This is a genomic window from Taibaiella sp. KBW10 (genome assembly GCF_003852495.1).
Classification (GTDB): Bacteria; Bacteroidota; Bacteroidia; order Chitinophagales; family Chitinophagaceae; genus Edaphocola.
Map to the genome: position 1 here is coordinate 9,877 of NZ_QAJI01000001.1, position 230,686 is coordinate 240,562.

At 41.6% G+C, this 230,686-nt stretch carries 199 protein-coding genes and 1 pseudogene (1 of these 200 cut by a window edge); 96 read left to right on the forward strand and 104 right to left on the reverse strand.

Annotation, left to right across the window (positions count from 1 at the left end):
* Positions 1-293 precede the first annotated feature (293 nt).
* A complete protein-coding gene (locus DBR32_RS00065; protein WP_124634246.1) occupies positions 294-896 on the reverse strand; it encodes a hypothetical protein in 603 nt (200 codons plus the stop codon).
* Positions 897-1,335: 439 nt separating this feature from the next.
* Positions 1,336-1,644: a SymE family type I addiction module toxin gene (locus DBR32_RS00070; protein WP_199724266.1), complete on the reverse strand. Its 309-nt coding sequence runs from the start codon at positions 1,642-1,644 to the stop codon at positions 1,336-1,338.
* 142 nt (positions 1,645-1,786) lie between these two features.
* On the opposite strand from DBR32_RS00070, the gene DBR32_RS00075 reads away from it, so the two are divergent.
* From DBR32_RS00075 to DBR32_RS00090, 4 genes are all read left to right on the forward strand, one after another.
* A complete protein-coding gene (locus DBR32_RS00075; RefSeq protein ID WP_233559620.1) occupies positions 1,787-2,116 on the forward strand; it encodes a helix-turn-helix transcriptional regulator in 330 nt (109 codons plus the stop codon).
* 245 nt (positions 2,117-2,361) lie between these two features.
* Positions 2,362-3,621 (forward strand): DNA cytosine methyltransferase, encoded by a 1,260-nt coding sequence (locus DBR32_RS00080; RefSeq protein ID WP_124634247.1) that lies wholly within the window; start codon positions 2,362-2,364, stop codon positions 3,619-3,621.
* Positions 3,618-4,850, forward strand: a complete 1,233-nt coding sequence (locus DBR32_RS00085) for a hypothetical protein (RefSeq protein WP_124634248.1) — start codon at positions 3,618-3,620, stop codon at positions 4,848-4,850. Before DBR32_RS00080 ends, DBR32_RS00085 begins: the two co-directional genes overlap by 4 nt.
* Positions 4,835-5,338, forward strand: a complete 504-nt coding sequence (locus tag DBR32_RS00090) for a hypothetical protein (RefSeq protein WP_124634249.1) — start codon at positions 4,835-4,837, stop codon at positions 5,336-5,338. Before DBR32_RS00085 ends, DBR32_RS00090 begins: the two co-directional genes overlap by 16 nt.
* Before the next feature lie 106 nt (positions 5,339-5,444).
* Here the strand turns inward: DBR32_RS00090 and DBR32_RS00095 are convergent, their stop codons facing one another.
* On the reverse strand, positions 5,445-5,819 hold the full coding sequence (locus DBR32_RS00095) for a DUF779 domain-containing protein (RefSeq protein ID WP_124634250.1): 375 nt from the start codon (positions 5,817-5,819) through the stop codon (positions 5,445-5,447).
* 183 nt (positions 5,820-6,002) lie between these two features.
* Entirely contained in the window at positions 6,003-7,508 is a 1,506-nt protein-coding gene (locus tag DBR32_RS00100) for an aldehyde dehydrogenase family protein (protein ID WP_124634251.1), read from the reverse strand.
* Positions 7,509-7,714: 206 nt separating this feature from the next.
* On the opposite strand from DBR32_RS00100, the gene DBR32_RS00105 reads away from it, so the two are divergent.
* On the forward strand, positions 7,715-8,644 hold the full coding sequence (locus tag DBR32_RS00105; RefSeq protein WP_124634252.1) for an AraC family transcriptional regulator: 930 nt from the start codon (positions 7,715-7,717) through the stop codon (positions 8,642-8,644).
* A gap of 6 nt (positions 8,645-8,650) precedes the next feature.
* Here the strand turns inward: DBR32_RS00105 and DBR32_RS00110 are convergent, their stop codons facing one another.
* The 6 genes from DBR32_RS00110 to DBR32_RS00135 form a co-directional block, all read right to left on the reverse strand.
* Entirely contained in the window at positions 8,651-9,370 is a 720-nt protein-coding gene (locus DBR32_RS00110) for an FkbM family methyltransferase (RefSeq protein ID WP_124634253.1), read from the reverse strand.
* Between the two features lie 97 nt (positions 9,371-9,467).
* Complete coding sequence (locus DBR32_RS00115; protein WP_124634254.1) at positions 9,468-10,607, reverse strand: acyl-CoA dehydrogenase; 1,140 nt, start codon at positions 10,605-10,607, stop codon at positions 9,468-9,470.
* A 153-nt stretch (positions 10,608-10,760) separates the two neighbouring features.
* Positions 10,761-11,063, reverse strand: a complete 303-nt coding sequence (gene secG / locus DBR32_RS00120; RefSeq protein ID WP_124634255.1) for a preprotein translocase subunit SecG — start codon at positions 11,061-11,063, stop codon at positions 10,761-10,763.
* Positions 11,064-11,066: 3 nt separating this feature from the next.
* Positions 11,067-11,831: a hypothetical protein gene (locus DBR32_RS00125; RefSeq protein ID WP_124634256.1), complete on the reverse strand. Its 765-nt coding sequence runs from the start codon at positions 11,829-11,831 to the stop codon at positions 11,067-11,069.
* Positions 11,832-11,844: 13 nt separating this feature from the next.
* Positions 11,845-12,345 carry an LptE family protein gene (locus tag DBR32_RS00130; RefSeq protein ID WP_124634257.1) on the reverse strand — a complete coding sequence of 167 codons (501 nt, stop codon included), beginning with the start codon at positions 12,343-12,345 and terminating at the stop codon, positions 11,845-11,847.
* A 94-nt stretch (positions 12,346-12,439) separates the two neighbouring features.
* Entirely contained in the window at positions 12,440-13,219 is a 780-nt protein-coding gene (locus DBR32_RS00135) for a biotin--[acetyl-CoA-carboxylase] ligase (RefSeq protein ID WP_158605863.1), read from the reverse strand.
* 99 nt (positions 13,220-13,318) lie between these two features.
* Here DBR32_RS00135 and rsfS point away from each other — a divergent pair, with 99 nt between their 5' ends.
* From rsfS to DBR32_RS00155, 4 genes are all read left to right on the forward strand, one after another.
* Positions 13,319-13,687, forward strand: a complete 369-nt coding sequence (gene rsfS, locus DBR32_RS00140) for a ribosome silencing factor (protein WP_199724267.1) — start codon at positions 13,319-13,321, stop codon at positions 13,685-13,687.
* Between the two features lie 51 nt (positions 13,688-13,738).
* Positions 13,739-15,745 (forward strand): ATP-dependent zinc metalloprotease FtsH, encoded by a 2,007-nt coding sequence (ftsH, locus tag DBR32_RS00145; RefSeq protein WP_124634259.1) that lies wholly within the window; start codon positions 13,739-13,741, stop codon positions 15,743-15,745.
* A gap of 244 nt (positions 15,746-15,989) precedes the next feature.
* Positions 15,990-16,562 (forward strand): DUF4476 domain-containing protein, encoded by a 573-nt coding sequence (locus DBR32_RS00150; RefSeq protein WP_124634260.1) that lies wholly within the window; start codon positions 15,990-15,992, stop codon positions 16,560-16,562.
* Between the two features lie 275 nt (positions 16,563-16,837).
* Complete coding sequence (locus tag DBR32_RS00155) at positions 16,838-17,890, forward strand: hypothetical protein (protein ID WP_124634261.1); 1,053 nt, start codon at positions 16,838-16,840, stop codon at positions 17,888-17,890.
* A gap of 189 nt (positions 17,891-18,079) precedes the next feature.
* Here the strand turns inward: DBR32_RS00155 and DBR32_RS00160 are convergent, their stop codons facing one another.
* Positions 18,080-18,937 (reverse strand): RNA polymerase sigma factor RpoD/SigA, encoded by an 858-nt coding sequence (locus DBR32_RS00160; protein WP_124634262.1) that lies wholly within the window; start codon positions 18,935-18,937, stop codon positions 18,080-18,082.
* A 349-nt stretch (positions 18,938-19,286) separates the two neighbouring features.
* Between DBR32_RS00160 and DBR32_RS00165 the strand changes: the two genes are divergently transcribed.
* On the forward strand, positions 19,287-20,465 hold the full coding sequence (locus DBR32_RS00165; protein WP_124634263.1) for an acyl-CoA dehydrogenase family protein: 1,179 nt from the start codon (positions 19,287-19,289) through the stop codon (positions 20,463-20,465).
* Positions 20,466-20,539: 74 nt separating this feature from the next.
* On the opposite strand, the gene DBR32_RS00170 is transcribed toward DBR32_RS00165, so the two are convergent.
* The 6 genes from DBR32_RS00170 to paaZ all read right to left on the reverse strand — a co-directional run bounded on the left by DBR32_RS00170 (position 20,540) and on the right by paaZ (position 29,595).
* Positions 20,540-21,325, reverse strand: coding sequence for a hypothetical protein (locus DBR32_RS00170; RefSeq protein ID WP_124634264.1), 786 nt, complete (start codon positions 21,323-21,325; stop codon positions 20,540-20,542).
* Positions 21,326-21,400: 75 nt separating this feature from the next.
* Positions 21,401-22,783, reverse strand: a complete 1,383-nt coding sequence (locus DBR32_RS00175; RefSeq protein ID WP_124634265.1) for a hypothetical protein — start codon at positions 22,781-22,783, stop codon at positions 21,401-21,403.
* A gap of 113 nt (positions 22,784-22,896) precedes the next feature.
* Positions 22,897-26,310, reverse strand: coding sequence for a methylmalonyl-CoA mutase family protein (locus tag DBR32_RS00180; protein ID WP_124634266.1), 3,414 nt, complete (start codon positions 26,308-26,310; stop codon positions 22,897-22,899).
* Between the two features lie 94 nt (positions 26,311-26,404).
* Positions 26,405-26,926 (reverse strand): hypothetical protein, encoded by a 522-nt coding sequence (locus DBR32_RS00185; RefSeq protein ID WP_124634267.1) that lies wholly within the window; start codon positions 26,924-26,926, stop codon positions 26,405-26,407.
* A gap of 207 nt (positions 26,927-27,133) precedes the next feature.
* Positions 27,134-27,331 (reverse strand): hypothetical protein, encoded by a 198-nt coding sequence (locus tag DBR32_RS15660; RefSeq protein ID WP_124634268.1) that lies wholly within the window; start codon positions 27,329-27,331, stop codon positions 27,134-27,136.
* A 188-nt stretch (positions 27,332-27,519) separates the two neighbouring features.
* A complete protein-coding gene (gene paaZ / locus DBR32_RS00195) occupies positions 27,520-29,595 on the reverse strand; it encodes a phenylacetic acid degradation bifunctional protein PaaZ (RefSeq protein ID WP_124634269.1) in 2,076 nt (691 codons plus the stop codon).
* A gap of 181 nt (positions 29,596-29,776) precedes the next feature.
* Between paaZ and DBR32_RS00200 the strand changes: the two genes are divergently transcribed.
* Positions 29,777-31,264: a lipopolysaccharide assembly protein LapB gene (locus tag DBR32_RS00200; RefSeq protein ID WP_124634270.1), complete on the forward strand. Its 1,488-nt coding sequence runs from the start codon at positions 29,777-29,779 to the stop codon at positions 31,262-31,264.
* 52 nt (positions 31,265-31,316) lie between these two features.
* On the opposite strand, the gene DBR32_RS00205 is transcribed toward DBR32_RS00200, so the two are convergent.
* Complete coding sequence (locus tag DBR32_RS00205; protein ID WP_124634271.1) at positions 31,317-31,574, reverse strand: hypothetical protein; 258 nt, start codon at positions 31,572-31,574, stop codon at positions 31,317-31,319.
* A 106-nt stretch (positions 31,575-31,680) separates the two neighbouring features.
* On the opposite strand from DBR32_RS00205, the gene DBR32_RS00210 reads away from it, so the two are divergent.
* Positions 31,681-32,820: a glycosyltransferase gene (locus tag DBR32_RS00210; RefSeq protein WP_124634272.1), complete on the forward strand. Its 1,140-nt coding sequence runs from the start codon at positions 31,681-31,683 to the stop codon at positions 32,818-32,820.
* Positions 32,821-32,830: 10 nt separating this feature from the next.
* Positions 32,831-33,457 (forward strand): J domain-containing protein, encoded by a 627-nt coding sequence (locus DBR32_RS00215; protein WP_255416673.1) that lies wholly within the window; start codon positions 32,831-32,833, stop codon positions 33,455-33,457.
* 5 nt (positions 33,458-33,462) lie between these two features.
* Here DBR32_RS00215 and DBR32_RS00220 read toward each other — a convergent pair whose 3' ends face one another.
* The 5 genes from DBR32_RS00220 to DBR32_RS00240 form a co-directional block, all read right to left on the reverse strand.
* Positions 33,463-34,821 (reverse strand): RNA methyltransferase, encoded by a 1,359-nt coding sequence (locus DBR32_RS00220; protein ID WP_124634273.1) that lies wholly within the window; start codon positions 34,819-34,821, stop codon positions 33,463-33,465.
* A gap of 8 nt (positions 34,822-34,829) precedes the next feature.
* The gene (locus DBR32_RS00225) at positions 34,830-35,912 is read right to left on the reverse strand and encodes an acyloxyacyl hydrolase (protein WP_124634274.1); all 1,083 of its coding nucleotides are present in this window, start codon (positions 35,910-35,912) and stop codon (positions 34,830-34,832) included.
* Positions 35,913-36,142: 230 nt separating this feature from the next.
* On the reverse strand, positions 36,143-36,847 hold the full coding sequence (nfi, locus tag DBR32_RS00230) for a deoxyribonuclease V (protein WP_124634275.1): 705 nt from the start codon (positions 36,845-36,847) through the stop codon (positions 36,143-36,145).
* A gap of 159 nt (positions 36,848-37,006) precedes the next feature.
* Positions 37,007-38,065 (reverse strand): class I fructose-bisphosphate aldolase, encoded by a 1,059-nt coding sequence (locus DBR32_RS00235; RefSeq protein ID WP_124634276.1) that lies wholly within the window; start codon positions 38,063-38,065, stop codon positions 37,007-37,009.
* A gap of 68 nt (positions 38,066-38,133) precedes the next feature.
* Positions 38,134-40,029 (reverse strand): ATP-dependent DNA helicase RecQ, encoded by a 1,896-nt coding sequence (locus DBR32_RS00240; RefSeq protein ID WP_124634277.1) that lies wholly within the window; start codon positions 40,027-40,029, stop codon positions 38,134-38,136.
* A gap of 619 nt (positions 40,030-40,648) precedes the next feature.
* Between DBR32_RS00240 and DBR32_RS00245 the strand changes: the two genes are divergently transcribed.
* From DBR32_RS00245 to rfaE2, 6 genes and pseudogenes are all read left to right on the forward strand, one after another.
* On the forward strand, positions 40,649-42,181 hold the full coding sequence (locus DBR32_RS00245) for a T9SS type A sorting domain-containing protein (protein WP_124634278.1): 1,533 nt from the start codon (positions 40,649-40,651) through the stop codon (positions 42,179-42,181).
* A 225-nt stretch (positions 42,182-42,406) separates the two neighbouring features.
* Positions 42,407-45,775, forward strand: a complete 3,369-nt coding sequence (ileS, locus tag DBR32_RS00250) for an isoleucine--tRNA ligase (RefSeq protein WP_124634279.1) — start codon at positions 42,407-42,409, stop codon at positions 45,773-45,775.
* 2 nt (positions 45,776-45,777) lie between these two features.
* Complete coding sequence (locus tag DBR32_RS15665; RefSeq protein ID WP_233559622.1) at positions 45,778-46,830, forward strand: TraR/DksA C4-type zinc finger protein; 1,053 nt, start codon at positions 45,778-45,780, stop codon at positions 46,828-46,830.
* 75 nt (positions 46,831-46,905) lie between these two features.
* On the forward strand, positions 46,906-47,289 hold the full coding sequence (locus DBR32_RS15775; RefSeq protein WP_124634280.1) for a lysylphosphatidylglycerol synthase transmembrane domain-containing protein: 384 nt from the start codon (positions 46,906-46,908) through the stop codon (positions 47,287-47,289).
* A gap of 10 nt (positions 47,290-47,299) precedes the next feature.
* Positions 47,300-47,920 (forward strand): annotated as a pseudogene (locus DBR32_RS00265) (lysylphosphatidylglycerol synthase domain-containing protein); the annotation flags it as partial.
* Positions 47,892-48,383, forward strand: coding sequence for a D-glycero-beta-D-manno-heptose 1-phosphate adenylyltransferase (gene rfaE2, locus DBR32_RS00270; RefSeq protein ID WP_124634282.1), 492 nt, complete (start codon positions 47,892-47,894; stop codon positions 48,381-48,383). The pseudogene DBR32_RS00265 and the gene rfaE2, both read left to right, overlap by 29 nt.
* Before the next feature lie 25 nt (positions 48,384-48,408).
* Here the strand turns inward: rfaE2 and DBR32_RS00275 are convergent, their stop codons facing one another.
* The 3 genes from DBR32_RS00275 to trxB all read right to left on the reverse strand — a co-directional run bounded on the left by DBR32_RS00275 (position 48,409) and on the right by trxB (position 51,684).
* Positions 48,409-49,494 carry an LptF/LptG family permease gene (locus DBR32_RS00275; protein ID WP_124634283.1) on the reverse strand — a complete coding sequence of 362 codons (1,086 nt, stop codon included), beginning with the start codon at positions 49,492-49,494 and terminating at the stop codon, positions 48,409-48,411.
* Between the two features lie 20 nt (positions 49,495-49,514).
* Positions 49,515-50,645, reverse strand: a complete 1,131-nt coding sequence (gene tgt, locus DBR32_RS00280; RefSeq protein ID WP_124634284.1) for a tRNA guanosine(34) transglycosylase Tgt — start codon at positions 50,643-50,645, stop codon at positions 49,515-49,517.
* 88 nt (positions 50,646-50,733) lie between these two features.
* Positions 50,734-51,684, reverse strand: a complete 951-nt coding sequence (trxB, locus tag DBR32_RS00285) for a thioredoxin-disulfide reductase (protein ID WP_124634285.1) — start codon at positions 51,682-51,684, stop codon at positions 50,734-50,736.
* Between the two features lie 840 nt (positions 51,685-52,524).
* Between trxB and hisG the strand changes: the two genes are divergently transcribed.
* The 8 genes from hisG to hisIE all read left to right on the forward strand — a co-directional run bounded on the left by hisG (position 52,525) and on the right by hisIE (position 59,494).
* Entirely contained in the window at positions 52,525-53,382 is an 858-nt protein-coding gene (gene hisG, locus DBR32_RS00290) for an ATP phosphoribosyltransferase (protein WP_124634286.1), read from the forward strand.
* Positions 53,383-53,472: 90 nt separating this feature from the next.
* The gene (gene hisD / locus DBR32_RS00295) at positions 53,473-54,762 is read left to right on the forward strand and encodes a histidinol dehydrogenase (protein WP_124634287.1); all 1,290 of its coding nucleotides are present in this window, start codon (positions 53,473-53,475) and stop codon (positions 54,760-54,762) included.
* The gene (gene hisC, locus DBR32_RS00300) at positions 54,755-55,792 is read left to right on the forward strand and encodes a histidinol-phosphate transaminase (protein WP_124634288.1); all 1,038 of its coding nucleotides are present in this window, start codon (positions 54,755-54,757) and stop codon (positions 55,790-55,792) included. Before hisD ends, hisC begins: the two co-directional genes overlap by 8 nt.
* Positions 55,785-56,876 (forward strand): bifunctional histidinol-phosphatase/imidazoleglycerol-phosphate dehydratase HisB, encoded by a 1,092-nt coding sequence (gene hisB, locus DBR32_RS00305; RefSeq protein ID WP_124634289.1) that lies wholly within the window; start codon positions 55,785-55,787, stop codon positions 56,874-56,876. The genes hisC and hisB overlap by 8 nt, the downstream gene beginning before the upstream one ends.
* On the forward strand, positions 56,873-57,451 hold the full coding sequence (hisH, locus tag DBR32_RS00310; protein ID WP_124634290.1) for an imidazole glycerol phosphate synthase subunit HisH: 579 nt from the start codon (positions 56,873-56,875) through the stop codon (positions 57,449-57,451). The genes hisB and hisH overlap by 4 nt, the downstream gene beginning before the upstream one ends.
* Complete coding sequence (hisA, locus tag DBR32_RS00315; protein ID WP_124634291.1) at positions 57,448-58,161, forward strand: 1-(5-phosphoribosyl)-5-[(5-phosphoribosylamino)methylideneamino]imidazole-4-carboxamide isomerase; 714 nt, start codon at positions 57,448-57,450, stop codon at positions 58,159-58,161. The genes hisH and hisA overlap by 4 nt, the downstream gene beginning before the upstream one ends.
* Positions 58,155-58,910 carry an imidazole glycerol phosphate synthase subunit HisF gene (gene hisF / locus DBR32_RS00320; protein ID WP_124634292.1) on the forward strand — a complete coding sequence of 252 codons (756 nt, stop codon included), beginning with the start codon at positions 58,155-58,157 and terminating at the stop codon, positions 58,908-58,910. Before hisA ends, hisF begins: the two co-directional genes overlap by 7 nt.
* Positions 58,907-59,494, forward strand: coding sequence for a bifunctional phosphoribosyl-AMP cyclohydrolase/phosphoribosyl-ATP diphosphatase HisIE (gene hisIE, locus DBR32_RS00325; protein ID WP_124634293.1), 588 nt, complete (start codon positions 58,907-58,909; stop codon positions 59,492-59,494). Before hisF ends, hisIE begins: the two co-directional genes overlap by 4 nt.
* A 326-nt stretch (positions 59,495-59,820) precedes the next feature.
* Here hisIE and DBR32_RS00330 read toward each other — a convergent pair whose 3' ends face one another.
* The 6 genes from DBR32_RS00330 to rpoB form a co-directional block, all read right to left on the reverse strand.
* Positions 59,821-60,243 carry a hypothetical protein gene (locus DBR32_RS00330; protein ID WP_124634294.1) on the reverse strand — a complete coding sequence of 141 codons (423 nt, stop codon included), beginning with the start codon at positions 60,241-60,243 and terminating at the stop codon, positions 59,821-59,823.
* A gap of 184 nt (positions 60,244-60,427) precedes the next feature.
* Positions 60,428-64,750 (reverse strand): DNA-directed RNA polymerase subunit beta', encoded by a 4,323-nt coding sequence (gene rpoC, locus DBR32_RS00335; RefSeq protein WP_124634295.1) that lies wholly within the window; start codon positions 64,748-64,750, stop codon positions 60,428-60,430.
* A 24-nt stretch (positions 64,751-64,774) separates the two neighbouring features.
* Positions 64,775-66,139, reverse strand: coding sequence for a hypothetical protein (locus DBR32_RS00340; RefSeq protein WP_124634296.1), 1,365 nt, complete (start codon positions 66,137-66,139; stop codon positions 64,775-64,777).
* A gap of 27 nt (positions 66,140-66,166) precedes the next feature.
* Complete coding sequence (locus DBR32_RS00345; RefSeq protein ID WP_124634297.1) at positions 66,167-66,748, reverse strand: hypothetical protein; 582 nt, start codon at positions 66,746-66,748, stop codon at positions 66,167-66,169.
* Positions 66,749-66,764: 16 nt separating this feature from the next.
* Positions 66,765-67,508, reverse strand: coding sequence for a glycosyltransferase family 2 protein (locus DBR32_RS00350; protein WP_124634298.1), 744 nt, complete (start codon positions 67,506-67,508; stop codon positions 66,765-66,767).
* Positions 67,509-67,538: 30 nt separating this feature from the next.
* On the reverse strand, positions 67,539-71,372 hold the full coding sequence (rpoB, locus tag DBR32_RS00355; protein WP_124634299.1) for a DNA-directed RNA polymerase subunit beta: 3,834 nt from the start codon (positions 71,370-71,372) through the stop codon (positions 67,539-67,541).
* Between the two features lie 300 nt (positions 71,373-71,672).
* Here rpoB and DBR32_RS00360 point away from each other — a divergent pair, with 300 nt between their 5' ends.
* The gene (locus DBR32_RS00360) at positions 71,673-72,170 is read left to right on the forward strand and encodes a GNAT family N-acetyltransferase (protein ID WP_124634300.1); all 498 of its coding nucleotides are present in this window, start codon (positions 71,673-71,675) and stop codon (positions 72,168-72,170) included.
* An 84-nt stretch (positions 72,171-72,254) separates the two neighbouring features.
* On the opposite strand, the gene DBR32_RS00365 is transcribed toward DBR32_RS00360, so the two are convergent.
* Complete coding sequence (locus DBR32_RS00365) at positions 72,255-75,839, reverse strand: T9SS type A sorting domain-containing protein (RefSeq protein ID WP_124634301.1); 3,585 nt, start codon at positions 75,837-75,839, stop codon at positions 72,255-72,257.
* A 350-nt stretch (positions 75,840-76,189) separates the two neighbouring features.
* On the opposite strand from DBR32_RS00365, the gene ubiE reads away from it, so the two are divergent.
* From ubiE to DBR32_RS00390, 5 genes are all read left to right on the forward strand, one after another.
* A complete protein-coding gene (gene ubiE, locus DBR32_RS00370; RefSeq protein WP_124634302.1) occupies positions 76,190-76,927 on the forward strand; it encodes a bifunctional demethylmenaquinone methyltransferase/2-methoxy-6-polyprenyl-1,4-benzoquinol methylase UbiE in 738 nt (245 codons plus the stop codon).
* Positions 76,928-76,962: 35 nt separating this feature from the next.
* Complete coding sequence (locus tag DBR32_RS00375; RefSeq protein WP_124634303.1) at positions 76,963-77,727, forward strand: outer membrane beta-barrel protein; 765 nt, start codon at positions 76,963-76,965, stop codon at positions 77,725-77,727.
* 161 nt (positions 77,728-77,888) lie between these two features.
* On the forward strand, positions 77,889-78,944 hold the full coding sequence (locus DBR32_RS00380; protein ID WP_124634304.1) for a prolipoprotein diacylglyceryl transferase: 1,056 nt from the start codon (positions 77,889-77,891) through the stop codon (positions 78,942-78,944).
* Positions 78,945-79,021: 77 nt separating this feature from the next.
* Positions 79,022-80,710, forward strand: a complete 1,689-nt coding sequence (locus DBR32_RS00385) for a hypothetical protein (RefSeq protein ID WP_124634305.1) — start codon at positions 79,022-79,024, stop codon at positions 80,708-80,710.
* 142 nt (positions 80,711-80,852) lie between these two features.
* Positions 80,853-81,158: a phosphoribosylpyrophosphate synthetase gene (locus DBR32_RS00390; protein WP_124634306.1), complete on the forward strand. Its 306-nt coding sequence runs from the start codon at positions 80,853-80,855 to the stop codon at positions 81,156-81,158.
* 62 nt (positions 81,159-81,220) lie between these two features.
* Here the strand turns inward: DBR32_RS00390 and DBR32_RS00395 are convergent, their stop codons facing one another.
* Entirely contained in the window at positions 81,221-81,742 is a 522-nt protein-coding gene (locus DBR32_RS00395; protein WP_158605864.1) for a C40 family peptidase, read from the reverse strand.
* 5 nt (positions 81,743-81,747) lie between these two features.
* Positions 81,748-82,350, reverse strand: coding sequence for a trimeric intracellular cation channel family protein (locus tag DBR32_RS00400; protein ID WP_124634308.1), 603 nt, complete (start codon positions 82,348-82,350; stop codon positions 81,748-81,750).
* Positions 82,351-82,451: 101 nt separating this feature from the next.
* Between DBR32_RS00400 and pyrF the strand changes: the two genes are divergently transcribed.
* Both pyrF and trmD read left to right on the forward strand, forming a co-directional pair.
* Positions 82,452-83,264, forward strand: a complete 813-nt coding sequence (pyrF, locus tag DBR32_RS00405; RefSeq protein ID WP_124634309.1) for an orotidine-5'-phosphate decarboxylase — start codon at positions 82,452-82,454, stop codon at positions 83,262-83,264.
* A 14-nt stretch (positions 83,265-83,278) separates the two neighbouring features.
* A complete protein-coding gene (trmD, locus tag DBR32_RS00410) occupies positions 83,279-83,953 on the forward strand; it encodes a tRNA (guanosine(37)-N1)-methyltransferase TrmD (protein WP_124634310.1) in 675 nt (224 codons plus the stop codon).
* On the opposite strand, the gene DBR32_RS00415 is transcribed toward trmD, so the two are convergent.
* From DBR32_RS00415 to DBR32_RS00425, 3 genes are all read right to left on the reverse strand, one after another.
* Positions 83,954-84,262, reverse strand: a complete 309-nt coding sequence (locus tag DBR32_RS00415) for a hypothetical protein (protein WP_124634311.1) — start codon at positions 84,260-84,262, stop codon at positions 83,954-83,956.
* A 74-nt stretch (positions 84,263-84,336) separates the two neighbouring features.
* On the reverse strand, positions 84,337-84,636 hold the full coding sequence (locus DBR32_RS00420; RefSeq protein WP_124634312.1) for a hypothetical protein: 300 nt from the start codon (positions 84,634-84,636) through the stop codon (positions 84,337-84,339).
* 9 nt (positions 84,637-84,645) lie between these two features.
* The gene (locus tag DBR32_RS00425) at positions 84,646-85,671 is read right to left on the reverse strand and encodes a Smr/MutS family protein (RefSeq protein ID WP_124634313.1); all 1,026 of its coding nucleotides are present in this window, start codon (positions 85,669-85,671) and stop codon (positions 84,646-84,648) included.
* A 197-nt stretch (positions 85,672-85,868) separates the two neighbouring features.
* Here DBR32_RS00425 and secDF point away from each other — a divergent pair, with 197 nt between their 5' ends.
* Positions 85,869-88,955, forward strand: a complete 3,087-nt coding sequence (gene secDF, locus DBR32_RS00430; protein ID WP_124634314.1) for a protein translocase subunit SecDF — start codon at positions 85,869-85,871, stop codon at positions 88,953-88,955.
* Positions 88,956-89,311: 356 nt separating this feature from the next.
* Here the strand turns inward: secDF and DBR32_RS00435 are convergent, their stop codons facing one another.
* Together DBR32_RS00435 and DBR32_RS00440 are read right to left on the reverse strand one after the other, a co-directional pair.
* Complete coding sequence (locus DBR32_RS00435; protein WP_124634315.1) at positions 89,312-90,400, reverse strand: acyl-CoA desaturase; 1,089 nt, start codon at positions 90,398-90,400, stop codon at positions 89,312-89,314.
* Positions 90,401-90,546: 146 nt separating this feature from the next.
* Positions 90,547-91,422 (reverse strand): murein L,D-transpeptidase catalytic domain family protein, encoded by an 876-nt coding sequence (locus DBR32_RS00440; RefSeq protein WP_124634316.1) that lies wholly within the window; start codon positions 91,420-91,422, stop codon positions 90,547-90,549.
* A gap of 153 nt (positions 91,423-91,575) precedes the next feature.
* On the opposite strand from DBR32_RS00440, the gene DBR32_RS00445 reads away from it, so the two are divergent.
* Complete coding sequence (locus tag DBR32_RS00445) at positions 91,576-92,547, forward strand: polyprenyl synthetase family protein (protein WP_199724269.1); 972 nt, start codon at positions 91,576-91,578, stop codon at positions 92,545-92,547.
* Between the two features lie 354 nt (positions 92,548-92,901).
* Here the strand turns inward: DBR32_RS00445 and DBR32_RS00450 are convergent, their stop codons facing one another.
* The 3 genes from DBR32_RS00450 to ftsY form a co-directional block, all read right to left on the reverse strand.
* Positions 92,902-95,097: a radical SAM protein gene (locus tag DBR32_RS00450; RefSeq protein WP_124634317.1), complete on the reverse strand. Its 2,196-nt coding sequence runs from the start codon at positions 95,095-95,097 to the stop codon at positions 92,902-92,904.
* Between the two features lie 114 nt (positions 95,098-95,211).
* Positions 95,212-97,989 (reverse strand): carboxypeptidase-like regulatory domain-containing protein, encoded by a 2,778-nt coding sequence (locus DBR32_RS00455; protein WP_124634318.1) that lies wholly within the window; start codon positions 97,987-97,989, stop codon positions 95,212-95,214.
* Positions 97,990-98,103: 114 nt separating this feature from the next.
* Complete coding sequence (gene ftsY / locus DBR32_RS00460; RefSeq protein WP_124634319.1) at positions 98,104-99,078, reverse strand: signal recognition particle-docking protein FtsY; 975 nt, start codon at positions 99,076-99,078, stop codon at positions 98,104-98,106.
* Positions 99,079-99,162: 84 nt separating this feature from the next.
* On the opposite strand from ftsY, the gene DBR32_RS00465 reads away from it, so the two are divergent.
* Positions 99,163-99,453 carry a cell division protein ZapA gene (locus DBR32_RS00465; RefSeq protein ID WP_124634320.1) on the forward strand — a complete coding sequence of 97 codons (291 nt, stop codon included), beginning with the start codon at positions 99,163-99,165 and terminating at the stop codon, positions 99,451-99,453.
* On the opposite strand, the gene rdgB is transcribed toward DBR32_RS00465, so the two are convergent.
* Both rdgB and DBR32_RS00475 read right to left on the reverse strand, forming a co-directional pair.
* Positions 99,454-100,035 (reverse strand): RdgB/HAM1 family non-canonical purine NTP pyrophosphatase, encoded by a 582-nt coding sequence (gene rdgB / locus DBR32_RS00470; RefSeq protein WP_124634321.1) that lies wholly within the window; start codon positions 100,033-100,035, stop codon positions 99,454-99,456.
* 10 nt (positions 100,036-100,045) lie between these two features.
* Positions 100,046-100,483 (reverse strand): DNA polymerase III subunit psi, encoded by a 438-nt coding sequence (locus DBR32_RS00475; RefSeq protein WP_124634322.1) that lies wholly within the window; start codon positions 100,481-100,483, stop codon positions 100,046-100,048.
* Positions 100,484-100,638: 155 nt separating this feature from the next.
* Here DBR32_RS00475 and DBR32_RS00480 point away from each other — a divergent pair, with 155 nt between their 5' ends.
* Positions 100,639-101,697, forward strand: coding sequence for a branched-chain amino acid aminotransferase (locus DBR32_RS00480; RefSeq protein ID WP_124634323.1), 1,059 nt, complete (start codon positions 100,639-100,641; stop codon positions 101,695-101,697).
* Between the two features lie 79 nt (positions 101,698-101,776).
* On the opposite strand, the gene DBR32_RS00485 is transcribed toward DBR32_RS00480, so the two are convergent.
* From DBR32_RS00485 to DBR32_RS00500, 4 genes are read right to left on the reverse strand one after another with little or no spacing between them, the layout of a single operon-like run.
* Positions 101,777-102,394 (reverse strand): HD family hydrolase, encoded by a 618-nt coding sequence (locus DBR32_RS00485; RefSeq protein WP_124634324.1) that lies wholly within the window; start codon positions 102,392-102,394, stop codon positions 101,777-101,779.
* Between the two features lie 53 nt (positions 102,395-102,447).
* Positions 102,448-103,692, reverse strand: coding sequence for a mechanosensitive ion channel family protein (locus DBR32_RS00490; RefSeq protein WP_124634325.1), 1,245 nt, complete (start codon positions 103,690-103,692; stop codon positions 102,448-102,450).
* Positions 103,693-103,727: 35 nt separating this feature from the next.
* Positions 103,728-104,966: a hypothetical protein gene (locus tag DBR32_RS00495; RefSeq protein WP_124634326.1), complete on the reverse strand. Its 1,239-nt coding sequence runs from the start codon at positions 104,964-104,966 to the stop codon at positions 103,728-103,730.
* The gene (locus DBR32_RS00500; protein WP_158605866.1) at positions 104,966-105,535 is read right to left on the reverse strand and encodes an RNA polymerase sigma factor; all 570 of its coding nucleotides are present in this window, start codon (positions 105,533-105,535) and stop codon (positions 104,966-104,968) included. Before DBR32_RS00500 ends, DBR32_RS00495 begins: the two co-directional genes overlap by 1 nt.
* 167 nt (positions 105,536-105,702) lie before the next feature.
* On the opposite strand from DBR32_RS00500, the gene DBR32_RS00505 reads away from it, so the two are divergent.
* A complete protein-coding gene (locus DBR32_RS00505) occupies positions 105,703-106,365 on the forward strand; it encodes a CBS domain-containing protein (protein ID WP_124634328.1) in 663 nt (220 codons plus the stop codon).
* A gap of 31 nt (positions 106,366-106,396) precedes the next feature.
* Here the strand turns inward: DBR32_RS00505 and kdsB are convergent, their stop codons facing one another.
* From kdsB to DBR32_RS00530, 5 genes are read right to left on the reverse strand one after another with little or no spacing between them, the layout of a single operon-like run.
* Positions 106,397-107,134, reverse strand: coding sequence for a 3-deoxy-manno-octulosonate cytidylyltransferase (gene kdsB / locus DBR32_RS00510; RefSeq protein ID WP_124634329.1), 738 nt, complete (start codon positions 107,132-107,134; stop codon positions 106,397-106,399).
* A gap of 55 nt (positions 107,135-107,189) precedes the next feature.
* Positions 107,190-107,843: a response regulator transcription factor gene (locus tag DBR32_RS00515; protein ID WP_124634330.1), complete on the reverse strand. Its 654-nt coding sequence runs from the start codon at positions 107,841-107,843 to the stop codon at positions 107,190-107,192.
* Positions 107,836-108,600 carry a sensor histidine kinase gene (locus DBR32_RS00520; RefSeq protein ID WP_124634331.1) on the reverse strand — a complete coding sequence of 255 codons (765 nt, stop codon included), beginning with the start codon at positions 108,598-108,600 and terminating at the stop codon, positions 107,836-107,838. Before DBR32_RS00520 ends, DBR32_RS00515 begins: the two co-directional genes overlap by 8 nt.
* Complete coding sequence (locus DBR32_RS00525; protein WP_124634332.1) at positions 108,597-109,217, reverse strand: hypothetical protein; 621 nt, start codon at positions 109,215-109,217, stop codon at positions 108,597-108,599. The genes DBR32_RS00520 and DBR32_RS00525 overlap by 4 nt, the downstream gene beginning before the upstream one ends.
* A 5-nt stretch (positions 109,218-109,222) precedes the next feature.
* Positions 109,223-109,798: a hypothetical protein gene (locus DBR32_RS00530; protein WP_124634333.1), complete on the reverse strand. Its 576-nt coding sequence runs from the start codon at positions 109,796-109,798 to the stop codon at positions 109,223-109,225.
* Between the two features lie 437 nt (positions 109,799-110,235).
* On the opposite strand from DBR32_RS00530, the gene DBR32_RS00535 reads away from it, so the two are divergent.
* The 5 genes from DBR32_RS00535 (at position 110,236) to DBR32_RS00555 (ending at position 115,509) form a co-directional block, all read left to right on the forward strand.
* Positions 110,236-111,006 carry a hypothetical protein gene (locus tag DBR32_RS00535; RefSeq protein WP_124634334.1) on the forward strand — a complete coding sequence of 257 codons (771 nt, stop codon included), beginning with the start codon at positions 110,236-110,238 and terminating at the stop codon, positions 111,004-111,006.
* Positions 111,007-111,026: 20 nt separating this feature from the next.
* Entirely contained in the window at positions 111,027-112,274 is a 1,248-nt protein-coding gene (locus DBR32_RS00540; protein WP_124634335.1) for a hypothetical protein, read from the forward strand.
* Between the two features lie 32 nt (positions 112,275-112,306).
* Complete coding sequence (locus tag DBR32_RS00545) at positions 112,307-114,031, forward strand: hypothetical protein (RefSeq protein ID WP_124634336.1); 1,725 nt, start codon at positions 112,307-112,309, stop codon at positions 114,029-114,031.
* Positions 114,032-114,107: 76 nt separating this feature from the next.
* On the forward strand, positions 114,108-114,770 hold the full coding sequence (locus DBR32_RS00550) for a hypothetical protein (protein WP_124634337.1): 663 nt from the start codon (positions 114,108-114,110) through the stop codon (positions 114,768-114,770).
* Positions 114,771-114,780: 10 nt separating this feature from the next.
* Entirely contained in the window at positions 114,781-115,509 is a 729-nt protein-coding gene (locus DBR32_RS00555) for an amidohydrolase family protein (protein ID WP_124634338.1), read from the forward strand.
* A gap of 4 nt (positions 115,510-115,513) precedes the next feature.
* Here DBR32_RS00555 and DBR32_RS00560 read toward each other — a convergent pair whose 3' ends face one another.
* The 8 genes from DBR32_RS00560 to DBR32_RS00595 form a co-directional block, all read right to left on the reverse strand.
* On the reverse strand, positions 115,514-116,140 hold the full coding sequence (locus DBR32_RS00560; protein WP_124634339.1) for a YiiX/YebB-like N1pC/P60 family cysteine hydrolase: 627 nt from the start codon (positions 116,138-116,140) through the stop codon (positions 115,514-115,516).
* 68 nt (positions 116,141-116,208) lie between these two features.
* Positions 116,209-117,267, reverse strand: coding sequence for a saccharopine dehydrogenase family protein (locus DBR32_RS00565; RefSeq protein ID WP_124634340.1), 1,059 nt, complete (start codon positions 117,265-117,267; stop codon positions 116,209-116,211).
* A 324-nt stretch (positions 117,268-117,591) separates the two neighbouring features.
* Positions 117,592-118,110 (reverse strand): hypothetical protein, encoded by a 519-nt coding sequence (locus tag DBR32_RS00570; RefSeq protein WP_124634341.1) that lies wholly within the window; start codon positions 118,108-118,110, stop codon positions 117,592-117,594.
* A gap of 92 nt (positions 118,111-118,202) precedes the next feature.
* On the reverse strand, positions 118,203-120,470 hold the full coding sequence (locus tag DBR32_RS00575; RefSeq protein WP_124634342.1) for an aconitate hydratase: 2,268 nt from the start codon (positions 120,468-120,470) through the stop codon (positions 118,203-118,205).
* A 440-nt stretch (positions 120,471-120,910) separates the two neighbouring features.
* Complete coding sequence (locus tag DBR32_RS00580; protein WP_124634343.1) at positions 120,911-121,522, reverse strand: hypothetical protein; 612 nt, start codon at positions 121,520-121,522, stop codon at positions 120,911-120,913.
* Between the two features lie 284 nt (positions 121,523-121,806).
* A complete protein-coding gene (locus tag DBR32_RS00585) occupies positions 121,807-124,608 on the reverse strand; it encodes a bifunctional aconitate hydratase 2/2-methylisocitrate dehydratase (RefSeq protein ID WP_233559623.1) in 2,802 nt (933 codons plus the stop codon).
* A gap of 304 nt (positions 124,609-124,912) precedes the next feature.
* Positions 124,913-125,563: a LysE family translocator gene (locus DBR32_RS00590; RefSeq protein WP_124634344.1), complete on the reverse strand. Its 651-nt coding sequence runs from the start codon at positions 125,561-125,563 to the stop codon at positions 124,913-124,915.
* A gap of 43 nt (positions 125,564-125,606) precedes the next feature.
* On the reverse strand, positions 125,607-127,193 hold the full coding sequence (locus DBR32_RS00595) for a peptide chain release factor 3 (RefSeq protein WP_124634345.1): 1,587 nt from the start codon (positions 127,191-127,193) through the stop codon (positions 125,607-125,609).
* A 126-nt stretch (positions 127,194-127,319) separates the two neighbouring features.
* On the opposite strand from DBR32_RS00595, the gene DBR32_RS00600 reads away from it, so the two are divergent.
* The gene (locus tag DBR32_RS00600; protein WP_124634346.1) at positions 127,320-128,096 is read left to right on the forward strand and encodes an alpha/beta fold hydrolase; all 777 of its coding nucleotides are present in this window, start codon (positions 127,320-127,322) and stop codon (positions 128,094-128,096) included.
* A 162-nt stretch (positions 128,097-128,258) separates the two neighbouring features.
* Here DBR32_RS00600 and DBR32_RS00605 read toward each other — a convergent pair whose 3' ends face one another.
* From DBR32_RS00605 to DBR32_RS15780, 3 genes are all read right to left on the reverse strand, one after another.
* The gene (locus DBR32_RS00605) at positions 128,259-129,884 is read right to left on the reverse strand and encodes a S41 family peptidase (RefSeq protein WP_158605867.1); all 1,626 of its coding nucleotides are present in this window, start codon (positions 129,882-129,884) and stop codon (positions 128,259-128,261) included.
* A 178-nt stretch (positions 129,885-130,062) separates the two neighbouring features.
* A complete protein-coding gene (locus tag DBR32_RS00610) occupies positions 130,063-132,414 on the reverse strand; it encodes a carboxypeptidase-like regulatory domain-containing protein (RefSeq protein WP_158605868.1) in 2,352 nt (783 codons plus the stop codon).
* 182 nt (positions 132,415-132,596) lie between these two features.
* Positions 132,597-132,731: a hypothetical protein gene (locus tag DBR32_RS15780; RefSeq protein ID WP_255416661.1), complete on the reverse strand. Its 135-nt coding sequence runs from the start codon at positions 132,729-132,731 to the stop codon at positions 132,597-132,599.
* A 154-nt stretch (positions 132,732-132,885) separates the two neighbouring features.
* On the opposite strand from DBR32_RS15780, the gene DBR32_RS00615 reads away from it, so the two are divergent.
* The 6 genes from DBR32_RS00615 (at position 132,886) to DBR32_RS00640 (ending at position 138,856) form a co-directional block, all read left to right on the forward strand.
* Complete coding sequence (locus DBR32_RS00615) at positions 132,886-133,971, forward strand: glycosyltransferase (RefSeq protein WP_124634349.1); 1,086 nt, start codon at positions 132,886-132,888, stop codon at positions 133,969-133,971.
* A 123-nt stretch (positions 133,972-134,094) separates the two neighbouring features.
* The gene (gene odhB, locus DBR32_RS00620; RefSeq protein WP_124634350.1) at positions 134,095-135,324 is read left to right on the forward strand and encodes a 2-oxoglutarate dehydrogenase complex dihydrolipoyllysine-residue succinyltransferase; all 1,230 of its coding nucleotides are present in this window, start codon (positions 134,095-134,097) and stop codon (positions 135,322-135,324) included.
* 176 nt (positions 135,325-135,500) lie between these two features.
* Positions 135,501-136,019: a hypothetical protein gene (locus DBR32_RS00625; RefSeq protein ID WP_124634351.1), complete on the forward strand. Its 519-nt coding sequence runs from the start codon at positions 135,501-135,503 to the stop codon at positions 136,017-136,019.
* Positions 136,020-136,024: 5 nt separating this feature from the next.
* Positions 136,025-136,777 (forward strand): LVIVD repeat-containing protein, encoded by a 753-nt coding sequence (locus tag DBR32_RS00630; RefSeq protein WP_124634352.1) that lies wholly within the window; start codon positions 136,025-136,027, stop codon positions 136,775-136,777.
* A 133-nt stretch (positions 136,778-136,910) separates the two neighbouring features.
* A complete protein-coding gene (locus tag DBR32_RS00635; protein WP_124634353.1) occupies positions 136,911-137,909 on the forward strand; it encodes a bifunctional oligoribonuclease/PAP phosphatase NrnA in 999 nt (332 codons plus the stop codon).
* Positions 137,910-137,935: 26 nt separating this feature from the next.
* Positions 137,936-138,856 carry an FKBP-type peptidyl-prolyl cis-trans isomerase gene (locus DBR32_RS00640; RefSeq protein ID WP_124634354.1) on the forward strand — a complete coding sequence of 307 codons (921 nt, stop codon included), beginning with the start codon at positions 137,936-137,938 and terminating at the stop codon, positions 138,854-138,856.
* Positions 138,857-139,038: 182 nt separating this feature from the next.
* Here the strand turns inward: DBR32_RS00640 and DBR32_RS00645 are convergent, their stop codons facing one another.
* Positions 139,039-139,623, reverse strand: a complete 585-nt coding sequence (locus tag DBR32_RS00645; RefSeq protein WP_124634355.1) for a hypothetical protein — start codon at positions 139,621-139,623, stop codon at positions 139,039-139,041.
* Between the two features lie 246 nt (positions 139,624-139,869).
* Between DBR32_RS00645 and DBR32_RS00650 the strand changes: the two genes are divergently transcribed.
* The 4 genes from DBR32_RS00650 (at position 139,870) to DBR32_RS00665 (ending at position 144,342) form a co-directional block, all read left to right on the forward strand.
* On the forward strand, positions 139,870-141,375 hold the full coding sequence (locus DBR32_RS00650) for a serine hydrolase (RefSeq protein WP_124634356.1): 1,506 nt from the start codon (positions 139,870-139,872) through the stop codon (positions 141,373-141,375).
* Between the two features lie 62 nt (positions 141,376-141,437).
* Complete coding sequence (locus tag DBR32_RS00655) at positions 141,438-142,259, forward strand: ChaN family lipoprotein (RefSeq protein ID WP_124634357.1); 822 nt, start codon at positions 141,438-141,440, stop codon at positions 142,257-142,259.
* Between the two features lie 5 nt (positions 142,260-142,264).
* Positions 142,265-142,636 (forward strand): VOC family protein, encoded by a 372-nt coding sequence (locus tag DBR32_RS00660; protein ID WP_124634358.1) that lies wholly within the window; start codon positions 142,265-142,267, stop codon positions 142,634-142,636.
* A gap of 86 nt (positions 142,637-142,722) precedes the next feature.
* Complete coding sequence (locus DBR32_RS00665; protein WP_124634359.1) at positions 142,723-144,342, forward strand: M1 family metallopeptidase; 1,620 nt, start codon at positions 142,723-142,725, stop codon at positions 144,340-144,342.
* Here DBR32_RS00665 and DBR32_RS00670 read toward each other — a convergent pair.
* Positions 144,339-145,109, reverse strand: coding sequence for an AMP nucleosidase (locus DBR32_RS00670; protein WP_124634360.1), 771 nt, complete (start codon positions 145,107-145,109; stop codon positions 144,339-144,341). The genes DBR32_RS00665 and DBR32_RS00670 overlap by 4 nt on opposite strands.
* Positions 145,110-145,225: 116 nt before the next feature.
* Between DBR32_RS00670 and DBR32_RS00675 the strand changes: the two genes are divergently transcribed.
* Positions 145,226-145,666, forward strand: coding sequence for a type I restriction enzyme HsdR N-terminal domain-containing protein (locus tag DBR32_RS00675; RefSeq protein WP_124634361.1), 441 nt, complete (start codon positions 145,226-145,228; stop codon positions 145,664-145,666).
* Here the strand turns inward: DBR32_RS00675 and DBR32_RS00680 are convergent.
* The 3 genes from DBR32_RS00680 to nadC all read right to left on the reverse strand — a co-directional run bounded on the left by DBR32_RS00680 (position 145,625) and on the right by nadC (position 149,092).
* Complete coding sequence (locus tag DBR32_RS00680) at positions 145,625-147,289, reverse strand: S41 family peptidase (RefSeq protein WP_124634362.1); 1,665 nt, start codon at positions 147,287-147,289, stop codon at positions 145,625-145,627. The two genes, DBR32_RS00675 and DBR32_RS00680, sit on opposite strands and share 42 nt — an antisense overlap.
* An 80-nt stretch (positions 147,290-147,369) precedes the next feature.
* Positions 147,370-148,251 carry a diacylglycerol kinase family protein gene (locus DBR32_RS00685; protein ID WP_124634363.1) on the reverse strand — a complete coding sequence of 294 codons (882 nt, stop codon included), beginning with the start codon at positions 148,249-148,251 and terminating at the stop codon, positions 147,370-147,372.
* Between the two features lie 4 nt (positions 148,252-148,255).
* Positions 148,256-149,092 carry a carboxylating nicotinate-nucleotide diphosphorylase gene (gene nadC / locus DBR32_RS00690; RefSeq protein WP_233559624.1) on the reverse strand — a complete coding sequence of 279 codons (837 nt, stop codon included), beginning with the start codon at positions 149,090-149,092 and terminating at the stop codon, positions 148,256-148,258.
* Between the two features lie 139 nt (positions 149,093-149,231).
* Between nadC and DBR32_RS00695 the strand changes: the two genes are divergently transcribed.
* Together DBR32_RS00695 and DBR32_RS00700 are read left to right on the forward strand one after the other, a co-directional pair.
* Positions 149,232-150,140 (forward strand): hypothetical protein, encoded by a 909-nt coding sequence (locus DBR32_RS00695; RefSeq protein ID WP_124634365.1) that lies wholly within the window; start codon positions 149,232-149,234, stop codon positions 150,138-150,140.
* An 11-nt stretch (positions 150,141-150,151) separates the two neighbouring features.
* Complete coding sequence (locus tag DBR32_RS00700; protein ID WP_124634366.1) at positions 150,152-151,285, forward strand: methyltransferase domain-containing protein; 1,134 nt, start codon at positions 150,152-150,154, stop codon at positions 151,283-151,285.
* Between the two features lie 73 nt (positions 151,286-151,358).
* On the opposite strand, the gene DBR32_RS00705 is transcribed toward DBR32_RS00700, so the two are convergent.
* The 3 genes from DBR32_RS00705 to DBR32_RS00715 all read right to left on the reverse strand — a co-directional run bounded on the left by DBR32_RS00705 (position 151,359) and on the right by DBR32_RS00715 (position 154,722).
* Positions 151,359-151,733: a hypothetical protein gene (locus tag DBR32_RS00705; RefSeq protein WP_124634367.1), complete on the reverse strand. Its 375-nt coding sequence runs from the start codon at positions 151,731-151,733 to the stop codon at positions 151,359-151,361.
* A 1-nt stretch (position 151,734) separates the two neighbouring features.
* Positions 151,735-152,547 (reverse strand): DUF3658 domain-containing protein, encoded by an 813-nt coding sequence (locus DBR32_RS00710; RefSeq protein WP_124634368.1) that lies wholly within the window; start codon positions 152,545-152,547, stop codon positions 151,735-151,737.
* Between the two features lie 192 nt (positions 152,548-152,739).
* A complete protein-coding gene (locus DBR32_RS00715; RefSeq protein ID WP_199724270.1) occupies positions 152,740-154,722 on the reverse strand; it encodes a thiamine pyrophosphate-dependent enzyme in 1,983 nt (660 codons plus the stop codon).
* A 172-nt stretch (positions 154,723-154,894) separates the two neighbouring features.
* Between DBR32_RS00715 and DBR32_RS00720 the strand changes: the two genes are divergently transcribed.
* Complete coding sequence (locus tag DBR32_RS00720; RefSeq protein WP_124634370.1) at positions 154,895-156,010, forward strand: endonuclease; 1,116 nt, start codon at positions 154,895-154,897, stop codon at positions 156,008-156,010.
* A gap of 74 nt (positions 156,011-156,084) precedes the next feature.
* Here DBR32_RS00720 and DBR32_RS00725 read toward each other — a convergent pair whose 3' ends face one another.
* From DBR32_RS00725 to DBR32_RS00785, 13 genes are all read right to left on the reverse strand, one after another.
* A complete protein-coding gene (locus DBR32_RS00725; protein WP_124634371.1) occupies positions 156,085-157,284 on the reverse strand; it encodes a hypothetical protein in 1,200 nt (399 codons plus the stop codon).
* Positions 157,281-157,856 (reverse strand): RNA polymerase sigma factor, encoded by a 576-nt coding sequence (locus tag DBR32_RS00730; protein WP_124634372.1) that lies wholly within the window; start codon positions 157,854-157,856, stop codon positions 157,281-157,283. Before DBR32_RS00730 ends, DBR32_RS00725 begins: the two co-directional genes overlap by 4 nt.
* 20 nt (positions 157,857-157,876) lie before the next feature.
* On the reverse strand, positions 157,877-158,122 hold the full coding sequence (locus tag DBR32_RS00735) for a BPTI/Kunitz-type proteinase inhibitor domain-containing protein (protein WP_124634373.1): 246 nt from the start codon (positions 158,120-158,122) through the stop codon (positions 157,877-157,879).
* Positions 158,123-158,169: 47 nt separating this feature from the next.
* Positions 158,170-158,415, reverse strand: a complete 246-nt coding sequence (locus DBR32_RS00740) for a BPTI/Kunitz-type proteinase inhibitor domain-containing protein (RefSeq protein WP_124634374.1) — start codon at positions 158,413-158,415, stop codon at positions 158,170-158,172.
* 47 nt (positions 158,416-158,462) lie between these two features.
* A complete protein-coding gene (locus DBR32_RS00745; RefSeq protein WP_124634375.1) occupies positions 158,463-158,708 on the reverse strand; it encodes a BPTI/Kunitz-type proteinase inhibitor domain-containing protein in 246 nt (81 codons plus the stop codon).
* A 53-nt stretch (positions 158,709-158,761) separates the two neighbouring features.
* On the reverse strand, positions 158,762-159,160 hold the full coding sequence (locus DBR32_RS00750; protein WP_124634376.1) for a hypothetical protein: 399 nt from the start codon (positions 159,158-159,160) through the stop codon (positions 158,762-158,764).
* A gap of 55 nt (positions 159,161-159,215) precedes the next feature.
* A complete protein-coding gene (locus DBR32_RS00755; RefSeq protein WP_124634377.1) occupies positions 159,216-159,518 on the reverse strand; it encodes a hypothetical protein in 303 nt (100 codons plus the stop codon).
* 160 nt (positions 159,519-159,678) lie between these two features.
* Positions 159,679-161,691 carry a TonB-dependent siderophore receptor gene (locus DBR32_RS00760; RefSeq protein ID WP_124634378.1) on the reverse strand — a complete coding sequence of 671 codons (2,013 nt, stop codon included), beginning with the start codon at positions 161,689-161,691 and terminating at the stop codon, positions 159,679-159,681.
* 77 nt (positions 161,692-161,768) lie between these two features.
* Entirely contained in the window at positions 161,769-162,560 is a 792-nt protein-coding gene (locus DBR32_RS00765) for a FixH family protein (protein ID WP_124634379.1), read from the reverse strand.
* 134 nt (positions 162,561-162,694) lie between these two features.
* Complete coding sequence (locus DBR32_RS00770) at positions 162,695-163,063, reverse strand: hypothetical protein (protein ID WP_124634380.1); 369 nt, start codon at positions 163,061-163,063, stop codon at positions 162,695-162,697.
* 107 nt (positions 163,064-163,170) lie between these two features.
* Complete coding sequence (locus DBR32_RS00775; protein ID WP_124634381.1) at positions 163,171-165,489, reverse strand: BamA/TamA family outer membrane protein; 2,319 nt, start codon at positions 165,487-165,489, stop codon at positions 163,171-163,173.
* 1 nt (position 165,490) lies between these two features.
* A complete protein-coding gene (locus DBR32_RS00780; protein ID WP_124634382.1) occupies positions 165,491-170,566 on the reverse strand; it encodes a translocation/assembly module TamB domain-containing protein in 5,076 nt (1,691 codons plus the stop codon).
* A 111-nt stretch (positions 170,567-170,677) separates the two neighbouring features.
* Positions 170,678-172,342 (reverse strand): B12-binding domain-containing radical SAM protein, encoded by a 1,665-nt coding sequence (locus DBR32_RS00785; protein ID WP_124634383.1) that lies wholly within the window; start codon positions 172,340-172,342, stop codon positions 170,678-170,680.
* Between the two features lie 271 nt (positions 172,343-172,613).
* On the opposite strand from DBR32_RS00785, the gene DBR32_RS00790 reads away from it, so the two are divergent.
* The 12 genes from DBR32_RS00790 (at position 172,614) to DBR32_RS00845 (ending at position 179,595) form a co-directional block, all read left to right on the forward strand.
* Positions 172,614-173,006 carry a hypothetical protein gene (locus DBR32_RS00790; RefSeq protein WP_124634384.1) on the forward strand — a complete coding sequence of 131 codons (393 nt, stop codon included), beginning with the start codon at positions 172,614-172,616 and terminating at the stop codon, positions 173,004-173,006.
* Positions 173,007-173,218: 212 nt separating this feature from the next.
* Entirely contained in the window at positions 173,219-173,695 is a 477-nt protein-coding gene (locus DBR32_RS00795; RefSeq protein WP_124634385.1) for an OsmC family protein, read from the forward strand.
* Between the two features lie 84 nt (positions 173,696-173,779).
* The gene (locus DBR32_RS00800; protein WP_124634386.1) at positions 173,780-174,253 is read left to right on the forward strand and encodes a hypothetical protein; all 474 of its coding nucleotides are present in this window, start codon (positions 173,780-173,782) and stop codon (positions 174,251-174,253) included.
* A gap of 196 nt (positions 174,254-174,449) precedes the next feature.
* Positions 174,450-174,950, forward strand: a complete 501-nt coding sequence (locus DBR32_RS00805; RefSeq protein ID WP_124634387.1) for a GbsR/MarR family transcriptional regulator — start codon at positions 174,450-174,452, stop codon at positions 174,948-174,950.
* Positions 174,951-175,005: 55 nt separating this feature from the next.
* Positions 175,006-175,365 (forward strand): hypothetical protein, encoded by a 360-nt coding sequence (locus DBR32_RS00810; RefSeq protein ID WP_124634388.1) that lies wholly within the window; start codon positions 175,006-175,008, stop codon positions 175,363-175,365.
* Positions 175,362-175,760, forward strand: coding sequence for a hypothetical protein (locus tag DBR32_RS00815; RefSeq protein WP_124634389.1), 399 nt, complete (start codon positions 175,362-175,364; stop codon positions 175,758-175,760). Before DBR32_RS00810 ends, DBR32_RS00815 begins: the two co-directional genes overlap by 4 nt.
* A 56-nt stretch (positions 175,761-175,816) precedes the next feature.
* Positions 175,817-176,272: a hypothetical protein gene (locus DBR32_RS00820; protein ID WP_124634390.1), complete on the forward strand. Its 456-nt coding sequence runs from the start codon at positions 175,817-175,819 to the stop codon at positions 176,270-176,272.
* A gap of 27 nt (positions 176,273-176,299) precedes the next feature.
* Complete coding sequence (locus DBR32_RS00825; RefSeq protein ID WP_124634391.1) at positions 176,300-176,710, forward strand: hypothetical protein; 411 nt, start codon at positions 176,300-176,302, stop codon at positions 176,708-176,710.
* 5 nt (positions 176,711-176,715) lie between these two features.
* Positions 176,716-177,531, forward strand: coding sequence for a DCC1-like thiol-disulfide oxidoreductase family protein (locus DBR32_RS00830; RefSeq protein WP_124634392.1), 816 nt, complete (start codon positions 176,716-176,718; stop codon positions 177,529-177,531).
* A 2-nt stretch (positions 177,532-177,533) separates the two neighbouring features.
* Positions 177,534-178,001 carry an SRPBCC family protein gene (locus tag DBR32_RS00835; RefSeq protein ID WP_124634393.1) on the forward strand — a complete coding sequence of 156 codons (468 nt, stop codon included), beginning with the start codon at positions 177,534-177,536 and terminating at the stop codon, positions 177,999-178,001.
* Positions 177,998-178,705, forward strand: coding sequence for a YqjF family protein (locus DBR32_RS00840; protein ID WP_124634394.1), 708 nt, complete (start codon positions 177,998-178,000; stop codon positions 178,703-178,705). The genes DBR32_RS00835 and DBR32_RS00840 overlap by 4 nt, the downstream gene beginning before the upstream one ends.
* Positions 178,702-179,595 carry a TIGR01777 family oxidoreductase gene (locus DBR32_RS00845; protein ID WP_124634395.1) on the forward strand — a complete coding sequence of 298 codons (894 nt, stop codon included), beginning with the start codon at positions 178,702-178,704 and terminating at the stop codon, positions 179,593-179,595. Before DBR32_RS00840 ends, DBR32_RS00845 begins: the two co-directional genes overlap by 4 nt.
* 50 nt (positions 179,596-179,645) lie before the next feature.
* On the opposite strand, the gene DBR32_RS00850 is transcribed toward DBR32_RS00845, so the two are convergent.
* Positions 179,646-180,377 carry an META domain-containing protein gene (locus DBR32_RS00850; protein ID WP_158605869.1) on the reverse strand — a complete coding sequence of 244 codons (732 nt, stop codon included), beginning with the start codon at positions 180,375-180,377 and terminating at the stop codon, positions 179,646-179,648.
* Between the two features lie 287 nt (positions 180,378-180,664).
* On the opposite strand from DBR32_RS00850, the gene DBR32_RS00855 reads away from it, so the two are divergent.
* Together DBR32_RS00855 and recO are read left to right on the forward strand one after the other, a co-directional pair.
* Complete coding sequence (locus DBR32_RS00855) at positions 180,665-182,995, forward strand: T9SS type A sorting domain-containing protein (protein ID WP_124634397.1); 2,331 nt, start codon at positions 180,665-180,667, stop codon at positions 182,993-182,995.
* Positions 182,996-183,000: 5 nt separating this feature from the next.
* Complete coding sequence (recO, locus tag DBR32_RS00860) at positions 183,001-183,735, forward strand: DNA repair protein RecO (RefSeq protein ID WP_124634398.1); 735 nt, start codon at positions 183,001-183,003, stop codon at positions 183,733-183,735.
* Here the strand turns inward: recO and DBR32_RS00865 are convergent.
* Complete coding sequence (locus DBR32_RS00865; protein ID WP_124634399.1) at positions 183,722-185,377, reverse strand: amino acid permease; 1,656 nt, start codon at positions 185,375-185,377, stop codon at positions 183,722-183,724. The genes recO and DBR32_RS00865 overlap by 14 nt on opposite strands.
* Before the next feature lie 132 nt (positions 185,378-185,509).
* Here DBR32_RS00865 and DBR32_RS00870 point away from each other — a divergent pair, with 132 nt between their 5' ends.
* The 6 genes from DBR32_RS00870 to purL all read left to right on the forward strand — a co-directional run bounded on the left by DBR32_RS00870 (position 185,510) and on the right by purL (position 202,161).
* Positions 185,510-186,577, forward strand: coding sequence for a hypothetical protein (locus DBR32_RS00870; protein WP_124634400.1), 1,068 nt, complete (start codon positions 185,510-185,512; stop codon positions 186,575-186,577).
* 74 nt (positions 186,578-186,651) lie between these two features.
* Complete coding sequence (locus DBR32_RS00875) at positions 186,652-191,442, forward strand: alpha-2-macroglobulin (RefSeq protein WP_158605870.1); 4,791 nt, start codon at positions 186,652-186,654, stop codon at positions 191,440-191,442.
* A gap of 74 nt (positions 191,443-191,516) precedes the next feature.
* A complete protein-coding gene (locus tag DBR32_RS00880; protein ID WP_124634402.1) occupies positions 191,517-197,600 on the forward strand; it encodes an alpha-2-macroglobulin in 6,084 nt (2,027 codons plus the stop codon).
* Between the two features lie 227 nt (positions 197,601-197,827).
* A complete protein-coding gene (locus tag DBR32_RS00885; RefSeq protein WP_124634403.1) occupies positions 197,828-198,289 on the forward strand; it encodes a hypothetical protein in 462 nt (153 codons plus the stop codon).
* Positions 198,290-198,341: 52 nt separating this feature from the next.
* Complete coding sequence (locus DBR32_RS00890; protein ID WP_124634404.1) at positions 198,342-199,757, forward strand: PLP-dependent aminotransferase family protein; 1,416 nt, start codon at positions 198,342-198,344, stop codon at positions 199,755-199,757.
* Positions 199,758-199,959: 202 nt separating this feature from the next.
* On the forward strand, positions 199,960-202,161 hold the full coding sequence (gene purL, locus DBR32_RS00895; RefSeq protein ID WP_124634405.1) for a phosphoribosylformylglycinamidine synthase subunit PurL: 2,202 nt from the start codon (positions 199,960-199,962) through the stop codon (positions 202,159-202,161).
* Positions 202,162-202,240: 79 nt separating this feature from the next.
* Here the strand turns inward: purL and DBR32_RS00900 are convergent, their stop codons facing one another.
* Positions 202,241-204,328, reverse strand: coding sequence for a WG repeat-containing protein (locus DBR32_RS00900; RefSeq protein ID WP_124634406.1), 2,088 nt, complete (start codon positions 204,326-204,328; stop codon positions 202,241-202,243).
* Between the two features lie 123 nt (positions 204,329-204,451).
* Here DBR32_RS00900 and DBR32_RS00905 point away from each other — a divergent pair, with 123 nt between their 5' ends.
* Complete coding sequence (locus DBR32_RS00905) at positions 204,452-205,282, forward strand: hypothetical protein (protein WP_199724272.1); 831 nt, start codon at positions 204,452-204,454, stop codon at positions 205,280-205,282.
* Between the two features lie 52 nt (positions 205,283-205,334).
* Positions 205,335-205,871, forward strand: coding sequence for a hypothetical protein (locus tag DBR32_RS00910; protein ID WP_124634407.1), 537 nt, complete (start codon positions 205,335-205,337; stop codon positions 205,869-205,871).
* A 63-nt stretch (positions 205,872-205,934) separates the two neighbouring features.
* Here DBR32_RS00910 and DBR32_RS00915 read toward each other — a convergent pair whose 3' ends face one another.
* From DBR32_RS00915 to hutU, 4 genes are all read right to left on the reverse strand, one after another.
* Positions 205,935-206,498, reverse strand: coding sequence for a hypothetical protein (locus DBR32_RS00915; RefSeq protein ID WP_124634408.1), 564 nt, complete (start codon positions 206,496-206,498; stop codon positions 205,935-205,937).
* Between the two features lie 14 nt (positions 206,499-206,512).
* Positions 206,513-206,869 carry an iron chaperone gene (locus tag DBR32_RS00920; RefSeq protein ID WP_124634409.1) on the reverse strand — a complete coding sequence of 119 codons (357 nt, stop codon included), beginning with the start codon at positions 206,867-206,869 and terminating at the stop codon, positions 206,513-206,515.
* 109 nt (positions 206,870-206,978) lie between these two features.
* Positions 206,979-207,617, reverse strand: a complete 639-nt coding sequence (locus DBR32_RS00925; RefSeq protein WP_124634410.1) for a trans-aconitate 2-methyltransferase — start codon at positions 207,615-207,617, stop codon at positions 206,979-206,981.
* 113 nt (positions 207,618-207,730) lie between these two features.
* Positions 207,731-209,386 (reverse strand): urocanate hydratase, encoded by a 1,656-nt coding sequence (gene hutU, locus DBR32_RS00930; protein ID WP_124634411.1) that lies wholly within the window; start codon positions 209,384-209,386, stop codon positions 207,731-207,733.
* Between the two features lie 207 nt (positions 209,387-209,593).
* On the opposite strand from hutU, the gene DBR32_RS00935 reads away from it, so the two are divergent.
* Positions 209,594-210,442 (forward strand): BadF/BadG/BcrA/BcrD ATPase family protein, encoded by an 849-nt coding sequence (locus tag DBR32_RS00935; RefSeq protein WP_124634412.1) that lies wholly within the window; start codon positions 209,594-209,596, stop codon positions 210,440-210,442.
* Positions 210,443-210,514: 72 nt separating this feature from the next.
* Positions 210,515-211,690, forward strand: a complete 1,176-nt coding sequence (locus DBR32_RS00940; protein ID WP_124634413.1) for a class I SAM-dependent RNA methyltransferase — start codon at positions 210,515-210,517, stop codon at positions 211,688-211,690.
* A gap of 16 nt (positions 211,691-211,706) precedes the next feature.
* On the opposite strand, the gene DBR32_RS00945 is transcribed toward DBR32_RS00940, so the two are convergent.
* The 8 genes from DBR32_RS00945 to panD all read right to left on the reverse strand — a co-directional run bounded on the left by DBR32_RS00945 (position 211,707) and on the right by panD (position 218,921).
* Complete coding sequence (locus DBR32_RS00945; protein ID WP_124634414.1) at positions 211,707-212,288, reverse strand: hypothetical protein; 582 nt, start codon at positions 212,286-212,288, stop codon at positions 211,707-211,709.
* A gap of 45 nt (positions 212,289-212,333) precedes the next feature.
* Positions 212,334-212,897 carry an L-threonylcarbamoyladenylate synthase gene (locus DBR32_RS00950; protein ID WP_124634415.1) on the reverse strand — a complete coding sequence of 188 codons (564 nt, stop codon included), beginning with the start codon at positions 212,895-212,897 and terminating at the stop codon, positions 212,334-212,336.
* Between the two features lie 7 nt (positions 212,898-212,904).
* Positions 212,905-214,011 carry a glycosyltransferase family 4 protein gene (locus tag DBR32_RS00955; protein WP_124634416.1) on the reverse strand — a complete coding sequence of 369 codons (1,107 nt, stop codon included), beginning with the start codon at positions 214,009-214,011 and terminating at the stop codon, positions 212,905-212,907.
* Between the two features lie 134 nt (positions 214,012-214,145).
* Positions 214,146-215,015 carry an ATP synthase F1 subunit gamma gene (gene atpG, locus DBR32_RS00960; protein WP_124634417.1) on the reverse strand — a complete coding sequence of 290 codons (870 nt, stop codon included), beginning with the start codon at positions 215,013-215,015 and terminating at the stop codon, positions 214,146-214,148.
* Between the two features lie 92 nt (positions 215,016-215,107).
* Positions 215,108-216,211 (reverse strand): acyltransferase, encoded by a 1,104-nt coding sequence (locus tag DBR32_RS00965; protein ID WP_124634418.1) that lies wholly within the window; start codon positions 216,209-216,211, stop codon positions 215,108-215,110.
* Between the two features lie 46 nt (positions 216,212-216,257).
* On the reverse strand, positions 216,258-217,034 hold the full coding sequence (locus tag DBR32_RS00970; RefSeq protein ID WP_124634419.1) for a TerC family protein: 777 nt from the start codon (positions 217,032-217,034) through the stop codon (positions 216,258-216,260).
* Between the two features lie 66 nt (positions 217,035-217,100).
* Entirely contained in the window at positions 217,101-218,474 is a 1,374-nt protein-coding gene (gene radA / locus DBR32_RS00975) for a DNA repair protein RadA (RefSeq protein WP_233559625.1), read from the reverse strand.
* Between the two features lie 102 nt (positions 218,475-218,576).
* On the reverse strand, positions 218,577-218,921 hold the full coding sequence (panD, locus tag DBR32_RS00980; protein WP_124634868.1) for an aspartate 1-decarboxylase: 345 nt from the start codon (positions 218,919-218,921) through the stop codon (positions 218,577-218,579).
* Positions 218,922-219,129: 208 nt separating this feature from the next.
* Here panD and DBR32_RS00985 point away from each other — a divergent pair, with 208 nt between their 5' ends.
* From DBR32_RS00985 to DBR32_RS00995, 3 genes are all read left to right on the forward strand, one after another.
* Positions 219,130-220,011: a DUF6427 family protein gene (locus tag DBR32_RS00985; protein ID WP_124634421.1), complete on the forward strand. Its 882-nt coding sequence runs from the start codon at positions 219,130-219,132 to the stop codon at positions 220,009-220,011.
* A gap of 29 nt (positions 220,012-220,040) precedes the next feature.
* Positions 220,041-220,733, forward strand: coding sequence for a phosphoribosylformylglycinamidine synthase subunit PurQ (purQ, locus tag DBR32_RS00990; RefSeq protein WP_124634422.1), 693 nt, complete (start codon positions 220,041-220,043; stop codon positions 220,731-220,733).
* 266 nt (positions 220,734-220,999) lie between these two features.
* A complete protein-coding gene (locus DBR32_RS00995) occupies positions 221,000-221,731 on the forward strand; it encodes a TylF/MycF/NovP-related O-methyltransferase (RefSeq protein ID WP_124634423.1) in 732 nt (243 codons plus the stop codon).
* 211 nt (positions 221,732-221,942) lie between these two features.
* Here the strand turns inward: DBR32_RS00995 and DBR32_RS01000 are convergent, their stop codons facing one another.
* On the reverse strand, positions 221,943-222,539 hold the full coding sequence (locus tag DBR32_RS01000; RefSeq protein WP_124634424.1) for a fasciclin domain-containing protein: 597 nt from the start codon (positions 222,537-222,539) through the stop codon (positions 221,943-221,945).
* Between the two features lie 238 nt (positions 222,540-222,777).
* On the opposite strand from DBR32_RS01000, the gene DBR32_RS01005 reads away from it, so the two are divergent.
* The 9 genes from DBR32_RS01005 to DBR32_RS01045 all read left to right on the forward strand — a co-directional run bounded on the left by DBR32_RS01005 (position 222,778) and on the right by DBR32_RS01045 (position 229,720).
* On the forward strand, positions 222,778-223,185 hold the full coding sequence (locus DBR32_RS01005; protein WP_124634425.1) for a DoxX family protein: 408 nt from the start codon (positions 222,778-222,780) through the stop codon (positions 223,183-223,185).
* A gap of 79 nt (positions 223,186-223,264) precedes the next feature.
* Entirely contained in the window at positions 223,265-224,392 is a 1,128-nt protein-coding gene (locus DBR32_RS01010; RefSeq protein WP_124634426.1) for a hypothetical protein, read from the forward strand.
* Positions 224,393-224,474: 82 nt separating this feature from the next.
* On the forward strand, positions 224,475-225,050 hold the full coding sequence (locus DBR32_RS01015) for a Crp/Fnr family transcriptional regulator (protein ID WP_124634427.1): 576 nt from the start codon (positions 224,475-224,477) through the stop codon (positions 225,048-225,050).
* A gap of 58 nt (positions 225,051-225,108) precedes the next feature.
* Positions 225,109-225,990: a DMT family transporter gene (locus DBR32_RS01020; protein ID WP_124634428.1), complete on the forward strand. Its 882-nt coding sequence runs from the start codon at positions 225,109-225,111 to the stop codon at positions 225,988-225,990.
* Between the two features lie 35 nt (positions 225,991-226,025).
* Positions 226,026-226,445: a DUF1801 domain-containing protein gene (locus DBR32_RS01025; protein WP_124634429.1), complete on the forward strand. Its 420-nt coding sequence runs from the start codon at positions 226,026-226,028 to the stop codon at positions 226,443-226,445.
* A gap of 134 nt (positions 226,446-226,579) precedes the next feature.
* Positions 226,580-227,029 (forward strand): GyrI-like domain-containing protein, encoded by a 450-nt coding sequence (locus tag DBR32_RS01030; RefSeq protein WP_199724277.1) that lies wholly within the window; start codon positions 226,580-226,582, stop codon positions 227,027-227,029.
* Between the two features lie 3 nt (positions 227,030-227,032).
* Complete coding sequence (locus tag DBR32_RS01035) at positions 227,033-227,386, forward strand: DUF1801 domain-containing protein (protein ID WP_124634431.1); 354 nt, start codon at positions 227,033-227,035, stop codon at positions 227,384-227,386.
* A gap of 367 nt (positions 227,387-227,753) precedes the next feature.
* Entirely contained in the window at positions 227,754-228,428 is a 675-nt protein-coding gene (locus tag DBR32_RS01040; protein WP_124634432.1) for a response regulator transcription factor, read from the forward strand.
* Entirely contained in the window at positions 228,425-229,720 is a 1,296-nt protein-coding gene (locus DBR32_RS01045) for a HAMP domain-containing sensor histidine kinase (RefSeq protein WP_124634433.1), read from the forward strand. Before DBR32_RS01040 ends, DBR32_RS01045 begins: the two co-directional genes overlap by 4 nt.
* A 69-nt stretch (positions 229,721-229,789) precedes the next feature.
* On the opposite strand, the gene DBR32_RS01050 is transcribed toward DBR32_RS01045, so the two are convergent.
* The gene (locus DBR32_RS01050) at positions 229,790-230,362 is read right to left on the reverse strand and encodes a fasciclin domain-containing protein (RefSeq protein WP_124634434.1); all 573 of its coding nucleotides are present in this window, start codon (positions 230,360-230,362) and stop codon (positions 229,790-229,792) included.
* 109 nt (positions 230,363-230,471) lie between these two features.
* Positions 230,472-230,686 carry the 3' portion of a peptide-methionine (R)-S-oxide reductase MsrB gene (gene msrB, locus DBR32_RS01055; RefSeq protein ID WP_124634435.1) on the reverse strand. 310 nt of this gene lie beyond the right edge of the window, so 215 of the gene's 525 nt are visible here — the last part of the coding sequence; its start codon lies beyond the right edge, outside the window — the gene reads right to left on this strand; the stop codon is at positions 230,472-230,474.

The following is a 230,686-nucleotide window of genomic DNA, read 5'->3' on the forward strand; positions in this document are numbered from 1 at the left end:
GCAGCGTTTCTTTTCGCGTACGCCCCGACAACAGGATTTTTAGCCATGGATTTATACAGCCTTGATCTTTTGTTTCTTTTGCCTTGATGCAAAAGAAAAAGGAGAAAAGAAGTCAAAATTAAAAAGTAGAAAGTCAAAAGAGATCTCTCCTGCGTCGGGAGAACAATATAGCGCGAAAGGCTTCCTCTATAGGAAGCCTTTCGCGTATAAACATAATCCGGATTTTCTGCAATCAGCTTTGAGGTGGCGGCGGCTCATGACGCGTACCTGCATCTACCGTAATGCGGGCATGCTTATACTCTTGCCGTACCGGCAAATACATTGACCAAGCTATCCATTTTATACAGACACAGGCGTGTATCGGCCAGCAGCTCCGGTATCCGGTCCTGGTTATAGCCTTTCCGGTTTACGATGGCCGCACGCAGCGTACTGATCAGCCGCTCAAAATCATTGTTCAGGCTGTCCAGCAGGGTAATATCTGCCGGCAATACCGCATACTCACTAAGCTGGCTGGCCAGGGGCAACAAGCGGCTGTGTATATCGCGCAGCCGGGCCAACGTAAGGTTATCGGGCCGGTTCAGCAGCGATGATTTGGAGATGCGCAACTGCTCATGCAGCTCAAGATTATGCTGCTGCAAGGCATAAACGCTCGCGCGCTTGGCCAGGTTTACCGCCAGGCGAATGGCTTTCAGCTCTGTCTCTGCTTTCTGCCCGGTAGTACCTGTGGTAACCACTTCGGTGCGCTCGGTGGCTATTGAGAGGGCGTCAATCAATTGTTCGAACTGCTCGGCCTGGTCGCTAAAGGCCGACATGGTAGACCATACCGGTTGGTAGGTGGACAGCACCCGGCGCAGGGTGCGGCAAATGGATACAAAATTGACATCTCTTTGGTTCATAATGTAGTATTTTAGTATTATTAAAAAGGTGTGTTTCTGTACCAAATGTAAATACAAAAAATGGAACAAAAACCAATACCCACAAGGTTTCTAGCGAATAATTTACAGCATATTGACACTCAGCATTTTGGGCTTTTACTCCAATTATCCAGGGACTAACAATTTTTTCCCGGATACCAGACACATGCTGTCCTGAGCACGGCATGTTCCGGAATGTAAGCAGCATTTTCGGTCATGCAAGAAGCGTTTTAAGTTATGCGAGCAGCACTTTCGATTATGCAAGAAGCATTTTCGGTCATGCGAGAAGCACTTTCGGTTATGCAAGAAGTGTTTTAAGTCATGTAAGAAGCATTTTCGGTCATGCAAGAAGTGTTTTAAGCTACTTACAGCTACAATGTTAGTACCTGCAAGACCTTAAACCAGATCTTGTCGCCATCTCTTAGCTGGGTTCCTCATCCAGCAGTGGCGGTAGCAAGCGCAGGATTTGACCACCGGGAATCCGTACAAAGGCATCCGCATCGATCCAGCTCTCTAACAGAGGCTGCTCCCCTTCCAGGCATATAATGATCCGGTGCAGTCCGGTAATCACCGACACGTACTGCCCCGGCCGGAAACCACTATCGGCCAGCCACTGGCCTTTAAGCGATATATGGGGTATTTGGTGCAGGCCTATGTCTTTTAAGTCCCGGCTTCGGCCTACTTTTATTTTCTGCACGGCGATGCTTGATTTGATTTGCTTTTTCATCATATAAAATTTTAGTTGATACCAAAACAAACATAATCCTGCCGGCATATCCTATTCTGGCCTGCATAACTTATGCGTTCCGCCACATAATTTAGCTATCTTTATCCTGTCCGTTTTTCTCACAAAACCGTACATTTGTATTCCTATGACAAACACAATACCCCACAAGCACATACACGAAGGCCGCAACCTCAAACGCTTCCGCGAGATGCTGGGCATCAAACAAGAAGTCCTGGCCAAAGAACTGGGCCAGGACTGGACCCAGAAAAAGATCTCGCTGCTGGAAGCGAAGGAAAGTATAGAGCTGCCGATACTGCAAGAAGTTTCCGCCATCTTAAACATACCGGTAGAAGCCATTCAGAATTTTGATGAGGAGCAGGCGGTGAATGTCATTTCTAATACGTTTACTGATTTTAAAGATGGGGCTTCTGCAATTAATATTCATCCTGTATTCAAACTGTTGAGGTCGTTTTAAAAATGCATGATGAAAAGATGGCATTGTATGAAAGGATGCTTAAATAGAAGGATGAAATGATGGGGAGGTTGGAGAAGTTGATGGAGAAGTAAAAAAAGACATGAAACGACATCTAATAAACGCTCCTGACTACTTCCCTAAAGACGGCCTAGATAAAAGTAGCTAGTTGCTGCGAATCAAACTAATTAAATAATTTCAATTTAATGTAAATTTGTCATCAGACAAAATATACAATATTCTAATAAATGAAAAGAGAATCAAAGACCGGCAATGAACAGGAATTTGAGGGATATGAAGCTTTGGCAAATGTTGAAGAACCTCAACTTTCTTTATACGAAGACAACGAAATTATACTTGCAAATGCGAAGAAAAGCATTTGGGATACAAGTATAAAAGCAGAAGAAAATGGATACTATTGGAGAAAAGATCCATTAATCACTAAAGGGAAGCCAATTACAAATGATAAACCTTTAGTGGTAGAGCTATTTTGTGGCTGCGGAGGAACATCGTTAGGTTTTGAAATGGCAGGCTACCAAATTGCAATTGGCTGTGACATTCACCAACCTTCTATAGCAACTTTTAAAAATAATCATCATAATGTTTCTACTATTTTAGGTGATGTTAAAAGAATCAAGCCCACATCTTTTACAGAATTATTGGATGGAAGAGAGGTTGATGTCTTGATTGGAGGTGTACCTTGTCAGGGATTTTCTCTAAACAATAGGAAGCGACACGAAGCTGATGAACGAAATTTATTGTACAAAGAATTCATCCGCTTCGTCAAAGCACTAAAACCTAAAGTGGTAGTACTGGAAAATGTCTCAGGAATGAAGAGTACTGGAAATATTGTCGAAGAAATTGAAAATGAGATTAGCGCAGCAGGGAATATGAAAGTTAAAAGTAAGCTCCTTTTTGCCCCGGATTATGGAGTACCACAAACAAGAACAAGGCTTGTCTTTGTGGGCATTCGTGGGGGGGAAGAATTCGACTTTAATTCTATAATTAAAACACACGGCCCTACAACAAAAAAACCTTATGTTACAATTAAGGATGCAATTGGAGATTTACCAAGCTTACAACCCGATCAGAAGGTTGAAGAGTATTATAGTGAAGCGTTTAGTGAGTATCAAAAATTGATGCGCAAAAACATTAAAGATACTAAACTGACCAATCATAAAGCGCCTAATCATCCGAAAGAAGTTATAGAAAGAATAAAAGCAACTACTCCCGGAACTCCCATGTATCCAAAATTCAAACAACGTATTCGATTAAGTTGGGGTATCCAAAGCCCTACACAAGTTTCAGGAGGGATTAGACCACAATTCCAGTTTGGCCACCCGGAAGACAATAGAGGGCTTTCAATTCGAGAACGTTGCAGATTACAAAGCTTTCCAGATAACTTTGAAGTAAGCGGAGGTATAGTTCAAGGAAGAGTTCAAACAGGAAACGCGGTTCCGCCGTTACTGGCAAAAGCAATAGCATTAGCAATCAAAAGATATTTATGAACTACAGAATATGGTATAGCACGGAGAGTTTTGCAGACTACATTATTGCAAATACTGAACTAAGCAAGAAGAATGTTGTTAAAAAGAAAATGTTTGAAAGTGATGCAAACAATGCAAAGAACTTTCACTCAATGCCAGACCACATTAAAAAGATTTTATATTTAGACGCACCAGATTTGATTGTTGAAATTGATACGGAGCCGATTTTCTCAATTGAAGTTTCAACTGAAGCAGGCACAGGCCATAATGCTTTTCAGAGATTTGCAAGACTAGCTGCATCTGTCGAGAATAATGTACCTGCATTTTATATTTATCCTGAAGCTGCAATTATAACAAGACAAAATACACAACCTAAATGGGACAAAATTAATCCACTTGTTTTCAAAGCTTTGGATGACGTAATGACCATTTATAAAATTCCAGCTTTGTTATATTATTTCCCATCAGACTATCAGGATCACTCGGTTGCAGGAACATCCCCACACCTTCGACATAAGGGATTAAGATATGATAGTAACAGAAATTTTGCTGGTTGCCCCGATAGTACTGATAACGAAATGATTTTGATGTTTGCAGCAATAAATGAAATCATTTCAGTTGTTGAAAAGTCAGGTGTGATTAACGGGAGAGAAAAATTATTAGGAAAGCGAATTTTAAGTGATAGGAAAACTTTTATGCTACAAGAGTATGCTACCAAAGGAGGCAATAGCAATATGTCCCCACTTACAGCAACTGAAAAAATTCCAACTGAATTTCTATTAAACTATTTATCAAAATACGAAAACGCTAATTATAAGATTGGTGAGCTATTAAGAAGTAGAGAAGAAACAATAATATACAAAGTAGACGCTGCATTTAGAGGAGATCCATATCCAGGTGCATTAGCTGCAATTGACTACTTACTTTGTAGAGAAGGAAAATCTTTTGAAGAAAGAAAATATAACCTTGTAATGTGTTGGGGTAATCTAACAATCGATGACAATGCAAAAACATTTGCAATTGATAGTCAAAAAAGCACAATTCACGATTTTGTAAGTGCAGTAAAAGCAAGTGAAGGGAAAAACATCTTAACAAAAGACTATGACAACATTCCCAGTAGCGAAATTCCAAGATATTACATGCAAGTTCGTTATGGTTCTATGTTCTCAAAAGTAAAGCACATAAGAGTATTTTCCTATTTTGCTGATGCAATTTTATTTCCAGATGGAGCCCTATGGAGAGACGCATAACAGAAGAACAAGTAACGAAAGCCATTATTGATTGGCTTGAAACAAATGGTTGGGAAATCATTTGTTACGATTTCCCTCAAAGCGGAACAGGAGTTCCCCTCCATCTTAATCAAGAACTGAGAACAACAAAGAATAAAGGTTTGTTTATTCCCGATATTGTTGCAATAAAAAATGGCGTCGTGATTTTCTTTGAAAATAAAGATAGATTTGTTCTTTCTGACTTTCAAAAAATCCAAATGCTTAAGAGTACAACCAACTATGAAGTTTCAATTACTAAATTTCTTGAAGGCTATAATTATTCTGAAATTTTCTATGGTGTAGGTTTATCACATACGTCTAAAACAGAACAAAGAACTAATGAACATTTAGAAAAGATTGATTTTGCTGTGTTTCGCTATGAAGACAATACAATAAAAGTAAATTTTGACCCCCATAACATATTTTCATCATCTAATGATTCTAATAATATTGGGCCATTAGCACTGTAATATATTTTGTTTCAAAAGAAGGAAGCCTACTCCTTATATAATTAAACCCAGATAACAATCTAATAAAATAAAAAGAATCATGCATCATACATGATTCTTTTGCATTTTATGCCATACGCTGTAACGGCTCCAGGTCTTTTAATTCTTCTTCTGTAAACAAGCGGTAATGCACTTTAAAAGTCTTACCCAATGGGCTTTCTAAAGAAAAGCCTCCGGGCCCAAAACCCTCTAATACATCCAAAGTAAAATGGGAATATTGCCAGTATTCAAACAAATCCCGGTCGATCCAAAATTCAAAACCATCGACCAGACCAATCAGTACATCATTCATTCGGGGAAAAAAGCCACCCTTCTCAAAACATTGTGGTTGCGTGCCTTCACAACAGCCCCCGGCCTGATAAAACATCAGGTCTCCATGCTTTTCTTTCAGGATTTGGATCAATTCCATGGCCTTATCGGTAACGGCGAGTCTCTGTATCATATCTATAAAATTAAAGCTTTTAAAAGGTATTGAAAAGGAAAGGTTCCTGCTCTTTTGTTTCGCCAAAGTCAGGTTTCCCTCATGTTTTGTTTCCAACAAACGCATTTCAACACAAACGCTCCTTCTATAGAATAAAATGGAGCGCCTGGTTAATGTATAAGAGGAAAGGGAACTACGTGTTAATTAAAAGAATCCTAATTTGTTTTTATTGTAAGAGATCAGCATATTTTTCTCCTGGCGATAATGCGCCAACATCATTTTATGATTTTCTCTGCCAATGCCCGATTGTTTATACCCTCCGAATGGGGCACCTGCAGGATAGGAGTGGTATTGGTTTACCCAAACACGGCCTGCCTGAATCGCTCTTGGCACCATATATAATTCATGGGCATCTCTGGTCCATACACCTGCACCTAAGCCATAAATCGTATCGTTTGCTATTTCGATGGCCTCCTCTACCGTTTTGAAGGTCGTTACGGCCAGTACAGGTCCGAAGATCTCTTCCTGGAAGATGCGCATTTTATTATTTCCTTTAAATAAAGTCGGTTTGATATAATACCCGTTTTCCAGATCACCGCCCAAATCGTTCACATCGCCACCGGTCAATACTTCGGCACCTTCTTCCTTACCCAATTTTATATAAGAAGTGATCTTATCTTTTTGGATTTGGGAGGCCTGTGCACCCATCATAACGGTAGGATCAAGCGGATTGCCTGTTTTGATTGCATTTACCCTTGCGATTACTTTCTCAATAAATCTGTCGTAGATATCTTCCTGTATCAGTAGACGGGAAGGACAGGTACAGATCTCTCCCTGATTTAAAGCGAACAACACCGCACCTTCTATGGCTTTATCCAAAAATGCATCATCGGCATCCATCACAGAGCTAAAGAAGACATTAGGTGACTTGCCGCCAAGTTCCAGGGTTACGGGAATAATATTTTCGGTGGCATATTGCATGACTAAGCGCCCGGTAGCGGTAGAACCGGTAAAAGCGGCTTTGGATACTTTTGGATTAGTCACTAAAGCACGGCCCAGTTCTGCTCCGAATCCATTAACGATATTCACCACACCGGCAGGGATCAGGTCGCCGATCAATTCCATCAACACCATAATAGAGATGGGCGTGCTTTCGGCCGGTTTTAATACCACACAGTTTCCCGCAGCCAAGGCCGGAGCCAGCTTCCACACAGCCATCAGTATCGGGAAATTCCAGGGGATGATTTGGGCAATAACGCCCAAAGGTTCATTTACAATTAAGGAAACGGTGTATTGGTCCAGTTCTACATGAGAGCCCTCTTCTGCACGGATTACGCCTGCGAAATAGCGAAAGTGATCAATAGCCAAAGGAATATCTGCAGCCAGGGTTTCCCGCACTGCTTTTCCGTTATCTACGGTTTCTACTGCCGCAATATATTCCAGGTTTGCTTCGATACGGTCTGCAATCTTATTCAACATAATACTTCTTTCTGTAGCAGAGGTCTTACCCCAGCTCTGGAAAGCAGTATGCGCCGCATTTACGGCCAGTTCTAAATCTTCTTTGGAGGAGTGTGCTGCTTTGGTAAATACTTTACCATCTATAGGGGAAACCACATCGAAGTAATTGCCATTGACCGGTGCTGTCCACTGACCATTAATATAATTCTCGTACTTACCCTTAAAATCGGGACGATTGATTACTGTTGACATAATAGTTTTCGTTTTAAATTTCCTCCTAAAATTATCTTTAATAAATCCAGAACAATAGTAAAATCGTGTTTTCGGATGGTAAAATAGTATGCAATTGTGATCTGTTAAAATTGAATTATGGTTTGCAGACAAAGATGTTTTACGCCATAATTCTGCTTATATTTGAGAAGACTAGCAGGCTACTCCTTTAAATTCCGATCAATCTTATGACACAGCAACGTATTTTGTTACACACACCGGATCTTCGTTCTGAAGCAAATATGCATACGCTTGTAGAACATAGTACTACCTATACGATGCGCGATTGTGAGTTTTCAATTTACGAAACCCACCAGGTCGCCAAAGACATCAAACTACAGTTTAATAATTTGGCCTTTACGGCTATGCTGAGGGGTAAGAAGGTGATGAAACTGGACAATAAATCGGCTTATTTTGAATACCTGCCGGGAGAAAGTGTATTGGTGGCGCCCGGAGAAACGATGGTGATTGATTTTCCGGAATCGGATGCGCAACCTTCGCAATGCATTGCCCTGAGTTTAAGTCCCGAATTTGTGGCACAGACCTTGCAATACCTTAATCTGAGGGAAGCCAAAATAGAGGAGCAAAGCTCCTGGAAGATTGATCAGGAAGACTTTTATCTGTTTAACAGTACTGCATTGGCTTCTGCGACTAATAACATTATGCGTATTGCGATGGAGGATAATCTGCAAAAAGATATTATGGCTGATTTTGCCTTAAAGGAATTATTAGTGCGCTTAATGCAGACACAAGCCCGTAAGCTGGTAGAGAACAATCAGGAGCGCAAGCAATCGACGAGTCGTCTGGCTTTTGTGATTGAATATATCAAAAACAATTTGCACCAAAAGCTATCGATCGATAATATTGCGAAACTGGCTTATGTCAGTAAATCTAATTTCTTTAAATTATTCAAACAGGAATTAGGCATTTCGCCCAATGAATATATTTTACAGGAGCGTATTGCCAGAGCGAAGAATCTGCTTCGCTATAACAATAGTATAAAAGAGGTGGCGTATCAAACCGGCTTTGCTGATACGAATTATTTCACAAAGACCTTTAAGCATTTTGAAGGCATTACGCCAAAAAACTATCAAAATGCTTATCTGATGGTCAGTTGATTTTGCTTAAGGATAAGCAATAAAATAGTAATTCAATTTCTTATAATATTGTTCTTTAAACGCCTCGAGCGTAAATGATTTTCCGTTTTGTTGCAACCAGTTTTTCATGGTTGAAATCTTCAGGCCACAATCGGTCAGCAGGCTGTAAATATCTTCCGGCTTGGTATTATAAAAATCAGAAGCGCCCAGGCCATGTTCAAATATAATGACGGGTTTATGGCGTTTGATCGTATTTACGCCCCCTTTAAGGACGCCTAATTCTCCCCCTTCCACATCGATTTTGATTAAGTCTATTTTCAAGTCTTGCGGTACGATATTATCCAACAGATCGGTTTGTACTTCTATCGTTGTATCTTCTTCGTTCTTTTTGTCATACTGTCTTTTCACCAGTCCGCTATAAGCGGGATTGCTGATCACGTAGTTAAAATTGGCTGTACCTTTTTTATCTGTCAGGGCTACATTTTCCAAACGGCAATGCTTACCGGCAAGGATGGTGGAAAGGTTGTTAAACAGGTCCGGAATCGGCTCAAAACCATAGTGCGTCCCTTTCGGTGCATATTTACAGATCAGGGTCAGTATCTCACCCTTATGGCAACCTACATCCAGGGTATTGCTATCGGGTTTACATACTTTTTGAATGATCGCAAGCGTCTGGTTATCGTACTGCTGATTCTTGGTAAATGCGATGGGTATTTTTTTAATAATAGCTTTTATAAACGCTTTCATCTCTGTAACAAAATTCTAATTGGGAAATGAGGTAAAACATAAATACTATCCACCAAAGCAGATAGTATTTATATTCATTGGTTTCTTTTGGGCAGAATTATCTTAATAAATTTCTGCTGATCACGATTTTCTGTACTTCACTGGTACCTTCATATATCTGTGTGATTTTTGCATCACGCATTAAACGTTCTACATGGAATTCTTTTACATAACCGTATCCACCGTGAATCTGAACGGCTTCATTAGTTACCGTTTGTGCGATTTGAGAGGCAAATAATTTTGCCGTTGCAGAAGCAACATCATAGTTCTCATGCTGATCTTTCAACCAGGCTGCTTTGATACACAATAAACGAGCCGCTTCTACATCAGTAGCCATATCAGCCAATTTAAAGGCAATCGCCTGATGGTACATGATCTCTTTTCCGAATGCTTTACGCTCTTTAGAATATTTAGTAGCTAATTCTAATGCACCGCTGGCGATACCCAGTGCCTGAGAGGCAATACCGATACGGCCGCCACTCAACACTTTCATCGCAAAGGTGAATCCGAAACCATCTTCACCAATACGGTTTTCTTTTGGCACTTTCACATCCTGGAACATGATCGTATGTGTATCGCTTCCACGAATACCCATTTTATTTTCTTTTGCACCTACGGTTACACCTTCCCATGATTTTTCTACGATAAAGGCATTGATGCCTTTATGTCCTTTTTCAATATGGGTTTGTGCAATTACCAAATAATAGGAAGCAGAATTACCATTGGTAATCCAGTTTTTCACACCATTCAGGATATAATGATCTCCTTTATCTTCTGCAGTTGTACGCTGAGAAGTGGCATCGGAACCCGCTTCGGGCTCACTCAGCAAGAATGCACCGATTGCTTCTCCGCTGGCCAAAGGCACTAAATATTTTTGTTTTTGCTCTTCGTTACAGAATTCTTCAATACCCCAGCATACTAAAGAGTTGTTTACACTCATACATACAGAAGCAGAAGCATCTACTTTAGAAATCTCTTCCATAGCCAATACATAAGAAACGGCATCCATACCAGCTCCACCATATTTCGGGTTCACCATCATTCCCATAAAGCCTAACTCCCCTAATTTTTTGATTTGTTCGGTTGGGAACTTTTGTAGCTCATCACGTTCTATTACGCCGGGCAACAATTCTGTTTGGGCGAAATCACGAGCGGCTTTTTGGATCATTAACTGCTCTTCTGTAAACTGAAAATTCATAAAGTATTTTTGTTTAAATTTAATTGCGTCACTTTTTGACGGGACAAAGATAATTATTTTGTCTTAATTTCCTCATGATAAATATACCGTTATAACAAAAGAAAAGAGGCCACAAAATGTAGCCTCTTTTCAAGAATATAGTATACTTATCTCCTATTTTGCAGGAGCTTGTTGTTGTGGTTGTTGTTTTTGTTGCTCTTGTTTTGGTGCTTCTTGTGGTTTGTTTTGGTTAATACCTAAAGAGAAGGTAGACAATACACACAATACCAGGATAACCGCTGCGGTATACCAGGTACCTTTTTCCATCACGTCGCCGGATTTCTGAACACCCATTACCTGATTACCCATACTTCCGAAAGAACCGGAAAGACCACCGCCCTTTGGCTTTTGAACTAAAATAAAAAAGGCTAAAATAGCGCAGGCAAGAATAATTAATATGATATAAAGGCTTGTCATTGGTTATATTTCTTTTTGTAAACTTTCTATTTTTTCAGCAAAATAAATACTTTTCTCCGGATTTTTCAAACTTAATTTTTTATATATGGCAATTGCCTCCTGTATCTTCCCTTGTTTGGCATAAACAATGGCCATTGTTTCACTTACAACTGCCTCTTCTCTTGATATAGAATTGACCGCCATCTCGAATACAGAAGCCGGAATTTCATCGTTTTCTTCCTCAATCGCTTCTGCCATCTTTTGCTTCTGCCATAAGGCTTTCAATGCTCTTTTTTCTTCTTCTTCTTCCTGCTCTTTATGGGTTTTATGTTGCAAAAACTGTAACCATTCTGTAAAACTCATCACCACCAACAGTGACTTATCCGTATCTTCTTCTTTGGCTGCTACCGTAGCCGTTTCTATCTCCGGCAGATCAGAAGATACTGCTATGCCCTGTTTTGTAAAATAGTCCACGGCACCCAGATCGAAGGTTAACTCCTCCGGTGCCGCGACAGGCTGCTCTACGGCAACATTCACGACAGTGGCCATAGGTGCGGGCGCGCTCCAGGATAGTGCATCTTTCCAATAATGATACACTACGGGATTGTACCCGTACATCTCCAATAAATCGCGGTTCACAATATTACCCGATTGCCGGAAATGGGACAGCAGTTGTGCAATGGAAAAGTAAGGATAGGCCTCTTGTATTATCCTGAGCCGGACCTCATCTTCGGGCAGCAGTTTTTGTGGTTCCTGCAACCAATTATGTATTTGAATACCTGAAATCAAAATGAACTATTTTTTACCAGTTTACAAAAGCTTTATTAAAGATATCATCTGCGAGCTGGTTGCCGATATCTTCTATAAGTTTATTTTCTACCGACTGTAATTGCTGATTGGCACTAAAGTCCGCAAAGCGGCTAAAGGATTGCTTAAAATTTGCCTTTGGATCCAGTTTGTTTTTAAATTCGATCTGTACCGTAATGGTCAGCCTGTTTTGCGAGGCCTGTGCCTGCTGTGCATCTCCCAAACCGGAAATACTCACATTATACCCCGTTATCGCACCACTGATATCATAATCGGCATCCGTCCCCTGTATGGGGGCTAAGCCGGTTTGAGACAAAATCCTGCTTCTGATCTTTTGGGTCAGCGTAGGACTTAAGGTGGGCACCACATTGATAGACGTATTCTGTAAGTTTTGTATATTCATGGTCTTACCGGCAATACTCGCACCGGTAAAGGAATAGACCTTACAACCTGTCCAAAGGATGCAAGCAAGAATAACTAAGCATATATTTTTCATTGAAGAGTTTGCTGCTTTCTGCAAAAGTATTAAATTATTTGGTTTCCCGGCTTGAATACTATGTCCACATCAAATGATTGCTTATCTATTAGGGTTATTGAGCCGGCAAATGCCATTGTAAGGTACCAAAGGCATAAGTCGATTCTTGCCCATCGGCGGTCTCCAGCACCAGCATGCCATCGGCACTTACGGCTTTAACCAGGGCATAAAAGTCTTTTTGGTCTTTCAGATGGGTAAACAGTATCCGCTCGCCCCTTAGGTACAAATACTCATTATAGGTTTGCAAGGTATTTAAAAACCGAGCGGGGCTGTAATAGATCAGTTCGTTTAGCATACCGGTACGAATGTCATTAATCAGCTCGAACAGATCGAAAGACTGTCCGGAAGCCACTTTAAGGGAGGTTGCATTGGGCAATTCCGCAGGAAATCCGGATTGATTTACATTAATCCCGATACCAATAATGGCATGCATCCAGTTCATACCCCTGAATACATTTTCCACAAGCACCCCTACTGCCTTTTTGTCATTGATATATATGTCATTAGGCCATTTAACAGAAACTTTCCAATAGGGATAGAGTGTGTTAAAATAACGCACCAGTGTTGCCGCTACAATAATGTTGAGGTGTGCGGGAAATTCGGCAAGAGCTTTATTAGGGTGTACTATCAGACTCATCATAATATTATCGCCCGGCTTTGTTTCCCATTTTTTACCCCGCTGCCCTCTTCCGGCGGTTTGGTCTAAGGCCCAAACGACATCACCATGTTGTGCCAATCCGTCTTCAAGAAGTGCGGTGGCATAAATATTGGTACTATCTACTGTAGAAAGATAGTGCAACCAATTTGGATAAGCTTTAACAGTGTTTATTGACAAAAGATTTCTTAATTTTGGACGCAATATAAAAATTTGATTCTTAATTTTCAATTATAAATAATCGTATTGGACAATCAATCAGGTGCAGCTAAAAAAGCTGTGATAAGAAAAGCTCAACAGAGGGTAACTAGAGACAGCGAAATTTTCAAAACCATCATTTCTGCAATTCAAGACAAAAAAGGCGAACGCATCATCTCATTAGATCTGAGTAAGATCGATGAAGCGGTGGCCGACTTTTTTATTGTTTGCGATGCGCAAAGCCACATTCAGGTTAAAGCCATAGCCAGTCATATCGAAGAGGAAGTACGCAATGTCCTCGGAGAAAAGCCGTACCATGCAGAACCCGGCCAGCAATGGACTTTAGTGGATTATGTAAATGTAGTCGTGCATGTTTTCCAAACGGAAGAACGTAAATTTTACGACATCGAAAGCTTGTGGTTAGATGCCGACAAACAAGAGCATCAATAAGAGAAGATACCCTATCGTACAAAATCCCCCTCTATTAATTTTAGCATAGACATGGAAGATTATAATAAAAAGAAAACACCTCAGGGTATGAATAATACCCCGGGCAAAAAACCGAAACCGACGTTCTTCTGGATTTATGGACTTATTTTAGCCATAATCATCGGAATGCAATTTATCAATTTCGGTGGCGGGGAAAGCAAAGAAATTTCGTTCCTCCAATTCCAAAACCAATTTTTACTTCAGGAGAAAGTAGATAAAGTTGTTATTGTAAACAATCAACTGGCCGAAGTATTTTTAAAAAAAGAGGCCAAACCTGCTCAGGACAAAGGGCCAATGGGCATTTTAGGCAAAGAAAACAAATATGATTTTGCATTCAATATTGGCAAGTATGAAGTCTTTAACGACAACTACCAGGAAGTAATGAAGCAATTGAAAGCAGAAGGCAAACCGGAAGTTCCTGTATTTTTAGAGGACCGCTCCAATCCTTTCAGCTTTTTAACCCAATTGATTTTACCTGCAGTAGTATTGGTGGGTCTTTGGGTATTGGTATTCCGTAAAATGGGCAATGGTGCCGGCGGCGGTGCCGGTGGTGGCATTTTCAATATCGGAAAATCAAAAGCACAGTTATTTGAAAAAGGTACGATGGTCAACATCACCTTTAACGATGTGGCCGGATTAGATGAAGCAAAAGTGGAGGTTATGGAGATTGTAGATTTCCTTAAAAATCCCAAAAAATACACCGCCTTAGGCGGCAAGATTCCTAAAGGAGCCTTATTGGTAGGCCCTCCGGGTACCGGTAAAACCTTATTGGCCAAAGCAGTTGCCGGTGAAGCACAAGTACCATTCTTCTCTATGTCGGGTTCCGATTTCGTAGAAATGTTTGTGGGTGTAGGTGCTAGCCGCGTAAGAGACTTGTTTAAACAAGCACGTGAAAAAGCACCATGTATCGTCTTTATTGATGAGATCGATGCGATTGGACGCGCCAGAGGTAAGAATGCGGTAATGAGTAACGATGAGCGCGAGAATACCCTAAACCAGATGTTAGTAGAAATGGATGGTTTTAGTGGGGACAGTGGTATCATTATCCTTGCGGCAACCAACAGACCTGATGTATTGGATGCAGCTTTATTGCGTCCGGGTCGTTTTGACCGTCAGATTTCTATTGACCTTCCGGATGCGAAAGGACGCGAAAAAATATTTGATGTGCATTTAACCCCAATCAAGAAATCTAAAAATCTTGATGTGAAGAAATTAGCCTTACAAACCCCGGGTTTTGCCGGTGCGGATATTGCTAATGTCTGTAACGAAGCCGCCCTGATCGCTGCCCGTAATGGCAAAACAGAGGTGGATATGCAGGACTTCAATGATGCGATTGACCGTATTATCGGTGGTTTGGAAAAGAAAAATAAGATCATCTTACCGGACGAGAAAAAAGTAATTGCCTATCATGAAGCAGGACATGCCGTAGCCGGTTGGTTCCTGGAACATGCCCATCCTTTGGTGAAAGTAACAATCGTACCTAGAGGTACTGCAGCTTTAGGTTTTGCGCAATACTTACCCAGAGAAAAATACCTTACCCTTACCCAGGAACTGGAAGATGATATGTGTATGACTTTGGGCGGAAGAGCCAGCGAAGAGATCTTCTTTGGCAAAATCTCTACCGGAGCATTAAGCGACCTGCAACAGGTAACGCGTACTGCTTATGCTATGGTGAGTATATACGGGATGAACGACAAAATCGGTAATATCTCGTTTTACGATCCGCAAAGTGAAGGTAGTTTCCAAAAGCCGTATAGTGAGGAAACAGGTAAAATCATTGATCAGGAAGTGAAGATATTATCAGACAAAGCCTACCAAAGAGCAAAAGCCTTACTGGAATCGAAGCGTGCAGAAGTACAATTGATTGCGGAAGAATTGCTGAAGAAAGAGGTATTGTTTAAAGATGATTTGGAACGACTGATTGGTAAACGTCCTTATGAAGATGCTCAGGAAGCCAATGTGTTTCCGGTAGAGCCTACACCTCCAGTGGACGAACCCATAATACCTAATGTAGGTTAATCTACATAAAACATATAAAAGGGCCGGAAGATTATGTCTTCCGGCCCTTTTTATGCATTGTATTTTCTTTGTATGCTGATCATGTGCTTTTGGTCGATTATTACCTAAAATGCAATAGACTATCTATATATAAATATTAAAAATTTAAAAAATAAAGAGGACGAAATAAACTTTTAAGCCACCCGTATGTCTTATTATTGCACAAAAAAAAAGCAAATTATTTATTTTCGGAAAAATTAATTTTATGAAGAGAACCCTACTGACCCTGGCAACCTTGCTTCTTTATTCTTGCAGCCTTATGGCGCAAAGCGGACAAAACAACAACAATAATCGTCCTCCGCAAAGCAACCAAACCGGTGATCGCGGTTATAGAGAAAACCAAAATGACCGCAACAATAATAATCGTCCTCCGCAAAATAATCAGAACAACGATCGCTATTCATGGGAAACCCAAAACGGGGTACGCGGCTGTAATGGCAATTGTCTTTGTGGCGGACAACCCTACAGTGCCTATCAGAGAGTAATGAACGATGCCGATTTCAGAGATGCACTTCTCGAAATCAATAAACAGTCTTTTGATAAAGACCGTTTGCGCATGGCGCAATTCATTATTGGGAATAACTTTCTATCTTCTGCACAAGTTACCCAGCTGGCAGAGCGTTTTAGCTTTGAAGATGCCAAAATAGAGTTGCTTAAAAATGCTTATCAAAATTGTGTAGACAAAGGGGTATACTTCAAAGCCGTTAATACCTTAAACTTTGGCACCAGCAAGGATAAAGTATGGGACTATATCAACAATTACCGTCCTACACGCTAAAAAACAAAACAGCCACAAGCTGTACACGATACAAAAGAAACAGGATAACTTTATGCTTTATGCAAAGTATCCTGTTTTTCGTCTTTAATGAGGCTCAGTACTAAATCTTTAGTCGCCGGATCGACTAAGAGATTTATACAGCCTTGATTTTTTGGTGCTACCTTTTGCATCAAGGCAAAAGGTAGCAATAGTGATAAATAGAAATCAAAATAATAATTAAGTCTTTGTGTCTTAAAAGCGGATACTCAATTGAAATAATACCTTTATTTTTAGATATGAAATATATTCTTCATTTGTTCATCTTAAGCTTATGCTATACGCTACCGGTCTCTGGCCAAACCAGCAAAGTATATAGGCCGAAAGAAAAAAACAATACCCAACTCATGATCGAGCAGGATGACCGGATCATCACGATTTCGAAGTCTAAGCAGTTTAATGACTATTTAAAACCCGCAGGTAATAAAAGGATTTATATAGCGGGCACCGATTTGTATGTTACAAACAAAGTAAAAAGTATCATCGTAAGGGATGCGAACAACACTACAAGCTCTAATGCGCTTACAGATCCATCCAGACCATACATCTATAAAGCCAACATAGACCCTTCCGGAAAATGCATCTATGAAGCCTACCCGCTAAGCGGAGCGGAACTTGAGATTCATTATGTCTATAATACTTATGGAAAACTGAGCCTCAGAATCGAGAACTACTCGATTAACGGGCGTACGGTTATGATAGACAGCATCTCTTACCACTACATTACACAAAGCAAAAAGGACACTACCCGATCCTTTATAAAAGTAATTGCAAACAGATATAAAACAGGAGGACTGTTGAATACGCAAAATGAATACTACAACCATAAGTATTTTGATAAAAAGCTGATTATCCCAAATTATCTTTCCAAAATACCAGGATCGGGATCGGACACGCCCAAAGTATATCTTCATAAAAAATTACCCCAAAACTATGACAGTGTTCAGTATTATTTATGTATGATCACGACACAGGAATATGGCCTAAATATACTCCTGAACGGCAAAGACTATCAACCTAGCCCAATGGAGTTTACCAACAATTTCTGGAAAACCTATACGCCTGTACCGGTGATCAATTTTGTACAGGAAGGAGCATCTTTTGAAGAGCCTCTGGCCCTTACCCACAATTACATATGCGGCACCGGGCTGATGAGTATGCTGGAATACAGGAATAGCCACGCTTATGGCTTTGACACGCTACCCAATGGCTTGTACCACACCTATTCTATCCGGAACAATACAGGTGAGCAATATCCGATCTATACTATTGAATATGAATTTTTCAAATAAATACCGGTAATAAAATAGCTATTAAAACGTAAACATTCAATCCCGATAAATGCGGCATAATTGCACAAAATTATTCTTAAAGTAGCTGATAAGATAATCGTTTGTTCCTTGGGAAACAGAATATAAAAGTAAAAGCGTAGTATGTTACCATACTACGCTTTTACTTTTAACAAGGAACTCCAATCCGGATTATCCTAAATATGATTTTAAAGAACCGCTATAACGCGCTTTTTGCAAACGCTTAATTGCTCTTTCTTTAATCTGGCGGATACGCTCTTTAGTAAGGTCGTATTTTTTACCGATTTCTTCAATGGTAGGACCATTATCACCTTCTAAACCAAAGTAAGAAGAAATAATCTCGGCTTCACGTACACTTAAGGATTTCAGGATGCGTTGAATCTCTGCTTTTAAAGAGTCTTTCATCACATCGTCATCAGTATCGCTGCTGCCTTCCAGCAAATCACCCATTGCCACATCTTCTGCCTCGTGCACCGGGGCATCCAAAGATGTATGGCGGCTGTTGCTGCTGAAAATGTTTGCAATTTCTGTTTCGCTCATTTCCAGGATACTCGCCAGTTCTTCTGTGCTGGGCTCGCGCTCATGCTCTTGTTCAAAAGCGATATATGCTTTATTGGCCTTATTATAAGTACCAATTTTATTTTGTGGCAAACGCACCAAACGTCCCTGTTCAGCCAAAGCCTGAAGGATACTTTGACGAATCCACCAAACCGCATAAGAAATGAATTTAAACCCTTTGGTTTCATCAAAACGTTGTGCCGCTTTAATCAAACCTAAATTCCCCTCGTTAATCAAATCACTCAAAGAAAGCCCTTGGTGCTGGTATTGTTTCGCAACCGATACTACGAAACGGAGGTTCGCTTTTACTAATTTCTCCAATGCGCGTTGATCGCCCATGTGGATTTTTTGTGCCAAGATGGTTTCTTCTTCCGGTGTAATCATCGATATACGGCTAATCTCCTGAAGGTACTTTTCTACGGCCTGCGAATCTCTGTTGGTAATCTGGGTTGCAATCTTGAGTTGTCTCATATAATATAATAGATATTTTTTCTGTAAAACGCCCTCTTGCTCACTTGCCGGTAACCGAGGGTAAACTTACAATCCTAACGATACATTTCAAAGCTTTTATATGAAATTAATATGTTAAATGTTTGTTTTTTGTCGTATATTACATCCCTCAAAAATCATTCCAATTCTACAAATAGCTGTCACATTGCCCTAAAACGGCAATAATTACGCGATATAATTACTAAAAAAGCTACAAAACGCTTAAAAACTGACATCGGTTAAAATACAGGATACATACCTAAAAAAAAGCCGTATACTTCAAAGCAAAACAGTAACTTTGTGCGAATTTCAAAAAAATCAACAACTAAATATGCAACAGGATCTATATCAACATCCGGACTATTATTTATTAGATGAGTTCTTAACAGACGAACAAAAGGTGATTCGGGACTCGGTAAGAGCATACGTAAAAAAAGACATTTCCCCTATTATCGAAGATTATGCACAACGTGCTGCTTTTCCTGAGCAAATCATTAAAGGTTTAGGAGAACAAGGATGTTTTGGTCCTTTTGTACCGGAAGAATATGGCGGTCCTGGTTTAGATTATATGACCTATGGTATTATGATGCAGGAATTGGAACGCGGCGATTCTGGCGTTCGCTCTACTGCATCGGTACAAGGTTCTTTGGTCATGTACCCTATCTATACTTATGGTTCTGAAGAACAAAAGAAAAAATATTTACCCAAATTAGCCACCGGGGAACTGATGGGTTGTTTTGGTTTGACAGAGCCTGATTTTGGTTCTAACCCTGCCGGTATGCTGAGTAATTTTACCGATGCGGGCAGCCACGTAATCCTGAATGGTTCTAAAATGTGGATTTCTAATGCACCATTTGCAGATATCGCAGTGGTATGGGCAAGAAACCCTCAGGGCAAGATCCAGGGGCTGATTGTTGAGCGCGGCATGGAAGGGTTTACCACACCGGAAACACATGGTAAATGGAGCTTACGTGCTTCTGCTACCGGTGAACTGGTTTTTGATAATGTAAAAGTACCGAAAGAAAATATTTTACCAGGTGTAGAAGGATTGAAAGGACCTTTGGGTTGTTTATCCAGTGCACGCTTTGGTATTGCCTGGGGAGCTTTAGGAGCAGGGATGGATTGTTATGATACCGCATTGCGTTATTCTCAACAACGTATCCAATTCGATAAACCAATCGGTGGCTTCCAATTGACCCAAAAGAAATTGGCGGAAATGATCACGGAGATCACAAAAGGTCAATTATTAGTATGGCGCCTGGGCCAGTTAAGAAATGAAGGCCGCGCGACCGCTGCACAAATTTCTATGGCAAAACGTAACAGCTGTGATGTGGCGATCAATATTGCCCGTGAAGCCCGTCAAATCTTAGGTGGTATGGGTATTACCGGTGAGTACAGTATTATGCGCCACTCAATGAACCTTGAATCTGTGATTACTTATGAAGGAACACATGACATTCATTTATTGATTACGGGACAGGATGTAACCGGTTTGGCTGCATTCAAATAAGGATTTATCAATTATAATTAAAAAGCCTGCTATATCTTTTATAGCAGGCTTTTTTAATGGAGGGGAAGTTTTCTTTATGGCTTCCATGCACTCCGCAACTCCAGTTCAAAGGGCTTCCATATAATGTCTCCTTTAGCATACAGTTTAAATCTATCGGATAAAGCGCGGGTAGAAAAAACGGTAATGACCAGATCACCCGATTGCATACCATTAATCATATTAATTTTAAAAGGCTCTTTAGGATAGGCCTTTTGTATGGCCTGAATCAGTTCCTTCTTTATCGTTTCAGAACGCTGCAGGCAATTGGCTTCTTTTGTACAAGGATATACAAACCTGAATTGGCCTTCGTACCTTTTCCATTCGGGCGTGTCGATATATACTAACTTCTTTTGACTACTATATTTTTTCCAACTTGCCCGCGCTTCCCTGATCGTGGCAAACTGCTCGGTTCTGAATACTGCCGGCTTAAGGCTGTTACGTACATCCAATAATGTCGATTTATTAAAAGCATACAGGTCTTTTTCTGTAAACAGGATATCACACTGGGAATTGAGTATCATCCTTGCTTCTTCTTTACCATCTTTGGTGATGTAAAACCAATAGTTGATTGCCGGCGCACAGTTTGGCTTAATAGCGCCGGGTGCAAAATACCAGGAATCTTTTAAGCGATTGAGCACGGTGATATCATCAATATAAAAATTGCCCGGATCAAACCCCGAAAGGGTATCTTTATCGTTAACCACTCCGACCAGCGTATAGCCCGGCTTGGTAAAATCATAGGATTCCAAAATCTTAACCTGAGCAAAGGAAATACCACTGGACCAGAGCAATAATCCTAGTATAACAATATATTTCTTCATATACTTTCGGGGTTATTTATAAAAAATAATTCCTATTCATGACGTTGCCACTGCAATATTCCATAATCAGCTTTTTTATCCGGGTATATGGCTTTCTTCATTCATTACATCCTTCTGCTTTTTATGGCCGATAATATAAATGATCGCTAACATAGGCAATACCCAGAACATACGGCTTTGTAAACGGCCAATTACGGTCGAAAATGTACTGGTCACAAAAGCATTAAACAGTAAGAGGATGAGGGTACCGGCAATAATAATACGCCAAAGCATTTTATGGTCAGGCTTGCCTCTAAGGCTTAAGGCAAAGCTGCAGATTATGGCGGCAGATAAAGTAATAATCCAGCTCATTGAGCTTAAGGGAAGCTGTCCCGCCGCTTGGCGTGTATTGCGAAATTCTTTTAATTCATGATGTAGCAACTCGTTGATACAAGAATAAGGCGAACTCCCTTCTGTCATAGGGTCTAATCCCTCTCCTATCTGTATCTGTCCCATTTGACGGGCAGTACCTTCTACACACTTGAGGGCAAAAAGTCCCCAATATTTTGGTTTTGAAAAGATGTCCCGTATAATGCTGTTATATTCTTTCCGGCTATTCAACCATCCGTTTTCTTTATTATGAGGAAAGGGTACATTGGTATTCCACATAAATTCCCATTGGCGTTCCCCAAGCTTATCTTTACAGTTGCATAGTTCGTATGTTTTCTGAGCACAATTTTCATTCAAATATTTATCGAGGATTCCATTTTCCGCAAATCGTGCCATCAGAAATACGTGAGATGCCGGGCTTAGCGTAAACTTCTGGTATTTGACGACATTAATCGTTGAGATCAGCAGGTAGCAAGCGACACTCAGCACCGTCATTTTTTTGATCAGTGATTTATCTTTCCGGGAAGCCGCTCTGAAAAAGAACAGGAACAAAACAACAATCAACAACAACAGAATCATCAGGTGGCTGTAATGCATCAGACAGATCAGGGCTATAATGGCCAGGTTAATATAGGTCCATTTTGGCTGTGCTCTTTGCAGGTAGAGCAAGAGCAAACTGATCACAAAGAGCCCGGAAAAAGCATCGGGCATGATCTGGGAAATAAACCAGGCTGCAGAGGTACCGAAGGAGATTAAAATAAGGATACATAATAACAAAGGATTGCTGTAAAATTCGCCAAGCAGTATTTTACACAACCTTTTCAGTAACCAGACTGCAATCACTCCCTGCGCCAGGACAACACCCCATAAAGAAACCCCGAAACTGGTACACAGAATAAAAGCGCTGTATCCCCAAGGCCGGTCTATAGGTACCCAGGGACGCAAGCCATTATGAATATAAGCACCACTATCGGAGGTAACCAAAGGGAAATTATTATACAGCGCCGGCCAGACAATGATTAAAACAGAAAGGAGAAAATATCCTATATTCAGGTACCTTTCTTGCTTGGATACTGTTTGTGTTCCCATAGGTTTTTATATAAAAATGCAGAAATCCTTTTAAGGTTTATAAAATAATTGATATAAATAAGGCTGTAAAATAAATATTACAGCCTTAAAAAGTAAATCTATGGAGGAATTGCTTACATATTTCTCCGGTATTGTCCGCCTACTTCAAATAAAGCACGGGTAATCTGTCCCAAAGAACAGAACTTAACAGTATGCATTAATTCTTCAAAGATGTTACCATTCTTTATGGCTACTTCTTGTAGACGCTTTAATGCCGTCTCACCTTTGTCTCCGCTACGGGCCCAAAGGTGTTGGATATTTTCAATCTGGAATTCTTTTTCTTCTGTTGTAGAACGGATTACCTCTGCAGGAACAACCGTTGGAGAACCTTTTGAACTTAAGAAGGTATTTACGCCGATAATCGGAAACTCACCGGTATGTTTTAAGGTTTCATAATACAAGCTTTCTTCCTGTATTTTTCCACGCTGATACATGGTTTCCATAGCACCCAATACCCCACCCCGCTCGGTGATCTTATCAAACTCTGCCAGTACTGCTGCTTCCACCAGATCCGTCAGTTCTTCGATAATGAACGATCCTTGTAAAGGATTTTCATTTTTCGCCAAACCTAATTCGCGGTTGATGATCAGCTGGATGGCCATTGCACGGCGCACCGACTCTTCGGTAGGCGTGGTGATGGCTTCATCATAGGCATTCGTGTGTAAGGAGTTACAGTTATCATAAATGGCATACAAGGCCTGTAAGGTCGTACGGATATCATTAAAATCGATTTCCTGTGCATGCAAAGAACGACCTGAGGTCTGAATGTGGTATTTCAGCATTTGTGAGCGCTCATTACCGCCATATTTATACTTCATGGCTTTAGACCAGATTCTGCGTGCCACACGGCCGATTACAGAATATTCCGGATCGATACCATTGGAGAAGAAGAACGATAAATTCGGCGCAAAATCATCGATATGCATGCCGCGGCTCAAATAGTATTCTACAAAAGTGAAGCCATTAGAAATTGTAAAGGCTAATTGTGAAATCGGATTGGCTCCTGCTTCTGCAATATGATAACCGGAAATAGAAACAGAATAGAAATTCCTAACCCCTTCATTAATAAAATATTGCTGCACATCTCCCATTACCCTCAAGGAGAATTCAGTAGAAAAGATACAGGTATTTTGTGCCTGATCTTCTTTCAGGATATCGGCCTGAACCGTACCCCTAACAGATTTCAGCGTTCTTTCTTTAATGGATGCATATACATCGGCTGGCAATACCATGTCTCCGGTAACGCCCAGGAGCATTAGACCCAAGCCATTATTACCTTCGGGCAATACGCCTGATTGACCTTCTGCGGCTTTACCTACACCTACATTGGCGCTGTAATATGGACGCGCCACACCTTTATCTTTATAAATGGCATCAATCTTGGCATTCACTTCCGCTTCCAGGCCGTTTTCTTTAATATATAACTCACATTGCTGATCAATTGCTGCATTCATAAAGAAAGCCGTAATCGTTGGCGCGGGGCCATTAATGGTCATGGAAACCGAGGTTTTCGGATCGGCCAGGTTAAACCCTGAATATAATTTTTTGGCATCATCCAAAGTTGGTACGCTCACACCGGAGTTACCGATTTTACCATAGATATCCGGACGATGATCAGGATCCTGCCCATATAAAGTTACGGAGTCAAAAGCAGTACTTAAACGTGCGGCCGGTAAGCCTTTACTTACATAGTGGAATCGTTTGTTGGTTCTTTCCGGTCCGCCTTCTCCGGCAAACATACGGGTTGGATCTTCTCCTTCACGCTTAAACGGATAGATCCCTGCAGCATACGGAAATTCTCCCGGGAAGTTTTCCAACAAGGACCATTTCAATATTTCGCCCCAGGCTTCGAAGCGTGGCACGGCTACTTTAGGGATTTGAGAATGGGATAAAGATTCAGTATGCGTTTTAATTTTTAATACTTTATCACGCACTTTAAATTCGTAGAATTCATTTTGATAATTCGCTTTCTTGGCTTCCCAGTTTTTTAGCAATTCCAGGTTTTTCGGATCCATTTCCAAGCTTACCTTATGATACACTTCCTGTAGTTCCTTAATCAGACGATCTTTATCTTCAACAAGTGTAGACTGTAAGGTTTCAATGGTTTTGCTGATCCCGAATAGTTTCTGGGCAACATCCGACTGCTCCACCGCCTTCTTATCATAGCCACGATTGTTCTCCGCAATCTCGCTCAGGTAACGGGTTCTGGATGGGGGAATAATAAATATTTTCTCACTTAACTCGCCCGAAGCCACAAAATCCGATTGCAGATCAGCACCTGTTTTCTCTACAATCTTATCCATTAAGGCACGATACATACTGTTTGTACCCGGATCGTTAAATTGAGAGGCAATGGTCCCATATATCGGCATGGCATCCGTATCCTGATCAAATAATTTATGGTTGCGCTGGTATTGTTTTTTCACATCGCGCAGGGCATCTGCAGCACCACGTTTATCAAATTTATTCACGACAACGATATCGGCAAAATCAAGCATGTCGATTTTCTCCAATTGTGTTGCCGCACCATATTCCGGGGTCATGATGTACATACTCACATCACTGTAATCCGTGATTTGCGTATCACTTTGCCCGATACCTGAAGTTTCTAAAACGATTAAATCGTATTGTGCCGCTTTCAGAATATTTACGGCATCTTCAATATATTTTGATACCGCCAGATTGCTTTGACGGGTTGCCATAGAGCGCATATACACCCGGTCATTGCGAATGGCATTCATCCGGATACGATCACCCAGTAAAGCTCCGCCAGTCTTCCTTTTGGAAGGATCTACCGATATAATACCGATTGTTTTTTCGGGAAAATCCAATAAATAGCGTCGTACAATTTCATCTACCGAAGAAGACTTACCCGAACCACCGGTACCGGTAATACCCAATACAGGTGTCTTACTTTCCTTAGCCAGTTCGACTACTTTTTGTAACATTGCTTTTGTTTCCGGCAAATCACCATAGTTTTCCGCAGCGGAGATCATACGGCCAATGTCTTTCGGATTTTTATCTTTAATATGCCCTACTTCACCGTTTAATTGGTTACCGGTAGCATAATCGGATTGGCTCATCAGATCAATGATCATACCTTCTAAGCCCATTGCACGGCCATCATCAGGAGAGTAAATCTTATCAATCCCATAAGCTTCCAGTTCTTTAATTTCTTCCGGAAGAATTACACCACCACCACCGGCAAAGATCTTGATATGGCCGGCACCTTTTTCTTTCAAAAGGTCATACATGTACTTTAAATATTCTACATGCCCGCCCTGATAAGAGGTCATGGCAATAGCATTGGCATCTTCCTGAATGGCACAATCAACTACTTCCTGCACACTGCGGTCATGGCCGAGGTGGATCACTTCGGTACCATTGGCCTGCATCACCCGACGCATAATATTTATAGAAGCATCATGGCCGTCAAAAAGAGAAGCAGCCGTTACAATGCGAATTTTATTTTTAGGAGAATAGGACATAATTTTATTAGCTTATAATAACCTCCAAAAGTACAAAAAATGGCGCACATAGCGCCATAGATACTAAAAAAGAAGGAGATGAGGCAACAGTCGGTTACCGACGCAAAAAGGCCATCATCGCGTGAGGATAAGCATATCCCTGATCCACTGCTAAATTACGAGGAAAATCGGGCAGGCCATCAATCATAAAACCGGTATAGGGCTCGACTTTTGTTCTTCCGCTTCTACAAGGCTGATTGATCTCATAAGTATAGGTTTCCGCACCTTTTTTCACTTCCGTCAGCAAATACGTACGTCCGGTAGCCGGGATATAGACCTTGTAGTCTGTACCCTCCCTGATGTCATAAAAGCCGGCAGTAGGACTTGCAGAAAGGGTATCTCCCTTTTGGTACATATTCACCGGGTGTAAGGTATCCCGGAAGCGAACATCGCCCCAGCCGGAACCCGCACGGTAACCAGTAATGGCCACTGTGGCCAGTTCGCTTTGACTATAACCGATAAACCCTATACTGGGTGTAATACGAACGATACTATCGCTGCAGGTGTGTTTCCTTTTCTCCGAGCAAGCGGTAAACAACAGGAGACAGGATACCGAAAATAAAATAATTTTCTTCATGTATTTTAATACTAATTTTGATTTGCCGGCTAAGATAATTATAATAATGAGATTTAATAAACCTCTGTGTGCCGATATAGGGAGCTGATCAATCAAAAAATAAGGATGTCGCCCACTTCTTATTTTAAGAAAAGCATTAATGTGCCGAAAAGGACACATAACAAAGTGTTTTTTTAGCCACGACTTTTATCTTATCCAAATTAATCATTAAAAATCATAACTCAAAGTAAGTGCGTAGCCGGCAAGGACATAGGGTCCGAAATCGGTATACCAATCAGTCTTAGTGACAACTTCATCATACTTGTAAGATCTTCTTCTCCAGGAAAGCGCATCAAGTCCGATACCAGCTTCTACTCCTATCCTAAAGGACTTGGTTAGGGCAAAAGAAACATTTTGATTAAGCAATCCAAATAGCACTACAGGAAAAAAGTAACAGCATGCTTATACTCACTGTGCATCGGTAAACTTTTGTATTACTTATCATAAAATATAGTTTATTATTATGATTAACGTTTCTAGTTATCAAAACGATATGAATAAAAAGTGCGACACCCAAGGCATCGCATTTTTTATTTATCACTCAATTAATCTTATTAGTCCTGGTTTTTCAGTTTCACCATCGTCAATATGGTAGCCACACCCACTAAAGGTTCATCAGTATCGTCCAGCATTTCGACGAGCCATTTAACAATACCACGCTTGATCTTGGACTTCGGATTATCTTCTGAAGGTGTCGTATCATTGGGTAGTTTCTGCTTGCAGGTAAAACGGATGCTGATTTTTGCCCCGGGATATACCGGTTTGGTAAAACGCAAATCATCAATACCATAATTCAACAGTACCGGGTTTAATTCATAACTATCAACAAACAAACCGGCCGCTATGCTCATAATAAAATAGCCATGTGCCACCTGTTGGTCAAACATAGTGCCTTCAAAATCGGTTTCTACTTTATGGGCATAGAAATTATCGCCACTCAGCGCTGCAAATTTGTCAATATCCTCACTGGTGATCTCCCGGCTTTCGGTCATCAATTGATCACTCACTTTTAATTCTTCAAAATATTTCTTGAAAGGATGTACCGCACTCAGATTGCCTTTAGCTCCTTGCTGATAGACATTGGTAATGGCTGTGATCGTAGTAGGAGAGCCTTGAATGGCGGTGCGTTGCATATAATGTAATACCCCTCTGATACCGCCCATTTCTTCTCCGCCACCGGCACGACCGGGACCTCCGTGTACCAACATCGGCATCGGAGAACCATGGCCTGTGCTTTCTTTGGCACAGTCTCTGTTCAGGATTAAGATACGGCCATGCATGGTCGCTGCTTCTAAAGTATAATCTTTTGCGATGGCATCGTCGGCCGTAATGATCGAACTCACCAAAGAACCCTTACCCATTTGGGCGAGTGCTGCAGCTTCATCGGTCGTTTTATAGGGCATAATGGTACTTACGGGACCAAAAGCTTCAATATTGTGCACATCTGTTTTCTGGAAAGGATTATCATTAAAGAAGACAACAGGCGGTAGGAAGGCTCCTTTTTCCTTATCAGCACCTTTTACCTCAAAAGCATCAAGGTCGCCGATCACGATTTCCTGCGATTGTTGCAATTCTTTAATCTTGCCTAATACTTCTTCTTTCTGGGATTGCCCGGCCAGGGAACCCATACGCACGCCTTCTACAGAAGGATCGCCGATGGTCGAGCTGGCTAAGCGCTTACCTAAAGCAATCTGAACGTCTTCTACCATATTTTCAGGCACAATGATCCTGCGCACTGCAGTACATTTCTGACCTGCTTTTGTCGTTATCTCTCTGGCAATTTCTTTTATGAAAATATCAAATTCCGGCATATCTGTGGTCACATCAATTCCGAGTACCGAACAGTTCAGCGAATCGGCCTCCATATTGAACGGAACGGCTTCTTCTATCAAACGCGGATGTGATTTCAGCATTTTACCCGTAGTGGCAGAACCTGTAAAGGTTACGGTATCGCCATTTTCTACAAAGTCCAGGATGCCCCTTGCGGAACCACAAATCAACTGCAATGCACCTGCCGGCAAAATACCCGAAGCAATAATATCCTGCACAACGGCTTCGGTGAGGAAGGAAGTGAGGGTTGCGGGTTTTACAATAGCGGGCACGCCTGCCATCAGGTTTACGGCTACTTTTTCCAACATACCCCAAACCGGGAAGTTAAAGGCATTGATGTGAATCGCCACACCACGTTTGGGTACCATAATATGATGGCCAATGAAACTACCGCCTTTTGACAAAGGGGCTACATCACCATCAATATAAAAAGGCTCATCCGGAAATTGACGGCGTAAAGAGGCATTGGCAAATAGATTACCGATGCCGCCTTCGATATCGACCCAGCTATCGGCACGGGTCGCTCCGGTAAAGGCAGAAATTGTATAATATGTTTCTTTTCTTTCCATCAGATACAGGGCCAATGCTTTAAGCATTCTGCCGCGTTCGTGAAAAGTCATTTTTCTTAATGCAGGACTACCGGTTGTTCTGGCATACTGCATCATGGCAGCAAAATCCAGGTTTTTACTATCAGCGGTATACAGCGCCTCTCCCGTAATGGCATTGTATAAGGTTTCTCCATTATCGGTTGCCGGAATCCACTGTCCGCCCGCGTAGTTCTGTAATTTTATTAAAGACATATTGAAGTGATTTGTACAGTATAGACCCGCAATTTACAATAAAATATCTTATACAGGGGCATCGCGAAACAATTATTAACAGTGGTTGCGCGCCTCGTATTCCTTACAAAAAGGCGCTTATATACTGCTTAATAACAAATTAAAAATGTGTATTCCCGTCAAAGCTTTTTATTTTTGCGCCATGTTCAAAAAAGCGGCCTTACTGGCGATATTCTTTTGCTTATTTTTTACCTTACGTAGCCTGGCCGGCTATTATTACGATTTCAACACCAGATGTCAATCTGCCTACCAGGCCTATACTTCTTTTAAGATTGCAGAGGCGAATAAATTGCTGGAAGCGGAACTTAAAGACCACCCTAATAACCTGATCGCGATATACCTGTATAGCTATGACGATGTGTTTACATTATTGTTTCGCGGAGATCCGGCAGAATTGAAACGAAGAAGAAATAACCTGAGTATCCGCATGAATGTATTGGATAAAGGTGATAAAAATTCGCCCTGGTATGCCTATACCAAAGCAACGCTGTACTTTCACTGGGCGGCAATCAATATCCGTTTCAACGATATGACTACCGGAGCAAATCTATTTCGCAAATCTTACAACAACCTGAAAGAAAACCAATCCAAATTTCCTAATTTCAAGCAAAATGACATCTTACTTGGGGTTGCAGAGGGCATGATCGGCACGATTCCCAACAATTACAAATGGATGGTGAATTTATTGGGTTTTAAAGGATCTGTAAAAAGCGGCAATACACGCATTATTAACTACCTTAATAATACCGGCTCCGATGCGCAGCTGCTGAAAGAAGAAGCCATTGTGTACTATTGCTATTTTAAATCGATTTTATACAGCGAGCCCAAACTGGCTTTTGAATACCTTGATGCCAATAAGATTGATGTGAGGAATAATTACCTGCTGGCTTTTACCAAAGCAAATATTGCTTTGAATAATAACAAATCGGCACTGGCACAAAATATCCTCAACAACCTGAATAAAGACAATGGTTATATGGAGGTGCCGGCATTTAACTTTGAAATGGGCCAGGCCGCCTTATTCAGCCTTGATGATGATTGTATCCGCTACTTTAACCGTTTTTTGAATAGCACAAAAAACAATTATTTTATTAAAGAAACCTATCAGAAGATGAGCCAGTATTATTGGGTGATGGGCAATAAGACGAAGGCTGATGAGTATAAAAATTACTGTCTTCAATACGGCTCGGCCATTACAGATGGCGATAAACAGGCTTTAAGGTATGCCAAGAGCAGCAGTTATCCGGATGCAACCCTGTTGAAGATACACCTGCTTTGTGATGGGGGCAATTATCTAAAAGCCAATACTGTGATCAGTAAATACAAGAAAACAGACTTTCTCAAGGAGGCTGATCAATTAGAGTTTACCTACAGAAACGCGCAAATCTATAATGCTTTAGGACAAAAAAACCTGGCCATCGCCTTTTATGAGGAGACGGTTAAAACAGGTGCAGAAAGAACAGAGCATTATGCAGCCAGAGCTGCATTAGAACTGGGCAATATCTATGAAGATCAGGGCCAGAAAGCTACCGCGATCAAATGGTATCATACCTGTATGGACATGAAAAATCATGATTATGAAAATTCGCTGGAGCAGAAGGCAAAAGCGGCATTGAACCGGTTAAAATAACAAAAAGGCAAACTTCTCTGAAGTTTGCCTTTTAAAATATAATAAGATTGTATTAATACAAATCGCAGGTTTCGGTCGTTACAATGCCCATTTCAGTCTTCGTCTGAGAAGCTGCTTTGCATTTTGAAGAGGCTCCTTTGCTATTGTCTCTGACATTATACTCTTTCGTAATAGGAGCAGGAAGCCCTGGTTTACCGGAATAAACCACCTCACAACGGCAGGTATAATCTTTGATACAAGAAGTAAATCCTAAACTCAGAAGACCTAAGCCACAGAGGGTAACAGTAGCACGGAGTAATTGTTTTTTCATTATGACAATTTTTCAAATTTCATCAAAGATAATATTCGGAATGGAGAAATCAAAATGCAAATTTTTTTCCGCAGCCTTAATGTTTTATTTTCGTAAAAATTTATAAATGAAGATCATTATTATTGGTTCGGCTTATCCTTTAAGAGGGGGCATTGCTACGTTCAATGAGCGGTTTGCCTCTTTTATGCAAGCGCAGGGCCACGATGTTATTATTTATTCCTACAGTTTACAATATCCTAGTTTCTTATTTCCGGGCAAAACGCAATATTCCACAGAGCCTGCTCCGGAAAACATACATATCAAACCGGCTATTAATTCGGCCAATCCATTGAACTGGATCAAAGCAGGCCGCCAATTAAGGAATGAAAATGCAGACCTGATCCTGGTGCGGTATTGGATGCCCTATTTTGGTCCCAGCCTGGGAACGATCCTGAGAACTGCCGCTAAAAACCGCAAAACCAAGATCATTTGTATTGCCGATAATATCATTCCTCATGAAAAAAGAACCGGCGATACGGCGTTTACGAAATACTTTGTAAAGCCAATCCATGCTTTTCTCACGATGAGCCAAAGTGTTTTAAAAGACCTGGAGCAATTTGCGCCACAAAAACCTAAGCTATATACGCCGCATCCGCTTTATGATAATTTTGGAGATAGCTATCCCAAAGCCGAAGCCCGGAAAAAATTAAATATCCCGGCCGACGAAAAAGTGATTTTGTTTTTTGGCTTTATTCGTAAGTATAAAGGCCTTGATCTACTGCTTGAGGCAATGACTGATGCGCGCATCAAACAAAAAGGGATCAAGCTGATGGTAGCGGGAGAATTCTATGAAAAGCGAGAAAGCTACGATAACCTGATCCAGTCACGGGGTTTGGCCGATCAGCTATACTTATTTACAGACTTTATTCCAAATGCGGAAGTGGGTTTATACTTTTCTGCGGCAGATGTGGTGGTACAACCCTATCGTAATGCCACGCAAAGCGGTATTACGCAGATTTGCTTTCACTTCAACAAACCGATGGTGGTCACCAACGTCGGTGGTCTGGCAGAATCTATTCCTGATGGAAAAATAGGCTATGTTGCTGAGGTGGACCCTACATCTATAGCGGATAATATTCTTAGATTTTATGAAGAAGGAAAGGAAGAAACGCTTATTGAACATATAAAAGCGGAAAAGAAAAAATACAGCTGGGATTATTTCCTGGACAGTATTATGCAATTGTATAAAACGATCAACCATCAATAACTACTATCAAATACTGGAAGTAGCACCTGATGCGGATGCGGGTACGATCAAAAAATCGTTCCGCAGGCTGGCACATCAATACCATCCCGACAAAAATCCCGATAATACCTTTGCCCATACGCATTTTACCGCCTTAAAGGCAGCTTATGAAGTCTTGTCTGATGCGCACAAGCGGAAGGACTATGATAAAGAATTATGGTTGCTGCAAAAAAATTCCCTGCACTATACACGAGCGGTCACGCCGGCATTAATGCTGGACCGATTGCAACAGGTATGGGCGGCGATACTGGTCAAAAAGGAATATCATGTAATTGAAAATCACCTGACCGACTACTTGTGTTCGATGATGAGTGATCATCATATTGCAATCTTCCAGCAGCAGGCGAGCGATAGCGCATATGAGCAGTTTACCGAGCAGGTATTAGCCTTATGCCGCACTTTACCCCAACACCAGTCCGCAATGGTCTTAGCCTCTTTAAAAAAGCTCAATACTTATAACGAAGGCATGTTAAAAAGCATAGAACGTTATGAAGACAGCCGAAAACACCGGGATATATATCACAAATATACCGGTTGGTTTATTTTGGGTATTGCGCTCCTGCTCTGTTTCCTGATGTATTGGTATAGCCGTCAATAAAAGGATTAGGGTATGTCCATTCTGATCCGGTAGTGCTTAGGCAGGTAATTATTCATCCGGTTGGGCATCCATTTCCCCCAACCTAAAGCTAAGCCCTGATGGGTGGCCACCTGCCAACCTTTATAACCATCGGCCGTTTTCACCGATTCTTTTTTAAGATAATGTAAGGCTTCTTCATGGCTCAATTCAATCCTGGAGACGGCATCAGAGAGGTGTACGCTCATCGCCAGGTCATGTTCGGGTACCAGATCCTTAAGAATTTGCCCCATAGCCGTACCCGCTTTTTTTATATAAAATGCATTGCGCATTGGTTCCAGATAAGGCATGTGTACCGGATTGATGGCGTAAATCAATTCTTTATGCGTAAATATTTCAAAATCCGTATTCAGATAAGGCCTCATTTTCTGATGCAATTCAAGTTCGGCTTTCTGATTATTTTTTTGTTTGGATACCGAATGATACAGGCTATCCGTTACGATACCCTCTTGCTTTTTGAACACGGCAAGAAAAAATCCTTCTCCCCTGGTTTTCCATGGATAGAACCGATAACCCAAACCTTTTTGTTCGGGTGACAGGGTCTCGGTAATACCCCAGTCAGGATCACATTGCATAGGCAGGCTTTCCATACCCATATCCCGGATCAGCCAGTCTACAATCTGCTCATTCTCTTCTACAGAATATGAACAGGTGGCGTAGATCAAAATACCCTCTTTCTTCAAAGCGGGCAATACATCGGCCAGAATCCGCTGCTGGCGCTCCTTACAGAGCTGCACATTTTCGGTACTCCACTCGTCTATTGCCTTAGGGTCTTTTCGCCACAAACCCGAACCGCTACAAGGCGCATCGACCAAAATAGCGTCGAAAAAACCGGCCACACGGCCAAAATCTTTAGGATCATTATTCGTCACCCAGGTATTCATCTGGCCCCAACGGGTCATATTTTCTACCAGGATAGACGCACGCGTTTGGATCACCTCATTGGAAATCAAGAGATCGTCTTGCTCCAATAGAGAAGCAAGCAAGGTACTCTTTCCACCGGGTGCCGCACAAAGGTCCAATACCTTCAGGGCTTGTTGTTTTTTTACATGCTGTTCAAATGCCTGCGCTACAAACATCGAAGAGGCCTCTTGTACATAATAGGCACCTGCATGAAACAAGGGATCTAGGGTAAAAACCGGCCGGCTTTCCAGGTAGCGTCCCCTTGTACACCAAGGTACCCGCGCAAGGGAATCAAAGGACTGTGTTTCCTTTAAAGGATTCAACCGGATGGAGACCGGTGGTGCTTGTTGATGCGCTTCTTCAAAAAAAGTATTGTCCCAAGAAGGCGCCGTTCCAAAAGTATGTTGTGGTAAATGATGTTCCATAAATGCAATTAAAACCCGACAGACAAACCTAATTCGAATAGTTCTGCGTTATTCTGATGTGTTTTCAACAAGGCCGATAATACAATTTCTTTAAGGATGCCCCGTTCTTTCTGCCAGATATAATAGTTAGCGCCCAGTTTCTGATAAAATTTATCTGTTTGCTGATCCAGTGTTTTCAAGTATACCCCACCCTGAAGGACAATACCCACCCTGCTAAAGGTAAATTCATTGCCAATAAATACGGAGGCCTGGTAGGCATATTTGTTTTCTTCTCCTGCATGCCTTTCATTAAACTTCATAAAGGCATAAGCAGCAGTGTTATAGGTATAATCCATCCCTAAAATGGCTTTATTTTTCCCTAAATAGCGTTTCGTAGCGAATATACCGGCATTATACACGCGGTTCAGGCCGCCGTCGGGTACATATTTTTCTATAAAGGCAATGCTCCCTTTAGCATATACCACAATCCTGTTGGATAACTTAGGCACTTCCCGTCTGATTCTTGCAGGAGTATTGGATATGGGAAAATAGCGCACACCCGCCTGAAGCCCCCAGATATTGATCCCAAAATTGGGTTTGCGGAAAGAAGCATTGGATACATGAATCAGGTGCGCTCCTCCCTGTATTTCCCAATGTTCATTGATTTTCCATTTAAGGTCGGTCTGCAAAGGGCTGATATTATTGGCATAGCCGCCAATCGTTTCATTCTCCAAATTTGGTTTGGGTACGCGCTCATAGGGTTTGGTCACATAGCAAATGCCCATCCCTACCCGCGCAGTCCAAGAAAAACGATCGAGCGTAAGCAATCGTAAGCGAATATTAGGGAAGATCCCAAATACCTGACCGTAGAGATTGGGATTATTGTAGTTCAGGTAGATGATACCTAAACCGACTTCAGGATAGTGTCTCCTGATCTCCCAATCTTTCTTACCATAATATTTCCGGACAAAATTCAGGTCAAAAGTAGTTGTATTTTGAGCCAAAGGTGCGGTAATCTTCTTGCTGTGCCGCATCATATTACTGTGATAGTAATCTGCTTCAAAGCCAATACCCGTCCATTTATCGGACTTTTGCGCTGCAGCGGGCAGCACAAAAAGTAAAAGAATAAGAAATAAATATGATCGTTTTGTGTACAAAATATAAGGGCAAATAGGATAAATCCTGTTTTCTAATAATACATTTAAAAAGAATGCAATTTTAAAGAAAAAAAGTGAGTAAAGAAACAATATGTGGTAAATCCCGCAGGACAAGCAGGGAATAGGGCTCCGGATGGCATCACAAAACACTGCAATACCGTATTTATGAAACAAAGAAGCCCGATCTAATCCCCGAACAAAGTATTATGATCGCCCTCCTTGGCACGTATCCTCGCTTCATTGACCAAGAGGTGTGCCAGCCGCGTAGGTTCGGGAATGCGGTATTTTCGGCTACAGTTTTTAATAATGTCGACACTCTGTTGCATACCTACCTTATGACCGGGAGATACAAAAATGGGTTTACAATTTAGTTTGGTTTTAAGGACAATACCAATCTGTTCTTTTTGATGCATCAGCGGCTCCTGGGCAAAAACGACATTTTCGGGTTCTGTATAGATTCCTGTCAAGCGGCTTTTAGCAGAACCTATAGTAGGTACATCTTTAAGCAGTCCAAAGTGTGTCGCAATACCCGTGCGTCTTTGGTGTGCAATACCCTGTCCGTCCAAAACCATTACATCGGGTCGAATCTTTAACTGATCCCAGGCCAAAAGCAGGGCGGGAATTTCTCTGAAGGCTAACAATCCTGATATATAAGGAAATTTGGTTTCGGTGATTACCGTTACCCGTTCTACCGGCACCATATCCGGATAGGTTAAGACGATAATACCGGCATATACGGTGTCTTCATATTTATTAAAAGAAATATCGGAACCGCCGATATATTTTATTGGACTTTCTAAAGGGCGAATGTCAATCTGCTCCCGCATCTGCTGCTGGATGGCAATAGCTTCGGAAGGAGAAAGCGTATCATATGCACCGGGTAGTATCATCCTTTAAAATTAAGGAATAATGCGGACTTCCCAACCCGGGACGATGAGATACATAAAGTATCTTACCTCGAAAGAAGCCACTCATAAGATAAGCTTATTGAAATAAACAAACCCCTTCAGGTACGACCTGAAGGGGTTTGTTCTATAAAGTATTTACGACTACGCTAAAGTAATGGTGTTATCCAAATACACATCTTGAATTGAATTCAGTAATTCAACCCCTACTTTCATATCTTTTTGGAATGCTTTACGGCCAGAGATCAATCCCATACCACCGGCACGTTTGTTGATTACGGCAGTTGTTACCGCTTCGGCCAAATCAGAAGCTCCTTTAGATTCCCCACCAGAGTTGATCAGACCTGCACGACCCATATAACAGTTCGCTACCTGGTAACGGGCTAAATCGATCGGGTGATCCGTTGTCAATTTGCTGTATACATCTTTATGTGTTTTACCTACTTTAATGGCATTATAACCACCATTATTTGTCGGTAATTTTTGTTTGATGATATCTGCCTGAATAGTCACACCCAGATGGTTTGCCTGTGCTGTTAAATCTGCAGCAGCGTGATAATCTATACCATCTACCTTAAAGGCGCTGTTTCTTAAGTAGCACCATAATACGGTAGCCATACCTAAAGAGTGCGCATATTCAAATGCTTTAGCAACTTCAATAATCTGACGGTTGCTTTCTGCAGAACCGAAATAGATTGTAGCACCTACTGCTACTGCTCCCATTTCCCATGCTTCTTTGATAGAACCAAACATAATCTGGTCGTAAGAATCCGGGTAAGACAGGAATTCATTATGGTTTATTTTTACGATAAACGGGATTTTGTGTGCATATTTACGCGCTACAGAACCTAATACGCCAAAAGTAGAGGCAACAGCATTACAACCACCTTCAATCGCTAATTTTACAATATTCTCAGAATCAAAATAGATAGGATTAGGTGCAAATGAAGCCCCGGCACTATGCTCGATCCCCTGATCTACAGGAAGGATTGAAACATAACCGCTATTAGCCAAACGACCGGTACCCATAATGGTTTGCAAACTACGTAAGGTTTGTATATTACGATTGGACAATGCCCATACGTCATCTATATGTGAAGGAGATGGAGCATGTAACATAGACTTATCGATAGTCTTACATTCATGATTCAATAAAGAATCGGCATCGGCGCCTAATAACTCAACTATTTTGTTGTTTGCCATAATCATTTAATTCGGTTTTCTATTTGGCTGCAAAAGTAATTAAATATGTTAATATCATCAAATAAGTGCTATAAAGAAATTATTCCTTTATTATAATAAACGATTCCATCCTCCGTAAGTCCTTGTAAAACCGCAAGAATGGTCTCTTTATGAACTTCCTTTAATTTCCATAGCAGGTCATTGACCTTCATCGATGTTGCATTTTTCAATTCCGCCACAATCCGCTTGCGCAATTCAGGCGTATTATACTGAATCTCATTCTGTCTTTTAAGACAATTGTCACATTGCCCGCAGGCATCCTCTTGTTGCTGTCCAAAATAAGCAGACAATAATTTATTTCTGCATACCGTATCATTATGGATAAATGCGGCAAGTTGTGTCACCTGTTCCTGCAAGGCATTTTTCATTTGCCGCAGCAGTTTTTCATCCAAACGCAGATAGGTCAACGTAAAACGGTCGTGCTGCCACAAAATGTAACTGCCTATAATAGCCGGCTTATATTGTAAGATGCCAAAATCCTGCAATTGATATAAGCGGTCTTCCAACACCGTTTTATCTATTTTCAAGGCCTGCGCCACCTTAAAGATCGGTATGGGGGTTTCAAAATGGAAAATACTTCCAAAATGACGCAGCAGCATTTCGACCACTTCATGTAGCGGTTTGTAGTGCTTTTCTATATAATTAAGTGATTCCCGACTTGTAGTAAAACGGACCGTATACTGTGTCTGTGCATTTTCGTTCCACTCCAGGAAGCCCTGTCTTTCCAATATTTTCACCGCACTTATGGTCGGCAGCATCTCTAATTTAAACCGGGAGACAAAAGTCGCCACATCAAAAGCAAATACTTCCTCATTGCCATTATTGACTGCGATGCCCAAATAATCGGCCAAATGCTGATAAACCGTTTTTATAAAATCTATGGGTGGAAATTGTATCTCAGGTAAGTTCAACAGATTATTGATATCCGCAATATGGTATAGCAGCATACCCCGCGCCGGCAACCCATCGCGCCCTGCCCTGCCTACTTCCTGGTAGTATTGTTCAATACTTGAGGGTAAGTCATAATGGATTACATTCCGAACATCCGCCTTGTCTATGCCCATCCCAAAGGCCGTAGTGGCCGTCATGATGGCATTGCTGCTATTCAGCCATTGATGATAGGAAAAATCTTTCTCCATTTTTCGCATGCCGGCATGATAATGATAAGCCGGCAAGGCCGTACGATCTTTAATTATTTGGGCACACTCGACCGTTCGTTTACGTGTTTTACAATATACGATGCCACTCCCCTCCGCTTCCATCAAGGTCTCTGTCAAAGACAGCGGTTTATTTTCGGTATAAAGGATATGATACGCCAGATTTGCCCGGACAACGGATTGCTCAAAAACGACCGGTTGTTTCAGGCTTAGTTGCTGCATTATGTCCTGCTTCACAGCAAGGGTCGCCGAAGCCGTAATGGCCAGTGTCGGCGTCTTGGGAAACAATGCTTTAAAGGCCGAAATATTACGATAAGCCGGACGAAAATCATGCCCCCACTGGGAGATACAATGCGCCTCATCTATCGCCAGAAAACTCAAATCGAGCCCTGCCATAAGGTCCAGAAACTGCGCATTTTGCAGCCTTTCGGGCGAAACATACACCAGTTTATAAGCGCCATCGGCGATTTCATCCATTAGCTGCTCCAGCAGTGTACGGTCTAAACCCGAATGGATACTCACAGCCGGAATACCTAGTTTCACCAAACTATTGACCTGATCTTCTATCAGCGCAATAAGCGGGCTCACGACAAGGGTAATGCCCCGAAACAGGAGCGCCGGCACCTGATAACACAATGATTTTCCCGCGCCGGTGGGCAACATGGCAAACACATCCTTACCCGCCAATACCTGAGTAATAATATCTTCCTGCAAAGGCCGGAAGTGCTCGTATTTCCAATAGTGGTATAAGGTTTCGCGTATATTCATGGTTGTTCTTGTGTAGGTGCATCGCTAAAGACGGCTTATCGGCTTTAGTAACATTCTTTGCTCTATAGCCTGCAAAAATATTTTCTTTTTACAACATATCGAATGAGCAAATCTCTATCCCAAACCAAAATTGGTTAATGAAATGTGAATGATAAAAATTTCCTGTATAACTGCTTGTTTTATTGTAACTTAGTAGTGGAAATAAAAGACACCGTTACCCTGTTCTCTACTTATTGTTTTATGAATCGTTTTTAAGACAATGATGATCATTTTACCCCCCGAATTGATACAACAGTTTCCTCATTGTAAACAGTACCTAAGCCCCCGATATCCTTTATCTACCTGACAGACAACATCATAAATTATAATTTACCTCTTCTCCATTATAATTTGGCCATTATTGATTCGGCCAATTTATGTTAGGGTCTGTTATCTAGTCCACGAAAAAATAGTACCGCCTCTAAAAAAGAACGTTTCTAATAGTACTTCCCGACAGCATTATTACCAATAATGATGTGGCTCATTATTGCCGGAAAACGTCCTTACTATTTCCACAATATCCCATTTCTGCTCCTAAAGCAAATAAACATATTCTCCTTAACTTTTAATTGATTGTATCATGAAAAAGTTTACACTATCCATATCTGTATTACTCTTATGGATGTTATTACCGAAATATACAGCTGCACAAACCAGCGCCTGTACTTTTGTAAGCCCCGCTGTAGAGCTTAATTATACGAACAGTAACATTGCAGGCGATTGTATCGTAAATGTAAATTTAAGTTTCATCATTAATATAAATAACGGTAATAAATATACCGTATTGCATCTATGGCCCGAAAGCACTTACCCTAACCCCAGTTTTCCTTATGCGCTTAACAACGAACCAAAGTCCAGCCAAAACGGTGGGAATGGCGCACTTAATAATGCTTTAGCTACTATCATCATCAACAGAAACACCAATCCGGCAACCCTGTTATCTACTTACGCACCTGATCCTACCATTGATGACAACACGCTCCCGGCTATAAACCAGGTGAAAGATGCCAGTGACGGGCTGATCTTAAAAGTAACCGATATGGGAAATGGAAATATTTACTATCAGATCGAAAATGTATCTCTGGTATATCCCGGAGCCTGCAACCAGATCATAAAATTCAAAGGAGATGCATGGTCTTCCAATGCGGCTTCCCTGAATGTACAGTGTAGCATGGTCGGATTCACCTATCTCTCCAATATTCCCACGCTGAACGGCATACAGCTTTGTCAGAAAAGCGGTCAGCAAAGCCAGTATAGATTTTCCATATCCGCCCAACAACCAAACTATCTGGTAGATTACAGTGTTGATATCTTTGCAGATGTAGACAGTAGCAAAGACTTCAATCCGTTTATTGATACCGTTCGGGTAGCCAGTTATCCCAGCAGCTCACTGCCGGATATTACCTCTACAACGCCCTATAGTAGTGGATTCATTCCTTTTTCCTGGTCCGCAACCCATAATAATAACGACCTCTTCTACATATTGGGCAATATCAAAGTTACCGATCTTATAAGCAGTACGACTACCACTTACAGTAATACAATCTTAACCACAACGGTAGCTGATTGCAGTTCTCCTTTACCACTGAACAATCTGGTTCTGACCGGAAAAAGAGAAGGCAATTGGGTACGCCTATTCTGGCACGTCCCTAATGACGACACAAAATATGCCATTGAGAAACAAATACCGGAGCAAAGCACATGGAAGCAGGCCGGTATAGAAAAAATGAAAACCGGTGGCGAAGGCCTTGCATTTGATGATTATGCTTATACTGATATGGAACCGGCAACCTGTTTATACCGGCTAAGGGCGATTAATCCCGACGGTAGTTTTGATTATTCCAATACCTTAAGAATGAACGGAAATAATCCATCCTTAAACCTGTATGTCTTTCCCAATCCCGCAAGTCAAAACGAAATAAGAATAATGGCAGATGTCCCTTTAAATGAGGTAGCCAATATATCCGTTATCAATGGTTTGGGCCAGGAGGTCAGACAGCTCAAAAATATCTCCAGCGGCACCATATATTTCAATGACCTCAGCAGTGGTGTATATTATATTTGCATATATAACAATCACGAAAAAATTGCGAAAACCCTTGCTGTTAAATAGTCTGCACAGTGCCTTCTGTTAAATGTTTGCTTTTATATTAAAAAAACAAACAATACATAGAAGGCACTTTTTTGAGCTTAAAAATCAGAACAGAAAAAACACCTATATATTGATTCCTCATTTCGTTATGTTACCATTATGCTATATCGAATGCTAATTTGAAATATCGTAAAAAAATTCATAACTTTGCACACAATTTTTTAGCGTAATTGTGTAGATTCAATAATGAGCAATAAGTATCCGGAATATAAGCAACTAAATATGCCTGCTATCGAGCAGGATCAGCATCAGAAATGGGACGCAGGCCAGTTTTTTCAAAAAAGTATGGACCTGAGAACAGGAAGCCCTGCCTTTGTTTTTTACGAAGGGCCGCCGAGCGCCAATGGCATGCCCGGTATTCACCACGTTATTTCCCGTACGCTTAAAGATTTAGTATGCCGTTATAAAACCATGCAAGGCTTTCAGGTAAAGCGTAAAGCAGGTTGGGATACGCATGGTTTACCCGTAGAGCTTGGTGTGGAGAAAATGTTGGGTATTACTAAAGAAGATATCGGTAAAAAGATATCGGTAGCGGATTATAATGATGCCTGCCGGAAAGAAGTGATGAAATTCAAGGATAAATGGGATGAGATAACCAAAAAAATGGGTTATTGGGTAGACCTGTCTGATCCTTATATCACTTTTGACAATAATTATATAGAAAGTTTATGGTGGTGCTTAAGCGAATTGTACAAAAAAGGTTTGTTGTACAAAAGCGTGAGCATTCAACCCTACTCTCCTGCCGCAGGTACGGGTTTAAGTTCGCATGAACTGAACCAGCCGGGCACCTATAAAGATGTAAAAGATACGAGTGCCACGGTAATGTTTCGCCTGACGACTGCATCCAGAACGCAACTGGGCTTAGCTGAAAGCGACCATGAAATATACTTCATGGCCTGGACCACTACCCCATGGACCTTACCGTCTAATGCGGGTCTGACGGTTGGACCTAATATCGATTATGTGGTGGTACACACCCTTAATCCGTACACCCATCAGGCACAAAGGGTTATTGTCGCACAGCCTTTAGTAGCAAAGTACTTCAAGGCAGAAGGCGAAAACCAGGCGATAGAAAGCTGGGATGGTACTTCCAAAATACTGCCCTGGACCATAGAAAAAACGGTAAAAGGTAAAGAACTGGAAGGTTTACGATACGAACAATTGCTTCCTTTTGAAAGCAACAAAGCTGAATTAAGCGGGGGTGATCCTTTCCGCGTTATTTTGGGTGACTTTGTGACGACAGAAGATGGTACGGGTATCGTGCATACCGCTCCGGCTTTTGGTGCGGATGACTATAAAGTAGGTCAGAAAAACAATATCGGTTTATTCAACCTGGTGGATCGCGAAGGAAAATTCGTAGAAGATACCGGTGAATATGCCGGACGCTTTGTCAAAAATTATAAAGACGATCCGAATTATGAGGACGTCAATGTAGATATATCGGTCTTCCTGAAACAAAAAGGACAGGCTTTTAAAGTAGAAAAATACGAACATAGTTACCCACATTGCTGGAGAACAGACAAACCAATCATTTATTATCCGCTGGACGCCTGGTTTATCAAAACCACTGCATTGAAAGATCAGATGGTTGCCCTGAATAAAACGATCAACTGGAAGCCTAAAGCTACCGGTGAAGGCCGTTTTGGTAATTGGCTGGAAAATATGGTGGACTGGAACCTGAGCCGTAGCCGTTATTGGGGTACGCCTTTACCCATCTGGGTAAGTGAAGAGGGTACTAAAAAGTGTATTGGTTCTGTTGCCGAACTGGAAGCAGAAATCAAGAAAGCACAAGCTGCAGGCTTTAGCCAAAATGTGGCTTTACCTTTAGCCGATTTGCATAAACCGGTGGTGGATGATATTGTCCTGATAGACGAGCACAACAAACCGATGTATCGTGAACCAGATCTGATTGATGTATGGTTCGATTCTGGCGCAATGCCTTATGCACAATGGCACTTCCCTTTTGAAAACAAAGAAATATTTGCCCAAAACTACCCGGCCGACTTTATTGCGGAAGGTGTAGACCAAACCCGTGGCTGGTTTTATACCCTACATGCCTTAGGATCTTTATTGAAAGATAGTGTGCATGAAGAATTAAGAAAAGCGGGCATCGAGGTTACGGAAGATAAATATCCGGGTGTGGCTTATAAAACCGTTATTGCCAATGGTTTTGTCTTAGACAAAGATGGCAATAAAATGAGTAAGCGCCTGGGCAATATGGTCGATCCATTCGCTACTATTGAAAAGTATAGTGCAGATGCTACCCGTTGGTACCTGATCACCAATGCTTCTCCATGGGATAGTTTACGATTTGACGTTAAAGGTATTGAAGAAATTCAGCGTAAATTCTTCGGTACTTTATATAATACTTATCAGTTTTTTGCACTGTATGCCAATGTAGATGGTTTCGCTTTTGAAGAAGCCTACATACCGGTAGCAGAACGACCTGAGATAGACCGTTGGATCTTGTCTTCACTGAATACACTGATCGCTACGGTAACGAAATCTTTTGATGAATATGAGCCGACACAAGCGGGCCGTGCTATTGAAAACTTTGTGGACGAACACCTGAGTAACTGGTATGTACGTTTATGCCGCCGCCGTTTCTGGAAGGGCGAGTATGAGTTTGACAAAATAGCTGCTTACCAAACTTTGTTTGAATGTCTGGAAAAACTAAGCTTATTGGTTGCCCCGATCTCTCCTTTCTTTGCGGATTGGTTATTCAACAACCTGAATGGCGTGAGTCATCAATATAAAGAAGCTTCGGTACACCATGCTTTATTCCCTAAATCCGATACGGCTATCATCGATACCGATCTGGAAGAGAGAATGCAGAAGGCACAGGATATCTGTTCGCTGGTATTGTCTATTCGTAAGAAGGTCAATATCAAGGTACGCCAACCCTTACATAAAATCATGGTTCCTGCTTTTAATCAGCATGATAAAGATCAATTGGCATTAGTAAAAGACTTAATTTTATCAGAAGTTAATGTGAAAGAACTGGAATTCCTTTCGGATGATGGTTTTATCAAAAAACGCATTAAACCTAATTTCAAAACTTTAGGGAAGAAAGTAGGTGCTAAAATGAAGGCTGTGGCCGCTTATATCACTGATATGAGCGATGAGCAAATCGCATCTTTAGAGCATCATAAACATATTGCGGTGAATGTAGAAGGAACCGAAGTATTTGTAGATATAGAAGATGTGGATATCATTGCCGAAGATATTCCTGGCTGGTCTGTTGCAAATAAAGACAATATTACCGTAGCTTTGGATATTTCTCTTGACGATGATTTATTAGAAGAAGGAAATGCCCGTGAAATCGTTAACCGCATCCAGAAGATCCGAAAAGACAAAGAATTTGCGCTTACCGACAGAATATTAGTACAAATTGAGAACAACGATGCTATAAACGGCGCCGTAAATCGTAATATGGCTTATATTTCCACAGAAATATTGGCCGATAAAATAGAGTTAGTTAACAACATTGTAGATGGCATCAGTATAGAAGTAAATGACTTGCTGCTCGCCGTTTCCATTACTAAAAATTCGTAATTATGGCCACCAAGAAAACAACTCCGAAAAAACCAGTAAAGGCGGCGGCTCCTGTTAAAAAAGCAGCTGCTACACCTAAGAAAACTGTGGCTACGAAGAAAGCAGCAATCCCGACCAAAAGTGTAGCAGCGAAAAAAGCCGCTCCTGCACCTAAGAAAGCCGCTCCGGTAAAAAAAGCCGTAGCTGTGCCTAAGAAAGCAGCTCCGGCGCCTAAAAAGGCCGCTCCTGTTACCAAAGCAGTAGCCGCTCCTAAGAAAGCAGCACCGGTAAAAAAAGCCGTAGTACCTCAGAAAGCGGTTCCTGCTCCAAAAGCAGCCGCTCCTGTAAAGAAGGCTGTAGCACCTAAAAATGTAGTCGCTACTCCTGCAAAAAAAGCGGTAGCCCCTGCTCCTAAAAAAGCAATTGCTCCCGTAAAAAAAGTGGTGGCAGCGCCCGCTCCTAAAGCAGCACCAAAGCCTGCGCCTAAACCATTAAGCACCATTAAGCCTTTGAGCAGACCTGCTCCGGTGGTTGCAAAACCATCTGCTGCACCTGCAAAAAAAGCAGATGCTAAACCAATGCCTATTATTGCCCATCGTAAATCAGCAAAAGCAGCCGCAAAACCAGCGCCTCCAACTACGACAATGAAAGAATATAATCCACATACAAGATCTTTATTAGACATGCCAGAACAATCAACCGGCCCAGTATTTCGCTATAGTGACGAAGAATTGAATGAATTCAAAGAATTGATCTTAAAACGACTTGATACTGCAAGAGAAAACTTTACTTATTACCAAAACCTGATCACCCGTAAGGATGAAGCCGGCGATGATGCTGATAACAAATTGAACAGCATGGAAGACGGTAGCGGCGCTATGGAAAAAGAACAATTGTCTTTAATGGCAGCCCGCCAGATTCAATTTATCAACAACCTGGAAAAGGCCCTGGTGAGAATCGAGAATAAAACATACGGCATCTGTCGTGAAACGGGCAAACTGATCGACAAAGCACGTTTGAAAGCGGTACCACATGCTACTTTAAGTATCGAAGCAAAAAATTCCATGAGAAAATAGACTTTTACATTATATATAATAAAAGCCTGTCTGCGACAGGCTTTTATTATATCCTTTCCTTTAAGATTATTATTGATGAAAAAGAAGCATATATACACTTTACTACAGATTATTATTTTTATGGGATTAGGTATTGCCCTGATCTATTGGCGCTATAAGGAAATGAGCCCCGAAAATAAATTAGCCATGACTGCTTCTCTGGCTAATATAAAATGGTGGGTTATTGCCCCTATCACCGTTGTCGGTTTTCTCTCCCACTACTTCAGGGCCTTACGCTGGAAAATTTTATTAAAAACAGTAGATATAAATCCAAGTACGGCTAATACCACCTTTGCTGTACTCATCGGTTATATGGCCAACACGGTAGTACCCCGCCTGGGAGAAGTGGCCAAGTGTACCATTCTGGCTAAATATGAAAAAACTGCTCCGGAAAAGGCGATAGGCACCATTATTCGGTGAAAGGGCGTTTGATATGGTCTCTCTGGTCCTGGTCATGCTGCTTACCTTAGTGATGGAAAGGGATATTGCCAAAACCTTGCTTAATCAGTATTTAGGCCGTTATTTTTATGGGTCTGCGGAACCGAACTGGCTTCGTATTGGTCTCATCATTCTGATTATAACGGCGGTGATCATTGCTTTTATTTATCTATTTAAGAAAATAAAGACAACCAAAATCGGCAAGATGTTTAAAAGCCTGGGCGAAGGCATTACCTCTGTATGGCGCTTAAAAGCCAGAGGCCGTTTTTTGCTGTATACGGCTTTAATATGGTTAATGTACACCTTAATGGTCTATATCGGATACCAGGCACTGGCAGATACCGCACACCTTAATTTTGCTTCGGCACTCGCCATTATTGCTTTTGGCAGTATCGGCATGATTGTAACGCCCGGCGGGATTGGCACCTACCCTATTATTGTCTCAGCAGTATTATTATTATTTGGCATCAGCGAGGGCGTAGGCCAGGCTTTTGGCTGGATTTGCTGGTCTGCACAAACTGTTCTAGTTTTGGTATTGGGCTTAGCCTCCTTAATTTTGTTACCTATTATCAATAAAAAAAGTAATGGACAAACTGCAACTGATCTCGCATAAAATTACCGATATTACTAACCTTGAACGCATTTGTTCCGGCTGGCGACTGATCAGCCAGAACATTGTGTTTACGAACGGTTGTTTTGATATTATCCACCAAGGCCATATTAATAGCCTCGCACAGGCCGCTTCTTTAGGAAACAGACTTGTGGTAGGCATTAATGCTGATGCGTCCGTAACCAGGCTTAAAGGGCCACAAAGACCCATAAATGATGCCTATAGCCGGGCCTTGGTATTGGCTGCTATGCAATTTGTAGATGCAGTATGTATTTTTGATGAGGATACGCCTTTAAAACTCATTGAGGCGGTAAGACCGCATGTATTAGCCAAGGGTGGCGATTATACTCCGGAAACGGTAGTGGGCAACGACTTTGTACAGTCTATAGGCGGCCAAACGGTGATCCTGCCACTTGTGCCGAATTTTTCTACCACCAGTATTATTGAAAAAAGCAAACAATCTTAAGTAGTCTCTAAAAAATAGTACCTGATCAGGTCATCTTACGGCGATAAAGCACATAGGCCAGTACCGCGAAAATAATATTGGGAATCCATACGGCAATGATGGGATGCAACCCACTATTGATCGCAAAGGTCGAGGTTAACTGCATCATGAGGATATACAAGGCACTGATGATGATGCCTAAAGCCAGGTGAGATCCACTTCCACCCCTTACTTTACGGGAGGCTATACAAGCGGCAATGATAACCAGAATAAAGCCTGCTACCGGCTGTGCGGTACGCTTGTATAGTTCTATTTCAAAATCCGATACGTTCTCCGTTCCCCGTTCTTTTTCCCTGTTGATGTAGCCTAATAATTGTGCGCTGGTCATTTCCATCTTTACATTCCGGTCAACGGAAAGATCTTCAGGGGTAAAATTGTACTTCTTTTTGATTTCGGGTATCCGGGTCAGGGTTTCTTTAATGCCTTCGTTCTTGATGATTACCACATTTTTCAAGGTCCATTCTTTGGTAGAATCGGTATAAACAATACGGTCTGCAATAAGTTTTTCTTTAAGCGTAATACCCTCTATGGTTTCTATCGTAAACTGCGTGCCGGTCTGTGTGGCGAAGGTAAAATTCTCAACATAGATATAGGTATGTTCTCCTGTCTTCAGGTGTACATTTCCATCGGTACCTATCTTCTTATCGAAAAAGTACTTACGCAGGAAATCATTCATCACAATGTTGGACTTGGGAATGAGGTAGTGATTGGTGACCAGAGAAAGACAAGCCAGCATGACGCCCCCTACTATATAAGCCCTTAAAAAACGCCTAAAAGAAGTGCCTGTAGCGAGGATGGCAATAATCTCTGTTTTATTGGCCATTTTTGACGTAAAGAAAATGGTCGGCAAAAAAGCGAATAAAGGAAAAAGGATGGTGATAAAACTAGGCGCGGAAACTAGGAAATATATAAATAATTCTCCTACAGGGGCTTGCTTAGTTACAAAGTCGTCTATCTTTTGACTATAGTCTATGACACAGATGATGACCGCCATCATCAGCACAAAGAAGAAAAATGTCGTTAAGAATTTTCCTAAAATATAGCGGTCAATCTTGGTCAGAAAGTTCATCATAGTTTGTCTAGGGCTGAAGCTTACAGTCTGGTTTTTACAATATCCAAAGCCGTACGTTTCCAGGAGGCAAAGGTACCATTTAAAATGTGTTGACGGGCTTCTTTTACCAGATGCAGGTAATAGGACAGGTTTTGAAGACTGGCCAATTGCAATCCTAATATTTCTTTTGCCTGGAACAAATGTCTTAAATAAGCTTTGGTATAGTAGTTACTGAAACGGCTGTCAATACCGGCATCTATCGGACTAAAGTCTTTTTCCCATTTTTTATTTTTGATATTCACCACACCTTCTGAGGTAAAGAGCATTCCGTTTCTTCCGTTGCGGGTAGGCATTACGCAATCAAACATATCAACCCCTAAACCGATGTTCTCAATAATATTCCAAGGGGTTCCCACACCCATCAGGTAACGGGGTTTATCTTTCGGTAAAATATCACAGACCAAACCACACATTTCATACATATCTTGCTCCGGCTCTCCTACAGACAAACCTCCGATGGCGTTACCATCGGCTCCTTTGGAAGCAATATATTCTGCCGATATTTTACGCAGGTCTTTATAGGTACTACCCTGTACAATCGGGAAGAGGGATTGGTTGTACCCATATTTGGGATCGGTCTCACTTAAGCGCTGCACGCAACGGTCTAACCAACGATGGGTCAATTCCATAGATTTATGCGCATAGGCATAATCGCATGGGTATGGGGTACATTCATCAAAAGCCATGATGATATCAGCACCAATACTGCGTTGTATATCCATAACGCGCTCCGGAGAGAACAAATGCTTGGATCCATCAATATGGGATTGAAATATAGCGCCTTCTTCTTTTAGTTTCCGATTGGCTGATAAGGAAAATACCTGGTATCCCCCGCTATCGGTCAGAATCGGTTTATCCCATCCGTTGAATTTATGCAAGCCACCTGCAGCCTCTAAAATCTCTGTACCCGGTCTGAGGTACAAATGATAGGTATTTCCCAGGATAATTTCCGCTTTCACATCATGAAGCAATTGGTCTTGCATCACCGCTTTTACACTTCCGGCAGTACCTACAGGCATAAAAATAGGCGTTTCAATCACGCCATGATCGGTATGTAATAGTCCTGCACGGGCACCGGTATCGGGACAAACGGCTTGTAATTCAAATTTCATATAAAGGGGAGAAAGAAGGAGGTATTGAAGATAAATATAGTGAGCCGTTTTGCAACAGCTCACTATCTAAGTAAGGATCAAAAAGAGATTAATTGTGTACATGCTCGCCTAAGTAGCGCTCTGAATCTAAAGCTGCCATACAACCGCTACCAGCTGCTGTTACCGCCTGGCGGTACATTTTATCCTGAACATCACCACAGGCAAACACACCTTGAATATTAGTTTTAGACGTACCCGGAACGGTAAGGATATAACCTTGCTCATCCATATCAATAGTGCCTTTGAACAGGTCGCTGTTGGGTTGGTGGCCAATGGCTACAAAGAAAGCACTTACCGGAATCTCTGTTTTCTCGTTTGTTTTATTATTTAAGATGCGCACGGCTTCTACTTTCTTTTCTCCAAGTACTTCATCTGTTTCGGTATTCCAGTACACCTGAATATTCGCCGTTTTCAGCACACGATCCTGCATTACTTTAGAAGCACGCATTTCTTCTTTACGGATAAACATGTGTACTTTACTACAAATCTTAGAGAGGTATAAAGCTTCTTCACAAGCGGTATCTCCGGCACCTACGATAGCCACTTCTTTTTCTTTAAAGAAGAACCCATCACAAACGGCACAGGCAGAAACGCCATAGCCATTCAGGCGTTGCTCACTTTCCAGACCCAGCCATTTGGCAGAAGCTCCGGTTGCAATAATAATGCTGTTGGCTTCTATCCAGGAAGACTCATCTACTTCTACTTTAAACGGACGTACTGATAAATCTACTTTGGAAATCATGCCCCAACGCAAATCGGCACCCATGCGCTTTGCCTGGTGTTCGAAATCTTTCATCATTTGCGGACCCATGATACCATCCGGATAGCCGGGATAGTTCTCTACATCGGTAGTAATGGTTAATTGGCCGCCGGGCTGTAAACCACTGTATAAAACAGGTTTTAAATTAGCACGGGAAGCATATATTGCGGCAGTATATCCTGCAGGGCCGGAACCGATAATTAAACAATCGATCAGTTCAGTTGTATTTTCAGTTGACATATTTTATGTTTTAAACTTTGCGAAGTTAAAGTTTTTTAAGGCAAAAAGGCCAGTGAAACCTCAATCAATTTATAAAGAGAAGCTAATAAAATTGTAAAATTTATTGGCAACAATTTAGTAACAATGCTACTATACTCATTTTCATTTCATTACTCCTTAAATTTACAATGCAAATTAAATAAATTATTGGGTAAAATAAACTACTGCTTTGCCCATTTTTAGATATAACACGTATAGAAAATCCCCCTTACTCCGTGTGTTTTATCTAAGGTCTTCGATCGCATGTCTGCCTCATCAATGAGGTTGTGTTTATCATTAAAATTGTTTCTGATAAAGGCATTTCCTGATTGGGCTAATGCATGTAAGCATAACAAATCGGTTGCTGCTCTTAATATTACAAATCTACTAATGGCGGCCGTTAAGCATCTATTTAAAATGAGGTAAATTCATGTGATGCTCTATGAGAAGCGATAACGCAAGAGAGCGTATTGGTGCCGCAAAAAGAATTGTATATTGCCCGGCAGATAGATTTACTATAAAAAATAAATTCCTATTTAACACATTATCAATATGTTATATTATAAAACAACTCATATATTTTGAAAATATAGTTTTTTATTTTGCAAATCAAATAAGAACTATATCTTTACAACGTCAAATAGCACAAACTATGTTTAATCAATTACATCATCATCATTTTCATACTTGCACTCAAGCGAGCAGAGAATGATATGTTGTAAAATCAAAATATCTAATCCCGTTTGAGTAAATCAAACGGGATTATTCTTTTTTAGATTCTCTAGTCGTAAGATTTACTCAAACATTTTAATAAAAATGAAAATGAGTAAACTTAAAATTGCCATACAAAAAAAGGGCAGACTTAGCGAAAAATCACTTCAATTATTAGAAGAATGTGGCATTAAATTTCCCAATGGAGGTGGAAAATTAGTAGCAACATCCACCAATTTTCCAATCGAGATTTTATTTCTCAGAGATGATGATATTCCCCAATATGTTGAACAACAAGTTGCAGATATTGGCATCGTCGGAGAAAATGTATTAATAGAAAGTCAGAAGAAAATAAAGCCTGTTCAACAGTTGGGCTTTTCTTCCTGCCGTCTCAGTTTAGCTGTTCCCAAGGAAACCAACTATACAGATCTGAGTTATTTCAATGGCAAAAAAGTAGCCACTTCATATCCGAATATCCTTTCTGATTATTTTCAAAAAAACAACATTGAGGCCACTATTGAAATCATTTCTGGAAGTGTTGAGATCGCTCCAGGAATTGGTTTGGCTAACGCAATTTGTGATATCGTGAGTAGTGGAAGCACCTTATTTTCTAATGGACTAAAAGAAGTCGAAAAGATTTTTAGCAGTCAAGCGATTTTAATTGCTTCGCAAAATTTAGATTTAGAAAAGCAAAGTCTTCTAAATAAACTTTTGTTCCGGATAAACGCCGTTCGCAAAGCAAAAGAAAACAAATATATCTTGCTCAACGCGCCCAATAATTGTTTAGAAAAAATCACACAAATTCTACCCGGGGTAAACAGCCCAACTATTCTTCCATTGGCTCAGAAAGGCTGGAGTAGCTTGCATTCGGTAATTAGCGAAGATAAGTTCTGGGATATCATAGATGAACTTCGGGAAGCGGGAGCAGAAGGAATTTTGGTGGTTCCTATTGAGAAATTCATCGCTTAGATACAATACACAATTAGAAGTTATAAGTTCTAATTGATAGACTTGATAACGCTAAATTCATAATTACAGCTTCAAAATTCGTAATTAAAAATGAAACAATACAACAATCCACAAAATTCTGAATGGGAATCATTATGTAAACGGCCTGTTTTACGTTCTGAAGATTTAGACGAAAAGGTACAAAAAATTATAAATGCAGTACAGCAAAAGGGAGATGATGCACTACGGCAATTTGCATGGCAATTCGATAAAGTCAATTTAGAAAATTTAGAAGTTACGTTAACAGAAATTGAAATTGCGAAATCAACAATTGCCGACGAATTGAAACAAGCTATATCAGTCGCATCGAACAACATTCGTACGTTTCACACTGCTCAAAAAATATCGGAAACGCCTGTCGAAACAATGGAAGGTGTAAGCTGTTGGAGAAAAAATGTAGCCATAGAAAATGTAGGCTTGTACATACCAGGAGGTTCCGCACCGCTATTTTCAACTATTTTAATGTTAGCAATTCCAGCGAAAATTGCGGGCTGTAAACGCATCGCACTGTGTACACCATGTGATGCGGAAGGTAGGATCAATCCGGTGATTTTGTACACCGCTTCATTTTTAGGAATTGATGAAATTTACAAGGTCGGCGGTGCTCAGGCAATAGCTGCTCTGGCATACGGAACAGCTACAATCCCAAAGGTAGATAAGATTTTCGGACCGGGAAATCAGTTTGTAACTAAAGCCAAGGAACTGGTTCAGAAAAATGGAATTGCCATCGACTTACCAGCCGGACCAAGCGAAGTTTTGGTAATTGCCGACCAAAATGCAGATGCCGATTTTGTCGCTTCAGACTTGTTATCTCAAGCGGAACATGGAAGCGACAGTCAGGTGGTGCTGGTAACGGATAACGAGTTTTTTATTGAGAAAGTAAATCAAGCGATCGCAAGACAATTATCCGAATTACCTCGAATTGCATTAGTTTCCAAAGCTTTAGAAAATAGTTTTTCTGTGGTGTTCCATACGATTGAAGAATGCATAGAATTTAGCAATATCTACTCCCCCGAACATTTGATTTTAGCAGTAGAAAAAGCGGAAAGGTATATTGATAAAATCCAAAATGCAGGTTCTGTTTTTCTAGGAAACTATTCTTGCGAAAGTGCCGGAGATTATGCCAGTGGAACCAACCACACTTTGCCTACAAATGGCTATGCCAGAAGCTATAGTGGGGTCTCTTTAGATAGTTTTGTAAAGAAAATTACTTTTCAAACCATTACTGCAAAAGGCTTACAAAATATCGGGAATACGATTGAGATAATGGCTGAAGCAGAGGGATTATTGGCTCATAAAAATGCAGTTTCTATTCGTCTTAAAAAATTAAATAATGGATAAGGATATAGCGCAACTAATCAGAAAAAACATATTAAACCTTTCTCCCTATTCGAGTGCAAGAGAAGAATATACAGGAAAAGAAGGCATTTTTTTAGATGCTAATGAAAATCCGTTTGGAAGGTACAATCGCTATCCGGATCCGTACCAATCTGCTCTGAAACAGCGATTGTCGATAATAAAAAACATTTCATCCAGCCAAATTTTTATTGGAAACGGAAGTGATGAAGTGATTGATATTGCTTTTCGAATTTTTTGCGAGCCTAATCAAGACAAGGCTTTAACATTTACGCCAACATACGGAATGTATGAAGTGTCTGCAAATATCAATGCTATAGAATTTATCAAACTTTCTTTGAATCAAGATTTTCAAATTGAGAGAAAAACAGTAACGCCTTATTTTTCCGATCCGAGTTTGAAATTAATCTTCATTTGCTCTCCTAACAACCCGACCGGAAATCTACTAAACCGGGAAGACATCGAATTTGTCTTACAGCATTTCAAGGGCGTGGTGATTGTAGATGAGGCTTATATTGATTTTTGCGATGAACCTTCTTTTCTCGAGAAAATTGAAAAATATCCCAATCTTATTGTGAGCCAAACATTGAGCAAAGCTTGGGGATTGGCAGGAATTCGTTTGGGAATTGCATATATGAACGAAAAGATCTTATCCTATTACAACAAGGTAAAAGCTCCTTATAATGTAAGTTCCATCAATCAAGAAACAGCATTGGAAACACTCCGCAACATTGATGCATACGAGGAAAAACGAAACGAAATTCTTTCAGAAAAAAACAAGCTCATTAACGAACTACAAATATCAAAACCCGTTCATAAAATCTATCCCTCAGATGCCAATTTTTTACTGATAGAAGTAGATAATGCCAACCAATTATACAACAGATTGATAGAAAAACAAATCATCATCCGAAACAGAAATTCAGTTGTTCCAAACTGTGTGCGCATTACAGTCGGAACAAGAGAAGAAAACCTAAGATTATTGAACGAATTAAAACTAATAAACAATGGCTAAAAAAGTATTATTTATAGATCGAGATGGCACGATTATTAAAGAACCCGGGGATTTTCAAATAGATAGTTTTGAGAAGCTGGGATTTTTACCTTTTGCAATTAGTAGTTTGTCTAAAATCGCTCGCGAACTGGATTTCGACTTGGTTATGGTAAGCAATCAGGACGGCTTAGGAACGGATTCTTTTCCAGAAAACACATTTCACCCGGTACAGAATTTTGTTATTCAAACCCTGAAAGATGAAGGTGTCCTTTTCAGGGATATATACATCGACGCTTCTTTTGAACATGAAGATAAAGATACCCGAAAACCCCGTACCGGAATGTTGGGCAAATACATTCACGGTAATTACGACCTGGAAAATTCTTACGTAATTGGAGATAGAAAAACTGATGTAGCACTGGCAGAAAATCTGGGCTCAAAATCGATTTTTCTCAGTAATGACATTTCCGTAAATGCAACGATTATCACAAGTGATTGGAACGAGATTTATCGCTATCTGAAAGCGCAGCCGAGAATAGGTAAGACCCTACGCAAAACACTGGAAACAGATATTTTGGTAGAAGTAAATCTGGATGGATGCGGAAAATCGAGCATTGATACCGGTTTGCCGTTTTTCGATCACATGTTGGAGCAGATTTCCAAACACAGTAATCTGGATTTGAGCATTCAGGTAAAAGGTGATCTAAAAATCGACGAACACCATACTATTGAAGATACTGCCATTGCTTTTGGCGACGCATTTTTACAAGCTTTGGGAAGTAAAAGGGCAATTGAACGATACGGTTTTTTATTGCCAATGGATGATTGCCTGGCCCAAGTGGCAATTGATTTTGGAGGTCGTCCCTGGTTGGTTTGGCAAGCCGAATTCAAACGTGAAAAAATCGGGGATATGCCAACGGAAATGTTTTACCATTTTTTCAAATCGTTTAGCGACCAGGCCCGATGCAATCTGAACATCAAGTCGGAAGGAGCAAATGAACACCACAAAATCGAATCTATTTTCAAAGCCTTTGCAAAAGCAATAAAGATGGCAGCAAACAAAACAGAAAACTATAACATTCCAAGTACGAAAGGCACATTATGATAGCTATTTTGAAATACAATGCAGGAAACACTACTTCGGTAGCAAACGCGGTAAAAAGCTTAGGATACACAACCATTCTTTCAGACGATGTTTCGATTTTACAATCAGCCGAAAAAGTAATTTTTCCGGGAGTGGGCCAAGCGCGTTCGGCTATGAATTATTTGCATGAAAGAAATTTGGACACAGTCATAAAATCTTTGAATCAACCGGTTTTGGGGATTTGTTTGGGAATGCAACTTTTATGTGAGTCTTCCGAAGAGGGAGACACAGACGGTTTGGGAATATTCAAAACAAAAGTCCTCAAGCTTCCGCCTAAAAACCTTATTCCACATATGGGTTGGAATAATTTCACTTCCGTAAAAGGAAATCTATTCCGTAATATTTCAATTGAAAATGATTGCTATTTTGTACATAGTTACTATGCAGCATTATGTTCAGATACCGTTGCTACAACCGATTACATCTTGCCCTTTAGTGCTGCTTTGCAAAAAGACAATTTTTATGCAACACAATTTCATCCTGAAAAGTCAGCAAATGCAGGAATGCAAATTTTAAAAAACTTTCTTGAATTATGAGAATCATACCAGCAATTGATATTATTGACGGAAAATGTGTCCGTTTGACAAAGGGTGATTACACTCAGCAAAAAATCTATAACGAAAACCCCTTGGAAGTGGCTAAAATGTTTGAAGATTTTGGAATCAAATACTTGCATTTGGTGGATTTGGACGGCGCAAAAGCTACACAAATCATCAATTACAAAACTTTGGAAACGTTGACAACCAAAACCAAGTTACATATCGATTTTGGGGGAGGAATTAAATCCTTACAAGATGTGGAAAACGCCTTCAATAAGGGCGCAAAGCAAATAACGGTTGGAAGTATCGCAGCCCTGCAATCTACATTAATGTTGGAATGGCTCAACCGATTCGGAGCAGATAAAATTATTTTGGGTGCAGATTGCAAAAACCGAAAAATTGCAACCAATGGTTGGTCAGAAAGCAGCGATTTAGATATATTATCTTTCATCAAGGAATATGAAAAAGAAGGAGCGACATACAGTATTGTAACCGATATCGACAAAGACGGAATGTTGGCTGGGCCATCATTTGAACTATATAAACAAATTCTTTCTCAATCAAAAATCAATCTTATTGCCAGCGGAGGCATTACCACAATGGACGATGTGGTTCAATTAAAAGAAATGGGTTGTGAGGGCGCAATTATTGGAAAAGCGATTTATGAAGGAACAATCAAGTTAAAAGAACTTTCATTTCTATGCTAAAGAAAAGAATCGTCCCATGTTTGGATATCAAAGATGGGCGAACGGTAAAGGGTATTAATTTTGAAAGCATTCGGGATGCAGGAGATCCTATAGAATTGGCACAACGTTATGTTCTGGAAGGAGCAGACGAATTGGTATTTTTGGATATTTCAGCAACTCTGGAAAAGCGGAAAACGCTTTCGGAATTGGTTACACGCATCGCTGCGCAAATAAATATTCCATTTACAGTTGGCGGAGGAATTAACAGCTTGGAAGATGCAAAAACTATTATAAATGCGGGAGCAGATAAGATAAGCATCAATTCTTCTGCTATACTAGATCCAGAGCTTATAACTAAAATTGCCCATGAATTCGGAAATCAATGTGTTGTTTTAGCAATTGACACCAAATTCGTTAATGACCAATGGATGGTCTTCAGAAGTGGTGGAAAAATCGCTACCGGGATCGGCGCAGTTGATTGGGCTAAAAAAAGTGTTTCGCTTGGAGCAGGTGAGATTTTGCTGACTTCTATGAATAATGACGGCACTAAATCAGGTTTTGCATTAGACATCACACAACAAATTTCTGAACATGTTTCCGTCCCTGTTATCGCTTCGGGAGGAGCTGGTACGATGCAACATTTTGCAGATGTATTTAAACAAACCAAAGCTACCGGAGCTTTAGCCGCAAGTGTTTTCCATTACGAACAGATTTCCATTCCGTCACTCAAACAATTTTTAAAAGAACAAAATATCGACATACGATTATGAATATAGATTATAATAAAGCAAACGGACTTGTGCCCGTTATCATCCAAGATGAAACAAATCTCCAGGTTTTGATGCTTGGATTTATGAATGAAGAAGCCTATCAAAAAACGATTTCGGAACAAAAAGTAACATTTTTCAGTCGAACCAAAAATCGATTGTGGACAAAGGGTGAATCTTCAGGAGATTATCTGCATGTAAAGAATATTCAGTTGGATTGTGACAACGACACTTTGCTAATTCAGGTAAAAGCAGAAGGTCCAACCTGTCATAAGGGTATGATTTCGTGTTTTAATACAGAAACGTCAAAAGGTTTTTTGTACCAATTGGAACAAACTATTCACCAACGAATTGACAAAAATTCAGAAACGTCCTACACCAACAAATTATATAGAAAAGGCATCAACAAGGTGGCACAAAAAGTGGGCGAAGAAGCAGTGGAATTGGTCATAGAAGCCAAAGATAACAATGATGACTTATTCAAAAATGAGGCAGCTGATTTGTTGTATCATTTTTTGCTTCTACTAAAAGCAAAAAACATCAGTTTGGAGGATATCGAAAATGTATTGAAATCAAGGGAGCAATAAAGAGCGTTTACGTAAAAGGCTTCAAGAAGAACTAAAGTGTTTTCATTTTATCATAATTTTATTTCAATCAGCTTAAACAGTTTTGTAATCTTTATTAAACATCCTGTATCCCTAAGCAAAATCAAGTAAAAAAGCAGCAATGCAGGATTATCCAGACTAATAATAGTTGATTCATCAATTTATTCAAGCAGACAAAGACTTAAAATGGTATTGGGTGGCCTTGCTGACCACCCAATACCATATTTTAAGTAAAAAAGGATACAAAATGCGGTATTCATAAGTATTCCAAAACGCCAATACTTATGCTATGGAGGGTTTCGACATTCTTAATTTTGAATATAAAAGCTGCTGCCATCCCACATAAAGGACAATTGTCCACCGGGTCCGATAATGCCAATATTTGTCCAACCTATGGCTTGCGGTAACACAAAATCCGTAGCTTCATCACTTGCAATATATTCACCGGGGCCTTGTGTAAAACTGATCCTCCAGGCGGGACAGTTCCTGCCGGCGCCAGCCAGGCAACCTGAACCGGGATTAGCATAATATATTCCGGGGCTGTGTGCCGGAACCGTAACACATTGGCCACCGGAACAAGATACCTGTCTACAGACATCCATCGCATCGAGGCAGATGGTTAAGGAATATGACAAATCAGGAACATGAATTGGCGGATTCCCCAGTTGGGCAAAAAGCTTACCGAAGCCAAAAAAGGCTACAAAAAGGATTAAAAGTGCTTTCTTTTTCATTATAATATTGTTTAATTAGTTTAAACAATATTACGATTCCTATTAAATATTCTATGTCCCTAAAACTAGGGACATGCTTCAAAGCGGGAAGGCCAAGATCGCAAATTCCTTATCCGGTATAAAAAACAAAAAAGAGCTGTACAAATAAATGTACAGCTCTTTTTCATCTATAAAACGAATCCAATTACTCTTCTTCGTCAAACTCTAATACATCTCTATTCGCTAACAACAGTTCGTATTCTTCTTTAGAACCCACAATCATGTCATTGAAGTCACGCATACCGGTACCGGCAGGGATTAATCCACCAGTGATTACGTTTTCTTTCAATCCGGTTAATTCATCTGATTTACCGTTGATTGCAGCAGTAGACAATACTTTAGTTGTTTCCTGGAACGAAGCCGCTGAAATCCAGCTTGGTACACCCAAAGATGCTTTGGTAATCCCTTGCAGCAATGGAGAAGAGGTTGCAGATACCGCATCACGGTATTCTACCAGTTTCTTATCTGATCTGCGCAATAAGCTGTTTTCCTCACGGATTTCACGCAAAGTGGTAATTTGTCCGGCGCTGAATTTATCAGAGTTACCGGCTTCCATCACTACTTTTTTGTCAAATATCCAGTCATTTTCGTCTAAGATATCGTTTTTATCAACTGTATCATCTTCAAGGAAGCGTGTATCTCCCGGATCCTGAACGGCTACTTTACGCATCATTTGACGTACAATTACCTCGATATGTTTATCATTGATTTTTACCCCTTGTAAACGGTAAACTTCCTGAATTTCATTTACTAAGTATTCTTGTACTGCATTTGGTCCTTTAATCGCCAGGATATCGCTTGGTGTAATCGCACCATCAGATAATGGATTACCGGCTTTGATAAAGTCACCATCCTGAACCGTAATCTGACGGGTCAATGGTACTAAGTATTTTTTAACCATACCTTCGCGGCTTTCTACCACGATCTCGCGGTTACCACGTTTGATATTACCAAAGCTTACTACACCATCAATTTCCGCAACTACAGCCGGGTTGCTAGGGTTACGTGCTTCGAACAATTCCGTTACACGAGGAAGACCCCCTGTGATATCCTTAGAACGACCCATTACACGTGGTATTTTCACTAATACCTGACCACTCTTCACTTTATCGCCTAAGCTGATACCAATGTGCGATCCTACCGGTAAGTTATAGGTTTTTGCCTCTTTACCATTGATAATGATCGACGGGATTTTATTTTTATCTTTTGTTTCGATAACCACTTTTTCACGGTGACCTGTTTGCTCATCCGCTTCTTCACGGTAAGTAACCCCTTCGATAACGTTTTCAAAATCAACGGTACCGTCAATTTCAGAAATGATAACGGCATTGAACGGATCCCATGAACAGATCACATCACCTTTCTTGATTTTCTGGCCATTTTTAACTTTCAGGATAGAACCGTAAGGGATGTTATGCGTATTCATCAAGCGATCTTCTTCTACATCTACAACACGCAATTCACCGGTACGTCCGATAACCACTTGACCTTCTTCTCCTTCTTCAGTAATGGTTTTAACGGTACGAAGACCATCAAATTGCACGGTACCATCAAACTTCGCCAACAATTGAGACTCAATTGCAGAGGAGTTTGCTGTACCACCCACGTGGAAGGTACGAAGTGTCAACTGTGTACCCGGCTCACCAATGGATTGTGCTGCGATGATACCTACTGCATCACCTTTTTGTGTCATGTAACCTGTAGCAAGGTTCTTACCATAACATTTCGCACACACTCCACGTTTCGCCTCACAAGTCAATACGGAACGGATTTCTACTGTTTCAATACCTGCTTCTTCAATGGCATTGGCGATATCTTCATCTATTTCGATACCTGCAGTCACGATTAACTCATCGGTATGCGGGTGGTATACATCATGTAATGAAGTACGACCCAAGATACGGTCAAACAATGGTTCTACGATCTCTTCATTATCTTTTAATGCAGAGGTAGCCAAGCCACGTAAGGTACCACAATCTGCGGTGTTGATAACCACATCCTGTGCAACATCCACCAAACGACGTGTCAGGTAACCCGCATCGGCCGTTTTAAGGGCGGTATCCGCAAGACCTTTACGCGCACCGTGGGTAGAGATGAAGTACTCTAATACGGACAGACCTGTTTTAAAGTTAGACAAGATCGGGTTTTCAATAATCTCTGATCCGGAAGAACCACTACGACGTGGTTTCGCCATCAGACCTCTTAAACCGGCCAACTGTTTTACCTGTTGTTTACTACCACGCGCCCCGGAATCCAGCATCATATAAACAGAGTTGAATCCTTGTTTATCATTAGCCATTTCTGTGATCAGTGTTTCGGTTACTCTCGTATCCACACGAGACCAGATATCGATGATTTGGTTATAACGCTCATTATTTGTAATAAGACCCATGTTATAGTTTTCCCAAACCTCATCTACTTCTACCTGAGCGGCTTCTACTAATTTTTCTTTAATATCAGGAATGGTAAGGTCATTGATGTTAAACGATAAACCACCACGGAAGGCCGTACGGTAACCAATTTGTTTAATATCATCCAGGAACTTAACCGTTTTTGGAATATTGGTATTTTTCAGGATCGCACCAATGATCTCCCGCAAAGATTTCTTAGTCAATAAAGCATTTACAAAACCATGCTCTTTAGGTACTACCTGGTTGAACAATACGCGACCTACAGTCGTTTCGATCAATTTATATTCTAATTGTCCGTCTTTAGTACGTACATATGCTTTTACTCTGATCCAGGCATGCAGGGCAACTTTACCTTCATTATGTGCGATGATTACCTCTTCTGCACTGTAGAAAGTCATTCCTTCTCCTTTGATTGTTTCTTCTTCGTTGGTCTTTTTACCTTTAGAGATATAATAAAGACCCAGTACCATATCCTGAGACGGTAGCGTAATTGGCGTACCATTCTGAGGGTTAAGGATATTATGAGAAGCTAACATAAGCATTTGCGCTTCTAAGATGGCCGCATTACTTAACGGTACGTGTACCGCCATTTGGTCACCATCGAAATCCGCATTGAACGCAGAACACACTAATGGGTGCAACTGGATTGCTTTACCTTCAATCATTTTTGGTTGGAAGGCCTGTATAGACAATCTGTGTAGTGTTGGGGCACGGTTTAACATAACCGGGTGACCTTTCAATACATTTTCCAGGATATCCCAAACCACCGCTTCTTTACGCTCTACCAATTTCTTAGCAGATTTCACGGTTTTTACAATACCTCTTTCAATTAATTTACGAATGATAAACGGTTTGAATAACTCGGCAGCCATATCTTTAGGAATACCACATTCATGCAATTGCATTTCTGGCCCTACCACGATAACAGAACGACCGGAATAATCCACACGTTTACCCAATAAGTTTTGACGGAAACGACCTTGCTTACCTTTCAATACATCTGATAAAGATTTCAGTGCACGGCCACCTTCTGCTTTTACGGCATTAGACTTACGGCTATTGTCAAATAAGGAATCCACAGCTTCCTGTAACATACGTTTTTCATTACGTAAGATTACTTCCGGTGCTTTGATTTCCAACAAACGCTTCAAACGATTGTTACGAATAATTACCCGACGATATAAGTCATTCAGATCAGAAGAGGCAAAACGGCCACCATCCAAAGGTACTAAAGGACGCAATTCCGGTGGAATAATCGGTAAATATTGCATTACCATCCACTCCGGTTTATTTTCGATACGGGTATTTGCATCACGGAAGGCTTCTACAACGCTCAAGCGCTTTAAAGCTTCTTGTTTCCGTTGCTGAGAAGTTTCGTTAGCTGCTGCTGCACGTAATTCGTAGGATAAAGAGTCTAAATCTAAACGGCCTAACAAATCGTGTACGGCTTCTGCACCCATTTTAGCGATGAATTTGTTTTCATCTTCTTCGGGCAGGTATTGATTTTCTTTAGATAATGCATCTTGAATGTCTAAGTATTCATCTTCAGACAAGAGTTGCAAATATGTTTTTTCGCTGTCTTTTAAGCTTAATTTCTGGCGGATCATTTCTTCAGCTTCCCCTGCCTGAACCACAACGTATCTTTCATAGTATACGATGCTTTCTAATTTCTTAGAGCTGGAGCCTAATAAATAACCAATTTTGTTTGGCAAAGATTTAAAGTACCATATGTGTACGATAGGCACTACTAATTTCAAGTGACCCATACGCTCACGACGTACTTTCTTCTCTGTAACTTCCACTCCACAACGGTCACAAACGATTCCTTTATAACGGATACGCTTGTACTTTCCACAATAACATTCGTAGTCCTTTACAGGACCAAATATTTTTTCACAAAACAAGCCATCACGCTCCGGCTTGTAGGTACGATAGTTAATCGTTTCAGGTTTTAAGACTTCACCATAAGAACGATCCAGAATAGCATCCGGAGAAGCCAGGCTGATCGTAATCTTATCAAAACCCGATTTTGGGCGATTATCTTTTTTTACTGCCATTTTTATAAAAATTAGAATGTTTTTTTAATAACTTAATTTTTGGGTCACTTTTCTTAATAATATACTGTGCCCAAAGTACAATAACAATAACGGGAAGAATTTAAACAAAGCTCTCTTTGTTGTATGATCTAAATCCATTAACGGTAATATATATCCTAAAAATGCAATCCCGACTAACAGCATGAAAGAGGCCAATACCCATCTAAATCCATTATAGTCTGGTACATTTTTTATTGATTTATAGTAGAAATATAAAATGAGATCTGCAATAGCAATGATGATAAACAGATAGAAGAAGTTTCCAAAATACATGGCTCCTTTTTCACCAAAAAGCATCTCATTAAAAATCTCTGAAAATCTGGTAAAGAATGGAGAAAGATCTCCAAGATTTTTGTTCATCAAACCTGATATATCATACTCCTGCGGAATGTAATTGTTCAGGTAAAACGATCCGGTAATAAAATAAATAAGTACAGACGGCACCATAATGATTGCCACTTGCTTCAACACATTAGCCCAAGTATCTTTTTTGGACCATAGCGCAGAAATAAAATAAAACGCTCCTAAAAATGGTATCAATACAAGTGTTTCAGTACGAATATACGTGGCCAAGGCAAAGAATATAGCGGACAAAAATATGTACCTATTGCCTTCTCTTCCATGATCAAGTAAGAGGTAAACCGCCACCGAAAAGTAAACGGCATTACTGTAATCAAACAAGATCATAAAGCTATACGCATACATTTCCGGGATACACATAAACCAAAACAACAAAACACCAGCCAGGACCGGATGAATATTTCGGGCAAGTGCCTGGTACAAAAACATCAGAAAGCCCAGTACAATAGAGATCAACCAAACCTGACCAAATTTAAATCCTGCGAATTTGTATAGCATCTGCAGGGTAATAATAAATGGCGATTTAAATTGATTGTTCGTCGATTCCATATTTACGGTAAAGAGCGAATTATCAATTTTGTGTTCTCTTACCGCATATTCTGCTATAACCTCTGGCCCGGAGAGTAAATCTCTAGAATATGAGGGGTAATAATAACAGCGCCATGCACTGATAAAAAACAAGAATGCAATAAATAATATAGCCGGTATTTCAGCCAATTTGATGCGCTTAAAGAGTCCGGATGTAAACAGATTTTTGTAGTTTCCAAACTTGGTTCTAAAAGAAGTAATATTGGATAACAGGGCCGTAATAGTAAGCACCACCGCAAAAACACCTCCGTTTAAATCTAAACGCAGGAATATAGGAATCAATAATACTAAAGCCGTAAGGGCCACTCCTAATAATATAGAAAGCGCAATTGCCATCCATGGTTTTACGTTCAGTTTAAATGAACTTAAAATACCAAAACCTGTAACGAATTGCAGGATCAAGAATGATATAATTTTTAATAATTCCATTTATAGTGCAGTAGGGTAAGGTTTTAAAATCGCTAAAATTGAATCCAACTGTTTTTTGTCCTGAATTTTATCAAGATAAAAACTCTTATTTTGGTAACGGCAATACCATTTAGGCATTATGGTCATATCATAACCATGCCAAGTGGTTTTAACTCCGGTAAAATAATAAAAAATAGGAGGTTCCGGTACATGATAATCCAGACCTGCCGCCTGAAGATATGAAGTTGAAGGCATTAAGATCACGTCATTACTATCTACACGAGCATTTTTGAGCATTGTTGCGATATCCTTACTGAATACATAACTCGCTCCGTTTCTCATTTGCATCCTTTTCTCCTCATCCAGTTCTAAACGCTCTTCCTTAAAATCATTCCAGTAGTTCCCTATCCTTTCAGGCAAAAACGGCGCATTCATTTGTTTTGCTATATATAACAAAACAATGCTCGCGATAAATGCCGTGATTTTTTTAGCTCTGATCGAAACATCTTGCCCAACAACTGTGGTACCTGTTGTAGCACCCGGTTTTACAGGATTTATCACAGGATTCTTTGATCCTTTTTTCTTATTGTTTTTGTCGGCCATTCCGTTGTTCCTTTAATTACTTTTTCAAATAGTCAAATTTACCCAAGCCCCACTTTTGCAACCTATACTGTAAAGAGACTCTTAATACACCAAGACCATACTTCACGCTTCTGCTAAAGTTAATAGAAGACGCCTCTTCAAAATATTTGGTTGGGCAGGTAATCTCTGCAATCTCATATCCGGCAAAAAATATTTGCCCGATCATTTCATTGTCAAAAACAAAATCATCTGAGTTTTTCTGAAAAGGAATATTCTTCAATACTTCAATATCAAATGCTCTGTATCCTGTATGATATTCCGACAACTTTTGATTCATCAAGATATTCTGCGCACTCGTCAATGCTCTGTTGAAAAAATACTTGTAGTAAGGCATACCGCCATTCAAAGCACCTTTTCCTAATATCCTGGAGGCCATGACTACTTTGTACAGTCCACTCCCAATTAATGATACGATCGAGTTTAACAGCAAAGGAGTATATTGATAGTCGGGGTGTAGCATCACAACAATATCAGCATTCAGTTCAATCGCTTTTTCGTAACAGGATTTCTGATTTCCACCATAACCCTTGTTCTGTTCATGCCGCACAATATGCTTAATACCCAGCTCTTCTGCCAAAGAGACGGTGTTGTCTTTACTGGCATCATCGACTAATATTACTTCGTCTACAATATCAAAGTCAATCTCATTATATGTCTTGTATAAGGTTTTACCGGCATTATATGCCGGTAAAACCACAACAATTTTTTTTCCTTTATACATATCAGAGATAATTAATGAATAATAGTTTTTTTAGTTTTTACTATTTTCATTGGTATCAAATGTAAGTTCGAGACCTAAACCTCTTAACTCGTGAATCAATACATTGAAGGACTCAGGTGTACCTGCTTTAGGTATATTATCACCTTTAACGATGGCTTCATATGTTTTCGCACGACCTACAATATCATCCGATTTGATGGTTAATAATTCCTGTAAGATGTTAGACGCACCATAAGCTTCCAATGCCCAAACCTCCATCTCACCGAAACGCTGACCACCGAACTGAGCTTTACCACCCAATGGTTGTTGCGTGATCAGAGAGTATGGCCCGATAGAACGCGCGTGCATTTTATCATCAACCATATGGTGTAGTTTGATCATATAGATAATACCTACTGTTGCTTTTTGGTCAAAACGCTCTCCGGTTTCCCCATCATACAGATAAGTATGTCCGAAGGTCGGTAAACCAGCCTCTTCGATCAATCCTTTAATCTCGTCTTGAGAAGCACCGTCAAAGATTGGCGTTGCAAAACTTAAGCCCAATTTCTCTCCGGCCCATCCTAAGATCGTTTCATAGATTTGACCCAAGTTCATACGGGAAGGTACCCCTAGTGGATTCAATACGATATCTACCGGTGTACCGTCTTCTAAGAACGGCATATCTTCTGCACGTACAATTCTGGAAACGATACCTTTGTTACCGTGACGACCCGCCATTTTATCACCCACTTTCAGCTTACGCTTAATCGCCATGTATACTTTAGCCAGTTTCAATACTCCTGTTGGTAATTCATCACCAATAGACAAGTTGAATTTCTCACGTTTGTAACGACCTAATTCTTCGTTGTATTTGATGTTGTAGTTATGCAACAATTGGTTTACCAGGTCATCTGTTTCTTCCTCATTGGTCCATCCTAATGGATTTACACTTTGGAAATCTACAGAGTTCAATACTTTAGAAGAGAACTTACCACCTTTACTGATTACGGGTTCTCCGTAAGTATTGGTTACCCCGGCAGAAGCTTTATCGGCCAATAACACCTGAAGTTTTTCCAACAACAATTTCTTGATGTCTTCAGTATTATCCTGGTGTACTTTTTCGATTTTATCCAAATCGGTTTTCTCTCTTAATTTCTGTGCTTTATCTTTTTTCGCTCTTTGGAACAATTGTTTTCCAATGATCACCCCATCAGTACTTGGTGGCGCTTTCAGAGAAGCATCTTTTGCATCACCGGCTTTATCACCGAAGATTGCACGCAACAATTTCTCTTCCGGAGTAGGATCAGATTCTCCTTTTGGAGTAATCTTACCGATCATGATATCGCCTTCCTTTACATGCGCACCAATACGGATAATACCATGCTCATCCAGGTCTTTAGTGGCCTCTTCAGAAATATTCGGAATATCTGCGGTTAATTCTTCTTCTCCTAATTTAGTTGCCCGTACTTCCAATTCATATTCATCTACGTGAATAGAGGTAAATAAATCTTCCCGAACCACTTTTTCGTTGATCACAATCGCATCCTCAAAGTTGTATCCTTTCCAAGGCATGAACGCCACTTTCAGGTTACGCCCCAAAGCCAATTCCCCTTTTTGTGTTGCATATCCTTCTGTTAAGAAGTCGCCCGAAACTACTTTCTGGCCTTTGCGTACTGCGGGTTTTAAAGTAATAGAAGTACTTTGGTTGGTTTTACGGTATTTGATTAAGGTGTATATTTTCAAATCACCTTCAAAAGATACCAAACGTTGTTTCTCGGTTCTGTCATAGCGAACGTGAATTTCATTCGCATCAACATACTCGATAACCCCTGTACCTTCTGCATGAATTTGTGTACGTGCATCACGAGCTGCTTTTGCTTCCAAACCAGTACCTACGATCGGCGCCTGAGGACGGATCAATGGTACGGCCTGACGTTGCATGTTCGAACCCATCAAGGCACGGTTGGCATCATCATGCTCTAAGAACGGAATCAGGGAAGCAGACAAACCTACAATTTGGTTAGGTGCCACATCCATGAATTGTACTTCTTCTCTGTCTAAGATTGGGAAGTCACCCGTTTCACGTGATTTAATTTTATCTTCTATGAAATTACCTTTATCATCCAAAGGCACATTCGCCTGTGCAATTTTCTTATCATCTTCTTCTTCTGCACTCAGGTAAATTTCATTTTTCAAATCTACTCTACCATTATCCACTTTACGATAAGGTGTTTCGATAAAGCCCATATCGTTGATTTTTGCGTGTACACACAAAGTAGAAATCAAACCGATGTTAGGACCTTCCGGTGTTTCAATCGTACACAGACGACCGTAGTGAGAATAGTGAACATCACGTACCTCGAAACCGGCTCTCTCACGAGACAGACCACCTGGTCCGAGCGCGGAAATACGACGTTTGTGCGTAATTTCGGACAATGGATTGGTTTGGTCTAAGAATTGAGATAACTGAGAAGTACCGAAGAAAGAGTTGATTACAGAACTTAAAGTCCGTGCATTAATCAAATCGATCGGCGTGAATACCTCGTTATCCCGAACATTCATACGCTCACGGATGGTACGGGCCATACGGCTCAAACCTACACCGAACTGTGCATATAATTGCTCTCCTACGGTACGTACACGACGGTTGCTCAAGTGATCAATATCATCGATCTCTGCTTTACCATTCGATAAGCGTACTAAATATTTAATGATGGCAATGATATCTTCTTTGCTCAATACTTTTTTAGTATTGCTCAGGTCCATCTCCAGTTTACGATTGATTTTGTAGCGACCTACTTCGCCCAAATCATAACGCTTGTCAGAGAAGAATAATTTTTCGATAATACCGCGCGCTGTTTCATCATCCGGTGCATCACTACCTCTTAATTGACGGTAGATGTGTTGAACCGCTTCTAATTCTGAGTTAGAAGTATCTTTATTTAAGGTATTATAGATGATAGAATAATCACCGCTTAATTCTTCTTTCTGAATATAAATAGACTCTACGCCCATTTCCAGGATAGAATCGATATACTCTTCATCCAGAATGCTATCACGCTCCAAGATCACCTCGTTACGCTCGATAGACACTACTTCACCTGTATCCTCATCTACGAAATCTTCTGTCCAGGTACGCAATACACGCTCCGCCAAACGACGGCCGATATTGGCCTGTAAAGCTTTACGTTCTGCTTTTACCTCATCAGCCATTCCGAATAAGTTCAGGATGTCTTTATCGTTTTCAAAACCGATAGAACGCAATAAAGTAGTTACCGGGAATTTCTTCTTACGATCGATGTAGGCATACATCACGTTATTAATATCGGTAGCAAACTCCATCCATGCGCCTTTGAAAGGAATTACACGGGCAGAATATATTTTGGTACCATTAGGGTGCGTACTTTGTCCGAAGAATACACCCGGAGAACGGTGCAATTGAGATACAACCACACGCTCGGCTCCATTAATCAGGAAAGTACCCTGAGGAGTCATATACGGGATATTACCCAAAAACACATCTTGTACGATGGTTTCAAAATCAACGTGCTCTTCGTCATTACAACTAAGACGCAATTTAGCTTTTAAAGGTACAGAATAGGTAAGCCCACGGTCCATACACTCTTCAATCGTATAGCGTGGCGGATCAATGAAATAATCCAGGAACTCTAATACGAAAATGTTACGCGTATCTGTAATCGGAAAGTTTTCCTTAAATACACGGAACAAGCCTTCATTATCACGTTTGTCCGGCGTGGTTTCCAATTGAAAAAAGTCCTGGAATGACTGTAGCTGAATAGCCAACAAATCGGGCGTATCCGCTACATCGTGTATCTTCGCAAAGTTTACACGACCCGATTGTGTGCGTTTTAATTGTTTCGACATAGTAATCTAAACCAATTTATGGATATAAACAGAAAAATCCTCTCCAAAGAAAAAACTCCTTTGAACAGGTTTTACAATAAAAATTTAATAGTTTTTTTGATCAAGTTGATACGGCACGTACGTTTCCCTTTGTTTAAAAAGGACTGCAAAGATACAGCCATAAGCCGAAATCACCAATTTTTTGCAATAAATTTTAATATTTCAAAACTTTAACATTTTATTGTGTTAACAAATTCACAAATACATATCATTTAACTAAATTTTATATAATTTATTGTTAAATTTTTCATTTTTATAACCATGATTACCTTTCAAGAAGCACAAAAAGACAACTTAGCTTTTATCAATGATACCTACAATGAGAGTATTCCGGCAGGTTTAGCCACTGCAGACACCCAAAATTTACCTATGGAGGAACGGGAAATATGGTTTGCCCAACATCAAAAAAGCAACCGTCCGGTATGGATCCTCAAGAACGAGGAAGCACAATCCGTAGGTTGGTTAAGCCTTAGTAATTTTTATGGCCGCCCTGCTTACCGGAATACGGTGGAAATAAGCTTATATATCAGTAATAAACACCAAGGCAAGGGCTATGGAAAAATGGCTTTAGCAACGCTTATTGAGCTAGCACCGGGCTTAGCCATACAAAACCTGATGGGCTTCATATTTGCCCATAACGAAGCCAGTATCCGGCTGTTTCAGCATTTCGGATTTGAAACATGGGGCTTATTTCCAGAGATTGCTCATATGCCCCAAGGCAATAGAAGCCTAATGATACTCGGAAAAAAATTGAAATGATCCTTACGATAAAAAAACAGGGCTGCTGTAATAGCAACCCTGTTTAATCATTGGTTTTATAAATAGGTATGAGTGTATTTTATTTTACGGTTTTACCACCTTCACTTTAATCGCTTCGCTTGCACTTAAAATCACGAAATGATAGATACCGGAAGGAAGTGTATTTAAGTGTATTTGTTCCAACTCCTGATCGGCAGATTGGGTTATCATCAATTGTCCGATCGCATTATAAACCCTGATGGTATTTCCTTTTACCAATCCGGACACAAATACTTCGTTTGCTGTTACGGTAGGATACACACTAATTGCTCCTTTTCCATCACAACTCGTCGCCACACTGGCCGTAGGACCATAAGCAACCGCAGCATCGTTATCCACAATTTTTATTCTGTAATAGTTACGGCCGGTAATCGCTCTTTGATCCATATAATGATAGTTCGATGCGAGGCCCTTGGCATTGATCGTTGCTATATTAGCAAAGGTTTGCGCATCAGCACTTCTTTGCAACACAAAATGCTTAACGTTACGCTCCGACAAAGTATTCCATGTTACCGATATACTGCAATCGTTTATCGCTTTTGCCGCAAAATCTGCCAGATCGACCGGCAAAGGTGTGGTAAAGGTTACGGTATATGTGGTCGGTATGGATTTTACACCTGCCTGATCGGTAACGGTATAGGTAAAGGAAGTGCTATTCGTTCCACCCGGAGTAGTCGCACCTGGCGCAATACTTAACAAAGCAGGATTATAATTTTGAATTATTTGTCCTGCGACCACTGTTGCACCGTTATAGGTCAATACAAACCCGTTAGTAGGTAACGTCTCTATAGTAGCGGTATATGTGGACCAGTTAGCTTGAGTTGCAGGAGCGCCATTTATGGCATCTGCATCTGATCCTTCCAGAGGCACGTCATTCAGGGAAACTGCTATGGGCGCACCGGTTACATGTTTGACTTCATTATAGCTTACTGGTCTCTGTTCGATAGCGAAATTGACATTCGTTACGTTTGTCATAGCTACGGTAAAAGCCAGATTACCATTCACAGTACCATCATTTCCATTAAGGGTTGGCAATCCCAGATGCTCTCCGGTATTTACCCAACCGAAAGCCGTAGGAAAATTGGTTGTGATACTACCTAAGGCATTGGTAGAAATAGTAACAGAATAGTCTCCGGCAGGAACGCCTTTAAAATCGTATGTTCCGTTAGCAGCAACCGGTGTAGATGCTATAATTACACCATTTTTGATCATGGAAGCATAGATCTGTTGCCCTGAAGCAAGCCCAATACCAGTGCCATTCACCATACTATCAGACAGACCATTCGGATCGTGAAATACATTTCCACTTACATTTACAGAAGTCGTCGTTTGACCGCAAAGATTACCATAAATGCTGTAAGAGAGCGTACGGGTTACACATCCGTTCCAACTTATGGTTGCGGTGTAGGTACCGTCATACGAAGTATTATAACTGGCAATAAAATAATCTTTCGCGTTAGTAATCACAACACCGGAAGGATTTCTCCACTCATAGGTAGCACCCGAATAATCTGGCAAAGACAAAGTATAAGCTGTATTAAGACAAGGCTGAGCAGAACCATTTAAATTGATTTGCGACAATTGTTCGATCACGACCTGTGTTGTTTTGGCAATACCACAGGCTGTAACACGCACATCGTAAGCCTGCCCTACCAGCAAATTGCCGATCATCGTATCATTACTTACATTGCTATTGGTTAGGGTGATCCAGGTACTTGAAGATGTTGGCTTATATTCAATTAACCGGGGTGTTGGGCCTGCCAAAGTCAGGTATGCCGAGCCGGTTGTCGGATTACCCGAAACATCTTCACAAGCGACCCCTACTCTTTTGATAATTTCCGGCCCGGTAGAAGGTGTAATGGTTAAATCACTGGCGGTCGGATAATAAGCATTACCACAATAGTTTTGCACCTTCAATTTCACTCTGTAATTGCCGGGAGGGATATTCGTAAAATTACCGGAACTGTTAGAATCTACAAGTGCATTGGTCGTCAGGTTTTGTAAAACAAAAAAGGTCGGATAAGAACCATTATAGTCTGTTGTAGCAAATACGTTGCCCCCGCCACTACAAAAAGATGTGGACACAACCGAAATATTTTGTGCTAAAGTGATGCCGGGCGTAAAAGAAAACGGAAGGGTATCATTGGCACAACCTGTCGTGATTTTTACCAGATAGTTGCCGGGCAGCATATTATTCCAGTAAAAGGTATTTTGCTTGGTAGCATGCTCCCAGCCATTTATACCGACATTACTCGGACCACTGATAATCGTAACAACCGCATTGGTCATATCGGGAATAAATCCTTTAAATGCAATCTCCATCTGCCGGGTACCCGTTTGCGTATTACCCTGATTATTGATACACTGATAAGCGATATCATAAATATAGTCAATATCTGCAGGGCCTACATTTACGGGGTTCGGAATATTTGCAGACACTATATTACCGCAGGCATCTACCGCCCTGATAATGTATTCATCCTGGGGTAGGTTACTAAAAGTATAATCGGCAGTATACCGGATGAGTGAATCAATCTTTACACCGGTACTGCTTTTGATCACATATACTTTGACCGGATAATTCATAAAGCTCATCTCTCCGCTAATAGATTCAGCAGCAGGATTACTTGCATTGCCGGCGCAACCCATGGCAGTAGGCGCTCCCCATATGCTCCGCTGTAATTGCCAGGCCATGTCGGAACAGCGAACGGTTGTATCGCCGCAAGGAGAGATCAACCGCAGCACATATTTCCCGGAAGGCACTATCGGGAAGGTAATATTGTCTGAGGTAACGGTTGTTTCGTATAAAGGAGCCCCAAGGCCGGCCGATGAGGAAGGGCAGGAACCATTAGCCGGTTGCTCCCAAACGGCCAGTTTAAAACCTCCTGCATTAAAATAATCACCCTTATTGGCAATGTTATTAGCAGGCACCGTAGTAATATCAAATCCAAAAATATGGGCACTATCGGGGCTACAGCTGACCAGATCACCGTCAACACCGGCCCATGTCATGATAATAGGACTTAAGTCGGGCTGTAAAGACACCTGTTGGGTGAAATATTGGTTACACTGATCAATAACACGAACCTGATAGTTTCCGTAAGCACTTACATTAAAAGTGGTCACGGTACCATAGGTTCCTTGTGATTCAGGGAAATTCTGATCATCTGTTTTTACTATTTTATAACGGAGTGTTCCCGAGCCGCCGTTAACGTTATTCACGGAAATCGTACCTCCGGGTGCAAAACTTCCGGTACCACAATTAGTGGTTACACTTGTATTGACGGCAGTAATGTTTGGGTAGTTGTCTGCAATCGTAAATGTTGTGTTTTGCAAAGTACCATCGCAGGAGAGTTTTACGGTGTAGTTTCCTGCCGGTAAGGCGTTGAAAACCCTGGAAGATTGCGGTACATTTACCGGAGCGCCTACAGGGCCTGCTGTAATGGTATAGGTTGCCGTAACTACCGAATTTAAATTGCTGGCAATAGTTGCTGTGCCCGTAGAAGGACAATTGGCAGCCGTCGTACTCACATTCACTCCGGTTATGGAAGCAGGACATTGACTATAGGCCGTACCTAAACCATTCAGGAGTAAAATGGGTAAAAAAGATTTTAATAAACGTTTTTTCATGATTTCATTCCAATTTGGGCGCAACTTAAAACAATTGATTAGCTAATAATCAGTCTATCAAATGGTTACAAAAAGAACAAATCACTTTACATATATATGATCAATAACATTTATTTTATTTTAAATAAAAAAACCATAAAGCATCAATCTATATTTAAAAATGTGTACATACAACTAAATCAATTCATTAACATACCATTTATTTTCCCATACATAGCACAATATGTTATTATGAGGTTATTCCGAATGAAGAGATTAATTCAATTTTCGAATAATCATTTTCCACATACAACCTTACTATATTTTTTTATTACTATTTATATTTCATATAATATCTTTGTGCCTTCATTATGGATAATACTAGAAAAGTGGTCGTACCGCTACCCGAATCGGATTTAAATAAGAAAGAACAAGTTGCCGGTATGTTTGACCGGATTGCCGGCAAATATGACTTCCTGAATCATTTACTATCTATGGGTATTGATAAAGGATGGAGAAGAAAGGCTATTAAATCGATACAACCGATACAACCTAAGCAAATACTGGACGTGGCAACCGGTACGGGTGATTTTGCAATCGCTTGTCTGGAGATACACCCTGATAAAGTAACCGGTGTTGATATTTCGGAAGGTATGCTGGCGGTAGGAAAACAAAAAATGACGGACAAAAAGCTTAACGATAAAATCCAGCTGATGTATGGGGATAGTGAAAATCTACCCTTTGAAGATAATGCTTTTGACGCGATTACCTGCGCATATGGTGTACGCAATTTTGAACATCTGGAAAAAGGGTTAACCCAAATGCACCGGGTATTAAGAACTGAGGGGAGGATGGCTATTTTAGAATTTTCACATCCAAAACGATTCCCCTTCAGCCAGATTTATAAACTCTATTTTAAATATATCTTACCGACAGTAGGAAAAGCGGTATCAAAAGATGCTACCGCTTATACCTATCTGCCCCAAAGTGTTGCCGCGTTTCCGGAAGGCAAAGCATTTACAGATATTTTGCTGAAATGTGGCTTTAAAAATGTGAAAGCACAGCCTTTAACCTTTGGTATTACAACACTATATACGGCAGAGAAATAAGAAAGGCTTATTTTCACCAACACAATAAAGCCCTTATGGCACCCGTTTCTAATAAGGATTATACCTCAACCATGCATATTAACATCCGTTCTATAACCAAACGTATTCTAAAGCCGGCGCTCTTGGCTGCCGCAGCCATAGCCGCTTTGCCTTATGTCAATCATGCACAGGGTAAGGTCATGAACATGGAGGAGCATGATAGTAAATTATATTACTTCGGCTTAACCTTTGGGGCCAATGCTTCTGCATTTAAAATCAGGAATACCGATTTTTTCAGCACTTCCGATACCTTTAAAGTCGTACAACCCAAATGGGGACCGGGTTTTCACATTGGGCTTATGGGTACCTTAAGGGTGAGCAAATTCATAGATCTTCGCTTTGTACCCGCTGTAGTGTTTGCCGAAAAAGGCATACAAACGATCAGCAAAAGCAATATTATTGAGAACAAAAAAATCGAATCCATATACGGCCAGCTACCGCTTCAGTTAAAGTTTAAAAGTGACCGTATACACAACTTCAGGTTCTATGGCTTACTTGGTGGCCGCTTCGATTATGACATGGCTTCTAATGCCCGTTCCCGCAGATCGGACGAGTTGCTGAGGGTAAAACCAATCGACATTTCTGCAGAAGTAGGTTTTGGTATTGAGTTGTTCTACCCCAATTTTATTTTCTCTCCCGAGATCAAAATCGGACAGGGTTTACTGAATGAACATTTCCCGGATAATACCATTCCGCTGTCTAATACCATTGACCGGATGAATACCCGAATGATCACTTTTTCGATCCAGGTACAGGGATAAACTTTTTATATAAGCGTAACAAATAATCATAACCCAATGTATATTTTCTTTGTACTATACATTGGGTTAGTTATTTTTGCCCGGGCTTAAACGCATCATTTCATTTGACAGAAGCCCGTTCCATACAACAGTATTGTATCTTTAACCTTTGAATTTCTAATATGTATCCAGATTTCCATTACCTGATAAAAAGCCTTTTAGGCCTCGACATCCCTGCTTTAGGTATTTTAAAAACATTTGGTTTCTTCGTCGCCATGGGGTTTATATTCGGAGCCATAGCCTGGCAGAAAGAGTTAAAGCGAAAAGCACAGCTGGGCCTTGTTTTGCCTCAAATTAAGGTTAACAGTAAAACGGGACAGAAAGAAAGCATTTATCCGCATCAAAGAATATCCGATTTTATCTTTGTGGCTGCCATTGCCGGCTTTATCGGTGCAAAGGTGTTTAATGCCCTGGAAACATGGAGTGATTTTATCCAGGATCCGATCGGCAGCCTGTTTTCCAGAAGCGGCTTGACCTTTTATGGCGGGCTCATTGTGGCCACAGCTGCATTGTATTATTTTGCTAAAAAAATAAAATTAGACTTCAGGCATTTATGCGATGCGGCGGCTCCGGCCTTGATCCTTGCTTATGGCATCGGCAGACTGGGTTGTCATTTTTCCGGCGACGGAGATTGGGGGATTTATAACAGTGCTTACGTGACACAAGCAGATGGTACGCTGACCACCGCCACTACGGCAGACTTTGATAAAACGGTAATAGAAAAGGGACAGTATATGCAAAAATTTGAGGGGAAAGTACCGCACATTTACTATCCAGCACCGAGCTTCTTACCAAGATGGTTTGTCGCCATGAACTACAAGCATAATGTAAATAACGAGGGCATGCAGATAGCAGGCGATCAGGAAGAATACAATTCTGTATTGCCGGTGGCTGTTTTCCCGACTTCTGTATGGGAATTCCTTGCCTGTACCTTAATTATTTTTCCGGTTTTATGGGGGCTCCGCAAACGTTTAGGCAAGCCACTGCAACTATTTGGTGTGTATCTTATTTTTAACGGACTGGAGCGCTTTCTGGTAGAGAAAATTCGGGTAAATACACGCTACGACCTGGGCTTTATACATCCTACACAGGCCGAAATCATTTCCTTTGCTTTTATCATAATCGGTATATTCTTATTACTCAGAAAACACAAAACAAGTATCAGCCAGCCAGCATAAGCATGGTCTTTCGATCCAGGTATTAATCCTCTTCCGGAAGTATATTTATTGTTAGCGTATTTAAGTCCGTTCAGAAAATGATCCTAAAACAGTTTGACAAATGGATAAAACCGCTCCCGCTTTTTTTCATCTTCTGGGTGATAACGGCGGGCATATACCTTCTGGCTGCTAAAGGTGGTTTTGTAAGGGATTATCCCTTCTTTTTACAGCAATATCAGGATTCTGGATTCACGCAATTCGTGTTTTCTCCGGAACAAAGCCTGTACTATGGTGTAAACCTGGTGCACTATATTTTCTTTTCTGTTTTCGGGGTGCATCCCATACCCTGGATATTGACATTTACGGCCTTGCACAGCCTGAATGCAATGATGGTGCAACGCATATTGTTACAATATGATCAGCTCATTAAAGCGAACCATTCAAAGTATTCCTACTTGCTCATCTCCCTGCTGTTCCTGTTGGGGCCAATGGCCACAGAACCCCTTGTATGGAAGGTATGCAGTCACTACTTACTAAGTGTATATTTTATCCTTCAAATACTCCGCTGGCTTTTCACCTATCTGGAAAGGGGTGGTAAAAAATACATTTGGGCAATTTGCATCTTGTTTTATATTGCCACTTTCTTTTTAGAAATCTTTTATACAGTACCCCTTTTCGTCTGCATCATCAGCACTTCTTTATGGTATGGGGGCCATCTTTCAAAACAACAATATCGCTCGGCGCTAAGAAATATCCTGCTGCCTAGCGTACTCATCATGTTGTTGTATTTTGCTGCTCTAAAATTATTGCTGGGTAGTTTCGCCGCCCGTGTCGGCGCAGATGAAGGAAGCGGAATGCTGTCCCTGCTTCGTCCCGGAAATCTGGTGGAGAAATACAGTTTGTACATGGGCCGGGTAATCGGCATGGATTACTTATGGCCCCAATGGGCAAGGGACCGATGGCTGCAATGGGCCGCAAGCCCCGTTTATATTATTGTCATGGGGATACTTGTAATTGGTGCGCTACTCTTTGGGGCATATCGGTTCAAAAAAGCAAACCCGCGCGTACAAATGAATTTCAGCCTCTTCCTGCTGTACTTGGTTAGTTTGGCCGTGGCCTTACCCATGTATTTTTATCCTTCTTTTTTATACGAAGGGTTCCGCTATTATTATTTAGGATCCATTTTTATTTATGCCTGGATTGTCCTGGCCTTGGTACAGCTCATCAGGAAAAAAATCGTCCGCCAGGTCGTTTTGATTTTGTATTTCTTAGGCAATACGGCCGTCACTTTATACCTCGTAAGAGAAGTGCGTAGCGCCGCTGCAGTACAATGGGGCTTACTCCGCAATTATAAATGGAAAGATGCGCCAAAGGTGGTGCTCTTAAGCATTCCCAATTACTTAAATGGCGTCTCTATCATGGGACGATATGAGTTCGGTAATTTCCAAAGGAACCTGCGCTTATTGACGCAAGTTTCGCAAAAAGGCAGGATATATGATGTGGCTGGTTTTAATATGTTGTCCAGGTATGACGGGGCACATGTTGTGGTCATTGATCCACAGACGATACGGGTTTTATTCAATCAATCGGGCAACTGGTGGTGGGACGCCTATATCGGGGCTTCCGATTATGAAAATGAATTGTATCAATTTGATGTAGAACCAGACGGGCGTTCTTATACCCTGAGTTTTCGCCAACCCCTGTCTCCCGGTACTGTATTACTGTATTCCGTTGGGCAGGACTGGCATGTTGTTGATATGAAAAATATTGGCGGCGAACAATGGTAGTCTGTTCTGAGCACAGTAAGCAGCTAAGGTTTTAGCCACAATGCATAGCCCAAATCTCCCTGCAATTAACACACTTGTAATACAAACCCAGGCCCTTCAAGCACATTATTTCGTATATTAGCTACTGATTAAACTGCTAAAAATGAATACTTACGAAACATTATCCCAGGCTACAAATGACCTGATGGCAAGGGGCTATACGCTGGATTTTAATTTATCAGAAAACTGCCTGATTTGTAATGGTACCGAATACGATGTAGCCGATTTTGAAATTGTGGAATTTCACCGGTTTGAAGGTTTTTCTAATCCCGATGATCTGTCTACTGTATACGTTTTAGAAAGCAAAGACGGTCGTAAAGGTATGCTGGTAACGGGTTATGGCATTTCTGCAGAAGGGAGGAGCGCTCAAATTCTTAAACGCCTTAAGTTCAGAGACGGATTGCATTAATATTAAAAAGCCCCTATGTCAATAGTTGTGCATAGGGACCTTTAAAAGAAGATTATTTCGAGCTACTCCATAACGTTTGTAATAAAGCGCATCCGCTTAAGGTGCACTCCTGTGAGCTCACTGATCATTACTTTTTTAGATGATTTACCGGAAGCGGCATGAATAAAAAAGACTTTGTCCTGCTCTATGGCGCATATAATCCCAATATGCCCTATGGTATTGTAATCATCATACAGAGAGAATAAAATAAGATCGGCGACTTTCGCATTTTTCAAACTCGTTCTTTTTCCAAAAGCAGCGTAATCTTTAGTCGTTCTGGGTACTATAATATTGAAATGTTTAAATACATACTGTACGAAACCCGAACAGTCAAAACCTTTGCCCGGATCAGCACCGCCATACACATAGGGTGTGCCCAGGTATTTTTTGGCATAGGTCACAATAGCCGCCCTGTTTTTAAACTTGTTTCTTGCAGGCTCCTCTATACGGTTTGGCGGTGTTGTACCTGGTCTTGAAGCCCGCTTAGCCGTGCCGCAGGCAATACCCGAAAGCATCCATAGTATTAGAACAATCCATTGTTTCATCAGCATTAAATATTAGGCAGCGACCAGTTTTTTAGTTTAGACATAATACGGATCACCACAACGACCAGCACACACAATACCATAGAGATATTATCATCTACTCTGGCCTTCATCAGGATAATATAAAGCAAAGCACCTATGGCACAAACCGTGGCATACATCTCTCCGTTTTTCAGCAAAGCAGGCACGCGGTTACACAATATATCGGACAATAAGCCCCCGAAGGTAGCCGAAATAACGCCAAGTAAAATCGCGTAAATGCTGTTGGCGCCATGCGCAAGGCTGCGTTCGATACCGAGTACCGTAAACATGCCTAGACCAATCGCATCAGAAATAAAAATCGTTTTCTTAAATTTATCAATATTCCTTTTGGATAGAAATACAATAAAACTGGCCACTAACACCAAGGTCAGTGAAATATTATTGTTAATCCAGTTTACGGGCCCAATTCCCAGCAAGACATCTCTGATGGTTCCGCCTCCATAAGCCGTAACAAAGGCAATGACCAGTCCCCCCAGGATATCCATCTCGTTGGTACGTGCCTTTAAGGCTCCTGCTATCGCAAAAACGAAGATCCCGATGTATGATATGATATCAATAATATTCATTTTAGATTTATTGCCCGACAAATCTAAAAACAAAAAAGGATAAAGCGCCCATTAAGCAAGAATCTATTTGTAAATTGCAGCCGAATTTTGAAAACAGTTTTATGAACCGCCAGCAAATCAAAGAAGCCATTATGGCTAAAAAAAGTTTCTTATGTGTAGGCCTTGACACGGACATCACTAAATTGCCTGAACATTTGTTAGCGACAGAAGATCCTGTTTTTGAATTTAACAAAGCGATCATCGATGCCACCAAAGCGTATACGGTTTCTTATAAAATCAATACTGCTTTTTATGAAGCCATGGGCATTAAAGGCTGGATTAGCTTAGAAAAGACCTTACAATACATTCCCAAAGACATTTTCACTATCGCAGATGCGAAACGCGGTGATATCGGCAATACAGCCGATCAGTATGCCAAAACTTTTTTCAATACTTACCCTTTTGACAGTGTAACGGTAGCGCCCTATATGGGCAAAGACAGCGTAAGCCCTTTCTTGCAATATCCGGGCAAATGGGCAATCGTCTTGGGACTGACCAGCAATGCCGGCAGTGCCGATTTTCAGCAACAACCGTTTAAAAGCGGAAAATTATACGAAGCTGTTTTAGAAACCGTAGCCTCCTGGGGTACTATCGACAATACAATGTTTGTCATTGGTGCGACCAGAATTGATTATCTGGAACGGGTACGTCAGTTGATTCCCGATCACTTCCTGCTTGTGCCCGGAGTAGGTACTCAAGGTGGAGATCTGGAAACCGTAGCCAAAGTAGCGATGAACAAGGATTGTGGCTTATTGGTGAATGTATCCAGAGCGGTGATTTATGCCAGCAACGGAACAAACTTTGCCAGCGATGCCGCACAGGCGGCTAAAGCCTATCAGGAAGAAATGGCTGTTTTATTAGAAACAATACTTTAATTTTTATTCTACCCATGCGTATTGATATTATCTCCGTTGTCCCTAAATTATTAGAAAGCCCTTTTGCACATTCTATTATGAAACGTGCACAGGATAAAGGCTTACTGGAAGTGCATTGCCATGACCTGAGAGCCTATACGCCGTATAAGCAGGGACAGGTAGACGACTATCAATTTGGTGGAGGTGCAGGTATGGTCATCATGCCGGAACCGCTGGCTATTTTAATCGATAAATTACAGGCAGAGCACAGTTATGCAGCGATTATCTTCATGACCCCGGACGGCAAAACCTTTAACCAATCCATGGCCAACCGTTTGTCTTTAGGCGGCGACCTGATGATCCTCTGTGGTCACTATAAAGGTATTGACCAGCGCATCCGGGAAAAATATATCACTTTAGAATTATCGGTAGGCGATTATGTACTGAGTGGCGGGGAACTGGCTGCCGCAATTGTGGTGGATGCTATCGGGCGATTGATCCCGGGTGTACTCAACGATGAAACCTCTGCCCTATCCGATTCCTTTCAGGACAATTTATTAGCCCCACCGGTATATACCCGCCCGGCAGATTTCCGCGGCATGAAAGTACCGCAGGAATTGATGAGTGGCAATCATAAGCTGATTGATGAATGGCGTTATAACCAGTCGCTACAACGCACTAAGGAAAGAAGGCCCGATCTATTGGATTAATCAGGATACAAACTGGCTGTTTTCATCTTGCTTATCAAAATCAAAGGTGTCCAAAGCGACATCCGGTTTATTGTTAAGCGCCGCTCTGAGGATGAGTATACTTATTATGGCCAGGCCATAACCCAATAGTGCCGCGACTATAGGCATTTCCATTCCGATAATAAACAAGCCCAGAAACAGACCGGCAAACTCTGCCAGGAACCAAGTGAGCACTGTATAAAATTTCCATCTCCCGGAGCTAAGCCCTTTTTGGATCGCCAAGGCACCAATTTTTCTTGTAATAAATACCAGTGCTAATATTTCCAGCATAATTTTTTGTTTTGTAAAACAATAATAACAACTATTCGCTAATATTTCAAATAAGCGACAGAGAAAATCAATAATCAGTTTTTCTGCGGAGCATAACGCAGATAACAAATAAGGCTGTATCCGATATTGACGACAAAATGTATGCCCAGCATCATCAGCAAAAGAGACAACCAAAGCAAGCCGGAACCACCACCGGAAGCCTCTTTCAGCAGGTACCATGCCCCAAGGGAATAGAGTGCCTGCAGCACAAGGTTGACCAATAAGGAACGCCACCTCTTAGAAGAGCCGGCTTTTGATAATCCATAGCATAACAGAATCATACTGACCCAGCTGAGCACATAGCCCAAACTTATATAAAGGGTATCCTCGCTCATTGCTCCATTTTAATATTTCAAAAAGACCTCTGTAGCCCCAAAACCATATTTACTACTGTATTTGTTTTCAAAATGCCGCACTTCTTTACGCATTTTCTTCAGTAAAGCATGTACTTCTTCTCTTAATTTGCCGGAGCCTACTCCGTGTATCAGGATAATGGAGGCCTGCTGTTGCTGGATAGCCGTGTGAATAGCGTCTTCACAGGCTTGTAACTGCGCATTTAATTTCTCAAAATTATCCAGGAAATCATAATCATCCAGCAAATGTTCAATGTGCAGATCAATCGCATTGGATTGCTTTGCGCGTTTTTTAAACTGGTATACATTACTTGGTTTCGCTTTTGGTACCCACAGCTCTTTGGTCAGTTCTGCAGTATTAATAACCGGAAAATCCGTAGCAATGCTCCAATGGAACATCGGCTGATTATGCTCTTTTATTTGCTGCAGTTTTTGAAAAATCAATTTAGGTTTTATCTTCAACTGATGCTGCAGGGATTTATACTGAATCTCCTTGCCTACACCATTGATTTCAAAATCAAAATGCAACCGGTCATTGATCAAATCAAATTTGATATGATGCAGGTATAAATGCTGATAAGGATAGATGGTGGTCCCAAAAGAAAACTCCTTACCCAAAGCGGTAACGCAATCGTATTTCAGCTTTAAGGTATAATTTGTTTGGTTGATAAAATATAATTTGAGTTTGGCAATCTCTTCTTCTTTTTCGTCGAAATGGTATACCGGCAAAAATGCTATGTGGAAACCGGATTCCATCCCCGAATGCATCTTTTCGCCTTGTGCTGCGGGAATGTTATGTTCTGCCGGAAAATCGTCTAAAGTAAGCGCGCGTTTCCGCGCATTCATTTTTTTAGAGGTAAACCAATCTAAATATGGATGTTCAACCTCGTCGATAAATGCAGGAAAATGTGTGTTCAGCACCGCAACTTCTACCATTTCCGAGTTCAGTATTTGTGTAATCTGGCCTTCTTCTTTTGTATGCTTTAAGAGAATCTTATCTCCAACCGAGAACTTCATGTCTTTCGTTTTATACCTGTTGCTAAAGCGCAAAGATACGTCCAATAGGCTTCAAAATTGCGGAAGGCAATATAAGAACTAAGCAATTAGGAACAAGGAATTGAAATGCTAAAATATATATAACAAATTGGAATTAAACCATTATATTTGCCCACTTATTAAATTTTGTTAATTAAAGTCATAACACTACTATTGGTATGCAATTAAAAGGATTGGTAAAATTTTTTACCGCAGCCCTGATAATCTTTTCGTTATGGAGATTATCATTCACATTCATCGCCCACAATGTGGACGCGAAGTACAACGCAATCGCCGTTAAGCAAGTTAAGCAACAGCACCCGGAAGCAACCGGTACTGCAAAAGCAGAATTGATTGACAAAACGTTTGCGCATATCACCGATAGTCTTCGCGACGAAACGGCATTCAGCTTCTTAGGCGCTAAATACAGCTATCAGGAATTAAAGTCTAAGGAACTTGCCTTAGGTCTTGATTTACAAGGTGGTATGAGCGTAACGCTTGAAGTTGGATTAGATGGATTGTTACAATCTATGGCCATGAATCCGAAGGATCCGGCTTTGTTAAAAACAATCGAAGTAGCGAATCAGATGCATGAAAAAAACCCGGAAAACTATATTACGCTTTTCGGACGTGCATACAACCAGGTAAATCCGGGTGGTCGCTTAGCGGGTATGTTTGCAAAACCAAACCAATCTAAGATTACGAGTAACAGTACAAACGAAGAAGTATTAAAATACATCAAAGAAGAGGCGACTCAGGCAACTGAGCGTACTTATAAAGTACTGGAAACACGTATCGATAAATTTGGCGCAACACAACCGACCATCACTTTAGATAAAGATAAAGGGATCATCAATGTGGAACTTGCCGGTGTTAAGAATCCTGAGTCGGTACGTAATACCCTTCAGGCTACCGCAAAACTGCAATTCTGGGAAGTGTATACCAACAGAGAATTAGTTGAATCTGTTTTCAAAGCAGACGAAGCGTTAAAAGGCTATCTGAATGGTGGTAAAACTACTACAGATACCACAAAAACAAGCACTGATTCTTCTAAAGCTGTAGCAAAAAATGATACAGCCAAGGCAAAAGACGGTAGCTTAACCAGCTTGTTAAACGACACGAGTAAAGCAGTAGCAGGTACAAAAGCAAATGCTAAAACAGAGGTTTCTTTGTTTACGTATATGTCCCCAATGGTAACCAAAGAAGGACAGGCTGCTGATGCGAGCGTAATCGGTATTATTGAGCGCAAAAACAAGGAGAAAGTCTTAGAATTATTAAACATGGATGTGGTGAAAAACCAATTCCCTGCTAACGTAAAATTCTTATTGGGCGAAAATCCTTTTGCAAAAGCGAGCACTAAAAAAGACAAGAACCAAACGCTGGGTGTTTATGCAATCAAGACCTTACCGGGTACTGATGATGCAAAACTGGAGGGAGATCGCGTAAAAGATGCGAAATTTGACTTCCAGCAAAATGGCCAAGCAGAGATTTCTTTAGAATTTGACCCTCAAGGTTCTACCATTTGGGCTAAAATGACAAAAGATAACGTAGGTCATCCGATCGCGATTACTTTAGATAACTATGTATATTCTGCACCAAACGTAATCAACGAAATTTCCGGTGGCCGTTCTTCGATCACAGGTAGCTTTGATGCCACTTCCGGTACAGAATTAGCAAACATCCTGAAAACAGGTAAATTACCTGCTCCGGCCAAAATCGTGCAAGAGCAAATCGTAGGACCTACTTTGGGTGCTGAATCGATTGACGGTGGTTTGAAATCCTTTGCAGTCTCTTTCTTAGTGATCTTTATTTTAATGATCATCTATTACAATACAGCTGGTATCATTGCCAACATCGCATTGTTGTTGAACATGTTATTCACTTTTGGTTTATTGGCCGAATTTGGAGCAACCTTAACCATGGCTGGTATTGCCGGTATCGTACTCGGTATTGGTATGGCTGTGGATGCTAACGTAATTATATTTGAGCGGATTAAAGATGAACTGGCCTTAGGTGATACTTATGCAGAAGCCGTAGACAAAGGATACAAACGTTCTTATGCCCCTATTTTAGATGGTCACGTAACGAGTTTGATTACCGCGGTTATCTTATTAGTATTCGGTATGGGTGCCATCAGATTCTTTGCCTTCACGCAAATCATTGCCCTGGTACTTTCCTTATTTACCGGTATCATGGTATCTCGTTTGATCACAGATGCTTATACTCAAAAAGGTCGTCACTTCAAATATTTCACCAAATTATCGGAGAAAATATTCCATAAAGCGAACTTCAAATTCATTGAGAAAAGAAAGATCACTTATGTGATTTCTGCAATCATTATCTGTTTAGGTATTGCTTCTTTCTTCCACGGATTTGATTATGGTGTGGAGTTTGACGGTGGCCGTAGCTATACGATTAAATTTGACCAACCTTATAAAACAGAGCTGGTAAGAGAGAAATTAACCGCACACTTAGGCAAACACCCTGTAGTAAAAACCATCGGTACCAATAATCAATTGAATATCACAACCGATTACCTGGTTAACCTGCAAGGGAAAGATGCTGAAAATAAAGTATTGACGAAATTGTATGATGGACTGAAAGCAGAGAAATTTGTTCCTGCAAATGTTGATCTGGCTACGTTCTCAACACAATATGTACAAAGTACACAAGCAGTATCTCCAACCATTTCTGAAGACCTGAAAAAGGGAGCGATTAAAGCCTCTATTATTGCGGTAATTGCCATCTTCCTGTATATCTTCATCCGATTCAGAAAATGGCAGTATTCTATCGGTACTATCGTATCGCTGATACACGATGCAGCAGTTACCCTTGTGGTATTCTCTTTCGCTAAAGACCTTGTACCATTTGCTTTAGAGATCGATCAGCACTTTATCGCGGCCTTACTAACCGTTATCGGGTTCTCGATGAATGATACCGTTATTGTATTTGACCGTATCAGAGAGACCTTCCGTAAGACGCCTAATGCCGATAAAACAACGGTAATCAACCGTGCGATCAACGATACCTTATCGCGTACGATTATGACTTCATTGACGGTATTCTTAACCGCTGTGATCTTGTTTATCTTCGGTGGTGAAGTATTGAGAGGGTTCGCCTTCGCTATGTCAATCGGGGTATTGGTCGGTACTTATTCATCTATCTTCTTAGCCGCTCCGGTCTTGGTAGATATGGATAAATCTGATTCTTTACGTGTTGAAGAAGACAAAGAAGAGCGTATCAAAAACTTGAAGACAAAAGCTTAATCCATAAGCAATATAATAAATCAGAAGGGCTATCNNGATAGCCCTTCTGATTTATTATGAATTGATGATCCTTTTATCGTAAACGTTTTTTGCTATTCATTTTCTAAATAGTTATGGTAATCCGTATTTGTGGACCCCATTTCTCTAATCGTTTTCTGCTCCTTTCTGTTCCCAAATAAAGAAACTAAAATAACTGTTTTACCCGGGCGATAGCCGCGCAAAACCACTTTGCCACCATGCTAGCATCCCTTAGGAGATGACTATCGTTATATAAAATGAGTAAACACCCAATTTCAGGAAAGGCCTGTTTCTGTCAATCGATAGATCTTCATTTGTATAATTGATGACCAGATCAGCTAGTGCTTCTGCCCCATGCGTTTAAGGTATCTAAAATGGGAACGGATCGCCCGATGCATCGGTAGCCGGTGATAAGATAAGTCATGCGCCGCCGCTTTAGCTTGAATAGAAGGCGTAATAAGGGCATAAACCGTATGTGGGTATTTGGGAAACAGATGATGTGCCGCATGGGCATTAAAGCCCCCAAAGATCCAATTGGCCAACTTACTCTCCGGATGATAATCTAAAGAAACCGACAGCTGATGTTCATAATAATCAAAAGGTAGATTACCCTCGGGATCCACCACAGGAAAAGCGGTTTCCATACTCAAATGAGAAATGATGAGGGTAAAGACAAAAAACAAGGAAATGACACCATGCATAATCAAAAATGCAGGCAGTACCTGTCCCAGGGTTAAAGGAGTGAACAGACAAGGTAAGCCGATCATAAAGGCAAAATATCCTAATTTCAGAAGGATAAGCGTTGTTACAAATGAGCCGCTAAAAGTCTGGTTTCTCAGGTTAGCCACTTCTTTACGGCGTAAGTAAATGATATCCTTAATAAGGATCCAATGCAGGGTATATAAGCAATATAACAAAGGAGCAAAGAGGTGCTGGTAGCGGTGCTGTGGTTTTAAGGGATGGGTTTCCGACAGCCTTAAAAAAGGATTATTATCTATATCAGCATCACAGCCATCCACATTTGGGAAAATATGGTGCGAGGCAATATGCCGTTTGCGCCACAAAGCAGCGTTCACCCCCTGCAAACTAAATATAAGGTAAAACAACACACGGTTCAATCGCTTATTATGGCTGAAGGTATGATGTACGGCATCATGGGCACAGTTAAAGGCCAGTAAGATCCCGGATAATCCCAATAAGGTATAATTAGCAGCAAGCAACCAAAAGTGCTGTTGCAGCATCGGGTTATACAGGTTGGCATAAAAGCATAGGAATAATACCGAATAAACAATGCATTTCCATTTTATCAGCCGGTAGGCTTGTTGCATTACCTGCTCTGTCAACTGCTGCTGCACACAATCATTCAACTCTTTATAAAAAGAAGAGGTATTTTTCTTAAATTTTATCTTGGGCTTCTGATCTTCCATATACTGTTTAGGTCTTATAGATGTCTCATTTAAAAACGTGGATCATAATCTTTTAGGTATAAAGATATACCAAAAACAAGCATGCTCCGAAATGATCGGAGCATGCTTGTTTCTCTATCCGAGAAATTTTCTGTAACTCTTTTTATTTATTGGAAATAGGCCTCTGCCGGAACAGGTTTCCTTTCTGCTTTTGGTTTAATCACCGGCTTTACGGTATCCATATGCGCCGACAACACCGAATTTTCTGCAATCATTTTGTTTTCATTCGGCAATAACAAATCATCCATATTGATACTCGGCGATTTATTCAGCCATCTTGAACTAGCAAGGTATTTGCGGTTAGGCGCATAAATAAATAACGCCGTTCCCCCTTTAATGTTATCAATAATCGGACGGGTCAATTCTACCGGTAAGGCAGGACAACCCCAGCTACGTCCTAAGCGCTGATTGCCTTGTATAAAGCCATAACTCACATAATCGGCACCATGTATCACCACCGCTCTGTTATAAGCCTGATCGTTGTACCCAGCATCTTTACCCTGTAGTTTTAAAGAATAACCTTTATCACCATAATAGGTATTGTCCGTTACATAAAAGCCCATGCTGCTCTGATGAGAGTTTTCCGTGTTAGAGAAGCTTGTCGCAAACTCCTCCCCGCTCCCCTGGCCATGTGCCACCAGCGAGTTAAACAATACTTTCTTCTTTTTCAGATCAATCACCCATAGACGGGGCACGTTAGAGGAAAGGCTAAAGTCACAAATCGTCAAGACATCTCTGTCATTGTCCAATTGTCCGCTCTGCCTTAAGTTTAAATATCCGTGATATCCTTTAATAAATACTTCTTTTGATATTTTCTTAAAGTTACCAAAGTTGATTTCTTTATAAATCGTATTCGCTTTTTCTTCTATCATTCTAGAAGAACTTGGTGTTATCAAACCCTCTGCACTTGCATTCGCCACTGGAATGATATGTACTGATAAAAAAAGAATAAATGCCTTTACCCAGTTTTTAGTATGTATCATTAAAAATAGTTTACGGTTAATTAATAACCCAAAGTTAGAAAATTATTATATATATCCCCCTTTTCGGGGGAAATTTTAACATATAGTCCAAATCTAAACATACTATTGAAAGATTGTTTACTTTCGCAATCTCATATTTTTCTGTACGCTGTTATGATGCAATCTTTTAAAGAACACGCCCTTACTTTTGAATCTTTTCTACAGGAACAAGAGCTGTTTTCCCGTAAACCGGAAAACCTCTATGAACCCTGTGCTTATATTTTATCGATTGGGGGTAAGCGCATCAGACCTTCAGTATGCTTAATGGCTGCAGATATGTTTGGTACGGTCACTAAGGATGCCTTATGGGCCGCCGCAACCGTAGAGTTATTTCACAATTTCACCTTGATTCATGATGATATTATGGATCAGGCACCGCTGCGCCGGGGACAGGTAACGGTACATGAAAAATATGGCACCACAGCCGGTATCTTATCGGGCGATGTGATGAACATCATGGCGTATCAATGTCTGGAACACGTACAAGCACCGTTTTTGCTTCCTTTATTATCCTTATTTAACCAAACGGCGATTGAGGTCTGCGAAGGACAGCAATTGGATATGGATTTTGAACAAAAAGAATTGGTGAGTGAAGCAGCATATATCCATATGATAGGCCACAAAACGGCGGTATTACTGGCGTGTAGCATGAAGATAGGGGCAATCGTATCGGGGGTAAATGAAACCGATGCAGCACTCCTCTATACTTTCGGCAAAAACCTGGGCATCGCCTTTCAGTTACAGGACGATTATCTCGACACTTTTGGTAACCCGGCATTGGTCGGTAAACAGATTGGCGGAGATATCCTGGCCAATAAGAAAACCTTCTTGGCGATTACTGCTTTGCAAAACGCCGATACCCATCAGAGAACGGCTTTACAGGCACTGGCACAAGGCCATTCCCCAACCAAAGTAAGCGATACGATTAGTTTATTTAATGCTTTGGACGTAGCGGCCTCCTGCAAAAGGGCGATACAAACCTATACCGACAAAGCTAATGAGGCTTTAGCCGCGATCAACATAGCGCCGGAACAAAAAGTGGCTTTTGAAGAATTGGTGGCTTTCCTGATCACCAGGGATTACTAAATCCCTATCTATTGTTGAGGTCGCTTTATGGATGAAAATAGCCCGATATCAATTGGCACTACCCTATCCGATAGCAGTCTGCCTGATCCTGCGGCTGCGGGTAAACATACAAGGAGCTGTATAATGCTTTAACCTTTCGATGTTGGGGAAAAATCGCTTCTTATCCCATCTTATAGATTACTCACTTGCTTCGCTTCTTTAGAAAAGACAAAATGGTTACATTATTTTAAGATGTGAGGTGCAATGAGCATGAAGGATATTGCTTTATCCTTTGACAGGCTTGTCATATCGATGTAAGGAGATATCCCATATTGCCCATTTGCTAGGTTCGAAAGGGCAAATAAGTCTTTACCTTTATAAAATATATAATCCCATTTCTTTTAAGCTGTCTATATGCGCGCTGTTTAACAGCGTCATCATATCGCTGCCCTGTGTTTCCTGTAATTGCTTCTGTACTTCCCCTACGGTGATGGCGGGCTGATCGATTGCACACAGCGCCAGTAGTGCCAGCATTAACCGGGCTTCTTTAGGAGCTAAAGGTAAAACCAAAGAACTTCTTTTATGATGAAAGGTCAGTGTAGCACGCTCTATGAGTTTTCCTTTCTTATGCTGATGCGTGATCGCCAATGCGGGTACTTTCCCGAGCCAAACCATTTTAGCAGTCGGACGAATAGGTGTAGCTGCTGCATTCGCGAGGCTGTCTTCTATATAATGGGGATCGACCGTCGTTGGCTTAATCTTAAAATCAAACCAGTCCTGTAACGGAAAATCAAAGCAAAGGCCGTGCATATAGTTATACAAGGCTTTCTTTAATCCTGAAGAAAACTGGTCATGATCACAACCGGTCTCATCAATATGTGGCAAGTCATTATTCGCAAAATCACCGGCACCCACCAGCACATTTTTAACCTTAAATACTTCCGGGTTCATGCCTACAGGGCTATGTGCCGTCATGGCAAACTGGTGCCAGAAACCTGATTGTACCACATTCAATTCAAACAATTGTCGTACTACTTCTAGACTGTCAATCGTTTCCTGTGCGGTTTGGGTAGGGAAGCCATACATCATATAGGCATGCACCATAATACCGGCCTCGGTAAAACTATCGGCCACTTTAGCCACTTGTGCCACTGTAACCCCTTTCTTAATCAGTTGCAATAAACGGTCAGAGGCGACTTCCAATCCACCGGAAACGGCAATACATCCCGAAGCAGCCAGGAGGCGGCATAAATCGGGTGTAAAGCTCTTTTCGAAACGGATATTGGTCCACCAGGTTACCGTTAGTTTTCTTCTGATAATTTCGAGGGCGACTTCCCGCATTAAGGCAGGTGGTGCCGCTTCGTCTACAAAGTGAAATCCTGATTGTCCGGTGGCGGCGATCAGCTCTTCCATACGATCTACCAATACATTGGCCGTCGTTGCTTCGTAGTTTTTAATATAGTCCAGCGAGATATCACAAAAAGTACATTTACCCCAATAGCAGCCATGCGCCAGGGTTAGTTTATTCCAGCGGCCGTCGCTCCAAAGACGGTGCATCGGGTTGGCTACTTCTATAACGGACAGGTAGCGATCCAAAGGTAAGTCTGTATAATCGGGCGTACCCACATCGGCTTGTTTATAATCGCCGGCAATGGTACCATTCAGATAGGATACTTTTCCATCTTGTAAGGCGAAAGTTCTTTTGATAAAATCTATATCTCTTTTCCCTTCCAGCATCTCGATCAGGTGCAGGATCGTCGCTTCTCCGTCATCTAAAGTAATGAAATCGACAAATTCAAATACACGGGCATCTTTAAGGCTGCGCAATTCGGTATTGGCATAGCCCCCACCCAGGCATATTTTGATCTGCGGATGATGCTGTTTGATATACTGCCCGCACCTTAACGCACTGTATAGATTGCCCGGAAAGGGCACAGACAGGCCAAATAAAGTCGGCTGGTATTCCTGCAGTTTTTCGGACAGCAGGCGAAACAAAATCTGATCAATAAAGGTCGGTGCTGCATGCAGTGCCTGATACAGGTTATCGAAAGAATGGGCGCTACTGGCCAATCGTTCGCCATAGCGGCTAAAGCCAAATAAAGGATCTACTGTGGCAATAATCAGGTCAGAAATATCTTCTAAGTATAAGGTGGATAAGTGCCTTGCCTTATCCCGGATTCCTAAAGAACCGAAAGCCCATTCCAGGTCGGCAATTTGCTCAAACCGCTGTGCTTCGGGCAGATAGTTTCCGGTGCAGATGGCATAGGCCAGGGTCGGGTTTTTATCCTGTAAAAAAGCGATAACGGCATCAATAGTATTGCTGTATTCCTCTTTCAGTGCCATGATGCGGGCACAGTTAGTGTCCAGCACAAAAGCGCCGTTTTCGATGGCCTCAAATAAAGCAATCAATCCTTTCCTGGAAAACAGTTCGTTAATAACCAGGATACCCAAATCAGCCTGATGCGTCGGAATGTTTTTTGTATTTAAAAAGCCTTTTAAATACGCCGTAGCAGGATAAGGAGTGTTGAGTTGCGTAAAGGGTGGCGTAACGAGGAAAACGGATTGTTGCACAAAAGATAATTAAATGATGGAGCAAAGATAACTATTTTAACGGGGCTATAAAAAGGTTGGCCCCGCATCTGCGATGCGGGGCCAACCTTTTTATGATTTAATTGCTACAGCTGCTTAGAATTTGAAGGTTACATTCACAAAATAGTTTGCGCCATAACCATAGAAATATTTAGCAGGGAAACGATCCACATTTTGTGTCGCTACATCAAAACGCAATTGCTCAAAGCCACCGGTTCTGATATTGGTATTGTTCAACAAATTGTTTACCCCAACATTCAGGTACAAATACATATCGTTGCTGGCTCCTTTTAAGTATTTTTTCAATTTCAAAGAAGTACCGCAGAATAAATCTACCGTGAAATAAGCCGGTAATTTTTCCTGTCCCAGAATTTGATTCCACTGATCAGAACCTTTTTGTACGAATTCAACCGCGTCGGAAGTCAATCTTGCAGGATTCACCTCGATAAAGTTACGGTCAAACATATTCACGTTAATATTGGCATACCAGTATTTAGGAGAATTATAGTTCAAACCTAAGGTATAAGCCGATTGTGGACCTGCAGATACATAATAGTCTTTCATGTAAATGGTTTGCTTGGCCACTTTTGTAGACGTATCATTATCTAAATATACGCTGGCTTGCGGACGGCTGGTATAAAATACCTGTGTCCAGCTGGCTACTGCCGTAGCAGAGAAGGTAGGGCTTAGTTTTGCTTTTAAGGCCAATTCTCCCCCCAGGTTACGCACATTCACATCTTGTAATACATAGTTGACAAACGTACGGTAATCTTCATGATAAAAACGTTTGATATCGGTAATGTCTTTGGTATCGGTTACAAATCCGCTTAATCGACCATTCAAGAAAGGAGAACGTAATAAATAGCCCCCTTCAAGTGTCGTTACCCTTTCTACTTTTGCATTATCAATAGCCTTGTTTCTGGTACGTGGCGAGATAAAGGTATTGTCAAACGTAGGTGCATTGGTCATCATACCACCGCTTACATATAAGTAGTTACGGCCATCTATTTTATAGGTTGCCCCTCCTTTTACGGCATAGGTCACAAAGTCAAAACGCTCTGATTTGCCTTCAGAATCTCCGGCAAACAAACCGTTTTTAAAGATACCTGTTCTTTGGAAGCTTTCCATTCCTAAACGACCGGTCAGGAAGAAGTCAACTTTATTATAGGTAAACTCTCCTTGTCCCCAGGCATAAGAGCGGATAAAGTCTGATTTATAATCATAACCATATTTATCGCCTTTGTAAACAATCCCGTTAGGATTATTCAAATCGTTTTGGTTATAATCGTTGTTCCCGATATATGTTCTTTCCGCAAACTGGTTCAGGTTTACATAATAATCGCCGCCTAAAAGGTCATACGCTTTTCTGTAGCTTTCTGTTTTTTGCAGAATCCCTGCAACACCGGCTGTTATTTTAGTATGGTTACCCACTACTTTTTGCAGCGTAGTGTTAAACATATATTTGTTGATATCGTCTCTGTCTTCTCCGATCAGGTATACGGAACGCTTACCGGTTACACCATTTACCGTACGGACATTCATTCTGTTGGCATCATACAAACGCTGCCAGTTTACCTGCATTCTGCTTGGGTCAGCAGACAAATAATCTTTTTGAGCTGCGGCCATATCGGCATCTGCTCCTCTCGGATCATATAAGAAATAGCTCGGCAGGTTGCGGTAATAATCCGGACGTGGGTCCATTGCATTATACCAGTCAATAGCCGTATTACCGTTATAACCTGTTTGGAATCCCAAAGAGGTATTCCATTGGGTATTGCTGTTTGGATTATATTTATAGGTCAGGATCGCTGTAGGCTGGTTGGAATTATTGATACGGGCATTTTTCTTTTCCCCGTCTACATAACCCCAGTTAGGGTTGTAGAAATTGCTTCCGGCCAAATCCATGGCTTCTTGTGTGGCGGGCATGGCCTTACCACGGCTGGTTGGTGCACCAAAAGCCGTCAGGTGAATAGAGTTGGCATTATTTATTTTCTTGCTCACGGCTAAATAAGCAGAATACCCATCATAAAAGGTACCGGGAATATATCCTTCCTGTGACCAGCGTTTAGAACCGGAAACAGAATAGGCCCATCCTTTTTCATTCAAGCCGGAACTATGCGTGATCATTAAACGATTACGATAGGTACGGTTAGAAGATGCGTAAGAAATACGGGTTTGTTTGCGTTGATCTGCAGCAGTCGCCTCGATCTGGGTACTTCCGGCTAAACCACCGAAACCTACTTCAGAAGGATTTAAACCAAAAGTTACGGTTTGGTTTCTGAAGGCATCATTCAATCCACCCCATTGTCCGAAGAATGCGGAACCGGATTCGGCATCATTCATCGGCAATCCATTCATGTACACTTCAAGCTGATCTCTTTTATAACCGCGCAATTGGTAGCGTTGTGGTCCGAAGGTATAAGAAGCGGCCGCTAAATAAGGATCGCGGGAAGCGGTTAATACACCGGAAACACTTTGATCGCTGATCCCGTCATCGTCAGAGCTGGATGCATTTTCTTCCAGAGAGATGGTGGGTGCCTGACCACTGCTGGCAGAAATAGCGGCATCATCTATGGCATAAGTAAGTTGCCCTAAATCAACAACCTCTTGGCTTACATTGATTTCAATTGTCTCTTTTTTATTGGCAGAAGTGTTTACCACCAGTTTGTACGTACCATAAGGCACCTGGCTAAAGGTAAACCGACCTTCAGCATTGGTCACTTTCATCAACTTCAATTCCGGAATAGTTACCTCAAGTTCGGTTAAGGGTCTTCCGTTATCTTTGTTTTGTAATGCTCCCTTTACCAAGGCCTGTTGTGCCTGGGCAATAACGGAAAAAGAGGAAATAACTGACAGCAGTAAAACTTGCTTCATATATTGATTTAAGCTTAAATGATATTAAAAAGTAGCGGCAAAACTACGATAGTTTTGCCGCAAATATAAAAAACGATATAAATTAATTGTTATTTGTTTGGGTCTTTCGGACTGCTATTGAAGGGAAAATAAGGTGTCTACAAATTCATATTTATTAAATACTTGCAGGTCTTCCATTTTCTCTCCTACCCCGATATATTTTACCGGTATTTTGAATTGATTGGCAATGGCCAATACCACACCGCCTTTCGCCGTTCCGTCCAGTTTGGTAATGGCCAGAGAGGTAACCTCTGTTGCTGCAGTAAAGTGTTTGGCCTGCTCCAGTGCATTCTGCCCGGTGCTGCCATCCAATACCAACATTACTTCATGTGGCGCATCGGCCAGGTTTTTGCTGATAGAACGCTTGATCTTACTCAATTCTTCCATCAGATGGGCTTTATTGTGTAAACGTCCTGCGGTATCAATAATGATCACGTCTACATCCTTTGCAACGCCGCTCACAATCGTGTCATAAGCCACTGAACTGGGATCACTGCCCATTTCTTTTTTCACAATAGGCACGCCTACTCTTTCACTCCAGATGGTCAATTGATCTACGGCTGCGGCACGGAAGGTATCGGCGGCACCCAAAAGCACTGATTTCCCGTTTTTCTTAAAATTATGGGCCAGTTTACCAATGGTCGTCGTTTTTCCGACCCCGTTTACCCCAACCACCAGGATTACGTATGGCTTCTTGTCTAAAGGGGTACTGTATGTTTTGTAATCGGGACTGGAAGCATCGGTAAGGATATTGGCAATTTCTTCCTGAAGGATGTTGTTCAGGTCGCCGGTATTGACATATTTATCTTTGGCAACCCTTGCTTCGATGTTTTTGATGATGGCTACCGTTGTATCAAGGCCAACGTCTGCGGTAATGAGCGCCTCTTCCAGGTTATCCAATACCTCTTCATCCACTTCACTCTTACCTGCAATGGCTTTGGAAATTTTACTAAAGAAACTGTCTTTGGTTTGTTTTAAGCCTTCTTCTAAAACTACTTTTTGTTCTTCCTGATCTTTATTTCTTTTGAATAGTTTGTCAAAAAAACCCATGAGCTCTAATTATAATTATAAGCTGTAAAATTACTTTATTATATAAGGATACAAAATTTTAATTTTGCGGCAAAATCGTTTACAATGGACAATATGATCCCGATAACACTTTGGCTGGCGGGCCGTAGCTACAGAATCAGGGTAAAACCGGAGGAAGAGCAAGCCATCAGACAGGCAATGAAAGTGGCCGAACAGCGGCTGGCAAAATTAAGAAGTGATATCGTGGGTAAAGATGAGCAGGATTTCCTGGCCATGTGTCTTATGATGTATGCCACCGACCAGGTAACGGATCATACCGGCTTCACTCCGGTACAGCAGGATACCATACAGGAAATGATCGGGTCTATTGATGATTGCCTATCGGAAGAGGGCTGATCAGGATAAGCCTTCTTGTATATAAGTGATAAACAAAGCCATAGCTTTGGCCCGGTGGCTGATGCTTTTCTTAACCGCAGGCGACAGTTGGCCAAAAGTCTGGTCATAACCCTGGGGAATAAAAATGGGATCATAGCCAAAACCACCCTCACCCTGAACGTTTTCGGCAATGGTACCGGCGCAGGTACCTTTGAAGTACATCGGCTTTGCCCCGGAAACGAGGCATATCGTGGTCTGATAATAAGCATCCCTTTCGGCATACCCTTCCAGGTCTTGCAATAATTTGGCGGTATTACGCGCATCGCTTCTTGGTTCCCCTGCATAGCGTGCACTGAATACGCCGGGTGCACCCTTGAGGGCCGGCACCACTAAACCACTGTCTTCCGAAAATGTGATCAAACCTGTCTTGTCGAATGCATATTGCGCCTTCGCCAGGGCATTCTCTTCAAAGGTATCATAAGGCTCCGGAATATCTTCTGTAATACCGGCCTCTGTTAAAGAGATGACCTCAAAACGGTTGTCCAATAATTCATTTATTTCGGCAATCTTATGTTTATTGTTAGAAGCAAGGATTATTTTCATAAAGGGTATTTTATTGTCCGATATAATAAGGTTTCAGCGATTTATTCCAGAAGTCTGCTTTTAGCTGCGCATTGTTCATAATGCTGCGCAGGTCGTCGACCAACATTATTTTTTTCTCATTGATAGACAGCATCCGGTAAGGAAACAATTTATAATTGAGGGATAATTCTTTTGGATCTACATTAAACAGAAAAACTTCTTTAATACTGTCTACAGCATTGATATTGGCCCAGGCCGTTCTCTGATCGGTAATATATAATTGTTCCGGACTTAGCTGACAGGCTTTGAAGATCTTGGTAATCTGTTCTTTGTCTTCTGCTTCCTGCTGAAATTGCTGTACGATTACCAAAACGCGCACTTCATTTCCTGTTGCCAAAGTGTTAAAGTTTGGCAGTCCGGAAACGATTGTTTCTTTGGCAAAAAGCTGCTGTATAAGGCTTGTGTGCATACTATAGGCTTAAATATAGGGCAAAAGTAAATTTTTATATACAAAATGCAATAACCGATTATATTGTTCAAAAAACCGTAGATTTGCCGCGGCTTTGTAAGTCATTAACAACCTTAGTGCAGGGTCATTATTTTAAAAATCTTTTATTAAAAAATATGGATATTAAAATTTCAAAAGTTGCTGAAAGCCGCGCACGCGAGCTCCGCAAAGATGAACTTGTTTTTGGTAAAGAATATGCAGACCATATGTTGGTTTGTGATTATAAAGACGGTAAATGGGGCACTCCGGAGATCGTACCTTACGGTCCTTTAAGCTTAAGTCCTTCTACTTCTGCCTTGCATTACGGACAAGCTATTTTCGAAGGGGTAAAGGCATATCGCCAGCCTGATGGTAGTAGTGCGGTATTCCGTCCGGAAAAAAACTGGGAGCGTTTAAACAAATCTGCTGCCCGTTTAGACATGCCTGATATTCCAAAAGAAATTTTCCTGGAAGGGATGCGTCAACTGATCGCATTGGATAATTCATGGGTACCTAATGAAGATGGTACTTCTTTGTACATCCGTCCGTTCATGATTGCTACAGATGAGTTTTTAGGCGTAAGAAGTTCTCATGATTATAAATTCATGATCATTAATAGTCCTGCCGGACCTTATTACAGTAAGCCGGTCAGAATCTATGTTCAGGAAAAATATGTACGTGCGGTACCGGGTGGTATCGGGTATACAAAAGCAGCCGGTAACTATGGTGCTTCTATGCTACCAACCAGCGAAATCAAAAAAATGGGTTATGATCAAATCCTTTGGACTGATGCATTTGAACATAAATTTGTACAGGAAATCGGTACGATGAATGTATTCTTTATCGTAAACGGTGTTGCGATTACACCTGATCTGAACAGCGGTACCATTTTGGCCGGTGTAACGAGAGACAGTGTTATCGCTTTACTGAAGGAAAACGGCATTCCGGTAGAAGAGCGTCCGATCAGCATCTTAGAATTGGTACAGGCTTATAAAGACGGTACATTCCAGGAAGCATTTGGTACGGGTACTGCGGCTTCAATGTCTTTGATTCAGGATCTTACCTATGAGGGAGAATCGATGACTTTGCCGCCTGCAGAAACATATCCTATCGCCAATAAAATCAAAAAACAATTGGATGATATCCGTTACGGAAGAATTGAAGATAAAAACAACTGGTTGTTTAAAGTAAACTAATCTGATATCACTATCTTTTATATAAAAAATGAGCCGGTGTACACCGGCTCATTTTTTATATTTATGTCTTTTCGTACTCTTACTCAGAGGTAGCTGAATTGGGTTCCTCTTTTCTTAAAATACCATTTACAACACTTTCGTTGATCAACTCCTCTGCAAAGACCCAAAGGTCTTTTGAGCCCTCTTTAATCACGCTTTTCTTATCATATACCTTCTGATAGCTTACATCAAATTCCTGCCAGGTACCACCCTTATTGGAGGTATTCTGCAGTAGGGGCTCCAAGCGGTCCATTGCCCGCGCAAATTTGGCTTCTATCGTTTGCCCGGCCTCAAACTCTTCCCAAACCGCGATCATTTCGTCAGCCTGTGCCTGAGGCAGCATTCCGAAAATCCTTTTTGCTGCTACCCTCTCTTCATCAGTATTGGAATGATTCTTTTGTGTATCATAAATAAACGTATCTCCGGCATCGATCTCAACAATGTCATGGATCAATACCATTTTCACCACTTTCAGTAGATCAACAGGCTCATTGGAATACTCTGACAACATAATCGCCATTACGGCGAGGTGCCAGCTATGCTCTGCATCATTTTCATTTCTGTCGCTATGAAACAGTTTTGTCTTACGCTGGATATACTTGACCTTATCTATTTCCTTTATAAAATCAATTTGCTGCTGCAGTTTTGCTAAGTTCATATTGTCTGTAGATTGTTTATTATTGTCCTGCGCTTATCATACTAGCCACAACCTTACGAAGCACCGCCGGCTATGGTCTGCACAATATCTAACTCAAATTCTCTTGAGGCCACCAGTATATGATCGAAGATATCGGATTGCAGGTTTTCGAAATCACTCCAGATACCCAGCTTGGTAAAACAATAGATTTCTAAAGGCATCCCGTTAGGGCTTATTTCCAGCTGGCGCACCATGATGGGTTGCGATTCATCTATCTGTGGATGGTTTTTAAGATAATGATATACATACATCCTGAAGGTGCCGATATTCGTCAATTGCTTTCCATTGATCAGGTATTCGTCAGCAAGCTCATTCGCTATATTTTCCAGGCGATGGATTTCACTCGTTTTGGTCGCAAAATACTCCTTAAGAATATCGATCCGTTGCAGGCGTTCATAAAGATGCAGATCAATAAATTTAAACGATTTGATACTAAAAAATATGGATCGCTTTATTCGCCGGGAATTATTATCAATCAGAATTTGCGCATTACGCACCTCGCTGGAGATCAGATCATAGGTAGGAATGGTAGAAATAGTATTGTCAAAGTTTTTGATCTTGGTCGTGAGCAAGTTGATCTCGACGACATTCCCTTCTAGCTTATATTTGGTCACATTGATCCAGTCGCCCACTTTAAACAAGCGGGAAGTGGCCACATGAATACCGGAAATAAAACCCAGTATAGTATCTCTGAAAATCAAGAGCATCACCGCAGTCATAGCACCCAATCCGGCAAAAATACTGCCCGGAGAGACATGCAAAAAGATAGACAAGGAGATAATGATATAGGCTACGATACCGACAATTCTTAAAGATTGTGCTACGGCCTTAACGCCGGTCGCATTATAGTTTAGATGAATGCTGTCGGCATAATCTTCCACCGCTTTGATGAGTCGGTACAGAATCAAGGCAATAACACTCGTGATCAGCCAGTTAAAAATGGCATCGATATAAGGCAAAAACCGCTTGCTTCTGTAAAAGACATCTTCTATAATCCAATAGCAAAAAAGCAGTGGGATAAAATTCAGGAAAGACCTAAAAACATGCCTATTGTAGCAGGCAACATAAAAAGGTTTATTAGACTTAAATACAAGCCACTTAATAATCGGGATAAAAACCTTTTTTAAGACAAAAGCCAAAAGCAGGAAAAGGACTATAAGCGATAAAACTTTATAGACCAATACCGACACTTCCCGGATTTCCAAGGGAAAATGGGCTCTGATGTACCGGTCTGTGCTGTTGATGTATTCTTTTAGCATAGTAATGGGCAGTCCCAAGGCAATAGTTACAAAAGCTATTTTGTGGCCTTCTTATCTTTAGTTTGCTTGGTCTCTTTAGTGTCTTTCGTTTTTTTAGCGGGTTCTGTATCAGCTATCTTCTTCTTACAAAGACTTACGTAATTGGCCGCCTGCTTTTGATTGGGCGATGCGCTAACTTTTGACACAGACTGGAAATACAGCAGTGCCGCGGCATATTGTTTTTTATTATAGAGCTCCAATCCTTTCTTATAATCTGTTCCGGCCTGTTGTACTGCTTTTTGATCCGCTGCTTTTTTCTTTATTGCCGCTTCCTTCGCCCGTTCTTCCGCCGTTTTCGTAGAAGGTCTGGCTTTGGCCACGGTTGTTCCGGTTGACACTTTAGAATTAGCCTCCATCATTTTAGATTGGGCATTCGCATCAGAATTTACCCGGCTTGCAGCACTCGTTGTGGGTTCGTATTCATATTTTGCTTCAGGCATTCTCTTCGCCTCCGAGGCTTTTGCTAGGGTATTATCTTTAGGCTGGGTCTTTTCTTTGGCCACATTCGCCTTGGCAATAACCGGAGCAGGAACAGTTGCCAAAGCTGCGGCCGGAGCGGCTTGTACCGCATCGGCAGCAGCCATATTCATGGCGCCGGCATCCGAATCGGATGTAGACTCATCAATAACCTTAGGCGCCGCTTTCGCCACTACCGGAGCAGCATCTTGATTGAGGTAGCCGTATTTCGCATTCATTGCAGAGTCTTCCGTACGGCTCACCGGAGCATTCATCCGTTCTTGTTCATTTTTTTGCGCCTCCGTTTTTTCCGCCAAAAGGCGTGCCTCTTTGCGTCCTTTTTGGGTCCATTGTGTGATCCCCCAGGTACCTAGCCCTAAAACTAAAGCTGCGGCAATACCCATTTTCCAGAAACCGCCTTTCCCCCTATTCGACTCCGTGAAAGGCTTGGTATGACTACTGCTTTTCGGTGGTGTAACCGGCGGCTGTACCGGCGGCATGGAAACCACTTTAGCGGGCGCCGGCTTTTCTACTGCCGGTGCCACGGCGGCCACCGCAGGAAGATGTAAAATATCTATTTCACTGAGGAGCTGATTGGCGTTATCCGTATGGTTAAATCCCTCAATGGCATCGTTACAGAAAGGACATTCATTCAAATGCATTTCTACTACATACAATTCTTCGGGAAATAATTTATTAAGTATATAATCATTAATCTGCCTTCTGGTAAGGCAGGCACTGTTATCTACAGCTTTTATAAGTCGTGCTCTACTGTCCATTACGATATGCTGTTTTTATGTTGACCAAAACAAAGTTTTAAATTTCGTCTTCCGTTTTGTAAAAAACTCTTCACTTGCTTGTCATCCAGTTTTTGATAATTTGCGATTTCCGCATAGGTTTTCTGGTGCAAGTAAAAGAGCTCAATACATGCTTTTTGCGCTTCCTGCAATTTACTCAAACAAGATTCTAATATTCTCAAAACCTGTTCTTGTTCCATCTTATGATGCGAATGGTCTTCATATTCCACAAAATCGAATGTATTTTCTGTATCAAAGCTTGCCGTCGGTTTGGTTTTACGCAATTCCATGAGGCATTGGTTCTTCACCACCGTATACAACCAGGGCTTAAAGCTCTTTATTTTATACTGGCCGGCATCGGTCCATATTTTGATAAAAACGGTTTGTACCGCATCTTTTGCTTCTTCCTGAGGTAAGTATTTCAACCCAACACCAAGGGCAAGATGCGCATATCGTTTGTACAAAGTCGACAGTGCTTCCTGGTCTTTTTTTTGAGCAACCCTGTATAAGAGTTCTTCGTCCAATAAATTTCTATAGATCGTATTTGACAATGGGAAATAGTTTTGAATCGTAAAAATAATGTTTTTTGTGTGTTTGGAAAAGTAAAAATCTTAGGGTGACGTTAATAATAATTTAGATTTAAAATGCAGGGTAGCATTAGCATATTCCCTACATTTGCATCATTGCATTAATATCCGAAAGGATTAATTACAACAATATGCCCCTAGACGCTTTATTAGAAACGACCATCCCTGTGCTGAAGCCTACCGATACGATAGATGATGCCTTAAGGATGATCGCGGAGACACATCTGGAACAATTACCCTTGGTTAGTGAAACAGAATACTGGGGCTTACTGAAAGAGTCGACCCTGTTGGATTGGGAAAATCCGGACGATGTATTATCTGTTTTTGAAGGAAAATTAAACCGTTATTTCTGTTATGAGCCTTTACACCCTTTTGAAGCGGTAAAACTGGCGATTCAAAATAAACTGCCTATCGTACCGGTATTGAGCACAGACAATCAATATATGGGTGCTATATCGCGGGATGCCTTATTTTATTATCTTGGAGAGAATGGCAGCCTTAATGAGAACGGCGGTATTATTGTACTGGAAATGAAGCTGGGCGAATATAGCCTGGGGCAGATCGCACGCATCTGCGAGGGGGATAATGTAATTATCCTGAATAGCCGGGTCTTTACGAATCCGCAAACGGGGATGCTGGAAGTTACCCTAAAATTGAATAAACAGGAGCTGCAAACCGTCGTGGCTTCCTTTGAGCGCTTTGAATATACAGTCAAAGAAGTATATGGCGACCTGCCTGCTTATGATGATCTGGCCAACCGATATAAATTATTAATGAACTATATCAATATGTAACTCTTAAAAGAAAAGCGCNNGCGCTTTTCTTTTAAGAGTTACGCTTTAAATAGGCTTTTGCTCTCTCTATATCTTCTGCTACATCAATGCCAATCCCCATTTCTGCCACAGTGGTCATCTTTAAGGGAATACCGTTTTCCAGAAAACGCAGACATTCGATTTTTTCCACTTTTTCCAAAGGGGTCATCGCTAATGTGGGAAACAGCATCAGTGCTTCTTTACGGAAAGCATATACCCCGATATGCTGGTAATATGTATGCGGCACATCAGCATCTCTAATATAAGGAATCGGGCTTCGCGAAAAAAGTAAGGAATTATCGTGCAGATCGCAGACGACTTTCACTACATTGGGGCTATGAATCAATTGCGGATCTGTTATGGGTTTACGAATGCTGGCTACTTGTACCGCAGCGCCGGAAACCCCTTCAAACAAAGCTAAAACCTGCTCCAAAGGCTTTTTTTGCACAAAAGGTTCATCTCCCTGCACATTAAGCAATACATCGGCATCAAGATCTTTAGCCACTGCTGCAATCCGATCGGTGCCACTTTCGTATTCGGCCTGGCTGCGCAATACCCTACCGCCACAATTCAGGATAATGGTTTCGATCGCATCGCTATCCGTAACTACAATCACCTCATGAAACAAGCCGGTCGCTTTAGTCGCCTCATAGGTACGCTGGATTACGGTTTTGCCCTCCAGCTCAATCAGGAGTTTTTCAGACAATCGTGTAGAGGCCAGTCGGGCCGGAATCAGGGCAATCGCTTTCATCAAAAAATATTTGGGGCAAAATTAGGTTTAATTTAGCAAGCATAAGCCGCTATCCTTATAGTTTTACCAGGCGATTTTTAATGGCAAAAATAACCAGCCCCACCCTTGATTTCACATCAAACTTCTCGAAGAGTACATCCCGGTAGTGATCTACCGTTTTAGGGCTCAGGCACATTTTATCTGCGATCTGGATATAAGTCATATCCGTACAGGCAAATCGCAGGAATTCCAACTCTCTTTCTTTGAGATTGACCTTAATCGCAATGGATCCTTTGGGTTTTATAATAGAGTTGAGGAGCTTGGCACTGGCGATTTCGGAGCTGTAAAAACCACGGTTCAATATGGTTTGCATCGCTAGGATCAACTCTTCAGAGTCGGTCTCTTTGAGCAGGTATCCTTTTACGCCTAAGCGCAACATATTGATCACCGAAGCATCATCATCGTTGATCGTCAATGCCAGCACCGGAATTTCGGGATGATGTTCCTGCATCCATTCCATCGTTTTAAAACCATCCATTACAGGCATATTAATGTCCAGCAGTATAATGTCGGGTAGCGCAGTGCGTTCATCGCTCAGGTAATGCACCAGTTCTTTTCCGTTTCTCGCTTCATGGATCACCTGGTAATCGGGGATAGAATTTACTAAGGAACTGATTCCTTTTGACATTAGTTCGTGATCGTCGACAATGATGACTTGAATATTATCCATGGTTTGGAAAATTATAAATTAGGCTAAGTGCAGTTCCTTTGCTTTCTTCTGAGCGTACATCAATTTGGGCATTAATCATCTTGGCTCTGTTGTAAAAATTGAAGATCCCGTTACCTTCGCTGATATGTGCTATATCAAATCCGTCGCCATTGTCCTGCAACCCGACGCGAAGCTGGGTTTCGGAATATTCAAGCGCCATATCGATTTGATCACAATTGGCATGTTTCAGGGAATTGGTAATAAATTCCTGGCAGATCCGGAAGATGATCAGTTCAACATTTGCATCTAATACGACTACATTACCCAAGATAGATAACTTAATTTCCAAAGTCGACAATTTCGACAAATATTCTTTCAGTTTCCGGAGGGCTTCTATCAGGCTGTAATTCCTGATAAGGTCATCATTCAGCAATTTTGTTAGTTGTCTTACTTCATTTAGTGCTTTCTCTGCCAAATCACCCACCATGCCCATTTTCTCCTCACTGTATTCTTTCTTCAGTGATTTGATATACATGCAATTTAGCGCCAGGATTTGCCCGATGTTATCATGGAGCTCACTGGCTACTTGTTTCAGGATGGTATCCTTAATTTCTATTTTCGCTTTATTGATTTCCGATAAATAATTCAGTTCATTCTGCTGTTTTTCAAACAATAATTTATTCTTCTTCCGAATAAACAGAACGATGATGATAATGACCGTAATAACGAGTATTAAGGGGATTATAGTGGCGATGTAGACGAGCTCATTACTACTCATTTTTTCTTACATAAAAGTGAAATGGACAGACAGGAATAAAGCGAAAGAATACTTACAAAGGTAACAGCGTTATGGATTAGGCTATGATTGGTATATACGATTTTCAAATAATTACTGATCACGATAAAGGCAGAACAACTCATGTATAACAGCAATCCGATGCTGATCCAGATCATCGGATTATTGTTAAAGGAAATGATATTATTGGACCGCAGTTCTGCAATCAGGTAATCGACCGACATAACAACCAAAAACAATATCGACATAAAGGTGGAGATAAGGTTGTAAAAGGTGTAGCGGTATATATTGCCGTAAAACAAAACCAGCGAGCCCGCAAAAAGCACTGTAAAAATGAGGATCATATACTTACTGTAGCCTAACTGGGCATTGCGGTAAAATAACGCGCTGAAATAGGAGAACTCAACAATGGTCATGATGTCATACACCTCCATATTGTGCCTTTTTGTTTTCAGCAGTACATAGGCAATCATCTCTAAAGTAAAGACAAGGCAAAGATACCAGGGCAGTAATTTTAAGATACCACTCCTGTTGCGATAGCTGGCAAAACCAATAACGATCGTGATGAGTATAATCAGATAAGATACTTTGGCGATCATTGTTGCTATCTCAATAAAACACCGTCACAGTTTACCGGGCAAGGCATGATACGGTTCATGATAAATGTTTTGCCACCACCAATAAGTTCGCTGCTTAAACGGGTGGTTTCATAGTCCTGGTTCTGTCCGCGCTCAGACTTATAAGTTGGTATAAAGGCTATGGACAGCTTATTATCAAATTGACTATGCGTCGGTTTGTACCGGATAAAATAGATTCTGAGGCCTAAATTTTCAGGTGGAATATTCATGGCTTTTGTGCGGTTACGGATCACGCATAAATAGTTTTCCATTTCGCCAACACTCATCCATAAAGATTTGGTTTCATCTTCTGCATTGATGGTGCTGTTTCCGATACTCTCTTTAAAGTAAGCTACGTTTTCTTCAAACTCGTCATAGCCGATGCTGGAGTAAGTAGGTACCGTGCTATCGCTACAACAATTTGTATTGCCGCCTGCCTGCAATTCTTTAATTGTCGCATTCAGCATTTTAATTTCTTCATGCTGCTTGTACAGGAAAAACCCGGCAAAAAGAAGGCCAATAAAAAGAAGGGTGGGTAAAACCGGAGTAGTTTTCGAACGCATATTTTTTTGTTTTTGTAGTGAAGAAATGTTTTGTTTATACAAATGTAGATTAAATTATATGGAAGAAAGAAGCCGGTAAACATAACATAATGGCAATAGGGATATTATGAATTACAAACAATTGACAATCAAATAATTGCATACATTCTGTTATCATGACAAAATGGGGGTTTTTCCCTATAAGTATCCGCGATTCTCCTCTTTTTATTTTTCTTTTCCCCCAAACAATATGGGTCATTATCCTCTTGAAAGGGCTATCATCTCGGCACATCTTTGCATTGTAGAACGGAAAGAATAACGAAATAACATTCATCGCTTTCTTTCCAATCACATCCCGCTTTTCCGGAAAGCAAAGGGGTACACGCCGGGCACCCTTACCAAACGCAGGCAGACGGTATCCGAAAAGTCATTAGAGTAGGAAAGAAAAAACAATAATCATGCAAAACAATTTTTCAGTAAGACCAGATATGGAATTTGGCATCAACCAGGAAAACAATTTCGAATTTGAATTCGAATCAGAGTACACTAATGAATTCGGGATGAATAACGAATTTAATGGTGAAGAGGAATACGCCCAGGAATTCGCACAGGAAGCGGATAATGAAGTCCTGACCAATGAAATGGCCCTGGAACTCATGGGTGTTGCGAATGAAGAAGAGTTGAATTATTTTCTGGGAAAGCTGATTTCTAAAGCCGCAAAAGGCATCAGTAATTTTGCAAAATCTCCTGTGGGAAAGGCTTTAGGGGGCGTTTTAAAAACAGCTGCTAAAAGTGCTTTACCCATATTAGGTACCGCAGCGGGCGGTTTTATCGGTGGCCCGATAGGTGCCAAAATAGGAGGACAGTTGGCCAGTGGTGCCGGTAAACTCTTTGGACTGGAAATGGAAGGTTTGTCTGCAGAAGACCGTGAGTTCGAAATGGCCAGAGCTTATGTACGCTTTGCCAATAATGCCTCCCGCAATGCCAGCAACTTGTACCGTAAAAACCCACAAGTGGCACCCCGTATTGTAGCCCGCACTTCTGTGGCCAATGCCGCCAGAAGATATGCTCCGGGCTTATTAGTCGCCAACAACAACAATATGATGTATAACAACAGTATGCCGCAACAGTACCAACAAGCCGCAACTGATGATTACAGTGCGACAACAAGAACGACGGGCAGATGGGAGCGCGTAGGCAACAGCATCAGAATCTACGGCGTTTATTAATCCTAAAAAATACAAACAACATGCATCGTCACTTCTTAATAAACGAATCATATGCCTTACGGCAACGCCTCACAGAATTGCAGCCCTTTGCCTTAAGTACGCCTATGGTAGCCGCAGCAAGTATTTCCGGTAGTGCCATTAAGAAAATAAACAGTATTTTGAAAATACAGGGCTACAATTTGAGGTGTAGAATTGACGACTTTATTAAGAAGATGAAGCAGCCCGATCTCCTTACCTCTTATGAAGCACAGGCGCAATTCGCCCTATTAAAGCTGCACTTTAACAATATTCTCGACCAACTCGATATTTTTTCGGATGTAATGAGCCAACGAACGGAATTCCAAACCGGTGTATTGATTGCCGGTTTAGATATTCTGGCAGAAGATGCCTTAAACATTCCGATACCTTTATACGACGTTCCACCTGTCGTTTGTTTTCCTGAACGGGGGCATGGTGCCGCTATCAGAAAAGCCAGGACCAAGCTTCCGGGAGGGATTAGCAATCCTGTAGCCGTGATACAAATACCCCGGGAACGCCTTGTCGGCAGCGGCATTGCGGCTTCCATTATCCATGAGGTAGGCCATCAGGGCAGTACGGAACTAGGGTTGAAAGAATCTATTGGCAACGAGATAGAGCAGCTGATGCAACATAATATGGATGCCGCGCATCGGCAGGCATGGGATTATTACAAAAGATGCCTCTCTGAGATTCTGTCTGATTTTTGGGCCATGGCTCACCTGGGCATTTGTGCCACAACAGGGCTTATGGCTGTAATGAGTCTACCGGAAATATTCCTGTTTAAAGTAAACAGAGAAGACCCCCACCCTTTTCCCTGGTTCAGGGTGATGTTGAGTATCGCTTTTGGGGCTTATTTATATCCAGACAAACAGTGGAACGACATTAAGCAATTATGGCATAGCCTCTACGATACAACACATATTCCGGACACACATAAGGCCTTTACTGATACCCTGCTGGCGCTGGCCGCTCCTTTTGTAACACTTGTCTGCAACCATCAATCCGAGTCTTTGAAAGGACATAAACTCTTGGATATTTTCGAACATTCCGGACGATCACCTCAGCAGTTGCAACAATACCTGGAGACCTGGCGGCAATCACCACAATTAATCTTTAAAGCAGCACCATCACTGGTATTTGCCGTGATCGGACAAGCAAAATGGGATCATAAAATCAGTGTAAAACAGGAGTGCACAATACTGACCAAGCTACTGAAACACTGGGCCCTGCAAAGGGCAGAACACAATTAGTCTCTATCTATTTCATTTAAAAAATAATCACAATGCATACAAATATCACCTTAACGTTGCTGAATTATCTGAGCCTTTCAGCAAACAGGCATTTCCTGGACATTGCCTATACCACAGATATCCCTCCGGCTAAGGATGAGCACATTACTCGCTTCACCATTACCGATAGTGAGGGTGCCTCAGTACTCATCAATAATAAGCACTTCAGAAACCAAATGGATCAGGCAAGCACAGCGGGCAACTTCATGATCGAAATTACCGGAGCACTGGATTGGGAAGCTGACTATTCTTTAACTGCTATAGGATCAGGAAAAGATAATATCCTGTTCACTGCCCTGCCGATAAAAATACCCGCAGCGATTACCGATATCCACAGCGCCGGAAAGCAGCCGCTACTGGTCACCTTAGACAATACCTCGCAAGAAACGCCGGAAGAAGAAACGGATATTCTATGGGAACGCATTACTAAAAGTACCATTGTATTTAACGAACACTTATCCAAATACCTGGATGCCGTATATATCAATAAAGACAAACTTGCTGATCGTTTTAACCTTCAGATGTACGCCAACAATGGCACACAGGACTACCAGGTTTTAAAGATTGCAGTCAAGAAATATATCGAGACACGGATGTTTAATGATGATGTAGGCGGTTATTTCAAAGGCGGCCCGAACTCCCCGATGCTACAAAAGAGCAGCATTGGCGCGGAAACGATAACCGGCAGTTTGACGACAAGCGACGATGCTGTAAGTATCCTGAACGATATGCTGGGTGAAACGGTGTCCGAACAGGGTACCGCCTTCAACAAAACGGAATCCCGTACTCCATTCACAACCAAAAACCACGGGAACTATAAAAATTATCAATTTGTAGAACTGATTTACTGCTACTGGATGATCGTGGGTGGCTTAGAAAAGGGTATGAATATGGTGGCAAGCCGTTTTATCAATAGTGGCAACGGTGCACTCTTGGGTCGCTTTGACATTAATGCTTTAAACAGCGTCAGCACCCTGCTTTATGGTTTTATTCAAGACAAGAAACTAAGTATCGATAATCAGGTAAAACAGAATGAGATCTTACATGCCTATGGCCTGAGTTTAAATCCTAATGGCAGTGCCAGCGCATACCATCCGGATAACCGTGTCAAGTTCATTTCTTCTTTTCATGCTTTGTTGAATAAGTGTTCCATTTTCATTAAAGAGAATGATGACCTGACGCGCAAACCGGATGCCTTTAAAATCTATATTCACTTAAAGGAACTGAATTTTATTTTACTGGACGGCTACCACAATGCCTATCAGGAGGTGAATGTAAACCTGCGCGTAGAACACATTATGCAGCAATACCTCTTATCACGCAGCGAAATGCGGGAATTCCTGGGTGGCAAACAAATGTTACCGTATTCTGCAAGGTATATCGACCGCGTAGACACTTTGCGCAACCTACAGGGTCAGGATTCTTGCTTCCAGCATTTTGACAACCTTGCAGAACTGGGCGAAGTCTTGCTCCTCAGTATCCGTTATGGCAACTGGAATGACAATAACATCACCGAAGTGAACGCCATGCAATGGCTGGAATACTTCAGAACGCATATTCAGAAGTACTTACACTCTTATCGCGTGGTGACGGGTATTGATCTTTCAGACGACAATACCAACAGCATGGTTTCGGTAGATCCCCGTCTGCTGGAAACCCAACCGATTACGCTGATCAATAATGGCAGAAGGCCCCAAAGGACTTTTCGCAGATATTAGGATGCCTTATTTTTTCATCATAGCAGCGTGGCAATGAGTTCAGGACTCATTGCCAACCGCTAAAAATATTGTTATTATGTGTCAGCAAATGCCCTGTACCTGCCGGCAAAATGGTTTTACTAATGCTTTACCACAGCACAACACCATAGCCGCCTTACAAAATGAAATCAACACCATCTATGGTAACCTGCGGGAGCGGGTACGCCCACTTTCCGTATGGGACTTATCTCTTTTAGAAAAAGAATTTACGACTATCGAAAAAAGAGCTTTTCGCGGACAAATGAAGACGGGAAGAGATCGAACGAGCACTGGGAGCTGGTATGAAGACTGTAAAAAGAAAAATGGCAAATGTGAGTTGCATCATATTATCCCACTTCAATACACCCATCTGTTCAAGAAAAACCTGAACCCGCAATCCAATTCCAAACATCATCCTAATCATGTCAATAACCTTGTGCTGGTGGGGCAAAAACCGCATGATCAGATCCATGCTATTGTCAATAAGCACTTATGGCCGATCTATGAAAAGTATGGCGTCCCTAAGAATAAAAGCCTGGCTAATGCCATATTGGTGATTCCTACACTGGAAAAGAGAAATGCATTTCAGCGGGAATTAAAAGCCGCCTTGCAGAAAGCCAAAGCAGAAACCCTTGCCTATGTAAAAAAGAATCACGTCAATGCTTTTGTACCCGCTGGTTTTAAGGGCAGTATTTTGAAAGAAATCATGGAACAAAACTAAGGAGCGCATCATGGAAATTATAGACTGTCATTGCCATGCCGGTAAAGCGGATGGCTTTAAAGGCCCCTGGGATACGGAAGCGGACATCAGCCGTTTTATACAATGGAGTAAAGCGGCCGGGATCCATAAAATCAATCTTTTTGCCGCGCTGCAAAGCAATTATCGCCAGGGCAACCAACAGGTATATGATATTGTAAAAACCAATGCGATGTTTTCCGGTTTTGCTTTTGTGCATGCAGTCAACGATGCAGGCCGCATTTACGAAATGGTCAAAAAATGTGTACAGGAATACGGCTTTAGGGGAATCAAGGTACACCGTTCGGATGCCCATATCAGCCGAGAAATCTGTGAGACCGCTAAAGTTTTTCGCTTACCGGTCTTATATGATGTTTTTTCAGAGCCTACTCATATAGAACTGTTTGCGACGCAATATCCTGAAGTTAACTTTATCATTCCGCACCTGAGCAGTTTTGCCGACGACTGGAAATCACAACTGAGTTTTATCGATTACCTGGTACGGCATCCTAATATCTATACCGACACCTCGGGCGTCAGGCGCTTTGATTTATTACAAATGGCTTTGGATCGGGCTGGTGCAGACAAGATTTTATTTGGCACGGATGGCCCCTGGCTACACCCCGCCGTAGAACTGGAAAAGATATACGCGTTAAAATTGAGTGCTTCTGAGGAGCTAAAAATTCTCTCCGGCAATTTCTTAAAACTCACACAGCAAAGCTAGTTGACTATTCAAGATTCCCTAAAATCAGCAATTTATCGGAGGTAGACATACCGCCAGGATTACAGCCGGGCAATCCTTCCGGAATATCCATTTGTAGCTTTTTAAAATAATCTACCCAGACCGGATAGAATTGCTTTGTTTCCGGGTCTTTATAGGTCATAGGATACAAGGTGAAAAAAGGCTTCCCCTTATAAGCGTATTTAAAGGCATCATAGATCAGTTCGGAACAGTAGTATTTACCATTATCATATAAAAAGGCTTCATCGTAGGCCGTACCTAATTGTTCATAACAAAACTGTACCGCTTTAGGGATATACTGTTTATACGGAGGCTTAAGCCTTCCTACGAGGTGTGCGTGTTTAGTCCGTTCAAGAAAAAATTCGATGGGCGTCAATTGTACCCCTTTACCGATACTCTCGGCTATATAATACTTCCCGTCTTTGATACAGACCATGCCCATATGCGAAAAGTCGCGATCCTGATAGCCTGCAGTAACCGCTTCTATGGCATCACACATACCGCCGCAGTCTAAATTCTGAAACAAAAGGTCACCCGTTCTTAACTCCGATTTTTTGATCGAAAAAACAGAGAGACTCAAAAAACTGCACAACAATAACAGCAAATACTTCATTTCATTTATTTGAAGGACAAATTTACATTATTTCTTCAGCAAGCGCTTCAATACAGCGGTAATACCGATCATAAATGCAGCACAATAGACGAATCATATTTGGATAAACGTTTTAGAAAAGCGGGAATGTCTTTAACGGCCTGATGGCTGTGCAACACACCATGAGGCAGCGCCTGCTGCAAAAGGAGCAAGGCCATCTCCGTAGCCATGTAAGCCGTTACTTTACCTTCACCATAGCCCTGAATACTAGCTTCTTTTTTTTGTGCTCCCTTAGCGGAACCGATCACTTTTGCAGCAAAGACATCGGTTCCGAAATGGACTTTTTTAAATAAACGGATGAGTAATGCCTGCACTTTTTTAGCGGAAAAGATCCCGGTCATTCCCAATCGCCTCATGAAGGCCACGAGTCTGGTAAAATACCGGGAATCAAATGCCATACGGGTATTCACCGCGGCTACAGGCAGGGTTTTGGCTAAAGTATGCTGATCGGAGAAGTTGAAGCGATAAAAAGTACGTGCGCCCAACACCCTTGCTTTTAAGGGATCGGTAAAACTATCTACCATTACGGTACCGCCAACGCCGTTCAGCCGGTAGCGGGTATTGAGGTTATCCATCGTCCATTGATAAGCGGCCGTACCATGTTGTTCGCCCAGTCCTAATAAAATCAAAATATCAATTTCCTGCGGCGCATCTGTTTTTTGCAGGCTATGCTGTGCCAACAGGTTGGTAATACCCGGAGCAAGCCCCACACTTAAAATAAGCGTACGCTGCCGTTCTTGAGCCAAGGCATCAAGCTGTTCGATTTGTGTAATCAACTGCTGATTGGCGGTAATGTCTATATAATCTATGCCCGCCTCAAGACACCATGCGATAAAGTATGTATTGTCCTGATCAATACACATCACCACCAGCCGCACCGCATCTAATACCCCGGTGTATGCTTTATACTGATGTACATCAAATTGTTTCGGGGTGACGGTGTCCTGTAAGGCTGCTGATAATTTCAGGGCTTTCTCTATATCCCTTCCTCCCACAATAACCTTATGGGGATACTGTTTTGCCAATTCTGCACTGATGATACTACCCACAGCACCATAACCGCCAACTACTAATATCTGATCTTTCATCTTATCCTTTTTTGTTGCCTGCAAAATTAGGAGAAGCTGCTGCTTGCCGTGTTACAGCATTCCGCCTATTATTTACAGGGTTTACCGGATCTTATACAAACACCCGACTCCGTTTCCTATCAGGGCAAGAGAAACGCCTTTGCATAAAAAGAGCTTAGCGGTTTTAGGATCACCGGAAACTGATCTTGAAAGGGTGTTTAAGTCACTTATTTTCCATGCTTGTTTATAAATGAGTGGATATACCTTTTGGCATTTAGCTGTGTTCCTTTTAGAAGAGCGGAGCATATAAGGGGAACAACAAACTGCTATGTTTGAGCTACAAAATCAGTCATTTAAGTACTGAATATCCAATAATTGTCTACAATGTTGCAGATAATAAATATAACATACATCTCCAATCTTATACTGCCCATATTGACCCGATACTGTCAGAATATTTTCAGAACTGAGGTAGTTTATATCTATTCCAGAAGGCAGGTGTATCACATTGATAATATGAACGCGCTCCTGAATCACCTTACCAAGGCGGGCATCTCTGAGCATAGCAATATCAACTCGTATAATAGCGAAATATAGACCCAGATAAAAAAGCACACAAACGATCAACATGATTATGGAAATTCCCACAAAGCTTACTTGTATTCTTTTTGTAGCATATCTCCGGCCAACTTGCATCCATATATTGCCATCATCCCCCACTTTTGAATATATAACCAACCAAAGCACTAAAATTACCGCCCAAAAGAAAATAGTCATTCCAATCAGACGCGGACGCATTCCTTCATAATATTGCCGGAAGAGTTGAGTCCTCATCTCAGAATTCATTTCTATTTCATTGATCATAAAAACGCATGTATTATTTCTTCCGCAACTTAAATAAAAATGGGAAANNTTTCCCATTTTTATTTAAGTTGTTTGCAAGCATATTAATCATCTTACGCTACACCAAATTCTTTTCGAATACCATTCAGGCAAGAACCTTCTTTGAACCATTCGATCTGCTGTTTGTTGTAGGTTTGATTAGCAATGATCTCTTCTTTTGTACCATCAGCATGGTTTATCACCAGCGTCAAAGGAACTTCCGGCGCAAAGGTGGTTAAACCTAATACATCGATTGTATCATCTTCACGGATTTTATCATAATCTGCTTTATCGGCAAAAGTCAAGGCCAGCATGCCTTGTTTTTTAAGGTTGGTCTCATGGATACGGGCAAATGATTTTACCAATACCGCACGTACACCCAAATGACGGGGTTCCATTGCAGCATGTTCGCGGCTGGAACCTTCCCCATAGTTTTCATCTCCGACTACGATAGAACCAATACCTGCTGCTTTATAAGCACGTTGTACGGCCGGCACTTCACCATATTCACCGGTAAGCTGGTTTTTAACCGAATTGACTTTTTCGTTATAGAAGTTCGTCGCTCCGATCAGCATATTGTTAGAAATATTATCCAGATGACCTCGGAATTTCAACCAGGGACCCGCCATAGAAATATGATCCGTAGTACATTTACCTTTGGCTTTGATTAACACTTTCAGGCCCATAATATCGGTACCTTCCCAAGGCGTAAAAGGTTCTAATAATTGCAAACGGGAAGAAGTAGGTGATACGACAACCTGAACACCACTACCGTCAAGGGCGGGTGCCTGGTAACCGGCATCTTCTACAGCAAAACCTTTTATGGGTAATTCCCAACCGGTTGGCGGATCCAGTTTTACCTGTTCTCCGTTTTCGTTTGTCAGGGTATCGGTAATCGGGTTAAAGGTCAAATCACCTGCAATGGCAAGCGCTGTAACGATTTCCGGGCTACCGACGAAGGCGTAGGTATTCGGATTACCGTCCTGGCGTGCCGCAAAGTTTCTGTTGAACGAGTGGATAATGGTATTTTTCTCTTTTTTCTCTGCTCCTTCACGCGCCCACATACCAATACAAGGCCCACAGGCATTGGCATACACCGTACCGCCGATTTTCTCGAAGGTATCAATGAAGCCGTCTCTTTCAATGGTATACCGTACCATCTCAGAACCCGGGGTAATGGTATATTTTGCTTTTGTTTTCAGATTTTTGGTTATGGCCTGTTGTGCCAGGTTAGCCGCACGGCTGATGTCTTCATAAGAAGAGTTGGTACAGGAGCCGATCAGCCCTACCTGAAGGTTTGTAGGCCATCCGTTTGCCGCCGCCGCTTCTTTCATTTTGGAAATTGGCGTAGCCAGATCGGGAGAGAAGGGCCCGTTGATATAAGGTTCTAAAGTAGAAAGATCTAATTCAATCACCTGATCAAAATATTGCTCGGGGTTTGCATATACTTCTGCATCGCCCGTCAGGTGTTCTTTTACCAGATTAGCCGCATCTGCGATCTCGGCACGGCTTGTTGCGCGTAAATAGCGCTCCATAGACTCGTCGTAACCAAAAGTAGAGGTTGTGGCGCCGATCTCTGCACCCATGTTGCCGATGGTACCTTTACCGGTACAGCTGATGTTTGCCGCACCTTCACCGAAATATTCCACTACGGCTCCGGTACCGCCTTTTACGGTCAGCTTTCCTGCAACCCACAGGATAATATCTTTTGGTGTCGCCCAACCGTTTAATTTTCCGGTCAGTTTTACCCCGATCAGTTTCGGCATTTTTAATTCCCAGGGCAGGCCTGCCATTACATCACAGGCATCAGCACCACCAACACCAATAGCGATCATACCCAGACCACCCGCATTAGGCGTGTGCGAATCGGTACCGATCATCATACCGCCGGGAAAGGCATAGTTCTCCAGAACTACCTGGTGAATGATACCGGCTCCGGCCTTCCAGAATCCCAGTCCGTAACGGTCCGATACAGAAGAGAGAAAATCGTACACTTCTTTATTGGTATCAACTGCAATTTGTAAATCTGTATTTGCTTCTACTTTCGCTTGAATCAAGTGATCACAGTGCACCGTAGACGGCACGGCAACCTTGTCTCTACCACAGGTCATGAATTGTAATAATGCCATCTGCGCGGTAGCATCTTGCATCGCTACCCTGTCCGGACGAAAGTCTACATAATCTTCTCCACGTACAAAAGCCCGTGTAGCCGGTTTGTCTAAGTGCGTATAAAGAATTTTTTCTGTTAAGGTCAGCGGACGGTTGATCAGCTTGCGTGCCGCTTCTATTTTAGCAGGCATTTCAGCATACACTTTTTTGATTAAATCTAAATCGAAAGCCATATAATTTTATTGATTTATCTTAATTGTCAGGAATAAATGACAATTTACGAATTAAGTTGCACTATCACTTTTGATTTATTGTTAAATTTTGATAATTGCCAGAAATCTGATTTTCAGCGCGGTACGGATATTCGCCAAAAAGATGAAGCGCAACAGATAAACAGCTACAAAACAGCAGGATTTACCCTCTAAAAAGCTAAATTAATCCTCCCTTTTCCGTATTAATTATATTGAGTATCCGCTTTTTGGACATAAGAAATTTCTTTATTCTTTTGGTTTCCCTTTATCGCTATGCTATCTTTTACCTTGACGCAAAAGGTACCGTCAAAAAATCAAGGCTGTATAAATCCATCCTAAGCGATCTGTTTTATACGGATTGCTTAGGGTTTTCGTCACAGCAATCGCTTCGAAAAAAAGGGTGGCCTATATGCATTATCTTATTAGAACCTGATTTTTTTGAATAATTTTCCATTATAAGCACTCTTTGCCGTATTGGTCTCATTCATGTAGGTTACTTTGGTTTTGTCATTAAGGTTAACTAAGGTGATTGTCGGAACATATTGTTCATCATCCTTATAATAGTAGCCGACAATAATAAATTGGTAGTCATTTATCCATTTTGCCTCTTCATCCCTACAGGACGGCCCGCAAAAACCAATTTGCACTAATTTTTTATTTTTTACATCGCCTAATAATATGGCCTGATCAACATCTGAAGTTCCATAATAAACGCCGTTCTTACGTTCTATATCTACGTAGGCACTAACAAGATCTGCTACAAATGATTTATCTGAATTGTAAATAAGAAAATCTTTATACTTTTTGGTATATACATTCCAATCTTCCGGTGAATAATTATTGTCTGTAAAATTCAAATCTGTTTTACAGCCGGCATCAAAATTTTTAAAGTCTAAATTTCTAAAGTGCTGTACGAATTCGGGAAAATTAACCTTGACAAATTGTTGGTATTCATTTATGCCTTGTGCCGATAAGCGATGCACCAATAATAGCAAAGCGATCATCGTGATTAGTTTTACTAGACTTTTCTTCATCCTATAATAAATTTAAACAATGATTTTTAATAAAAATAATGTGAATACACACTAATCAAATTTAAGTTATGTCCTTCAAAATCTTGACTATTCGCGTTTAATTATGCCATAAAGCGACAATTCTATTTACTTTTCCCTTGATGGAAAGGCTAAAAAGATTAAGGCGATATAAATCCCGGCTAAAAATAATGTATCCTAAATAATAAATGTTTACCAGCGTACTATAGAACAAAAAAAGCGAGGCTATCTGATTAAGATAGCCTCGCTTTTTTATGAATAAAATATTAGTTCGTTGAAGCAGGAGCAAACTTGGTCAGGTTAATGCCCTGTACCGCTGCTTTGTATTCTTCTATATTAGGAATACGGCCCAGAATCGCAGAAAGCACTACAACCGGGGTAGAAGCCAGCAGAGACTCGCCTTTTTTGCGGTCTGTATCTTCTACCACTCTTCCTTGGAACAGGCGGGTAGAGGTAGCCAATACGGTATCCCCTTTTGCAGCTTTCTCTTGGTTACCCATACACAAATTACAGCCCGGACGTTCTAAATACATAATGTTTTCATATTCCGTACGTGCGGCATTTTTAGGCAACAAGTCACTGAACTCGAAGCCTGAATATTTTTGCAACATCTCCCAATCACCTTCTTCTTTCAATTCGTCTATGATATTGTAAGTGGGCGCCGCTACCACTAAAGGTGCTTTGAATTTAACCTCACCTTGCTGTTGCTCTAAGTTTTTCAACATTTGAGAAACAATTTTCAAATCGCCTTTATGCACCATACAAGAACCTACAAAACCAAGATCTACTTTTTTATCGCCTTCATAGTAAGACAGTTCGCGAATAGTATCATGTGTGTATCTTCTGGAGACATCCGCATTATTCACATCAGGATCGGCAATCATTGGTTCATTGATCACATTTAAATCCACCACTACCTCTGCATAATATTTGGCATTTGCATCTGGTGTCAGCGCCGGTTTTTCACCCGATTTGATCTCCGTAATCCGTTTGTCTGCTTTATTGATCAAGCCCTGCAGTACTTGTCTGCTGTTATCCATACCTTTATCAATCATGATCTGGATACGGCTTTTGGCGATTTCTAAGGATTCGATTAAAGTATCATCCTGCGAAATACAGATAGAAGCTTTTGCTTTCATCTCTGCAGTCCAGTCGGTAAAGGTAAAGGCCTGGTCTGCAAGCAAGGTACCAATATGTACCTCTATAATTCTTCCCTGAAATACATTCTCCCCATCAAATTGCTGTAGCATCTGCAATTGTGTCGCATGTACCACATCACGGAAATCCATGTGTTCTTTCATGCTGCCTTTGAAGGTTACTTTTACGGATTCCGGTATAGGCATAGAAGCCTCACCAGTAGCTAAAGCTAAGGCAACGGTACCGGAATCGGCTCCGAAAGCGACCCCTTTAGACATTCTCGTATGGGAGTCCCCTCCAATGATGATTGCCCATTCGTCGATAGTAATATCATTTAATACTTTATGAATTACATCGGTCATGGAATGATAAGCACCTTTGGGGTCACGGGCAGTGATCACACCAAAGTCGTTCATAAACTTCATCAGTTTAGGAATGTTGGCTTGCGCTTTTTTATCCCAAACGGAAGCGGTGTGACAACCAGATTGGTATGCACCGTCAACGATTGGAGAAATAACGGTAGCAGCCATAGATTCCAGTTCCTGTGCAGTCATCAGACCGGTAGTATCCTGAGAACCTACGATATTGACTTCTACACGTGCATCCGAACCGGCATGTAGTATTTTGCCCGGAGTAATGCCTACTGCATTTTTGTTGAATATTTTCTCAACTGCGGTCAAGCCTTGCCCTTCGATAAAAACTTCTTTGGAAGGTGCAAACACAAGCGTAGGCTCAATACCTAATATACTTGCGGCAATGGTTTGAATTTTCTTACCGAATACGATCGCGTAAGAACCACCTGCTTTGATGAACTCCATTTTCTGAGGCGTAAATGACTTTGAAAGGTCAATCAGCTCTTGCTCCCCGTTATATAATTTTTTCTTTTTTGTATTAATTGTCAATACCGTACCGGTAGCGACAGAGTATACTTCCTCGAGAACCGGATCTCCGCTTTCATTGCGAACCACATTCCCCTCTGCATCGGTTTTCTTCACCCAGTTCTTAAGGTCGATACCGATACCACCGGTTACATCAACTGTAGTTAAGAAGATCGGGGAAATACCATTGGTACCGCCTACAATAGGGGCGATGTTCACAAAGGGAATATAAGGACTGGCTTGTTTACCTGTCCAAAGGGCCACATTGTTTACGCCCGACATTCTTGAAGAACCCACACCCATGGTCCCTTTTTCCGCAATCAGCATTACGCTTTTATCCGGATGTTGTATCTGCAGATCTCTGATCTCGGCTTGAGCCTGAGGAGTGATCATACATAAACCGTGCAATTCACGGTCAGAACGGGAGTGCGCTTGGTTACCCGGAGACAGCAAATCGGTGGAAATATCACCCTCACCGGCAATAAAAGTAACTACCTGGATCTCTTCAGGAACTTCCGGCAGTTTGGTAAAAAACTCCGCTTTCGCGTAGCTTTCCAAAATATCTTTAGCAATGGGGTTTTCGTTTTTAAAGGCTTCTTTTAAACGGTCTGTATCGGCGTCATAAAGAAAAACCTGCGTTTTCAATACTTCCGCAGCTGCCTGGGCGATGGTAACATCTGCTCCCAGCACCAAATCCAGCAATACTTCAATAGAAGGACCGCCTTTCATATGTGATAACAATCCGAAAGCAAAAGCAGGTGTAATTTCTGCGATCACGGATTCACCCAAGATAATCTGCTTTAAGAACCTGGCTTTCACAACGGCAGCGCTCGTTGTACCCGGTAATGTGTTATAGATAAAAAATTGAAGCGAGTCTTCCCGATGCGCACTGTCCGCATCTTTGATCTGTGCAATAATTTCTCCTAACAAATCAGCGCCATCAATGGGTTTCGGGTGAAGCCCCTGGGCTTTTCTTTCTTCGATCTCTTTAAGGTAATCCTGGTAAATGTTCATATAATTTGAAAATGGGCTGGCAGGTTCAGGTACTGCCATTTTTTCTTTGTTAAACTGTATAAATTAGTATTTCAATCAAATGGTATGTTTGCAGAAGCTGTACGCACTTATTATTAGGGTTTGCACTATTGCTCCCAAGGCTTGCAAATTTAATCAATAATCGTAACTAAAAAAAGTGCTTTGATAAACTCGTCACGAAAATGTAAAAAATATTTATGTGTCTATTGAATTTCTTTATCCATGATTCCCTGTATACAACAAGGGATAGAGGCATTATAAGTATGGCTAATAAGGAAATATGGGAGAAAATACAATGCTAAAGAAATCAAAAAAAGAGGCTGTCTTAATGAGACAGCCCTAAATCAAAATATGTTTTTATCAACAGAATAAGCCCTAAAATAAGGATACATGCTGCACTGATCCTGTTTATATACAAAATCTTTCTCAAATTGAGTTTGTGGCGAATCTTATCGGCCAGGAATACTTTGAGGAAATCGATCCCCAAAACCAGCCCCAGACAGACACTGAATAAAACCACTTTATGGGAAGCTTCCACTGTAGGCCCGGCGATAAGTGCAACAGCACCTACCCAGGTCAGCACTACTCCGGGATTGAGAGTATTCATTAAAAAACCACTGAGCCATATCTGAAAATAAGCACCACGGCTGATCTTCACGGATTTCTGATCTCTGTTCGGTTTCTTGGGTTTGTATTTTTTCAACAGGCCATTCAGCCCCATGATGAGGAATAAAGCACCGCCCACATAGCCTACTGTTTTCTGATGGTCTTCCAGAAAAGTCATCCATTGGGTGGCAATATTAGCCAGGGTCACATATAGTATATCGCTGATGCTTACCCCCAGTACAAAAACCAGACCGGCTCTGTAACTGTGGTGAATGCTGTAGCGGATAATGGCAAACAAGGTAGGGCCTACCGAAATAGCCATAAACAGCCCTAAGAATACGCCTTTTATTACTGCTTCTGAATAAGTCAAGAGAATATTAGGTTTAGTATACAATCACTAATATACACTGATATTAGTTTTTATGAAAATCGCTGGTAAAATGGAATTCGATATCCGGGTTATTCTGACGCTCTGTATTTAAAAACCATTCGCTCTGTGCCAGGTAAACCAGGTTACCGTCTTTATCTTCCATCGTATTCGCTTGCTTAAAGCGCGTAAACTCTTCTACTTTTTTCTTTTCTCCGGTAATCCAACACGCCTTGTAAAAAGCCAAAGGTACAAAATCTACCGATGCGCCATACTCTTGTAATAAACGGTACTGGATTACTTCAAATTGCAATTCTCCCACACAACCGATCACCTTACGGTTACCACCATGCTGGGTAAATAACTGCGCTACGCCTTCGTCTGTCAGCTGACGGATGCCTTTCTCCAGTTGTTTGGTCTTCATCGGATCCTTATTCACCACCTCTCTGAATAATTCAGGAGAGAAATTCGGCATCCCGGTAAACATGATTTTTTCCCCTTCGGTCAGCGTATCTCCGATCTTAAAGTTTCCGGTATCAAACAGACCGACTACATCTCCCGGATACGCATCATCTACCACTTCTTTGCTGCGCGCCATAAAGGTATAGGGATTACTGAATTTCACATCTTTATCCAAACGCACATGCTTATAGCTTTTGTTCCGTTCCAGTTTTCCGGAACATACCCTTAAGAAGGCAATCCGATCTCTGTGGCGGGGATCCAGGTTGGCATGTATTTTAAAAATAAACCCGCTAAACTTAGGCTCATCGGGGCATACATCCCGTACATTCGTCGGGCGGCATAAAGGATTTGGTGCGATACGCACAAAAGTATCCAGCATTTCCTTGATCCCGAAATTATTCACTGCCGAACCGAAGAATACAGGTGCCACCTGTCCTTTCATATATGCATCAGCATCCAGGTCGCCATAAACACCTTCCAGCAGTTCTACATCTTCCCTTAACTGATTCGCATCTCTTGCGCCTACTTTCTCATCCAGCAAAGCATTGCTGAGGTCATCAATGGCCACACTATTATCTTCCGTTGCCTTTTGGCTGGGAGAGAACAGGTTCAGGCTCTTCTCATATAAATTATATACACCTTTAAACTCACGGCCCATATTGATCGGCCAGGTTAAAGGATGTAAAGAAATATTCAGTTCTTTTTCGATCTCATCGATCAGGTCAAAGGGAAATTTACCATCGCGGTCCATCTTGTTCACAAATACAATCACCGGTGTATCTCTCATACGGCATACTTCCATCAGGCGGCGGGTCTGCTCCTCTACCCCATTCACCCCATCAATCACCAGGATAACACTGTCCACCGCGGTCAATGTACGGTAGGTATCTTCCGCAAAGTCCTTGTGACCTGGTGTATCCAACAGGTTAATGAGCATATCTTTATACTCAAAAGTCATTACAGAAGTCGCTACCGAGATACCACGCTGACGCTCGATCTCCATAAAATCGGAGGTGGCTCCTTTCTTGATTTTATTACTTTTCACGGCACCCGCTACCTGAATCGCTCCCCCGAAAAGAAGGAATTTTTCTGTAAGCGTTGTTTTACCCGCATCGGGGTGAGAGATAATGGCAAATGTTTTCCGACGATTGATTTCGCTTTGATATTTCATAATTCGGCTGCAAAGATAAGATGATTAACTGTTAAAAATGCGAGAAAGGCTTTTCAAAAGAGGAGACAATGTGTTCGGGTGTCCTTTAAAGTTGTAATTTCGCCGCTCAAATAGTCCCTATCCGTCTTGCTTAATTATAAAACGTTTCTTCATCATCCGGAAGCCCCCTGGATCACTTTTGTACATGGTGCGGGTGGCAGTAGTACCATTTGGTTTAAGCAAATTAAAACATTTGCCAGCCACTACAACCTGTTGATGGTCGACCTCAGAGGTCATGGCGGTTCCAAACACCATAAAACACAGCAAAGCCGCCGGTATAATTTTGCAGAGATCGGCGACGACATTATTGAGGTATTACAACATCTGCAGATTGAAAAAAGCCATTTTATCGGCATTTCTTTGGGTACTGTTATTATCCGCGATCTGGCGGAGCGTTATCCAGAAAAGGTCATCCGCTTAATTATGGGTGGTGCGGTTATGAAACTAAATTTACGCTCCCGCTTTCTGATGAATATTGCGCGCTTCAGTAAATCTATTGTCCCTTATATGTTCTTATATAGTTTCTTCGCCTTTATCGTAATGCCAAAGAAAAACCATAAAGAATCGAGGCTTCTCTTTATTAATGAAGCCAAAAAACTATACCAGAAGGAATTTAAAAAATGGGTCACACTCTTTACTACCCTGAATCCCTTAGTAGCCTTTTTCAGAATTAAGGAAAGCGCAGCAAAGACTTTGTATGTTATGGGCGCAGAAGACTATATGTTTTTGCCTGCAATCAAAAAGCTGACTCAGCACCATACAAATGCAGAATTGTTTATTATCCCTGATTGTGGCCATGTGGTGAATGTAGAACAACCGGAAATTTTCAATCAAAAGGTTTTCTCTTTTCTAGAGCGCTCATAAGTAAAGTCCAACACTATCTTATAAGTAAAATAGTATATCTCGGCAAACAGCCGTTTACAAATCATCCTTACCAGAACTCCGGATTGCGCCTGGGTGCTCGTGTTCGACTTCACCTTATATAGCAAATACGACAAATGACCGGAGGCCCGGTCATTTGTCGTATTATGGTTCTATTTGTTTCATTACCCAATCCATTTCCGGGTCTTTATCATTTTTCTTATCCTCATAGGTCTGAATAATCTCTTTATCGGGGAAGATTCCTCTTCCGTCCTTTGAGGTTTGGTTTTTCGGTTGAATATGCATCAGTCCCAAACGCCAGGGTAAACGGGAATGAGGCAATTTGAATAGAGGCATCACGCCTGCTACGGTACCGTTAAAGTCTCCGCCGGTTTCTTCTCCGACAAAAGTAATATCACTGATCGCTTTGAGTTCGGAAGACAACAAACAGGCTGCAGAAAAACATCCGCCGTTGATGAGTACATATACCTTTCCTTTGAAGCGCTTTTCATTTGCAGCTTTCTCTTGTGTACCATAAAGGTTATAATAGTAATAATGTCCTGCTTTCTTTTTGGTACCGAAGAAACGGTCTCCTACATAAAAAGGATAGTATAATCCAAGAAAAGGATAGGCGAACTTAGGCACCCGCTGAAACAAACCGGCCCGGAACATGCTGGTCTTAGAAACCACTTCTGTAGGCTTATAAAAGGTGTAAGCGGTATCTGCAAAATAGGCATACAATTTCACAATCTCTTTGGCGCTGCCACCCGGATTATCTCTTATATCCAATATCAGCGTTTTGCTCCCCTGCTTTTCAATAGAGTCAAAAATATTGGCATAGGCTTTCCGGAATTGCCCGGTCATAAACTGTCTTATCGTCAGTACGGCTACGCTACTGTCTTTACCCATAAATTTCAAGCTACGGGTATATTTTTTGGTCGTTTTGTCGTAACCGTAAATGCTTTTATTTTTTTCTTCTTGTTGCTTTTGTTCTTTAGTTTGCACAAGCGTTTTAGTCGTATCTGCTTTTACGGAATCCTTGATTATTGCCACCGCAGGTGCCTTAACGATTTTGGGATCGGATTTCTTTTCCTTTCCGGCTTCTGGCTTTATTTCTTCTTTCTGACGACGAATAACTTTTGTCAATACTGAATCATTTTGCTTGAAGACAAAAGACAGGCTATCATTTACCCCAATCTCTTCGACCAGATAGACGGGAAATCTGCGGGCAAAAATCTTACGCAAAAAGGTCTGGTTGTAGCCATCGGAAGTAAAGGTGTGCTTGTATTTATCAAAGACCGCCTTCGGTACAAGTCCTTTTATGGACATTACTTCTGCCCCACGGGCTATTTCTTTATGGTCGGAATGATTATTCAACACATAGAGTTTCTGGTTTTCCCAAAAGTAATCAAACTGAGATACGGGGCCTTTACCGGCTGCCTTCATGGCTTTTTGCTGTGTTTTAGTATAGCGCTCTGCCAGGGGAAGCATGGTCATATGCCCTTGTCTTACTGCAGCAACAACCGGACTGATCACCAAAAAGAATTCATTGGCCGTCATTGGATGATTCACTACTTGCCTGATGCTGTCAAACTTATGCTCAAATTGCGCTTTGTTCGTATAAAGGTCATAATTGGGGTGCTTTTGTTTCAGCTTGTGCTGCACAAAGTCAATATCCTTGTGTAGCTTTTTCACCGAAATAGGCGCAGAACGGTGTTTGTTAAACTTTGCTACAGAGGTACAACCGGCAAGTACGCAGAGTAATAATAATAGAGGATATAGTTGACGCATGGACTTAAATTGAACAACGAAAATAATATTTAACCAACAAAAACAAAAAGCAATTATTGCCGGGCAAGCATTCCACAAAGCCAAACAGGCATTTGCAGCCAACTCTTGTTGTACAAAAAGCATGATAGCCAGACAAAATTGTCTGGCTATCATGCTTTTATAAAAGGATTATATTATTTTAAAATTTAGCGGCAATCTTAAAGTTGATCAATCTTGAGGTAAGCCGGTTAGGAATATAAAAATTCATATCGGTATTCAGAGATTGAATGTACTCATAAGAAAGGGTATTGGAAATACCCAGGAGATTAAACACTTCAAGGCTGGCCCAAACCGATTTCACGCCTTTGAAAATGCTGTAAGCCCTGGCGGGGTTTTTAACGCCATCCAGCAATAAAGCGGAGAAGCCAATATCAACTCGTTTGTAATCCGGCAGGCGGAAGCTTTCTACTTTGTTAAACGTAAAACCCGGAGGCGGTACCGGCAATCCGGTAGCATACATCATGTTCAGGTAGACTTTAAAATTATGGTTTTGCGGTAGATAATCGGAGAAAAAGACCCCGAAGGTCACCCGCCCATCTGTAGGACGGGGCTTATAGTCGCCGTAAGTATTCGTTGCCGGATCTAAGATTCGTTCCATGGTTTTCAGGTATCCAAGGCTCACCCAGGATTCGGCATCTTTAACCAGATCACCAAAAAGACGTACTTCTCCACCATAAGCATAACCCTTGCCATTGTTATTGGCAGCATAACGAATCCGTACATTATCATACTCATAAGGTACCAGATCCCAGAGCGATTTATAATACACCTCTGCAGTCAGTTTGAACGGACGATTGCCTAAAGCAATAAAGTTATAGTCGGTCCCCGCCGCGAAATGCGCCGATTTCTGTGCTTTCAGGTCCGTATTTAGGGTACCATCCAAAGCACGCATTTCCCGGTAGAACGGAGGTTGCGCATAAATACCCCCTGCTATTTTAAAAATAATATTTTCTTCCCAGTCCGGTTTGAAACTAAAGTTTGCCCTCGGGCTCAGGATCATTTCCTTATTCAGAAAGGTATAGGTCGCACGGAGCCCCAGACTTAGGATCATATCCCGCTGCTTATTCAGTAAAATATTATCCTGTACATAAGCACTCGCCTTATTGTATTCCAATTTATTGTTGGCACGGTAGCTTTGGTACATATTGACCTGGTAAGGATCGTAAGGAATTGAGAAACCGGCACTGTCCCGACGCTCCCATTCCATCAAACGGTCATTGATGGCTACATGCGTCATATCCGCACCAAAAGAAAGATAGTGGTTGCCCCCGTCGTACGCACCTTTTAAACCAACATTAGCCACATTGGCGTTTAAGAAATTACGGGCAAAACGATGGATTGCCCCTGAACCAAGGCTGATCTTATCTTTCCCCAGGTTGGCACTGCCCAGATCGAGTTCAACCAAAGACAACTGGTACTCACTCATGATGTCAAAAGTTTCCTGTTCATTAGATTGGAACACACTTCCTAATAGTTTTAAGCGCCACCTTTTATTAGGCTTAAAGGTTAAGGAAATCCCACCAAAAGCATTATCGAACTGATCGATCTCGGAACCCTCGTAGCGGACATTAAAAGCCAAAGCCTGGGTCACCGAACCAAAAGCGGTACGGGAACTTTCGGGTTCAAAGCGAAACCGGTTCAGGGCATAGTTGCCGATGAATTCTATTTCAAATTTCCGGGATATTTTATAATTCAGTAAAGCCTGAAAATCGCTGAAGGAAGGATTGTATTGCCCTTTCGTGACTTGCGACTGCAGGAGGTAACGGTTTGATTTTTGTCTAAATCCAACCAAATAACTTAATTTTTTATTTTTTGAAGCGCCGGCAAGGTGTGCCTGAAAACCCAAAAGGCTGGCCATAGCAGAACCGGAGAATGATTTCGGTTTTTTGTAGGTTACATCCAATACAGAAGACATTTTATCGCCATACCGTGCCTGAAAACCACCTACAGAAAAATTTACACTGCTTACCAAATCGGAATTGACAAAACTCAGTCCTTCCTGTTGTCCGCTGCGCACCAAAAACGGCCGGTTGATCTCGAAATCGTTTACATAAACCAGGTTCTCATCAAAATTACCCCCTCTTACCGTATATTGGGAGGTCAGTTCATTACGGCTACCGACCAACACTTTAAGCTGTCCTTCTATTCCACCAACGGTACTGGGCAGCTGATCTACATTTTCGGTGTTTACACCTATTGTTCCTACTTCCCCTCTAATGCGTTCGTCTTTCACCTCAACGACGCCCAGCATCGTATTATTTTGTTCTATAAATACATTGCGCACCAGATGTTCTCCCGGCTGCAGGGTCACGTTAAACGGTTCTGTTTCATAACCGACTACGGATGCTTTAAAGAATATTTTTTTGCCCGAGGGCACTTCTAAGGTGTAATTCCCAAGCGAATCGGAGAAAGTGACCAAATCAGCTTTGAGCATTTGGATTTGCACATCGGATACCGGTTTGCCATCATGATCTAGTATTTTACCGGACAAAATACTATTTTGTGCCAGTGTCAAAAAGCCACTACAAAGGCAGCTTATGAACAGAAGAAGCGTTTTTTTATGTTGCATAATGATCTGTCAAAGTAAACGAAAATTTAACAAATAATATTGCCTCTCCCAAATTGACTTCAGGAGCTAAAAGCAAATATTAAAAATGAGGGAAGGTAAGAATCCTATCTTTTCTTTTGGTACATTCTATTAATGTCATTGCCACAACCACAACCCTTCTTACTGGTACCACAACCGGATAACATGATCATCAAACCGGTGGCAACTAATAAGGCCCATACCATTTTACTCCACTTCATCGACATATACATTTAATAAACGTTCAGATTTTTGTAATCGTAAATATTTCCTTTCCTTTGTATCCTGACAAAAACCGGAACACGACGATTAGCTTATCCAAAATTATAAAATAACCACACAAAAAACAATTTCGTTTTTTAAGCCCTTTCAGATTTGCAACACCCGAAAAGAATATTGGTCGCTCCTTTAGACTGGGGATTAGGACACACCACCAGGTGTTTGCCCCTTATTCATCATCTTGTAGAAAAGGGTTGTGATGTATATCTTGCGGCAGAAGGCGCCTCGGCGGCTATTCTAAAAGCCTACTTCCCCGCACTTCCTGTGCTGCCTTTAAAAGGATATGGTATCCAATACAGCCATAAGCCCGGAAACTTTACCTTTAAGCTCCTGGCGCAGGTACCTAAAATACTCCGACGCATAAAGGAAGAGCACCGGTGGCTTCAAAAACAACAAAAACGCTATCATTTCGATGCGGTGATCTCCGATAACCGTTATGGCCTTTATACTCCTGATTGCCCCTGTGTGATCATGACGCATCAGGTGCAGATCATGAGTGGAAAGGGCGCCTGGGCCGACCGAAAACTATTGCAATGGCATCGGCGTTTACTGGAGCAATTTGAGGATTGCTGGGTAGTTGACACCGAAACCCAAGGCTTATCCGGCCGGCTTGCCCATCCGGAAACCAAGCCTAAGCAAAGTACTTATATCGGTTTGTTATCTCAGTTTATGCTTTTGCCGGCTATTGAAAAAGCGGAAAAACATTGTTTGGTCTTATTGTCAGGCCCTGAGCCGATGCGTACGCAATTAGAAGCGTTGCTTTGGGCACAATGTGTTGCCCTTCCCCAATACAAGTTTATTTTTGTGGCAGGAAAGCCCGGTGGCACTGCAAGAGAGACCGTTCCGCCACATATCCATTACCACCCCTACCTTGGTGGGGTGGCGCTGCATACCTCAATGGCAGAAGCAGCTCTTGTGGTATGCAGAAGCGGCTACTCCAGTCTTATGGATCTGGCCTTTTTACAGAAAAAAGCCATCCTTATTCCCACCCCCGGACAAACGGAACAGGAATACCTGGCCGGGCATTTGCATGCTTCGGGAAACTATTACAGCGAGCCGCAAGCCACCATAGAGTTAGGGAAAGTGCTCCCTCTTTTATGGCATCAACCCTACGATGTACAAGGCGCAGCAGACAATATGCCGGCTTTCCGCGAGGTGATTGATCGATGGCTGGATCGATAAATATTATATTTCATTTATTTAGGGTTGTTAAAATCATTACGCTTTCTTAATTTTACACGCGAAATAAAAATCAGTTTTGATTTTCTTCGTTATTAATACATTATTCTGCAATACAGCAATATTATGATAGACATTAAAGTGCCCCCTGTTGGCGAATCAATCAGTGAAGTAACCCTTGTGACCTGGAACAAAAAAGACGGGGAATGGGTAGAGCGTGACGAAGTGATCTGCGAATTAGAATCTGAAAAGGCAACTTTTGAGTTGAATGCAGAGCAAGCGGGTATCTTACACCACGTAGCACAAGAGGGAGACACGATTAATATCGGTGATATTGCGTGTAAAATTGACGAAACGGCCGAACGTCCTGCCGGAGCAGCTGTTGCTCCAGAGGCGGCTCCAAGCCCGGCAGCGGCAGAAGCGCCAAAAGCGGCCGCTACTGTTGCTGAGGCAAAAGCAAGTATTCCAAGCGATGTAAAAGCAACGCCGGTTGCGAAAAGCATGATGGCGGATAAAAATGTAAGTGCCAATGCCGTAAAAGGTACCGGTGCGAATGGCCGTATTTTCAAAAGCGATGTTTTAGCCGCTTTGGAAAACCCGGGACGCCCTGCCGGAAAAGCATTATTTAGCCGTGAAGATAAAGTTCAGAAAATGAGCAATCTTCGCAAAACGGTTTCCCGTCGTTTGGTAGAAGCCAAAAACACTACAGCGATGTTGACCACTTTCAACGAAGTGGATATGACTAACATCATGGGTATTCGTAAACAATATAAGGATAAGTTCAAAGAGGCACATGGTGTAAACCTTGGATTTATGTCTTTCTTTACTAAAGCCTGTACCATTGCCTTATTGGAATGGCCTGCGGTGAATGCTTATATCGACGGTGATACGCTGATCTATCATGAATACTGTGATGTATCGATTGCGGTATCTGCCCCTAAAGGCCTGGTGGTACCGGTAATCCGTAATGCGGAAAGCCTGAGCATGGCTGAGATCGAAGCGAAAGTGGGTGAATTGGCGGGTAAAGCAAGAGATAATAAATTAACGATCGAAGAGATGACGGGTGGTACCTTTACCATCACCAATGGTGGTGTATTCGGCTCGTTGATGTCTACTCCGATTATCAATATTCCACAGTCTGCTATTTTGGGTATGCACAAAATCCAGGATCGTCCTATGGCGATCAATGGTAAAGTAGAGATTCGTCCAATGATGTATCTTGCTTTAAGCTATGACCACAGAATTATCGATGGCCGTGAATCAGTTGGATTCCTGGTTAGGGTAAAAGAATTACTGGAAAACCCGGAATTGATGCTGATCGGTAAAAGTCCGACACAAGCTTTATTGGAATTGTAATTCCGATAGCAATAATCATATTAAAGAGAAAAGTGTTGTCCTTAGGGGCAACACTTTTTTTATGAGTCCTAAGATTTTGTTATAAAATCCCGTCTTTAAGTAGACATGCGTTTTAATTGATCTTATCGCACCCTGTACAAAATCCATCAATATCATTCCATATAAAAACTATTAGTATGAAAAAAGTGTATTATCCGGCACTGATCGCCTTAATGCTTGGAGGGATCTCCTGCGATCGTATGGCCCCTAAACGGGATGCCGTTTGGGTACCCACCTACCAAAGCAAAGCAGAGGCCACAGTGATTAAGGCTTTGCCCGCCAAAGCCTTAATCACTGCCGGCAAAATCTATGCCTGGGGCAATTATGTATTTCAACTGGAACCCAATGCGGGCATTCATGTATACCAGATGGAGAACAAGACCCCACAACCTTATAAGTTTATACAGGTATATGGTGCTCAAGAGATATCCATAAAAGATGGCAACCTGTACACCAACAACTATAGCGATATGGTGAGCTTGGACCTGAGCAATTTTGACCAGATTACAGTTAAGGCACGCATCCCAAAAGCCTTTTCTATAGGACAAGACAACCTCCCGCCTGAAAGAGGGTATTTCCAATGTGTCGATACCACTAAAGGTATCGTTACCGGTTGGAAAAAGGAAAGTAATATTGAAGCAACTTGTAAATACTAAACCTCATGAAAAAAATATTATACTATACGGCACTAGCCTTTTGTGCCATACTGCTGCTGAGCCTGCAGGCTTGCGAAAAAAGCAATCTCAATACCGGCAATTCGGGCACGGGAACCGGTGGCTCTTTAGCACGGTTTACCATCTCTGGCAATTACCTGTATATCGTAGATCATACTTCACTGAAAACATACAACATCACCAATCCAAATAATCCGGTACGCTCCTCAACCCAATATTTAAATAATGATATTGAGACGATTTATCCTTATCGGGATAAACTGTTTATTGGTTCTCAAAGTGCGATGTATATCTACAGCCTAAGCAATCCGGCAATACCGGTTTTTGAGAGCAATGTTTCTCATGTGCGCGCCTGCGATCCGGTAGTGGCCAAAGATAATTATGCTTATGTAACCGTGCGCTCGGGCAGCACCTGTGGCGGTGTCGTAAATGCCTTGATGGTATATGAGGTGGGTAATAATATGGAGCAGCCCATATTGCATAAAACGATAGACCTTGAGCAGCCTTATGGATTAGGTATTTCTCACAACACCTTATATGTCTGTGATGCAAACAAAGGTTTAAAAATATTTGATATCAGCAGTCCTCAAGCGACGAATAGTATAGGGGTAAAAACAGGTTATAAATTTTATGACTGTATCCCTTATAATGATGTATTGGTTTGTATGGTAGAAGGAGGTATGGTGGTTTATGACATTACTAACCCCAGAGATCCGGTATTTGTGGCGAAGACCTTTTAAAGATGCCATATTTTTGTGATTAACGGCCTGTCAGTACCCATTCTGACGGCCGTTTCTTCTTTAAAATGATATTCCGTAAATTGCAGTCCTATTTTAACGACATACATTATCTCTAAAGCGTCTATATACAACTATGCTACCCATTGATCACATTTTCCCGGCCTTGTCCGAACCCAAAAAGATATTTATCACCACACATCAGAAACCGGATGCCGATGCTTTAGGTTCTACGCTAGGCCTCTATCATTATCTGCTTCAGAAAGGGCATACGCCTACCGTTGTGATTCCTAATGAGCTGCCTGATTTCCTGCACTGGATGCCTGCAATTGATACGGTATTGAATTACGACTCGGAATCTAAGCTTTGTGAGCAGGTATTGGCGGAGAGTGATCTTATCTTTTGCCTGGACTTCAACCACCTGAGCCGCATCAAAGGCCTGGAACAACCTCTGAGGAATGCGACACAGCCCAGAATATTGATCGATCACCACTTACAGCCCGAAGCCGATGTTTTTTACTGCGGCACCAGCAATCCGGATAAAAGCAGTGCCAGTGAAATGGTGTATGATTTTATCCTGCAATGTGGCGATGCGGAACTTATTAATGATGCCATTGCGCAGTGCCTGTACACAGGTGCGATGACCGACACGGGCTCCTTCCGTTTTCCGGCGACAACCGGAAGCGTTCATGAAATGATTGCTTTTTTCAAAAACCGGGGTTTAGAACATAGCATTATCCACCAATATGTATATGATAGCTGGAGTGCCAATCGCATGAAGTTTTTGGGATTTGCCCTGTATGAAAAAATGGATATTGCCGCATCGGGAAAATATGGTATTATTGCGTTATCGACTAAAGATATGGAACCGTTTCATCTGACTTCGGGCGATACAGAGGGACTGGTCAACTATCCTTTGAGTATTGCGGGTGTACAGGTAGCAGTGCTGATCACGGAAAAAAGCGGGGAAATAAAAATGTCGTTCAGAAGTAAAGGAAACATAGATGTTAGTACATTTGCAAGGACTTATTTCAACGGTGGGGGACATTTTAATGCCGCAGGTGGCAAATCTGATACCGGTTTTGAGGCTACAGTTGCAAAAGTAAAATCACTTATAGATAACATTATACCATAACCAATTAATTATTATAAATTCATATCATGAAATTAAACACATTGATCTTAGGCAGCACCATGTTATTAGGGACTGCAATGTCTTGTAAAGGACAATCTTATGAAAAAACAATAAGTGGCCTGGAGTATCGTTATGAGCACAAAGGAACGGGTACTTATGTGAGTAAACCCGGAGATCTGGCGAAAATGCATATTGTATACAAATTAAGTGACAGTACATTCTTCGATTCACATAAAATGAATAATGATCAACCGGTAGATCAGCCTTTACAGAAACCTTCCTTCCCGGGAGATGTTTTTGAAGGTCTGTTGATGATGAAAGATGGTGATAAAATGACCTTCAGAATGCCGGTAAAACAATATTTCGAATCGGTAAAACAACCGATGCCGGAATGGGTTAAGGGTGATGGATATGCTTCATGGAATGTAGAAATGCTTTCTGTTAAAAGCAAAGAAGTGATTGATAAGGAAAATGCAGCGAAAGCAGCCAAGCAAAATGGTATTGACGAAGCGGTAATCGTTAAATATTTGAAAGATAATAAAATCGCGATTAAAGCATTACCGAAAACAGCCGTAACTGCTAATCCAAAAGTAGCGTATAAAGATGCTTCTGGCATTTATTATATCGTACAAAAAACAGGTACCGGTGCGGTTATCGGAAACGGTAAAAAAGCATCTGTAAACTATACCGGAAAATTAATGGATGGTGTTGTATTTGACTCTAATGAAGATGCACAATTCAACCACATGCAACCGATCGAGTTTACTGTAGGCCAAGGACAAATGATTAAAGGATGGGATATTATCGTGGCTAAAATGAAAATAGGCGATAAACTGACGACGATCCTTCCTTCTTCTTTAGCTTATGGAGAGCGTGCCATGCCGGGTAGCCCCATTAAAGAAAACAGCGTTTTGATTTTTGACATGAGCTTATTGAAAGCAGAATAAACCTCAATTTAAAAGACTATAGATAACAGATGTGGCGCGNNCGCGCCACATCTGTTATCTATATAGATTCCTTTTCTAAGTATAACCGCTATGGTTTTACAATAGCATGAAAAATCAAAAGGCGACTGTGTATTCCGCCATCCGACTTGCCTGAATAAAATCCCCTGTTAAGTCCTTCCGTTTTAATTCAGCTTACTGTCATAGGCGCTAAAATGATCAATTCTGGGTAATGGTTTTACTACGATTTTTGTTATGATCCTTTTTACAATTTTTTCCGAGCCCAATGCCTTTACCGTTTCGGTTTTTTTTCCTGTCAAAAGATTAAATTCTGTCTCCGTAGTCAGATTGTCACCATCCCAGACGACCTTTGATATACTTTGCAATTCAAAGGTTTGCTTATTGAATTTAAACTTATGTATAAAGTGATTTTCTTTTATCGTTGAGATCATATTTAAGCAACCTTTCTCAATCTCAAAATCGGGTATTTGATTGCCGCAATACTGTCCATTCGGGTATTGTGGTTCTATTAATTTTTCTGTAGATACCTTCAGTACATATTTCCCATTTGGTTGTAAGAAAAATATTTGCAGTCTCAACGGTTGCGATTTATTAATCGTATCCATGGTTACGACAACTTTATCGATCAAACCGTCTTTATTCAAGTCACCGTTTTCGGTTCTAATAACAACATTGAAATTATCCTTTATTTTTTGTGCATAAACGGTAAGTTGTGTAAACACAAAAATTATTAAAAGTATTTTTTTCATTTTTGGTTGATTTTTTTGCGTTTTCCCAAACCGGCGGCTAATGATTGAAGAGACCAATCAGGGTATACGGTGTTTAATAATCGCTTAGATTCCATAAGGTAACTGCACCTTGCTGCTAAAAGAAATCACTATCTTTATTCCCTGCTATTTGTTTTCATAATCAGAAAAAAATTATGCTCCTCATTGCCTTAAAATAAGAGCAATAAATTTGATCATCACAAAAACAGTACAAAAGATAAGCAAGATATGAAAAAATACCTGATAGCTCTTTTCGCCCTGCTCGCAAGCCTTTTGAGTTTTGCACAGGTTGACAAGCACTCGGAACTGTATAAGACAATCCTGAGACAGGACAGCCTTCTCTTTATGGTAGGTTTCAACACCTGCGACCCCAGCCAATATGAACAGCTATTGAGCGAAAAATTCACCTTTTTTCATGATAAAGATGGCATTTCTAACAAAAAGGATTTTATTCATAATTTTAAAAATGGATTGTGCAAATCACCGGCAACGTACAAGGTAAGAAGAGTGCTGGTGGCTGAAAGCACCGAAATCTACCCTTTGTACAAAAACAATGTTTTGTATGGCGCGATCCAAACTGGTGTCCATAAATTCTATGAAACACTTGCGGCCAAACCAGAGACCTATGTGGGTATCGCCAAATTTACTAATGTATGGCTTTTAGAAAATCAGGTATGGAAGTTAACGAAAAGCCTGAGCTATGACCACCAGGGCGCGCAAGATTCCACACCTCACTCTTCGATGTTTGACAACGATGCCACCATGGAAGCATGGCTCGCCGGACTCAAAATACCCACTTTGGGCATTGGCTTGATCAAAGATGGAAAACTGCAACAGATAAAGGTCTTCGGGGAACTCAAAAAAGGTGTTACCGCACCGTACAATACGATCTTTAATGTGGCTTCCCTCACCAAACCCATCACCGCAATGCTTACCTTAAAATTAGTCAGCCAGGGAAAGTGGGATTTGGATGAACCGCTTGATCATTTTTGGATCGACCCGGATGTCGCAAAAGACCCCAATCATAAACTACTCACCACAAGGCATATCTTAAGCCACCAAACGGGCTTCAGCAATTGGCGCCATAATAACAAAGATGGAAAACTACATTTTGAGTTTACACCCGGTACCAAATTTCAATATTCCGGAGAGGGCTTCGAATATTTACGTAAAGCATTGGAGCATAAATTCCATACCACCCTTGACCAACTAGCAGGCGATCTGATCTTTAAACCTTTAAACATGCAGGATACCCGGTATTTTTGGGATACAAAGACAGACAGTCTGAGGGTTGCACCAGGCTACAACCCCGAAGGGATTGCCTATAAAACAGTCAAAAACAAAACTGCCAATGCAGCAGATGACTTACTGACTACGATTGAAGATTATGGCACTTTTCTATGCAGCGTATTACAGGGCGATGGCTTATCCCCAAAAGTGTTTGAGGAGATGTGTACCCGCCAGGTCGTCTCAAAAAGAGATAAATACTTCGGGCTCGGGTTTGAAATTTATAACATCGGAAAGGGGGACTATGCTTTATCGCACGGGGGTGCGGATGAGGGTTGTCAAACACTCGTGTTCTTACTTCCTAAAACAAAGCAAGGGCTCCTTATTTTTACCAATGTAGATGATGGTTACAAGGTATATGAACCCTTAATCAATCATTATCTGGGAGACTATGGCAAAAAAATAATAGACATTGAAACAAAAATAAAAACTGAGGCCGGTAAATAGGATTAATCTATTTTAATCCCATCAATATTTTATAAAAACACAAAAGCAGCATCAATAACCGTATGTATAAAACCACACGACTCATCCTTCTAATAATATTCGGATTATTCAGCAAGGCCTTTGGACAAAAAAGCGAATTAATCATCATCGGGAATGTACATAAGCCCATGGCGCATTATAATGCAGATAGTCTTTATGCCATACTGGAGGCCTTAAAGCCCGACATTATATTATTAGAAATAGACAGCAGTTACTTTGCAGGTAACCGTGCATTTAAACATCCCGGTACCGAAAATGAACAAATGGCTACTACTCAATTCTTATCACACCACCCTCAGGTACACATTGGCCCATTTGAATTTGAAGGCAGGAATGAATACAGAAGAGCACAGGGCATTAAGCAATCGGAAGCACCGGCAATGCATTTATTAGATAGTTTATTTGAAACAAAGCAATTGACTAAAAAACAAAGGCAGATCATTACCACATACCGAAAACTATCCGATTCTTTAAATTCCTTTGGATTTAAAAGCGCCTATTTTTTCAACAATACGCAGACCGATCGCATTGCTGAAAGGAGGCAATACTACCAACATGTCAAAGTCAGACAAGTCATCAACCAAAGAACCGAATTTGCAAGCCGGTTTGTAAACACTTCAGCCGGTGTATCCATTAGCTTAGCAGAAGGCTATAACCGTTTTTGTGATTTCTGGGACTTACGCAACCAAACGATGGCCCAAAACATTATACAGGTCATGGACCAGAACCCAAATAAAAAAGTTATCGTGTTGACGGGTTATTACCACAGATATTATCTGCTGGATCAGATCAAAAAACGAAAGCAAAACAGGCATTTTTCCCTTAAAGAATTTTACGAAAAATAAAACATATGAAATTAGGAGCATTTTCAGTAAGTCTTAGTGTCAAAGACCTCAGCACTTCAAAACAATTTTACGAAAACCTCGGCTTTAGCGCATTTGCCGGTAGTATGGCGCAGCATTACCTGATTATGAAAAATGATCAGGCGCTTATTGGTCTTTTCCAGGGTATGTTTGAACATAACATTCTAACCTTTAATCCGGGATGGGATGAAAATGCCCAGAACCTTGCCGAGTTTGAGGATATCAGGAGCCTTCAGCAACAGCTTAAAAGTAAGGGCATCAGTGTCCCCAATGAAGTGGATGAGCAAGGTTCCGGGCCGGCAGGCTTTATGATAACGGATCCGGACGGAAACATCATTCTGCTGGACCAACATCGTTAAATGTATATTACCGGCTTAAGGATTTTGCAAGACAGGTATAAATTTGATACCGGCTTGTAGCATTTTACACCCTTTTCTTTCAAACTATGAGGAATAAATATTTATTTTCCCTACTCCTGATGTGTTCCATCTGCTTCAAGATGCAGGCCCAGCAAGAGGGGTATTGTAGCGACAACCCCAATAGGGACTGGTGGAATGTAGTGCATTATGACCTTAAACTAAACCTGCCCGCAGATACTAATTATATTTCCGGAACAGTCACTATACGGGCAAAAGCGATGAAGCAAAGTAACGGAATGCTACAGATCGATTTACAAGATCCTTTATCCATACAGTCGATTGCGATCAATGGCACGGCACATAAGGATTATATAAAAACCGGCAAATCGTACCAGATCACGCTCTCTGATTCCTTCGCCCCCGGCGATACGCTGAGTATCTTAGTAAACTACAGCGGAAGCCCACAGATTGCCAAAAAAGCACCCTGGGATGGAGGCCTTATCCGAACCACAGACCAAGGCCATAAACCCTGGATCGCGGTCGCCTGCCAGGGTGACGGTGCCAGTATCTGGTTTCCCTGCAAAGATTTCCCGGGCGACGAACCGGAACTGGGCGTCGATATGCATTATACTACAGATAAGGATTTAAGTGCTTTAGGTAATGGCCGGCTAATCAGCAAAACCATGGTACAGCCCGGCATGCAGGAATGGCACTGGCGCGTTAGCAACCCTATTAATTTATATGATATAACCTTTTACATTGGTGACTATATACACTGGAAAGACACGCTTAAAGGCTTGGAAGGCTCGTTGGATATAGATTATTTTGTCTTAAACGGAAATGAGGCGAAAGCCCGGAAACAGTTTTCGGTGGTCAAACCGATGTTGCATGCCTTTGAGCATTGGATGGGACCCTATCCTTTTTATAAAGACGGCTATAAACTAATTGAGGCACCCTATTTGGGCATGGAGCATCAGAGTGCCGTGGCTTACGGCAATCAATATAAGATGGGTTACCTCGGTAAGGATAGAAGTAAAACAGGTGTAGGTTTATTGTTTGACTTTATCATTGTGCATGAAAGCGGACATGAATGGTATGGCAATAATATTTCGGCAAACGATGTTGCTTATTCCTGGATTCATGAGGGTTTTACCACTTATACAGAAACTATATTGACAGAGGCGCTTTTTGGCAGAAAGAAAGCTTTTGAATACCAGCGGGGCTGCTGGGCACTCATCAAAAATGACCGCCCGATGGAAGGTAAACCCGGTTTATGCGACGGCGGCAGCGGAGATCATTATGTAAAAGGCAGTGCCATGATCCATATGATCCGCATGATGATGCGCGATGAAAACAAGTTCCAAGCCTTGCTGCGCCAGATGAACCTTAGTTTTCGGCACCAGACGGTGTCGGGAAAGGAGATGGAAACATTTATTGAACAGGAAACAAAAATGGACCTGCGTCATTTCTTTGAGCAGTACCTGAGGCAAACCAGTGTACCCGAATTACAGATTGAAAAAAACAAAACCGGGTTTAGTTACCAATGGCGCAATTGCATTGATGGTTTTGATATGCCGGTACTGGTTTATATCAATAGAAAACCGCAGTGGATCAATCCTTCCACTACGGTACAAGTCTATAAACAAAATAAGATTAAATCGATTGGCGTAAGCCCCGATTTCTATATTACAAAGGATATACGTTAAAACAACAAGTGCTTTACCGTATGCCCGTTATTGATGAGTTGCTTAAGGGATTCAATACCGATTTGTAAATGTAAGTTTACATAAGTCTTGGTCACGGTGGTATCACTTTTTGAGGTCTTAACCCCATCTGGTGTCATGGGTTGGTCTGATACTAATAATAATGCCCCTGTGGGAATCTTATTGGCAAAGCCCGTAGTGAATATTGTTGCGGTTTCCATATCGACCGCCATGGCGCGGATAGACCGCAGGTATTCTTTAAACTTCTCATCATGCTCCCAAACCCTTCTGTTGGTGGTATAACAAGTACCCGTCCAATAATCTTTATGATGATCCCTTATTGTAGTAGAAATTGCTTTTTGTAAGGCAAAGGCGGGTAAGGCAGGCACTTCCGGAGGAAAGTAATCATTGCTGGTTCCTTCGCCCCTGATTGCTGCAATGGGTAAAATCAAATCGCCTACCGCTGTTTTATTTTTCACGCCGCCACATTTACCCAAAAAGAGTACTGCCTTTGGCGCAATGGCCGATAAAAGATCCATGACGGTAGCCGCCGTAGGACTGCCCATACCAAAGTTGATAATGGTTATCCCCTCTGCCGTTGCACAAGACATGGGTTTATCTAAACCTACTACGGGCACCTGGTGCATTTCTGCAAAAAGATCCACATAGTTCTGAAAATTGCATAATAAGATATACTGTCCAAAATTCTCTAAAGCCTCTCCTGTATAGCGAGGCAACCAGTCGTTTACAATTTCGCTTTTCGTTTTCATATGGCAAGATAATTATTTTTTTTAAGAGCTTAAAACACAACCGATTGATTTAATAAAACCTTAAACCTTTCTCCACTTTACAGACAATCCGTTTTTTTTCTCCATCTTTGCCCTCCATGATCACACTTCCTTTTAACGAACCGGGGTTTAATATCAAGTCGGAAGCGGGTAAGCAGCATATATTTGATGTATTCCGGAAAAAATTTGTGGTATTAACACCCGAAGAATGGGTGCGGCAGAATGTATTGGCCGCTTTGGTTGCCAGTGCAGGCTATCCTCAGGGACTGATCTCTGTAGAAAAAATGTTGCTGGTTAACCAGATCAGGAAGCGCTATGATGCTGTTATTTTTGACCACAACCGCAACCCCTGGATGCTCATTGAATTTAAGGCAGCGGTTATTGACCTCAGTGACCAGACCTTAAGCCAAACCTTGAATTATTATAAGATGTTGCAATGTCCGTATTTTATGATCAGTAACGGACAGCAAACGTTTTGTGCAGAAAATAAGAACGGATCAGTGCAATGGCTTGATGCGCTGCCCGTTTATAATTTTTGAATAGGCCTCTGAGTTAATAATCTGCTGTGCTTCCATCAGCATTTTATCACTACGGTTCATGATCTTATAATAGCCCTCATTATTATACAAAATCCTTGCCCAGGTGGCTTTTACATAGTTTTGCAACAGCCGCAATTCAATTGGTTTGAGCTTTACAACAATACGGTATTGCGGTGTTATGGTCGTACATACGCCATCGAGCTGACGCGCAAGGTCACCGGTAAAATCGACGCGCGCATCTAAGTCTTTAAAGGATTGCAGGCTTTTAAAGACCTTGTAATTACTTAAAAAATACTGGTATATAAACTGATCCAACCTGGGATCATTGATAATCTTAGCTAAGATCGGAGAATACGATTCTTCATCTTTAGTCACAGCCACATCGGGTTGAATACCGCCACCGCCATATACTACCCTGTTGTTTTCGCTGGTATAGAATTTAGGGCCTGTTTTCAGTGCCATGCTGTCAAACAAATCTCTGTTGGACTGCTGTTGTTCCCAGAAATACTTATCCCTGCCCTCTTCATAAGAGCGCTGGATGCTTCTGCCTACCGGTGTGTAATAACGGGCTACGGTAATTCTCATTGCGGCGCCATCACCCATCTCAAATTGCTCCTGAACCAGCCCCTTTCCATAGGTATTTCTACCGATAATAACGCCTCTGTCCCAATCCTGAATAGCACCCGCCAGTATCTCGCTTGCCGAGGCACTCGCCTCATCCACCATAACCATTAAACGTCCGGTTTCAAAGATCCCGTTGCGGTAAGCATTATAATTTTCGCGGCCTATTTTAGAGCCGTAAGTATAGACCAGGAGCTTGTTTCCGTTAATAAATTCATCTGCGATCTCCGTAGCTGCTTCCAGATAACCGCCTCCATTTTGCCTTACATCCACGATCAGCTTTTTCATACCACTTTCCTTCAGGTAAGTAATGGATTTCAGGAATTCATCATAAGTATTGGCCGAAAAACGTTTGATTTTGATATAGCCGGTTTCTTTGTCGAGCATATACCCCGCATCAATACTGCCTACCGGCACCTCACCTTTCTGTACTTTCAGGGTAAGGGTTCTTTGTTCAATAGGCCGGAATAAAGTGACATTGACAAAGGCAGCTGCGTTTTTACGCACCTTTTTCACCAATTCTGCTTTCGATACGTTGACCCCGGCCACTAAAGTATCATTTACTTTCAGTAGTAGATCGCCCGTTTCGATACCCGCAAAAAAGGCAGGACTATTCAATGCGATCATAGAAACCATAGGCGTATCGCGCACAATCTGGTATTCCATACCGATACCCTTGAAATTGCCTTCCAGATTGGCATTTACCGATTCAAAATCCTTAGCAGGAATATAGGAAGTATGCGGATCCAGGTGGCTTAAAATACCCGAAATCGCATCGTTATAGAGAGAGTCTGAACTTACAGAGTCCACATATTTTTCATGGATGATGTCAATCATTTCCTCAAGCCGGTCGTTACGATCTAAGATCGTGGCAAAATCGCGTTTATTCCCTAAATATTTATTCAGATAAAAACCAATAACCATCCCTCCGATCAGGACGATAGCAAGTAATAAGGGAATCCATATATTTTTGGTGCGAAGCCTAGGCAACCGGTCAGACATAACTTGAAATGAGTATGCAAAATTAATCGAATATTAATGTAAGTACGCAAAAAATTTCTCTTTTTTTGGCACTAAAGCAATTATGGGACCAAAACGTTAATAGCTTTATGTAAAACATTAATTTCTATGGTCTCCTCACAGGCTAAAGCATCGCCATCTACCTGCATCATACGGTTACCGGGGTTGGTCAGTTTAATCTGCTTGCCGGAATACTGAGTTACATAACGGCTCTGCTGTAAAGCCCCCATAAAGGCCTGCAGGCCGATCATACCACTTAAAATACGCGGATGTTCTTTTATGATGACCACATCCAGAATACCATCATTCAGTTTGGCTTCCGGTGCCACAAAGAAATTGTATCCCAACTGTGTGGCATTGGCCACCGTAATCATAAAGGCCTGCTCCCGGATTTGCTGTCCATCAATTTCGATCAACCATTCTCTTGTTTTAAAACGCCAGATGTATTGATGAATGAGTTTAAGGTAAGTTTTAAAACCCCTTGTTTTATTCCCGGTAAAGGCTTTTGTAATGACCGCATCAAAACCCACACCGGCATTACTGATAAAATAATGGCCATTAGCCACGCCTAAATCCAGTGCATGTACATTCATCTTATTGATGACCTGTAAGGCTTTTTCTAACTTCAACGGAATACCTGCTGCACGGGCCAGGCCATTGCCTGAGCCTTTGGGCAGAATGCCCAATATGGTCTTCGTGCCTTGCAAGCCTGTCACTACATCATTCAGGGAACCATCTCCACCCACAGAAACCACAATATCAGTATTGGCTGCTGCGGCATTCCGGGCAAGCGCTATTCCATGATTGGGGTATTCGGTATAAGCATACGCAACTTCGAACAAAGTTTTATCAAGATGCTTGTCAATAGCATCCTGTATGGCTTTCACCCGGTCTACACCGGCTTTGGGGTTGATGATAAATAGAATGGATTTTTGAGCGGACATGGGCTTAAATTTCTGCTTTCAGGCTGATATCCAGGCTTACGGCATGATGCGTTAAGGCCCCGACAGAGATAAAATCTACGCCTGTGGCGGCATATAGCTCCAGGTTATCATAATTGATCCCGCCGGAAGCTTCCGTTTCCGCAGCGCCATCAATCATTTTTACAGCGGTCACAATATTTTCGGGTGCATAGTTATCCAGCATGATACGGTCTACCCCACCCGTTGCCAATATCTTTTTTACATCTTCAAGCGTACGGGTTTCTACCTCTATTTTCAAATCCAGGTTATGGGCTTTCAGGTAGGCCTGCGTTTGTAAAATGGCTTTTTCGATCCCACCGCAGAAGTCGATATGGTTATCTTTCAACATCACCATATCGTACAGCCCGAAGCGATGGTTTACACCACCACCAAGCACAACGGCCTGTTTTTCCTGCATGCGGAACAAAGGGGTTGTCTTGCGGGTATCCAATATTTTGGTATTATAGTCTTTAATTTTATCTACATAGCGACGCGTCATAGTGGCAATACCGCTCATGCGTTGCATGGTATTCAGCACTAATCTTTCTGCTTTTAAGATCGTGTGTACGCCCGCAGCCACTTCAAAGGCGATATCACCATATTGTATGGCATCTTTATCTTTTAAAAACAACTCGAATTCCGCTTCCGGTTCCAGGAAATGAAAAATATCCTGTGCCCATTGCATTCCGGCCAGGATACCATTTTCCTTTATCTTAAGAATAGCCTTACCCCTGGCTTCTTTCGGGATACTTGCCAGCGTGGAATAATCGCCACTGCGTACATCTTCTTCGAGGGCCAATTGTATGAATTCTGGAGCGGTCATCTGCATCTGTTTTTATTCTAGCAAATATAAGCTTATCCTCTTTGCAGCAAGCAATTCACATAAATTTAAATTTAAGTATTTCGTTAACCCGAAGTCTTGCAAAAAAGGAGTATTATTGCATAGCAAAAACAGGATTACATTGACTTTCGAAAGCGTAAAAAATACCAAAGCACTCTCCTTTACCATAGGTATACACCTATTGTTACTCTTGCTTTTTTTCTTTGTGAAGTATAAGGCGGTAGCCCCACTAGCTGTTCCTACTTTTGATGTGGAACTGACCGCGGCTTTGGGCACTTCCGATAATGGCCTGGGCATTGACCCTCCGGAATTGGTTATGGGTGCACCCGCCCCACCGGCAGCCACGGCAGATGCGGGCGCACAAACAGAAGGGGGCAACACCAATCCGGCCGCCAGCAGCGACCAAACCTTAAACAATGCCGAGACCAATGATGATGTAGCGGCTACCGATCATACTGATGCGGCACCGGTCTTAAGACGCACCGTTACGGTCAATAAAACCCCTAATCCCAACACAACGCCGGCCAATACCAATAGCAGAACGAATACGCAACAAACCCCGGCACAAAGCAGTAACCGAACCAATACAGCTACCGCAAATACGAATTCCCGACAAAATACAGCACCTAAATATTCCTACACGGGCAGCAATGGTCCGGGTGGTAATGGTGCCAGTGAAAATGCTCCGGGGGCCAGTAGTCGTGGTGACGGGACTGGTACGGGCTTAAAAGGACGTCCCGGTGGCGACCCGAATGGCTTAAGCTACAGCGGAGGGGTCAATGGCAGAAGTATCGTTGCCGGACCAGACAAAAGAGCCGAGTTCAGAGAAGGAGGCAAAGTAAGTGTGAAGGTCTGGGTAAACAGAGAAGGTACCATAACCCGTTATAACATCCTGTCGGCAGCCAATGGCACCATTCGTGCTATTGCCGAACAAAAAATAAAAGCAATCCGTTTTAACAAATTAGCAAATGCTCCGGTGGAGCAAAACGGAACTATTATCATCAATTTCAAAGCCGGAACCGGCAAATAACCCACTGTACAATGTACTTTATCAAGCAAGCCATTGAGGAGATCATTATCCCTTATGATGGCACTGTGCCCCTTACTCATTTCCTGAAACAATATTTTAAAGCACATCCCAAATTGGGTTCCCGCGACCGCAGGGCCATTTCCGATGCCGTATATACTTATTACAGGGTAGCCCGATTTTACCCGGCTGCGCAATATACTTTGTGGGATATCATTCAACACGGGCTAAGCTCGGGTAAGTTGCAAAATCCTTTTTTAGAAAAAGCATTGGCGGCGAGCGCCACGCAAACCATAGCGCAGGTAAGCGAAAAACCTTTCGAGGCTTTAGCCTTTTCGGAAGGAATGGATGCCGCTGTATGGCACGCATCTATTGCAACACAGCCCCTGCTTTTTATTCGTATGCGCAAGCATATTCCGGGCATCATCCAACGCTTGCAGGAGCAGGCAATTGTTTTCCAACAATTGGGGAATCAGGCTTTGTCGATTACCAATGGGGCACAGATCGATAAGATCCTCAAACCATCGGACTATGTGGTACAGGACTGGTCTTCACAACGCAGCCTGGATCTGTTCCTGCAAACTGCAGTACCAGATAAACAGAAAGAATTACGCGTTTGGGATACTTGCTCCGGAGCAGGGGGTAAAATACTCTTGCTTAAAGACCTATTGCCCGAAGCCGCTATACTTTCTACCGATATCCGAGAGAGTATCTTGCATAACCTGAAAGAAAGGGCAAGGCTGTATGGCCATAAAAAAATAGCGACAAAGATCGTTGACAGCAGTAGCGCTTTGGAGGTAAGCCAAATGATGGATACCGACTTTGATCTGGTGCTGTGTGACGTACCTTGCTCCGGCAGCGGAACCTGGGCCAGAACACCGGAACAGTTTCATTTCTTTGACCCCAAACGTTTAGCGGACTTTGCAGCCCTGCAATTTAGTATTGCTGACAATGCCTGTACTAAGGTAAAACCGGGCGGTTATTTTTTATATATTACCTGCTCTGTATTTGCAGCAGAAAATGAGGCCGTCGTGACCAAACTATTAGCCCATCATCCAGAGCTATCCCTGATCCAGTCACAATTACGCAACGGTATTGAAGACCGCGCAGACAGTATGTTTGTCGCCTTATTCCGGAAAGCATCGTAATTTCCTGCCGCAACAAGCAAGAAGATGAGAAGCTGTGATAAACCACATATCACAGCTTAAGATGTGGTTTATATTATACCCTAAAGGTATCTGCAGCATGTTCTGAAAGCGAACCCAGTTCAATAAACGTACAATCGGTAATGGTTACGATTTCATGCCAGACATAGGCATCTATTTCAATTTTGCTAGGCACTATGATATCAATGCTGGCTATTTTGGGTTCCTGTATATTTCCATATCTTAAAGTAGCCTGCCCGGAAAGCAATATGAGTATCTCCGGGCTTTTCGTCAGCGAAAGCCCCTTGTGATAATGATTACCGCTGATGGTTCCTGCTTTGCGAAAGATTACCAGGTGCCTACCCATTCGCTCATGAAAATATTCGCAGGTGTATCCACGTTCGTCATTGCCGACGGGATCTAAAGGCGTAATGCGTACCATAGTATTCATTTTAAGAAGCTTCATTTATATCGCTCAACTCGGCATTGCCGTCAAATAGTTTTACGCTGTCTTTGGTAATCGTTATAGCATGCTGCCGGGCGAGTGTGCGTAAACGCCACAACAGAAAAGTATCACCGGTATAGACCTTATGTTTGGCCATAACCTGAGCGAGGAGCTTTGTTATTTTTTGGTTTTGTGCGGTACAGGCTTCCAATAAAGCTTTGTCATAAAAGTCTATCGCTTTGCCTACAATCTTCCTGCCACCTTCATTGATCCTGATCCCCACCTGCTCTTCATGAATCAGGCGCTTCCATTCATCCCCTTCCGTCTCCCATTCTGATGGCGTAATCGGGCGCGCGAGCTTTTTGGCTTTTAATACTTGTCTTTGAGGCAAGGCCGAAATGCTCTCAGGGTAAAATAACTTACCCTCTTCATCTAAAAACGGCAACCCATTAATGTTGATTACATGTAGCTTTCCCATGTGCTTTTTCAGGAAATGCAAGAGCCAGAAATAGGTACAGACATCTGCAGGAATAGGAGACATCCAAAACCAGGCCTGGTCTACTTCTTCATTGGTCAATTGTGTGGATAGCTGCATTAACCGGTCCAGGTCATCAACAACGATTTCTTTTTCCTGGCCACTTACCTCTTGCCAGAATTGCGCCCGTAATTCGGAGAATTTAAGCTCTTCGGAACGTAAGGGTCCAACATTAAAGACATCTTTAATCACCAATACTGTTTCGTCTTGTATTTCCGCCTGATTAAATGCATTGTGCAAGGTTTGTGCGGCAAAATCACCCACTACAATATGTACCAATTTCATAGCTGCAAATTAGTAAATTATTCGCTAGAAGGTCTTCAAAAGAAAGATTATAATTAGCGGTCTTCTGATTACGGTAGCAGAAAAAAATAGCGCTGATGGATAATGTGCATGATTACCGTCTATAAAGCAAAAGAGCACCGGGTTGTATTAATCCGATGCTCTTTGTCTTATATTTTTTTGTGCTCTTTATGCTTAAAACTGCATTAATTTCTGAACAGATTCATCCAGTCTGCCTTTCGCTAAGAAATTCTGCTCCAATTCTATCGCGAATGGGATCGGGGTATCTAAACTCGCACAGCGAATAATCGGTGCATCTAAATAAGCAAAACAGTTTTCGGAAATCCAGGCAGAAATTTCGCCTCCGATACCACCGAGCAAACTATCTTCATGCAAGAGCAATACTTTACCTGTACGCTTTACGCTTGCCTCAATCGCCTCATAATCCAAAGGAGATAAGGTTCTCAAATCCAGGATATCGATAGATATTTCGGGATGTTGTTTTGCATAATCAGTAGCCCAATGTACACCACTACCATAGGTGATGATAGATATATCGCTTCCTTCCTGTACGAGGCGGGCTTTCCCAATTTCAATAGTATAATAATCGTCGGGCACCAATCCGCTGACACTACGATATAAAGCTTTATGCTCGAAGAACAGCACCGGGTTAGGGTCTTCAAAGGCGGCCAGCAATAATCCTTTTGCATCTTCCGGTGTAGCCGGATACACTACTTTTAAACCGGGGGTATGGGTAAACCAGGCTTCATTGCTTTGGGAGTGGAACGGACCGGCGCCTACCCCTGCCCCTGTGGGCATACGCACCACCACATCGGCGTTTTGACCCCAGCGATAATGAATTTTGGCGAGGTTATTAATGATCTGGTTAAAGCCTACCGTCGCAAAATCGGCAAACTGCATTTCCATCATCGATTTAAATCCTTTGATCGACAAACCTAAAGCCGTACCGATGATCGCACTTTCACATAAAGGCGTATTGCGTACGCGCTCTTTGCCAAACAGCTCAACCATTCCTTCGGTTACTTTAAAGGCGCCGCCATACTCGGCAATATCTTGTCCCATCAAAATCAGTTCAGGATGTTTTTCCATAGACTGTCTGATGGCGTCGCTTACTGCCTGTATAAATTTCTTTTCTGTTTTCGCACAGGTATCGCTGATTACGGTATTCACCGCTTTGTAAGGAACAAATACGTCTGCTACCTCTTCTGCGGTATTCGGTTTGATGGCCTCTGCGGCAAAACCAATTTCCAGACCTGCTTCAATTTCTTTTTGAATTTCGGCTCTCAGGGCCTCAATAGTCCCCTCGTTAATAATCTTTTCTTTCTTCAGGAAGTCTTCAAAGTTTTGTACCGGATCTTTCTTACCCCATTCTTCAAACAATTCTTTAGGTACATATTTTACCCCACTCGCTTCTTCATGCCCACGCATACGGAAGGTCATGGCTTCGATCAGAATAGGTTTCTGTTCTGTAATACAATATTCACGCGCTTCTTTAATAGTATTATATACCTCAAGGATATTGTTACCATCTATAATTTTAGAAGCCATGCCATAACCAATTGCTTTATCGGCCAATTGCTTACATATAAACTGCTCACTGCTTGGTGTGCTCAGGCCATAACCGTTATTTTCGATCAAAAAGATAACAGGAAGTCCCCATACCGCAGCGGTATTAAGTGCTTCGTGAAAATCCCCTTCACTCGTACCGCCATCACCTGAAAAAGCCAAAGAAACTTTTTGCTCCTTTTTTAGTTTGTGTGCTAAGGCAATACCATCTGCAATAGCTAATTGTGGACCCAAATGCGAGATCATACCACAAATTTGGTGTTCGTTACTTCCAAAGTGGAAGGAACGTTCTCTACCTTTGCTATACCCTTCTTTCTTACCCTGCCATTGTAAAAACAGTTTAGAGAAAGGCATTTTTCTTGCCGTAAATACACCAAGGTTGCGGTGCAGGGGCATAATATATTCATCTGCGTCCAAGGCCATTGTGGCACCTACTGCAATGGCTTCCTGGCCAATGCCGCTAAACCACTTGCTTACCCTGCCCTGACGCAGTAAAATCAGCATTTTTTCTTCTATCATCCGGGGTTTCAAGAGCCCGGCATATAATTGTATGAGTTGGTCTTTATCGAATTTTTTATGATCGAAATGCATGAATTCAAAAATTTGGCCAAAGGTAGTATATTTTACGCATCAGCCCATTCCGATACCAATAATTGTAGGCCGGTTTTTAATGTTAAGCTAAGGTAAATTCCAAGAAAAACAGGTGGTTAAAACACTATATATTAAGTAATCGGACTAACTTTGGCGGATATTTAAAAGAAACATGAAGAAAAATATTCTATTTTCTGTAATACTTACCGCAACAAGTCTATCTGGTTTTGCCCAGATTCCCGCAGGGTATTATGATAATGCAACCGGCTATACGGGCTATGCGTTAAAAACAAAATTGTGCAACATTATTACCCTGGGTCATGTCGATCACGGTTATAATGGTCTGTATAATGGCTATCCGAATACTGATGTAGACCGCTATTATGAGAATGATGGTACGGTACTGGATATCTATTCTGAAAAACCAAGTAGTGTGGATGCCTATACTTACAGCTATACAGTTCCGGCTAACCGCTGTGGCAATTACAGTACAGAAGGAGATTGTTTTAACAGGGAGCACATGATGCCGCAAAGCTTGTTTAACAGCGCTTCCCCAATGAAAAATGACATACAGTTTGTGGTGCCTACAGATGGAAAAGTGAATGGCGTAAGGGATAATTTCCCTTATGGAAAGGTGAATAATCCTACCTGGACCTCGACGAATGGTTCTAAATTAGGCCCAAATGCATCCGCAGGATATTCCGGTACGGTATTTGAACCGATTGATGAATTTAAAGGAGATGTGGCCCGTACCTTGTTTTACTTTGTAACCCGTTACCAAAACAGTGTTCCCAGCTTTTCTTCGGGCAATATAATGGATGGAACAGCTACAAGGGGTTTATTACAATGGCAGGTGGACCTGTTGTTGCAATGGCACCAGCAGGATCCGGTAAGTCAAAGGGAAAAAGACCGGAATAATGCCGCCTATAATTATCAGGGCAACCGTAATCCCTACATCGATCATCCCGAATATGTAGACTGTATCTGGGGCAATACCAATTGCGCCCCGACTAGTGTCGCTACGATCAACACAACGAATACCTATATTGATGTGTATCCCAATCCGGCTAAGGATATCGTACACCTGAGTATTACCGCCAATGCCACCGATGCACTGGAAATGATGGTCGTGCAAAGCGTGGATGGCCGTGTTTTATGGACTAAAGATGTTCCTAAAGCACAGCAGTATCAGGGGCAAATTGACATGAGCACTTATCCGAGTGGTATATATATCCTAAAGATAAAGACCGAACAAGGTTTAGCCATCAAAAAGCTGATCAAGGAATAAATTGTTCGGTTATAATACAGCAAAGCGGCTTGCCCNNGGGCAAGCCGCTTTGCTGTATTTAAGGTATTATTTGATTATTGTTGAAAACGATAGATAAAGCCCACATTAATGATGGAATTTTTATAAGACTTGCTTTCTGAAATAATATAGTTGGAAAGCCCCTGGCGATATTGCGTTTGTATGGATATTGCTTTATTGAGATGAATGCCCAATTGCCCTTTAAGGCCCGAATCCCAGTTCGTCACGTTTTTCACCCCGATCACATTCCTGATTTTCTTTTGTGTAACCTGGTTGTTATACTGCAGGTTGAGGTTATTATTAAAATTGTGATATACATCCATCCCCACGGCCAGAGACACATATTTACCAATCTTATAGCCTATGGACGGCGCGATACCCAAGCCGAAGATATTGTTGCCGTAGACCATCTGTGTTTCTCCAATAGTATTGGCAGCTATCGCATTAGTACCTTCCGAATTGGTCATATCCCCACTGCCGTATGCAACGCCATACCGCATATTTTCAGAAAAGCGAATATCGGTTGAAGCCATGCTGACCGAAGCTTCTGAAAAGAAATTATCCCATTCTTTTCTCAGCACAACCCCTACATTATACTGAATATTACCTAAACTCGGTTTCCCGATATTGGCCAGTACGCCCACCTCTAAAGGCTTATTACCATTGCGCTTCCGATCGATTTCCGGATTAATGATTGGCTCAAACGCCGATTTACGTTCTGTTGTTGTTTTGCCGGCCTCTTTGTTATGTACGATTGCGGTTTGTACCGGACTGTCTGTTACCAATACCTCAGGAATTATCGTTTCCTTAGGCACAACTGCTACCGGCGCTACCGGTTTGATAAGTGCTTCTTTTTTGGGCATTGCGGGAACAAAATACGGATGCCCCTTTGCCGGCTTTTCTACAGAAACCGTGCTGCCCACCACGGGCACTTCATGATCTGCCACACCTTCTGTAGCAACTGCTACTGGTGTAGCAGGCTCCGGCACCTGCTTATTTTCTGCTTGGGCTGTATGTGATACCCTTTGGACTGATTCTTCCTGATTGATGAACCAAACGCTAAATGTGCCCAGCCCCAAAACCAATATGGCCGCGGCGGCTTTTTTATAGACTCCCCAAAAGGGCACTTTTTTCGGAGCTTGTTCTGGCTTAGCTGCTAATGCGCGCTCCATCGCCAACCAGCCTTTTTCGCTTGGTTGAAAGGTTTGATTTTCCCAAATCTCCTGCAGCTCATTATCGATCTTCCCCTTACTCATATTTGAAAATTGTGTGCTTTGGTCAATATACTTTTTAATGCTTTTCTCGCCTGGTGCAACAACCAATAAGAATGGTTTTCGGTTACGGTCAACACTTCGGCAATTTCTTTATGATTATACCCTTCAAAGACAAAGAGGTTAAAGACTATCTTCTGCTTTTCGGGTAATTTTTTTAATAGTAGTAGGATATCTGCGGCGGATAATTTCTGGTGTATCTCATTTTCGACAGGTGTGTCTTTCATCAATTGCTCATCTGCACTGTAAACGGTGTTTTTGTCTACTTCGTTCTTCATCGCATTGCTGGCCCTCAAGTGATCTAAACAGACTCGGCTCATGATTTTCTTAATCCAACCTTCGAAGGAACCTTCAGATTTATATTGGCCAAGGTTATTGTATATTTTCATAAAACCGTCATGCACCCACTGTTCCGCATCTTCGGTAGTGGGTGCATAACGGATGCTTACTTTCATTAAGGTGCTATAGTAAGTATAATAAAATTCCCTCTGCACCAGGGCAACGCCTTGAGTACAGCCATTAATCAGATATTGAAGCTTTTCGTCTATAATGTCCATTTACAGGATTCCTGTATTAATCATTTTTTACAAGCACAGGTACTACAAGCTGCTTCGCTGGCGAAGCCTTTGGCAGAGCAGCCGCTATATCCCTTTAATTCGCAGCTATTGGTCTGTGGGTTATAAAACCAACGTTGAAAATAAGCCTTACACAGTTCATTTGTCGGAACGGTGTCTTCGCAGGCAGCCCCTTCAGTTGCGCACTTTTTAGAACAGGCACTCAGTCCTATTAGTACACATGCTAAAATAATCAGATAAATTTTCATGGGCTAAAATAAATTTACAGATAAGGTTTACAGGGCTACCGTGGGGACTATTTTTTACATTTACAAGTATTACATTCTGCTTCTGTAGCAAAGCCTTTGGCAGAGCAACCGCCATATGCTTTTAACTCGCAGGTATTGGTTTGTGCATTATAAAACCAACGCTGGAAATAAGCCTGACAAAGCTCATTTGTCGGAACGGTGTCATTACAGGCACCACCCGCCGTTTCGCATTTTTTAGAGCAGGAGCTCAATCCTATGAGCATGACTGCTAAAATAGTTAAGTACGCTTTCATGGCTAAATTAAATTTTATGGATTGAATTTACAGGGCTAGCCTATTGATTACTTTTTACATTTACAGGTATTACATTCGGCTTCTGTGGCAAAACCTTTGGCAGAGCAACCGCTGTAGGCCTTTAACTCACAGGTATTGGTTTGTGGATTATAAAACCAACGCTGGAAGTAAGCCAGGCAAGCCTCATTTGTCGGAACGGTGTCATTACAGGCACCACCGGCCGTTTTACATTTTTTGGAGCAGGAGCTCAATCCGATGAGCAGGACTGCTAGAATGGTTAGGTACGCTTTCATGGTTAAAAATTAATGGGTTTTTGAAAAATATATAAGGGGTTTATAGGGCTTTTTCAATTATAAAGTACTAACTTATGCCATACGGTGGTTACAAATATGGCATTTGACCAAAATTCAGTTCCATTAAGCGTGCTGCTTCCGGCGAGGCCACCCAGGTAGCCTAACACTTTGCAGTCTTCCGAAACAACTTCTGAAGTCACATCTGCAATACAATCGCCATAATCCAGCACATACACTAACTGTCCCTGAAAAGTATACGATTTTATGGTTGCATCGTCGCAGGATTCCTGTTGCTGAAAAGCCAGCAGCCGTTCATCCACGCACTTTTTATTTTCTTCAGTGAAACGTACACGCTTGGTTTGGGTATTATCGGCGGTTGACCGCTCAATCTTTTGACAGCTACCAAGGGCAGTTATGGCAAACAGGGAGCACAACAGTACTAATATTTTCATGCTTTCTTTATGGTTTATAGGTGATCAGGTTAACCCTTGTATGACTGCTTATTTTTTATGGTTGTACAGATGCTACCTTAATCCATCCCTCATGAGCATGCAACATTTCACAGAAAGCCAGGTCGGGGTCTCTTTGGGTACAATTGTCAATTCGATTATAGGTTACGGTAAGGGCTGCAGCATGCGCATAATTGCGTAGTGCGGCATAATTACAGACCAGATAATCTTTATGATCATAGCGCAGGTAGGTACCTGTACAATCTTTAACTACAGTCATCCGGTAGCTTTGTCCTTTTTTTTGACAGCCGGACAAAAGCAGAGAAATAAAGGCAAAACAAATGATCAAATTAGTACGCATAGCTTTGATTTTTAATGGTTTACTCCTAAGCGCCAACATAGCGTAAGGCGCTTATACCTACATAGACGCACAATCGTTTAGCCATCTTAGAAATAATGAATAAAAAAAATAGTGCTGCAACATTGCAGCACTATTTTTCCTGAAAAGACAGCACTCCGTCTTAAAAGAGTACGGTAAGGTTCAAGACCAGATTACGGCCCGGCCGGTACAACTTCAGGATATCCAGATGCTCATAATACTGCTTATCAAATATATTTTGTACCGATACATTCGCATTTACTTTTGTATGACCTAAGCCAAAGGTCTTACCCAGGCCTGCATTCAAAATACTAAATCCATTGGAAACCCGCTCGCCATACTGTGCCGTACTCACCCTGTCTTGCTTGGCTTGTGTAATAGATTCTACATATATACCATACCCTTTTAGACCATATTCAAGTCGGTTTACCGATTTGAACGGAGGCATTAAAGGTAAAGGCCTGCCTTCATTATCCTGACCGATGCTGATTGTATTGGTGGATTGGATTTTCAATTCCGGCAGGAGTTGATAGCTTGCCAGCAGCTCCCCGCCATATAAAAGGGCGTTGGGTATATTACGATATTGCTTTACGCCGCTCGCACCAATGGTCATCGTACTGTAACCTTGTATACGCTGACCCACTATGTAGTCTTCAAAGCGGTACATAAATAGTTGCGGTGCGATAGACAATCCGTCGTGATGAAAAGAAAAACCAAGATTAGCATTCCAGGAGCGCTCCGTTTTCAGGTCTTTATTACCGATATAGTCAAAATTATCGAGCCTGTTGAATAGATAAAACGCATATAACTCCTGAGACGAGGCATTACGCTCGCCCCTGGCCAGCCCCGCTTGTAGCGACCAATGTGTATTGAATTGGTAGTCGGCCCGTACAAAGGCGTTAAACAGGATATGCATTTGTGCCAATGTTCCGGTAAAAATGCTGGACAAGGTTTGCCGGCCCATTTCAGAATAGATATCGGACCGCACATAATTGAGGGTTGCCCCCGTACTTAGACGAAACCGATCGGTCAGCCACACCTTATCGCTCAACTCTAAACCCGCAACGGTCCTACGCACATCAGGTAAGGTAAGCATAAACATTTCTGCGGCATGTTCGGGATACATGGTCATTTCAGCATGCAGCTTATTATCATACGCGTTGAGCTGTGCCCCAAAACTATGCCTGTTGCTTAGTTTCCAATTGGCTTTGGAATAAAAACCCATGGTCTGTGACGTACCCGGCATATCCATATGAATGGGTACCTGCCAGGAAGGCCGTTTGGTATCATCCATCGCATGATCGATAAAATTGTAGTAAAATTTTGTCTCCCAGCGATATAATTTCTGTGCAGCCGATTCATATACATGACTGATCGAGCCGATTTTGGCTTTGGCAAAAGAAACATCCATCGTCAAGGCCGGGTAGCCTATATTATACCCTTCGTCTTGTAAGTAATCAAAATGCAATTGGTGTTTTTGACTGAGCAGATAGGCCCCATTCAACCCCAGGTTCCATTTGTTATATTGGGAGAAAAGAATCTCTTGTCCTTTACCTGCGGTATAATTACCGGCACGGCGAAACACAGCATTGGCCCCCAATGCCAGTCGCTTGCCGGAATATTGGAGCGCGGCAATGGTTTGCATGGCTTGGGCATTGGTTTCATATCCGGCACCTGCCAATCCGGTCCAGGATACGGCATTATTAGGCTTGGCTTTTTGCAAGCTGAAATTCAGGCCTCCGCCTACGCTGGTGCCATATTGCGCTTCATTAGGACCAAAACTGACCTGGATACTCTCTAAATTATTGGGTTCCACATAGGAACTGACCGGATCCATGCGATCGGTGCAAGCCCCGAACACCTGCATCCCGTCTATCGTTGTATTGATCTGAGCGGCGCTCAGGCCCCTAAGGGTGGGTTCCATTGCAAAATTACCCCTGCGAATCATAGATACGCCTTTGATCCGCTCCAGTAAACGATCTACAGGCAATTGCAGGTCATTTGTCTTATATTGTTTTTGTATTGCATCATTGCGCCAGGCCGTTACCTGTACATCCGTAAGCAGCGTAGCCTGCTTAGTCGTATCGGGCATCTGTTGTGCCTGTGTTGTGCATAGGCCTGCACTACACAGCATCGTGTATATAAAAGTACGCATAAAGCCATCTTTAAGGTTAAAACCGGCACCACTTCATCATCCCGAAAATATAGGCATGGTGAAGTAGTGCCGATCGGTTAGAATAAAATATCGATATAGGCATCTGCAAGCAGCACGGTATTTCCGTCTGACAATTTCAGATGCAGGCGCCAATCGCCGGTCATCGTATAATTTACTTTTCCCTTATAATGTCCGTTGCCTACACTTACAGGACTAATGTTGTTTGGAGAGCCATGCCCCATAGAAGGCATTTCGGGTGTCATTTCTAAGGAAAGATGGTCTACTCCCGGAAAATCCATCATGGATACTTTTTTATGAATGGTCAGTTCAATATCATTCATCCCTACTTTCCAGACCAGGGGTCTAACCAAAGAAACGATATAGGTATTATTGTCTGTACCCACACCGGAACTCATTATTTTTGTCGGGAAGGAAGTAACGCTTACCGGAATACTTACCGAACGGCCGTTAACCGTTACATTAATCGCCCAGGAACCATCTGCCGTACTCGGCATATTAAAGATTACCGCACCTGCATAGCTTTTTTCTGCCTCGGCATACACAACTTGCTCAAAGGGAGCGGAATGCGTCATAGAAGTCATGGTCATTACGGGGCTTATCGAAACCGTAGCGGTATTAGTGGCGGCCCCGGCGGGGTCTTGTACGGTTACATATACTCTATTATACCCGGAGAAAAGCAGGTTTGAGTCGGCATATAAGGTTACGGTATAACTATCAGCTGTGCGGGCTGTACCGATTTGCTTTTTGGTCAGGCTTTCTACAGCAGGTTTTGGGGTATCTTTCGTTTTACAGGAAGTGTAGGTGCATAATGCTGCCGCTATGAATAAAAGGGAGAATATCTTTTTCATTTAATTTTAAAATTGAGTTTATGTAAAGAGGAGGAATACCCTAGCGTACGCAGACGCAAGCGATACAAATCAAATTGTACCGATAGGTATACCAAAGAACCACAAACCATCAGGCTTGTGCTATGCAATAAAAACTAAATGATAAAATTGGGTGGATGAAAAATGGTATTGTGGTATTCTTTTACCGCAGTTTGCGGGTGAATATTGTAGGTAGGTGCTAGCGCAAAGCTGCTCCATTCAGGCAGGATAAAGCTGGCTTTATTACAATAATAAACGGCCTCCTGAATACTCTTCTTCCCTTCTTTACTATTGTCATCGTCTTTCTTCAGCTGTTTGGACAACTGACATTTACCATTACAATGTAATTGGGGTTTTGCTTTATTCTCACAAAGGTTTTGCGCAATATAATCCTGATTGATCTTGTAATCTATATAGATCACTACTTTACTGAGCGCCTGTAGCAGCGTTGATAAGAACAGTAAAATAATGATGCCTTTTTTCATGAAATGCAAAGGTAGGGTGTTTGCATTATATTATGATATTCAAATACTAAAAGGTTATAAAAATGATAATCAAGCGACAAATAAAGTGTCTTTAAAATCCGAGGTACCTAGAATGGATATCCTATAGCCAGGTTGAAAATAAGATTGTCTTTACGCCATGCTTTGGAGGTAAAATCGATCTGGTTCAGCACCCACTTATCGCCATCGGCCAACCAGGGCTTGCGCATAGGCATCCCAAAATCAAAGCGTAATACGAGGATAGAGAAATCCATTCTTAAACCCAAACCGCCACTAACGGCAATATCTTTTATAAAATTTTTGGAAAACATACCTCCGGGAAAATTAGGATCATCCCGCAGCATCCATACATTCCCTGCGTCTATAAAGGCTGCCCCTTTTAACCAGGTAGAATATAGCGGCACCCTGAATTCGGTATTGGCTTCTATCTTGATGTCGCCAAGCAATTCCAGGTAGTTGGTACCCGTACTGCTACCATGGAAAGAACCGGGACCTAAAAACCGCGAACGAAAGCCTCTCAGACTGTTCGCACCACCCACAAAGAATTGTTTGATATTGGGCATTTTGTACGAATTACCATAGGCATATCCTGCGCCCAGAAATAGACGGTTGGCCCACATATTTTCTTTCCCAAAAGTCTTGTATACCCGGAAATCGGTTTGCATTTTTATATATTGAGCGTACTGCGTACCGAGTATTTTTTCGGGCGGTTTGCTCAAAGATGTTTTCTGTGCCAGGCCTAAAATATTTGCAGATAAATCCACCAAGCCGTCAAAAAAGAAATTGACATCTTTACGGCCACCGATCTGGGAATTGTAGGTGAACTGATACGTAGGTCCTATGATAATACCATTGAACAAGATATTGTCAATATAGAAATTAGAGGCATCCTTAAACGTATCTGTCTTAACATAAGTAATATTGATCGGATAGAGTTTATGGTCTTTATTGATTGATTCTTTCCATTGATACCCTAAGCTAAAATTGAAGGTATTAAGGCGATAGGCTGTTTGTCTCAGGTAATAATTATAAGCCAATTTCACATAGCTCCGGGGAATAAAGGCACTGTTGGTCGACAGGTTAAAGGTACGGCCAAAGAGCAGACGTGGCACCGAAAGGTTTGTCTCAATACCGGTCTGGTAGAGATTGGGCAACTTCTGGCTACCTCCATACTGTATTTCAAATCCACCGGATACTTTGATCTCCAGTTGTTCCGCTCCCTTGAAGATATTTTTATGTTTCCAGCCAACAGACAAGCGGGAACCTACCCTGCTGTCATTCTGCGAGAAACCGGCCGCTTCAAAATTCAGCGATTTGGAAGGATAGGGCGTAAGATTATATAAAGCCGTAAGTAAGGGCTGCCCCGTGCTGTCATAAATATCAGTCAGGTCACTCTTAATAAATTTAAAGGCATTAAGGCTCACCAGACGGTTTAAAGAAAGGTTTTGCTTTTTCTTACTGTACAGGTCGCCTGGCTTCAGGTGTATCGCCGTTTTAAAAATGACCGGCTTAAAATTTTCTCTTCTTCTGATCACATGGTAATGTTCATAAGTCACCGTATCCAGGTTCGTTCTTCTTCTCCGGGTAGTATCATTAGTGGTTTGGGCGATATAATTGGTATTAAGGTAAACATCTTTGATGCGGTACTGCTGATAGGTTTTGGGCTGCATCACATCATATTTCAATTCCATTCTTAAATCAATCGAATCGGTACCCGTACCTGTATCGATCTTTGCAATAAGAAAATCAGGTGAAAAGTAATAATAACCCATGTTCTTCAGGTGATCATCTATGCGATCACGATCTGCCATGATTGCATCCAGCAAATAAGGATTGCCTCTTTTCAGGAGCGATTGCGCCGCAATACCTTGTATCTCTTTGGCAACTAATACCGTATCCCCGGTTAGGTACTCTACTTTTCTAAAATAATAGCGTTTACCGGCCCGGACTTCAAACTTGCCGGTGGTTGTCTTTTTCAGTGTATCATCGATGCGTGTGGACACAATCTGCGGGCCGAAATAGCCATTATTTTGCAGCATGTTGATGATGATCTGCTCATTACGTTTTAGGTTAAAACTCTCTCCTAAAACAGGCGCTTCTCCAATTTTGTCCCGTACATATTTCCGCAGTCCCTTTTCCGATTTGGGCTCTCCGGCGAGGTTATACATAGTCAGTTTAAACCGTACGCCAAATATCTTTTTATTCCGTTTTGGGCGGATGGCTTCTGAAAGTATTTCCTCTAAATAAGCTTTTTCTTTATTGGCACTGTCGATGACTTTTACCGTACTGCCCAAATATAAAGTCTGCCCCTTGGCCAAATACTTTGTATTGGAACAAGAGGTACCTAACATTGCAATCACAAGCAATGTCACTAGTCCGGATAATATATGCTGCTGGTTTCTATTCACGTTAAGGTTTGCTCGGGGTGTTAGTGATGCTTAGGGCTGCTCTGTCTTTTCGCTCCTGTAATTTTTTGGCCTCTGCTTCCCTCTTTTTACGCATAAAGGCACGGTATCGTTCCTGCCCCATCAACAGGGAGCGGAAGCGGTTGTATTCTAAAGAAAAACGGAAACTCAAACCGGTCTCGATCAGGTAGCCGTTGATAATATTCTGCAATTCGCTCTTACGATATCCTCTTAATATGTATTTCCCATCGGGAGTAAGCAAATAATCGGCCGACAGGTTTCCGGGCAGATAGCTCGGGTTTGTGACGCCTGCCGTTTGTCCTTCCAAAGCAAAATCATTTCCTATAGTCACCTTAAGCCTATCGTTGAATAATCTTTTAGAAGCTGTAATATTAAAATCAGTACGGTTTACTTTCGATCCCGTAGAGAAATCTTCGGAAGTGTTCACGCCAAAATCAAGCTCAATACCCTTGATCAGGTCGCCGGCCATACGATTCATCTGCTCGCTTAAGAAACGGCTGGCACTTTGTCTTACTGCATTCTCAATGCCCAATCCACCACCACTGGAGCTGAACGGATCTTCTGCAATGAAACGGCCCAGTAAGAGTAAAGAGACGACTTGCTTGTTCATATCGGAAGGATTGTTGCGCATATCGCTCAACTTACTTTCCACAAAGGACTTCACACTTTCATTAACGGTATTTAAGCCGCCTTCTTGTACGATAATATCAAAATTGATGGTTGGCTTCAACACTTTTCCGCTCATTTTCAACAATACCTGGAATGGCATACGTTGGCGGTACTGGTTCAGGTCTGCAGCATCCTGACCTTGTTTCTGTACAAGGTCATAAGGGGCAGCATCGGCTTTATAGACTGCTGTAATGTTGACCTCAGCGTCTAAGGGATCGCCGGCCAGCATGATCATGCTTCCTTTCTGTATCTTAAATTTCTTTTTAAGCAGGTTATAGTTCAATTCATAGTAACCATCTTCCAGTTCATAAGAACCGGTCAGGGTCATACTTCCATCCGAACCTAAATTAGCATTTAAGAAAGAAGTCCCTTTTACATTCAGGCGATCGCCCGTTTCGGGATCAATCAATACGGTAAACTGCGCGTTCTTCTGGATATCTACATTTACATTCAGTGAAGAACTTTGAGACAAAAGGTATTTTGCTTTTTCCAGGTTCATTTCCGTAGAGTCTACCCATCCGCTGTCTCTGCCATCGTAGAACATCACAATACCGTCATTAGCCACTAAAGCAGGATTATCCAACATCGCGTAACTAAAATCGGTGCTGTCATGAATCGTAATATTACCATCAACCGCAGGCGAAGTCATATTGCCATGCAAGCCAATATTCGCACTCAAAAATAATTTTCCGTAAATGGACTCATTATCTTTTGAAGTAGAATTCATCGCCTGCCAGTTATTAGCAGCAAAGGTCATATCCAGGCTATATTCGGTAAAATTCTTGGTATTCAATCTTCCGGATAAGGTGGCCAGTTTATTATATTGATCGTAAATTTTAAATCGATCGAAGTACAGACCTCTGTTCCGGTCAAATCGGATCGTTTCCTCCGGCATGCTCATATAGGTATTGAACATCGACAAGGTTGTCTTCAGTTGGTTCGTCTTCAGCGTTCCTTCAATCAAAGGATTGGCTACTGTTCCTTTAATATCAAGATCGCCGGTGATGCTACCGCTGCTATTTTTTAAATTCCCGAAAGTAAGTCCCTCCATACTTTTGAGGCTAAAGGTTTTGAAATTGGCTTTAAAATCCAGTTCATTATTATCAATCGGTTTCAGGTTATAATTCCCTACAATCGAAATATCATTATCATAACCGGTCAGTCGGGCATCAGCAAAATAGCTATAGGCATTTTCATTTTTCACATGAGCGCTCAGGTTGCCCAAAGTAGAGCCCATGACAAATAAAGAATCAATTTTAACATCTCCCGCCACTTTAGGGAAACTGTCCCGCATATCCAGGTCGGCATTCACAAACAGCTTACCATCTGCCAAGACCGTATCCTTACTGATCATTTTGGTGAGGTTCAGGATGGCAAAATTCTGAATATTGATATTTAAAGGACTATTAAACATGGTATCTTTACTCTTCACACTGATCAGCTGATTGCCCTGATTCAAGGCCAGGTCATTGATGTAAATACCTTTGTCGCCGCCAAATACAATCCTGTTTAAAGGATTGACCGTCCAGTCATCATAGTTAAGTTTCAGCCCTCTTTGCAGGTTAAACACAAGATCATTATCCTGATTAATAGAGGTGGTTACGCCCAAACTAAATTGATCAACACTTTGATTATCGGTTAGGTTAAGGAAAGAACTGATACTATCGTGTCTTAAATAGCCAGACAGGGAGGAATTATAAAACTGGATATTGCCTTTAGAAAATTTATTAAGCCCGGCTACATACATCAGGCTGCTGTCCTGCTCTACGGCAGAGAAAGAGAAAGTATCCAGATACATATCTGCATAGCGCACTCTTTGTGCAGCCACACCGATGTTTAAAGATAAAGGATTGATGATCGAAAAGAAACGGATCGTATCGAAAGGCCGCAGTTCCGGTACCACTTGCCGGAACAGGCGGTGGTACGCCAAGGTGCCAGAGAGGTTCATATCATAAGCCAAAGGAGCATTCCCTACGGTATCCGAAATGTGATAGTATTTATTGATATGCGCCAGTAAAGCATCGCCCATTTTGGTCAATGGAATTTTACCGGTTAGCTTCGCATTAATAATATTGGCCACATTAATATCGATATCCTGCATGCTGTCATTGTCCGGGTGGGACAATACATACACACTGTCAAACATATATGTTTTTCCATTGGAAGTTACGAAGGGACTGCGCACACTCAGCTCCGCGTTAGGAAAATCGGGATTGGTGGACAATACATTGGCATACACATCTCCGGTAAATTTAAATTCATTATCCATGAATTTAAGGGCCTGCAGATCTAAGAGGTCGATAGCCATATTGGCCGTAACAGCAGGATATTTACTTTTAAAGTTAAATACCGATTGCAGGTTCAGGTATGCATTCGGATCTTTCGACTTCAGGTCTAACTGGCCTTCCTGGTTTTTGAGAAAGCCCAATGCGGTAATATTGGTATAATTATATCCATGATAAAAAGCCTGTAAGATCGTTGCATCAATATCGGCATTCATATGTTTGGGATCGAAACCGGTTCCTTTCACTTTCCCGGAAAGCGTAATGGTCCCCAACTGATCCTGCATCCGGAGGATTTTACCAATATTAAAGGTCTGTGCGTTCAGGTATAGGTCATAAGATTCCTTACCCGGTTTATTCATTGCAAAAACGCCTTTAAGACTCGCATTACCATCGGAAGTCCGGATCAGGAGATCGGGATTATACATCGTTGTTGTCCCGTTAATTTTTCCCGACAGGGCAAACCAGGCCGGAATATCAATCTGCTGGCGCACCGAGGCAGGCACGAAAGAATGAATGTCTTTTTCCGAACTTTTCAGGTTTTTAATATTCAGCGCATAGCGCAATTTATCAGCATCGGGTAAGCCAAAGAGCTGCCCGCTCAGATCTACCTGTGTTTGTTGTAATCCTTGTAAGAGCAGTTTCTGTATATTCAGGTTGCCCACCGTACCATCGGCCAGTAAGGTAAAGTTGACTTTTTGGTTCTTATAGTCTCTTAATTGCTGTTTCTGTGCCTCCGGCAAAAAGATAAAGAGGTCTTTAAAGCTCAACACGGACTGTTTCAGCGCCAGGTTCAGCTTCATGGCCGATAATTCTTTGCTCAAAGATTCTAGAGAGCGATAGCTGACCGCAATCTTATCCTGTATCAGGGTTTGCGGGGTTTTCAGATACAACTCATCCAATATAGCCCCTCGTTGATGATAAATAAATTTAGTGCGGAAGGTTTGAATATCCAAGCCGCTTTTTTCATTTAAAGAAAGATTTTTGACATTGCCCATTATGGTATCGGCACTATACATCAGCTCGCTACCCGTAAGGTAGAAATGCTGAAAGCCCAAATGAGAATAATCCATACCCGATTTCAGCTTGGGTGTATTATCATCATCAAAGGCAAAGGCTACATCTTTAAACAAGAGGTCATTGACCCATACCCGCCAGCTACCACCGGTGGTATCGTTTGCCGCTAGGGGTTTCGGTGTTTCTTTTTTTGCTTTTTGGGTATTTTTATGGAAAACGACACTGGAATTCGTTTGATCCAGGTTTAAATAATTAATCTTAATCTGCTGTTGCAACAAACTGAACCAAGGCATCGCTGCCTCTAAAGATTTAGCCTGTATACTAAAATCCATTGCAGATTCTTCGTCCTTAAACGCAAAATCGGCTTTATTCAATCGCAGCTTATCCACCACTAATACCACTTCTATCGGTGCGGAAGTATCTTCCGGAGGCGGCGGTAAGGAAGATGGCCTGGCATAGAAATAGGAATTAATATTGTCACCTTTGAAATCGGCCACTTCAAAACGCATATTGTTCAGGTCGATTTGTCTTGGTTTCAAGACCAGACTATTGACCCGGATACCGAAAAGAGCACCACCAATGGTATCGTTAAAGCGATAGCGTGTATTCTTTATTTCAATCAGCCCGGCATCAATGTATATCGGAGAAGCTTTGGCTGTATCCACCACTTCTTTTGAGGTGGCTTCTTTCTTGCCCACAAAGGAATCCACAACAAACTGGTAGTTAAAATTCGTGTCTGTTGCGGTACGGTACATATTAATATCGGCACCTTCCAAACCCAATTTACTTACTGAGATTTTTCCCTCAATCAATTTCAGCATATTGATACTAATATCCAGCTGATTGACCCAAACCATGGTATCCTGTCTTTTATCCAGTACCAGTACTTTACTGAGGTTGACCGCAGAGGGTATACTGAAGTCAATTTTCCCGATCTCAACTTTGGTATCCAGCTTTTTTTGAAGGTAGGAGACCGCGTATTTTCGAATCTGTTCTTTCCCCCATGGCGTATTGATGGCCACAACGACCCCTACCACAATAAGAATAATGGCTAATATGACGTATAGTATAACTTTTAGGACTTTTTTCATTTGCGTATCCTCACAAAAATAAGGTCAAATTTGTTTATTACCTATGTTTAAAGGATAATTTACATTTTTTTCATCTATAAATGCGCCTCAGGCCTGCATTCTGACAAAATATTAACTGTATTGCAGGTCATCACACAGCACCTGGCCCTTGTTCTGCCCGTCAAACTGGATGATGAGATAATCTTCTTTGGGTAACAGTAACTGATCTTGCACATAAGCCGTGGCATCAAAGTCCACAGGGAAGATACAGAAACGGTATTTATGATGATTTAAACCCTGCTCCCGGATGATATTGAATTGTGCCGCCTTATCCAGCTCCATTTCGTACAAGTCTTGTGGCTTGATTTTATAGAACGTATAATAGTCTATTGCCAGTAATTGCCGCAACACTTCATCTCCCGGATATTGCTGCTTAAAGAAGGCCTCTATCACTTCGTATACCTGCTTAAGGGTATGATGGTGAAATTCATGCTGCGCCACAAAGGCTTCGCCTAAGCCCATCAGGCAATCAAAAATACTGTACCGTTCTGCGATGTATTTCAGGGCATGACAAGCGCGTTTTTTATTCCAGTAAATCTCTAAAGCATTCTCTAAAAGGGTGACCTGGTATAGTTCTCCTTCACTTAAGAAATTACTGCGGATGATCTGATACGGTGGCTCCGGATCAAATTCATAGCCGTATTGGGCATATTTTTCCCGTACCGGTGTGCCTTTCAGGAATTTCAGGAATCCAAGTTGCAGTTCCGGTGGATACAGTTTGAAGGTTTCCTCAAAACTGTATTTCAGGTCAGCCATATATTCCAGGGGCAGCCCCACAATCAGATCCAGGTGCATTTCGATACGCTCTTCCAAAGATTTAATGACCTTGGCGGTTTTATCGAAGTTTTGTTTGCGGCTCACCTCCAAGTTGCTCTGCTGGTTCACCGTTTGAATCCCTATTTCAAAACGGAACAATCCCTTGGGTACTTTCTCATTGACAAAAGCAATGATATCGGGATGTACAATATCGGCTGTAATCTCAAACTGGAATACGTTTTCGGGCCGATGATGGTCGAGGATAAACTGGAACAAGTCCAGGGTAAAATCTTTTTTGATATTAAAAGTCCGGTCCAGGAATTTAATAGTCCGTCCGCGTTGCATCAGGTACAGGAGATTATCCTTGATGGTCTGCATCGGCAGGTACCGTACCTTATTATCCAGGCTGGCCAGGCAGAACTCACATTTATAAGGGCAGCCGCGGCTGGTTTCGATATAGCAGACTTTATTATGTAATTCCTCTGCAGTATCGTACTGGTAAGGATTCCGGTCTTCCAGTTGTTTTACATCAAACTGCACCGATTCTTTATTATAATGAATGTGCCCCTCTTCTTTGTAGATCAGGTTGGGTACAAAAGAAAGCTGCGGATAGTTGCTGATAAAACGTTCAAAAGGAATCTCCCCCTCCCCTACAATCAGGTAATCCACACAATCTTCGGCAATAACCGTTTCCCACTCATAACTAACTTCCGGTCCACCCAGAAGAATTTTCGTCTCCGGGCTGATCGCCTTAATTGCTTTAGCCGCAGTGATGGTCTGGGTGATGTTCCAGATATAACAGCTAAAACAGACCACCTCATAATCGGCACAATATTGGGCAATATCCTGCGGATCGTTCTTAATCGTAAATTCATGCATATCCAACGCTCCTTTATCTTTATTCAGATCGTAGAGGATGCGGATCGCAAGATTCAGATGTATATATTTTGCATTTAATGTCGTCAGTAATACCTTGGGCATGTGGCAAAGATAATACAGCGATAGGACATGTGGTGTTTATAGCGCTATATAGATTACTGTTTCGCCTCTATAATGAAAGTAGGCTTGAATATCGTAAAGGACAAAAACAATGATTCAACATATAATCATATTGTTATCAAGCGCGTCTCCATAAATGTGAAGTGGTATAGCGACAATTATATCTTTGTAAAAGTATAGCATCATTTGTGTCAGGCTAAAAGCAACAAACACGAAAACATTTTTTATATTTATACCATAAAACCCATAACTCATGAAAAATTACCTTAGCCTGCTTTTATGTGTATCGATGCTGCTCCTTATAAGCTGTAGCGGCTCGGATGTGTATCAGGGCAATTGGAAAGCAACCGATATGAGCGGAAATAAATTTGAAATAAATTTTGCCCCTAAGCAATTTACGATTAAAGAAACAAATGGCAAGATCGCCACCTATGCGTATACCCAAAATAAGATTAAGATTCAGAATTCGGTTAAAAGTTATGGGATTACGCTGGCCGACGGAAGAATGTTTACCATCACTTTCCCCCTTGCGAAAGAGGCCGGTAAAGCCATCATAACCCTTGACAATAAACAACCTCTTTATATCATCAGCCGGAACGCCTATATAACATACAAAGATTTTTATTCCCTGACCGGGCAACCATAAAGACGCAGCATGTTTATACATAACCCTTAAAAAATTAATGATCTGAATTGGTGATCATATTCTTTTCACTTGCTTGCTTAGCTTCAACTACCCTCGAAAAGCATGCGCCATCTTCACTTCCGACGTGAGGAACAATCTCTAGTGTAAAAATTATATCATAATTGACATCAAAGCGTTGTCGTCTCAGCCTAATAATCATTCAATAAAAAATCATGAAAGAACATTCCTATACCGCGACTATTGAATGGACAGGTAATAATGGCTCGGGCACAGACCATTATACACACTATGAAAGAAGCCATAAGATTATTATCGAACAGAAACCGGTAATCGAAGGTTCTTCCGACCCCGCATTCCGGGGAGACAAGACCAAACATAATCCGGAAGAGCTGCTGGTTTCGGCACTTGCTTCTTGCCATATGTTATGGTACCTGCATTTCTGTGCGACCCATCAGGTGACGGTAGTCGCTTATCAGGACGAGGCACAGGGCTTTATGACAGAGGAAACCAATGGAATGGGCGCTTTTAAAGAGGTTATTTTACATCCGGTAGTAACGGTTAGTGAGGAACACATGTTGACAAAGGCAGCGGAATTGCACCAACAAGCAGCCGCGTATTGCTTTATTGCCCGTTCGGTACGGTTTAAAGTAACACACAAACCTATTATCAAATTGCAACAACCCTCATAAAGACAGCAGCGCTGTAGCCGGCTGCTATGGCTATTATGATCCCCTTGATATTTTAATACGATCCCAGATTAATTTCAGGTAATAATGAATCTATCCTACACCCATAAATATGACTTCGGCCTTATTCAATATGGTGTTGAGGGCATAGCGATTAAGCCGAGGTTATCAAAACTCCCCCTTTTTATTCCCTGGGAAAATATCGCCTTTATTTCTCCTACACCTTCGGTAAAGGAAACACAAGGCACTTGGCAAACGTTCGAGGGTAAAGACTTGATGGCGCCTGATGTTTTAAATACTCTTGAATTCTTTTATATAGACATTGTGCTCAAAAACAGGCATCAACTGAAGATGCCTCATTTATCTTTATGGCAAAGCATGCGCTTCTGGATGGGTTTTCCCGATATCAAACCAACCTATGGTGCTGATGATCAACCCAAGAAGAATGAGGGATTTCTACGCTATCGACTCAAAAAAAACAGTTTAAACCGGCCACTAGCGGAACTGCTCTCCTTCCTCGCTGCGCACACAAAATATGATTTGCTTTGTAGCCTCGACTAAACAAACACCGCGCTTTCCTTTTATACAATAGCTCTATTACGAAGCGCGGCTTAAGACAGCATCGCTTTTTACTTTTTAAAGGTATTTTCCAACAAAAAATCGATAAAAAGGAAGCGTCAAAAAAATATCTTATTTAATTTTCAATAAATTTTGAAAGTTAAATAAGATGTGTATCTTTGTATCAGAAAAAACGATCATGAAATTAGCAGAAGCCAAAGAGAAATATGTACAAACCTGGGGAATGTTAGCCTCTAACTGGGGTATTAACCGCACCATGGCTATGGTACATGCCTTATTGCTGGCGAGCGGCAAACCGCTATCTACCGATGAGATCATGGAGGCCTTAATGATTTCGAGAGGAAATGCAAATATGAACCTGAGGGATCTGATTGGCTGGGGCATTATCCGTAAAGAAATTATCAGAGGCGAACGTAAAGAATATTTTGTGGCCGAAAAGGATATCTGGTTTTTGTTTAAACAGATCTTAAAAGAAAGAAGAAAAAGAGAGATTGAGCCGGTGATTTCGAGTATTGAAGAGTTGAGAACTATCGATGAAAAAGGACCCGAAACCGATGAGTTTATAAAACTGATGAGTGATATGCTCAATGTAACATCTAAAATCAACAATATTATGGACCTGGCGATCAAAAGTGATGAACACTGGCTCTTGGGGAAAATAACCAACCTTATCAAATAAGGTTTTTTATTTAGCATTAGTTTTCAATATTTTCTGAAAATATATTTATTACAAGATGTTCAATATATTATCATACGGTATTTACTTAAGCATCAGTTGCTATATCACCCTTTATGTTGGTTGGCGGTTTTACAGTTTAGGAGCAGTGTATTTACAATACCTGCTTAAAGAAGAGAAAATATGCCGTGCCATCAATAAGACCTTGCTGACCTGCTATTATCTGGTAAATATGGGCTATGCCGCCTATTGCCTGAGCGATTGGGAAGACATAGAGCAATGCTCGCAACTCATCGCCTTTGTATCTATAAAGACAGGAATCATCATACTTGTCCTCAGCGGTCTGCATTATATCAATCTTAGTGTCCTCTATTTTTTAAGTAAAAAACAGTTCACCCTCAAAAACACTTCTATATGAACACGCCCTTCAATCTCATCGCCTACATCGTTTACCTTCCGGTAGCCATTGTCATGACTATTGCCGTCGCCAACCAACTGTTCAAAAACGGCCGTATATTTATGCTGGATATTTTTCACCAGAAAGAAGACATCGCCTATGCCACGAATGCTTTGTTTAAAATGGGTTTCTATTTGCTCAATATCGGTTTTGCCCTGCTCATCATCAGAATTTATACCATCATGAGTGCAGAAGAATTGATTGTAAGACTAAGTACTAAAATCGGCGGCTTCGCTATTTATCTGGGCATTATAATGATGCTTAACCTCCTTTTATTCATGCGCGGCAGAAAACAAGCCCGCCGGGCACAACGCAACATCGCAATACAAAACAATCGTAGTATAGATTTTGAATAATCACCGGAAACCCTGCGTGCCCGGATAAGGTTTGCAGGGTTTTAAAACATCTTTTTATGAAAAGGTTCTATCAATATGATTTTTACATCCAACTAGGTCTGTTCCTTTTGAGTGTAGCCATGCTCTGTTTACATTTTCTGGCACCTGGATTACAGTATAAAATGTTCACGAGTAGCGGTAGCCTTTTAACCGTCCTTTACCTCGTTCCTGCCATCAGTTATATTATTCGCTGCCGACAAGCCTATCCCAAAGACTATATCTTCAAATTAAGCGGCATAATTGTCTTCCTACAGCTAACCGCACCCATATGGATCATTTTCGGCTTTATTTTTATCTATAAGGCAGGCCTGTTTGCCATTCCTGTTTTAATCCTGCTGGTTATTTTATGGTTTATAGGAAGAGGGCTTTATGTCTTCCACACCTATACAACATACCGGCAGTATGGCCCTTCGGGTACAAAAGAAGGTGCTGATGCACCAAACGACGCCTCCGATCTCTCTCCAAAAAAATAAATTTATAAACACCTCAACCGATATTTTATGAAAACGTTTCTAAAATATGATTATTACTTCCAACTATTCCTGTTGCTGGCCGGCATCGGACTAATTCTCACGGAACTGCTTTTCACAGGCCTTGCTTATTCCGGCGCCCTCTATGTCTTCATCGGTGGCGCACAACTGCTCAGCTTTTTGATAAGATTATGTATGCCCTACAAAAAGTCTGTCCATTACATAGTATATGGATTTATGATCTTACCGGTATGGTTGATTATTATGCTGTTCCTGCTCGATGGGATCAATGACGGAGCAAGCAGAAAGCTCTTCCTATATTGCTTGATTGCAGCCTTATTTTACAGCCCTTTAATGGCTATATCCTATATAATGGATTGCCGTGCCACCTATAGAAGACTAACTTTCAGAATACAAAAATTCCTTAACCTTAGCAATTAGGATTTATGAAAACGCTACAACACCATACATTGATATATGATAAGGATTGCCCGATGTGTACGCTCTATTCACAGGCCTTCATCAGCTGCGGTATGTTAGATGCCCAAGGCCGAAAACCATATGCTGCTATAAAAGAAGATAGCTACTGCGGGCTGGACCGCAACAGGGCGCGCAATGAAATTGCACTGGTCAATACCCAAAATAATCAGGTGCTTTATGGCCTCGATAGCCTGCTCTTGATTATCGGCAACCGCTTTCCGCTATTGGCAAAAATGGCAAGGATTGCGCCCTTGTATTGGTTGTTTAATAAATGCTATGCATTTATCTCTTATAACCGGAAACAAATCATGCCCAGCCGTATTAAGGAAAATGAGATCGCTTGTACGCCCGATTTCAACTTGCGTTATAGAATAAGCTATATTCTTTTTGTCATGCTCTTTTCCAGCATTATACTCAGTTTATACAGCCCAAAACTCGGTAACTTTTTACCACAACAAGCTCATTTTACCAGAGAACTGCTGATCTGTACCGGGCAAATCGCCTGGCAAACCTTATGGCTAAAACGCAGGCTGGGAAAGGAATATTGGGATTATATCGGCAATATGATGACGGTTTCCCTTATAGGAACTTTATTACTCCTGCCCTTACTATTTATCCAGACCAGCGCCCTATTCTCTCTGGCTTACTTCCTCGTTGTAGCGGGAATCATGCTTGCAGAACATTACCGGAGAATGACCCTATTAAATCTGGGTATCCTGCCCAGCATCAGCTGGGTGGCTTTTAGACTCGTCGCGCTCGGTATCATCTTCTTAATCGGATAGTTATGGCAAGTATATATTTAGAGACCTGGATCAATGCGCCGAGACAACTGGTTTTTGACCTGGCCAGAAGTATAGACCTGCACCAGGAATCCGCCCGGGAGACGAATGAAAAAGCGATTGCCGGCCGTACTTCGGGTCTGATCGGATTAAACGAAACCGTTACCTGGCGCGCCAAGCATTTAGGATTTTATCAGGAGCTGACCACAAGAATCACACTAATGCAAGTACCGGAGCGCTTTGAAGATGTGATGGAAAAAGGTATCTTTAAACGCTTACACCATATCCATTTATTTGAAGAAAAAGATTCGGGCACTTTGATGACAGACCAGTTTATATTTACCTCCCCTCTAGGATGGCTCGGCAAAGCAGCCGACCGTTTGTTCCTTACCCATTACTTAAAAGGGTTTCTGATAAAAAGAAACAAACTCCTTAAAAAACGGGCTGAGCACCTTCAAAACCAAAGCATATGAATTTCCTAACTGCCGAATGGCGTAAGCTGATCCTGATCAATTATACCGTAGACCCTGAAATTTTATTGCCTTACTTACCTGCAGGAACAGTACTTGATCTGTGGCAGGGGCAATGTTACCTTAGTGTGGTCGGCTTTATGTTTTTAAATACCCGGCTATGCAGCATTCCCATTCCCTTTCATTGCAATTTTGAAGAAGTAAACCTTAGGTTTTATGTAAAGAGATGGGAAGAAAACAAATGGAAAAGAGGAGTTGTTTTTCTTAAAGAAATGGTTCCCAAAGCGACGCTAAGCTTTGTCGCCAACACTTTTTATAAAGAGCATTATGAGACCGTAAAAATGAAACATGAAATCCAATATAGTATACAGGACTTATCGGTTTCTTATGCATGGCAGCAGAAACGCTGGCAACAGATTTCCGTAGTCGCGAAAAATGAATTGACAGACATTCTGCCCGGCAGTGAAGCCGAATTTATCACCGAACATTATTGGGGATATACCGGCATCAATACACTTAAAACATCTGCTTATGAGGTTGTACATCCAAGATGGCAACAGTACCCCGTATTGCATTATGAACTCAATATTGACTTCGGCGCAAGCTATGGCACGCCTTTTGAATGCCTGAACCAACAAACACCGGTATCGGTTATGCTGGCGGAAGGCTCTGAGATTGCTGTTAAAACGAAAAAACAAATCATATGAAAATAGTTATTGCCGGAGGCTCCGGATTTCTGGGACAGGCACTCAAATCCTACTTCACCCAAAAAGGAGCACAGGTTTTTATCCTGACGAGAACACCACAAAAAAGTGGCGATGTGTACTGGGATGCTAAAAATCCGGGAGCATGGCAACAAACCCTGGAGCAAGCCGATGTACTGATCAACATGACCGGAAAGTCGGTCGATTGCCGATATACGGAGGTCAATAAACACGCCATTTATCAGTCCAGAATAGACAGCACTACCCTCTTGCAGCAAAGTATCGAAACCTGTACCCAGCCGCCTAAAGTATGGCTGAATGCCAGCTCGGCCACCATTTACGTACATGCAGAAACACAACAAATGACAGAGGGCTCAGGCATTATCGGTGATGATTTCTCTATGAATATTTGTAAAAGCTGGGAAGCTTCGTTTTTCAAAGAGACAAGTGTACCTGTGCGTAAGGTAGCCTTGCGTACCGCTATCGTGCTGGGTAATGAGGGCGGCGCTTTTCCAAAATTTAAACAGATTACACGGTTTGGGCTTGGCGGGCAACAGGGTCGTGGGCAACAGATGATGAGCTGGATTCATATCGAGGATTTCTGCCGTGCGGTAGACTTTATCATGCAACATGAAGAAATCAGCGGTGCAATTAATGTGACGGCTCCAAATCCCATCCCCAACCGCAGCTTTATGCAGCACTTGCAAAAACGCATGGGTATACCCTTCGGCATTCCCAGCCCGGCGGCATTACTGGAATTGGCCGCTATGCTGATAGGTACGGAGACGGAATTGATGCTCAAAAGCAGGAATGTATTACCGGAGCGCCTACAGCAGTATGGCTTTTCTTTTAACTATCCAGACCTTTCGGCCGCCCTGAAGCAACTGATATAGAAATGCCGGCCAGAAATCCCGGCCGGCATGTGCTTGTATGTAGAATATAATTATTTCACTACCATTCTGAATCTCGCAAGAGATGCCATACGGGCTTTATTTAAAGAAAGCACGCCATTACTCACCGTAAAATTATCGGCAGTTCTCAGCACATTTAATAAAATTGGCTCCGCTTCTACGCCTTTACCAATGCAAGCCTTCATCGTAGAGATTGTTTGTCCGAATTTAATGCGGTTATGCCCGGGTACTTCAAAGTTGCCTCCAAAAGAATTACAACCGCCACTACCGCCAAAACGCTTTTCAGCAGCATCAAAGCTGATAAATGCTTTTTTCGCATTTTCACTATATTCACTCACTTCCTTGCCCTGCAATTCGATCAGTACCCATTTACCGCCATACAAAGCATCTGCATCCGTATTGTCGATGGCTGTAGATGGCCCTGCTACATCAACGACCGCCGTTTCCTGTTTTAACAACAAGGTGCCATAACGCAAGCCGGTCAATTGGCGCTCTCCTACTTTGAACTGCATATTGTTATGCGGCAGGGTAATCATGCTGCCGGCTTTATTCCATTTAACCTTACCCGTACTTATCTTGCCATTCTGTGTTAAACTATAAGTATTATCATCATTCAAAATAAGCTGTAAGTCTTTTCCCGTGCTGTAAATACCGCGCCAGTCAAGGCTATTTTTGGAAGAATGCCCCTTTGGGTGTTGTGCAACCGCCTGTAGGCTCATCATCGTAACGAAGACGATACTCAAACCTGTTTTTAATTTATTCATATTTTTTGTTTTTAGTTGTGTAAGTTTAAATATCCGAAAATGCACTATCATTAACCCGAATCATAAATATAAGGCAAAAATAAGCAATACCGTGCTTAGAGTCCTTTTTTGTCGAAAAATTTAAACGGAAAATATTATCGTTTCGTTAATGTGCTCATGCAGGCCAAAAAGGCAAAACATACCCGGTTTACCAAGTACAATTCAGCCACAGCTCTTTATACCACAAAGCATGCTCTGTACGTTATTAATTCAAGTCCGATTTCACAGAAAAACGTATTTTTGAGCATATGATTAAGTCTTCTTTACTCTATACTAGCGCTTTTGCAGTATTATTATCTTTTACAACGACCTTTGAGGCCAAGGCGCAAAGGCTAAGACCACCTGTAGGACAATGGAATACCTATTTGCCTTATGGTACTGTAATTGATTTCGACACAGACGGAAGCACTTTTTTCTGCGTATCTACTTCTTCTTTCTTTACGTATAATGAGAAGAACGGCGAAATAACGGCTTATAGCAAAGCCAATGGCATGAGCGATGTAGATATGGTAAAGGTAGGCTATGATGCCAGCACACAAAGTGCGGTACTCATCTATCAGAATGGCAATATCGACCTTTTTAAGGACGGGCATTTTACCAATATACCCGATTTCAAGATTACCACTGTATCGGGCGACAAAACTATTTACCATTTATATTGCAATGAGGGTTACGCCTATATCAGTACAGGTATAGGACTGCTCGTAGTGAATATCAAAAAAAGAGAAGTGAAAGAGACCATTCCTTTTTTTGAAGGCGTAAATCAAGGCTTGAACCGCGCGGCGACGGGTAAAGATAAAACCATATATGCAGCCACTTCTGTAGGACTTTTTAAATCGTCAACGGACAACCCGTTCCTGATCAATTATGCCAACTGGCTGCAATTGAGCCCCAAAAGTTTCGAATTACTCAGCCAGAATAACAATAATCTTTTTGCCTCTTCGGGAGATACGGTTTATGTGCTTAAAAACAATGTTCCAAGCCCCGTAAAAGTGATCAATACGAACAATACCATCAAAAGATTATGTGCCAGTAGCGATAATAATATGTGGGTACTCACCCAAGGACAGAATGGATCATCCAATTTTGCCCTTAAAATAGATGCAGATGGTAATACTATAGATTCCCTGCCCAATACCCTTGCGAATACTTTTGTCGATATGGGTGATGGTAAATACTGGTCATCTGATCAGTATGCAGGATTGAAAACACGCAGCAAAAGCGGCCCCGGTAATGACTGGAACAGTATCTACCCTGCCGGACCTTACTCCAATAGCGCTTTTAAAGTGTGGGCATACAATGGTGAATTCTGGCTGGCACATGGTGCCAGAGGACTTTCGGACTGGTTTATCAAGCAGAACCAGGATTATATGTCTAAATACTTCAATGGGGACTGGAAACTTTTTAAGTGGGATATGCTTGCGGCTACGCCACAGCCCTATGCCTTTACCGATGTATTGAGTGTGGTTAAAGATAAAAGCAGTAATGATGTGTATGCTGCTTTGTATAACGGAGGGATTGCAAAAGTAGATAAGGACTATAAAATAACGGTATATAAAAGTGGTTTCCTGGAATCAAACATAAGCGGCGATACCGGAAGTTACCGCTGTACCGATGTGGCCTTGGATAAAGACAACAATCTTTGGATCACACAAAGCACAGTACAAAATGTCTTAAAAGTAAAGACTAAAGAAGGCAATTGGTATAGCTTTAGGATTAATGGTGTGAACCATGGTGCCGCATTGGTTATTGATGACATCGGCCAGAAATGGTTTGCAGCGGGCATTAATGGCGGCGGCCTTGCCGTCTATAATGATAATGGTACAATCGACAATCCAAATGATGACCGGAGTATGGTACTCCGAAGCGGATCGGGATCGGGTAACCTGCCCAACAATAAAGTACTTAGTCTGGCAAAAGACAAAGACGGTGCCATGTGGGTGGGTACCGCAAGTGGTATTGCCATTTACAACTGCGATCTGGATATCAGGAATGGCCTTTGTGATGCCTATCTCAAGCCCTTACAGACAGCAGGCTATAACTTTGCCAACTATATGTTTGAAGGAATTAGTGTCAATAGCATCGCCATAGACGGCGGCAATCGGAAATGGATCGGCACCGATGTAGGTTTATTCCTTTTGTCAGATGATGCAGAAAATATTATTGCCCAATATACCGAAGCCAATAGCCCCTTATTGTCCAATACAATCATCAGTATTGATATAGACCCTGTTTCCGGTGTCGTATTTGTCAGTACCGATAAGGGTTTATGTTCTTTTGGAGGAGCGGCAACGGAAGCGGGGGGCGAAATTGCGAAACCCTTATATGTATACCCCAACCCGGTGCCTTCCGGTTATAACGGGATGATTGCCATAAGAGGAATGACTGCTGTTTCTAATGTGAAAATTACAGACATAAACGGACAGTTGGTGTATCAGACGACTTCAACGGGCGGCCAGGTTGCCTGGAATGGCATGGACTATACCGGACGTAAAGTACAATCGGGTGTATACCTTGTTTTTGTAGTGAGTAAAGACGGCACACAGAAAGCAAGTGGCAAATTCATCATTCACGAATAAAATACATGATTTCATCGACCAGTGGTATTGTCTTGCGTACGATTAAGTATGGCGAGACAAGTGTGATCTGTAGTATTTTTACAGAAGTCTACGGATTGCAATCTTATCTGGTAAAAGGGGTAAGGACCGATAAAAAACAAAGTAAAAAAGGTAACATCCTGAGGCCGGGTAATATTCTTGACTTACAGGTATACCATCAACCGGCAAAGAACCTGCAATACCTTAAGGAATTTCAGCTGGCCTGTTTCTACAAACATATTGGGGAAGACATTATCAAAAACAGCATCCTGCTTTTTTGTGTGGAAGTGCTGTCTAATTTTCTGATTACAGAAGACGAGCAATGTGATCTTTATGACTTTGCCATAGACTTTCTGCATTACCTTGATGCAGCAGATCCTAAAAAAATTGCGAACCTACCGCTGTATTTTGTAATCCAAACGGCACAAATCATGGGTTATGGCATTCAAAATAACTATAGCTCCAGCCATTGTTATCTGAATACCTATGAGGGGCGCTTTGAAATGGCCATGGGCAATGCTTTGCCCATTTTCGACAAGGAGCTTTCCTTAGCCGCAAGCCAATGTTTAGTCCCCCATTCCACAGATACTTTTGCTGCCCTTTCGCTGCCGGCTTTAGACAGGAGGTATTTATTGGAAGGTTACCTGCATTTCCTGCAAATACATGATAATAATTTCAAACCCTTAAAATCGCTGGAAGTGCTTCAGGCTATTCTGCATTAGCAGCTTTCAACTTACTTCTGCGGTAGCCGTACAGACTATAAATCAACAATCCGAATCCCATCCAGCAAAGGAATACAATCCAACTGTCTTTAGGAATCTCGATCATTAAATAAAGACAGCACAAAAGCCCTAAAACAGGGATAATGGTGTATTGTTTCCAAGTTGCATATACTGAGATCGCGGTAGCGATGATCACAAACAAGACAAATAAAACATCATGATAACTGGCATCATAAATATGCTGATAAATCAAGCTGAATTTACTCCAGGAGAAAAACAAGAACACGGCTAATAAAACCGGAATAATATAACGGGAGTTTACATAAGGGAGTTTAAATCTTTGCTGCGGGCCCGCTTTAGGTAAACGCAATACCCCACCACAAACCAATACAAAGGCAAATAAGGTACCGATGCTCGTAAGATCGGTAACGATACTGGCATCGATAAACAAGGCCGGTACCGCAACCAACAAGCCGGTGATTACAGTTGAAAACGCAGGCGTTTTGTACTTAGGATGTAATTTCCCAAAGCGCTTCGGCAACAAGCCGTCACGGCTCATGCTCATCCAGATACGGGGTTGCCCGATCTGGAAAACCAACATTACGCTGGTCGCTGCAACAACGGCACTAAAGGAAATGATCTTGCCCAAAACAGGTTTATTAATTTCCTCAAACACGAAAGCCAGGGGATCGGTGATGTGTTGAAACTTACTATAATGTACCATACCGGTAATCACCAAAGCCGTAACCACATAAATAACAGTACAAATGATCAATGAATAAATCATGCCCCTGGGCATATCCCTTTGGGGATTTTCACACTCTTCTGCCGTGGTAGAGATGGCATCAAAACCAATATAAGCATAAAAGACAGCAGAAACCCCGGACAAAACACCTTTGAAACCATTAGGCATAAAAGGTGTATAATTATCGGTATTGATATAGAAAAAGCCGACAGCGATCACCACTACCAGGATTAATAATTTTACGATCACCATTGCATTGGCACTTTTTTTACTTTCCCGGATACCAATATAAGCCAGTATGGTCACAATAACCACAATAACAAAGGCCGGCAGATTCATAATAATCCGCATATCTCCCAGCATCGGTGCCGTTTTCCAGGCTCTGGCCGGGATGTTATCCAAACCGGCGGCAAAGGCAGCCTTCGCCGTTTTCACATCGGCAATCAACCATTCCGGGAGGTGGATATTGACGGCATGCAGCATATTATTAAAGTAACCGCTCCAGCTGATCGCGACCACAATATTTCCAATCGCATACTCCAGGATAAGCGCCCAGCCAATGATCCAGGCAAAGAGTTCGCCAAAGGCCACATAAGAATAAGTATAGGCACTGCCCGATAAGGGAATGCGCGCTGAAAACTCGGCATAACATAAAGCCGTAAAGCCACAGGTAACGGCAGTAATGATAAATAGAAAAATAACCCCGGGTCCTCCTTTAAAGGCGGCATCTCCGATGGTACTGAAGATCCCGGCACCAATAACGGCAGCAATCCCCATCATCGTCAGGTCTCTCGCCTTCAATGTCTTCTTCATGCTGTGCTGTTCCTGAGTAGCCATCAGATCAGCTGTTTCCTGCAGTTGGGCAATCGTTTTTTTCCTAAGTAGTTTTTCAAACATAATTTGTATTTTGTGGTATCCCATTTAAGGAAATAAACATTTCCTTAAAACGAGTAGCTGAAAGTATAAAAATATTTCGAAAGTTCCGTAAAAGCAATTTGGGTTTACCTCAATAACCTAATCATTCGATTCATGATAAGACTACTCCTGTTTATATTCCTGTTGACAACATCTTCTCTTTTGTTCTCCCAAAACATGGACGGTCCATCCTCTTTCAATTACAAGAAAGCATGGCAAGAGGTAGATTCTTTTGGCAAGCAGGCGAAACCTGAGTCTGCCAAGAAAGCAGCACTAAAGATTTTGAGGATTGCCGACAGTCTAGGCGATCGCCCACAAGTGATCAAAACAAAATGCTGGATCTATACCTTCGAAAAGATCCAGGACAAAGATCCTACAGACATCATCAAAAAAACAGAGAAGGAAGTCCTCTCGGCAGACAATTCTATCGACAGAGCAATCTGGTGCAATATTGCTGCCAAAACTTACGAAATATACATTTCAGAAAACGGGTATATATTATATGACAGAGCAAGGTTAAAAGATACCATAAAGGAAGATATCAGCACTTGGGATATAAATACTATAGAAAAAAGAATGCGCTATCTGTATCTGGCTTCTATTCAAAATAAAAATGAACTGCAAAGCACAGACTATCGAGCATATCTACCAATTGTCACACAAGAAGTACATACTGAAAAGCTTAGAAATAGTTTATATGACCTATTGGCAGCTGATGCGATTCAATTTCTTTCCAGAAGTAACCAATATAGCACCAATGCTATTGATCCCTTTAAAATAAATGATGCTCGGTATTTCGCTCCGGTTAAAAAATTCATTGAAAGACCACTGCCTTCAAGAGACAGCAATAATGCAGGCTTTCAAACAATGTGGCTGTATCAAAACATCTTAAGCCATCATATCAGCCAACAACAAACGGATGCATTGATTGATGCGGATATATCTAGGATTGCCTACATCTATAGTAAAGCAAACTTGCCGAATCTCGATTCTCTGTATATAGATGCATTAGACTATATCGTCCGGCAATATCCGGGTAATGCCTACGCAGGGCAAGCTAAATATCTTATATTAAACCATATATACCAACACTATAAAGACTACAAACCCAAATATACCCTAAAGGACATACATGACAGCCTGCGTCAACTGGTAGAGCAATATCCAAATGGTGAAGGGTAACTAATGCACAGAATCTCCTCTATCAAATCGAAAAACAACATATTGGGATTACAACAGAAATGGTGAATATCCCAATGGAAAATATAAAAGCCTTAATTTCTTATACAAACCGTAAGGATATAAGAATCGAGATACACCGTATTAACGCCAGTCAATTTTCACAAAAAGACACTACAGTAAACCAAATCGTACAATCAACAATCCAACAGCTAGTCCATTCCGAAGACTTTGAATCTCATAGCATTGAAATCAATCTAGGCGCCTACCCCATTGGTTTTTATGCAGTCGTATTAAGCAGTGATACCCAAAAATTATTTCATTTTTTCCAGGTAAGTCATCTGCTCCCGGTATCAATCAACAGATCAAAGCATTACATTGTCAACAGAAAAACGGGATTTCCGGAACAACAAGTTACCGTATGGTACCGCATTAATACGCCAAAAATCGCCTATCAATACCTGGGGATCAGTAACCCATCCGGCCATACGATACTGAGAGCCCAAAAGGGTAATCTAAACAATTACACAAAAAAAGGTCATTTAATTTTCACACAAAATAGGGACACCTTATTATTAGACGATGATAACCAATATGATTTCGCCTATACGAAACAATATAAGCAACCTAGAGAAAATCATGAGCAAAATGGGCAAAAAGTAACCCATTTCCTGTTTACAGATAGAAGCATATATCGCCCCGGACAATCGATACATTACAAAGGAATCGTAATACAGTCAAAATACAACCTTACTGATGCCAAAGTACTTAGCAAAAAAAAGGTAACCGTTGAATTTAACGATGTCAATGGACAAACGATAGCAACACAAACAGCGATCACCAACGAATTCGGTTCCTTCGCGGGTACGTTTATTGCTCCCGAAACTGGTTTACTGGGTGAGATGGAGATTAGTACGGAAGAAACAGATCATGAGATTAGTGTAGAAGAATACAAGAGGCCCAAATTTTATATTGAGTTTGATACGATCAGACAACATATAGGTATGAATACATGGGTAAGCCTTAGAGGACAAGCTAAGGCTTATGCGGGAAACCCTATAAGCAACGCTGAAGTAACCTATACTGTAGGCAGATGTGATGGATATAGCAAATATTACAACCAGAATAGATATTATGAAATATTTGACAGTGTAGCAAAAACAGATAGTGCTGGTTATTTCAACATTCGATTTATAACAATGGGTGACAAAAACGACGAGCAGGAAAGCACCTTCGTATTTGCTTATGAGATCAACGCTGAAATAACCGATATTAATGGCGAAACACGAAGTAAAACAGCCTACGTTAAGGCAGCTTATGTGGATCGTTATATCTATAATAATGTGCCGGGGACTATACGTACTGACCAGCCGCAAAAGATGCATGTCGGCTCTTATAATATCAATGAGACCTTTACCCCAACACAGGTTAAGGTTACCATAAAACAATTAAAAAAAGCAGACCGCCTATACCGATATAGGCTATGGGATGCCCCCACAGATACGCTGATGAGCAGAACGGATTTCCAAAAACACTTCCCTAATGACGCATATGGATTAGAGGGGGAGCTACAGAATCGTGAAATAACCGCTACCGTATGGGACACTACATATACAACCGGAGAACAACAGTTTTTAATACTCGATACTGCAATTTGGCCCTCGTCTTCCGGTTACTATCTGATCGAAACACGTGCACAGGACAATCTGGGTAAAAAGCTTATCGATAAAAAATATGTATTTGTACTTGATCCGGCTAATCCACAACAATATGACATTCCTATCGTAACCTATCATAATAAATATAAATACCAACCGGGGGATACGGTTTACAGCTTTGTATATCCGGCAGTTACAGATATATCACTATTCCAAAACAATTCGTGGAACAAAACCTACAACTGGAAAAATGGGCATACAATCACACAAAAGATTAGCGAAAGAGACCGTGGTACGGGATCACTCAACTGGATGTACATTTACAATGGAAGAATATATGCGACTACGGATTACTTATTCATTCCTTGGTCTAATAAAAATCTAAACATCTCCATTAAAACCCAAAGAGATAAACTATATCCTAATACAAAGGAAGAATGGACAATTACTGTAGAAGATTACAATAATAAAAGAGTAAAGACCGAAGTATTAGCCAGTATGTATGATGCGTCTTTAGACGAATTGAAGGAGCATAACTGGGCGTACGAAAAAATGTTCCAATCAGTGCATTCCAATTATTATTGGGGAGCTGCCTTGATTCAAAAAGAGCAGCATAAGCGGTATATCAATGTCCGTAATAAGATAATATATCAAAAGGTATATCCACAGTTCCGGTATCTTATTAATGACCCTAACCATTACGAGGTCATCCTATTTGATGAGATGAATAGTACTATGTTAAAAGATGTATTTGTCAACGCAGCAAAATTAGACAAAAGAACATATACCGGTTCTATAAATACAGTCCACTCGGAAGAATACCTTCCTGCACCGGCACTATTATTCAATGACAGTAATAAAGTATCCAAAGAAGTAAACCCAAGATCAAATTTTAAGGAGACCGCATTTTTCATTCCCCAGTTACAAACAGATACAACGGGAAAAGCAGTGTTAAAGTTCACTGTGCCCGAGTCACTAACAGAATGGCGCCTTATGGTATTTGCCCATACCAAAGATTGGGGTACAGGCTACTCAGAGCAAAAAATACAAACACAAAAAGAATTGATGGTCTCCCCTAATATGCCGCGGCTATTCCGGCAGGGAGACGAAATGGTGATTGCCGCCAAAATAAGTAACCAGACAAATGTTGTAATGCATGGTAAGGTATCTATAGAAATCCGGGACGCCCAAACGCAACAACTATTGAACCTACCCTTTAGCATTCAAACAAATGCCAAAGACGTTATAATTCCAGCTAAGCAGAGTACCAACGTCTCTTTCAATATAAAAATACCACAATCTATTTACACTCATGTATCCGTTCAGATAACAGCAACTGCAGGTGATTTTAGTGACGGGGAGCGTCATGTGATCCCGGTATTTAGCAACCGCATCTTAGTTACGGAAGCATTACCAATGTCTATACCTGCTCATAAAAAAAGTGGCGAATTCAATTTTGATCATCTAATAAGATATACAGATAGTTCGCAAATCACCTCTAAAAGGCTCATGATCGAGTACACAACAAACCCTTCCTGGTATGTTCTAACAGCACTACCATACTTGATAGAATATCCCTATGAATGTACTGAGCAGAAGTTTAATAAACTCTTTTCAAATGCGCTGGCTTTAAATATAGTTGAAAATACACCTGCAGTAGATTCTATACTGCACCAATGGATAAAAGCCGCAGACATACAACATTCAGTTTTAGCGCAAAACAATGAACTCAAAACCACTTTATTAACAGAAACACCCTGGGTACTGGAAGCCCAAAATGAACAAGAGCAACAAAAGCAGTTAGCTAGATTATTGGATACGAAAAGAACCAAAGGAGAGATAAGAAAATTATTAAAGGAACTTAAAGATTTACAGCAAGCCAATGGAGCCTTTTCCTGGTTCTCTGGTATGCCAGAGAACCTATACATTACCCAATACCTGTTAACCGGCATCGCCAGGCTAAAGGAGCTAAATATCCAACTTCCGGATACACAAGCCCTGCATCTGATCATAAAAAGAGGCATTTCCTTTTTAGATGAAATGATCAATAAAACATATATACAGCAGCAAAAAAACAAAACCCCACATTTGGATGCTCAAATCATTCAATATTTATATGTGAGGAGCTTATATCCTGAAGTAAAGATGAAAGATAGTGTCAAACTGATTACTAATTACTTCCTTAATATTGCTAAGACACAATGGCCTACTTATACCAATTATTTGCAAGGAATGATGGCCCTAACCTTCAACAAAATGCAGGAGCAGACCACAGCTCATCTTCTATTGGAATCCTTGTCGGAAAGAGCGGTCAAAAATGAAGACATGGGCATGTATTGGCCTAAAAAGCAAGGTTACTATTGGTATGAAGATCCAATAGCCACACAAGCACTACTAATCAATGCCTATACCGAAATAAAGCAAGATACAGAAACAGTCAGCCAACTTAAAACCTGGCTTTTTAAACAAAAGCAAGCACAGCATTGGGGTACAACAACCGCTACTGCGGAAGCTTGTTATGCATTACTTAAATCGGGTAGTGATTGGACCGAAAATCAGGTAAGGGTAAAAATCAGTTTAGGGGATACGATTATTCAAAGTCCGGCAGAAAATCCTTTCGGTTATTTAAAAACAAGTATCGACGGCAGCGCTATAAAACCAGAGATGGGTCATATAAAAGTAAACCTTCTTAATCATCAGAAGGACTATAAAGGGATTATCAGTTGGGGGGCAATATATTGGCAGTACTATGACAATCTTAATTCTATAAAAGCCACTCAAGAGACAAATCCTCTTCAAATAGAAAGGAAACTATATCTACTCAGCAATACTATTGAGGAAGCTGAATTATCCCCAATTGAAGAACAGCAGGAACTGAACATAGGCGATAAAATCATGATTCGCCTGATCATACATGCCGATCGTGACATGGAATATATCCACTTAAAGGATATGCGTGCTTCCGGATTTGAACCCTTAAGTATCCTAAGCACATATAAATATCAGGGAGGTCTTGGCTATTATGAAAATACCAGAGATGCTTCTACAAATTTCTTTTTTGACAGAATACCCAAAGGCACTTGGGTATTAAGCTACCCTGTAATCGTAAACCAGAAAGGCTCTTTCACCACCGGTATCACTACGATACAATGCATGTACGCACCCGAATTTGGCAGCCACACCAATAGTCAATTAATAAAGATTAAGTAATTATTTTATGGAATCTGCCGAAAAAAAACATCCTACTTTTGTAAAAATCGCTTTTTTGATAATAAAACACAATTATGCATAAGAATATTCGCGTCCTTTTGGCCTGTCTGCTCCTACTCAGCAGCCATGCCTTTGCTCAAAAACAAAGCCCCATAAGAATGTATGATTTTGAAACCGCCTGGAAAAAGGTAGACTCTTTAAATGAAAAACTCAAACCGGAGTCTGCCAAAAAAGAAGTCGCCGAAATCCTTAAAAAGGCTACCGGGCTCAATGATGAACCACAAATCATCAAGGCAAAAACCTGGCTCCTGGCCTTAAATAAATACCAGGAAAATGCCGAGCTAAATACAATCAAAGCTATTGAAAGCGAGATCGCCAAAGCTAAAAACAATACAGAAAAAGCGATTTGGTATAACCTTACCGCAAAACAATACCAAAGCTATCTGGACAATAACCGCTATCAATTATACAGCCGTACGCAACTGGCTGAAACAACAAGTGATGATATCAGCACCTGGGACATTAATGCGTTCCATCAAAAGATCGGTCAGCTGTATCAGGCTTCTATCCTGAACAGGAATGCCTTATTACAGATACCAACCAGCGACTATAGTGCAATCATCAATAAAGGTAAAAATACTGCAAAGCTGCGCCCTAGCCTTTATGATGTCTTGGTCTTCGATGCGATCGCTTACTTTTCTGAAAATGACCGCTACATTACACAACCGGCCTATGCATTTAAGATAGATGAGGAACAATATTTTGCTCCTGCCGCAGTATTTGTACACCTTAAGATAAACAGCAAAGACAGCAATGCGCTACACATACAAGCTTTAAAATTGTATCAGGAACTTATCGCCGTACACCTTAATGATAAAAATACCGAAGCATTGATCGATGCTGATCTGCTGCGATTAAGCTTTGCAAAAGAGAACAGCACGCTTAAAAACAAAGAGCAACTGTATACTGCCGCAATGGAACAATTAAAACAACAGTACCCCAATAGCCCTTCAGTAGCACAAATAAAATACCTGTTGGCACAAAGCAGCTATAGTAACAATCAAAGTACAAATATGGGCCGCGGTAAAAGAGGCGCGGTACAACCAACAAAGAAAACAGACCTTAGGGCCTTACAAACCACATTGGAAGGAATTGCCAAACAATATCCCAATACGGAAGGAGGCATCAATGCGCAGAATCTTTTAAATACGCTGGGTCAACGAACCATAAAGATTGATATTGAAGCCGTAAATATTCCTAATGAAAACATTCGTGCCTTAATTTCTTATAAAAACGTAAAAGGCATTGAGCTTTCCCTTTTCAAAATCAGCACCACCGCCTTCATCAATAAGGAAACCCAACTTAGCCAACCAGTACGCGTATGGCAACAAAACCTTATCAATAGTGAAGATTTAAATGATCATAGCACCGAAATCAAAATCGATGCTGTAGCCGCAGGACAATATGCCCTTGTGATAAAAGATAAGGACAATATCGTATCGCCATTATACCAATATTTCCAGGTAAGCGAACTAAGTGCTGTAAAATACCAGCATTACGGAGCGAATAGCGAGCGTACAAAAGGCGCTTATATTATTAATAGAAAGACAGGGTTCATGATTCCGGGTACCAGCCTGGCCTATAAAAAAGAGGACATCAAAGGCAATAAATGGACCGCCTTAGGCAGTGGCGATAAAGATGGCGTCATTAATGCAAACATAGGAAGGAACCAAATCGACTACAATACAATGCTCCTGCTGCATAAAGGCAAAGACAGTTTATTGATGCGCTATGCAGAAAACTATGGCTTTATCGATTATGAAAGCAATACTAATTACAAAAGCATGGAACAAACGCATGCTTTTGTATTTACCGACAGAAGTATCTATCGTCCCGGACAAACTATTTACTTCAAGGGTATTGTCATTAGAACCAATAAAGAGCAAACCCAAAACAATGTCGTTAAAAATGAAAAGGTAAGCATTACCTTTAAAGATGTAAATGCACAAACCATAAAAGAGGTAAGCTTCACCACCAATGACTTTGGTTCTTTTACCGGAAGCTTTACAGCACCCGAAAGCGGGCTGACCGGCCAAATGCAGCTGACGACACCTTATGGCGGCGCCTGGATCAGTGTAGAGGAATACAAAAGACCAAAATTCTTTGTCTCATATGATACGCTGAAAAATAATTATGCGCTTAACGATCAGATCACGATCAAAGGAACGGCTAAGGCTTATGCCGGCAATACCATTGGCGCAGCACAGGTTAAATATCGCGTAGTACGCAATACAAGATTTCCTTACTGGTGGCTTTCTTACCGCTGGGGTATCCCGATGAATACCAATGAGCAGGAAATGGCCAATGGGACGACGGAAACAGATGCGAACGGCAACTTTAGCGTATCCTTTAAGGCCCTGCCGGACGAAACCATTAATCCGGAAGCCTTACCGGTATTTCAATATGAAATCACAACAGACATTACGGATATTAACGGAGAAACCAGAAGTAATAATACCAATTTGTCTGTAGGCTACAGCAGCCTGGTTATTAGCGCCATTACCCCGGAACAGGCTATTGCGACAAGCTTCAAAAAATTAAATATCCGTACCGAAAACCTGAATGGCATTTTTACCCCTACAACGGTTGCTGTAAAAATCAAACAATTACAAGCTGCAGACCGTTTGTACCGTAACCGCCTATGGGAAGTCCCTTCAGACTTTGTCTTATCGGAAGAGGCCTTTAAACAAGCATTCCCGAATGATGAATACAAAGAAGAATGGAAACCGGAAAACAGGAAAGCACTGGCCACGGTTTGGGAACAATCCTATACAACTAAAGAGGATGATGCCTTAACGCTGGATGAAAAGATATGGTCTAAAACGGGTTATTATGAAATAGAAATTTCCGGGAAAGACAAAAACGGCAAACCGGTACAGGAGAAAAAATATGTATTTGTATTGGTACCTGCCGCTCCGGTTCAATATGACATTGCCTTATTCACAGCCCAAAAAGCTACGAGCTATCAGCCTAATGAAACCATGGAATTGTGGGTAAGCCCTGCTTATCATAAAGCAAACTTATTTCAGAAAAACACCTGGCAGAAAACCTACGACTGGCAGCAAAACAACCTGGTAAAACAGGCAATTACAGAAGCAGACAGAGGAGGTGCTACGTTAAACTGGATGTATGTCTATAATAACAGGATATACCAAACGACCAACCAGGTAATGATCCCATGGAGTAATAAAGACCTGAACCTAACCTGGGCAACCCACAGAGACAAACTGGAACCCAATGCCAAAGAAGAGTGGACCATTACCATTGCCGGAGATAAAAAAGAGAAAGTAGCAGCCGAATTAGTTGCCGGCCTGTATGATGCCTCATTAGATGCACTGCAACCGCATAACTGGAATTGGGAAAGCCTGTATCGCAACCGGAATGAGTATTATAACTGGCAGGGTTTTACGTTTAATACTAGCAGCGGGCAAGAACAGGGCAAAGATAAACCTTGGATCAACTATGAAAAGGTTTACCCTAATTTTTCCACTTTAGGCATAGACCCCGATGGTGAATATTATGATCTCCTTACAAATGAAATGCCGCGTAGAGGTTCCGGGCCTAAGAACTTCTACACCACAAAAATTGACAAAAGAACGTATACGGGCAGTCTCGCATCCATAGAAAGATCAGCAGATGTACAAGCGGCACCAGGAGTAGCTGCATCCAGCGAAGCACGCAGTCCTAAAAACAAATCTGTAGCACAACAAGAGGAAAGTAGCACCAAAGAACCAAAAACACCTTCTGTAAGCCCCCGTACGAACCTGAAAGAAACCGCCTTCTTCATCCCGCAAGTACGGACAGATGATAAAGGAAATGTGGTCTTAAAGTTCACTATGCCTGAGGCACTGACAGAATGGAAATTAATGGCCTTTGCCCATACGCAAGACTGGAAAACAGGGTACCTCAGCGGATCAATCAAGACCCAAAAGGAACTGATGGTCACGCCTAATATGCCCCGTTTTTTCAGACAGGGAGATGATATGACGATTGCTGCAAAAATCAGTAACCTTAGTAGCAAGGCCCTTAACGGTACGGCTTCTATAGAGATTTTAAATGCACAAACGCTGCAGCCGCTCAACCTGCCTTTCGGTTTCCGCACCAATGAGCAAAAATTCAGCGTTGCCCCGAACCAAAGCACAAATACGAATTTCAGCATTAAAGTACCGCAAGCGATTTACGAACCGGTCATCGTGCGTATCGTAGCCAGTGCCGGTAATTTTAGTGATGGAGAGGAACATACCATTCCAGTGATCACCAATCGCACGCTCGTAACGGAAACCTTGCCTTTACCGGTAAAAGGTAACCAAACAGCAACCTTTACCTTTGACAAATTATTACAATCGGGTCAAAGCAAAAGTTTACTGAATAAAGGATTAACTGTAGAATACACTGGCAATCCGGCATGGTATGCAGTACAGGCATTACCTTACCTGATGGATTATCCTTATGAATGTGCCGAACAAACATTTAATCGTTTTTATGCCAATGCATTGGCTGCACATATCGTAGCCCAATCACCTAAAGTAGCTGCTATCTTCAATTCCTGGAAGAATGAAGACTCCGCTGCCTTATTATCTAACCTGGAGAAAAACCAGGAATTAAAAACAGCCTTGCTGGAAGAAACGCCATGGGTACTGGAAGCAAAAGACGAGCAAACCCAAAAGAAAAACATCGCCCGTCTGTTTGAAACCCATCAAATGGTTAAATCTTTAAAACAATCGCTGCAAAAACTGGAGAAGATGCAAAAGGACAATGGTGCTTTTCCCTGGTTTGAAGGTATGTATGATAACCGATATATTACCCAATATGTACTGACAGGATTAGCCAAGCTCAAACACCTGAATGTAGCAGCGGCCACGAATAGTACTGTGGACAATATGATCAAAAAAGGATTGGTTTATCTGGATAAGGAAATCCAAAAAGACTATAAGGCGATCAACACAACACAACTAAAAGAGCACAATCTGGGTCAATTGCAAATCCAGTACTTGTACTTGCGCAGCTTCCTGAATCCTCAAATTGCGGTAGCACCTGACAGCAGAACCGCTTTTGATTATTACATCAATCAAAGTAAGCAGTTTTGGGCAAAGCATAATAATTATATGCAAGGTATGATCGCACTTTCTTTATTCAGAATAAAAGAAGTATCTGCTGCCAAAACCATCACCGCATCATTATCGGAACGCGCCATCCAAAACAAAGAAATGGGTATGTACTGGAAAAACACACCGGGCTACTGGTGGTACGAAGCACCGGTAGAAACCCAGTCTTTACTGATCGGTGTGTACAAAGAGATCTTAAACGATACGAAATCGGTAGATGAAATGAAGATTTGGTTATTAAAACAAAAACAAACCCAACACTGGACAACCACTACGGCTACTGCAGATGCCTGTTATGCTTTACTGGAAAGTGGCACAGACTGGTTGCAATACACGCCAAGTGTGACCATCCAACTGGGGGATAAAACCATTGTTTCGGATCAGGTAAAAACACAGGCTGGTACCGGATACTTCAAACAATACATTGCCGGTGAGGAAGTAAAACCGAACATGGGTAATATCTCAGTAACTGTCGATAACAAAACAGGGCAAAATACAGGGACCAGCTGGGGGGCCGCATATTGGCAATATTTTGAAGACCTGGATAAAATCTCCGGTGCTCAAAATGATGTGCCTTTACATATCGAAAAGCAATTGTTTATTGAACGAAATACAGATAATGGGCCTAGCCTGACCGCGATAAAAGAAGGTAATAGCTTAAAAATTGGCGATAAAGTTAAGGTAAGAATCATCCTGAAAGTAGATAGAACGATGGACTATGTACATATGAAAGACATGCGTGCAGCAGGTTTTGAACCCGTAAATGTACTGAGTGGTTATCGCTATCAAGGTGGTTTGGGTTATTACGAGGCAACAAAAGACGTGGCCACCCATTTCTTCTTTGACCATTTACCAAAAGGTACTTACGTATTTGAATACCCGGTTATGGTAAACCAAAAAGGTAATTTCTCAAATGGCATTACGACTGCACAGTGCATGTACGCACCGGAATTCAGTAGCCATAGCGAAGGCATCAGGGTCGAGGTTAAATAAATAAGTATAGTAAACAAATAACGCTAAAAAGGTTGCTCCGAGGGGAGCAGCCTTTTTTTATTCCGCCAGCAGCACAAGATCGACAAGGGTACAATGCTTTGTTAAAACAATCTGTATCCATTAAAATATCTATTTTTGTATCTGTATTCATTTTTTATTGGAGCATAATTTTGTGTAGTAAATGCTTCTAGAGGGAGCGATTAGCCAACCTTACAAAATCAAGTATTATGACTACGCAAAAACACAGTGCGCATACCCTGATAGATCATAAGGAAACCTTTCAGTTTCGGGGCGTATACACCTCCGATCTTAAATCAATACTACAGCTTTACAAACAAGAAGCAGGCCATGCCCAACTCCTGGATAGCGATTTCGGATTACCGGTATTTGTGGCGCTGGCAGATAATATACTGGTAGGCTATGCCGCGCTTAAGCTGAGTGCCGCTGCACCGGACCAGATGCAAACTTATGTTTGCACTACTGCAGCGGCAAAAGACAAGGGTCTGGATAAGATCCTGCAACAAATGCTTTTTGATCAGGTAAAAGATTCGCTCAATAGCCAAAATATGATGACGCCGCAGGAAAACAGTACACTCATTTGTGCAGCATATGGTTTTGCGGATATACCACATTTCCAAAGAGCTGTTCGGCAACTCTGCCAATGGCTCAACAATGTCTCCTTTAATTAAGAGATGCGTTTATATTCCTTATTTTTAATGCGCTTATCATAATTCGTTTCCCATGCCCAGAGAAGTCATCTATCAGAAAATCGCCCGGATCATAGAGCAGCAGATTGCTACAGAAACCTTGCAGGTAGGCGACAAATTACCGTCTATCCGTACGGTGCAACAGATCTATCAGGTGAGCCTGAATACCGTAAAACAGGCTTTTCTGGAATTGGAAAAAAAATCGCTGATTTGCTCGCGGCCAAAATCGGGATACTATGTAGCCAAATCGTTTAAACGTCATTTGGCGATTCCTTCCGTGAGTATGCCCAAAGCGGCTCAAAACGAACGCCCCTCAGAAGATTTGGTTGGCAAATTATTCAATATACTGAACGATCGCTCTATCGCACAATTTTCACTGGGTTTACCCGACCAGGAGCTGTTGCCGATAGCCAAACTGAATAAGGGAATCATTAAAGCTTTGAGCACCCTACCCGATAGCGGTACCGGATACGAGCCGGCTCAGGGAAGCCTGAATCTACGCCGTAATGTGTCTAAATGGTCTTTTGTCTGGGGTGGACAATTGCAGGAAGAGGATATTGTAACGACTTCAGGGGCTACGAATGCGATCTTTCATTGTATGATGGCGGTAACCCAGCCCGGAGACAGCATCGCAGTGGAAAGTCCTTTATATTTTGGCGTTTTACAGGTAGCCAAGTCATTAGGGCTAAATGTAATCGAACTACCCACCCATCCTCAAACCGGTATCGAAATAGATGCCCTCAAAAAAGTACTGCCTAAAATAAAGGCCTGCTTTCTGATCAGCAATTTTAATAATCCTTTGGGCAGCTGTATGCCCGATGAGCACAAAAAAGAAGTGGTCAGGATGCTGACCGCCCATAATATACCGCTTATAGAAGATGACTTGTATGGCGATATTTTTTTTGGGGAGCAACGCCCGGTACCTTGTAAGGCTTATGATGAGGCCGGTATGGTGCTTTGGTGTGGTTCCGTTTCTAAAACATTAGCACCGGGCTATCGTGTGGGCTGGGTGGCTCCCGGCAAGTTCAAAGAAAAGATCATTCGCCAGAAATTATTACATACCCTGGCCATGCCTCCTTTATACCAGGAAGTAGTTGCCGATTTTATGGAGCATGGCCGCTATGATCATCATATGCGTACGCTGCGGTATGCCCTGCATTCTAACAGCTTACTTTTCCAAAGAGCCATCACGGCTTATTTCCCCGAATGTACCAAGGTCACACAACCCAACGGGGGATTTGTATTGTGGTTGGAACTGGATAAAAGAATAGATACCGCTCATCTTTTTGATCTTGCGATCAAGCAAGGGGTGAGTTTTGTACCCGGCAGGATGTTTACCCTGCACGATCAGTTTCATAATTGTATGCGCATCAGTTTCGGGATGAAATGGAATAATCACCTGGATTTCCAGTTAAAAAAACTGGGTAATATGATTAAAGATGCCCTGTAATCTTATAAATGCATCAGGCGAAACAGCGTTTTTACTGCTCAAAAAGGGTAAATCAAATAACACAAATAAAGATACCTTAAAAACCCGGCAAAAACAGTCGCTTTTGCCAAAATCCTGCTTCTTTTTCAGCAAAAACTGAATTATCTTTGCTCTTTCTAATCGTTTTAAGCGGTAATACAACACTGCTTTGTCAAATATCAATATGGAAGCTACTTTAGAACAAGCCAAGCAATTGGGTCTTCAAGAACAAGAATTTGAAGCCATTAAACAGGTATTGGGCCGCACCCCAAATTTCAACGAAACAGCAATGTACTCTGTTATGTGGAGTGAGCACTGTAGTTATAAAAACTCTATCAAATACTTGAAAAAATTACCTAAAGAAGGTAAACGCGTAATGGTAGCTGCTGGAGAAGAAAATGCCGGTTTGATTGATATTGGAGATGGTTTAGCAGTAGTATTTAAAATTGAAAGCCACAACCACCCTTCTGCAATCGAACCTTTCCAGGGAGCGGCTACAGGTGTCGGTGGTATTCACAGAGATATTTTCACGATGGGTGCAAGACCTATTGCAGCCTTAAACTCTTTGCGTTTCGGAAACCTGAACAATAAGAAAACCCAACATTTATTAAAAGGCGTGGTAAAAGGTATCGGCCACTATGGTAACTGTTTTGGGGTACCAACAGTAGCCGGTGAAGTATATTTTGAAGATTGTTATCAAACCAATCCTTTGGTGAATGCCATGAGTGTAGGCATTGTGAATGTAGGTCAAACCTTCTCTGCTACGTCATATGGTATCGGCAACCCGGTATTTATCGTGGGCGCTGCTACCGGTAAAGACGGTATTGGTGGTGCGAGTTTTGCTTCGGCCGATATTACAGAAGATAGTGCAGAACAGTTACCTGCGGTTCAGGTAGGTGATCCGTTTGAAGAAAAGAAATTATTAGAAGCCTGTATGGAATTAGTGGGTACCGGTATTGTAGTCGGTATGCAGGATATGGGTGCTGCCGGAATTAGTTGTTCTACCTCAGAAATGAGTGCCAAAGAAGGTTTTGGTATGGACATCGATTTAAGCAAAGTACCAACCCGCCAGGCCAATATGAAAGCATGGGAAATGTTGTTGAGCGAAAGCCAGGAACGTATGCTGATCGTAGTGAATAAGGGTCGTGAAGAAGAAATGAAAGAAATATTTGACAAATGGGATATCCACTGTGAGCTGATTGGTCAGGTTACAGAAGGACCTAATTTGAAATATTATATTGATGGGGAACTTGTAGCAGACTTGCCGGGTGAAAGCCTGGTATTAGGCGGCGGAGCCCCTCAGTATGACCGTGAATTTACCGAACCTAAATATTTTGAGCAGGTAAATGCATTTGATCAGAACAGTATCGCCGAACCGACTGATTTAAAATCGGTAGCACAACAAATCGTGACACAACCGAATATCGCGTCTAAGCGTTGGGTGTATGAGCAATATGACAGCATGGTGGGTACGGCTAATGCCAGCACAAACAATCCATCTGATGCAGGTTTAGTACGCTTGCACGGTACCGATAAGGCGCTGGCCGTAACGGTAGACTGTAACAGCCGTTATGTATTCTTAAATCCTTATGTAGGCGGTATGATCGCGGTGAGCGAAGCGGCAAGAAATATCGTTTGTAGTGGTGGCCAGCCTTTGGCGATCACGAACTGTTTAAACTTTGGTAATCCCTACAATCCGGAAGTATACTATCAGTTTGTACATGCCTTAAAAGGTATGAGTGATGCCTGTATTCAGTTTGACACGCCGGTAACTGGTGGTAACGTAAGTTTCTACAACCAAAGTGAAGATGGCCCGGTATACCCTACGCCAACGATCGGAATGGTGGGTTTATTGGAGCACATGGATCATGCCATGACCTTAAACTTCAAGAATGAAGGAGATGTGATTTATCTTTTGGGAGAAAGCCGCAACGACTTAAATGGTTCTGAGTATTTATTCAAATTAAATAATGTAACGCATAGCCCCGCGCCTCATTTCGACCTTCAGGAAGAAACGGTATTGCAAAATAAAATAGCAGAGTTGATCCAAGCGAAAGCCATTCTTTCGGCACACGATATTACAGAAGGTGGTTTATTCACTTGTCTGTTGGAAAGTGCTATGCCTAAAGATCTTGGTTTTGAACTGGTATATAAAGAAGGGATCAGAAAAGATGCTTATCTGTTTGGAGAAGCACAAAGCCGCGTAGTAGTGAGTGTAGCATCCGACAAAGCAGCAGCTTTTGAAGCCTTGTTAGGTGGCCATCCGGTTGAAAAACTGGGTACCGTAACTGCCGGTACCCTTAAAGTGGGTACAGAAGACTGGGGTACCGTAGCTTCTTGGAAAGAGGCATACGATACTGCGATCGAGAAAGTATTGGCTTCTTAAGGATAACCAAAAGACATAAAAAAGAGTGTGGCGCNNGCGCCACACTCTTTTTTATGTCATAGATAAAAGATGCGTTTCCTTATTGCTTCTCTACAAGCTTGCCATATTCATCATAGACTTTTCCGTTAAATAACCCGATGTGAAATAAACCACTCTCTTTGTCGCGGGATATAAACTGGTAATGTTCTTCAAACTTTTTAATGGTGCGCCCTTTTTTGTCGATCAGCATTTGCACGCCACCCGGCTGTTCGACTAATGCATATTCAGAATGTTCAAAAAAATCATGCCCACTGTTATAGATACAAGGCAGGAGCAGTTTTCCGGCATTATCAATATAACCATATTTATCTGTGCCTGCATGCCGGACCATGGAGAGCCCACTACGAAAAGGTTCCGCATCCTTAAACCCGATACCCTCCAGGGCAATTTTCACCTTACCGGTCGTATCAATAAAAAACTTTTTGCTATCGCGTGCCACCCGGTCTGCCCCAATCGTATACCTTTCCACCAACAGTAACCCGCTGTTAAAATAACCGTCAATTTCTTTATATTTACCTTGGGTCAGGTTTTCTCCTTTGCTGTTGTACACATCTTCTATATCATTTTCAGTACGGGTATAGAAAAACCCATTATGAATAGTGACATCACTAAATTCAAATGGGATCAGGGTATTCATATTAGCATCATACACCCCTTCCCCACTGCCGGTGCGGGCATGCCAATACTTATTTTCTACCAGACGCAGATAATCATGCTGCATGGGCAATACCTGCTTACCGGTACGGCCATCGATCAACCCTATTTTACCATTAATCTCTGGTTCTATCTTTACATATTTACCGGCATACACTTCCTGATCATCTACCCTATAGGGTACTTTATGCAGCGTTTCCGTTTTTTGATCTAACCAATAGGTCGCTTCATAATCATTTATCTGATCCCAGTAAAAATAGGCGTTCTGCCTTCTGAAGTAGGGACCGAACTCCGGTTGGACGACCCAATTTCCTTTGACATTGACAATCCCTGTTTTACCCGTTTTAAAATCAGCCGCCGCCTGATACTGTTCTTCATCTTTATCATAATTAACCGTATACACAACTTCTTGGGTTCGGGTCTGCAACACGGTATCGCTTAGCACAAACACCACACGGCTCACCGGACCGGCAAAGGTATATAAGCAGGATTTATACTGTAGTGCAGCATCCGTTTCTTCGGCAGGTACATGTGCCTGCACAAATGCTTCAAGCGCCTTTTGATCCGTTATTTCATTATTATTTACCTTCTTTTTAGCTTCCTCCAGTGCAGTGCGGATCTGCCCAAGCGATTCCTTCTTTTTTTCACTGAAAGCAGTATAACCGCTATAACTCTTCTGAGACAATACTCTGCCATCTTTATACAAGGCTAGTATCTGCAGCCGCTCACTCATGTCATCCGGTATGGTACAAGATACCTGATTGCCCTTAATGGTATCAAGGGTAATATCTCCCCAGGCTGTTCCTGCTTTTCGATGCAGGTTATCCAGGGTATCTGCCGAACTCTTTCTTAAAGGCAGTGCAACAGTAAAGACAACCTTTTTAATCGGCTTGGGACTATATACCGCAAAGGTTTCCGAAAAACTGCTCTTTGCTTCCCAGACCGCTTTTTCAAGCTCAGATAGTTTCTCCGTATCTACGTCCGGCTCCTCCTCCAGGTTCGGATTTTTTGCGATAGCCTGTTGCCTGATCGTGTAAGGACTACAATACAAACCCGCTGCATTCACCACTGTCCCGTCGAGGAAGGTAATCTGTTTGGGAGTATACCGGGGTTTCTCCTCCGGATGATCCATATGATAAGAACTGCTTTTCCCCATGAGTTTAAGCAAATCAAAATGATCATTGTCAATACTCATAAAACTGTAGGGATGCACTAGTTTTACGCCAAAGCTTAAAGAGTCAAAAAAACGCCCGACTTTTTCTTCCGAATAGGTATCATAATGTTCAAAATGACTTTGATCTGAAGGATTAAACTTGGTATCGGGTGTCGCAAAAGAGATTCTTGTATTGGAAAGTTTCATCAGTTGGTCTATCTGTGTAATGTTTTCCTTTATTTGCTTAAGGAGTACTTCTTTCTTTTGCGCAAAAGATACAGTACCGGTCAATAGAAAAACAGGGAGCAAAAATTTCTTCATAACAATTATATGTTTTCAAAAATACCGTTCAAATATCAGTCATTATTGCCTAAAGATTTATGTTATTTTATGGAATGCGGTTCTTTTTTTGTCTAGTAGGGATAAACAGCCTTGTTCTTTAATATGAAGCCAGTCCTTTTCCTTCTATATACTTCAATAGTATGCCTTTGGCTTAATGCCTGTACGGCACAAACGGCACTGCAAACAGACATTCATAAAGAAAAAGCGGAAACCATACGCCCCTTTGACACCACATGCAAAGTCATTCATGTTTTTGTAGCCCTTTGTGACAATACTTATCAGGGTATTGTACCGGTACCGGATAAGATCGGTAACGGACAAGATCCTAAAAACAATTTGTACTGGGGCTGTGCCTTTGGTATAAAAACATTCTTCAAAAACAGTGCAGAATGGACTTTGATACAGACGACTGCAGATAACGATACCCTTTTGGAGCGGCTCGTATTCAAATATAAAACCAAGCCCTATTATCTTGTGGCAGATGCCTATAACGGCCGGCATATCAAACCCTGCACCATAGATTTCTTAAGAAGCAGTTCGGGCCAATATAAAGATACCCTGCGCCTTAATGACAAAACTATAGGCATTGCCGGCAATGCGGTACTGACTGCTTATATCGGCCATGATGGATTAATGGATTTCGCTTTGGATCCGGTATATCAAAACGAAGATGGCCAAAAAAGAAGGACCATTATTCTTGCCTGTTTTAGTAAAAAATACTTTAGTGCGCTACTGAAAGAGGCGAATATAGATCCTCTTTTATGGTCGACCCACCTGATGAGCCCCGAAGCCTATACCTTGCATGATGCCCTAACCGGATTTATTCAGGGAGCTACCCACGAACAAATCAACCATAAAGCAGCAGCGGCCTATAGTAAATATCAGAAATGCAGCCTGCCCGCTGCGAAAAAACTTATTGTAAGTGGTTGGTAGTGTGCGGCCATTCTAATTTTTTCAATTATTTTTGCTGCAAAAAAAACAGATCATGAAGTATATATTTTCCTTAGTATGCCTCTTCTTTACGGTAAACACTTTTGCGCAACAAGCCAATATGGAAGTCAGCACCCTGCGCATCGGACCTTTTAAAATAAATATGGATAAAGCGGAGGCCGAAAGCAATGCCCATAAACCGCTACTGACAGCTAAAGAAAGTAATCAATACAATGGCGAAACGGTCGTTAAGTATAATAATGAATTATTGAAAGTGACCATCAACTTACAATATAACGGGGAGAATAAACCGGAAAAAGAAACTGTCACCAATTTATCGACCACCAGTAATAAATTCAGAACCAAAAGTGGTATGGGCATTGGCAGTACCCGTAGCGAATTGCTCAATACCTATAAAGATTTCAGCAATTTTGAAGTATTTGCCGCCTGGGAGGAAAATGGAGAAGGTCGCTCTAAAACAATCAGCTATTTTGTATTAAAAGATTTGGATGCGAGTACAGCATTATCCTTCAAACTGGTGAATAATGTAGTCGTAGAAATAAGTGTTTATATGGACGAAGGAGGTTGCTAAAAGCAACCTTTTTTATTGCGTAATATACTCATTGATACACCTTGTCTCCGTATGAAAACGCAATTAAATTATGAGTGTCCCTCTACGAAAAAAGGTTAATACAGCACCATTGATAAACTCTTTATCTTCATACTCAGGAGTAGCATCTTTATTATACAATTCAAAATAGCATTCGGTAGGATTCATTATACCCTTGCCAAACAGCCAAAATCTGTATCGTTTAGTTTTATAATCTGGATTAAGGTCTTCTAAAGCATCAAATGCACCAATAGTCAGGCTATCGTTACGCAAGCCATTATGAAATATTTGTTCATTTTCAGACATGGTTGCCAATTCTTTGTCGGTTTTGGCTACAATAGTTTCTTCTCCTTTAAAAACGTTAGGATAAAAGATTCCCTTTAGAAAAATCTGCTTATTTATATCGTCTATACGAATCGTGAGCACTTTATCATCAAATCTTATCGTTGTAGCATCTACCTCCTGAATAAGTCCTGTAAATCTCGGATATTCTGTTCTTTTATAATGCCGCTTAAATTCATCACGGGAAAATTGGTATTTTGAAGCCTCATTTCCTTGTCCTTTCAAGGAAAAAGAAAACAAACTAAAACACAAGCATATTTTAAACATGCGACACCTCATCGTTATTTATTATTAAGTTGCTCCTGTACTCTAAACTGTACAATCTTCGCGATTAAGGTTAAAGGTATCGGTTCGGTCAGCGGGAATTGCACAGAACCCTTACCCTGTTTGTACTTTGATAATTCTTTGGCAAAAGCGGTATGACCCGTAGGCGTCGCATAAAAACCAATATGCTGTTTATAGCCTGCAAAGTACACCAATGGTTTACCGCTCAGCTTATAGGCCGGCATGCCATAACTAATGCTTTCCAGCGCTTCGGGCGCAGCCGTTTTAATGATTTTCCGAATCTCCTGCAATTTACGTTGCACTGTTACCGGAAATGATTCAATATAAGCATCTACATTTTCGAATACCTTCATGATATCTTTATTTTACTAATAATGTATAATTTTTACTTATTCCTGTGGGAGTCATCATTGGCATTATACCCTATCCCCTTCCAATCACAATCAATACATGCTATTGTATTTACGCTTTCCGGGCAATGATGATCGTATGGGTTGCAATACTTTCGTCATTATTTATATAGGCCTTACTGCCCATGTTTATAAGTTCAAAGGACAGTTGCTTTAAGACGGTAACCAAATCAGCCGTCTGATAATAATAAAAATGCACCCGATCACCACTACTTCCGGTTAACAATCCCGAATCGTCATAGTCTCCCGGTACAAAACTAAAATACAAAACCCCTTCGGGAGTTAATAAATCATAAGCATCCCTGAGTAATTGCAGCATATCGGGTTCATCAAGATAAGGCAAACAAAAACCCATGACAATTCCGTTAAAAGTACTTTTGGACCAGTGCCGGCGAATATCCCGTACATCCATCACCTGAAAATGCGCGGCCTGATTGAATGTTTGCGCCAGGGCAATCATATTAGCGGCAATGTCTATAGCCTCAATCTTCAGTTCGGGGTTCTGAGCGCACAAATACCGCGTAATATTGCCCGGGCCACAACCCAGTTCCAGAATACGGGCATCTTTTATTGGGAGGCTGGCCATAAAAGCATCGTAGGTATCATCATATAAATGCAGCTCCATAAACTTATCGGCATACAAACCGGCATTACGGTTCCAGGTTTCAAAAGTTTCGGTATACTTATCCATGTGATCGTGGGTGTTATTTTTGACCAATTAAATATACAACATTAGACACAAAAAAATCCCCCGTGTACATACACGGGGGATTTTTTTGTATCAGGATTAGAAAGAATAACGGATTACCAGATATTCAATCCAAAAGCATCCGCATTCTCTGTAGCCGTTTCATATCCTGCATCATGATGACGCAAAACACCCATAGCCGGATCATTATGTAATACTCTTTTCAGGCGCTCTTCTGCATCCTGCGTGCCATCTGCAACAATCACCATACCGGCGTGTAAAGAATAGCCCATACCGACGCCACCACCATGGTGAAAGCTTACCCAACTGGCGCCACCGGCGGTATTGATCAGGGCATTTAAGATCGCCCAATCCGCAACCGCATCAGAACCATCTTTCATGGCTTCCGTTTCTCTGTTAGGAGAGGCTACCGAACCACAATCCAGGTGATCTCTTCCGATCACTATTGGTGCTTTTACTTTACCTTCTCTCACCAATTTATTGAATAATAAACCGGCTTTTTCACGCTCACCCATACCTAACCAGCAAATGCGGGACGGTAAACCCTGAAATGCAATTTTTTCTCTTGCCATCGTCAGCCAGCGTTGTAAACCGGCATTCTCCGGGAACAATTCCGCCAAGGCCTTATCTGTAGTATAAATATCTTCCGGATCACCGCTTAAAGCTACCCAACGGAACGGCCCTTTTCCTTCACAGAATAAGGGACGGATATAGGCTGGTACAAATCCGGGGAAGTCAAATGCATTTTCTACCCCGCGCTTGTCTTTGGCCTGACCCCGTAGATTATTACCGTAATCAAAGGTAATGGCACCGCGTTTCTGTAATTCCAACATCAGGCGCACATGATGCGCCATCGTATCTAAGGATAATTTTTGGTATTCCTCAGGATCGCTTTCTCTTAAAGCATTGGCTTCTGCCACACTCATATTTTCCGGGAAATAACCAATCAGTTCATCATGTGCAGAAGTCTGATCCGTTAAGGTATCCGGTGTGATATTTCTATCCAGCAAACGCTGCAACAGGTCCACCACATTACAGCATACGCCGATGGAAACTGCTTCTTTATTTTCTTTAGCCTGAATCGCTCTGTCAATGGCCTCGTCGATATCAGTATAACTTTCGTCCAGGTAACGTGTTTCAATACGTTTATCCATCCGCCATTGCTCTATCTCTGCAGCCAAGCACACGCCTTCATTCATAATGATGGCCAGCGGCTGAGCGCCGCCCATACCGCCTAAACCTGCGGTCACATTCAAGGTTCCTTTTAAAGTACCATTATAATGCTTGTTCGCCAAAGACAAATATGTTTCATAAGTCCCTTGTACGATACCTTGCGAACCGATATAAATCCAGCTCCCTGCGGTCATTTGCCCGTACATCATCAGTCCTTTAGCTTCCAGCTCCCGGAAATGCTCCCAGGTAGCCCATTTACCCACCAGGTTGGAATTGGCGATCAAGACACGGGGCGCATCTTTATGCGAGCGTAAAACGCCTACGGGTTTACCACTTTGCACCATCAGGGTCTGGTCTTCTTCCAGGTTTTCCAGACATTCCAAGATCTTATCAAAACTCTCCCAGTTACGGGCTGCTTTACCGATACCACCATAAACAACCAGGTCTTCCGGACGTTCTGCCACTTCAGGGTCAAGGTTGTTTTGCAACATTCTGTAAGCCGCTTCTGTTACCCAGTTTTTACAATGCAAGGTGTTTCCGGTAGGTGATTTTATTACTCTTTTCGCTGTATTAGACATAAAAAATTATTATTCGATTTAATGGTGCACAAATATACAATTTTATCCTACTTGGGGTTTTAGATTGGGCAAATTTTAAAATTTACTAAAAGCCTTTGGTAAATGGCATATTTAATTTGGTAGGAATGATTTCTTAGCTATCTTTAGGCACTGATACGCTAGCACCTAAATAAGGGTGCATTTGTACTCATTTTCAAATCTGCTGTTATGTCTCATATCTTGATTGCCGATAGTGGCTCTACCAAAACAGAATGGTGTTTGCTTGATGGAAAAAAAGCAAAAAAAATCACTACCGGAGGTATCAATCCCTATTTTATTTCGGAAGAAGAATGTCTCTCTATGTTAAAAAAAGAGCTAAAACTGGGCAAGGCTAAAGACGACATTGCAGACATCCACTTTTACAGTGCGGGGGTCAAAGCACCGCAAAATCAAAAAGCAGTCTCCAAGATTTTAAAAACGCATTTTGATATTAAAAACATCAATGTGCATACCGATATGCTGGGCGCAGCACGGGCCACTTGTGGCAGCGAAAAAGGCGTTACTGCAATCCTGGGTACGGGTAGCAATTCCTGTTATTATGACGGCAGCAAGATCAGCAAGCAACACCCTTCCTTAGGCTATATATTAGGCGATGAAGGGAGTGGCACTCATATGGGCCGGAAGGTACTTCAGTATTTCTTCTACAAAACATTTGACGGAGACCTCCATGAGGCCTTTATCAATAAATATGGCAATGACTTACCCGGCGTTTTGGAAAAGGTATATAAAGAACCTCTGGCCAATCGTTATCTGGCTGGCTTTACCGAATTTCTGAACGACCACCGTGGTCATTATATGATCGAAAACATTATTGAAGATACCTTATTGGAATTCTTTACCAAAAACCTGCTTAAATACCGTGAAAGCTGGAAATATCCTATTCACTTTATCGGTTCGGTAGCCTATACCTTCAAAGATGTATTGTATACTGTTACGGAGCAATACGGGCTGGAAGTGGGTTCTGTGATGAAAAGTCCTATCGACGGATTAAAAGAATATCACTCCTCCGCAAAATAGCATTTGTAATACCGGATATTTTTCACAAATTTTGCAATCTCAATTTTCTTTTCATAAAGAAACGCTATTCTTATGCTATCATTTCAGGACAAAAGTACGATTACCATTACCTGCCATAAATTTTTATCGGAAGCCTTAACTAAAGAAGTAAAAGCTTTGGGCTTTGAAGTGGGCCATACTTTCCCTACCGGCGTTACGCTGGAAGGGAGTTTAAATGACTGCATTAAGTTAAACATGAACCTGCATTGTGCCAGCCAGGTATTATATAGTCTCAAAAAATTTACCGCCAACAATGCGGATGATGTATATGAACATACTGCCTCTATAGACTGGAGCGGAATTATGGAAGACGAGGATTATTTTTCCATTACCAGCAATGTATTGCATCCCACAATCAATAACAATATGTTTGCCAATCTCCGGGTAAAGGATGCGATTGTAGATCAGATCAGGCAAAGGAGCGGCAAACGACCTAATACCGGCGCAGAGCTGAGCGGGATTGTGATTCACCTTTTCTGGAAGAATGAAGATGCCGAATTATTTTTAGATACCACCGGTAATTCTATAGGACGACACGGATACCGGAAAATCCCGGGCAGAGCCCCTATGCTGGAAGCACTGGCTGCAGCAACCGTACTGTCGACCAACTGGAATAAAAATACGCCTTTCCTCAACCCAATGTGTGGCTCCGGTACTTTAGCGATTGAAGCCGTACTGATTGCTACTAATCGTAAGCCCGGATTGTTCCGTACAAACTATGCTTTTATGCATGTAAAGGGTTATGATGAACAAGTGTATCATGAAGAAGACAATTTACTGGAAGCGCAGATCATTGATAAACCGGAATTAAAAATCATTGCCTCGGACATCAGCCATGATGCCATCATTAATGCCCAAAAGAATGCGATTGCTGCAGGCGTAAAAGACCTGATCACCTTCGAAGTGGGCGATTTTGAAACAACTACGGTGCCTAAAGATGAAGCCGGTATTGTGTTTATGAACCCGGAATACGGAGATCGCCTGGGCGAACTGGAAGAGCTGGAACACACCTATGCCCGTATTGGTGATTTCTTCAAGAAAAAATGTTCGGGATATACTGGTTATATTTTTACCGGCAATATGGATCTTGCGCGTAAGATCGGTTTGAAAGCGCAACGCAGGATTCCGTTTTACAATAGTAAGATTGAATGCCGCTTGTTTGAATTTGAATTATACAGAGGAACGAAGCGTGTAGAAGCAAATGCATAACAACACTGTCAGGGACTTATTGTTGGGATATTCTTGGATATTCCAACAGAAACGCTCCCCTGGAAGAAGCCCCAAATAAAACCATAAATACCCAGGTGCGATAATAGGTATCATTAATCATAAGGTTGTTATCGGCATTCAGTCCAATCCGCACTTTCTTAATGTCTATACTACCCGCTATATGCGGCAGCCCTTTGATGTGGACATTCTTATGCTTCAGGTAGATAAAACCATCACCGTCTTTAAGCTTGTATCGCAATGTTTGCGTCCGTATTTCCTCCCTGCCTTTATAAAAAGAAACGGATAAAGTCTGCTGATCTATAATATTGAGGGTAAAATAAGCGAGGCCTACACTATCCCATTTAAGGGTATCCATCATCGAGGCATCTCTTTTAAAATTTCGGTAAAAATGTTCATTAGCATAATAACTATTGAGGGGAACACCTTCACTTTTCAGCCCCTTAATGGCATAGCTACCATTTAGCAAATGTACTTTATTGGCCGTGATGGCCTGATGGCCCTGCCCTTTTTTACCAAAAGGGGCACAGCTACCCAACAACAGCAATAAGGCGATAAGGATAAGCGTACATTTTTTCATCTTGTTGATCTGTTAAAGTATACGGAAGCCGTATGGTGAAAGGATTTAGGGGCGAATCACCACAATGCTGCCATCTTCAAGCCATCTAATGATTCTGGAAGGGGCATGTATCGTAGTCTCCTCCTGGCGATACTCGGCAATATAATCCACTCCTTTTTTTATATGCTCCTCAATATCGGTAAATACTTGTGGCGTAGGCTTTCCACTCACATTAGCAGAGGTGGAGACGATTGGTTTCTTATAGCGCTTCAGCAAGGTCTTACAAAAAGCATCAGCCGTCACCCGTATGGCCACCGTACCGTCGCTATGTATGGCATTACCGGCCAAACCTACAGCCTGTGGGTAAATAACGGTTGTGGGGCGGTCAAAAGTATTGAGCAAGCCTACCAGGTCCGGCAAAGGATTCGCCACATAATTAAATACCGATTTCACATCGGGAAGTAATATGATCAGGCTTTTGCTATCGGCCCGCTGCTTGAGTGCAAATATTTTCTGAACGGCCGCTTCATTTGTCGCATCACAACCAATACCCCAAACCGTATCGGTGGGATATAAGATAAGCCCTCCGGCTGATAAGACTTCTATAGCGCGGTTTACTACTGCGTTCATCGTCATATTAAACAAAATATTTTTGTAAACGATTAGCCACGTTTTTCAAATAATAGTATTCAAAAAAAGCATCCGGGATATGAGCCTCCACACTTGCTGCATGAATGGCTGCGCGCGCAAAGCCCTCCCAATCGGTATCGGGGACAATTTTTAATTTCTGCCCGCAATATTGCTTTTCAATCCCGACTGCACCGGTGGCTGCAGACACCACTGTCAGGTCCCAGGACAAACTTTCAATCACCTTCGTTTTAACACCACCCCCTGCAGTAACAGGATTGATCATGACGCTGGAATGTTGTAAAATCGGGTTAAGATCGGGTACAAAACCCAGGTATTTAATCTGTGGTATGGCGGCAATTTGTTCTTGTAATGTTTCGTTTAAATGTTTTCCACAAATGATGATTTCAAAGTCGGGCAATTGGGCTTTGAATAGAGGATAAAGCGCCTCGACAATTACCTTAACGGCCGCTTCATTAGGATAATAATTAAGCACTCCCATAAATAAAAACCAGGGAACATCCGGGTTTAGTCCATGTTCCCGGGCAACCGCAAGTTTATCCTTATCTGTTGTTTGCACCTGATCAAAGTCGCATAGGAAAGGCATGACCACTGCTTTATCTTTGGGCAGCCCGTAATGAGCCACTGCCCAGGCTGCATCATCTTCGGTCACAAAAAACACCTGATCGGCATGCCGGTAAGCTCTTTTTTCAAAATGCCACATGAGTTTCCACCACCATTTACCTACGGTACGAAAACGTTCGGATTCTATATTATGAGAACGGATGTATAAGGGTACCTTTTGCTTACGGGCCACATAATGCACTGCAGGGAAAAGGTAATGATGATGACAAAACAAATAATCGGGCCGTTCTGATTGGCTAAGCTGCCGTAATTGTCGCGTAAGCCAATAAGGGATATATCGGCTACGGCTATTGGTCAAGACATTTTTCAGGGTAAAGGGCCATTGTCCCGGCTTTACTTCATTGGCCGCTACCGTAACGGTGGTCACTTTATTATAGGTGCTGAGTAGTTTTTCCACAAACAAAATACCCCAATGCCCTCCCGAGGTGGGCGGCAGGAATTTATAAGGAACAAGACTCAAAATTTTGGACATAGTTTGCAATTTATATCAAAATATACATTCGAAAAAGGGATTAGCCCATATTTCTAAAAGATTCCGGCCATCAAGTGCAATAAAAAGAGCGCCAACAATTTGGGCGCTCTCTTTATTATAATTCGTTTTAGACCTTATCCTTGCAAAGCCGCGGCACCACTTACGATCTCCGTAAGCTCGGTGGTAATCGCTGCCTGACGGGCTCTGTTGTAGGACACTTTCAGGTTTTTCAAAATCTCATTCGCATTTTCTGTTGCTTTATCCATTGCGGTCATACGGGCACCATGCTCAGAAGCATTTGCATCCAATACCGCTTTATACACTTGCGTGTTCAGGATTCTCGGCATTAATTCCGCGATCAGGATATCCTTAGAAGGTTCAAAAATAAAGTCCGTTTCTTTTTGATTCTCCGCTTTTTCTACTTTTGGAATCGGTAAATATTCTTCTGTTACAAAAGCCTGAGTCGCTGCGTTTTTAAACTGGCTGTAAACCAGTTCTACTTTATCATATGTTTTGTTCAAAAATGCTTCCTGCGCATAAACGGCTGCTTTTTTCACATTTTCAAAGCTTAAATCAGAGAAGGTTGCCCAATAATCTGCATTTAATTTATACCCGTGTTTCAGGAAATATTCATATCCTTTTTTACCGATTGGCAACATCGTTACATCTTGTTTCGCATATTTATCCGCGATCAATTGCTTCGCAGCTTTGATTACATTCGTGTTATAAGCACCACAAGTTCCTCTATCAGAAGTAATCGGGATGATCAACACGCGTTCAACCGCACGCTCTTCTGCCAGCTCCAGTACCATATTATCGTTAAGGCTGCTTACAATGTTGCTCAACATTTCCTGCATCTTTTGCGTGTAAGGACGCATTTGTAATATTGCATCCTGTGCACGACGTAGTTTTGCCGCACTCACCATTTTCATGGCTTTGGTAATCTGTTGCGTTGAGGTAACTGATTGTATCCGTAATCTTACTTCTTTAAGTTGCCCTGACATATATTTATTATAAAATTATGATATGTTAATTTTGGGTGCAAAGGTACACCTCGTTACTTATTATTCCAAATCTAAATAGACCTATTTGCCGTTTAAATTTCAACGCTGGCTTTCATTTTACCGGCTATTTTCTTACCCCATCGCATAAAAGGCATTTCGACCCAGTGATAAACCATGGTTGCCAATACCGTAGCAACTGCTATAAGTGCAAAAAGCAAAATGATAAATGTTCTCTTTTCATGGCCGCCCAGCAAGGCATTTAGACGATCCCAGTATTCATATATAAAGCGTACCAGCACCCAGTGCACCAGATAAATACCATAAGAAATCTTGCCATAAAATAACAATATACGGTGCTCCAAAATACGTTGTATGGAGGCAAACCGGATACAGGCGATGAGGAAGATAAAAGAGGCGATACCCGAATAAAAAAAGAAATCCATCCTGGTATAATCCGAAAAGGTCTTAAAAAACGGTCCGAAAGGCGATAGCTTATCGATTTTCCTTAAGGAAAACAAAACGATGGCGATCAGGATAACGGGCACTCGATACCGGTATAGGGTTGTGGTTTTAAATTGCGGCCCCGAAAGGTATTTAAAATTGATGGCGACCACCATACCCAGCAGAAAGTGGATCATTAAAGAACCGATCACCAAATTGCCCAGAAACACGGCGGCTAACAACCAATAAACTAGTTTTTTGTTGTATTTGGCCGCAAGAATAAAAAAGGGAATCAAAAAAGAGGCTGCCAACTCTATGCCCAGGGTCCATCCCGGCAAGAAATGGTTATTGAATCCCCTGATCAGAAACAGCTCCTGCCAGAAGTCCTTATAACTGTGCCGGAATACATTGCTCCATTGCGTCCAGTTCATTTCATGACGCATGGAATAGATAAAATTCATTAAAAAGGCCACCAGAAACCCCGGATACAACCTAAAAACCCTGTTGACATAAAACTTACCGATATCCAACTTTTTGTCCAGGATAAGAAAGGGATAAGCCAATACAAAGCCGCTTAATACAAAAAAGAAGGACACCGCATCGTTTTCATTGATAAAAACCGACACCCATTTGATGCCGATGTTCTGCTCAAATTTCCAATTGATATAATGCCCCACCAGCACCATCATGGCTGCAATACCCCTGGCGGAGTCTAAATAGTGCAAACGGTTCTGTTTCGCGGGAATAATGTCCATCTCGAATATTAAATTTACAGGAAGTATCGCCTTACGGCCTAACGAATTACAACTTATCTACCTCATCTGCCATCTCTGCCATTCTATCGCTGCGCTCTTTGCTCCTGCGCACTGCCCGGAGATTGATCATCTCTACGATAACAGAGAAGGCCATAGCAAAATAAGCATAGTTTTTCAAGTGCAATTCATGCGCTTTTTCCGCATTCCAGCCCTCAACTAATAAGATAAACCCAATCATTACCAAGAAGGACAAAGCCAGCATTTTGATGGTCGGATGTTTTTCAATAAACCCGGCAATGTTCGGGCTGAAGCGGAACATCACAAACATAGCCACGACTACTGCAGCCACCATAATTTCTATATGTTTCGCGGTACCGCCCGCAGTAATGATACTGTCAAAACTAAAGATCATATCGATCAGGATAATCTGCGACACGGCCTTAGGCAAGGTGAGCATGGTCTTTTTGCCGGACTCATGGTGCTCCTCCCCTTCCATTTTCGCATGGATCTCTTTTACCGTTTTATAAATCAGGAAGGTTCCACCTAAAAGCATGACCAGACTGGCCAGGTCAAAGCCTTTATCCATTATGGTAAAGAGAGGCTTTCCTTTTTGAGACAACAACCAGCTTAGGGCCAGCAGTAATAAGCAACGTACACCGATACCGGTAAACATCCAGATGGTACGGCCTTTTTTACGCAGGTTTTCGGGTAAGCGGTTCAGGATGATGCTTACAAAAATAACATTATCAATACCCAGTACGACTTCTAATACGACCAGGATTACAAAACTCAGGATACTGTCAAAGGTTAATAAATGTTCCATCGGGTGTTTTATTTTTTCGTTTTTATTTTAAGTGACGCGAAATTAATTGTTTTTTGAGGAATGGCATTAAAATAATAACTGATATATATCGGCTACTTTATTGACCGATCTGATCTCGATCTTAAATTTACCCGTATCCAGGCCTTTGGTATTGGCTTTAGGAATAAATACAGCATCCATCCCCATTTTGTCTGCCTCGGCAATGCGTTGTTCAATACGGTTTACCGCACGGATCTCACCGGATAATCCTACTTCTCCGATAAAGCAGACATTAGCGGGCAGGGCTTTATCTTCATAGGAAGACAATAGCGCACAAACAATCGCAAGGTCGATAGAAGGGTCTTCAATACGTAAGCCACCGGCAATATTCAGAAAGACGTCCTTCATCCCAAAATGGAACCCGCCTCTTTTCTCCAGCACGGCCAACAATAATTGTAAGCGGCGCAGGTCAAAGCCATTGACGGTACGCTGCGGCGTGCCATATACCGCCTGCGAGACCAAAGCCTGGGTTTCGATCATCAGTGGACGCATGCCTTCAATAGCTGCCGCAAGGGCAATCCCGCTTAAAGGCTCTTCATGTTGGGTAATAAGGATCTCGGAGGGATTACTTACCCCACGCATCCCATTATGAACCATTTCATAGATCCCCAATTCGGCTGTAGAGCCAAAGCGGTTTTTCAGCGTGCGCAAAATCCGATAGGCATAATGCCGGTCGCCCTCAAACTGCAATACGGTATCGACCATATGCTCCAGTATTTTAGGGCCGGCGATACTCCCCTCTTTGGTAATGTGGCCAATGATAGATACCGGCGTGCCTGTTTGTTTGGCAAAGCGTTGTAACTCGGCGGCACATTCCCTTACTTGCGATACACTTCCCGGCGCACTTTCAATGTAAGGCGATTCCAGTGTTTGTATCGAATCTATTATAACCCAATTGGGCTGTATTTTTTTGATTTCCTGAAAAATGGTCTGCGTATTGGTTGCCGTCAGCAGGTAGAGGTGCGGATGTACAATACCAATCCTATCGGCCCGCATTTTGATCTGGTGCATACTTTCCTCTCCAGAAACGTACAGCACCCTTAGATTGATCGCTTGCAGGGCACATTGCAAGAACAAAGTAGATTTCCCGATTCCCGGATCTCCGGCAATCAGGGTTACCGAGCCTTGTACCAGCCCACCGCCTAAAGTACGGTTTAGCTCATCGTCGGGTAAAACATAGCGAATTTCTTCTTCCGATTGTATGTCAGCAATGTTTTTCGCCTTATTATTGGCTTTATTCACCTCTTCAGTCCACAGTTCTTTAATATCTGCTTTTGCAGAAGGTTTTTCTTTTACCTCTTCTACAAAAGTGTTCCATTCATTACAACTGGGACACTTACCCGCCCATTTAGAGCTTTCAAATCCACAATTCTGGCAAAAAAAGGCTGATTTTGTCTTCATGATTATCGTTTCAAAAAATTCAATTACACATGCCTAAAAGGCTTAGGATGCAAAAAGCGTACCTAAAAGTACGCTTTCCAATTATTTTATGTAAATCAAATTTTACAGTTTATTGTCCTCTTTAGGGAAGATTATTGAAGGTTCATAAACCTTAGCGGCTTCAAAATCCATAATACAGTAAGAAATGATGATAATCATATCTCCCGGAGTGACCTTACGGGCAGCCGGACCATTTAAACAGATTTGGCCACTTCCTCTTTGTCCTTTGATCACATAGGTCTCTAAACGCTCTCCATTATTGATGTTAACGATTTGTACTTTCTCGTTTTCAATAATATTTGCGGCTTCCATCAGATCCTGATCGATGGTGATACTTCCAATATAATTCAGGTTCGCTTCCGTAACCGTAACTCTGTGAATCTTGGATTTTAATAACTGAATTTGCATAGCGGATGCAAAGGTAGGAAAAAACATAAATATCAATTATTAAAATCATAATTAAATTAGTTTTACGATATTCGCAGTTATAACGATAACATCTGAAAACACCCCGTATTTCGTGCTCAAGCTTTTTAAAAATCAAAACCCCTATGCGATTATACTGTTGTTCATTTTGGCTTTAGTGCTAAAGTTCAATGTATTATCTCATTCGAGTATGCCGCAGTTAGACCAGCACCAGGTGCTATGGTCTATTGTGATCAAAAAGCTGATCGCTATTTTTGGGAAGAGCGGTTTCTTTTATACTTTTCTGGCAACCTTAAGTATTGTAGCCCAGGGTTTGTACCTGAATTATGTCGTCAATAAATATCATTTTTTCAGCAAGCGTACCTATCTACCCGCGTATACCTATATATTACTTACGTGCTTACTGAAGGAATGGGGTACCTTCTCGGTAGAAATGATCAATAACTGGCTGTTTTTATGGTTGCTGAACCTAGTTTATTCCACTTATGCAGACCAAAATGCCCGAAAGTCGCTGTTCAATATCGGCTGTCTTTACAGCCTCCTGATGTTGCTGAGCTTCCCTAATGTACTGTTCATCTTTTTTATCACCATCGCTTTATTGATTCTGCGTCCCTTCAAGCTTGTGGAATGGATGGTTACTTTATTAGGCATGATCACCCCGGTGTATATCTTAGGTGGGCTGGCCTACCTGACGGATAGCCTGTATATTTTTTCTGACATTTTTTCGGTACAGTTTACCTTGCCCAAATTACTTAATAGCCAAACCGTTATCGCATTAAGTGCACTCGGTCTGCTGTCCATTATTGGTTTTGTACTCCTGAACCAACAGATGAACCGGATGCTTTTCCAGATCAAAAAGCTCTGGTGGATCAATATCATCTTCCTTTTCATCAGTATTTTGAGCACAATTCCGATTTTTACTTTGGGTAATGAAATTTGGATTGTAACTTTGCTACCGGCTTCCCTGTTCATTATGAATGTCTGGTTTGTGCAAAAACCGAAATGGTTTGCAGAGACCATGAATATGTTGCTTTTAGCTACTGCGATCTATTTACAGTGGTTTTATTATTAATTTTTTACATTTTAGAAATATATAAAAATATGAAATTTGGTATCGTTGTATTTCCCGGCTCTAACTGCGACAGAGATATGCAAAATGCATTACAAGACGACCTTAAACAAGAGGTAAAAATGCTTTGGCATAAAGACAATGACCTGAGTGATTTCACAACAGAAGATTGCATCGTACTTCCCGGAGGTTTCTCTTACGGAGATTACTTAAGATGTGGTGCTTTGGCACGCTTTAGCCCGATGATGGAGCAGGTAATCGCTTTTGCCAATAAAGGCGGAAAGGTTTTGGGGGTTTGTAATGGTTTTCAGATTTTATGTGAAGCGGGGTTATTACCGGGTGTATTGTTGCAAAACGATCATCAGAAATTCACCTGTAAGAATACCTATATTATCAATACCGGCAAAGACAATATGGTGTCTGATGTAGTAAGCGCTACTGCCCTGAAAATACCGGTTGCCCATGGCGAAGGCCGCTATCATGCGGATGCGGAAACCATCAAACAACTGGAAGACAACAACCAGATTATTTTTAAATATTGTGATGCAGAAGGACAGATCTCCGATACCGTTAATCCAAACGGAACGACTTTAAATATCGCCGGTATCTGTAACGAAGGCAGAAATGTATTCGGAATGATGCCACACCCTGAGCGTGCCTGTAGCCCGCAATTGAACAATATAGACGGACAAGCAATCTTAAAAGCATTTGCCGCAATGAACTAAGTTGTTTCGGTATAATATATTTAATAAAGCAAAGTGCAGCATCGAGATTTCGGTGCTGCACTTTACTTTTAAGACTTCCCCCAATGCAATCCACCAGTTGATCAGAGGATTATAAAACATTATAATTGATAACACTTATTCTCAAAATATCCGGAGAATTGTAGCGTTTCATTTTTTTACAATATATTTGGCAAAACCAAAAAACAGGTAAAAAAGTGCCTGAACATAACTTATCGAATAAACACACTTATTCTTAAAAAAGATAAATGAAACAATCAATCATAAAAGTTAATGCATTCGCAAAAGGATTAGTGCTTGCAATGAAACCCCATCTTTTTATGGGTTGGCTTCGACATCCCCTCGCCACAACTGCAAATACCCTGAGCCTCGCAAAATGGATAGCTGCTCAGGATAAGAAGTCAATCCTGAATGATTTTTATACTCCGAAAAGAGAGTACGCGAAAAGGCAGCAACTATACACTTATATAATTGAAAAATTAAATTTAAACGCTGAACCTATTGACTATCTTGAGTTTGGAGTATCTGGAGCAGGTTCCTTTAAATGGTGGTTGCATCACATAGATAATCAAAACAGCCGATTTTACGGCTTTGATACTTTTGAAGGACTCCCGGAGGATTGGGGGACATTCAGGAAGGGAGATATGTCTGCTAACATTCCGGTAGTAAATGATTCCAGAGCACATTTTCTTAAAGGCTTATTTCAGGACACTTTACCAGACTTTATTGTAAACAATGATTTAAATAGTGGTAAACGGAAGGTTGTGCACCTTGATGCAGATTTATTCTCTTCAACACTATATACTTTAACAAGTCTGGCACCCTATCTGAAAAAGGGAGACATCCTAATGTTTGATGAATTTAATGTACCTAATCATGAGTTTCTCGCATTTAAAATATTCACTGAGTCCTTCTACGTAAAAACCAGGCTTCTGGGAGCAGTCAATAATTATTATCAAATTGCTTTAATTATTGAATAAAAGCCCGCAGTAAGCAATTTAATAAAATAGGCCAAACAGTAGTCATAACATCTATGACTACTGTTTGCTTTGAAAGACATTCCCCCAAAGAAGGATCAATTCGGCGGGGTAAATCTCATCTCTTTGAGCAATTACACTATAATACTAAAAAGGGTCTGCTTATAGCAGACCCTTTCAACTTTAAAACTACAATCAAACAAAAAAACTTAGTTTATTTCGGCATTAAAACACCGTCAATTACATAAGTAACACCATTGCTGCTGATTACATCAGGAATGGTAATTTTGGCACCATTTACCCACCATGCACCATCTTTTTTCATTAATTTGATCTTTCCACCTTGAACGGTTGTTAATTCCATACCATCTTTCAGATCGCTTGATTTATAAGCACCGGCCACTACGTGGTAGGTCAACACTTTAGTCAAATCAGCTTTCATTGCCGGTTTCATTAAATTGTCTAAAGTTGCTTTAGGCACTTTTGCGAAAGCCTCATTTGTAGGAGCAAAAACCGTGAAAGGACCTGCTCCGCTCAACGTCTCTACTAAACCCGCAGCTTTTACTGCAGACACTAAAGTGGTATGGTCTTTGGAACCTAATGCGTTTTCTACAATATTTTTAGAAGGCACCATCATAGCACCACCTACTTCCACACCAGTTTCTTTAGGTGCTTCTACTGGTGTTGCTGGTGTTTCTTTTGACATTTCAGTTGAAGACGCTGCCTCTTTAGCGGGTTCTGTTGAAGACGTACAAGATGCCATGGCGAAGAAAGATGTGCCCAACATCAGGGAAAGCATTTGCTTTTTCATAATCATTTTTTATTTAAGTTCTATCACATATACGAGCGAATATGAAGAATGGTTTTTTTAGCACGTATTTTTATTTCTCTCAATCTCAGCGCAGATACAAAATATATCTTCATAAAACAATGATATCCCTTCCACAAAATGAGCTTTAAGAGGCCCTGCCATTGCCGGTTTTCACATTTTTTGTATATTTAACTATATGTCCCGATCGGGATCAGTAAAAACATACAATCCAAATCCGATGAAGAAACACAAGCACACCCTTCTCTTACGCCTGGCCCTTGTTGTGATTTTATTAATGCACAGCATACCCGGTATCTTTAATAACGGAATCAATGATTTTGGCAATTTATACCTGAACCATGCCGGATTTGCACCTTTGGGTGTACCACTTGCCTGGGCAATCAAACTATCCCATGTGGTATGCGCGCTTTGCTTTTTATGCAACCGGTATATCACCATAGCCGGAATTGCGACTATTTTCATTTTAATAACCGGTATATTCATGATACATTTAAAAGAGGGCTGGTATGTGGTCGGCGGCGGACGTAATGGTATAGAATTCAACCTATTACTGATTGTGGTCACTTTATCTGTGATGTTCCCTAACGGATGGACCAAAAACTCCGGCATAAGAAGAAGACGGTAGCCTTTAATATTCTATATGTTTTATTTTACATATTGCCATTTATTGTTTAGTTTGCGGCCACTAAACACCACAACCTATTATGGCATTTCAACGCATACGGCTATTCCTTGTAATAGCGGCTACACTATTGTTATCTTTTAAAGTTTCTGCCCAAGATAAAATATGGACCAAAGACAATATAGAAGAAAATGAGCGTACGCTCCTGAGGCAGTACCAGAAATATAGTAAAAAACCCGGCAAAGAAAAGTTGCAAAAGGATTTTTTAGCCTCTTTTCAGGAAAGGGTATCTTTTCATCAGTCTGTTGTAGATCCTATACAAAAAGAAGTGGAAACGGAACAGAAAGACTGGCTCTCTTTGATCAACAGTTTGCGGTCCTTACAATATATTTATCAGACTACAGCGTCGGTCTTATCCCAGAATCAAATTACTTATCACGATTATACCCAAACACTAGATAGTACAGAAAGTGTTGCTTTGGCCTCTTTATATGCCAGGGCACAGAAGGCACTTGGAAGTACCTCAATGCCACATCGGTTTTCTATTGCGTACCGGGCACTTACATTAGTGACGTCTTTAAGTCCGGGTTACAAAAACAGCACCGCGATGCTGGAGCAGATCAAAGTGCAGGGTATAAAAACGGTATATATACGTCCTGTACAAATGGGCAATCAGGGCAATTACATACAAATACAGGGTAAAGGCAATGCGCCGCTCGGCGATTATATGAATGAGCAACTGGTACAAGCAACACAAAATGCACTCGGTTACACACTCGTTACCAGTACCGCGGCCAAAGCAGATTATGAAATAGTTTGCGAATGGACGAGTATTGATTTTGGCAATAGTACTTTTTTAAGGACTAGCTATGAACGACGCGCAACGGTCAACAAGCAAGAAGTAACCGCAACCGTTCATTATACCACAGAGACCATACCGCTTTCTTCCCGTTTTAAAGTATCAATTATTGACACAAAGAACGGCAATGTGATGGACAATATGAATATTGCCTCTTCTGATCTTGTAAAACATGTTACCGCAACCTATACCGGCAACGGCGATGCACTCAGCTATGAAGATGCGCAAATGGTAAGAGCATCCAATAGTAATGCAATCATGAAAGTCAAAACAGCGCAGGTACAGTTGCTGTTTGACTATCAGATAAAAGAACAAATCCTTACTTTTTTAAACAGAAATGTAGCCTGGTAACGGTGTACCACAGGATGTGTTGTAAAAGAGGTTAAAAATCGGATAAATTTCTTTGCTATATTTGAGGTTTACCGGTATGCATATGACAAGGCTATTAACAGACATGGATGCTTATCATCCCTTAACGGCAGATTGTAAGCAGGCACTCATTCCCTTATTCCAACAAAAGACCATTGCCAAAAATGAGCTACTGCTCACTATTGGCACGGTTCCCAAGTGGTATTACTATATTGAAAAGGGACTGTTTGCCTATTACTACCTTGCAGACAACGGGGATATGATCATCAAAAGATTTTTTGCAGAACATAATTTCATGTCTTCCACAGCCGCTCTAATCCAACAGGAGCCCGGTTTATTTGCAATCGTTGCTTTGGAAGATGCCCGTTATATCCAATTTTCGGCAGCGCCTTTCAGGGCTTTGTTTGAACAATATCATGACCTGGCACTCTTCCATATTAATTATCTAGAAAAAAACTGGATCGTTGAAAAAGAGCATTTAGAAATCACATTGAAATATGAAACGGCAAAGGAGCGTTATGTACAATTCTTAAATACCCAAGCCAACATAATTCCGAGGCTGAAACAGCACCATATTGCTTCTTTTCTCGGCATCACCCCAACACAGCTGAGCCGGATCAAAAAATCATTATTACTTTAATTCCCTCAACATATGTATAGGGTGCATTGCGGTTATTTGCCGAATTTTGCATCCATAAATGAAAACGAATCTAAAAGGCGTGGTCCTTGTCCTGCTCGGCGCCATCAGCTATGGCATCCTCGCAACCATCGTTAAATATGCCAACCATAAGGGTATACCGGTAAGCGTATTAACCTTCCTGCAATCCCTGATCGGCGTATTATTCCTGATGGCATATGCTTATGCAAAACAAAAAAAGCAAGCCCATCATCTACCCTTAACCCATCGTGCCCGCTTAAAGCTTCTTTTATTTGGCACTTCCCTGGGCATTACCAGCTCACTATATTATTTATCCATACAATACATTCCCGTATCATTAGGCATTGTACTGTTAATGCAATCCATCTGGATGAGCCTCCTACTGGAATACATCCTGTATCGAAAACCTATAGGCAAGCTCAAAATCATCGGTGCGCTGACGACAATAGCCGGCACCATTCTTGCGACGAATATTTTGTTTCAGGAAACCGCATTGGCCTGGAAAGGTATTGCGCTGGGTTTGGGTGCTGCCCTTTCTTATACTATTTCGCTATATGCCTCCAGTACCATAGAAAAGACGCAGCCCAGCCATATCAGAAGCCTCTATCTTGTATCCGGTAGCCTGTTGGCGGTTATGATGTTCTGGAACAGTGCCATTATCAGCGATTTCACCACATTACGCGCTTTGCCCTGGGGCCTGTTACTGGCTGTTTTCGGCACCATACTCCCCCCACTCCTTTTTACTAAAGGCATTCCTATGATCGGTATTGGTTTGGGCGGCATCCTGATCGCGGTAGAAATACCCGTATCGGTGCTTTCTGCACATTTAGTACTGGGAGAACACGTGGCTTTAATGCAATGGACGGGTATCGGGCTGATTCTCTTCTCAGTTATCATGGTGAATAAACCCAAAACAAAATAAAAAGCTTATGTTTATGTATCCTTTTTACAAAACGTATGGCCCTGTCAAAACACATACATAATCCGGAAAGCGTAACTGCGTTTATCCAAAATTTAGCCCCTGAATTTGCCCTGCTGATTACAGCGGTAAGACAAACGATTTTAAATGCTGATCCCCGTATTGGGGAACATATAAAATGGAATGCACCGAGTTTCTTTTATATAGGAGCACTCCCCGCCTTCGATGCTAAAACATACCAAAGAGATTTATTGGTCATTCATACCCAAAAGGATATAGCCTTACTAATTTTCCCAACGGGCGACCGCATACCGGATAGCAGGGGCATACTGGAAGGAAATTATACCGATGGACGCAGAATGATCACCATACATAATATGCAGGAGCTGCAGGAAAAAGCAAAAGACCTGCAAGCCCTTATACAACTATGGATTCAAGAAATAACTGCCAAGCTTTAATCTCAAAAGCATCAGCATACCTTTGCAATGATCAGAATAAAGGCTACCTCTAAATATGGGGGTACAAGATACTACTGACATAGGGTTGTCATCTGTCCATGTTATTTTTGATCCTTATCTAAACTATAAAGTATATGCACATTCCTTCTTTTTTTATTATCGGTATTAGTATCAAAACCAGCAATGAAAACCAACAGGCCGCACAGGACATTCCGGCCTTGTGGCAACGTTTTATGAGCGAGGGGCTCGCCGCCAAAATTCCCAATAAGATCAGCGAAGACCTTTATTGTATCTATACAGACTATGAAAAAGATTATACCCGACCTTATACAACAGTACTCGGTTGTAAAGTATCTTCTTTAGACCAAATACCGGAGGGAATGACGGGATATTTAATTCCGGAAGCGACTTACCAACTGTTTACGGCAAAGGGAAAACTGGCCGACCAAATTGTGTTTCATAAATGGTCCGAAATATGGAATTCGGGGATGGAGCGCAAGTACACGGCCGATTTTGAGGTTTATGGCGCAGCAGCACAAAATCCCGAAGCAGCCGTAGTCGATATTTACCTTTCTATTCCCTAAATTATGAATGCAGCCGATCAGTTTTTCGCCCGGCAAGAGGAGCCCGTCAAAAGTTGCTTGGTAGCATTGAGGGCCATCATCCTGGACCAGGATCCCGGCATTAAGGCTTCCTGGAAATATGGCATGCCTTTTTTCTGCTACCGGGAAAAAATGTTTTGCTATTTATGGATCCATAAGAAATACAAAAAACCTTATTTAGGCATTGTAGAAGGGCATCGTATCCAGCATCCTGAACTGCTTATGGAGCAGCGATCCAGAATGAAGATCATGTTATTTGATCCGGAACGCGACCTTCCGCTGGATACGATCAAAGAAATACTGCAAGCAGCTTTATTATTCTATAAGACAGTAAAATAGCCCTCAAAAGCACAGCTAACCAAAGCGGAGCCCCTAACAGGCTCCGCTTTTAGCAAGTTATCATCGCCATCCGAATACCGCCCCTATCACGCCGCCTCTTTACTTTTCCGGCAAGACTTTCTGATAGCCATATTATTCAGTATGAAATCTGCCTATACACACCTATTTTTTTCGTCAAGGGTTTATACAGCCTTGATTTTTTAGCGGCACCTTTTACATCAAGGCAAAAGGTAGCAATACCAATAAATGGAAATCAAAAAAACAAAGAAACTCATTGTTTCCAAAAAGCCGGTAAGCAATTTATTTTAAAAACAGGACTTCCCATATAATACTAAATTAATTCAAAATTGGCTTTTACATTTGTATCATGAAAATCCTGATTATAGAAGACGAGCCGGATTTGGCGCAAAGTATTGCCGAGTATCTCTCCGATGCTCAGTATTTGTGTGAACTGGCGTCCACTTTTAAGCAGGCCTTGGACAAAATAGAAACTTATGAATATGATTGCATCCTGTTGGACGTGATGTTGCCGGATGGCAATGGCATCAAACTGCTGGAACTATTGAAACAGGAGCAAAAGCAGGAAGGGGTTATCATCATTTCGGCCAAAGATGCTTTGGAAGATAAAATAAAAGGATTAGAGATCGGTGCCGACGACTACCTCACTAAACCCTTTCATCTTTCAGAATTAGCGGCCCGCGTGTATTCTATCATCAGAAGGAAACAATTCGGGAATCATAATATCATACAACAACAGGAACTGAGTATAGATCTGCGGGCGAAGACCGTTTCGGTACACGATCAGCATGTGGTACTCACCAAAAAAGAATTTGATCTGCTGGTCTATTTTATCGGGAACAAAAACAGGGTGATTTCCAAAAGTACGCTTGCGGAGCACCTTTCCGGCGACTTTGCCGATATGCTCGATAACCATGATTTTGTATATGCACATATTAAGAACCTCAAAAAGAAACTCAACGAGGCGCATTGCAGCCCTTATCTGAAAACAATTTACGGCACAGGATATAAATGGGAAGCATGAAAAACCTATTACAAAAATCACTAAAGCCTTTTATTATCTACGCCTTGCTTGTGCTGGCGGCAAGCGTTCCGGTATACTACCTGCTGGTCGATAATATCTGGCAAAAAGAATTGGATGAGCATAACCAAATTGTAGCCGCCAGAACTGCTTATCAGCTCAACCAGCTTCAACTGAATCAGAAAGAACTGGACAGCAGTATCGTATTATGGAACCGGATGCAACCGGAGACTTCCTTACAAAAGGCCGAGGAACATACTCCACTAAAGGATAGCAGCTACACGCTTACCCGAATGAATACATACACGCCGGCACATGTAGCTGATCGTTTCAGAGGCCTGCGAAAAAATATCAAGGTCAATGGAACATCTTATATACTAACTATAGAAACGAATATTGAAGAAACAGAGGAGACTGTTCTCGTGATTGCGCTCGCGACCCTGCTTTTTTTTATTGTGCTGGTGGTGGGTTTGGTGATCCTGAACAGAAGGTTATCCCAAAAATTATGGCAGCCTTTTCAGTCTACCTTAAAACAATTGAAATCATTCCGCCTGCACCAACAGCAATCAATCCATTTCGAAACTTCGGATACCCTTGAGTTTGAACAATTGAACGAAGCCTTGAGCAAACTGATCCATAATAATATTGCGGCATATGCCATACAAAAAGAATTTACCGAAAATGCCGCACATGAATTACAAACGCCTTTAGCCATCATCAAAAACAAGCTGGATTTGCTGTTACAAAAGGATGCCCTCACGGATCGGCAATACCAGATTATAGAAGACCTCAACAAATCGCTGAGCCGGATTTCCAGGATTAATAAAAACTTATTGCTGCTGGCAAAAATAGAGAACCAGCAATTTGATGCCACACAAGAGGTGAATATTAGTGCACTTATTGAGCAAAGTATTAAGGTATTGGGAGAACATATCGAACATAAAGGCCTGGAGATCGATCAAAACATAGGAACCGATATACAAGTCAAAGGCAATATAACCCTGGTAGAATTACTGATTCAAAATTTATTGCTCAATGCCATCCGGCATACCCCCGCACAGGGCCACATCAGAATAGTACTCCACGCGCAACAATTAATATTTACCAACAGTGGCACCAACGCACTAGATTCCGCTAAATTATTCCAAAGATTTACCCGACAAAGCAACGACACGGGCGGCACAGGTTTAGGACTGGCCATTATTGAGCAGATCTGCCAGTTTCATGGCTGGACGGTACACTACGCATTCCAGAACGGAACGCACACCTTTAGCGTAGATTTTAGCAAAAGATAAGGCATAAAAAAGCCCGGTAAGACTACCGGGCTTTATAAACTTACACTAAAAATGAATACCCAAGATTACTTAAGGCATCAAAACTTTATCAATCACGTGAATCACTCCATTAGACTGGTTCACATCTGCAATCGTTACTTTGGCATCATTACCTTTTGAATCTCTTACATACAGGTTTTTACCTTTAGTCCAGAACGTCAGTTCTTCTCCCTGTACGGTTTTCATCATGGCTTTACCACCGCCTTTTTTTACCGCATCCCAAACCATTTGCGCACTATATTTGCCCGGTATTACGTGATACGTAAGAATCTGGGTCAACTGAGCTTTATTTTCCGGTTTTACCAAAGTCTCTACCGTTCCTTTGGGTAATTTGTTAAATGCTTCATTTGTCGGTGCAAACACGGTGAAGGGACCTGCAGAAGCCAGGGTCTCTACTAATCCTGCCGCTTTTACTGCCGCAACCAATGTTGTATGGTCTTTAGAGTTTACAGCATTCTCTACAATATTTTTTGAGGGATACATAGGTGCACCACCTACCATTACTGTTTTTTCTGCACTCATTTTTTGAGCATTTACATTTCCAGCGAATAAAAAGCTGAACGTCAGCATGCTTAAGGCGATTACTTTTGATGTTGTTGTCATTGTTGTTGAATTTAGTAAGATGAATAATTAATTTATTATGTGTTGAATCGTTTGCAATCATTTACGAAGCCTGCTTCTTTTTGGATTTATTTTTCAAAAAAATCTCGATTTATTTTTGCGTATCGGGTTCAAAATCCAGCGAAATAGAGTTCATACAAAAACGTTTTCCGGTTGGTTTCGGTCCATCATCGAAGATGTGCCCCAGGTGTGCATCACAGCGGCCACACAATACTTCTGTACGGGTCATGCTATGCGAATTATCTTCTTTATAAAGTACACTGTTCGCACGAAGTGGCTCATAAAAAGAAGGCCAGCCACAAGTCG

Coding starts and splice junctions, on each gene's coding strand:
- DBR32_RS00065 (WP_124634246.1), bottom strand. CDS start 896: ATGAACCAAAGAGATGTCAATTTTGTATCCATTTGCCGCACCCTGCGC.
- DBR32_RS00070 (WP_199724266.1), bottom strand. CDS start 1,644: ATGATGAAAAAGCAAATCAAATCAAGCATCGCCGTGCAGAAAATAAAA.
- DBR32_RS00075 (WP_233559620.1), top strand. CDS start 1,787: ATGACAAACACAATACCCCACAAGCACATACACGAAGGCCGCAACCTC.
- DBR32_RS00080 (WP_124634247.1), top strand. CDS start 2,362: ATGAAAAGAGAATCAAAGACCGGCAATGAACAGGAATTTGAGGGATAT.
- DBR32_RS00085 (WP_124634248.1), top strand. CDS start 3,618: ATGAACTACAGAATATGGTATAGCACGGAGAGTTTTGCAGACTACATT.
- DBR32_RS00090 (WP_124634249.1), top strand. CDS start 4,835: ATGGAGAGACGCATAACAGAAGAACAAGTAACGAAAGCCATTATTGAT.
- DBR32_RS00095 (WP_124634250.1), bottom strand. CDS start 5,819: ATGATACAGAGACTCGCCGTTACCGATAAGGCCATGGAATTGATCCAA.
- DBR32_RS00100 (WP_124634251.1), bottom strand. CDS start 7,508: ATGTCAACAGTAATCAATCGTCCCGATTTTAAGGGTAAGTACGAGAAT.
- DBR32_RS00105 (WP_124634252.1), top strand. CDS start 7,715: ATGACACAGCAACGTATTTTGTTACACACACCGGATCTTCGTTCTGAA.
- DBR32_RS00110 (WP_124634253.1), bottom strand. CDS start 9,370: ATGAAAGCGTTTATAAAAGCTATTATTAAAAAAATACCCATCGCATTT.
- DBR32_RS00115 (WP_124634254.1), bottom strand. CDS start 10,607: ATGAATTTTCAGTTTACAGAAGAGCAGTTAATGATCCAAAAAGCCGCT.
- secG (WP_124634255.1), bottom strand. CDS start 11,063: ATGACAAGCCTTTATATCATATTAATTATTCTTGCCTGCGCTATTTTA.
- DBR32_RS00130 (WP_124634257.1), bottom strand. CDS start 12,345: ATGAAAAATATATGCTTAGTTATTCTTGCTTGCATCCTTTGGACAGGT.
- ftsH (WP_124634259.1), top strand. CDS start 13,739: ATGGAAGATTATAATAAAAAGAAAACACCTCAGGGTATGAATAATACC.
- DBR32_RS00150 (WP_124634260.1), top strand. CDS start 15,990: ATGAAGAGAACCCTACTGACCCTGGCAACCTTGCTTCTTTATTCTTGC.
- DBR32_RS00155 (WP_124634261.1), top strand. CDS start 16,838: ATGAAATATATTCTTCATTTGTTCATCTTAAGCTTATGCTATACGCTA.
- DBR32_RS00160 (WP_124634262.1), bottom strand. CDS start 18,937: ATGAGACAACTCAAGATTGCAACCCAGATTACCAACAGAGATTCGCAG.
- DBR32_RS00165 (WP_124634263.1), top strand. CDS start 19,287: ATGCAACAGGATCTATATCAACATCCGGACTATTATTTATTAGATGAG.
- DBR32_RS00170 (WP_124634264.1), bottom strand. CDS start 21,325: ATGAAGAAATATATTGTTATACTAGGATTATTGCTCTGGTCCAGTGGT.
- DBR32_RS00175 (WP_124634265.1), bottom strand. CDS start 22,783: ATGGGAACACAAACAGTATCCAAGCAAGAAAGGTACCTGAATATAGGA.
- DBR32_RS00180 (WP_124634266.1), bottom strand. CDS start 26,310: ATGTCCTATTCTCCTAAAAATAAAATTCGCATTGTAACGGCTGCTTCT.
- DBR32_RS00185 (WP_124634267.1), bottom strand. CDS start 26,926: ATGAAGAAAATTATTTTATTTTCGGTATCCTGTCTCCTGTTGTTTACC.
- paaZ (WP_124634269.1), bottom strand. CDS start 29,595: ATGTCTTTAATAAAATTACAGAACTACGCGGGCGGACAGTGGATTCCG.
- DBR32_RS00200 (WP_124634270.1), top strand. CDS start 29,777: ATGTTCAAAAAAGCGGCCTTACTGGCGATATTCTTTTGCTTATTTTTT.
- DBR32_RS00205 (WP_124634271.1), bottom strand. CDS start 31,574: ATGAAAAAACAATTACTCCGTGCTACTGTTACCCTCTGTGGCTTAGGT.
- DBR32_RS00210 (WP_124634272.1), top strand. CDS start 31,681: ATGAAGATCATTATTATTGGTTCGGCTTATCCTTTAAGAGGGGGCATT.
- DBR32_RS00220 (WP_124634273.1), bottom strand. CDS start 34,821: ATGGAACATCATTTACCACAACATACTTTTGGAACGGCGCCTTCTTGG.
- nfi (WP_124634275.1), bottom strand. CDS start 36,847: ATGATACTACCCGGTGCATATGATACGCTTTCTCCTTCCGAAGCTATT.
- DBR32_RS00235 (WP_124634276.1), bottom strand. CDS start 38,065: ATGGCAAACAACAAAATAGTTGAGTTATTAGGCGCCGATGCCGATTCT.
- DBR32_RS00240 (WP_124634277.1), bottom strand. CDS start 40,029: ATGAATATACGCGAAACCTTATACCACTATTGGAAATACGAGCACTTC.
- DBR32_RS00245 (WP_124634278.1), top strand. CDS start 40,649: ATGAAAAAGTTTACACTATCCATATCTGTATTACTCTTATGGATGTTA.
- ileS (WP_124634279.1), top strand. CDS start 42,407: ATGAGCAATAAGTATCCGGAATATAAGCAACTAAATATGCCTGCTATC.
- DBR32_RS15665 (WP_233559622.1), top strand. CDS start 45,778: ATGGCCACCAAGAAAACAACTCCGAAAAAACCAGTAAAGGCGGCGGCT.
- DBR32_RS15775 (WP_124634280.1), top strand. CDS start 46,906: ATGAAAAAGAAGCATATATACACTTTACTACAGATTATTATTTTTATG.
- rfaE2 (WP_124634282.1), top strand. CDS start 47,892: ATGGACAAACTGCAACTGATCTCGCATAAAATTACCGATATTACTAAC.
- DBR32_RS00275 (WP_124634283.1), bottom strand. CDS start 49,494: ATGATGAACTTTCTGACCAAGATTGACCGCTATATTTTAGGAAAATTC.
- tgt (WP_124634284.1), bottom strand. CDS start 50,645: ATGAAATTTGAATTACAAGCCGTTTGTCCCGATACCGGTGCCCGTGCA.
- trxB (WP_124634285.1), bottom strand. CDS start 51,684: ATGTCAACTGAAAATACAACTGAACTGATCGATTGTTTAATTATCGGT.
- hisG (WP_124634286.1), top strand. CDS start 52,525: ATGAGTAAACTTAAAATTGCCATACAAAAAAAGGGCAGACTTAGCGAA.
- hisD (WP_124634287.1), top strand. CDS start 53,473: ATGAAACAATACAACAATCCACAAAATTCTGAATGGGAATCATTATGT.
- hisC (WP_124634288.1), top strand. CDS start 54,755: ATGGATAAGGATATAGCGCAACTAATCAGAAAAAACATATTAAACCTT.
- hisB (WP_124634289.1), top strand. CDS start 55,785: ATGGCTAAAAAAGTATTATTTATAGATCGAGATGGCACGATTATTAAA.
- hisH (WP_124634290.1), top strand. CDS start 56,873: ATGATAGCTATTTTGAAATACAATGCAGGAAACACTACTTCGGTAGCA.
- hisA (WP_124634291.1), top strand. CDS start 57,448: ATGAGAATCATACCAGCAATTGATATTATTGACGGAAAATGTGTCCGT.
- hisF (WP_124634292.1), top strand. CDS start 58,155: ATGCTAAAGAAAAGAATCGTCCCATGTTTGGATATCAAAGATGGGCGA.
- hisIE (WP_124634293.1), top strand. CDS start 58,907: ATGAATATAGATTATAATAAAGCAAACGGACTTGTGCCCGTTATCATC.
- DBR32_RS00330 (WP_124634294.1), bottom strand. CDS start 60,243: ATGAAAAAGAAAGCACTTTTAATCCTTTTTGTAGCCTTTTTTGGCTTC.
- rpoC (WP_124634295.1), bottom strand. CDS start 64,750: ATGGCAGTAAAAAAAGATAATCGCCCAAAATCGGGTTTTGATAAGATT.
- DBR32_RS00345 (WP_124634297.1), bottom strand. CDS start 66,748: ATGGCCGACAAAAACAATAAGAAAAAAGGATCAAAGAATCCTGTGATA.
- DBR32_RS00350 (WP_124634298.1), bottom strand. CDS start 67,508: ATGTATAAAGGAAAAAAAATTGTTGTGGTTTTACCGGCATATAATGCC.
- rpoB (WP_124634299.1), bottom strand. CDS start 71,372: ATGTCGAAACAATTAAAACGCACACAATCGGGTCGTGTAAACTTTGCG.
- DBR32_RS00360 (WP_124634300.1), top strand. CDS start 71,673: ATGATTACCTTTCAAGAAGCACAAAAAGACAACTTAGCTTTTATCAAT.
- DBR32_RS00365 (WP_124634301.1), bottom strand. CDS start 75,839: ATGAAAAAACGTTTATTAAAATCTTTTTTACCCATTTTACTCCTGAAT.
- ubiE (WP_124634302.1), top strand. CDS start 76,190: ATGGATAATACTAGAAAAGTGGTCGTACCGCTACCCGAATCGGATTTA.
- DBR32_RS00375 (WP_124634303.1), top strand. CDS start 76,963: ATGGCACCCGTTTCTAATAAGGATTATACCTCAACCATGCATATTAAC.
- DBR32_RS00380 (WP_124634304.1), top strand. CDS start 77,889: ATGTATCCAGATTTCCATTACCTGATAAAAAGCCTTTTAGGCCTCGAC.
- DBR32_RS00385 (WP_124634305.1), top strand. CDS start 79,022: ATGATCCTAAAACAGTTTGACAAATGGATAAAACCGCTCCCGCTTTTT.
- DBR32_RS00390 (WP_124634306.1), top strand. CDS start 80,853: ATGAATACTTACGAAACATTATCCCAGGCTACAAATGACCTGATGGCA.
- DBR32_RS00395 (WP_158605864.1), bottom strand. CDS start 81,742: ATGAAACAATGGATTGTTCTAATACTATGGATGCTTTCGGGTATTGCC.
- DBR32_RS00400 (WP_124634308.1), bottom strand. CDS start 82,350: ATGAATATTATTGATATCATATCATACATCGGGATCTTCGTTTTTGCG.
- pyrF (WP_124634309.1), top strand. CDS start 82,452: ATGAACCGCCAGCAAATCAAAGAAGCCATTATGGCTAAAAAAAGTTTC.
- trmD (WP_124634310.1), top strand. CDS start 83,279: ATGCGTATTGATATTATCTCCGTTGTCCCTAAATTATTAGAAAGCCCT.
- DBR32_RS00415 (WP_124634311.1), bottom strand. CDS start 84,262: ATGCTGGAAATATTAGCACTGGTATTTATTACAAGAAAAATTGGTGCC.
- DBR32_RS00420 (WP_124634312.1), bottom strand. CDS start 84,636: ATGAGCGAGGATACCCTTTATATAAGTTTGGGCTATGTGCTCAGCTGG.
- DBR32_RS00425 (WP_124634313.1), bottom strand. CDS start 85,671: ATGAAGTTCTCGGTTGGAGATAAGATTCTCTTAAAGCATACAAAAGAA.
- secDF (WP_124634314.1), top strand. CDS start 85,869: ATGCAATTAAAAGGATTGGTAAAATTTTTTACCGCAGCCCTGATAATC.
- DBR32_RS00435 (WP_124634315.1), bottom strand. CDS start 90,400: ATGGAAGATCAGAAGCCCAAGATAAAATTTAAGAAAAATACCTCTTCT.
- DBR32_RS00440 (WP_124634316.1), bottom strand. CDS start 91,422: ATGATACATACTAAAAACTGGGTAAAGGCATTTATTCTTTTTTTATCA.
- DBR32_RS00445 (WP_199724269.1), top strand. CDS start 91,576: ATGATGCAATCTTTTAAAGAACACGCCCTTACTTTTGAATCTTTTCTA.
- DBR32_RS00455 (WP_124634318.1), bottom strand. CDS start 97,989: ATGAAGCAAGTTTTACTGCTGTCAGTTATTTCCTCTTTTTCCGTTATT.
- ftsY (WP_124634319.1), bottom strand. CDS start 99,078: ATGGGTTTTTTTGACAAACTATTCAAAAGAAATAAAGATCAGGAAGAA.
- DBR32_RS00465 (WP_124634320.1), top strand. CDS start 99,163: ATGGACAATATGATCCCGATAACACTTTGGCTGGCGGGCCGTAGCTAC.
- rdgB (WP_124634321.1), bottom strand. CDS start 100,035: ATGAAAATAATCCTTGCTTCTAACAATAAACATAAGATTGCCGAAATA.
- DBR32_RS00475 (WP_124634322.1), bottom strand. CDS start 100,483: ATGCACACAAGCCTTATACAGCAGCTTTTTGCCAAAGAAACAATCGTT.
- DBR32_RS00480 (WP_124634323.1), top strand. CDS start 100,639: ATGGATATTAAAATTTCAAAAGTTGCTGAAAGCCGCGCACGCGAGCTC.
- DBR32_RS00485 (WP_124634324.1), bottom strand. CDS start 102,394: ATGAACTTAGCAAAACTGCAGCAGCAAATTGATTTTATAAAGGAAATA.
- DBR32_RS00490 (WP_124634325.1), bottom strand. CDS start 103,692: ATGCTAAAAGAATACATCAACAGCACAGACCGGTACATCAGAGCCCAT.
- DBR32_RS00495 (WP_124634326.1), bottom strand. CDS start 104,966: ATGGACAGTAGAGCACGACTTATAAAAGCTGTAGATAACAGTGCCTGC.
- DBR32_RS00505 (WP_124634328.1), top strand. CDS start 105,703: ATGCCCCTAGACGCTTTATTAGAAACGACCATCCCTGTGCTGAAGCCT.
- kdsB (WP_124634329.1), bottom strand. CDS start 107,134: ATGAAAGCGATTGCCCTGATTCCGGCCCGACTGGCCTCTACACGATTG.
- DBR32_RS00515 (WP_124634330.1), bottom strand. CDS start 107,843: ATGGATAATATTCAAGTCATCATTGTCGACGATCACGAACTAATGTCA.
- DBR32_RS00520 (WP_124634331.1), bottom strand. CDS start 108,600: ATGAGTAGTAATGAGCTCGTCTACATCGCCACTATAATCCCCTTAATA.
- DBR32_RS00525 (WP_124634332.1), bottom strand. CDS start 109,217: ATGATCGCCAAAGTATCTTATCTGATTATACTCATCACGATCGTTATT.
- DBR32_RS00530 (WP_124634333.1), bottom strand. CDS start 109,798: ATGCGTTCGAAAACTACTCCGGTTTTACCCACCCTTCTTTTTATTGGC.
- DBR32_RS00535 (WP_124634334.1), top strand. CDS start 110,236: ATGCAAAACAATTTTTCAGTAAGACCAGATATGGAATTTGGCATCAAC.
- DBR32_RS00540 (WP_124634335.1), top strand. CDS start 111,027: ATGCATCGTCACTTCTTAATAAACGAATCATATGCCTTACGGCAACGC.
- DBR32_RS00545 (WP_124634336.1), top strand. CDS start 112,307: ATGCATACAAATATCACCTTAACGTTGCTGAATTATCTGAGCCTTTCA.
- DBR32_RS00550 (WP_124634337.1), top strand. CDS start 114,108: ATGTGTCAGCAAATGCCCTGTACCTGCCGGCAAAATGGTTTTACTAAT.
- DBR32_RS00555 (WP_124634338.1), top strand. CDS start 114,781: ATGGAAATTATAGACTGTCATTGCCATGCCGGTAAAGCGGATGGCTTT.
- DBR32_RS00560 (WP_124634339.1), bottom strand. CDS start 116,140: ATGAAGTATTTGCTGTTATTGTTGTGCAGTTTTTTGAGTCTCTCTGTT.
- DBR32_RS00565 (WP_124634340.1), bottom strand. CDS start 117,267: ATGAAAGATCAGATATTAGTAGTTGGCGGTTATGGTGCTGTGGGTAGT.
- DBR32_RS00570 (WP_124634341.1), bottom strand. CDS start 118,110: ATGATCAATGAAATAGAAATGAATTCTGAGATGAGGACTCAACTCTTC.
- DBR32_RS00575 (WP_124634342.1), bottom strand. CDS start 120,470: ATGGCTTTCGATTTAGATTTAATCAAAAAAGTGTATGCTGAAATGCCT.
- DBR32_RS00580 (WP_124634343.1), bottom strand. CDS start 121,522: ATGAAGAAAAGTCTAGTAAAACTAATCACGATGATCGCTTTGCTATTA.
- DBR32_RS00585 (WP_233559623.1), bottom strand. CDS start 124,608: ATGGCAGTACCTGAACCTGCCAGCCCATTTTCAAATTATATGAACATT.
- DBR32_RS00595 (WP_124634345.1), bottom strand. CDS start 127,193: ATGAAATATCAAAGCGAAATCAATCGTCGGAAAACATTTGCCATTATC.
- DBR32_RS00605 (WP_158605867.1), bottom strand. CDS start 129,884: ATGCGTCAACTATATCCTCTATTATTATTACTCTGCGTACTTGCCGGT.
- DBR32_RS15780 (WP_255416661.1), bottom strand. CDS start 132,731: ATGAAGTGGAGTAAAATGGTATGGGCCTTATTAGTTGCCACCGGTTTG.
- odhB (WP_124634350.1), top strand. CDS start 134,095: ATGATAGACATTAAAGTGCCCCCTGTTGGCGAATCAATCAGTGAAGTA.
- DBR32_RS00625 (WP_124634351.1), top strand. CDS start 135,501: ATGAAAAAAGTGTATTATCCGGCACTGATCGCCTTAATGCTTGGAGGG.
- DBR32_RS00630 (WP_124634352.1), top strand. CDS start 136,025: ATGAAAAAAATATTATACTATACGGCACTAGCCTTTTGTGCCATACTG.
- DBR32_RS00635 (WP_124634353.1), top strand. CDS start 136,911: ATGCTACCCATTGATCACATTTTCCCGGCCTTGTCCGAACCCAAAAAG.
- DBR32_RS00640 (WP_124634354.1), top strand. CDS start 137,936: ATGAAATTAAACACATTGATCTTAGGCAGCACCATGTTATTAGGGACT.
- DBR32_RS00645 (WP_124634355.1), bottom strand. CDS start 139,623: ATGAAAAAAATACTTTTAATAATTTTTGTGTTTACACAACTTACCGTT.
- DBR32_RS00650 (WP_124634356.1), top strand. CDS start 139,870: ATGAAAAAATACCTGATAGCTCTTTTCGCCCTGCTCGCAAGCCTTTTG.
- DBR32_RS00655 (WP_124634357.1), top strand. CDS start 141,438: ATGTATAAAACCACACGACTCATCCTTCTAATAATATTCGGATTATTC.
- DBR32_RS00660 (WP_124634358.1), top strand. CDS start 142,265: ATGAAATTAGGAGCATTTTCAGTAAGTCTTAGTGTCAAAGACCTCAGC.
- DBR32_RS00665 (WP_124634359.1), top strand. CDS start 142,723: ATGAGGAATAAATATTTATTTTCCCTACTCCTGATGTGTTCCATCTGC.
- DBR32_RS00670 (WP_124634360.1), bottom strand. CDS start 145,109: ATGAAAACGAAAAGCGAAATTGTAAACGACTGGTTGCCTCGCTATACA.
- DBR32_RS00675 (WP_124634361.1), top strand. CDS start 145,226: ATGATCACACTTCCTTTTAACGAACCGGGGTTTAATATCAAGTCGGAA.
- DBR32_RS00680 (WP_124634362.1), bottom strand. CDS start 147,289: ATGTCTGACCGGTTGCCTAGGCTTCGCACCAAAAATATATGGATTCCC.
- DBR32_RS00685 (WP_124634363.1), bottom strand. CDS start 148,251: ATGTCCGCTCAAAAATCCATTCTATTTATCATCAACCCCAAAGCCGGT.
- nadC (WP_233559624.1), bottom strand. CDS start 149,092: ATGACCGCTCCAGAATTCATACAATTGGCCCTCGAAGAAGATGTACGC.
- DBR32_RS00700 (WP_124634366.1), top strand. CDS start 150,152: ATGTACTTTATCAAGCAAGCCATTGAGGAGATCATTATCCCTTATGAT.
- DBR32_RS00705 (WP_124634367.1), bottom strand. CDS start 151,733: ATGAATACTATGGTACGCATTACGCCTTTAGATCCCGTCGGCAATGAC.
- DBR32_RS00710 (WP_124634368.1), bottom strand. CDS start 152,547: ATGAAATTGGTACATATTGTAGTGGGTGATTTTGCCGCACAAACCTTG.
- DBR32_RS00715 (WP_199724270.1), bottom strand. CDS start 154,722: ATGCATTTCGATCATAAAAAATTCGATAAAGACCAACTCATACAATTA.
- DBR32_RS00720 (WP_124634370.1), top strand. CDS start 154,895: ATGAAGAAAAATATTCTATTTTCTGTAATACTTACCGCAACAAGTCTA.
- DBR32_RS00725 (WP_124634371.1), bottom strand. CDS start 157,284: ATGAGTAAGGGGAAGATCGATAATGAGCTGCAGGAGATTTGGGAAAAT.
- DBR32_RS00730 (WP_124634372.1), bottom strand. CDS start 157,856: ATGGACATTATAGACGAAAAGCTTCAATATCTGATTAATGGCTGTACT.
- DBR32_RS00735 (WP_124634373.1), bottom strand. CDS start 158,122: ATGAAAATTTATCTGATTATTTTAGCATGTGTACTAATAGGACTGAGT.
- DBR32_RS00740 (WP_124634374.1), bottom strand. CDS start 158,415: ATGAAAGCGTACTTAACTATTTTAGCAGTCATGCTCATAGGATTGAGC.
- DBR32_RS00745 (WP_124634375.1), bottom strand. CDS start 158,708: ATGAAAGCGTACCTAACCATTCTAGCAGTCCTGCTCATCGGATTGAGC.
- DBR32_RS00750 (WP_124634376.1), bottom strand. CDS start 159,160: ATGAAAATATTAGTACTGTTGTGCTCCCTGTTTGCCATAACTGCCCTT.
- DBR32_RS00755 (WP_124634377.1), bottom strand. CDS start 159,518: ATGCGTACTAATTTGATCATTTGTTTTGCCTTTATTTCTCTGCTTTTG.
- DBR32_RS00760 (WP_124634378.1), bottom strand. CDS start 161,691: ATGCGTACTTTTATATACACGATGCTGTGTAGTGCAGGCCTATGCACA.
- DBR32_RS00765 (WP_124634379.1), bottom strand. CDS start 162,560: ATGAAAAAGATATTCTCCCTTTTATTCATAGCGGCAGCATTATGCACC.
- DBR32_RS00770 (WP_124634380.1), bottom strand. CDS start 163,063: ATGAAAAAAGGCATCATTATTTTACTGTTCTTATCAACGCTGCTACAG.
- DBR32_RS00780 (WP_124634382.1), bottom strand. CDS start 170,566: ATGAAAAAAGTCCTAAAAGTTATACTATACGTCATATTAGCCATTATT.
- DBR32_RS00785 (WP_124634383.1), bottom strand. CDS start 172,342: ATGCCCAAGGTATTACTGACGACATTAAATGCAAAATATATACATCTG.
- DBR32_RS00790 (WP_124634384.1), top strand. CDS start 172,614: ATGAAAAATTACCTTAGCCTGCTTTTATGTGTATCGATGCTGCTCCTT.
- DBR32_RS00795 (WP_124634385.1), top strand. CDS start 173,219: ATGAAAGAACATTCCTATACCGCGACTATTGAATGGACAGGTAATAAT.
- DBR32_RS00800 (WP_124634386.1), top strand. CDS start 173,780: ATGAATCTATCCTACACCCATAAATATGACTTCGGCCTTATTCAATAT.
- DBR32_RS00805 (WP_124634387.1), top strand. CDS start 174,450: ATGAAATTAGCAGAAGCCAAAGAGAAATATGTACAAACCTGGGGAATG.
- DBR32_RS00810 (WP_124634388.1), top strand. CDS start 175,006: ATGTTCAATATATTATCATACGGTATTTACTTAAGCATCAGTTGCTAT.
- DBR32_RS00815 (WP_124634389.1), top strand. CDS start 175,362: ATGAACACGCCCTTCAATCTCATCGCCTACATCGTTTACCTTCCGGTA.
- DBR32_RS00820 (WP_124634390.1), top strand. CDS start 175,817: ATGAAAAGGTTCTATCAATATGATTTTTACATCCAACTAGGTCTGTTC.
- DBR32_RS00825 (WP_124634391.1), top strand. CDS start 176,300: ATGAAAACGTTTCTAAAATATGATTATTACTTCCAACTATTCCTGTTG.
- DBR32_RS00830 (WP_124634392.1), top strand. CDS start 176,716: ATGAAAACGCTACAACACCATACATTGATATATGATAAGGATTGCCCG.
- DBR32_RS00835 (WP_124634393.1), top strand. CDS start 177,534: ATGGCAAGTATATATTTAGAGACCTGGATCAATGCGCCGAGACAACTG.
- DBR32_RS00840 (WP_124634394.1), top strand. CDS start 177,998: ATGAATTTCCTAACTGCCGAATGGCGTAAGCTGATCCTGATCAATTAT.
- DBR32_RS00845 (WP_124634395.1), top strand. CDS start 178,702: ATGAAAATAGTTATTGCCGGAGGCTCCGGATTTCTGGGACAGGCACTC.
- DBR32_RS00850 (WP_158605869.1), bottom strand. CDS start 180,377: ATGAATAAATTAAAAACAGGTTTGAGTATCGTCTTCGTTACGATGATG.
- DBR32_RS00855 (WP_124634397.1), top strand. CDS start 180,665: ATGATTAAGTCTTCTTTACTCTATACTAGCGCTTTTGCAGTATTATTA.
- recO (WP_124634398.1), top strand. CDS start 183,001: ATGATTTCATCGACCAGTGGTATTGTCTTGCGTACGATTAAGTATGGC.
- DBR32_RS00865 (WP_124634399.1), bottom strand. CDS start 185,377: ATGTTTGAAAAACTACTTAGGAAAAAAACGATTGCCCAACTGCAGGAA.
- DBR32_RS00870 (WP_124634400.1), top strand. CDS start 185,510: ATGATAAGACTACTCCTGTTTATATTCCTGTTGACAACATCTTCTCTT.
- DBR32_RS00875 (WP_158605870.1), top strand. CDS start 186,652: ATGGAAAATATAAAAGCCTTAATTTCTTATACAAACCGTAAGGATATA.
- DBR32_RS00880 (WP_124634402.1), top strand. CDS start 191,517: ATGCATAAGAATATTCGCGTCCTTTTGGCCTGTCTGCTCCTACTCAGC.
- DBR32_RS00885 (WP_124634403.1), top strand. CDS start 197,828: ATGACTACGCAAAAACACAGTGCGCATACCCTGATAGATCATAAGGAA.
- DBR32_RS00890 (WP_124634404.1), top strand. CDS start 198,342: ATGCCCAGAGAAGTCATCTATCAGAAAATCGCCCGGATCATAGAGCAG.
- purL (WP_124634405.1), top strand. CDS start 199,960: ATGGAAGCTACTTTAGAACAAGCCAAGCAATTGGGTCTTCAAGAACAA.
- DBR32_RS00900 (WP_124634406.1), bottom strand. CDS start 204,328: ATGAAGAAATTTTTGCTCCCTGTTTTTCTATTGACCGGTACTGTATCT.
- DBR32_RS00905 (WP_199724272.1), top strand. CDS start 204,452: ATGAAGCCAGTCCTTTTCCTTCTATATACTTCAATAGTATGCCTTTGG.
- DBR32_RS00910 (WP_124634407.1), top strand. CDS start 205,335: ATGAAGTATATATTTTCCTTAGTATGCCTCTTCTTTACGGTAAACACT.
- DBR32_RS00915 (WP_124634408.1), bottom strand. CDS start 206,498: ATGTTTAAAATATGCTTGTGTTTTAGTTTGTTTTCTTTTTCCTTGAAA.
- DBR32_RS00920 (WP_124634409.1), bottom strand. CDS start 206,869: ATGAAGGTATTCGAAAATGTAGATGCTTATATTGAATCATTTCCGGTA.
- DBR32_RS00925 (WP_124634410.1), bottom strand. CDS start 207,617: ATGGATAAGTATACCGAAACTTTTGAAACCTGGAACCGTAATGCCGGT.
- hutU (WP_124634411.1), bottom strand. CDS start 209,386: ATGTCTAATACAGCGAAAAGAGTAATAAAATCACCTACCGGAAACACC.
- DBR32_RS00935 (WP_124634412.1), top strand. CDS start 209,594: ATGTCTCATATCTTGATTGCCGATAGTGGCTCTACCAAAACAGAATGG.
- DBR32_RS00940 (WP_124634413.1), top strand. CDS start 210,515: ATGCTATCATTTCAGGACAAAAGTACGATTACCATTACCTGCCATAAA.
- DBR32_RS00945 (WP_124634414.1), bottom strand. CDS start 212,288: ATGAAAAAATGTACGCTTATCCTTATCGCCTTATTGCTGTTGTTGGGT.
- DBR32_RS00950 (WP_124634415.1), bottom strand. CDS start 212,897: ATGAACGCAGTAGTAAACCGCGCTATAGAAGTCTTATCAGCCGGAGGG.
- DBR32_RS00955 (WP_124634416.1), bottom strand. CDS start 214,011: ATGTCCAAAATTTTGAGTCTTGTTCCTTATAAATTCCTGCCGCCCACC.
- atpG (WP_124634417.1), bottom strand. CDS start 215,015: ATGTCAGGGCAACTTAAAGAAGTAAGATTACGGATACAATCAGTTACC.
- DBR32_RS00965 (WP_124634418.1), bottom strand. CDS start 216,211: ATGGACATTATTCCCGCGAAACAGAACCGTTTGCACTATTTAGACTCC.
- DBR32_RS00970 (WP_124634419.1), bottom strand. CDS start 217,034: ATGGAACATTTATTAACCTTTGACAGTATCCTGAGTTTTGTAATCCTG.
- radA (WP_233559625.1), bottom strand. CDS start 218,474: ATGAAGACAAAATCAGCCTTTTTTTGCCAGAATTGTGGATTTGAAAGC.
- panD (WP_124634868.1), bottom strand. CDS start 218,921: ATGCAAATTCAGTTATTAAAATCCAAGATTCACAGAGTTACGGTTACG.
- DBR32_RS00985 (WP_124634421.1), top strand. CDS start 219,130: ATGCCGCAGTTAGACCAGCACCAGGTGCTATGGTCTATTGTGATCAAA.
- purQ (WP_124634422.1), top strand. CDS start 220,041: ATGAAATTTGGTATCGTTGTATTTCCCGGCTCTAACTGCGACAGAGAT.
- DBR32_RS00995 (WP_124634423.1), top strand. CDS start 221,000: ATGAAACAATCAATCATAAAAGTTAATGCATTCGCAAAAGGATTAGTG.
- DBR32_RS01000 (WP_124634424.1), bottom strand. CDS start 222,539: ATGAAAAAGCAAATGCTTTCCCTGATGTTGGGCACATCTTTCTTCGCC.
- DBR32_RS01005 (WP_124634425.1), top strand. CDS start 222,778: ATGAAGAAACACAAGCACACCCTTCTCTTACGCCTGGCCCTTGTTGTG.
- DBR32_RS01010 (WP_124634426.1), top strand. CDS start 223,265: ATGGCATTTCAACGCATACGGCTATTCCTTGTAATAGCGGCTACACTA.
- DBR32_RS01015 (WP_124634427.1), top strand. CDS start 224,475: ATGACAAGGCTATTAACAGACATGGATGCTTATCATCCCTTAACGGCA.
- DBR32_RS01020 (WP_124634428.1), top strand. CDS start 225,109: ATGAAAACGAATCTAAAAGGCGTGGTCCTTGTCCTGCTCGGCGCCATC.
- DBR32_RS01025 (WP_124634429.1), top strand. CDS start 226,026: ATGGCCCTGTCAAAACACATACATAATCCGGAAAGCGTAACTGCGTTT.
- DBR32_RS01030 (WP_199724277.1), top strand. CDS start 226,580: ATGCACATTCCTTCTTTTTTTATTATCGGTATTAGTATCAAAACCAGC.
- DBR32_RS01035 (WP_124634431.1), top strand. CDS start 227,033: ATGAATGCAGCCGATCAGTTTTTCGCCCGGCAAGAGGAGCCCGTCAAA.
- DBR32_RS01040 (WP_124634432.1), top strand. CDS start 227,754: ATGAAAATCCTGATTATAGAAGACGAGCCGGATTTGGCGCAAAGTATT.
- DBR32_RS01045 (WP_124634433.1), top strand. CDS start 228,425: ATGAAAAACCTATTACAAAAATCACTAAAGCCTTTTATTATCTACGCC.
- DBR32_RS01050 (WP_124634434.1), bottom strand. CDS start 230,362: ATGACAACAACATCAAAAGTAATCGCCTTAAGCATGCTGACGTTCAGC.